This is a genomic window from Fodinicurvata sp. EGI_FJ10296 (assembly GCF_040712075.1).
GTDB lineage: Bacteria > Pseudomonadota > Alphaproteobacteria > DSM-16000 > Inquilinaceae > JBFCVL01.
This window is the reverse complement of record NZ_JBFCVL010000009.1, coordinates 1-227,763: the sequence shown is the minus strand read 5'-3', so window position 1 is coordinate 227,763 and position 227,763 is coordinate 1. Positions and strand designations below refer to the sequence as shown.

Here is a 227,763-nt window from a genome sequence, read left to right as displayed (position 1 = left end):
CGGTGTGGTCGTGCCGCCACTGGTAGGTCGATGTCGTATTTGACTTATCGCAGACCGATAACTTATTATCGGATTAAGTTAGTATGAACATGAAGCTCTGCGCGCGTCAACCACAGTGAGCCAACCGATGCCACGCTTCAATGCGGACGTGCCGAATCCTGACGATCCTTCGGACATGGCGGCGTCGGAGGGCGAACCGGGGGAAGCCACTGACAAGGTTGCGGGGAAAGAGGATCGGCTTTTCATCGCGGCCCTGGCGCGCGGTTTGAAGGTATTGGAGACGTTTCCCGATGGCTGGGCGCCCAAGAGCCTGAGCGAGATCGCGCGGGCCGCCGATATTCCGGTTCCCGCCGCGCAGCGGTCGGTGCATACGCTGACCAGGCTTGGCTATCTGACCAGGGACGAGCGGACGCGCCGGTACCGGTTGTCGCCCAAGGCGCTTGACGGCACCTATCATTTCCTGACTTCCAGCCCCTTGTACGAGGCCGCGATCCCCGTCGTGGTCGCGCTGCGCGACGAGTGGCGCGAAACGGTCAATATCTCGCTTCTGCACGGGCCGCATGCTGTCGTGCTGATCCGCATGCCCGGCGCGCGCCGGATCAATCCGTCATCGCTGATCGGGCGGCGCATGTGGGCGCACGGCACGTCGACCGGCCTCGCCATGCTCTCGCGCCTGCCGGTCGCCGAACGCCGCCAGAAACTGACTGACGGGCCGCTGGAGGCCATGACCCCGAACACGATCACCGATCCGGAACGACTGCTGGTCCGGCTGGAGACGATCAGGGAACAGGGATACGCCCTCGTCGATGAAGAAGCCTCGCCCGGCGAACTGTCGGTTGCCGCGCCGATCATCGACGGCAACGGCACGCCCGTCGCCGCCATTGGCGTGACCACTTCTACCGCACATTGGACAGCGAACGAAGCCGCCGACAGCCTGGGACCTGCCGTGATCCGGGCGGCGCGGGCCATTACCGACGCCCTCAAGGGCTGGCAGCCCTGGTAGCGAGGCGTCGGCAAACCGCCGGTTTATCTCTCGCCCATCGCGTCCTGAATCGTTCTGACAATGGGCGCGAAGAAATAGGTAATGATCCGTCTTTCGTCTGTTGTGACATCGACCGTGGCAGTCATCCCGGGACGCAGCGAGAAGGTGTCGTTGCCGACCTGAAGAACATTGGCCTCTGGAGTGATTTGAACGACGTATCCCCACCGCCCTTCGCTGACCTCGGTCGAATCGGCGGCGATATCAGACACTTCGCCCCTCACGAAACCGAACCGTTCCGAGGGGTAGGCACTCATACCCAGGTTGGCGCGTTGCCCCACTTCCATGAAGCCTATGTCCTGGTTCGTGAACTGACCCTCGAATTCGATCTGGACTTCGGTCGGAACGATGCGCAGCAATTCATCACCGGCCTCGGCAACGCCGCCAATGGTGTAAACACCGAGTCGATCGACGATCCCGGAAACCGGCGCGGTCAATGTCGACACGTTGACCCGTCGCTCCAGGGCAAGCGCCTCCTCGGTCAGGGTCGACAATCTGGCCTCGATCTGAGTGATGCGCCCAAGGTGGTCGCTGCGCAACTCGGTCACAAGGCGGCGCCGCTCGGCTTCAAGGGCAACACGCTCGGCGGCTTGCCGATCCAGTTCACGCAGATTGATGTCCCGGTCCTTTTCCATATCGGTGAAGGCTTGTTGCACATCAAGAAAGTCGGTGCGGCTGGTGGCGCCTCGCTCCAGAAGATGTTCGGCTGTTCGCAACCTGTCGCCCTGGGTTTCCAGCGCGGCATCGATACGCGCAATGCTGGCGCGCGTTACTTCCTCTGCCCGGCGGCTCGATTCCTCGCGCGCATCGATTTGAGCGATTGAACTTTGCAAATCCAGGATTTCAGCTTCCAGCAGGTTACTTTGCTCAGTCGCGTACGGATGACCACTCAGATTGGCGGGCAAATCAAACAGTGCCTGGCTCTCTTCGACCAAAGTCTCTGCCCGCAGATCAAGGGTGATCAACGCTCGAACAAGCGCACCGACTCTCGCCCTTTCGATAAGCAATCGTTGCTGCTCGGCAATGTTCGTCCGTAGATCGGAAACCGCCGACGTTGCATCCAGTTCAATCAGGACGTCACCCTGCGCGACGGCATCGCCGTTGCGAACATGAATCGCCTCGATGCGGCCCGAGAATTCAGGCTGCACGACCTGAACCCTGCTGACGGGAACGACCCGCCCCTCCCCGCGAGCGACAACCTCGACCTTGAAGATGATCGACATCAGCACAATCGTGGCGAAGACGAGAATCGTAAACAGGATCGATGCATGCAGCGTCGGCGATCGAAGGTCAATTGGCCGCGAATGAACGCTCATCGCAAGGCCTCGAAATCGACCACCTGATCAGGATTGGCGAAAACCGCGGGGCTATGCGTGATGACGATCAGCGTGGCTTCCTGCTTCAGTTCTTCAAGCGTGGCCGCCATGCGTTTCTGCGCCGAACTGTCGAGCGCGCTTGTCGGCTCATCAAGGATGAGGACCTTGGGTCTGACGATCAACGACCGCGCGATCGCGACGCGCTGCCGTTGACCGCCCGACAGGGCCGATCCTCGCTCACCGACGGGCGTCTCCAACCCCATCGGCAATTGCGCGATCAGGTCTTCCGCCGCCGATATGCGCAAGGCGCGGGCTAGTTCAGCGTCATCGGCACCATCATCGCCCAGGATAAGGTTTTCCCGCAGGGTGCCCGAGAAGAGATACGGCTCCTGAGGGACGTAGGCGATTTTCGAGCGAACGTCGTGGGGGTCGTAGTCTGCGATATCCTCGCCGCCCAACAGGACCGCACCCCTGTCCGGCACGTCGATTCCGGTTGCCAACCGTCCGAAGGTCGATTTTCCAACGCCGGACGGTCCGACGACAAGGGTCACCGTGTTTGGGGCGGCCAGGAAGTTGAAGTTCTGCAGAATGGGAACCGATGGATCATAGCCGAAATCCACCTGCCTGAACTCCAGCCGGTTTTCGACCTGGGGCGCCAGTTTGGGAAGCGCATCGAACGGCTCCATCGGCGAATTGACAACATCGCCCAACCGCTGGCGCGAAACGCGGACATTCTGCCAGCTTTCCCAGAGCGCCGCAAAATTCTCGATCGGTCCGGTAACCTTCTGCGCCAGCAGATGAAACGCGATCATTTCACCCAGCGTCATCTCGCCGGCAAAGACAAGCTGCGACCCGAAATAGATGATGCTGATGGTGATGGCCTGCTCGATCGCGAATAGAAGCTTGTTGCTCCAGATCTGCAGCACCTCGACACGATAGCCGGCATTCAGATTTGCATGCAGGGTCTGGTCAAGCCGGTTGAGCATCTCACCCTCGGCGCTCATCGCCTTGACGGCGGCAATACCCGAGATGTTTTCCACCATCTGGGTCTGATGCTGCGCCCCGGCGTCGAACTGGGCGCGCAGTCGGCGGCGCAGGAAGGGGCCGAAGCCGAAATAGATCAGGAACTGGATCGGCAAGGCGGCCAGAATGATCAGGGTCAGCGTCGTGGACAGCATGAACAGGACAGCGATGTAAATGACCACGAAGACCAGGTCGAGCAATACGCCGGTCGTCGTTCCGATCAGGAAATTCCGGATCGTATCCGTCTCGCTGATGCGCGCGATTGTTTCGCCCACTGTCCATCTGCGAAAATAGTGGAAGGGCAGTTTGAACAGATGGTCGAATATGCGCGCCCCGAACTCGCGGGTCACCCGGTTCGCGGTCAGCACGCCAAGCAGTTCCGACAGCACCTGGAAGCCGACCTGGAACAGGCTGACAGCCGCGAAAATCGCCACGATCGCGATCAGCGACGCTTCCCGCTCGAACGGCAGAATACGGTCGATGACGACCTGAAAGATGAATGGCTCCACCAAGCCCAGAAGGCGCAGGCATATGGCGAGAAAGATTAACTCCAGGTAGAATGGAGTGAACTTCCACAGCGTTTTGCCGAACCAGGAGAGCGGAATCTCGCCAACATTTTCTATATTTCTATTTTCTTTATTCGCCATCTTTCCATTTATGCCTTACCATGGCAATAACTATATTTTTCTATTATCATAACAATAATGATTCTTGGTAACTGCACTACCTGCTAATTACAGGCCTACTATTTTTGACGCAGAAAACAATTAATAGTCGAAAAGTTATCAATCTTTTTTTATTGATAATTTCAATTAAATTATAAAACAATACGGCCAAAATGGTCGTTATAATAATCATCAAGAACCTGTTGTTTGGATGGAAATCCATAAGATATTGAGTAATAGGTAGTGAAATTCCAGTTATAATAGCCAGAATCAAGTTTCTCTTCCAGTTCTTCATCATGTTACGCACGATAATCTCTTCCAAGCGGGTATAAAAATAAATCGCCCCGGCCCACGATACGGCAGGCCAGGGCGGCTAGGTCACTATTACCAAAAGCAAGTAGCAGAGTAAGCAGCGGTAGCGGCGACAGCAGTGACACCGGCGCCCTTCGCTGTTCCAGCGGGACCGCCAACGACAGCACCACCAACACCTCCATGCACGCCGCCACCGACGGCAGCTTGGCTAGCACTATACACCGAGCAGTTGCCAGTATTGACACCCAACGCTCCACCCGCCGTCGTGTAATTGTGCATACTAGTCCTCCTCGTAGCCCTCCGCTCCTGCTCACGCGCAGGGCCGCTGAACGGGCTACCGCCGCCATCCCCACCTAACTACCAGTGCTGAAAGGATCAACCATCGCACTCACGATCACATTTCACATTTTTACATATCTTCATGTCATCATACTTCACCGACATTTTATTTTACTACTTTTCATCTGTTCTGTATTTTTAATAATAAATAGAATACGATTCCAAGAAAAATGAATATAATTATTGAAGCAGTGTCTGATATATTAAATATAGATAGCGCTGCCCCAACACTAACTGATACGACAATTAAAATAATAGTAATAATAAGGTTTGACAATAATCCTCTCCTTTTATGTCGCTGCCCACCACAATGGCGGGCAGCCTTTAACTTAAAACAACGGCAGATTCTTTAACTAGTGCACTGCCACACAATAACTCCTGCGCCAACAGCGGATGCTGCTTTTACACCCGCGTGCGGGACAAAAGAAGCACCCATTGCGGCCGACGTTGCCACTCCACAAGCAGCGGCTTTCGAAATGCCGATCCCTCCACCGGCTGGGAATGCCCCTGACCTACCTGAGCGATTGCGGCGCTCCTGCTCACGCGCAGGGCCGCTGAGCGAGCTACCGCCGCCGCCGCCGCCGAAGCTGACGGTACCGAAGGGATCATCCATCGCGTTCACGATAGCCTGGGACATGCTTCGTCTTCCTTCTTGTTGCCGCGCGGTTGTGTTACGGTCGCGGCGTTGCTGTGTGCCGAGCTCTCTTTATTCGCGAATCCAAAATTTTAAATATATTATTATATATTACTATTGTTTTTTCAAATATAACAAGTAGTTTACCATAAATATAAATAACATGGATACCACAAATCCAGATCTAGTAAATCCTTCTATTACAAAAATTACTTTTAATGACAAAGCGAATAATACCCAACATTCTTTACGTTTCGCAATCATTGAACCGACAATCGCGCCAACAAAAGCTACTATCGCGACACCCCAATTATCCCAGAAATCCATGGGTTCTTTTTCCCAGTCGCTTGTGGCGGCAAAAAAAACACTTACGCCATATATTGAATTCGATTATTTGACGAGATAAGACGCGAAAGTCCTAACGGCTGCTCCGGCACCAACCTGAAGGCCAAAAGCTGCACTAGTCGCTATCCCCGCAACGGCGGTTTTTCTCATGAGGTAATTGTTGGCGCTACATTGGGCGCTCCGAATGTTACAGGTTTATTCGCCATTCCGGTCTTGCCCGTAACCCTGCGCTCCTGCTCACGAGCAGGGCAGCCGAGCGCGCTACCCCCACCACCACCGCCACCGCCGAAGCTGACGGCGCCGAAGAGATCATCCAGCGCATGCACCTGATGAAACCAGCCTGCCGGTTGCAGCATCAATTGCCCTGGCTCCAGCGTCACCGAGATGCACTTCGCGTCGCGCGCCTTGGGATACAGGTCATAATTCGGCGCTTCGGGCTTGAACCAGCAGGGCTGATAAAGGTTGTAGCTCTTCATCGGGTAAATGAGTTCCGCCTGATCCGCCGAATAGAGGTCCAGCCTTTTGCGCCCGATCACCTGTAACAGAAACCCGGTCAATGGGTCCCGGTGCAAACTGGATGTCGGAATATGCGTCGGTACCGCCCCCAAGCTTCGGTTCTGCAGGTGGGAATGCATGTAATTGACCTGCTCGACGGTTCGGAATGCATAGCGGGATTGGCCACAGCCTCCCGACCCGGTAGGTGGCAATAACGTCCTGGAGGCAGTCATTATCGACCGCGTGAAGCTCAATCCAGTTAGATGTCGAATGCTTTGTCGTAACCATAATACCAGAACAGATTAGTTGCATAATTTTTCATGGTACTAGCACAGGTTGATCATTTAGCGGGTCGAATTGTGGTGGTCAAGCAGGATTTGGGGCTTGGCATCGTGACGTTCTGGCAACTGATGGTTCCGGATATGCCGAAAGCCATTGATCCGGGCACAAAAGCTTTCCCGCCCGCTGCCTTGGCGGGACTGGGGCTCTGGCGCCATTACCGTGGCGCTCAGGGGCTGGCAGCCCTGATAGCGAGGCGCCTGCGCCTCGACAAGAAACCTCAGCACTGGTTCGCGCTGACTTTCCTTGTCGAAAATTAATGAATTAACCTCTGAATGACGGCCATAATTCTTAAGGCAATTACGTTCGCACTGTTGACCAAAAATTTAAAAATATCGCGATTTTATATTTCGTTTTTATATCATGACATGACTTTGTCTCGACATATATTATCAATGGGCGTATATATACGTTAATTCGCTGCACCAAGTAGCGTTTTTAATCACAGGAATTTGGGGCACTGAAATGAACATCAAAGACACTATGGAAGCTGCGAAACCCATCATCGGCGGCGCCATTGGCGGCGCGGTGGTCGTCCTGGCCGTTGCCTTTGCCGGTGGGTTTGTCGTCACAACAAGCACGATGAATGAAACCGTCCGCGAAGCGCGGGTCATGACGCTGGCGGAGGTCTGCGTGGGCCGGGCAAACGAGTATTGGCTGGCGGAAGGCAACACGGCAGAAGGCCTCAGCGGCTGGCGCAACGAGGATCGCGCCGAGCTTGCCGAGCAATTCCTGCCGGCCGGCATCGACGCCGATCTGCACGAGGACATCACCGACACATGCGGCAGAATGCTCCGCACTTGATAGCCTGAAAATAACAAGCCGTTTCGAGCGCCGGCGCCCCGGAAGGGACGCCGGCGTTTTTGCGTCGCCCGGCAATGAGGCCCGGCGATGATCATTGTCGGGGATGCCCCCTGCCGGTTATACCGATGGCCTACCGACGGCATGGCCGTCACCGGCGAAGGATTGCGAAGAATGGACACGACCGACACCGTCACGACACTGGCCGACGCCATTCTGGATGCACGGCGTACCGGTCGCCGCATCCCTTCTTCGGCGGTGACGGATGCCGAGCCGAGCGTGGCCGAGGCCTATGCGATCCAGGCCCGGGTACTGGCCGGGATCGGACCGGCAGGCGGCTTCAAGGCTGGCCGGACGTCCCCCGACGACCATCCGTCGGTCGCGCCAATTCCGCAATCGATGATCCGCAGGAACGGCGCGACATTCACAGCGAACGAACTGGGCGCGTGCGGGATCGAGCTGGAAGTCGGCTTTCTGATCGACCGGCCGCTGCCATCGGCTGATTCATCCGATTTCGAGAAACGGCTTCGGGACTGCGTCCGGCCCTGCCCGGCACTCGAAGTCGTCGACAGCCGGTTCGAGACGTTCACCAAAACGCCGCCAGGGCTGAAACTCGCCGATAATCAACTCGGAGCCGGCGCGGTCATCGGCGAGCCGGTGGACGACTGGCGTCCGGAAGATCTGTGCGAACCGTCGGTCACCCTCGCCTTCGACGGCAAAACGATCGTGGAAGGGCCGCGCCCCGTGCCGGGCGGCAGCGCCTTCGGCACTCTGGCCGGATTCATCCAGGCCGCCGCGTTGCACAAATACACCATCCGCCCCGGCCAGATCGTCATCACCGGATCGTTGAGCGGCATGGACTTCATCGAACCCGGCACGCGGGTCGAAGGCAGCATCGCCGGCCTGGGAACCGTGACCCTGACTTTCGCGCCCGGCTGACCGCTCGGCCGAACCGATGTTCACAGCACGAGCGGTTCCCGCACCAGAACGATGCCAAAGCGATCGCAGACCGCAGCAACGATTCTGTCGGCCAGCGCCATGACATCGGAAAAGGCCGCGCCGCCATGGTTGACCAGCACCAGAGCGTGGCGGTCGAACACGCCGACGGGACCACTTCGGGCACCCTTGAAGCCGCATCGATCGATCAACCACGCCGCCGACAGCTTGACCCGGCCGTCGGCCTGCCGGTGGCCGGAGATATCGGGCCACTGCGCGACCAGGCGGTCGAACGCCGCGGCATCGACCACCGGGTTCTGGAAGAAGCTGCCGGCATTGCCGAGGACGGCGGGGTCGGGAAGCTTGGAACGTCTGACCGCCACTACAGCGTCGAAAATCTCCCGCGGCGACGGGTCGTCCGCGCCACCGCCGGCAAAGCGCGCCCGCAGATCCGCATAGGTCGTGACCGGCTGCCACGGACGGGGCAAGCGGACTCTTACCGCTGTCACGACATATCTGTCGGGCTGGTGCTTGAACACGCTGTCGCGATAGGCAAAGCGGCATTCGGCGTGATCCATTCGGACGAAGTCGCCGGTTTCTCGATCATAGGCGCGCAGAGAATCGAACCGGTCCGCCAGTTCAACGCCATAGGCACCGATATTCTGCACCGGCGCCGCGCCGACGGTACCGGGAATCAGGGCCAGATTCTCCAGCCCCGGATATCCGGCCGCGACCGTCCAGCCGACGAAATCGTGCCAATCCTCGCCTGCAGCGGCCTCGACGATCCAGGCATCGGGCCGTTCATCGATCAGGCGGCGTCCCCGCACGCGCATCAACACCGTCAAGCCGTCATAGCGCTCCCTAAGGATCACGTTGCTGCCGCCGCCGATCACGCGCCGATCGAGGCCGCCATGGACCGGATCCGTCAGCACCGCCGCCAGCGCGTCTTCGCTGTCGACAGCGACGGCATAACGGCTGGTCGCGCGCAGGCCGAAGGTATTGCAGCCGTCGAGACGAAAATCCTCTGTCACGGAAGGCAATTCGGTCGGCCCTTTGCGGGGCGTCGGCGGCCTGGAGGCGTGCTCACTCATGATGTCCCTGATAAGCCGCCTTCATGGCCGGGCGCAAGGGCATCTGCCGCATCGGCCCGCACATTAACCAATGATGTCTTGACCGCCACGACCATTCCGACTCTAATGAATTTCGCACTTACCAAGAGTAGCGATTTCGACTGTCACTGTCCTTCTGCTGGCGGAACCCTTTTCGATGCCCCCATTCGGCGTCGATCAATGCGTGTTGTCCAGCAACAGGCCACTCGACATTAAATAAAAATCACATTCGGAGGAAACTTCCATGCGTTCAGCCTTGATACTCTCTACTGCGCTCGTCATCGTTGCGGCTCCGGCTTTTGCGCAATCGGTGGAACGGGTTACATTCGACTCAGAGACCCTGGATCGCGAGTTCAGCTATACTGTCTATCTTCCCGAAGGATACGAGAGCGGCGACCTGGACTATTCCGTTCTATACCTGCTTCACGGCGCCAACGGCAACGAGCAGAACTGGGTCACCAGCGGCCGCGTCGTTCCCACGCTGAACGAATTGATCGATGAAGGCACCCTGCCGCCGATGATCGTCGTCATGCCGGGCGGCGGCAACAACTGGTGGGCGGACGGCAATGACGAGATGATGCAGACCGCCTTCTTCGACGATCTCATCCCCCATGTCGAGGACACCTATCAGGCGATCACCGAGCGGGAGGGCCGCATGGTGGCCGGGCTGTCCGCCGGCGGCTTCGGTACGGTCAACTACGTGCTGCAGTTTCCGGATATGTTCATCGCATCCGCAGCCCTCAGCCCGGCGGTTTACGATCCGACGCCGCCAAGCCACTCCTCGGCCCACCGGTCGGTCGTCTTCCAGACCGATGGTTCCTTCGATCAGGAAGTCTGGGACAGCCTGAACTGGCCGACCTTCATCGACGACTATCTGGAACAGGATACCGTCGTCCCGATGTATATCAATTCCGGCGACCACGACACGTTCGATATCGCATATCACGCTGCCGTTTTCTATCAGGCGATGCGCGAACATCAACCCGGCGCCGTGGAATATCGTGTGGTCGACGGCGACCATGAATGGCATGTCTGGCGCGACTCGATCGGTGACGCCATGGTCTATATGACCCAATACGCCAGCTGGCCCCGCGCCAACTGACCGGGATCGGGATCGGCGATGCAAGGCCGATCCCCTCCTCACCGCTCCGGCGGCGCGGAAGCGCCGTCCGGGGTAGGGTATTCTTTGCGGCATTCCTTGTCCCCTACCCCCTTCCCGGCAGCGGGTCACCCTTCCCGGACCGGGATGCGGTTGCTGGCCTTGACTTCCTCCATCACCACATAGGTATTCGTCGACCGCACCCCCGGCAGCGAGACCAGCACTCCCCCGAGCAACGCGCGATACTCATCCATGTCGCGGATCCGGATCTTGAGCAGGTAATCATAGACACCGGCCATCATGAAGCACTCCATGATTTCGGGTATCTCGGCAACACGCCGCTGAAACCGTTCGAAGACCTCATTGCTCGTCTTCTCCAGACGGACCTCGACGACGACGGTCAGGCCGGCATCCATCAAGCGGGGGTCAAGTGTCGCGGTGTAGCCGGTAATGAATCCGTCACGCTCCAGGCGCCGGACGCGCTCCAGACATGGGGTGGGGCTGAGATTGACCCGGCGGGACAATTCGACGTTCGATATGCGCCCGTCGGCCTGCAGTTCCGTCAGGATCCGCCGGTCGATCGCATCCAGTTCCCGTACCATTCTTCTTAATTTCCTCCGTCCGAGACAGTTCGCCCGGATCTCAGCCTGAACCCCAACCCAGTGCCCGCCGCAAAAACGCGTCGGCGGCCAAGGGTGGCCGTCGAACGCGTGCCGGTCAAGCTGCCGCAGGGCGTGAAACCCGGAGAAGAAACCCGCAGAACATGCGCTCTTCGTCACTTGACGGCCTTGACCGGTGACCGCTTGCGGCAAGGGCGCCGGACCGTTACACCATCCTGCGCAGAAACGTGCGACCCCAATTCAGGACACCGCCCCCATGGCAGAGACCAGGATCGTCAAACCGCGGCCCGTGAGCGGCTTTCCGGAATGGCTGCCGGAGCAGAAGATCGTCGAGAATCGTCTGCTCGCGATTATCCGCGAGGAGTTCGAGCGGCACGGCTTTGCCCAGATCGAAACGCCGGCGGTCGAGAACCGGGAAATCCTGTCCGCAAAGGGGGTGGTCGACAAGGAAATCTATGGCTTGTCACGCCTCGCCGCCGCAGAGGGCGAAGATGCCTCCACCGATCTGGCGCTGCATTTCGATCTGACCGTTCCGCTCGCCCGCTATGTCGCCCAGCATTTCGGCAGCCTCACATTTCCATTCCGCCGCTACCAGATGCAAAAGGTCTGGCGCGGCGAGCGGCCACAGGCCGGACGCTTTCGCGAATTCTATCAGTGCGACATCGACATCGTCGGCAACGGATCGCTCAGCACGCTTAACGACGCCGAAATCCCGTGCGTCATCCATGCGATCTTCAGCCGGGCGGGAATCGGCGACTTCGTCATTCGCATGAACAACCGCAAGGTCCTGCAGGGCTTCATCCGTTCACTCGGCCTTGAAGATGCAAAACTGCCCGATGCCCTGCGGGTCATCGACGAACTGGAGAAAATCGGCGCCGAGGCGGTTGCCCGGCAACTCGGCGAGCGCACCGGACTGGACGGCCCGGCCGTCGACCGATTGCTTCGCTTCATCACCGAGGCGCCGGACCCCGCCGACCTGGCCTCGCTGTGCGACGATCCCCTCTTTCTGGAAGGGGCAAGGGATGTCGGCGAACTTTTCTCCGCGCTCGCCGATCTCGGCCTGCCGGAATCGGCCTATGTCTTCGACCCGTCGATCGCCCGCGGCCTCGACTACTATACCGGCACCGTCTATGAGACACGATTGGCGGCGCTGCCGGAGATCGGCAGCATCTGCTCCGGCGGCCGATACGACGATCTTGCCTCGACCTTTACGCGGCAGAGACTTCCCGGCGTCGGTATCTCCATCGGCCTGACCCGCATGCTCGCCCGGCTGTTCGATGCCGGCATCCTGAGAACCGGACCCCAGACACCGGCGCCGGTCCTGGTGACGGTGATGAACCGCGACTATCTGTCCGCATCGCTCGGTCTGGCGGCAACGCTGAGGAACGCCGGAATCGCCACCGAACTGTTCACCGAGCCGAAGAAGATCGGCGACCAGTTGAAATACGCGGCGAAGAAGGGGTTCGCGGTCGCCGTCATTGCCGGTGAGACCGAACTGGCCGAGGGGCGTGTGCAGGTCAAGGCGTTGGCCACTGGCGATCAGATGACGGTTCCGCGCGCCGATATGGCCGACCTCGTCGCGCGCATCATCGCGGGAGGTATTCAGGAGGGCAGCTAACCCGTAGCCGGTTTCTAAAAAAGGTTGCAATAAATCGATGCTTGCGCCTTAAAGGGTGTGGGAGCGAACCGTTCGCAGATTCTCATTCAATGCCGCAACGACGGCATGGCGAAAGAGGGCAGCCAGTCCATGACACTGACACCGATCCTCCAATCCACCCTCGCCATTCAACTTCACGTTTTGGCCGCCGCGATTGCGACAGTGCTGGGCATCATCCAGTTCGCCGGCATCAAGGGGACGATCGTCCACCGCATCCTCGGCTATGGCTGGGTGACGGCAATGGCCATCGTGGCGATCTCGAGTTTCTGGATATTCGAATTCCGGTTCATCGGGCTGTGGAGTCCGATCCATCTGCTGTCGATCGGCGTCCTGGTCGCTCTGCCTTTTGCCGTCCTGCATGCCCGACGGGGCCGAATCGATGACCACCGCTCGGCCATGATCTGGATGTTCGCCGGTGCGCTGGCTGTCGCGGGATTTTTCACCTTCCTGCCGGGCCGGATTATGCACGCGGTCCTGTTCGGCGGCTGACACTGCGGGCGGTATGACGGGGTGTTATGCAGGGGCGTTGTGCGGGGGCGTTCGAAGCCGGGCAGGAATGGCGTCTGGCGGGGTTCACACTCCGCCGCCGGACCCGTTTGACGGCTTGGTGGTGGAATTCTGCCAGAGGAACCGCAGCGTCTGCACCAGACCGGCATGGCCATCAGGCAGGCAACCGAAGAAACCGGCGTCAGCCTCGAGAACGGCCGGCATCGCCTTGTTGAGAATTTCCGCCCCCCGGTCTGACACCTGCAGCGACCGGGCCCGGCGATCGGCAACGCTGGATGCGCGGCGGATCATTCCCTCGCGCTCCAGCGCACGCACCACCTGGCTGGTCATCATCGCATCGGTTTTGCAGAACTGCGCCAACCGGGCCTGGCTGACATTGGCTTCGCGGGCTTCCAGCCACGCCAGTCCCGCCAGGAGAACAAACTGAACATGGGTCAGGCCATGACGCTCCAGCGCCGAGCGCAACCGCCTCTGCCATAAATTCGTCACCTGCCAGAGCAGAAATCCGGGGCTGTTTTCGGGCCTCAGCGTGCTCGCCAGCGTCGACCAGTCGATCTGTGGGTGCCGGCCGACGGGAACGCCGTCGGCGCAGGCGGAATCGGCCTCGGTCGTGGACCGGCCGCCGGTCGTCTTGCTGACGGCACCGACCGTGGTATCGTCGCTTTGGCGGAATAAACCATCACTCTCGGCAAGTGATTGATCCGACGCCATCTTCGAAGCGGTCTCATGGCCCATGTCGATTGCGTTCCCTCCGCCATCCAGGTGGCGCCGTGACGAAAGACCGCCCCGGTCGTTCCCGGCCGCTATTGAATCCCATTCGTAACGCGGGACCTTATTGGTTCATCTTAAGCGCGCATAGAGAAAAGTCAAGGTTATGCCGATGACGAAAAAGTAAGCCGAATCCGGCACATTAGCAGCATAGTCGACCATCATGCAGCCACACGCAACGGCGACGACGCCACCCAGACCCGAATCGGAAGCCAACCGGCGAAGTCACCATCGGCCTGCACGGCCGATGGTGACGTGAAATCGGTTGAAACCTCAATATCGCGCGCCGGCACGACCTCGTAGTCGGCCACATCGAGACTTGGCATTCGGCCAGCGATCATGGCCGCCATATATCTCAGCGCCGCCCACCGCCCGGCCTTCTTGAACAGACAGACCTGAAACGTCGCGTCCTCGGCCCGCGCCCGTGGTGCAAGGACGAATCGGCCGCCATAGAAATGCGTGTTGCAGATGACGGCCGACGCCACCGTTACGGGCGCGCCGCCGTCGAGCCCCACGCGGAGCGAAAGCGAGCATGGCTGCACGAGTCGACGGATCGCCGCCAGAGCGTAGGCGGCTTTGCCCATCCTGCTTTTCCAAGCGGGACTGACTGAAGCCACGACATCAGCATCGAACCCTGCGCCGACCATCGACATGAAGTGTCGACGATCCACGGTTCCCGCCGCCGACACACACTCGAAAATGCCGACGCGAACCTCGCGCACGGCACCGGTCACGATCCGCTCGACCGCCGTCTCGCACGACGTCAGGCCGAGTTCGGCCGCAAGAACATTGGCCGTACCCACGGGTAGAATTCCGAGCAATGGCACCGGCCGCCCGGCATCTGCGGCGCCCGTGGCCATGCCGTCGACGATCTCGGCAATGGTCCCATCGCCACCCGCCGCAATGATCAGCGACGCCCGGCCCACCGCATCCCGCGCCAGATCCGTGGCATGGCCCGGCCGTCCGGTTTCCAGGATCTCCACCGTCCCGATACTTTCGCGCAGACGGGCGACGGCCGCCATCAAACGGCGGCTGCGTTTCGGTCCGGCCCGGGGGTTGACGATAACCACGGCCCTCCCCCCGGGCCCTGCTGCCGCGCCCTCGACGGTCCCTTCGTCGGCCTCGTCCGGTGGGGCCGCAGCGCCCGATACTGCTCCCGAAACGGACCCAGGAGACGCTACCATTCATTCTCCGTGCTATGTGATGAATTTCCGACGAAATTGTTACAGAACATGGATGAAACGATTACAAAATCAAGAAGTTTTTCTGATATCGGTCAGAGATTTCGATCTTCAATTGCTCTGGCACTGCGTCAATGATAGTCGAATTCATAGAAAAACTTCACTCTTCGCTTCCAGCATCCGTCGAGACACGCACTCAAGAAGATCTGCCGGCGGTGAACACCTGAAGTAGGCGCGCATGACCGATATGGACCGCTTGCAGTTCCGGACGATATGGATTTCGGACACACATCTTGGAACACGTGCCTGCCAGGCCGATCTTTTGCTCGATTTTCTTCGCCGCACCGACTGCGATACGCTCTATCTCGTCGGCGATATCGTTGATGGCTGGCGGCTGAAGCGGTTCTGGTACTGGCCGCAGTCGCATAACGATGTCGTCCAGAAGATCCTTCGCAAGGCGCGCAAGGGCGTCAAGGTCGTCTTCCTGCCCGGCAATCACGACGAATTCGGCCGGCAGTTCCTGGGTCAGGCCTTTGGTGACATACATGTCGAAAATAGCGTGGTGCACCAGACGGCGGACGGCCGGCGACTATTGGTTATCCATGGCGATCAATTCGATGTCGTCGTGCGGCACGCCAAATGGCTCGCCCATCTGGGCGGGACGGCATACGAAATTCTGCTGCGACTCAACACTGGTCTCAATGTTCTGAGGCGCTCGCTTGGCTTCACCTACTGGTCTCTATCCGCATTTCTCAAGTACCGGACGAAGAAAGCCGTCGACTTTCTTGGCCGGTTCGAAGCCGCCCTGGCCGCGGAAGCTCACCGCCAGGGCGTCGACGGCATCATCTGCGGTCATGTTCACACCGCCGAGCACCGTTCGATCGAAGGCACGCTGTACTGCAACGACGGCGACTGGGTCGAAAGCTGCACCGCGCTGGTGGAGCACCATGACGGTTCTCTGGAGATCCTGCGCTGGGCCGAGCGTCCTGCGGCCGTAGGTGCTGTCGCCGCGGGTGTCTGCGGCGAACCTTCGGCGCCCGTCCGGAAAGTGGCCTGATCGTGCGCATCGTCATCGTAACCGACGCCTGGCATCCACAGATCAACGGTGTCGTCCGGACCCTTGAGACGACACGGTGCTGTCTTGTCGCGGAAGGCCATGACGTAACGATCATCGCGCCGGACGGCTTCCGGACCGTCGGGTGTCCGAGTTATCCCGAAATCCGGCTGTCGATCGCGACCCCGTCGGCCGTCGGCCGAATCATCAGGTCTGCCGGTGCCGATGCCATTCATATCGCAACCGAGGGGCCGCTGGGCTGGGCCGCCTGGCGCTACTGCCGCCGGGCGGGCCTGACCTTTACGACGTCGTATCATACGGCATTCCCGGAATATCTGTCCCTGCGCCTGCCGGTTCGGACCGCGTGGCTGTACGCCGTCCTGCGCCGTTTCCACGGCGCCGCGTCAAACACCATGGTCGCGACACCGACGATCGAAGCCCGCCTGCGCAAACAGGGGTTCGCCAACCTCGTTCGCTGGACTCGTGGCGTCGATGTGTCGCTGTTCAGACCGATCGACACAAACGACGACGCCTTGCAACCCTTTGCCGGCCTTCCCCGGCCGATCCATCTGAGTGTGGGCCGTGTGGCGCCGGAGAAGTCGGTCGAAGCGTTTGCTGCACTCGATCTGCCGGGATCCCGGGTCGTGATCGGCGATGGCCCCTCGCTGCCCAGATTCCGATCGGTTTTCCCGTCGGTCCATTGGCTGGGTGCCAGGCACGGCGCCGATCTGGCGCGCCATATTGCTGCTGCGGACGTCTTCGTCTTTCCCTCGCGTACGGACACGTTCGGGCTGGTGATGCTCGAAGCACTGGCGTGCGGCGTTCCCGTCGCCGCCAATCCGGTACCGGGACCGCTCGACCTGATCGGCCCTGACGGCCAGGGCGTCGGCGCGCTCGACACGGATCTGAAGACAGCGATCGCCCGCGCGCTCACCGCCGATCGGACGCGGTGCCGCCGGTTCGCAGAAGCTTTGTCCTGGGAGCGGGCGACACAGCAGTTCGTCGGCAATCTGCGCCCGGCGCCGGTCCTGGCAAACGCCGCATAGATCCCTGCGGCCCGAAGCGTCTGCGGATAGTGGATCTTGCCAGAACCACTGGCACATCGACCTGATGGTTTCATCGGCGCCGAAACTGATCTAATGTCCCACCGGCTCGAAATTCAGTCGGGAGACATCGGAATCCGTGCTCATGACAGCGACGTTCAGATTTGCCGGCGATACGACCGGGCGACGCCCGACAGCGGCACGCATACGCTTGTCTGAGTGAATGCTGTACGCCCTGTACCGCTGCCTGACCGACGCTGCCGGTCCGCTGGTGCCAATGCTGCTGAAACGGCGGCTCATGCGCGGCAAGGAGGACGAAACCCGGCTGGGGGAGCGCGTCGGCTTGCAGACGGCCAAGCGGCCGCCGGGCCGGCTGATCTGGGTGCACGGCGCCAGCGTCGGCGAAACCCTTGGCGCCCTTCCCCTGATCCAGCGGTTAATGCACGCCGACCCCCTGGCCAGCGTCATGGTGACCTCCGGCACGGTCACATCGGCGGATATGCTGATGCCCCGTCTGCCGGAGCAGGCGTTCCACTGCTACTTGCCGATCGATCGCCGGCGCTATGTTGAGCGCTTCCTGAACCACTGGCAGCCCGACGCCGTGGTCTGGATCGAAAGCGATCTCTGGCCGAACATGCTCGCCGCAATCCGCGAACGCTCGATTCCGGCCGTGCTGGTCAACGCCCGTGTTTCCGATACCACCGCCCGGCGCTGGCAGCGGGCCCCGCGATTCTTCGGCGCGATCATCGACGCGTTCGCCCTGATCTGTCCGGCAAGTACGGCCGACGCCGACGCGTTTGCCGCCATCGGACCGCTGCGGCTCGGTCCGACGGGCAATATCAAAACCTCTGCACCGGCGCAGCCGCCGCAGATGGCGACTCTCGAACCGCTGCGGTCCGCAGCCGGGAACCGCCCGATATGGATGGCTGCCAGCACCCATGACGGTGAGGAAACGATCGTGCTCGACGCCCATCGCCGCCTTCTTGACCGCCGCCCGGATATACTGCTGATTCTGATGCCTCGCCATCCGGTCCGGGCCGACGGGGTGCGCGATGCTGCCGCCACCAGCGGCATGGCCGTTGCCCAGCGCAGCCGCTCGGAGCCGATTGACGATACCATCTCCGTCTATCTGGCCGACACCATGGGCGAGATGTCGACGTTCCTTGCTCTGGCGCCGGTGACGTTTGTTGGCGGCTCGCTGGTGCCCATGGGAGGGCACAATCCGGTTGAGGCAGCCGATGCCGGCTCGGCGCTGGTGATGGGCCCCCATGACTGGGCGTTCGCAGATGTCGTCAGAGCGATCGAAGACGACGGCGGCCTTCGCCGTGTCACTTCGGCCGGGGAACTGGCCGATACGGTGGAACTGCTGCTTTCGGATCCAGCGCTGCGGGCGGCGCAGACTGCGGCTGCAGGCGAGATCGCACGGTCACTGAAGACCACCGTCGACCGGATCGCCGCCGCCGTGATGCCGGTACTGGGCGCGCCTGCCCCCGGGGAGTCTCAAGGGTCATGAGGCCGCCACCCTTCTGGTATGACCGGCGCGGTACCCTGGCCTGGCTGCTCGCCCCGCTCGGAGGCCTCTATACCCTGGCCGGCACGTGGCGCCGCGGACGCACCACCCCATGGCGCTGCGGCATACCGGTGCTGTGCGTGGGCAACGTCACCGCGGGCGGCACCGGCAAGACACCGGTCGCCATCGATCTGGCATGCCGGCTCGTGGCCCGGGGCGAAAGTCCGCATATTCTGGTGCGCGGCTACGGCGGCCGCACGAAGGGTCCTCACCGCGTCGATCCCGCGTCCGACACCGCAGAGGCGGTGGGGGATGAGGCGCTGCTGCTGGCGCGATCGGCCCCGGTCTGGGTCGGCGGCGATCGCGCCGCCTCGGCCCGCCACGCGTGCGAGGCAGGCGCCACGGCGATCGTGATGGATGACGGCTTTCAGAATTCCGGACTGGCCAAGGACTGCGCGCTGCTGGTGGTCGACGCGGCGGTCGGGATCGGCAATGGCCTGCCAATTCCTGCGGGGCCGCTGCGCGAATCCTGGGCTGTCGCGGCGCGCCGGGCCCAGGGGGTCGTGGTTATGGGCGCTGGCATACCGGATGATGGACGCCATGAGTTGCGCCATCCCGATCTGTCTCTCGTCAACGGTCCGGTCCTGTCGGCACGGCTGGTGCCCGATCCGGTACGGATTGCCGATGTCCGGGGAAGCCGGATCGTCGCGTTCGCCGGCATCGGGCGGCCGCACAAGTTCTTCGATTCCCTGCGCGCTGCGGGCGCCGAACTGGCCGAGGCGATACCGTTTCCGGACCACTACGCCTACAAGCCGCGCGACCTCCGGGCACTCGCCGACCTGGCAGACAGGCTGGATGCCCCGCTCTGGACCACCGAGAAAGACCATGTCCGGCTGCCATCGCCGATCCGCGATCGGGTGACGCCGCTTGCGGTCACGGTCGCCTGGGACGCCCCGGAATCGGTCGACCGATTGCTGAATGATTTGCTACAAGCCCGGGATACTGCCGGTCCGCCCGCCGGGGCGCATGGGGTGGATCCACAAAAGGACCGAGGCTAGTGGGCGTATCGCGCTTTCAGTATTACGTCGGCCACCGCGTCGAAGCCCTGGCGCTGGGCGCCGTCATGAAGCTGTTCGGCGCACTTCCGGCGCACCGTGCCTCGGCGCTGGGCGGCGCTGTCGGACGTTTGGCCGGACGGGTCATGGGGCGGGCCAATCGCATCGCCGAACGGAATCTGACGTTGTGCTTTCCGGAAATGCCGGCGGACGAGCGCCAGGCGCTGCGTCGGCGCATGTGGACACATTTCGGCCGCGTTCTGGCGGAAATGCCGCATACGCAGGAGCTTTGGCAGCACACCACAGAGAAAAGCGCGCTGGCCTCGCTGGACGACCTGCGGCACGCTCGGGATGGTGAAGCTTCCGCCGTTCCTCTGGTGATCGTCGGTGCGCATTACGGCAATTGGGAGATCGGCGGCTTCGGGGCCCAGGACGTGTTTCCACCCACCGGTGTCTTCTATCGGCCGCTCAATAACCGCTTCGCCGACGCCCTGCTCCAGCGGCTGCGGGGCGGTAGCGGTGTCGCGCAATTCGCCAAGGGCCGTGACGGCGGCCGTAGCGCCTTGCGGCATTTGCGCGCCGGAGGCACCCTGGCCGTGCTGATGGACCAGAAAATGCGCGAGGGAATCGATGCCCCGTTTTTCGGTCATCCGGCGCGGACACCCTATGCCGCCGTATTGTTTGCGCTGAAGACGGGCGCGCCCATCGTACCCATGGTCGTCCGCCGGATCGACGGCGCCCGTTTCGAGCTGGACGTGGCGCCGCGCATCGAAAACCCCCGTTCCGGAGACCGGGACGAGGATATCCGCCTGATCGTTACCGCCATCAATGCCCGGATCGAGGCATGGATCCGGCAGGCGCCGGAACAGTGGCTATGGATCCACCGGCGGTGGTCGATCGATTACGACGTGCGCAAGAAATGACGGCGCGCGAACTCACGTTCGCGGGCCGTCAACTCACCCGGCGCCGCTGCTGCCCTCCACCGGAAGACGGCAGTTCGATGTTGACCTCAAGGGTCGACATGCTGCCGCTGTTTTCGACCTGCACCGAGACCTTTTCCTCGTCGATTTCGATGTACCGGGCGATTACCGCAAGAATGTCCTTTTGCATCATCGGGATGAAGTCCTGACCGACCCGACCCGCCCGGTCATGGGCCAACAGGATCTGGAGCCGCTCCTTGGCCGTGTCGGCGCTGGCACGCGGCTTGGCGCGAAAAAAATCGAGAAGGCTCATTTCTAAGCGGACCTCCTCAGGAACCGTTGCAAGAGACTTTTCTTCTCGGTCTTGATGAATCGCTGTTCGATCGTCTCGCCCAGGAACCGGCCAACCACGTCCATATAGGCCTGGCCGGCACTGCTTTCCTTTTCGAGCACGACAGGCATACCGCTGTTCGACGCCTTGAGCACAGCCTGGCTTTCCGGCACGACACCGAGCAACGGAATCGCCAGGATCTCCAGGATGTCGTCGACGCGCAGCATGTCGCCACGATCGACGCGATCCGGATCATAGCGGGTGATCAGCAGGTGCTCCTTGACCGGGTCCTGGCCATCTTCGGCCCGCTTGGACCGCGAAGCGAGCATGCCGAGGATGCGGTCGGAATCGCGCACCGACGAGACTTCGGGATTCGTGACAACAATGGCTTCATCGGCAAAATAAAGGGCCATCAGGGCGCCCTTTTCGATGCCGGCCGGACTGTCGCACACGATATAGTCGAAATCTTTCTTCAACTCGTCCAGAACACGCTGCACGCCTTCCTTGCGCAGGGCGTCCTTGTCGCGCGTCTGGGACGTCGGCAGGATATAGAGATCCTCGATCCGCTTGTCTTTGACCAAGGCCTGATTCAGCCTCGCGTCACCATTGATCACATTGATGAAATCAAAGACGACGCGCCGCTCGCATCCCATGACCAGATCGAGATTACGCAGGCCGACATCGAAATCGATAACGACGGTCTTCTTGCCGCGCAACGCCAATCCGGCCGCAAACGCCGCGCTGGAAGTGGTTTTTCCGACCCCTCCTTTGCCCGATGTCATGACGATTACTTTTGCCAAAGATACCTCCGTTGCCCCATTTCGGGTTGGTGCGCCCCAAGCCGATCAAAGAAACCGTCAAATTTTCTCAAGTGGCATTACAACGAGAGCTTCGCCCTCAAGCCGGCATTGCACCGGCCGGCCAATAAGGTTCTCGGCGATATCATCTCGCACAAGCCAATAACCTGCAATAGATACAAGTTCCGGGTCGAAACTTTGACAGAATATTCGCGCGGTCGCGTCGCCGGTCACGCCGGCCAGGGCCCGCCCCCGTAGCGAGCCGTAGATGTGAATATGGCCGTCCGCCAGGATCTCCGCACCGCTGGAAACCGACGACATGGCAACCAGATCGCCCCCATTGGCGTAGATCTGGCGTCCCGACCGGATCGGCTCGACCACAAGTTTGGTCGGCGTCATCGATTCCGCCCCGGCGGTCTCGGGCTGCCCCCCGGCCGGGCTTCGGTTCTGGGCCCCTGCCTGGTCCTGCCCCCCTGCCTGGCCCTGGGCTGCTGCCGGCCGCCCCGCCGGTACCAGGCTAAGGCCAGCGGCAGCGGCCATGCGATTATGGCCGTCGGTGCCGTTCTGAACACCGACGGGTATCAGGTTGTGCTGCCTCAGTCGGCGCATGAACTCGGCAAAATTGAACGGCCGATCATTGGGCAGGGCGCCGATGTCGAGGACGACCGGGGCGTGGCGAAAGAAATCGGGCGCCTGCTCGATCTTGTCGAGCAACAGCGGAAAAAACGACTGGTCATCAGGCCGGTTTAGCCTGAGCACCATCATGGTAAACGCCCCGCCCAGCAGCCGGAAGGGCGGTTCGCTGTCATTTTCCGTTTGGGCCGGGGGCCGCTCGCGGCGCGGCGTCCCCCGCCTGTCCGGCGCTTGATCGCCACCTTGTGTCATGCAACGTCCATCGCGTGGGAGATCTGATTTCCGACGTGTAGCCGTTTCGCGGACTCAGGTAAATAGCGTGATGCAATCGTCACCGTTCAGCCACGGAAAACCGCCCATCGGACTCTGGACTTCCGACGCACGGGACTCCATCTCCGGTCATTGTGACCGCCCCGAAGTGGCGACTGGCGGAGCCGACCGCCAGAACACGAGAGCCAGTTTTCGGGGTCGGATTTTGGGACCAGACACCAGGGACCACCGACCATGATCGACCGCCGGGTTTTCCTGAAGGGAGCTTCCGCCTGCGCCGCATGGCCAGCCGCGCCTTTCCGGGCCGCTAGGGCGGCGACCGCTCCGGAAGACGGACTGGCCTCTGTTTTCGATCCCGCCGACGTGCTGGCGGAAGCTCGACGACGGGCAGCCGGCCGATACAGCCCGCGCCCGCGCCTCGAAGCCGCCGCGGAACTTGGCTATGACATTCACCGCAATATCCGTTTCCGATCGGAAGAAGCTCTCTGGCACGGCACCCAATCCCGGTTCGAGGTGCAGATGTTCCATCCCGGCCGCTTTTTTCCGGAACCGGTCGACATCGCGGCGGTCAACGGCGGCCACGTCGAAACCGTGCCTTTTTCACAGGACCAGTACGCATTCGAGGGGCCGGCATCGGACGCACGCGCGCGCCTGGCGGATGCCGAGCCAATTGGTCATGCCGGGATACGATATCACTATCCACTGAACGACCCCGATCGCCTCGCTGAGCTGGTCTCCTTTCTGGGGGCCAGCTATTTCCGAGGCCTGGGACAGGGAAGCCGTTACGGCCTGTCGGCACGGGGATTGGCTTTGGGCACGGGCAGCCCGGACGGTGAGGAATTTCCCTCCTTCGTCCAGTTCTGGCTGGAACGGCCGGAAGACGGGGCCAGCACCTGCCGCCTGCACGCACTGCTCGATGGCCCCAGCGTGACAGGCGCCTTCAGCTTCACCATGACGCCCGGCGACAATACCCATATGGATATCGAGGCCACGCTGATCCCGCGCCGCGACATTTCCGCAATCGGCATCGCACCTCTGACCAGCATGTATCTGTTCGGGCCGCTCGACCCGCCGCGCTTCCACGATTTCCGGCCCCGTGTCCATGATAGCCAGGGCCTTTGCCTGCATCTGAGCACTGGCGAACGGCTGTGGCGGCCGCTTGCCAATCCCGATGAAATATCCACAAGCGCCTTCAGGGCGTCATCGCTGCGCGGTTTCGGCCTGTCGCAACGCATGCGCGACTTTGCTGCTTACCAGGATCTGGGCGCCGACTATCATCTGCGCACCGGGGCGTGGATCGCGCCGGACGGCGATTGGGGCGCGGGATCGCTGCAACTGGTGGAACTGCCGGCGGCCGACGAAACGGTAGACAACATCGTTGCGTACTGGCGCCCGGACACGCCGCTGGCTGCCGGAGAGGAGCATAGCTGGCGATACCGCCTTTCCTGGGGCCTGGACCCGGAACCGACGGCGGCGAGCGCGATCACGATCGAAAGCCGCAGCAGCATCGGCGGAATTCCGGGCACCGACGACCATGGCACGGGAACGAAATTCGTCGTCGATTTCGGCGCAGCACCGAACGATGACGGGATCGACTCCGACCAGGTCAGCGCCAACGTCACCGCATCGTCAGGCGACGTCCTTAATCCGGTGGCGCACCGCAATCCGGAAACCGGCGGCTGGCGGTTGTTTTTCGATATCGTTCCCGACGGACGGGACCCGGTGGAGATCCGCTGCTTTCTGGAACACGCCGGCGGTGCCCTTTCGGAGACCTGGAGCTATCGCTGGACACCTACTGCCTGATTTTGTCCGGCCTGATGCGCCCGACTTCGCCGCTGACATCAAAGCGGCCGGGTGGCGGCGATCAGCCAGTCACGGGTGGCGGCATCCTCGATCTCTGACGCCAGAACATCACGCACACGGGCATGATAGGCATCCACCTGCGTGCGCTCGGACGCCGATAACAGGGCGATGTCGATCAGGCGCCTGTCATAGGGCGCCAGCGTCAGGGTTTCGAATTCATGCATCGGGCGGACACCGGCGGAGTCCGTTTCCAGTCGGGTTTCGGGAGGCGTCACCACGATCAGATTCTCGATTCTGATGCCGTATTCGCCCTCGATATAGAGTCCGGGCTCGTTTGAGACGATCATGCCCGCCTCCAGAGGCACGCCCGCACCCATCTTCGCGATCCGCTGCGGTCCCTCGTGGACGCTGAGATAGCTGCCGATACCATGGCCGGTGCCGTGGTCGTAATCCAGCCCCTCGTTCCAGAGCGCATGGCGCGCAATGGCGTCGATCTGGGCGCCGGCCGTGCGGGGCGGAAACCGCAGCGCTGAAAGCGCCAGGTGCCCCTTGAGGACCAGCGTATAGTGTCGGCGCATGCTGTCGCTCGGCGTCCCCAGCGCCACGGTGCGGGTGATATCCGTCGTCCCGTCGATGTATTGGCCGCCTGAATCGACAAGATAGAGCGTACCCTCGTTCAGGGGACGACTCGATTCCGGGGTCACCCGATAGTGAACGATTGCGCCGTGTGGCCCGACGCCGGAAATGGTGTCGAAGCTGGGGCCGTTAAAGCCATCGGCTTCGCGCCGAAAGGCGGCGAGCCGCTCGGCGGCCGACAACTCGGTGCCGCCGCCGCCGGATGCCTGGTCATCGACCCAGGCCAGGAACCGGCAAACGGCAACCCCGTCACGGATATGTGCTGCGCGCGCGCCGTCCAGCTCTGTCGCCGTCTTGCGCGCCTTGGGGCCGACGCAGGGGTCGCGCCGGTGAATGACAGCCGCCCCGGCTGCCCGCAATCGCCGGTCGAACCGGACCGGATCCTGATCCGGATCGAGCATCACCCGCTTGCCCGCCGCCCCCAGGGCATCGAGGCGCTCATCAAGATCACCCGGCGCGCGGATCGTCGCGACACTGCCCAGCTCGCGCGCCACGTCGGCCGGAAATTTCCCGGCATCGATGAACAGCGTCGCGTCGCCATCACGACCGATCTCGGCGAATCCCAGCGCAACGGGTGTGTTGGGGACGTCACCCCCGCGTATGTTGAACAGCCAGGCGATGCTGTCCGGTGCGCTCAACAGCACGCTGTCGGCTTTGGCGCCAGCGATTGCGGCCGCGACCTCGGCCAGTTTGTCGGCGGCCTCGCGCCCGGCGAGCGCGACCGGATGGCAGCGAACCGGCGCGATCGGCGCGGCTGGCCGCGCGGTCCAGACCAGATCGATCGGATTCCCGTCCACGGCAATGAGACCCATGCCGGCATCGGCCAGCCCTTCCTCCATCCGACGGACCTGATTGACGGTATGCAGCCAGGGGTCGAAGCCGATGCGCGCACCCGCCGATGCCATCCGCACGATCCAGGCTTCCGGCCGTTCCTCGGCGATCGGTCGGCAGTCGACGGTTTCAGGGTCCGTTTGCTGGCGTCCCTGCAGCGTATAACGGCCGTCGACGAATAGGGCGGCTGCATTCGACAGCACGACCGCAATGCCGGCCGAACCGGTGAATCCCGTCAGCCAGGCCAGCCGTTCCGACCGTGCGGGCACGGCTTCGCCCTGGTGTTCATCGGCGCGCGGCACCACGAAGCCATCGAGGTTCAGTCGCGCCAGGAGGGCACGAAGCGCCGGAATTCGATCGGCGGCCGGCACTTCCGCCTCGTTCTGCGGCCGCGCAACGAGGCGGCGCCTCAATGTTTCCAGATCCTGCCTTTGATCGGCGCCGAGGTCGCCAGCAACCAGATCTGTCCACGCCAGCGGATCGGTCGCCAGCGGCGCGGCCGACACCCCCTCAAGCAGCGCCCTCAGCGCATCCGCGCCGCCGGCATAGGATAGCTGCGCTGCAACCGCCTGCAGCCTTTCATCGATCTCGTCATCAACCACGCCCCGCGCCTCCGCTATCGTTCGGCTGTCGTCGAGGCTAAGGATGCAGGCGGTCGTTTGGCAAGGACCGGCTACCAATCCTCGTCCTGGCCCTGCGCCTTGGCGTAGTGAAGTTGCTGATGCAAATGGATATTGACCCGCACGCCGATCCAGAACGCCGGTACATTGCGATCGGTCAGGTCGCCTTCGGCCGCCGCCTTGATCTGGTCGACACCCCAGATATCGGGCGCGCCCTGCAGCGCTCCACGCGCCAGCAGCCGTTCCCCCGCGATACGGTACCCGCGTCCATCCTCCCGGCCGGCGTGGCGCTCGTAGACCCAGGATTCCGGATTCGGATAATCGATTCGCGGCGTGAATCCCCGTGCCCGGATGTCATAGGGTTCCACATGAATGGACGCATGATCGCCGTAGCAGAACACGGCCTCGGCACTGAAGGCTTTATGGAGCGACCGGTCGAGATTCGGAATTTCACCCTCGGTTTCGCCGAAGGGCGTAACAGTCCGTGGAAAACTGGTCGACAGGCCGACGATGAACACTTCCGCGACCTCGTCGCGCAACGCATTGATCGTGGCGACGAGATCCCGCGCGAAGTCATTGCCGTTGATCTGGGTAATGAAGCCCGAATCGATGAAGATCGTCGCATTGGTCGGTGCGTCCAGAGCCGTGATGATGCCCACGGCCAGCGAGCGGCCCCAGTCGTTCGGCGGGATACGCAGCCCGATCGAACCATGCGCCCGCTCCAGCGCCAGGGCTTGCCGAACGATCGGCCTCAGCGCGCGGCCGGAGTGGGCCTGGACCATCGGAATGGCGCCGGGCATGGTCGCGGCCACATCCCGCCAGGACCGATAGGCATCGTCCTCGTCGAAAGTGCGATAGAAATCGCGGGTCAGCAATGCCCGGTCCTTGCAGATATCGGCAAAGAACCGCCGGTCGCCCATGATTTCGCCAACGCGATCGATCGTGCTCGTCATCGTGTCCTGCCGCGGCCAGCGGCACAGACCGATCAACGGCGTGATCTTGTCCTTGTCGGCCTCGGGCAAATTACCATAGCCGAGTTCGAGTTCCGATCTGCGCGTCCGCAATGCGGGGAAATAGCCGTGCTCTGAAAAAATGGTCGGTGTCATGACGCCGCGCCTCCTCCCTCTCCCGTGGCCTGCCTTGCGGAGTCGAAGTCGTGCCGACCCGCGCGAAATGCAATCTATGGTAGAGCCAGAGGATCACCTCTATGACGCGAAAGTTCAATTGACTTTTTTCACTTGGGGTGAATTTTGCAATGCAATATCGGATTAATACCAAGACAGCGCTAAATGTCCGATACTTACCGCTCAGGCCTGGCTTTTCGAAGATGCATCGAAGACCCCGTCCCAATCGGACGGCGGAGGTGCGATACGGTATCGGGCAATTCGCTCGGCGTATAGCCGATAGGTGGCGGCAAGTTCGGTATCGCCAAGTACAGCTTGCGCGTTTTCCGCCGCCTTGTTTCGGGCAGCCTCCGCCGCCGCCCAGTCCTGCTCCCGCACAGCGGTCAGCATTGCTTCGTGAAGGTGCCGGAGTTCGGCAAATCCATTGTCGACCGCCAGGTCCGTGTCACCCAGAAGAGCGTGGATGCGCGACGGCGCCTGCTTGCCCTTGACCCGAATGAGGTCGAGTTCAAGCACGGCCATGTCGTCCACGACTTTACGCGTCGTCTCGCCAATCACGATCCCGGCGCCGTAGGCAGGGGACAACCCCTCAATCCGTGACGCCAGATTGACGGCATCGCCGAGCGCCGTGTAGTCGAAGCGGCTGAGCGAGCCCATATTGCCGACGACACAGTGGCCGGTGTTTATCCCGACGCCGACATCAAGGCGGATCGGATTTCCGTTCCCGGGCATCTCCGCGGCCAGCTCGGCATTCAGGTCCGAGAGCCCGCGGCGCATCGCGATTGCGGCCCGGCAGGCGTTGCGGGCATGGTCGGCATCATCGATCGGCGCGTTCCAGAACGCCATGATGCAGTCGCCCATGTACTTGTCGATGGTGCCGTTGCGCGCCATGATGATGTCGCTCATGGGCGTCAGAAAGCGGCTGATCAGCCGGGTCAGCTCCACCGCTTCGAGGTTTTCCGAAAGTTTGGTAAAGCCTCGGACATCACTGAACAGTATGGTCATGTCCCTGACCTCACCGCCGAGGCGCAACTGATCGGGATGGCGCGAGATCCTGTCGACCATCGCCGGAGAGAGATACTGCGCAAACGCCAGCCTGATCTGGCGCCGATCTCCTTCGCTGCGCAAATACATCATCAGGGACTGTGCCATATAGGCGCCCGCAACGGCGATGGCGGGGTACACCGGATCGATCAGCAGACCCAGATCGCTGAAAGCCCACCAGGATGCGGCCAGCCCGGCACCGATGATGATGAGAGCGGCGACCGCGGCTCCGATCGCACCCACCAGGGGTGACACCAGGATCACCAGAATGCCCGCCGCCGCCATGATCAGGACTTCGGCTCCGGAGGCCCAATCGGGGCGGGTTATGAAGGTGCCCAGAAGCATCTGCTCCACCGCCTGGGCATGGACTTCGACCCCCGGCATGGCGGCTTGAAGCGGCGTTCGCCGCAAATCGCCCAGCGCTGAGGCGCTGGTGCCGATGAAGACGATGTTCCCGTCGAAGAGCGACCCGAGGTCGGTATCGTCTCCGGCATCGGGGTTCAGGATGGACGATGCCGAGACATAACGCTCGGCGGTCGGCTCGGTATAGTGAACCCAGACAGCGCCTTCCGGGTCGGTCGGGATATCGACGCGGCCGATGCGCATATCGGTGATGCCGGTTTCAGTGCCGAACGACTGCACCCCACTGGCGCCGGAGGAACGCGAAATGTACGTCGACGCACCCTGCGCCACCCGCAGAGCCTCTGCCGACAGTGAGGGATACAGATCCTCGCCGAGAGCGAACAGCAGCGGGACGCGCCTGACAACGGCGTCCGGTTCGGGCAGCATGTTGAGACTGCCGACACCAGAAGCGGCATCCTGAAGGCGGTCGAGCGGGCTGACGGCACCGCCGAAGCGATGAACGAACAGCCCGGGATCATCACCGCCATGGGCCATGCCGGCCTTCAATGCAGGCGCTTTGCCGCCATCTGCCGTCAGGACGAATCCGAGCACGGCCGGTGTCTGCTCCAGGATCGCCGCGAAGACATCGTCATTGTCCGGCAGTGCCGACAGCGGCTCCAGCGCGTCGGCATCCATACCCAACGCCGCGAGATTTTCCGCCATTGCCGTCGGCGATGCGCGATCGGCCTCGCTGAAGACAATATCGAAGACGATTGCCGCGGTGCCGAGTTCGGCCAGTTCCGCCGTCAGCCGTGCCAGAACCGTTCTTGGCCACGGCCATTGGCCGATCTGTGCAAGAGACTGGTCGTCGATGTCCACGATCCGAACCGGCGCCGGTTGATAATCGCGGGGCTGGAGTCGCTGGTAGGTGTCGAACGTTGTCAGGCGCAACCGCTCGATTGGTTCGGGGTCGGCGACCCTGAGACCGATCGCGGCGACCAGTATGATCAGCCCGACGATGAACTGAGCGGTTCGGGAGAAGAACGCCATGGCGACTGGTCCTTTAGCCGCCGTTAAAAGCGGATCGTCCTGGTCAACCGGGTTTCGACCGATACGTTATCGTAGCTGTAGAGGTCGATGTTGGATGCCTGCCGGAAGTATTCCGTCGACACGGCGACCGTCTGGCCGGAGAGGAGATCGGCCAGGGCAGGTTGATCGAAGACCCGATCCAGGCTGAGCCCATACGTTGCGCGCAATCGGTATCGTGCATCGCGTCGCGTCCGCTCGCTGATCGGCGTGCCGGTTCGGCGGTCCAGATCGTTGCCGCCGTAGATGCGCCCGGCAACCGAGGCCTGGCCAGAGACGTATTGTCCGCCGCCGAGGGAATGCCGCAGATCGATGCCGGCCCTGACGGTCCTGTGCGATCGATATTCCACCCGCGCATCCCGGCGATCGAAGCCGGTGGTGAGCCGCAGACGGGTTCCCGCCGCCACCGCGTAGTCAATGCCGAGACGGGCTTGCCAGGTGTAACCGCGGCGCTCCGATCCGTTACTGGCGAAACTGATATCACGGGCGAGATCACGGCGCGCCCGCAGGTCGGTCGTAACATCCAAGGCAGGCGTGAGTTCGGCGGTCGCGCGGACCCCAGCACCAATCCCGGTGCCGTAATTTTCGCCGCCGAACCAGGTGTTTTCGGCAATGAGAAATGGCCGGATATCGCCACGGGTCATCCGGTAAACGCCTCCGGCTTCGATGCGGCCGAAGGCGAAGCCCCGGTTGCTCAACCGATCCTGAGCCCTCGCCGTTGCTTGCACGCGCGCGAACAGCGCGTGGCCGGCCTGATATCCGAGATCGTGATCGACGACACCGTTGAATGACAGGCCGAGCGACGCGTCACCACCATCCAGTCCGCTGAAGTCAAATGTGCCCCCGGCAGCCTGCACGCGGGTCTGGTCGGGCCGGGCACGCCTGTTGGTGTCGTACCGCAACTGCGTGCCGATGCTGAGGCGCCCCGTGGTGCGTTGCAATTCGGAACTCAACGATCGCCGCAGATCCTCCGCCTCACGTTGCTCATTCCCGGGCAAAGCCTCTTCGTCGACGCGGTCGAGATGACGCCTGGCCTGCTGCGCATTGCCGAGACGGCCGAGCACATAGGCGTTCAGCAGCCGTACACGGTCCAATTGCGGATGCCGCAGAAGCAGACGCTCCAGAGTGGAGGCGGCGGACTGCAGATTGCCCTCCGCAATTCTTGCCCGCGCGAATCTCAGATTGAGATCGACGTTGTCCGGGTCATTGAGGACGTCCTGAAAGGTTATCGGTGGTTCGGCGATCGAGGAAACGGACGACGATGAGGGAGTTTCAACGCCGACTTGTGACGACGCCACCGCACCGCCACCGGGAAACGCCAGTGCGAGTATGAGCGCCGCCGCGCAAAGCCGTAGCTTTTCGCAACCGGCGTCAAGCGACCCGCTCAAAGGTATAGCGCGCACATGCAGTGGCCGCGAAACGGGCATGGTCGTCTCCACCATGTCAGGCTTCAACGGAGGCGTGCTTGCCACTGGGAGGAAGCGATCGAGAATGATGAGAAAATCGTCCGGCGCAGGGGGAGCAGTTGGTGAGGGACCCACACGGTGGGGCAACTGCAGCGAAATCTATCACAAATGGGGTATTTCGTTCTAACCTTTTGTAAGTATTCCGGAACCGGCATTCGCGGGTCCCGCCATAGTGTCAAAACGTTGAACCGGTATCCGGATCAAAGTAGCCGGACGTCGGCGTTGTTCGATCGGCGGAACCGCAATTACATGGGTTCGTCTGGAAGAGGAATGTCAATTGGATCCAGACAATCGACCTCTCCTTCAAGGCAAAGGTCGATGCACTCCACATCCTCACCGCATTCAAGATCCCAGTCATCTTCCTCCCAGAAGTCCACCGGCTCAGGCGGCTCCTCAGGTGGTTCTTCGGGCGGCGGCTCTTCGGGTGTTGGTTCTTCTTCCGGCGGCTCTTCCGGAGTCGGGGGCGATGGCTCCTCCTCCTCCTCCTCCTCCCGTATCGGGTCCCTGGTGACATCGACCGAGGGTTCCGCCGCCTGGATCTGTTCGAGAATGTCATCCATGCCCTGATCGGCCAGCAGGCGCTCGATCGTCTCCAGTGCAAGGAATCCGCTTTCAGCCGCCGCACCGGGACCACCCGGGCCCACGGTCTCTTCGGTCGACGGGGCAACGCCGCCTTCCAGCGCCGACTGAATCAGTCCACGCGCTTCGGCATCGAGCAGAAATGGCGCGCTCGGAGGCTGATCGCCGACAATGACGGTGGCATAGCCGCTTCGCCAGAGAACGACAGTGACCCCGGCATTCGAGACTTCCACGATGCCGCGACCCGACTCCGGATCCCCGCCGCCGGGCCCGTCGAGCAGAACCATGACGGTGTCGTCGTCTGCGGTAACGACGGCCATTGTTCCGCGAATACCAAGGGTCCCGGTCGGCAGTGAAATCTCCATGTTGTCCGGTTCGTTTCGGGCCACCTGTCCGGAAACGAACCGCACCGTTCCGCCCAGCAGGGATGCGCCGACCTCACCCTCGCTGGTCGCCGGGTCGTAGATGAACTCGTCCACGATCAAGGTGCTGTTGGCGCCGATGGTAAACGTCGTCTCGTCCAGAAGCAGGAGCTGCATCCCGGAGTCGGCGCCCGTGATGATCTCATCCAGGATGAACACCGGGTCGCCCGTTTCCAACGCCTGGGGCTCAGCGTCGGACTGTTGACTGGCTCGCAGATCGACGCTGCCTCTGACGGCGGAGGAAACGCCCGCTTGCATCGTATCCCCGATTGCGGCCGCCGGCTGGAGCGCAACGCCGCCGACGAGAACGAGCAGCGGCAGCATGGAACAGCCAAAGCGCAATGGGCTACTGCTTGATCTGGTCAAACCCCGGGTTCCCGTCAATCAGAAGAGGTACCACTTTGGACAATGGCACAATGCAAAGCATCAAAGCAATCGTCGACGGGCAGCCCAGAGCCATCGGAAAAATTGTATTATTTGCTCATTCCATAAAGCCGTTGTCAGAGAAAGGGTTTTTTTCGACGTCCTGCTTTGCTGCGGTCGATACAGCCCATCCCTCAAATAGTGAGCAAGCGGTCAATCAATCATTTCGAGGCAATTACTCAAATACTGCCTTCCATGTCATTGAGACGGAAGGAAGCGAAATCAACGCTTTTCTTCTATCGCTTTACCGGCCCTGACAATAGCCGCAGACAATTAGGGGCCGAGGGCGTAAAACCGGTAGACACGAACATCGCCGGTATCGATCGCCGCGACCCGCCGCATCCAGCGCTCGGCTTCCTCGACGATCATCCCCTGAACAACCGAATTCTTCTTGCCGAGGGCGACCAGCGGCTCGGGAATTTCGGCCCAGGACGCCATGATCATCGAACGGTGCTTGTCGCTGATATCCTCGGTAATCCGGATATCGAAGCCCAGGCCGAACATCATGTCGGTGTACTGGGAAATCGACCAGAGATGGGGTCTGGGCTCTTCCTCGGCCAGCCATTCGCGAACTTTCTCATCCGGTTTCTGGCTATGCTTGAAGACATAATCCGTAAAACACAGATGCCCACGCTCCTTCAACGACGAGCGTATGAAGGCGAACAGATCTTCCTTGTTCTTGATCTGGAGAAAAACCTCTTTCGAGAAGATCGCATCATATTTCTTGCCGGGCGACAGAGTGTCGAATTCATGCGGCGATATGGGGGCCTTCTTCTCGATGCCGGCCTTGCGAGAGCGCAACATGCCGGCATAAGCCAGGACGGGATCGTCCTCGACGCCTTCGACCCAGGCACCGCCTTCGCGGCCCATATAGCGGGTAACACCGCCGAGACCCGTCCCGATGTCGAGAACCGTCTTTTCGTTGTCCAACCCCATCGGCTTGATCAATGCGGCGATATGATCCGGCGTGGTCGGCGTGACGTGGCCTTCGCCGAACACGGCCTCGTTCACCTTGATCCGCTCACGCGACCAGAATGGCGATATCTTGCCGCCGGTGTCGTCCTGCTCCTGCTCTGACGCCTGGATCAGTGGCTTCTTCTGTTTCTGCTGCAGGCCGCTGAGATCATAGCCCTCCCACCATGCCCTGACTTTCATTTTCCAGTTGAGGTTTTGCAGGGCGGTCATCGGTGCGCACTCTCGGGATAACGAATTTCAGGTTGCAGCGGGCATCGGCGCGCGCCGCCGACATCCCGAAATTGCGCGGGAACCGGCGGGCAACGACCAGCGATCAGGCTAGCCTGTTGCCGGTTAACGCCAGGTAAATCGGCCACGCGCGCCGCACATCAACCGGCGGCTTTGCGCGCCGGTTACCCGTTACAGCACTTCGCGGAACGGCCGGAGATCGATGCCCGCCGCCTGGAGCCGGGTTCGGATCAGGCGAGCGGCCTCGACCGCGCCGGGCGTGTCGCCGTGAACGCAGATGGTGTCCATCGAAACCGGCATGCGTTTGCCGGACGTGCTGACGATGGCGCCGTCGGCAACCATGCTGACGACCCGGTCGGCCGCAACTTCCGGATCATGGATGACCGAACCGGGGTCCTTGCGCGACGACAGGTTGCCGTTGTCCTGGTACGTACGGTCGGCATAGATTTCCCTGGCCATCCGCAACCCGGCCTTTTCGCCGGCACGCTCGTTTTCGCCCATCGGCATCACGATATAGATCAGATCCCGGCCCACGGACCGGATCGCCCGGGCAATGGCCGTCGCCAGTTCCGGCTCTTCATTGGCCATCGTCCCCAGAACGCCATGGGTCTTGACGTGGGTAACCCGGTGGCCGACCGCCTCGCCGACCGCCAGCGCCGCCCCGATCTGGTAGACCAGGATCTTTTCGATATCGCGGGGATCTTCGCCAACGATTCGGCGCCGACCGAACCCCCAAAGATCCATCAGGCTGGGATGGGCACCGACAGCGACACCATTGCTTTTCGCCGTCTCGAAGGTCCGGTGCATCACCATCGGGTCGCCGGCGTGGAAGCCGCAGGCGACGTTGGCCGTGGTCACAACGCCCAGCATTTCCTCGTCATTGCCCAGCTTGTAGACACCGAAGCTTTCGCCGAGGTCGGAATTCAGATCGATCGTTGTCATAAAACCTCCTGATTCTGGCTCACTATCGCCGTCTTGGGCCCGGGATCGAAATCCGGTCCGTTGCCGGCAATCGATGTCATCGCGTTCAATGGCACGCCCGCCCTTTGCTTTTGTTCACACCTCGGGGCATGCTGATGCCGACCTATGGCCATACTCCGGATTGGCCGATGGTGACAGTCCAGGCGACGCCGCTTGGCAACTGCTTAGCGAATTGACATGCTCATCGAATGGCATGCTACTGGTATACCATCATGCCCCGACCAACGGCTACGATCAAAGCAGCCGATCGGGGCGAACCGAGCAAGACGCAGGAGGCTTTAAAATGACGACCGTATTCAAGCTGAAGAACCGTACCGCCATGGCCGCCGTGATGGCCGCCGCCGCTGTCGCCGCCGGCACGGGCGCGGCCAGCGCGCAAACCACATGGGACATGGCCGTGGTCTGGCCCGAAGGCAATTTCCACACCCAGAATCACAATACCTTTGCCGAGGCCGTTGAGGAAGCGACCGACGGCGAAGTGCAGATCCAGGTTCATTCCGGCGGTGCCCTGGGCCTCGGCGGCCCGGAAATGCTGGCCGCCGTCCGCGACCGGATCGTCCCGATCGGCGACATTCTGCTTAATCAGCAGGTCGGCGAAGAGCCGATCTTCGGCATGGAGTCGCTGCCCTATCTGGCGCCGAGCTTCGACGATCTGGCAGTCCTGCAGGGCATTGCGCGCGATCACTATGACGAGGTCGCCGAGCGTAACAACCAGAAGATTCTCTACATGGTGCCCTGGCCGGGGCAGGCCGTTTACACCACGGAGCCAGTGGAAACGATCGAGGATCTCGAAGGCGTCCAGATTCGCGTCGTCGATTCGATGGGATCGCGGTTTTTCGAGGCGCTCGGCGCTTCGCCGGTCCAGCTGCCGTGGGGCGAAGTCGTTCCCGGGCTGGCGACAGGAACGATCAACGGCGTCACCACGTCATCGAGCTCCGGCGTCGACGGCAATTTCTGGGAATTCCTCGACTATATGAACCGGTTCAACTGGCAGGGTTCGGCCATCATGGTCAACGTGAACCTCGATGCCTGGAATGCCCTGTCCGAAGAACACCGGGAAGCGATCGAAGCCATCGCGGAGGACCTCGAACCTCAGTTCTGGGAAAACGCCCGGGCCGAAGACGAGGAAAAGATCGCGATTCTCGAAGAGAACGGCATCGAGGTAACCGAACCGACGCCGGAACTGCGGGAATCGCTTCTGGAGGTGAGTCGGCCGATGTGGGAGGAATTCATGGAAGACGTTCCGGAGTCCCGCGAAATCATCGAAGCCTATCTCGAAGAAGTCGGCCGCTGATCGTCGTCCGATAGAACGGCGCGAGCCCTCGTGTCCGCGTTGGCACATCATTGCCAATGCGGGCGCGGGTTTGCGTCCACTCCCAACACCGAGCAGCGAACCCGGGGAACGACCGCCCATGATCGATCGCGCGCTTCGTAGCATCGATATAATTTCACGCGTTGCCGTCTGGCTCGGCGCCGTCTTCATGGCGCTGATCGCCATTCTGATGCTGAGCGAAATCGGCACCCGCTATCTGGCCGGCCGCAGCCTTGGCGTAACGTGGGAACTGGCCACGTATTCCATGGCCGCCGTCATTTTCCTGGGCGCCGCCGATACCCTGCGGGCCGGCGGCCATGTCCGGGTCAGCGTCCTGCTGGAAACCGTCCCGCCGGCCGTCGCCAGGGCTGTCGACATCGTCGCAACAACGATCGGCCTGGTCATCGTCGGCTATATCCTCATGGGCAGCTGGGATTTCGTCTTCAACGCGTTCGTCCGTGACACCCGGTCGTTCGAGCCGACGCGCGTTCTGCTATGGATCCCGCAATCCGTCGTCGTGATCGGCATGGCACTCCTGCTGCTTCAGCTTGCCGGGCGCCTTTGCCGGCTGCTGACCGGGCGCGACACGGAAACCGGTGAAAATCAGGTGGACATGCCCGCCGATCACAGTGCAAGCGCCGAGAAATCCCGCGGGGGCGTTCATCTATGACACCGATCATCTCCACCGTCGTTCTGCTGCTGGTCGCCTTTCTCGGCATTGGCGTGTGGGTCAGCATCTCGCTGTTCGCCGTCGGCATCGGCGCGCTGACAATTTTCCGGGACATGCCCGTCGACCGCATCCTTGCGCAGAACATCTGGAACGGAACGACAAGCAGCGAACTGCTGGCCTTGCCTTTGTTCATCCTCATGGCAGAGATCCTGTTCCGGACCCGGCTGGCGGATATGCTGTTCCGCGGACTGGCGCCATGGACGACCAAGCTGCCAGGCCGCCTGACCCATGTGAACGTCCTTGGCTGTTCGCTGTTCGCGGCCGTTTCCGGCTCGTCGGCCGCCACCACGGTTACCGTCGGGCGGATCACGCTGAAGGAACTGCTGAGCCGGGGATACGACAAGCGGCTGGTCATGGGGTCGCTGGCGGGCGCCGGAACGCTGGGCTTTCTCATCCCGCCCAGCGTCATCATGATCATCTACGGCGTGCTGGCGGAACAATCGATCCTGCGGATGTTCCTGGCCGGCGTCCTGCCCGGTCTGGCGCTGGCATTGTGCTATATGGCCTATATCGGCATCCGCACGACGATTTCCCCGAAGATGCTGCCGCCCGATACCATCACCTATTCATGGGGCGACCGCATCCGGGGGCTTGGCCAACTCACGCCCGTGATCCTGCTGATCATTTTCGTCCTCGGCTCGATGTATGGCGGCATTGCCAGCCCGACAGAGGGCGCGGCGATCGGCGTGCTGGGCTCGCTGCTGGTCAGCGCATTCCAGCGCACGCTGACACTGTCGAATGTGGGCGATGCATTGGTCGCCGCCGTGCGGACGACCAGCATGATCGGCCTGATCATCGCCGGTGCGGTGTTCCTGTCGATTGCCATGGGCTATCTCGGCATCCCGCGCTTCGTGGCGAACTCGGTGGCGGCGATGGATCTGAGCCCGCTGGGACTGATCCTCATTCTGCTCATGGTCTATGTCCTGCTCGGCTGCGTTCTGGAAGGCCTGTCGATCATCGTCATGACCCTGCCGATCACGCTGCCATTGGTGACCATGGCCGGCTTCGATCCGATCTGGTTCGGCGTCTTCCTGATCCTGGTCGTCGAACTCGCCCAGATCACGCCGCCCATCGGATTCAATCTGTTCGTCATCCAGGGGATTACCGGTGAAAAACTCAGCCATATTGCCGTTGCGGCGCTGCCGTTCTTCCTGATAACTCTGGCCTTCACCGTGTTCATCATATTCGTGCCGGAACTGGTTCTGTTCCTGCCCGAAAACGTCTCTTTCCGGTAGCGTCAATGACCCCTGCTATCGACGCGCGCGAAGCGTCAGATGAAAAGGCCTATCGGCTGCTGCCGGCCGGCGACCGGGCCGTGACGGTCGAATTGGGGGCCGTCGTTGATCCGGTGATCAATGCCCGTGTCCGGGCGCTGGACGCCGCCATCGCAAATGCGGCCCTTCCCGGCATCATCGAAGCCATTCCGACCTACCGGTCGCTGCAACTGGTGTATGATCCGGTCCGCATTTCGCCCGAGGACCTGAGAGATCACATCGACGCCCTGATCCGCGACGGCGCCCTGGACGACGACCACGCCGTCCACCAGGGCCGCCACTGGACGGTTCCGGTCGCCTATGGCGGCGATAATGGCATGGACCTGGACTCGGCCGCCGACCTTCTGGGCCTTTCCGCGGATGATGTCATGGACCTGCACCAATCGGCGGAATTCACGGTTGCGATGATCGGATTTCAGCCCGGCTTCACGTATCTCAGCGGCCTGCCCGAGGCGCTTCATCTGTCGCGCATGGACACGCCGCGCACCGTGACGCCGTCGGGATCGGTCTCGATCGGCGGCATTCAGGGCGCGATCAGTTCGGTTGTCGCGCCGAGCGCGTGGCATCTGCTGGGCCGCACACCCGTGCGCGCGTTCGACCTCCGCCGCGAAGACCCGTTCCTCTTCCGCCCCGGCGACACCATCCGATTCAGCCGGATCGACACCGCAACCTTCGGGGAACTGGCAAAGAGAGCCGATCGCGGGGAAGATATCCTGGCCCCGGAAACGCCGCCCGCCGGGCCGAACGGAGCCGACGCCTGATGGGCAGCACGCCAACGAATATGACGGCCGGCGAGTCTGACACGCCCCGGCGCCGGGCCGCGCTCAGAATCGTTCAGGCGGGGCCGCTGGACCTGATCCAGGACGGCGGCAGAATCGGTTTTCAGCGCTATGGCGTCGGCCCCTCCGGCGCCATGGACAGCCGCGCGCTGGCGGTCGCCAACGCCCTCGTGGGCAACGCGCCCGATGCGCCAGCAATCGAATTTCTGCAGGCCAGCAGCACCATCGAAGCTGTAGACGGTCCGCTGCGGATCGCCGTTGCTGGCGCGCCGGGTCCCGTCGACCTCAACGGCCGGGTCTGGGAGTCGAACCGCAGTTTCACCCTCGCGCCCGGCGACCGGCTGCGGGCGGGGCCCCGGTCCGAGGGGCAGCGCGGCTACATTGCCGTCGCCGGCCGGTTCTGCCTGACACCGGTCATGGGCAGCTATTCAACGCATTTACGGGCCGGTTTCGGCGGCCTGGACGGTCGGGCACTGGCGCCCGGCGATATCCTTGATGTTTCCGGCGCCGCGCCGCCGGACGGTCCGGACAGCCTGTTTCCAGACGATGCGTGGATCGGCGGCAGGCCGGTCGCGGCGCCGGAAACGGCAACCGACGCCATGGGCGAAATAACCAGCGACGGCCCTGCAACCGTGATCCGGGTCCTGGCCGGACCGCAGGACGATCATTTCACACCGGAAGCGATCGAAACCTTCACGCGGTCGGTCTACGTCATCTCGAAAGACGCCGATCGAATGGGCTATCGGCTGACCGGCCCGACGCTTGCGCATGCCGACGGCTACAACATCGTATCGGACGCGATCGCGACCGGCAGCGTTCAGGTGCCTGGCGCCGGGACGCCCATCATCCTTCTGGCCGACCGCCAGACGACGGGAGGGTTTCCCAAGATCGCCACCGTCGTCTCGGCCGATCTGCCGCGCCTTGCGCAGTTGGGACCGGGCGACGGGTTACGATTCAGGTTCGTGTCCGCCGCCGACGCCGCCAAACTTGCCGTCGCCGACCATGACTGGAAAGCAGGCCTGCCGTCGCATCTGCAGCCCGCCGTCCTGCGGCCGGAAGACATGACGGCCGAGCATCTGCTTGAACATAATCTTGTTACGGCATTCTGGCAGCCGACGGATGATAATTTCCCCTTTCGGGGTTGACATCAGCCCCCCGCGTGCCATCCCTCACGGGGTACCAACGGCTATTGGCATCGCACACAACCCGGGGGCGCATTCACCATGGAACTGATACTGCCAGTCATCGTCCTGGCCATCGTCGTGCTGGCGGCTTTCATGCTGTCGACAATGATCCTGGTCGTCAGCCAGAAATCCGCCAAGGTCATCGAGCGGTTCGGACGCTACTACACCATCAAGCAGGCCGGCCTCAGGGTTAAGGCACCGTTTCCGATCGACAAGGTTGCCGGTACCGTCAACCTCAAGGTGCGCGAGCTGAGCGCGACGGTTTCGGTAAAAACATCCGACAACGTGTTCCTGTCGATCCCTGTCGCGGTTCAGTTCGTCGTCGACGAACGCAACGTGCAGCGCGCATGGTACGAGCTGGACAATCCCGAAGCACAGATCGAAAGCTATATCCTGGCGACCCTGCGCGCCGAGGTGAACCAGATGGAATTCGACGATCTGTACTCCGACAAGGAACGGATCGCCCAGGCGATCGAAACCCAGCTCGGCGCCAAACTCGATGGTTTCGGGTTCACCATCAGGGCGATTCTGGTCGACGAGCCCCAGCCGACCCAGGAGGTCGTTCAGGCGTTCAACCGCGTGATCGCGGCCCGGCGGGAGCAGGATGCCGCCCGGATGGAAGGTGAGGCCGTTCGAATTCGGGTGGTCGCAGAGGCCAAGGCCAATGCCGAGAGCAAACGCCTGCAAGGCGAAGGTATCGCCCAGCAACGCCTTGAGATCGCGCGCGGCTTCAAGGAGAGCATCGACGAGATCCGCGGCAGCGCCCCGGAAATGTCGGAACACACCATCATCGCCATGCTGATGATGACCAACCAGCTCGAAGCCATACGCGATGCCTCGGCCAGCCCCGGCAACACGCTGCTCATTCCCTATGCCGCCGACGGGGCGACCGCGGACCTTCAGCGCATGGCCACGGCAATCAAGCTGTTCGGGTCGATCGACGCCGATACGATTAGCGTGAATGCGGGTGGCGTGAATGCGGGTGGCGTGAATGCGGGCGGCTCCGGCGAGCGCGCCTGAACTATCCGGACGTGGCGCCAAGGGCGGCGAGCCCGGCCCGAAACCCTGAGCGGACCGCCCCCTCCATCGTCGCCGGTATCCCGGTATCCGTCCAATCGCCCGCAAGCCACAGGTTGGGCCAGGGCGTCCGGGCCGGCGGGCGCAGGGCCTGATCGTCCGGGCGCTGGCGGACCGTCGCCCGGCGTTCCTTGATCACCCGAAATCTCGGTATTGACGCCCTCCTGCCCTCATTTCCGAGCACAGGGACAATCTCCGACCAGACCGCCTCGGCCAGAGAGGAGGCGTCCCGATCCGCCACTTCACCGGCCGCGCTTATGGTGACGCTCCAGATGGTCGGCCGCGGAAACAGCCATTGCGCCGTACCGCCCAGCAGGCCGATCAAAATCGGCTCCTCTGCCGTTGTATTGGGCTGATCGCGCCTGAAATGCAGGTTCACGATCGTCTCGCCCGGCGGCGGATGGCGCAGCCCCGGCAGCAGGTCGGCCGCACGTCCCGCCGGCACCGCCAGAACGACCGAATCCTGGGGGTCGATCGCAACACGGTCACGCGCCTTTCCGATCCTCAGCGCCCTGATCGGTCCGGCCGATTGCGCATCGCCCATGGCCGCCGGTCCGGCATCGGTTTCCAGACCCGTCACGGAAATGCCGGTCCTGACGATGCTGCCGCGCGCCGCCAGAAAATCGAGCGCCGGGTCGATGAAAGTGTCGCTCAGTCCCGCTGCCGGAACCAGTGGCCGGCATGCCGGGGCGCCCTTGAGGACGGTCTCGCGAAGAGTCGCCGCCAGCAGATCGGCATCGCCATGGTCCGGCGTTTCATTGAGAATGGCGGCCGTCAGCGGTTCCCACACCGATCGCATCAGCGGGCAGCCCGGGCCCACGCGCTCGGCCACGGTTTCGCCCGGCCGCCGGGCGAATATCCGCCCCAGCCGGACGAGATCGCGCAGACGAACGCCAGGCGGTCGTCCGGTGCGCCGGAGCAACGGCCACGGCCATCGCCCGATCCCGAGATCGAGCGCGCCACGCGCACCCGTAGCCAGATCGACAAGGGGAAAAGCCGCGCGCCGACTGCCGCGAAGGTGCTCTGCCCCGCCGATCATGGCAAGATACGCAACCAGTTCGTGATTGCCCGAAAGCATCAGATGATTGCCGTTGTCGATGGTTAGCCCTGTCGACGGGTCGTCGAGGCTCCGGCACCGGCCGCCGCAATTGGGCGCCATTTCATAGACCACGGCCCGGCCACCATCGGCGACCACCTTGACGGCCGCCGCCAGCCCAGCAAGACCGCCGCCAACTACGTGAACGACGGCCATCGCCAGCCCAACGCGGCCCCCCTTATCGCCACGGCCGCCTTGCGGGTGCTGCTCCGGACAACCGGCTGGCGCGGTGCCGTCCAGCCGCGCGCATTCAGACTGCGCAGCAGATCGGCATAAACCGCCATCATCACCATCGCCGGGGCCAGCCTGGGCGACCGGATGCGCCCGGCAATCGCCCGCGCTTCGGCGAATTTCGACGCGGCCTCGGTCGCCAGCTCGCCGCATGCGACGACAAAGCCGTCATGGGCGACAACCACCGCCGGCGCCGCCGCCGGTACGCCATGTCGGCGCAAACAGGACTGCGGCACATAGACCCGCCCGACGGCGGCATCTTCATCGACGTCGCGCAGAATATTGGCGAGCTGCAGCGCCTCGCCCAGTTCCGTCGCGAACAGTTCCGATTCGGGGTGCGGAACGCCGAAAATCCGGACGGACAGGATTCCGACAGCACCGGCAACCTGACGGGCATAAAGCGTCAGCGCCGCGCGGTCGGCCAGAACCGTCTCACCCTCGATATCGTGCATCATCCCCGCGATCACGGCCTCGAACTCCGCCTTGGGAAGATCGTAGCGACCGGCAGCCCAGCACAGCACTTCCCCCACCGGATGAGTGGGTTTGCCGCTGTAAACGGCGTCGATTTCCTGCGACCAGTCGCTGAGTCGTTCGGCTTTCCTGTCGCGCGCCTCGCCACCGTCAGCGATATCATCGACCAGCCGGCAGAAAGCATAGACGGCATACATCGCCAGCCTGCGGCGGGGCGGCAACAGGCGCATGCCGGTCTGGAACGACGAGCGCGACCGGCGCACGATGTCGATGACATGGGCACGCGCGGCCGCCGATGGGGCACCAACGGCGCTGGTGCCGGAAATCGGCGCAACAGAGCCGTTCGGCGACGAGACCGCGCTATGGTCGGACATGACCCCTCACCTTCCTGGCGGACGATTGAACGAACGCGGCTAAACCCGCAGCGCCGATCCATACCCGATCAAGGGCCGACAAATCCACCCGCGCCGCCAATGGATCGCCATGCCGCAATCTGTGGCAAAGCCGGTCCCCGGCAACGATGGCCGCACGATACTGCGCATTGAGACCACGATGCGCGATCGGTGACGGCGCATTCCGGGCTCCACCGAGGAGGTCGGCCGCCCCGTCGAGACAGGCGTTCAGCGCCATCCGCAGCGGGACGGAACAGCGGTCCGATCGCAGTGCCGGGATTGCCGCGCCATGCGCACAGAGCAAATCCATCGGAATATAAACGCGCCCGAGGGTCCTGAGATCGGCAGCACAATCCTGGACATGGTTGAGTATCTGCAGCGCCGCGCAGAGACCGTCGACGGCCTCCCGGTTTGCACCGTCCGCCTCGCCGTGCAGGTCGAGCAGAAAACGGCCGACCGGCACCGCCGACCACCGGCAATAGTCCATCAGATCGTCCCACGTCTCATAGCTCATTCCGGCGATATCGCGCCGAAACGCGACCAGCAGATCGCGGGCGTGCCGGTCGCTTATCCCCCGTTCCCCCGCCAACCGGCTGAAATCCCGCGCTGCTGCGACGCCCGCCGCAACCACCGGATCATCGTCGCCCCGGCCGGCGTTGTCTGATTCCGGCCGAAGTGCCTGCTCGATTCGGCCCAGATCGGCCAGCGCCGTCGGCCGATCGCGCGCCGGGTCGTCGGCGATATCATCGGCTGAGCGGGCAAACCGGTAGAAGGCCAGCACCACCGGGCGTATCTCCCGCCCCAGCAGGCGCGACGCGACGGGAAAGCTCTCGTCCCGGTCCGACTTCCGTCTGGCGGCACGAGCGTTCGCCGTATCCTCCGGGGCGGCCGGTCCGGAGCTGGAGGGCCATCCGGCGGTCATGACGGACCGCCCGGGAAATCCGATGGTACTGTGGCCACCACCGTGTCATCCTGCCGCTCAACAGCCTCGTTTCGCGGAGTCGCTCCCGGGGCGGCAACCCGGGCCGGGGCGAACGTGAACGCGCGCACATGGCCACTGCCATCGACAGAGAGGTAACGATGCGACCCATTTTTATCCAGGTTAAATGCGAGTTGGGCAAAGCCTATGACGTCGCCGCAACGGCCGTCGACACGATCGAGGAGGTGTCTGAAGTCTATTCGACCTCCGGCGAATACGATCTGCTGATCAAATGCTATCTCGACCCCAACTCCGATATCGGCCGCTTCGTCACGGCGAAAATCCAGACCCTGCCGAATGTCGCCGATACCTATACGATCATGACCTTCAATGCGTTCACCTGACTCCACCCGTCTCCCGTCCGGGCCTCCCCCGTCCGGGCCTCCCCCGTCCGGGCCTCCGATGTCGGCAAACTGACGGTCCCGGGACCGAACAGCCATCCCGGCACCCGGCACGGTCGCCGTGCCGAAAGTACCGCTGGCGCCCATCGGCGTCGACTCTGTCAGCGGGCGGACGATTTAAGCGCCTCCAGGCGCGGGCGCGCGGGGGTGATGTCGTAGCCGGCGGCCGCCGCTCGGGCGACGAGGTCATCGATGTCACGCCCTGCCGAGGCCTCGGCCATGGCCCAGAGAAAGGCCGAGCGGGTGCCGCTGCGGCAATGGGCGACGACACCGCCCTCGCGCGCCCGGCCGTCGGCCAGGGCTTTGGCGAAGGCCGCAACGGCATCGTCGGTCATCGTCGCCGAGGTTACGGGAATATAGCGATAGTCAATGCCATACTGCGCGGCGAGTGCGGACGCTTCGGCCGATGACAGTTGCCCCGGCTCCTCGCCGTCCGGCCGATTGTTGATGATGGTCGTCACTCCCTGTTCGCTCAAGCTGCGAAGATCGTCGGCATCAATCTGTCCGGCGACGGAAAACGGCGGGTCCAGCGGTTTGGTCGTCATTTGAATTCCCTGATGATTGCATTTTCAGATCTCGACTCAGGTCGCGGCAACTGCACGACTGCGAACGATCCTACACGAATTTGGCCTCGTTGCGACCAGCTCGCAGTACCCTGAGGCGGAAACGATCCGCCGACAGTCCCGTTGAGACACGGCGTTGTCCTGTCCGGAAAATTTAGTTTCGTTATTATTCGCTATCGAAGATCCCTTTGACATTAATAAAGACAACAGCCCTACCACACGAACGAACAATTTCTCAGGCCGCCTTAATTTTGACCAATAGATTCCTTCGATGCCTATCATTCATAATTCGAAAACGGTATGACAGGATGATGGCGATGAAACGGCTTCAGGCTCCGCTTCGGTGAATCCGGTCGGTTTTTTCCGGCGGGGCCCTCGGACGGACCAGTATGCGAGGGCATTCATGCAGCACTGCAAGGTCGATCACGCCGGTTTGCCGATCATAATGTGCCGACGATCTTCGGCACCGCTGGCGACAGAGCACATCGAAAGCGGCGCCTTGTCGTTGCCGCCCATGCTGATAAGGCTCTGGCGCCATTGGCGGATGTGCGGACGAAACGACCGCGCGCCGCGCGCAACGGCGATGGAAATCGACCAGCTGCGTCATCTTGGCTGCCTGACGCGATTCGTCGCACATGTGGTACCGGATGGTCAGCTCGTCAACGAACCGGGCGGCTTTCACGTACTGACGGCGAACCAGCTTCCGTCGCTGGAGGCGTCATCAAGCATGAATGCCGCCAATTCCGAACCCGGCCTCCTCCCGTTTCACCCGGCGGAGGCCAATGAAATGCGGCAAGACTGGCCCCGAATCCTGAACGGCCAACCGGTCCTCAGGGTCGTGGCACTGATATCGGACAGCGTAGAGAGGCCTGTTGCCAGGCTTTGCCTGCCGATTCGCATGCATGCAGGCGCCACGGTCGACTCCATGATTGTCGCCGCGGAGCCGGCGGACATCCATTGCGCCGACATCTGGGGCGGCGCCGACAATGCCGGGGCCATCGGCCACCAGGACTCCGGACCGGCCGGCGTCAATCCCGATAATGCAGGACCCGATAACGCAGGACCCGATAACGCCGGAATGGAACCATCATCATTGCCGCTGGAAACGCGTCTTGCGTTCAAGGCCCGCATTCAAGAGGCGACAAGCGAACTGAAACGTCAGGCCGCCTGCCGACCTGACGCCGAACGCCGGGGAATGCTGCTGGAGGCAGCGCGGCTCCAGCGTCTCGCCCGCAAATACTGAGCCTCGACACCCGTCTTGCGGGCTTATCGCCCCGCTTAACGCAACCGAAACCTTTGCCGCATAGGGTTAACGCTTAGCCATCGATACTGGAGGTGCATCGTCATGACCGGGAACACCCGCATATCGGGCATATATCCGAATTATTTTCGTCATATTGGCGATTCTTGCCGCCCACCCGGTCGACGGCGCGGCACTGGCGCCCGTTAATCCGCTACCCTTTTTGAAATCGGCGGTCAAAGGACCGAAAAATGCTCAAGAACGTACCAATTCGCGTCAAGCTGTTCATTGCACCCGTCATTATTTCATTGCTGATGGTCGGTATCTGGCTCGGCGCCCGTCATGGGTTTGTCCAGCAGGGGGCCGCACTCGACACCGTCGTGAACGAAAACTTCGCCTCGGCCAATGACAGCGCCCGCCTGCTTCAGACTGTCAGCGAAACGCAATCCGACATTTTCCGCCTCATGGTCTGGGGACGGCTTCAGCGCGACGCCGAGGAACTGGACGCAATCCGGGGGTCGATCGACCAGCGGATTGAAGCCGTCACGACACTGGCCGGCACGATCTGGCCCGAATTTGCCGAGCTGAGCGAGGATGAGGACGACTCCGGCGACGTTGAGGCCGACAATGCCATCGTCGAGGAGTTGCACAACTATATCCAGGCAGCGACGCGCGGGGCGGACATGGCGCGCCTGAACCCGACACTGGCCAGTGCCGTCGTCGTCAGCGCGGCGACATCCTACGATAATCTCAGCCAGATGCTGGAAGCCGAATATGACGCAACCGTCGAAGGCGCCCGGCAGCAGCGCGACCGCAGTGCCGAGACGATCGACGAAATCAGCGGATATCTGACGGCCGCTGTCGCGGGTGCCGTCTTCCTTGCGGCACTGCTGACGCTGCTCATGGGCGGCCATATTGCAGGCGCTATTCGGCGCAGCGTCGTGGTGACGTCACGTCTCGCCGAAGGCGACACTGCCGTCGATGTGACGGATACCGATCGAAGGGACGAGATCGGATTGATCAACCGTTCACTACAGGTCTTCAAGGAAAACGCTCTCAAGGTCCAGAATCTGACCGATGAGGAAATTCAGCGCGCCCGCGAGCGTGAAGCCAAGGCCGCGGAGGAGAAGCGCCGGAGTGAAGTTCTGGCCCTTGCCAACGAACTTGAGTCGAACGTCAAGACGGTCGTTGACGGTCTTTCCAAGGCCTCGTCGGAGATGTCGGCCGAGACCGAGACGATGACCCGAAGGGTGGCCGATGCCACCACACAGGCCGATGCGGCCTCGACGGGTTCCCGCGATGCCAGCAACAAGATCACGGCGATGGCGGCGGCGATCGAGGAACTCAGCAGTTCGATCGACGAAGTGGGCAGCCGGGCGTCGGAATCGATGGATATCGCCAACCGCGCGGTGGAAGAGGCAAAATCAACGGACGCCACGGTCGCCAGCCTCAGCGAAGCAGCCCAGCGGATCGACGAGGTGATTGCCCTCATCGACGACATTTCCAAGCAGACCAACCTGCTTGCCCTCAACGCCACGATCGAAGCCGCCCGCGCCGGCGAGGCCGGAAAAGGATTTTCAGTCGTCGCCAGTGAGGTCAAGAGTCTGGCCAATCAGACCGGCAAGGCCACCACTGAAATCGCCACTCAGATCGCGACCATGCAATCGGTGACCAACAACGCGGTAAATGACATTCGCAGCATCGCGAAAACCATTACGTCCATCAGCGAGGTGGCGTCGGCCATTGCGTCGGCTGTCGCGCAGCAGACCTCGGTGACGCGCGAAATCTCCGGAAACGTCCAGCAGGCGTCCGACACCGCCGATCAGGTTGCCGAAAACGTGTCTTCCGTATCAGGGGCGATGGGAGAGACCGGCAAGGCCGCAACCAACGTTCTCCATCAGGCCGAAGGCCTGGCCGAACGCGCTCAGGATCTCGACGCGCAGGTCGGCGAATTCCTGAACCGGCTGCGCGCCGACTAGAAATATTCATTGCTCCGTCATGCCGGCAAAGGGGCGTCGATCGGAAGGAAAAATGGCGAACGCACCGCCCCACCTGATCGTCCCTGACCTGATCAGGGCCCCGATCCGGTTGCACCTGGGGATCTGCACCTGGGGGCGAGCCGTCCGACGCACCCTGTCGCGCGCTTGGACGGGCCCGGAGGGTCGCGTTGCGGCGGTACAGACGGATGGGAATGTGAGAAGTGCGGGCTAGAACGGTGACTGCCCGCCGGCGTGGTCGAACTGAAAAATGGGTTCGAGCGCGTCAGGTCCGTCGATGCTGCAGTCGATGTCGTGGATGTGGCCGTTTTCAAGTGAATAGATCATACCGTGGACGCTCAGCGCGTGGCCACGCGCCCAGGACGACTGGACGGTCCGGGTACGACAGACATTGATCACCTGATGGCGGACGTTCAACTCGGCCAGCCGATCCATCCGCGCATTGTCGGACGGCAGTGCCGCCAGCTCCTGATGATGCAGGCGCTGGATATCCCGGATCGGCTGCAGCCAGTTGTCGACCATGTTGAAGGCCACGCGGTCCAGCGAGGCGCGCACGCCGCCACAGCCGTAGTGGCCGCAAACGATAATGTGGTGGACGCCAAGCGCCCGGACCGCAAATTGCAGCACTGCCAAAAGATTGGAATCGATCGGATGGACCTGATTGGCGATATTGCGGTGAACGAACAGTTCACCCGGATCCATGCCAATGATCTGATTCGCAGGAACCCGCGCGTCCGAACACCCGATCCATAAGTAATCCGGTGTCTGTTGCCGGGCGAGCCTGGCAAAGAAATCGGGATCCTGTTCAGTTTTGCGTGCCGACCATTCCCGGTTTCGCGACAAAAGGTCTTCCAAGGCCGTCATGGTTCTGCACCCTCTCGGAAACGATTCACTGCTGCGATTCTCTGATGCGACAAATTGATGCCGGGCGCGGCACCGCTACAGGCCGGATGCTATGAGCGTCAAAGCCAAATGCAAATCCTTATCGATACCGGACGGCGGATGGTGCGGAAATGGGGACAAAAATGGGTACGACCGTCGCCGCCGGCACCGTAATGGCGGCAATCAACGGACTGCTGGCCGTCGCCATGGGCGCCATCGGCGCCCATGGCGGATCGGGCGAACACTCCGCCACGTCAATCACAACAGGCAGCACATTTCAGCTGGCTCATGCCGGTGCGCTGGTCGGACTCGCGGCGCTGGCCGACCGGACTCCGTCCATTGGACGAGGCCGCGTGCTGCTATCGGGGGCTGTCTGGCTGATCGGCCCGGGCGCCGCCGTATTCGCCGTCGCTCTGTATGCTTCGGCGTTCGGCACGGCCGTCGCCGGTGCCGCCCCGTTCGGCGGACTGGCCATGATTGCGGGTTGGTGCCTGTTGCTGGCCTATGGCGTTCGATCCATTGCCGTGCCGGCCAAAAGCTCGCGCCCATCGGTCCGATCAACGTGGCGATCGACCGGCGAACGACGACCTCCCGATTCCGGAACCGGTTCGGGGCCATAGCCGTCTTCGAAAAGCGACTCCAGCGCTTTCATGACCGTGACCGCCGCATCCCCCTTCAATCCGTAGAATACCGTCTGAGCGCAACGGCGGGTCGCAACCAGTCCATCCTCGCGCAGGCGCGCCAGATGCTGGGACAGGGCCGACTGACTCAACCCGACCAACGGCTCCAATTCGCCAACCGCGTGCTCCCCGCGAGAGAGATGACAAAGGATGCGGAGTCGTCGCTCATTGCCGATCGCCTTCAGGAGCGTCGACGCGTGGCCGGCGTTTTCGCACAATTCCTGGAATGGCACGTTTTGACCCTGGCGCGGCACATCCTGAAATGGCTGCATCGGTCCCATCCGGTTTCCCCGCTGCTGTACGTCCGCACACGACCCGTTGCTTGCCCGGCTCGCTCACGGCTCAATGTGATACGGCTTCGTATATGAACAACAGTGTCGGCGCGAAGTTCCTTCACTGCTTGCATTTTTCTTTGCGCCGCTTCGCCCTATTATCCATTAAGATCGCAGCACTGCTGTTTTGCCGGTCGGCACCATTGACAACGAGTCGTAAATCGCATGTCGCAGCACCGCCTCGATGCCCGGGGACTGAAATGCCCGCTGCCCGTCCTGAAGGCACGGCGGGCCCTTGAATCCGCCCAGCCCGGCGACCGGCTGCTGGTGACCGCGAGCGATCCGGCAGCCAGACGGGATTTCCCGGAATTCTGCGACGCCGCCGGCCATCGGCTCGACTCTATGGACACAGCCACCGATGGCACCATCACACTCAGTATCGTAAAGGGCTCGAAAGGCTCCTGACGCGATGCTCCCGCGATCGATGTCAGCGAAACAGGTCACGAACACAACAGGTTGGTAATGCAGACGGCTTTATTTCAGCATCAAAGCTTCCTCGGTCACGATACCGGCGCCGGCCATCCGGAACGGCCGGAACGGATGACGGCGGTTCACCGCGTGCTGGAGGACGAGGCCTTTGCCTTGCTCGAACGGATCGAGGCGCCCGCCGGAACCGAAGACCAGATACTCGGCGTCCACGCGGCACACCATCTGCAGCGGGTTCAGGCGGCGATGCCGGAATCGGGGCTTGCGATGATCACCGGCGACACCGTTGCCTGCCCGACAACACTCACCTCCGCACTGCATGCCGTCGGCGCCGCCTGCGCCGCCGTGGACGGCGTCGCGGCCGGAACCCTGCGCAACGCGTTCTGCGCCGTTCGTCCGCCCGGTCACCATGCCGAAAGCGACCGGGCAATGGGGTTCTGCTTTTTCAACAATGCCGCAATCGCGGCGCATCATGCCGTCCATCACCATGGCATGGAGCGGGTGGCGGTCCTGGATTTCGACGTTCACCACGGGAACGGAACACAGGAAATTTTCTGGAAACGCCCGGATCTGTTCTACGGCTCGACCCATCAAGAGCACATCTTTCCCGGCACCGGCCGCGCCGACGAGCGGGGCGACCACAATACCATCGTCAATGCACCACTGCCTATGGGCTCCAACGGTGCTGCGATGCTGGCCGCCTTCGACGAGCGCATCCTGCCGGCGCTTCGGACGTTCCATCCGGAATTGATCATCATTTCGGCCGGATTCGACGCACATCGGCTCGACCCGTTGGCAGGGCTCGCATGGACCGAAGACGACTACGAGGCCGTCACGCGGCGGATCATGACGGCGGCCGATGAACTTTGCGGCAGCCGCCTGGTTTCGGTCCTGGAAGGGGGCTATCATCTCGACGCCCTTGCCCACAGCGTCGCCCGGCATTTGCGCCTTCTGATGGAGGCATGATCCCGCGGCGCGGCAGTGTTAACGTCGCACCGCTTGCTACGACCGCGTGCCTTGCCTAGAGTGTGGCCGGACCGCAGCCGCCGGATGGCCGGCGGGCTGCGATGATGTTCAGGAACGTCGCTTTTTTCGTCGGGAGTATCCATGGCCGGGCAATCCACTCAGCCGCCAAAGATCGACAAGATGAGTTTCGAAGACGCCCTGGCCGAATTGGAAGCCATCGTGCGCCGACTCGAAAGTGGAGAGGTGAAGCTCGACGACGCGATCGCCGCTTACGAGCGCGGCGCATCGTTGCGTGCCCATTGCGAAGCCAAACTGCGGGAAGCACAGGCCAAGGTCGAGAAAATCACGCGCGACTCCGACGGTACCGTCACGGCCGAAAGCGCCGACATCCAATGACATCAAACCATACCCCGAAGGCCGGCGACGAGGTCCAGAGCCTGATGGCCGACGCTGCCGAACAGGTGGAAGTCGTCCTCAATCGCCTGTTGCCCCGGCTGCGCGGCCCCGAAGCACGCCTTTCCGATGCCATGCGCTATGCGGTGCTGGGGGGCGGCAAACGGTTACGGCCGTTCCTCGTGCTGTCCAGTGCGGATCTTTTCGGTGTTGCCCATGGCTGTGCCCTGCGCGTTGCCGCTGCCATCGAATGCATCCACTGCTATTCACTGGTTCATGACGACCTGCCTGCGATGGACGATGACGACCTGCGGCGCGGCAAGCCGACGCTGCACATCGAATACGACGACGCCACGGCAATACTTGCCGGCGATGCGCTGCAGGCCCTAGCCTTCGAGATCCTGGCCCATTCCGACACCCACGAGGATCCGACCGTGCGCTGCCGGCTGATCGCCGCACTGGCGCACGCCGCCGGAGCCGGAGGCATGGTCGGCGGCCAGATGATGGACCTCGCCGCAGAGAACGAGGCATTCGATATCGGAGCGATCACGCGGCTGCAGCGGCTCAAGACCGGCGAACTCTTCGCGTTTTCCTGTGAAAGCGGCGCCATCATGGGCCGTGCCGACGAAAACCGGCGCCACGCCATGCACGCCTATGCGCATGATGTCGGATTGGCATTTCAGATTGCCGACGATCTGCTGGATGTCGAGAGCACGGCAGAGCAAGCCGGCAAGGCGGTCGGCAAGGATGCAAACGCCGGCAAAGCGACCTTCGTATCGGAACTCGGCACCGAGCGCGCGCGCCATCAGGCGGGAATACTGGCCGAACAGGCCATCCGCCATCTGGATGTCTTCGACGATCGTGCCAATGTGTTCAGGGAAATCGCCCGCTTCGTCGTCAATCGCCGCAATTGACCAACGGGCGCCGCACCGGTCGCGCATCGGCGCGGCAGCTCGGACCCGGCTAGGAGAAGATCGACCATGGCCCCTGCCACCCCCCTTCTGGACAAGATTCTCTCACCGCGCGAATTGCGTCTGCTGTCCTCGCGGCAACTTGGTCAGGTGGCGGAAGAACTGCGGGCGGAGACGATCGACGCCGTCTCGGTAACGGGGGGGCATCTGGGCGCAGGGCTCGGCGTCGTGGAACTCACGGTCGCGCTGCATTATCTGTTCGAGACGCCTGACGACCGGATCATTTGGGATGTCGGCCATCAGTGTTACCCGCACAAGATCCTGACCGGCCGGCGCGACCGCATCCGCACGCTGCGCAAGGGGGGCGGGCTGAGCGGCTTTACCAAGCGCTCGGAAAGCAACTACGACCCCTTCGGCGCCGCCCACAGTTCGACCTCGATATCGGCCGGACTCGGCATGGCTGTGGCCCGCGATCTTTCCGGGCGCGATAACAACGTCGTCTGTGTTATCGGCGACGGCGCGATGACCGCCGGCATGGCGTACGAGGCCATGAATAACGCCGGGGCGATGGACAGCCGCCTCATCGTCATCCTTAACGACAACGATATGTCCATTGCCCCGCCCGTCGGCGCCATGAGCGGCTATCTGTCGCGACTGGTTTCGTCGCGCCGCTACCGGTCGCTGCGCGCCATCATGAAGGATCTGGCCGAGAAGTTTCCCCGGCCGATACAAACGGCCGCCCGCCGGGCCGAGGAATACGCGCGCGGTATGGTCACCGGCGGTACCCTGTTCGAAGAGTTGGGCTTTTACTATGTCGGGCCGATCGACGGTCACAACATCGACCATCTGCTGCCCGTACTCGAAAATGTCCGGGACTCCCGCGACGGGCCGGTTCTGGTCCATGTCGTCACGCAGAAGGGCAAAGGGTACAGCCACGCGGAAAATGCGGCCGACAAGTACCACGGGGTCTCGCGCTTCGACGTCGTCACCGGCACACAAGCCAAGACCAAGGCCAATGCCCCTGCCTATACACGCGTCTTTGCCGACAGTCTGATCAGCGAGGCCGAGCGCGACGAACGGGTCGTGGCGATCACCGCGGCCATGCCCTCGGGAACGGGTCTCAATCTTTTCCAGGAACGCTTTCCCTCCCGCTGTTTCGATGTCGGTATAGCCGAGCAGCACGGCGTCACCTTCGCGGCCGGCCTTGCGTCCGAGGGAATGCGCCCCTTCGCCTGCATCTACTCGACCTTCCTGCAGCGGGCCTACGACCAGATCGTGCACGATGTCGCCATCCAGTCGCTGCCGGTCCGTTTCGCGATCGACCGGGCGGGACTGGTTGGCGCCGACGGCCAAACCCATGCCGGGAGTTTCGACGTCGCCTATCTGGGATGCTTGCCCGGTTTCGTGCTGATGGCGGCCGCCGACGAGGCCGAGCTGCGCCACATGGTGGCAACCCAGATCGGCATCGACGATCGACCGTCGGCCCTGCGCTATCCCCGCGGAGAAGGCCGGGGCGTCGACCTTCCCGAGACCGGCACGGCGATAGAGATCGGCCGGGGGCGGGTTCTGGCCGAAGGAACCAAAATTGCGCTGCTGAGCTATGGCGGCCGGCTCGGCGAATGTCTGACCGCGGCGGAAGAACTGGGTGCCCGCGGCCTCAGCACCACGGTGGCCGATGCGCGCTTCGCAAAGCCGCTGGATCACGATCTGATCCGCCGCCTCACCCGTGAACACGAAGTCATGATCACCATCGAAGAAGGATCGATCGGCGGCTTCGGTTCCCAGGTTCTGCATTTCATGGCACTGGACGGGCTGCTGGACGGCGGTGTCAAGCTGCGTCCCATGGTCCTGCCGGATCGATTCATCGACCATGACAAGCCCGAGGCGCAGTACCAGCAGGCCGGGCTGACAGCGCGCGATATCGTCGCCACGGCCCTGGCAACGCTCGAACACGGCAGTTCGAGCGCCTCGATCCGGGCATAGGCACACCATGCCCCCCCATTCAGGAGTCCGGGCAGGATCCCGGTCAGCACCGCGCGAACGCGCCGACCAGCTGCTCGTCGACCGGGGGTTGGCCGACAGCCGCAGCCGCGCTCAGGCACTGATCATGGCGGGCCTGGTCTTCAGCGAGACGACCCGGATCGACAAGCCGGGGTCGCGGCTTGCCGGTGACGCTCCACTATCGCTCAAGGGGCGCGATCATCCCTGGGTCAGCCGTGGCGGCCTGAAGCTGGAAAAGGCGCTGAGCGCATTCGACATCGACCCGAGCGATGCCACTGCCATCGATGTCGGGGCGTCGACCGGCGGGTTTACCGACGTGCTGCTGAGCCGCGGCGCCCATCACGTCTATGCCGTGGATGTCGGCCACGGGCAACTGGCCTGGCGTATTCGCCAGGACGAGCGGGTCACCGTCCTGGAGCGCACGAACGCCCGATTCCTGTCGACCGCCGAAGTGCCAGAACCGGTCGATCTGATCGTTTGCGATGCCAGTTTCATCGGACTGAAAGTCGTGTTGCCGGCGGCGATGGCGCTGGCGGCGCCGGACGCCAAACTCATCGCCCTCATCAAACCGCAATTCGAAGTCGGCAGAGGCCGGGTCGGCAAGGGCGGTGTGGTGCGCGATCCCGCCTTGCATACCGAAGTATGCGCAGGCATCGAGGCATGGCTGACGGCGACGCCCGGCTGGGCCAGCCTCGGCGTTGTCGAAAGCCCGATCACAGGCCCCGAAGGCAATGTCGAGTTTCTGATCGGCGGCCACTACGCCGAAGGGCGCCACCCATCAGGCGACGGCGAATCGGGAGTAGCCGACCGGTGACCCTCTGGCTGCTGCTCGGCGGTCTGGTTCTGGGGCTGGTTTTCGGGCCGTCGCTGTGGGTCCGTCGCGTTCTCAGCCGTCACGACCGCACGCGCAATGACTTTCCCGGCACCGGCGGGGAACTCGCCCGCCACCTGTTGGACGAAGCCGATCTGCAGAACGTCGTCCTCGAAGATGCCACTACCGGTGATCATTACGACACGGATGCAAAGGCCGTGCGGCTGACACCGCGCGTTATGGGTGGACGTTCCGTCACCGCCGTAGCGGTGGCCGCGCACGAGGTTGGGCATGCCATCCAGGACCGCGACGGTTTCGCACCGCTTCGATACCGCAACACAGTGTTGTCTTCGGCTCGGACCATGCAACGCGTGGGGCTGGCGGTCATGGTGCTGGCACCAGTTTTCGGTGCCGTCGCCGGTTCGCCGGTGGCCGCAGCCCTGCCGCTCGTCGTCGGTGTCCTGATACGCGGGTCAGCGGTCCTGGCGGCCCTGGCCGCTTTGCCGAGCGAGTTCGACGCCAGTTTCCAGAAGGCGCTGCCCATTCTGCGCGAGGGCGGCTATCTGGACGAGCGCGACATCCAGGCAGCTTCCGCCGTCCTGCGCGCAGCGGCGTTCTCTTATGTAGCCAACGCCGCCGTTCAGATCATCTTTGCCGGCCGTGGCGGTCTGCGCTTCTGACTGGATAATGCCCTGCGCTGCCGGCTAAAGCGCCGGCGCGAACGGCATATGCAGGGTCATCGCCTCCGGGTAACGCAGCATCGGCAGTATAGGCGCATAAGGCCGCCCCATAGGCCCCAGAACCTCAAGCCCCAGGCGCTCGTACAACGACGCCGTGGGCGCGCTCGACCGCGCTCCGAAGGAAAGACGTTCGGTCACGGAGGCCATCAGGTCGTCCAGAAAGTCCGGTTCCTCTGGCAACAGCCGCATCGTCATCGGCTCATCAGCACCGACCGAGAGCAGATCGCGGATTTCGTCCCGAGCCCGGTGCAGACCACCAAGGCTGTCGACGAGGCCCAGATCGGCGGCCTGCAGCCCGGTCCAGACGCGGCCACCTGCCAGATCGGCGACCCGGGCGTGCGGCATGTCGCGGCCGCTGGCCACTCGGTCGAGAAACGCGGCATGAAGGTCATCGACCGAAGCCTGAAGAATCTCCAGCTGTTCCGGCGAGAACGGCGTCGCGAACGACCACATGTCGGCGTTGCGGCCCTCGCGGATCGTTTCGACCGTCACGCCCAGGCGTTCAGCCAACGGTCCGAGCGTGACCTTGCCGCTGAATACACCGATGGATCCCGTCAGCGTGGTGGGCGTCGCCACGATCCGATCGGCATGAACGGCGACCCAGTACCCGCCCGACGCCGCCGACGCGCCCATGGAGACCACGGTGGCCAGACCGCTGTCGCGCGCCCGGGACAGGGCGTTGGCGATCAGTTCCGATCCGATCGCCGACCCGCCACCGGTGTCCAGCCGCAAAAGCACTGCGTCGAATTCGTCGGCCGAGATGACGTCGTCGATCGTTTCCGCCACCGATGTCGCGGACATGGTATCGAAAAGGCCGCCAGGTGCCTGATCGGCTTCGCGTTCCAGAATCATGCCATCGGCATGGATCAGCGCGACGCGGATTGGTCCGGATACCTCATCCGATTCACGGCCAGCATCCGCCGGGTCAATCCCGTTCTCGCCATCCGCCACGGGCAGCGAAAGGTAATCCTTCGCGGTCATTTCGACCATATCGGCGCCGAACCACGCTTCCATCCGATCGGCAAGCGCCCGGTCGCCGCCCAGCGTATCCACCAGCCCGCCTGACTGCGCAGCGGCCGCAGGCAGCGGGCCAGCGTCAATCAGGGCCGCGACGTCCCGAGCGCCGATGCCGCGATTTTCCGCGATGGTGTTGGTCAGGACAGCGAACGACGCCTCAAGAATGGAGTCGAGCATTTCCCGATGTTCTTCGCTCAGCGCGTTTCCCGTCAGGGTTTCAGGGAAGGTCTTGTAAGGACCGCTGCGCACGAACTGGACCGATACGCCAAGATCGTCGAGAGCCTCACCGGCAAAGATGGGCTGCGCCGCCAACCCGGTAAGCCCCAGCGCGCCGATCGGGCGCAGGATGATCCGGTCGAACGCGCTGGCAACCATATAGGACGCATTGGCCGGCCCCGGAGCGCCGAACGAGTCCGCAAAGGCCACCGTGGGCTTGTCGCTTTCCTGGAATCGCTCGATCGCCGCCTCGATTTCACTGGCCATCGAAAGACCGAAGACGTCGCCGCCAAATCGGGCGCTAACCCCCAGGACGCGGGGATCGTTCGCCGCCCTTTCCAGCGCGCTTTCCAGCTCGTACAACGTCAGCGGTTGCCCGCCCAGCAACGCCTCTATTCCGCCACCGTTCGGCCGGACATCGACCGGGGCATCCCGCAGATCGAGACTGAGCACGATCCGGTCCGGTGGCGGTGGACGGCTATCGGCCAGAAAGATGTGGTATGCAGCGATTCCGCCGCCCAGCGCGCCGACGAGAAACAGGAGTCCGATGACGGCAAACAATCGAACGATAAAACGCCACATTCTACATCCTATCCGGGCAGAGGCAGAAGAAGATCAGGGCTTGAAGGGTTCGGGCCGGCTCCGCGGATGGCAACAAACCAGCTAGCGATTCAGGGCGTGATACTCGGAATTCGGGATCATATCCACCCCGGTCGCAACCCTGTTGGACATATTGAAGAAGCCGATCACGTCGCAGAGGTCGAAAAAGGCATCGCCGACGATGCCGACAGCCGCCAGTTGATCGCGATCCGTGGCCGTGACGGCGGAAGGATCGACGGTCAGCTTCCAGGCAAAGTCGCACATGGCGCGCTGGCGCTCGGGCAGTTCCGCCACCCGGTGGTTCATCACCATCATCTCACCGAGTTGCGGGTCTCCCGACAACCGGCGAACAGCCTGGCCATGAGCCACCTGACAATAATAGCAGCGATTGGCCGACGAGACGACGACGGCAACCATCTCGCGCTCCAGCTTGGTCAGCGGACTGTCACCCAGCATCAGTTCATTATAGGTGGCGATAAAAGTCCGCAATTTTGCCGGCCTGCTGGCATAGGCGCGAAGTACATTGGGCACGAAACCCAGTTTTTCGACGCAGACGTTGAAATATTCCTGTAAATCCTCGTCCAGTGTGGACGGGTCGGGAACCGGCAATGCCATGACGTGATCCGGCTGCGGCATGGAGAAATTCCTTTCGCGGCTTTTTCCGATCCGGGGTTCGCTCGCTGGACGCCTAGAGATCGCCGGCGCCGAACTCGGCTTCATAATGCGCTTTCAGCCGGCGCATGGCGATCATCGTATTGCGCATCAGAACCGAAACGGTGACAGGCCCGACACCGCCAGGGACCGGCGTGATCCAGCCGGCGTGCTCGACGCAGCTATCGTAGTCCACATCGCCGACGACGATCTTGCGCCCGTCAGGCCCATCGACCTCGTTGATGCCGATATCGATGATCGCCGCTCCCGGCTTGACCATCTCGCCGGTCAGCAGCCGGGGCCGTCCCACCGCGACGAAGACGGCATCGGCTCGACGGGTGTGGATCTGCAGATTGCGCGTCATATGATGGCAGACGGTGACAGTCGCCCCCTCGGCCATCAGCAGAAAGGCGATCGGCTTGCCGACGATCTCGGAATGGCCGACCACGACGACCTCAAGCCCCTTGAGCTCCAGATTGGTCCGTTTCAGCATTTCGACCGACGCCATGGCCGTGCAAGGGGCAAGATCGAGTTCATTGTAGACGATGTTTCCGATCGATGTCGGGTGCATTCCCTCCACGTCCTTCAGCGGATGGACGGCAATTTGCAGCGCCTTGACCGATATGTGCCGGGGGACGGGGCGCTGGATGATAATCCCGGTCACGGTGGGATCGACGTTCATCGCCCTGATCGCCGCGAGCAGTTCCTGCTGGCCGACATTCTCCGGAAAGTTCCGCTCTTCAAACACGATGCCGATTCGTTCGGCGATACGGCGCTGGTTGCGGACATAGACATCGACGGCGGTGACATCGCCCACCGTGATCGACATGAGCTTGGGACTCCAGGACGTCTTCTTGAGCGCCTCGACCTCGGCGGCAACGCCCGCCAGAATTTCGTCGGCGACCGCGCGTCCGCGCAGATCCCGGTTGCTCATGTCTTCCCCCTGTTCGTTGATGGCATCGTCGTTGGTGGCGGCGGTCCGGCCGCCGGAGACCGAATCTGATCGATTGCTACAGCCCCTGATCCGGCCGCAAGGCACGCTGTCTCATCCAGTGATCGGCCAGCACCAAAGCCATCATGGCTTCGCCGACCGGCACGGCGCGGATCCCGACACAGGGGTCATGGCGGCCGCGCGTCTGCACATCGGTCTCCTGGCCGTCGGAGGTGATGCTTCGCCGCGGCACAAGGATCGAACTGGTCGGCTTGACGGCGAACCGGCAGACGACATCCTGGCCAGAGGAAATCCCGCCGAGCACACCTCCGGCATGGTTCGAGCCGAAGACCGTCTCGCCGCCGGCGCCGAGGCGCATCTCGTCGGCGTTTTCCTCGCCCCGCAATGCTGCGGCAGCGAAGCCGTCGCCGATCTCCACGCCCTTGACGGCGTTGATTGTCATCATTGCGCGCGCCAGATCGCCGTCGAGTTTGTCATAGATCGGCTCGCCGAGGCCGGCCGGGACGCCACTGGCGACGACTTCGATCACGGCGCCGATACTGCTGCCCGCCTTGCGGATTTCCCCAAGCCGGGCGTCCCATACCGGCACCGTTTCCGGATCCGGACAGAAGAAATCGTTGGCGTCGACCGCCGACCAGTCCCAACGCGACCGGTCAACGCCGCTGTCGCCGATGGCCACCAGCGCGCCCCGGATCGAGACACCCGACAAGACCTTGCGGGCGATCGCGCCCGCAGCGACCCTGGCCGCCGTCTCGCGCGCCGACGACCGACCGCCCCCGCGATGATCGCGGATGCCGTATTTGCGGTCGTAGGTGTAGTCTGCATGACCGGGCCGGTAGGTCTGCGCGATAGTGCCATAGTCCTTGCTGCGCTGATCGGTGTTCTCGATCATCAGCGAAATCGGCGTCCCCGTCGTCCGCCCCTCGAATACGCCGGACAGGATACGCACCGCATCGGGTTCGCGCCGCTGGGTCGTGTATTTGGATTGCCCAGGACGCCGCCGGTCCAGAAAGTGCTGAATGTCGGCTTCGCCCAATTCGATTCCGGGCGGGCAGCCATCGACAACCACGCCAAGCGCCGGCCCGTGGCTTTCGCCCCAGGTCGTGAAGCGGAACAAGGTGCCGAAGCTGTTACCGGCCATGCCATCAGTCTTTCGTGGTGTCGTTGGCTCAAGCGGCCTGTGAGGGTCTCGGCTGCTGCCCGGCGGTCTATTCCTGCTCGCGCTGTACGCTCAGCGACCGCAGCAATTCCGCCGACTCAGCCGCCATGTCTTCCGCGACCATGCCGACGGTATGATAGCCGCAATCCACGTGATGGACCTCGCCTGTGACACCGCTGCCCAGATCGGACAACAGGTATACCCCGGCGTTGCCGACCTCGTTGATGGTGACGTTGCGCTTCAGCGGCGCGTTATATTGATTCCATTTGAGGATATAGCGGAAATCCCCGATGCCGCTGGCGGCCAGAGTGCGGATCGGCCCTGCCGAAACCGCGTTGACGCGGATGTTCCGCCCTCCGACATCGGTTGCGAGATAGCGGACACTTGCTTCGAGCGCCGCCTTGGCGACCCCCATGACGTTATAGTGCGGCATGACTCGCTCGGCGCCGTAATAGGTCAGGGTCAGCAGCGAGCCGCCCTCGTTCATCATCGGCACCGCACGCTGCGCTACGGCCGTAAAGCTGTAGCAGGAGATATCCATCGTCCGCAGAAAATTGTCGCGCGAGGTCTTCAAATAGTAACCGTCGAGTTCCGACTTGTCGGAATAGGCGACCGCATGAACGACGAAATCAATGGATCCCCATTTCTCACCCAGAATCTCGAACACGTTATCGATACTGGCGTCATCCGTAACGTCGCAGGGAATGATCAGGTCCGACCCGGCCTGCGCGGCCAGCGGCCGTACGCGTTTGGCCAGCGCTTCACCCTGATAGGTAAAGGCCAGTTCCGCCCCATGAGCGGCGCAAGCCGAGGCAATCCCCCAGGCGATCGAGCGATCGTTGGCCACACCCATGATCAGGCCGCGCTTTCCGGCCATGAGCGGAGTTTGTACGGACATAAACGGGCCTCATCCACCTTGCTGAACGGTCATGGCCGGCCGCAATGATGGGCCTGCCTTCGGCGTGCGCCGGCCGGCCCGGCGCCCATGTGTCAGAAGCAGACCCATGAACGGACGGCGTACCGATCGCCTCGAAATTTGTGATCCTACACGAAAGGCCATTGCGGTCAAACCTGCCCGCGACTTGCATTTGACCTCTCGATCGGTCGATATGATGGTCTAGTCTCATTCTACCGGCGCGCGCGCAAGGTTTTCCGGCGCACGAAGCCGGTGATAGCCCTGCCCGAAGTGGGACAAACCCAGGTGGTCCAAATGGACGATGCGACCTCTATCGGCCGCCATGAAACGGCCGGTGATGCAACACCCGATCACGGGCGGGTCGGGCGCTGGCTGGCGTCGGTATCCGAGCGGGGCGGGTTTCCGGCGGCCCTCGCCGCGAAAGCGGAAATGGCCCGGCAGCCGGCGAACAGCCTTCTGGCGTTCCTCAGATATGCCGGGCGGCGTTTCGGCGAGGACAATCTGTTCCTGGCCGCTGCGGCGCTGACCTATACCACGTTGTTGTCGCTGGTGCCGCTCGCGGCCATCGTCATCGCCATTCTTTCTGCGTTTCCCGCCTTTACCCAGTTTCAGGACGAGGTTCAGTCCCTCGTCTTTCAGGCGGTGGTGCCCGAAGTCGGGGATGCCGTACTCGATCAGCTGGTCGTTCTGGCAGAGAACACCGGCGGACTGACGGCATTCGGTCTGATCGGCGTCATAGTGACGGCGTTTCTGCTTCTGGCCACCATCGAATCGGCGTTCAACAACCTCTGGCGGGTCAAGATCAGCCGCCCCCTGATGACGCGATTTCTATCCTTCTGGGCTATCCTGACCTTCAGCCCGATCCTGGTCGCATTCGGCATCTCGGTGACGGTTCAACTGTTTTCCAGCGGGCCAGTAGGGGGCGAAGCGACGCTCATTGGCGGCTTCCTGCGGACGATGATCGCGCCGGTCGTCGAATTCGCCCTGCTGATGCTGCTGTTCATGATCATTCCCAACACCCAGGTCAATTACGGCGATTCCGCCATTGGCGCCGCCGTCGGCACGGCACTGCTGGAGCTCGCGCGCTGGGTGTTCGGCATCTATGTCGGCGCAGCGACCTACGAGACCGTCTACGGCGCCCTGGCAACGGTGCCCATTTTTCTGATCTGGATCTATCTCGTCTGGTCGACGGTCCTGGTGTCGGCGCTGGTGGCCGCGGCATTGCCCGATTGGCGGGCCGGTCGGCTGTCAGCCGCCATGGACGAACCGGAAAAGCGGTTCCGCAGCCTCTCGGCCTGCGTCTCGGTGCTCGGGGTCCTGCACCGCGCCAGCCTGACCGGACATCTCGCCCACCCGCGACTCCTCCGCCGCATCCTGCACATGAACACGTCCGAAATCGATCAGGTTCTTGACGCTTTGCGCGACGCCTGTTTCGCCGTTCAGACGGATGACGGCCAATGGGTCTTGTCGCGCGATATCCGCGAGGCGACATTATGGACGCTTATGGAAGCCCTCGGCTATGGCTATGAAGCGACACTGGAGGCCAACCCGGATCCGGATCAGGCCCGCAGGGTCGCGACCCTGATCGAAAGCTCGCGCGAGCAGGGTCAGCGGATTCTATCGGTCCCGCTGGTCGATCTGGTGTCTGACAGCGCCGATCAGAAACCCGCATCACCGCGCGGATCGTAGTTCTTCGGCGGATTCCACCCTTCGATCAGCGCCTTCAGGGCCGGATCCGGCGGGTCCGGCAGGATCAATTCGAGCGTCACGAGCTGGTCCCCCCATTCGCCCGTCACACGATCCATGACCCCCTTGCCGCGAAGTCGCAATACGCGGCCGCTCGACGATCCGGTAGGCACCTTCAGCGCAACCCGGCCATGGACGGTCGGCGTGTCCACCGTCCCGCCGAGGATGGCTTCCTTCAGCGTTATCGGCAGCAGCAGATGGATTGTCGACCCGTCGCGCCGGAAATGGCTGTGCGGCGCCACCGTCAAGGTAACCAGCGCGTCGCCGGGCGTGCCGCCGCCCATGCCTTTCAGCCCCTGCCCCTTGAGCCGCAAAACCTGATCGGTCGTGGCACCCGCCGGGATCGCGACGGTGATCGTGCGGCCATCCGACAGGGTCAGCCTTTGTTTGCCACCGGCAGCCGCATCCACGAATGGCACGACCAGATCGTACTGCACGTCCTTGCCGGCCATTCGGCGGAACAGGTCGCTGAAAGATCGCCGGGCCCCACCGGCCGTCCCCTGATCGCTGCTCTGTCGTCCTGACTTCTGACTGCCCGCCCCGGGATCATTGGTGCCCGTCTCCTTTGCGGTTCGATCGCCGCTGCCGGAGTCGTTCGCGCTGCGCCGGGCGGCCTCGGGCGACCCTCCCGTGGTACGCGTGTGCGGTCCCGGACCGCGCCAGGATCGCCATCCGCGCGTCAACGGCCGCCCCTCGGCATCAATGAGACCCCGGTCGTACCGGGACCGCTTGTCAGGGTCGCCAAGCAGGGCATAGGCCCCGGCGACCTCCTTGAAGCGTCGTTCCATCGACGGATCGCCCGGATGAAGGTCGGGATGAACCTCCTTGACCAGCCGGCGATAGGCTTGCTTGACCTCGTCCGGCGCAGCGTTGCGGGTCAGTCCCAGTATCCGATAAGGGTCGCGCATGGCCGTCGCTGCGTCCGATTGCTTTGAAAGGCTGGTCACGTTGCCGAGCGGGGCGTCGAATTCCGTGCCGAGGTCGCGGCGGCCCGACAATGTCGCAAACAAAAACGCCCGCCCCCGACCCCCTCGGAAGAAATCCGTCGGAGCCAGAGTGCAGGCGCATTGTTACAGTGTCGTTAATCGCGGGGCGCAAAACACCGTTCCCGAAGCCGAAACAGAGGGAATGGCCGGCGCCCCGATTGGCCTATGAAGACAAGCGCAGGATGATCAGCTGACCACCTGCCATGTGCCGTCGGCGGCCCGGCATGCCGTGCCACGACCGGTTTCGGCTCGTCCGTCGACATAGATCGTCTGGGTAAAGTCACGGCAATTCCGGCCATCACGGGTATAGGTCCGTACGGGCGTAATTTCGCCACGATTGCCGGTGTCCGGGTTGCTCCAGGAACGGGCCTGACCAGCCGGCGCCTGCTCCATCGCGCGCTGATAGGTTTGCGCATGCTGCTGCTGATCCCGCTCGTCCAGCATACGGCCGAGCTCGCTGCCGATCAGGCCGCCAAGGGCACTGCCGATACCGACGGCGACCATGGTCCCGCTGCCGCTTCCGATCTGCGATCCGGCCAGACCACCCAGACCGGCGCCGACGATACCGCCGCCCATTTGACCGGGACCCGCTTGACATGCGGCCAGTGCAAGACCAGCTCCGGCTACGATGGCGAATCTTACTCTCATAACAATATCCTCCTGACACGGTCCCCGTTACGGACGGGCTTTGTTTTTGATCCGGCAATGCCGGACCGTGCGATGATCGGCTACCACAAGCAGCCCGGCGCAGCCGAAGCTGCCCCATTTTGTAATAAACACGGTACTCCGCGACGAGTTCCGTCGAACGGCCCCACACCCGGCAAGGATCACCCCTGACTCTTTTAGGGTATTCCTTTTCGTCGTACGCAGCGTACCCTATGTAGACATTGAGACACAACTATGGCCTTCAAGCGGTGAATCACGGATGAGCATAGACTATCTCGCGAACGATACTCCACTGGCGACAACCGATCCGTTCGCCATCTTCGATTCCTGGATGGAGGCCGCCACGGAATCAGAGGTCAACGACGCCAACGCCATGGCCCTGGCAACGGTAGCCCCGGATGGCTGGCCATCGGTCCGAACCGTCCTGCTGAAGGGCGTTGATTCGGCCGATTCCGAGCCACGGGGTTTCATTTTCTACACTAATCTCGAAAGCCGCAAGGCACGCGAACTTCAGGCGACGCATCACGCGGCAATGCTGTTTCATTGGAAATCCGTGCGACGGCAGATTCGCATCGAAGGCAGCGTCGCCCTGGTTTCCGACGCCGAGGCCGATGCCTATTTTGCCACGCGGCCGCGTGGATCGCAGATCGGCGCCTGGGCGTCGCAGCAATCCCGCCCGCTCAGGAACGGCCGCAGCGAACTGGAACAGCGGGTTACCCAGACCGAGGCTCGCTTCGAAGGGTCTGACGTACCGCGACCGGAATTCTGGTCGGGCTTCCGGCTGACGCCGAAACGGATCGAGTTCTGGCAGGACCGGCAATACCGCCTGCACGACCGGGCCGTGTTCGAAGCCGGACCCGGCGGCTGGACCGTGGAACGCCTTTACCCCTGATTCGTTTCGGGGTTTGGCATCTCTTTCGCGCGCTCCTCTGGCACCATCTTCTCCTGGCTCGCTCGGGACTCCGACGCCGTCACCGTTTGTTAACGGTCGCACCGGCACCATGCCGACCCTACGCCCAAGGGAGAGCCGGCCATGTCGACCCGAATCCGAACCTTCAGGATCAGTGACGGTGATGCCGCGCACCGCGACGAAGCGACGGTTTCCGATTTTCTGCGGTCGGTGAACGCCGATCGCATCGATACCGCCTATGACGGTGGCGGGTGGCGTATTCTGGTGCTCTATAGCGACACGCGCGCAGAAGAAGAGTCCGCGCAGATCGAAAGCACCGTTGCCGGCGAATTGCGTGGCTGGCGCGCAGAGGTCGCACGCAATCTCGGCGTCAAGCCGGCCATGGTGATGTCTGATGACGCTGTCACCCGTGTCGCCCGGTACGTGCCGACAACCGTCATCGAGCTGCGGACCGTCCTCAATGCCGGCGCCGTCCCCGGCGATCCCTCGCCCGCTCTGGACAACCGATTCGAGAACGAGATCGTGCAGATCGTCCGCCAGACACTCGATTCGCTTGTGTGATTCCCGGCGTGTAACGCCCTGCGTGTGATCCGGAAATAATCGGACCGGCAGTTGCCGCCCGGTTTGACCGGCCGTTCGCCCGCTGCTATGGCTGCGCCCTTATGCCGCCCTTCGTGCCGTCGGCGCCACGAAGCGGCTTTCGCTTGCGTTCCGTTACGAGGATACCAATCTCAAATGGCGGGATCGCACGGCCCATCCGATCGGCCATCGGAACACCGCATGGCTGTCGGAGACAGACGAACGACATGACGACTGTTCACTACTTGAATATTCACCACTCGAAAACGATAGATGGAGAGCGCCGTGACCCAGAACGAGGTCGTCCGAATACAAGATTACTTACGCTCGAAATTCAACGTGCCGCAGCTATCCGTGGTGATGCGCAACACCAAGGATGACAGCGCAGAAGTGATGATCGGCGAAGAGTTCATCGGTGTTGTGTTCAAGGACGACGAGGACGACGAGGTCTCCTACGACTTCCACATGGCCATTATGGAAATGGATTTGCCGCCGTCCCGGAACTGAGCATCGCTGGACCAACACCGGAGGACACCAGTATGAGCCAGTCGTGGCCCAATGGCGGGGCCGGTTCGAATCGCCGCGCCCCGGAGCCGGACACCGACGCCGGTGAAGATGTCGATCCGCGCGTCGTCGACCTGCTAACGTCGGTGCTCGCGACAGAGGGGGGCGAGCCGGAGCGGATCGACACCCATGGCGCACTGGTCCTGCTCGGGCGCAAGACGGTCTTCAAGATCAAGCGGCGCATAGCATTCCCCTATATGGATTTTTCCACCCTTGGGGCCAGGGCCCGCGCCGCAGCCGCAGAAATACGACTCAATCGCCGCACAGCGCCGGAAATCTACCGGGGTTTGATGCCGGTCCTGGAGGATGCCGACGGCTTGCGCCTCGGCGATCTCCAGACGGAAGTGGGCCAGAACGGGCCTATTGAGCCGAACGGCGACTCCGCTCGTACGGACTGCGTCGAGTGGGTTGTCGTCATGTCCCGGTTCGACGAGTCCCGCCTGCTCTCCCGACTGGCGGCGAACGGCGAATTGGCGCCGGCATTGCTGAAGCAACTGGCCGACCGGGTCCACAGCTTTCACGACAGCGAACCTCCAGCACGAACACGCCAATACGACGCCGTCCGCTCGGTGATCGATGGCAATATCGATGAACTGGCCGGGTGCGATACTTTGGACGCCGAGCAACGCAGCCAATTGGCCATCCTGTCCCGCGACCACCTTGAGCGCCTTGAGGATCACCTGGAACGCCGCGCGGCCGAGGGCCATGTGCGCCGTTGTCACGGCGACCTGCATCTGGGGAACGTCGTCGCCACAGATGACGGCCCACTGTTGTTCGACGCGCTGGAATTCGATGATGATCTCGCCACCATAGACACCGCCTATGACAACGCATTTCTATTAATGGACCTCGACCGGTTCGGCCTGCTCGGCGGTGCCAACGTCTTTCTGAACCGCGTTCTGGATCTGTCGGGCGATTACGGCGCCGTCCAGCCGCTGGCGCTGTTTCTTTCCATGCGCGCCGCCGTACGGGCAAAAATCGGCATCAGCGCCGCCGACGCGCAAACCGACGCCGGCGCCGCCAAGCGGAAACGCGTCGAAGCGGCCGACTATCTTCGCCGGGCCGTCACATATCTGCAGCCGCCCGAGCCGGTCATGATCGCTGTTGGCGGCTTGTCCGGTACCGGCAAGACATCGGTCGCCAATGCGATCGCACCTTATATCGGGGCGGTCCCCGGCGCGGTCGTCCTGCGCTCGGACGTCATCCGAAAGCGCCTTGCCGGTGTTGCCGAGACGCAGCCGCTCGACCCTTCGTGGTACACGCCGGACGTCAGCACACGTATCTATGATGAAATGGCAGCGACGGCAGCAAGGATTTCAGAAGCAGGCCACAGCGTGATCCTGGACGCCGTCGCCGCGAAGCCCGAAGAGCGTGCACAGTTCGAGCAGGCATCCGGCCCACGGCGATTCGTGGGTATCTGGCTGACGGCCGACGCCGACTTGCTCAAAACGCGCGTCACCTCACGAAAGGGGGATGCCTCGGATGCGACGGCAGCGGTCGTCGAACGGCAGACGCAGTACGATCTCGGCGACATCGCATGGAATGTCGTGGCGGCGGACAATCCGCTGGAGACCGTCGCCGATCGCGCCCTGGCGATCGTGCGGCACGGCAATACGGCTGATGATAAATAGTCGGACTGCGCGGCTTGCCGATCCCCGGATGGTGCATTGACACATGTCAATGCACCAGCGCTCTACTATGGGTACGATAATTCAACAGATTTCATCGAAGATGGGGTCTAGGTCGAAGACGGGAACGCCGTCACGGCGGGCATGATTCCGGTCGTGCTTTTCGCCGCCGCAAGAGGAGGACAGCCGCTATGACGCATTCACCGGCATATAAATCAATACTCGCCCTGGTTTCTGGCGACGATGGCGATGCCCCGACGCTCAAGGCTGCGGGCGCGTTGGCCGTGCTTTTCAACGGTCATGTGGATATCGTTTTCGCCCGGCCGCGGGCCATCGATCTCGTCCCGACGACCGGCGAGGGTGTATCCGCCAGCGTCATCGAACACCTGGTCTCCGCGGCACGGTCGGAAACCGACCGCCGTAAATCTGTTGCCGAAGAATCCGCTATGGCGATGGTGCAGGATATCGGCCTGATCGCGCACGACGCCGCACCAGGTCCGGGCAAACCCAGCTACCAGTTTCGGGAAATGGAAGGGCGCGAGGACGACGTCGTCGTCAGGGCGGGCATCACCGCCGATGTAATCGTGCTGGATCGCGCCGGGGAAAAGGACAGTCCGCAGCCTCTACTGACCATCGAAGAAGCGCTGATCGGGACGGGCCGTCCACTTCTGATCGTTCCATCGACCGTTCCCGACAGACTGAACGGGTCCCTTGCGGTTGCATGGAGCCCCACACCGCAGGCCGCTCACGCCCTGGCCGGCGGTATGCCGCTGCTGACGGGTGCGGAAGCCGTTCACATCCTGACGGCCGGCACGGACAAGACGGCGGCCGACGCAGGCGAGCGCATCGTCGACAATCTGGCACGGCACGGCATCGAAGCACAGAGCCAGAGCGTCGACGCCGGCGGGCGGGCGGTTGGCGCTGCCCTACTGTCACGCGCGACGGATCTGGGTGCCGGTATTCTGATCATGGGCGGCTACGGCCACAGCCGGTGGCGCCAGATGATCCTGGGCGGCGTCACCAATCATGTCCTCTCCAACGCCACCATACCCGTGCTGATAGCGCATTAAGACCAGACCGCGTACACTGGGCCGATCGGAAACCGGGAAAGGACCACGTCATGCCGCTGAAGCGGATCAGACTCGAACTGGCGCGCACTCATGACTTTCCCAACGGCAGTCAGGATCGCGGCTATGATTTCGTGGCACCGTTGACCGAGGATGGCCATCTCGACAGCAGTTCCTGGGCCGACGATGCGCCCTATTGCACGGTGCGCCGCTTCTGGCCGGGCGAAGACGATCAGCACGGGCATCTTCGCCGCACCCGCGGCGGCCGATGGGTGTTCCATTATGATGGCATGGAGGAGGATATCGACGAGCCGATCTTCGCGCTCGACCGTCACATCCTCGTTGAAGGCGACTACATAACCATCACTGAACATGATGAAGAGCAGTTGCCATTTCGGATCACGCGCGTATCGACCATTGCGCCCGCCGCTCTGAGAAAAAAATAAACCGCCAGAACCAGCGGCCGCGCGGCTTGATGCGCCGCCGGCCGCGGAAGCTTGAACATTTCTGACCCGCGAGACTATTGGCCCTATGGCCGTCAGCAATGCGAACGCCTATCTTCCACGCATGACAAGCGATCGCAGCAATACCCGACCGACCGTTATCCTCACCGGCGCCAGCCGCGGGATCGGTCATACCACCGTCAAGCGGTTTTCCGATGCTGGCTGGCGAATCATTACCGCAAGCCGCGAAGACGTCCCGGCGGAATGTCAGCGCGACCCCAACTGGACCCACCACATCACGGCCGATCTCGGCGACGCGGAAAGCCGTGCGTCGTTCATCAAACGCGCGACGACGCTGCTGGATGACGGGGCTTTGGGTGCGTTGATCAACAATGCCGGTATGTCGCCCAAAACGCCGTACAAGGAACGCCTGGGGTGCCTGAATGGCGACATCGACGAATGGCGGCGGGTCTTCGAGCTGAATTTCTTCACACCGATCGAACTGGCACGAGGATTCGCTTCGGCTCTGGCCAAAGGACCCGGCGCGATCGTCAATGTCACCTCGATCGCCGGCCACGCAAGCCATCCGTTCGCCGGTTCCGCCTATTCGACGTCCAAGGCGGCGCTGTCCGCCCTGACCCGCGAGATGGCCGTCGAACTCGGCGAGATCGGCGTCCGGGTGAACGCTGTCGCGCCGGGCGAGATTGAAACCGCCATGCTGTCGCCTGAAACCGCCATGCTGCTGCCCCGGATACCGTTGAATCGGCTGGGTGTGCCCCAGGACGTCGCGTCGGTGATCTATTGGCTGTGCACGAGCGACAGCGCCTATGTCACCGGTACCGAGATCTTCGTCACCGGCGGACAGCACCTGTACTGATCGCCGGTGAGACCTTGATCAGGGATCGGCCCGCTCCAGGCGAACCATCGGTGCGTCGGCGGCATCGACAAGCAGATAAAGGTGACCGTCCGGCCCCTGGGTGACCGCCCGGATCCGCCAGCCGAAATCGGTCATCATCTGCTCTTCCCCGACTTCCTGCGTTCCGTCGAAGGACACGCGCGCCAGATGCTGGCCGGCAAGAGCACCGACGAAGATATCGCCCTGCCACACCGGGAAAACGTCGCCGGTGTAAAAGGCCATGCCCGACGGCGCGATTGACGGTGTCCAGTGCTTGAGCGGCGGCTCGAATCCCGGCCCGGTCGCCGATTCAGCAATCTGCCCGCCGCTATAGCCGATGCCATACGTCACCTCGGGCCAACCATAGTTCAATCCGGCGCGCAGGACGTTGATCTCGTCACCGCCCCGGGGGCCATGCTCGTGCTGCCAGACGGCCCCGGTGTCAGGATGAACGGCCAGCCCCTGTCCATTGCGATTGCCAAAGGTGAATATCTCCGGCAGCGCAGCCTCGTCATCAACGAACGGATTTTGCTCCGGAACACTACCGTCGTCGCGAAGGCGCAATGTGGTGCCCGCATGATCGCCCGTGTCCTGGGCGCGGTCCATTTCCCCCCTGTCGCCAATAGTGAGGTAGAGGTACCCGTCGGGATCGAACACCATGCGGCCGCCGAAATGACGGCCTGTTGCCCCTTCGGCCTCTGCCATGAAGATCGTTGACGTATCGACCAGCGCCTCGCCGTCGAACCGCCCGCGGGCAATGGCGGTTGTCGCTCCACCGGGTCCCTGGGCCGCGTAGCTCAGATATACCAGCGAATTGGCCTCGAAATCGGGGTGAAGAACGACATCGAGAAGCCCGCCCTGCCCCGACGCAACGACCTCGGGGACGCCCGAAAGGGGCTCCGGGGCAAGTCTGCCGTCGCGCACGATCCTGAGGCGGCCGGGCCTTTCGGTGACGAGAACAGCGCCGTCGGGCAGGAAAGCCATGCTCCACGGGTGTTCAAGCCCGTCAACCACCGTCACCGCCCTAACCTCATAATCTCCCGCGCTGAAAGTCCGGGCCGCGTCGGCCGCAGCGGCCCCGCTATGAAGCGCGAGGACAGCAGCGGCCGCTACTCCATGCGCGATGGTGAACCGTGTCGACATTGCGGACTCTCCCTTCTGCTGTTGCCATGATCCTGTCGGCGCACTGTCCACCGACCCTACGCCCCCGGCATAATTCTCATGACATAGAACCGGGGCCTCCGAATTCATCCCTCCGTAAGAGCTGTGACTGCGAAACACCGGCACCCTTCTCACGCCGCTGGATGAGTTCGACGCAAACGTTGTCGGGCCCAACGGCCGGATGGACAAAACGTCACATTCATATGGGAGAAAATTATCTTTCCTATTAGTTGCTTTTTAATGATTTATAGCTACTTTAGGTTGTATATCGCACATCAGATGATGCGTTGACCTATCGGAAATATGGCAGGGGGGCGGCATGCGGATCGATTCTCAATCTGGCGCTGACGGGCGGGAAGCCGGAATGGGCTATACCCACAGAGGCTGGTTCATTCCCGGGAAGCTCACCCCTGGCTGGGACCGATGTTTCCGCCAGAACCTCAACGACATGCGGGTAAAATTCCAGCAACTCGGCATCCGACCGATTCTGCCCGGTCTGGCGGGCGAAACGGACCTCGGGCTCTATTTTTCTCAGGCCCAGTACAGCTTTACCCAATTCCTCAGCACGCCGCCGCCCAAGGAATGGACTGGCGCCGCCGGCGACCACAGTCTGGGCAGCACGCAGACCATCGTCGCCTATTCCTTGTGGATGGCCGGCCAGGAATGGTCATCGTTCAGTCCGATCCCCGTGCTGACGGTCGACGATGCGCCGCAAACGATCGCTTCCTTCGTCCACCCGCCAGCCGATCCGCAATTCCGGCACAGCCCGTTCGGATGGTTGCTCATCGGCGAGCTTACCCAAACCTGGTATGCGGATCTCGGCCGGAACCTGGAGCGTGCAGCTGCCAAACGCCAGGAACTGCAACTGGTCGACACAACGCCATTCTACGTCACCCAATCGAGCGAGATCGACAGCGTTCAGGTTGTGCAGACGACGCGATTCGATGATGCGGGGCTCCAGGATCGCGCGATGGTTATGGCTTATGCCGAATGGTTTGGCGCCAACGGCTTCGGGCGGCTGGGCGTAACGCCAATGCTCGGCGCGACACTCGTCGAGGCGGCCGTGTTCGCCGCTCAGCGGAATCCATGAGCCTGGGTCGAGAGCCTGGGTCGTGAGCCCGGATAAAGCCGCGAAAGGTGTTGGCGCGCCCGCATGAGGCGGAAAAGCCTTTTTCCCGGTGGAACCGGCATCCAACACCAACAGGCCCTTTCTGAACGCATGGCCCTTTCTGAACACATGCAAGGACACATACATGAATCGGACCGATTTTTCTCATGTCGTAGTGGGCGGCGGTGTCGCCGGTACGTTCGCCGCCTGGCGTCTGGCCATGTCCGGCGCCGTCGACCCATCGCGGATCGCCCTGTTCGAAATGTTGCCTGAAATCGGTGGGCGCCTGAAATCGGTAGCCCTTCCGGGCCTTGGCGGTGTCCGCCGCGCGGAACTGGGCGGCATGCGATATCTGACATCCCAGCCGATGGTGACCAACCTGGTGCTGGATCTGCAGCAACGCGATCCGGTCAATTTCGAGACGGTCCCCTTTGCGGTCGACTCGAGAAACAACATGGCCTATGTCCGCAACAAGTATCTGCGAACGCCCGATCTGAAGGACGAGTCCAAGGTACCTTACGATCTTGCCCCCCTGGAGCGTGGGCGCGACCCGCTATCCCTGCTGACCCATGCCCTCAACTGCATCGTTCCCGACGCAGTCTATAAATCAGAGGACGAATGGGAAGAAATCAAGCGGACCTTCATGGTCGACGGACAACCACTTTACACATTAGGGCTGTGGAATCTGTTGGAACGGGTTCTTTCGCCCGAGGCCTATCGATTTGTCCATACTGCCTGTGGCTATAATACGACTGTGGGCAACTGGAATGCCGCCGATGCGATTCCCTGGTTCGTCGCGGATTTCTGCGCGGGCGCGGCTTTTACTTCGATCAGAGCAGGTTTCGACGCTCTGCCCAAACGATTGCTGAAGGAGGCGATCGACAAGGGCATAACGTTCCGGCAACAGGAGGTCAAAGGCTGGGAGCCGCTGGATTCACCTTACGCCGGCGTCAGACTCAATCTAGCCGACGAAGAGTCGCTCACCGCTGAACATCTCGTACTGGCCATGCCGAAACGGTCTCTCGACCGCCTGTCCATGCCCCGGACCAGCCACTTCGTCTCAATGACGACATCGGTAACCTCGCTGCCGATGTTCAAACTGTTCATGGGCTATCCGTATCCCTGGTGGCGCCAGCTCGGTATGAAGGCCGGTCAGACCGTTACCGATCTGTCGCTGCGGCAGATCTACTATTGGGGGTCGAACTATGACGGCTTCTTCAATGATACGCCGGAGTCCACCGGCGGGATAACCAACGACGACCAGAACTCTCTGATGATGGCCAGCTATTGTGATGGTCGGGAGAAAAACTTCTGGGTTCCACTGACCGGAAACAGGCACGGAAGCCTGGCGGGCATCATCGACCTGCGCAATCACGAGGACCTTTCGATCACCAACATGGTCCGCACCGTCCAGGATCAGTTGCGCAGCATCCACGCTATCAACTACATACCCGAACCCTATGTCGCGGCCTATGCGAACTGGTCGGCCGAGCCGTTCGGCGGCGGCTGGAACAGCTGGAATATCGGTGCACGGTCCTGGGAAGTAAAAGCCGGTATGCTTAAGCCGTTCGACGATATGCCCGTCTATGTTTGCGGTGAGGCCTATTCAAATCAGCAGGGATGGGTCGAAGGCGCTTTGCAGACGACGGAAGAGGTGCTGGTCAAAAAGCTGGGGCTTCCGGCGACGGGCTGGCTGCCCATGAAGGCCTGAGATGCGGCGGATCGACGATGAAACCGCCGCCACGACGGACCGCAAGATAACGAAACGGCGGATCCCCATAAAAGGGGATCCGCCGCATATTGTGACAAGCTGATTCAGATGATCACCAGGTCCTGGTGGTGTGCCGGCCGGAGGTCACCTCCGAAACGGCGGCATACCAACCAATCAACGGCAGCCTGTCGCCAGGATGTCCGGCTCTTCGACCCACGTTGAATAGCAGTGATACTCATATTCCGTTTCATCGTCGTAATGCGGCCAGTAATTTAGCGAGTATTCACCGCCAGCTTCAGCGGCTGCAGTAAATTCCTCGATCACATAGTTGCCTCTCAGGTCCTGCAACTGACTGAAATCGATACCTGCGAGGTCGGGGTACTTGTTGTGCATCCCCATGCTGCCATCCACCCAGATCATGAGGCCGACAGAGGTGGCGCCAAAGCGGTGATCGGGGTCGTCCATTGCCGCGATCGCGGCGTCGGATCCGTTCTCCTGGGTAAAGGCGACGAGATCCGGCAGGATTTCCATGACGTCTTCATGGCTGCCGAAATCGGTACCGGCGCTGGCCGGCGCCCCGATTCCAAAAGCGAGCACTGCAGCAAGGGACATGGTCGCAAAACGTGTGGTACTGAACATAGAATCTCCTTTCAGGGATGGCTGAGCCAACCGCTATCATGGTTTCCGTTCGTTTAAGTTGTATTAATGGGAGACAACCTAACGCATTTGGATTCTTGAGTCCATCGCCCGCGCGGCGGCTGACGGGAACGGGAACGGGGCGCCTTATTGCGCGAGCGTGGCCACAAAGATGAAAAGCAGCACGGCGGCGAAGACCAGACCGGTAAAGCCCTTCAACCGGCGCCGGAATTTCGGGAACAGGACGGCGATCAGCGCCACGATCAGGACGATCTGGAGGATCATGACGTCATGAACCGTCGCGATCCGTGGCGGCTGCTGACCTGTCGCCCGCCACGCTGTCGGCCAACGCCCGGAACCAGTCCAGCCGCCGTTCCATCTGCGCGATATCATGCGCCAGCCAATCCGAAAGGTGACCCGGCTCCCGCTCGTACAGACCGTTCAGTGTTCTGAGGCGCGTCAGCGCGCCCTCGTAGTGGTCAGCCAGTTCCTCGGCCTGCCGGCTCCGGGTTTCCGGCGGCAGCAGATGAAGGAAACGTACTTTCAGCGTAATCACGAGCTTGGTCTGATCACCGACCGTCAATTCGGTCGGCGTCGTCATCAGGTTGACGAACTCATCCGTGCCATGAGCGGTCACATGCAGCAGGGACTCCGCATTGGACGGCGATTGCAGATCCGTCTGGCCGACGGTGGCAATCAGCCCCTCGTAGCGCAGGACCTCCATCGACGACCCCATCAGATCAAGCGACGGCCCCACCAGATGGGCCGAGAAATCGCGCACGGATTCCGCAAGCGCGCGATAGGTCATTTGGCCCTCCTGCAGAAGCGTTCCGATCGCGCAGAGTCGCATGATATGCTTGGGCAGGAATACAGTCGTCCCGGTCATGACCCCTCCGAGGCTATAGCGAAGATGCGGTGCCGGCACCGCAGGGGCGAAGGCGCAGGAGACTGTGCGACTCTGCCAGTTAAAGTGCAAGGCAACGGTCGATCCCGAACCACGATCGGCGGCAACGTCAATCCTTCAACCCGGCCCCGGAGGCGCGGAGGCGCCGTCCGGGATATACACGTTCCGGTAGAGCGTTGACAGTGCGTCGGCCCGCCTCAGAAGTCGAACCGCACACCCTGGGCCAAGGGCAGTTCCCGGCTGTAATTGATGGTTGCGGTCTGGCGGCGCATATAGGCCTTCCAGGCGTCCGAGCCACTTTCGCGGCCGCCGCCGGTGTCCTTCTCGCCGCCGAATGCGCCGCCGATCTCGGCGCCGGACGGACCGATATTCACATTCGCCAGCCCGGTGTCGCTGCCGGTCGGTGAAAGGAAGGATTCGGCTTCCCGCACATCCGTGGTGAACACGCAGGACGACAGCCCCTGGGGCACGTCGTTCTGCAGATGAAGCGCAGTTTCCCAATCGCGATAACGCAGTACATAAAGGATCGGGGCAAAGGTCTCGTCGCGGACAAGAGCGTTCTGTTCCGGCATTTCGACCAGAGCGGGGCGGCGATAGACGCCACCGGCCGGAACGTCGTCGGCCGGCCCGCCGCCGTGCACGACCCCGCCCTCGGCCGCCGCCTGCTGCAACGCCTTGTCCATGGCATCGGCGGCCGACTGGTCGATCAGCGGCCCGACCAGCGTCTCGGCCATCCGCGGATCGCCGATCCGGATGGACCGATAGGCAGCAATCAGTTTTGGCAACAGGACGTCATAAACATCGTCGTGAACGATCAGGCGTCTGAGCGACGTACAGCGCTGGCCGGCGGTGCCGACCGCACCGAACACGATACCCCGCACGGCCATGTCGATATCCGCGCTGGGCGTAACGATCATGGCGTTGTTGCCACCGAGTTCCAGCACCGTGCGGCCCAGACGACCGGCGACGCGCGGCGCCACCGCCCGGCCCATGCGGGTCGAACCGGTTGCGGAGATCAGCGGCAGTGCCGGGCTGTCAGCCAGTCGTTCGCCCAGATCGGCGCCGCCAATCAGGACGCTCAGCAAACCGTCGGGCGCATCGCCGCCCAGGCGCATCATGGCGCGGCGCAGCAGCGCCTCGCAGGCCAGCGCTGTCAGCGGTGTCTTCTCCGACGGCTTCCAGACGACCGGATCGCCGCAGACGAGCGCGATGGCCGTGTTCCACGACCAGACGGCAACCGGAAAATTGAACGCCGTGATGATGCCGATCGGGCCGAGGGGATGCCATGTCTCGCGCATCGAATGGCCGGGCCGTTCGGATGCGATGGTCAGACCGTAGAGCTGGCGTGACAGACCGACAGCGAAGTCGCAGATGTCGATCATCTCCTGAACTTCGCCCAGCCCTTCCTGATAGATCTTTCCGTTCTCGTAGGTGACGAGCGTGCCCAGTTCTTCCTTGTGGTCACGCAGTTCCTGGCCGAGAAGGCGCACCAGTTCGCCACGCCGGGGAGCGGGAACCGCGCGCCAGGATGAAAAGGCCGTAACGGCATTGGCGATGGCGCGGTCGCAGTCGGCGGTTGTCTGCCCTGCCAGGGTCGCCAGTTCCGATCCGTCGATCGGCGACCGGACCGTGACCGGTGCCGCCGAACCCGGCGCGGCGCGGCGCGTGGCAACGTCCACGCCCAATGACGTCAATATACGCTCGATTCCCATCTTCTGCCTGTCCCCTGTTCTTCACTCGGCGTTTCTTGTCGGTGCCCGATATGCGGGTTAGCGATACGGTGTCTCGACCGGCCCCATAGCGACATAGACGCTTTTGAGCTGTGTATAGTGGTCGATCGCGACCATCGAATTCTCGCGGCCGATCCCGGATTGCTTCACCCCGCCCACCGGCATCTCGATCGGTGTCAGATTGTAGCTGTTGATCCAGCAGGTCCCGGTCTTGAGTGCGGCAGCCATGCGATGGCCACGCTGGATGTTCGCCGTGAAGACCCCGGCCGCCAGACCGAAATCGGTACCGTTGGCGCGCCGCACGACCTCGGCTTCGTCGGAAAAGCGCAGCACCGACATGACCGGCCCGAATATTTCCTCGCGGACCAGATGCATGTCGTCGGTGCAGCCGTCGAACACGGTCGGCTCGACAAAGCTGCCCTTGTCGAGCGGCGGCGTCGTCACCTGTTTGCCGCCGCAGAGAAGCTTTGCGCCCGCCGCGACACCGCCATTGATGAAATCGAGCACCTTGCCCATATGCGTCGGGCTGATAAGCGACCCGATGTCGGTTTCCGGGTCGCCGGGATCGCCTATCCTGAGGCGCGCGGTCTTTTCCAGCAGCCGTTCCAGGAAGGCGTCGGCGATGCCCTCCTGAAGGAAGACGCGGGTCCCGTTGGTGCAGATTTCACCCTGGGTATAGAAATTCGCCAGCATCGACGCGTTGACGGCATCCTCGATCGAGGCATCGTCGAAGACGATCAGCGGCGATTTGCCGCCCAGTTCCATCGTCACGTCCTTGAGCGTTTCTGCGGCATCCGCCATGACGCGCCGGCCGGTTGGGACCGATCCGGTGAACGAAACCTTGGCGATTCCAGGATGGCTGGCTAGGGCACTGCCGACAGCGCCAGTCCCCTGTACGACGTTGAACACACCGGCCGGCACGCCCGCCTCAATGTAGATATTCGCCAGCTCCAGAGTGGTCAGCGGCGTCATTTCCGACGGCTTGTAGACCATCGCATTGCCGGCCGCGAGAGCCGGCGCCGATTTCCAGCCGGCGATCTGGATCGGATAGTTCCAGGCCCCGATGCCCGCGCAAACGCCTAGCGGTTCCCGGCGCGTATAGGCGAAGTCGCCGCCCAGATCCATATGCCGGCCTTCGATCTTGCTGGCCGCCCCGGCGAAATATTCGATGCAATCCGCGCAGCTGTCGATATCGGCCTCGGGGGCTTCGGCGATCGGCTTGCCGGTATCCTGAACTTCGAGCCGGGCCAACTTGTCGCGCCGGTCCCTGACAATCCGTGACGCTTGCCACAACCGCCGCCCGCGCTCGGCGCCGGAAAGCGCCGACCATTCCAGAAAGCCCCGTTGGGCATCGGCCACGGCCTGATCGACGATCGCGCCGTCGGCTTCGGTCACGGTGGCCAACACCGCGCCGGTCGCCGGATTCCGGGTTTCGAATGTCTGCGCGCCGTCCGGAACGCGCTCCTGGCCGCCGATGAAGTGGCCACGTTTTGGGATCTCGGTCATACATCCTCCAATACAAGGTCCTGCGCCCGATTCCCGTTCCCCAATATGCTCAGATCGGGGTGCTCCAGTGGGGTACTCCAAAGGAGGAATTTCGGTGGGCATCGCAACGCGCTGCGCCAATCGACGCCGGACATGTTGGTCCGGTCTTAGCGGGCCATCGTCTCACGTTCAAGCGCCATCGGCACTGCCAAGGCTTGAGCGCTCCTCGACTCCGTAATCAACAGCTTCACCATATGGAGCTGAACCGCCAAGCGCCCAAGGGCAGACGCCCAAGACGGTCCGGCACGACCGACAATTGTCCGTTTACCGTTTCGCAGAGACATTGCCCCGAGACTGACTATGCGCTGTGGGGACTGTACTGAAAATTTCTGCGAAATCCGCCCCGAATGTTGAACTTCTTCACACGGATGTCATAGTCCAACATAGGTAACAAAGGTGGGAGCAGAAAGATCAAATGCCGGCAACAATCATGGACCTCGCGGTGTCGTCAAATGTTGTCTACAACCTCTATCGGACAAGAGGCTCGACACCAGCAACGCAAGGCCACCAGACCGCGCCGAATGGTTATCAGACCGTCCTCGCCTGGGAAGCGATCGAAGCCGGATTCCTTGGTGCCATATACGAACGCCCGAACGATTCCACCCTCGTCGTGGCTCTGCGCGGTACCGTCGCCAACGAGGGGCAGGAGGGGCGCATGGTCGGCGGCCAGAATCTCAAGACCGATGTCGCACTCTGGGCCGTCGAAGGCGCGCCGGCCAGCCTGCCGCATGTCGACACGATCATAGCGCAGGCCCGCGAAATCGGCGGCGGCAAGTCGATCCTGCTAACCGGCCATAGCCTTGGCGGGGCCCTTGCCGTCATCGCCGGCGTCAGTCACGGCTTGCCGGCCTGTGTTTTCAACGCCCCATCCGTTCACAAGATGCTCAGGGGCGGGATGATCCACGGCCCCACCGTCAACGTGACCGCCGACAGCCTGGACCGGGCCGAAAACGCGATCATCAATTTCAACATGGCGTTCGATCCGGTCAGCAAGAGCAGCCGCGCCGTCGGCAAAGTCGTGAAGCTGCCGCGCGACGGCTTCAACCTGTTCGGTCAGCACTCGCAGGACCGCGTCATCAACGCGCTTCGCAAGACGAACTGGGGCGCCCGCACCTTCGATCAGGCACTTCAGGCTGCCTGATCGGGCTGCCCCGGAACCATCCGGAGCCGGTCGGGAACGCGGTCCCGACCGGCATCAGTATCCCGGAATCAGGGTCAGAGGCCCAGATGGTCGCGCACGGCTGCCTCGCCGTCGCCGCCGTCAATCGTCGTCACACCATCGAGCCAGCCCTCAAGCGGCGACGCATCGTTCGTCAGCATCAGCTCCGCTGCCTCGTCGCCTTCCATACCGTCATCGAGGATATAGGCCATCAGCTCGTTTTCCATTTCGAGCGTGAACTGAAGATTTTCGAGCAACCGGTAAATGTTCGGGCAGTCATCGGCCAGACCGGTGCGAGCAAGCGTGTAAATGGTGGCGCCGCCGAGGTCGGGGCCGAACCAGTCTTCACCGCCGGTAAGGTATTCCATGTCCAGCGTACGGTTCATCGGATGGGGCTCCCACCCCAGAAAGACCGACTCTTCGCCTCGATCGGCCCGGCGCTGGACCTCGATCAGCATACCCTGCTCGCTGGATTCGACGAGGGTAAAGTCGGACAGCCCGAACGCGTCTTCCGCGATCATTCCTTCGATCAGCAGATTGCCGTCATTGCCAGGTTCGATGCCGAAGATCTGCTCCCCGACGAGGTCGGCGTGATCGGCAATGTCGCCAAAGCTCGTCAGACCGGCCTCATAGGCGCCTTGCGTCACCGCCAGCGTGTATTTCGCACCCTCCAGATTGGCGCCCATCTGTTCGATGCGCTCGGCCTCCAGATGCTGCTCGATCATACCGTCCATGGTCGGCATCCAGAGGCCGAGGAAGAAATCGATATCGCCGCGCGCCAGCCCTTCGAAGGTGATCGGCACCGAGGCAACCGTCACTTCCGGTTGGTATCCCAGCCCCGCCAGAAGGACCTCGGCAACGCCGGTTGTCGCCGTGATATCGGTCCAGCCGACATTGGCGATCTCGACGCTTTCGCAGGATTCCGGGTCGCCTTCGGCGTTTGCGGAACCAACAGCAGCGGCCATGACGACCGTCGCGGCACCGGCCAGTAGACAGGCTCTCGTGGCTGTATTGCGCAGCATGATGCAAATCCCTTGTTGTCTCGTCGTTGTCGTTGCGGTCGCGGCATTGGAACAACGCCCCGCGCTCCGGACATACAGTTTGGCACAATCGGCCGCCAAGACAACCGCGCGGCGCAAATCTGCCAGCCGCCGCTATTGCTTCCACCCTCCGCCTTCCGCGACAGAATCGGGATATTCCGCATAAGTTGTATTTCTGTTGCGGTTGCATCTTTTTATCCTTATCATCAGGATATCGGCCAAGCGCGCCCGCTGCATCGGATGTCGCGCGCGCGCGCAACCAGGGAAACCACTGTGACGCCAGAACTTGCCGCCGGCATCATCCGCTTCATCATCGCCAACGAAATGAAACAGCGCCTGAAGTCCCAGGGTCACGGCAAACTGTGGCGCCGGATTCACGGTCTGTCCGTCAGCGCGATCAACAAGAAAAAGGTCATTCTCTCCAATGACAATGGCGGGTTCGTGCCGGCGTCCGACGGCTGGGACGACAGCTTCGTTTGCTTCTGGGTCATAATCAATAAACCAACGACGACCCGGGATATCATCATCAAGGAAGCCAAGGGGGTCGTCATGGCGCATCTCGGCGGCGCATTCGGCAGCATGGCAAGTGCCGGACAGTTCGGATCAACCGTTCAGCAGATCAACCAGGTAAAGACGAATGTCGGCAATGCCAAGAAGGCCGGCGGTATGGCCGTAAGCACTTTTTCCAGCGAAGCAAGATCGACCGTCTCCAGCGGCATCTACAACCAGCTCAACTCCGCATGGCGGGCGGGCATGTGGGAAGGCGCATTGGGAACACGCTCTGAATTCGCCTTTGCCCTCGGCGAAGGCCTGACGCATGGCGCCTGCGCGATTTCCGGCACGAGTGACAATCTGACCATCAGTCTGGGCTATTGGCCGGAAAAACAGACTTTCATGAGCTTGATGGCAACCGCGGAGCGCAAGGGTCTCAACACGAATGCGGCACGGAAATATGTGCGCAGCCTCTGCACACAAAGCAGCTGGAGCTATGGTTCCGATACGCAGAGCCTTGAGAAACTGCGCTGACCCTCGCGGCCTCGACAGGCCGCCCGCGCTCGGCCCTGTGCAAACATCGAACTGGACGAATTACACTGGCGATGCCATGTTCCCAACACTTGCCGGCCCGTTCCTGCGGGCCGTTTCATAGACTTTGAAAATTGGTGCGCCATGCCTATTGACGTCATTATCGTCGCCTTTGTCCTGATCGTCATGTATGTGCACGCGGAATTCCAGTCCGGGGACCGATAGGGTGAAAGCCGGGGGCAACCGCGATGAGGGCTCCGCCGACAAGCGCTTCGCAGCCGGGCTCCTCGGCCGCTGACCGTTCGCATCATCGATCGGTAACCGACCCCATTCTGCTCGGGCCGACAGTGGCCGGGCGGCCGGCGTCGGGCGCCGCCACGATCGAATCCGGTGACCGAACGTCGGGCACGCAAACCGCGCAGCTGACTGTAATCGGGCTGATGAGCGGCACTTCGATGGATGGTATCGACGTCGCCCAGTTGTCCACCGACGGACGATCCGCCGTCGAGACAGGTCCCTTCACGACCGTCGCCTATGACCCGTCCCTTCGCAAACGGCTCGCCGAAGCGGTCGCAAAGCGTGGGCGCATGCCTGCCGACTCCCTGGCCGAACTGGCTCAGGATGTGACCGACGCCCATGGCGCGGCGATTTCAGCGTTTCTGGATCACACCGGATTCGACCGCGACAGGATCGACCTGATCGGCTTTCACGGTCATACCATATTTCACGATCCCGCCGCCGGAATGACCTATCAGATCGGTGACGGCTATCGCCTGGCTGCCTGGACGGGTATCGACGTCGTCAGCGATTTCCGCGCCGCCGATGTCGCCGCCGGCGGCCAGGGGGCGCCGCTCGCGCCGGCCTATCACCGGGCGCTCGCGACCGGTCTGCCGCACCCGGTCGCCATCCTGAACATCGGCGGGGTCGCGAACGTCACCTATATCGACGGCGACAGCCTGCTGGCGTTCGATACCGGACCGGGCAATGCCATGCTGGATGACTGGATGCTGCGCCACACCGGCACGCCGTGCGACCGCGACGGCCGCACGGCCGCCAGTGGCCGGGTTCACCACGACATGATCGAGACCTGGCTGGCTGAACCCTACTTTGCGAAGAAGCCACCGAAAAGCCTGGATCGCAACGCCTTTACGTTCGTGGGGCTCGACGCTCTGTCCGTCCAGGACGGCGCCGCCACGCTGACAGCGTTCACGATTGCCGCCGCCCAGGCCGCGATCGCGCATTTGCCGCGCCCGCCGTCCCGCTGGCTGGTCACCGGCGGCGGACGGCATAATCCCGTCATGATGGACGGCCTGCAGGTGTCGACGAATGCGCTGGTTCAACCGGTCGAGGCCGTCGATTGGGACGGCGATGCACTGGAAGCCCAGGCCTTCGGGTACCTGGCCGTCCGGGCCGCCCGCTGCCTGCCGCTCTCGTTCCCGGGCACGACCGGCGTGCCCAAGCCGATGACGGGCGCGATCTACCACCGCGCACCGAACCGGCAGAACGCGTGATGGGCCGGTCATGAAGGGCGGGGGCATGATCGGCAGGGCACGATGACGACGCCGTCCTGCGCCGAGATCGCCGCCGACGCGGCGGCCCCCCTTCGCGATGCGGTTGATCAGGGCCGCATTCCCGGCGGCACGCTGGGCATAATCACGCGCGACGGCACGTCCGCCAGCGTCAGCTTCGGGCGCCATACCATCGATACCAGCGCCACCGCCGTCAGCACCGCGACATGGTTCGATCTCGCCAGTCTGACCAAGGTCATGGTCACCGTGCCTGCCGTGTTACGGCTGGTCTCAGAGGGCCGGATCGACCTGGACGACCCCATCGCCCGCCATTTGCCGACACTCAACCAGACCCGTCCGGACGCGCCGGTTCGGGCGCTGACTGTGCGGGCGCTGCTGACCCACCAATCCGGCCTGGCGCCGGTCGAACCGCTCTATACCTGGGCGGCCGGGGCAACCTTGCGCCAGGCCATACTGCAGCACGACTGGTCGCCCGGCGCGCCGGCCTATAGCGATATTGGCTATATCCTGCTGGGTCTGATGATTGAACGCTTGACCGGCGGGCTGTTCCGGTCGCTGCCGGTTGGACCGGGGCTGACATTCTCGCCGCCCGCCGCAGAGACGGCCGCGAGCGAGGTCTGCAACTGGCGCGGCCGCACCCTGCAGGGCGAGGTTCACGACGAGAATGCCTGGGCATTGGGCGGGGCGGCCGGCCATGCCGGGCTGTTCGGCACGGTCGACGGCGTTCTGGCCTTCGCCCTCGGCATGATGGACGGCACGGGTATGAACCCCGCCGCGCTCGCCGCCATGCGGACGCCCCAGACCGACCGGCGGGCGCTGGGATGGGAACGACCCTATCCGCTCTGGACCGGCGGCAGCCTGTGCAGCACCGGCACGCTGGGCCATAACGGCTTCACCGGCACGGGGCTATGGATCGATTTCGACCGTGGCTATGCCTGGACGCTGCTGACCAATCGCGTACACCCAACGCGGCACAGGGACACCGGCATCATGCCGCTGCGCCGGGCAGTGGCCAACCGGCTGGCCGCCCTGATCGGCCAATCAGCACTGCTCCCGGCCTTTCAGACGGGCAAGGGCTGGGCGTAGATGCCCGCCGGCATCGTCAAGCAGACGCCGCGCGCGGTCCGGCTCGGCACCCGCCGCAATCAGCACGCCTGCGGCGACCGATCCGCCGGCCGCCGCCAGCGCCGCCTCAGCGGCGGCGTGATCGCAACCGGCGATTTCCGCAATGATGCCGGCGGCCCGCACCCGCAGCTTTCGGTTGGTCGGCTGTACCGCAATCATATAGCCGTCATGAACATGGCCGAGCCGGATCATGACCCCCGTGCTGAGTGTGTTCAGCAGCGCCTTCTGCGCGGTACCGGCGCGCATCCGCGTCGAGCCGGCGATCAGTTCCGCCCCGCTGTCGACAACGATCGGATGGTCGGCCGCGGCCGCGAGCGGACTGGCGGCATCGCTGCAGATCCCCACGGTCAGCACGCCGGCTTCGCGCCCTGCCGCGACGGCGGCGACGGTGAACGGCGTATGCCCCGACGCCGCAACCCCGACCAGCACATCCGCCGGGCCGAGACCGGCCGCACCGACCCGGACACGGCCGTCTTCCGCGTCGTCCTCGGCCCCCTCGACGGCGTTGAACATCGCCCGGTCGCCGCCCGCCAGCAGATAAACCAGCCGGTCGCGCGGCCAGCCGAATGTGGGCACCAACTCGACCCCGTCCAGCACCGCCAATCGGCCGGAGGTGCCCGCGCCGACATAGGCAAGACGCCCCCCTTCGGCCAGGCGCGCCGCGACGGTCTCGACCGCAGCCGTCATGGCCGCGGCGGTGCCATGAGCCGCGGCCGCGGCGGCCAGCTGACCGTCGAGTAATGCCTCGACCACATCCTCCGCCGGCCAGGTATCGAGGCCGGCAGCGCGCCGACTTTGCCTTTCGGTTCTGATATCGGCCATGGTGTAACGTCCTGTCGCGGAAGAGATTCGGGGTAGAACCCGGTTGCAAGCCCAGAGGGAAGCGCAGTTCGCCACCGCGCGCAACGTGTTTACGTATCCCCGCAATGCGGTCTATCGTTTTTGCTGCACAGCAGACGGTTGCAGGGATCTGGATTGGGAGAGGCATTATGGCGGACTGGGCCCATGCCGCGCTGGACCGGCCCGACGCCTGGGGCGATCTCGTCACCGGTCGCCGGATCGGGGTCGTGACGACCGCAGCTTCGCGCAGCCTCGAAGGCTCCGGCACAGGACCCGGAAAGCGGCCGGCGCTCGGGCGCCGCACCGACACGGTGCTGGCAGAGGCCGGGGCGACCGTGGCGCGATTGTTCTCGCCGGAACACGGGCTGGAAGGAACGCTCGATCCCGGCGAATCGGGCGGCGACAGCGCCGGTGATGACGGCGTGCCTGTCATATCCCTCTATGGCCCCCGCCGCCGCCCGGAGCAGCGGCATCTGGCCGATCTGGATGCGGTCGTGATCGATCTGCCCGATGCCGGATGCCGGGCCTATACCTTTTCTGCAACCATGCTTGGTGTCGCGGCCGCCGCCGCGGAAGCAGGCGTACCGGCGATCGTCCTCGACCGCCCCAACCCACTTGGCCGAACAGCCGCCGGGCCGGGCCTCGCCGATGAACGAACCGCCTTTGTCGCGCCGATGAACGTCCCGCTACGCCACGGCCTGACCATGGGCGAAATGGCCATGCGCGATGCCCGCGAGCGCGACTATGCGCCACCGACCGTAATACGCTGCGACTGGCAGGGCAATCCGTGCCCCGCCGACGCCATCTGGATGCCGCCCTCGCCCGGCCTGCCGACCAGTGAAACGGCGTTCGGGTATGCCGGGACCGTCCTTTTCGAAGGCACGAATATCAGCGAGGGGCGCGGCACCACGCGCCCGTTTCTGACCGTCGGAGCGCCATTTCTGTCCGGCGAGGCGCTGAACGACAAACTTGCGCAAACGCCTCTCGTTGGCATCGATCATTGGCCGATCACGTTTCGTCCGGCGTTCTTCAAACATCAGGGTGTCCTGTGCGGCGGCATCGCGCTGCACATCGCCGATCGGCGGCGGGCCGATCCGATTGCGCTCGTCGTCAGGCTTTTCGCGGCGATCGCCCGGCTGGCGCCGGACGACGTCACGGCCTCGGCGTTCCTTGAGCGGCTCAGCGGTGGCGACGACGCGCGCCGGATTCTCCTGCACGGCGCCGATCCCGACGAGGTCCTGGAAACCTGGCGCATTCAGGCCACCGATTTCCGCCGACACCGGACCGCGATACTGCTTTATCCCGACGATGAAGCGCCGCCCTGACGGCAGTTCCTGACATAATCGGGACGCCGCCGACATCGGCGATCGCATCCCGGCAATCAAAAAATGCGGCAACCGTCCCATCACCCATATCCAAATGGGGTATATTTTTTGCCCATATTATCAATTGATTATCGATCATTCGGGCCAGCATAATAACTTTAGATATATAGTAAGAATCTCTATTTCCGCACTAAAATTCGCATATTTATGAAAATATTGTTAGTTTTCTGTCCTTAATTTTCAATTGATGGCCCGCGAAAATTAGAATGGACAATCTCTTCATGCCGTCTCTGACAAATACCAACTTATTTCTGCAAACAATAACACTTGTCTGCTTCGCCAGCCTGCAAGCTGAAGCGTGCCAGGTAACGGATTATCTCGCCATCGAAACGCCGCGGGAAAGCGAAGTGGCGGAGCTTGACGCACTGCGGCTTGCCTATACAGACATCGTTGTATCGCCCGGCGGCACGGCAGTCTCATTCGACGGGCAGAATTGGTTCGATTTAGGCGAAATTCGCGATATCCCTGCCGATGCGGCGCTGCGCGATCCGACAATCCGCGAGCAATTCAAATATCGCTACCCCCTGGACTTCGATCTGTCGCTTCGCGAAGAACCATTTTTCGATCCGGGTCGTCTGCGCAACGGACCGTTCTTCAATGCTCTCTATTTCGCCGACGAGAACGCTGCGCGCGCAAGTCTGGACGACGTGCTCGAACCCGCTTTATCCGATCGGCCCTTCCAGGTTACCCGAAAAAGAAACGTCTCCTGCCAATTCAGGGCGGCGCTCGCGGAATTGGCGGCATCGGGCGAAGATTACCGCGCCGTGTTCCGGGGCGCCGGAGGCGGGTTCAACTGGCGCGTGATAAGCGGGACATCAAGGCTAAGCACCCACAGCTTCGGAATCGCCATAGACGTCAATGCCGACATCGGCAAGTACTGGCAATGGACGGGCGCGAGGCAAGGAGCCGTTCCCACTTACAACAATGAAATTCCCCAGGCACTGGTCAGGACGATGGAGCGTTACGGATTTATCTGGGGCGGGAAATGGCACCATTTCGACGGAATGCATTTCGAGTATCGACCTGAACTGATTCTATATAGCCGAATTGTTACTAACCTAGATCGTGATTGACTGTCGCCCAAGAGGAAATGAACATGGCAATCACCTACAGATTTTTCGGCATTCTCTGTCTGGCTGTTGCCATCTCTTCTCCGGTGGCGGCACAGGACCTTCTTGACAGCTACGTAGCTGTTATCGGACAGCAGGACCGTTTCAATTCTTCGGGGGTGGCTCTTGGCGAGCCGGCGCAGATCCTGACACAGGACCGGGCAAATTTTCACCGGTTCGGCATCCGGCAATCGGGAGACACACAAGACCGGACCTTCGCCACACCACAGGATCGCGCGCAACTGGCGGGGCTGCTTGCGAACGGTTCTGCCGATCCTGCGGCGGTGCGGGCCATTCTTGGTGAGCGGGAAATACCCATCCTCGTGGAGGTTTTCGGGACCTCTGGGCGCGCGACATCGCTGCGCATCTCCATAGCCTCAGATCAGCAGTCACCACGGGACCAGCCACCGCAACTTTTGACGGAAGCGCAGCCGCAATTGCCGGGCGGCGCGGTTCAGGCCCCCGTCACGGACGTGACGGTTGGAAATAACACGGGCACGGACGTGACGGTTGGAAATAACACGGGCACGGACGTGACGGTTGGAAATAACACGGGCACGGACGTGACGGTCGGAAATGAGAATGCTACGGCGGTGGTGGAAGGGAATGAGGCCGTGCAGGCGGCGCTTTTCGGGTGGGCGCTCGGCCAGTTTCCGGAACTTGCTTCAAGTCAGCGCTACCATTGGAACTCGTGGCAGATCGACTTTGCGCCTGACGCGCCGCAGGCGCCGGAAAGGCCCGGTAGCGGCCCCGAATATGAAGCATTTTTGAGGGCGATATCGGACCATTACCGAGACCTGCCGGCACCGTCGCGGATCGCGCTGGAGTTTCCCGCTTCGCTGTATTCGTCTGAGGGTCGCGGACTGGTGCTATCGACCGTGGGCACAAAAATTGACGGCGTGCATGCGCTGACTGCGATCAATCTGAACTGGAACCGCATGGGCGCCAATTTCCGATGGATGAGCAGCCGTCCGTTCTTCCTTCCGTTGCCTGACCAGTTTTCAAGGCCGGACCTGGAGCGCGGAAACGCCGTCAGGGACAGGCTGGTCGTCCGTGTCCTGCTGACGATGTCGAACCCCATCGCCGATGTGCGGGGCGGCGCTCTTCGCGGGATTTCGGCAGATGGGCAGATCGAATCCGCCACACTCGCAAGGCGGACCGAACGCCGTGTCGACGGGCAATTCGTGCCCGAGCCGGATCGAATACTGGCCAGCTGGTCCGGCGCTGAGGACAGCGCCATCCCGTCCGGCGGGCCGGGGCCGACGGGCCCCGAGGGCATGGTTTCGGTTTTCGGCGGCGGAATCAGTGCGGGCCGCTATGTGCCCGAATGGGACGTCAATTCCTTTCAGGGGCGGGCGGTCGGCGCGTCGACAGGGCTGCTCGGCACGGGCTCCCTGACGCGAACGATCGAGACCGCACTTGGCTTCGGGGCTATTCTCGCCGCCGGACAAGAGCGCCCGTTCAGCCCCGAGGCGGCACAGATCATGCGACGGCATGTTCTCACCGAACGCGAGACCTATGAGCTGTTCCCGGTCGAATTTCTGACCGAGCCGGACAACATGAATGAACTCGAACGCCGATCCGTCCTCGCCGACGCACAGCCGGGATTGCGCGCGGTCGTTTCCGCACGGATGCCGGTGCTGCCACTACCCGTGCGCGATGTGGCCCGGGCAACCCTTCTCGACTACGATTTCACGCTCCAGGGTTTCCCGCTTCGCGGACAGAATGGAAGCTGGATGCCCCGGGACCCACTGACCGGTCGCGAGGTCGAAGGTCTGGTCCCCGCGTTTCTTCCTATGTCCGAGACCGAGGCAATCGAACTCCTGTCCCAACTGGAGCGCCGCACCGAGATGGCGCGAACACTGTTCGTCGCGATCGACTATACCCTGACGGACGCTGCGGTCCGCGCAAGGGGAAGCGGGCCAATCCTCCCTGAAGAACTCGGGTTCGTCCGCCTCATCTCAAGGATTGACGGCGTTACGGTTTTCGCCGATCCGGAAATGACGGTCCCGATTGCCGTTGTGGTCGAACCCGCCGCGGAAGACGAAGCGGGTCCGAATCTCTTGCCGGAAGAGCTTTACGCCACGACAGGCAAGTCGCTGCTTGGCGCCATGGGCCGGCTCCCCGGCGGCCGCGACCTCGTGTCCGAAGTCGTCGGCGATCTGCGCGAGGTTGCCCGCGCGCCGGAAGGTCAGCGCGCCCGGCTTAACGCGTCGCTCACGGACGAGGTGATCGCGTCTGCGCGGGACGACTACTGGGTCGGGGCATGGTGGCAATTGGAGGCATATGACGAGGCCGCAGGGGGCTATCCGGTCAAATCCGTGTCGTTCGACCCGGTGGCGCACAACCAGGACATTTCCGGGATCCGTGCTCCCCTGCTGGTTGGCGAACAATCCTTCGGATACGAGGTCGTCAGAATCGATCCGGCTGAGCGAGACACGTTCGAGGCCTATCTCGACCTTGAAAGCGCGGCTTCGCGGGACGGGATGGAGTTGGCAAGCCATGCGCGCGTCCGCCCCGTGGCGGCCGCAGAGGATGATCACGAGCCGGTTCTGGTGATATCCGCCCCGATCGAACTCATGCTCGGCACGACAACAGGCTCCGGTTGGCCGCTGACCGACGATGACCGGTTCATGATCGCGGCACCGCCGGAACTGGGCCCGGCAAACGGTACCACACCGGATATCCTGCCGCCGGATGTCCTGATGCTCGACCACGAAGGCCTCGACCTGCTCGCGGTCAGTCTCGCGCCCGAGGCCCATGACGATACCGCCTACACGCGGATGCTTGTGGAGCGTCTGCTCAAGGAGCGCAGTCTTGCAGGCGAGCCGGAGAATGCGGAGCTTCCGGTTTCGGTGGAGTGGGGGCGGTTTTTCGATAATCCGTCTCTGCCCCTGACCGAGCCGGAATTAGCGCGCCTTCTGCCGGTTTTCCGGGACTGGACACGCGCCCGCGCGGCCAATCTGCCATCGCAAGTCGCGATCCCGCTCGGTTTCGGGCAGTTCATGCATCCCGAAACCGGATGCCACGGATTGTCGCAAATCATCTCGAACGCGATCGGTAGCCGCCGCGTCGCCGCCTATGACAATGTCACAAGCCTCATGGCAGACGCGGCCATACCCGACGAGGCACTCCGCTTCGGCGGCAACTGGCCACCGCGCGCCGGACCAGACCGTGTGTGGATATCCCAAGGACGGCCAAGCATCGGGACGCCTGCTACGTGCGGCTACGTACCCCGTCAGGCTGAACCGCGAAGAATTATCACCGAGTTGAGCAATGCGGGCTATGCGGACGCACTTGTGAGAATCAGGGCGCAGCCGACGCTGCAACCCAGCGTGCGGTTCACGAGCGCGACCTATATCGCCGAGATCGAATCGGCGGCCTTTTCCCCCATCACCCCGGCGGAAAGAGACGGCGCCGGCCTCGTTGGCGTGGTGACGCTGTCAACAACCCCGATCGCGGCGACGGGCCACCAGCGGGAGAATTCCGACGAAGTCAGGTACTTCGACCGGCTGGAGCCGGAAGACTGGGCGGTTCCCGTAGCAACCCCGCCGCAGGCGCTCGATGTGGTGGGCCTGACATTGGGCATGCCGCTTGAAGACTTTCTCGCCACAGTCCGCGAAAGACTGCCCGGTGCGGTTCTGTTCGAACCCGAAAGACCGGCTGAGGGGCTGTTCGGCACCGCCGTCGGCCTTTTGCAGCCCGACACCAACGAGGCCATCGTGGGAGTTTATGCCGCAGGGATCGACGCGCAGCCGATCATCGGGATCATGCGGCGGCTGGACCTGACGCCGGAACAGGCGACGCCGGCAGGTCTGCGCAGATCGCTGGAATCCAAATACGGCCCGCCCTCGCTGGATGAAGAAGATCGCTACATGTTGTGGGGCCTGCTGCCCCCGGGCGAGGATCAGGGTGACTTCTGTGGCGGCATGTCGACGGTCAGCAGCGACAGCAGCAGGGACGCGCCCCGGCTGAGCCCCTCGGATATCGAGCGGCTTGAGCGCGACAGCAGGGCGCTTCGGCCCGGATTCTGGTACGAACTCGGCTGGCCGAAAGACCGAAACGGACTTCCATCATACCAGATGCAGGATCCCGATCGGTGTGGCCCCGTAGTGACTGCGACAATCGTCGACCGCGACCAGGAGGGGCCCGCGCTCGTCGTCTGGCTATTCGACCGCAAGCTTGCCGAGATCCAGCGCACGGCCGCACCTGACGAACCCGGGGAAGCCGAGGAAGCCGATATCGATCTGTGATTCCGACAACGAAACCTCAGCGTCCGCCAAACCGGTATTTACGCTGTTCGGGGTCGAGCCTATCCTTAACCCGGCCCGTCGCCCGGGCGGGTCGGCGACGAGAATGGCGCAACGGCATGACCAACAGTGATCGCCGGATCTATATCGGCATCGACGGCGGCGGCAGCGGCTCGCGCGCGCGCCTCGTCGACGGATCGGGCCGGCTGCTCGGCACCGCGACCGGGAGGCCGGCCAATATGGCAACGGACGCCGTCGCCGCCTGGGGCGCCGTGATGGGTCTGTGCGACGACGCGCTGCAGCAGGCTGGCCTGTCGCGGGAAACGCTGGACCGTACCGTCGCCGGTATCGCGCTGGCCGGTCTGGGCCAAAGCCGGGAACGGCGCCGCGCCGAAACGCTGGCCCATCCGTTCCGGTCGCGCGCGCTCGCCAGCGATGCCGAAGCCGCCTGCCTGGGCGCCCATAACGGCGGCGATGGCGGTATTGTAATTGCCGGCACCGGCAGCATCGCCGTGGCCATGGTTGGCGGACGCACGACGCGGATCGGCGGCTGGGGCTTTCCGATTTCCGATCACGGGTCCGGGGCATGGCTGGGGCTGGAAGCCGTGCGCGAAGGACTTCTGGCCCATGACGGGCTGCGGCCGGAGGGTACGCTGGCGCGGGCGGTCATGGGCCGATTTCGCGGCGATCCAGAGGCCGTGGTGGCTTTCCGCAGCCGGGCAGGCCCCGGCGATTATGCGACCATGGCACCAATGGTCGTCGATGCCGCCGCCGCGGGCGATCCATCCGCGAAAGCCCTGTTGCGGGACAGCGGCCGCATGCTGGGTCTCATGGCCAGCCGGCTGGTATCGGCGGGTGCCGAACGGCTGTCGATCGTCGGCGGCCTTGCGGATCCATTGACTCCGTTTCTTCCAGCGGCCATTCAAGGCACACTGGCCCCGGCCCTCGGCGATGGCGTCGACGGCGCCCTCATTCTCGCCCACCGCATAGTCGGCCGCTCCTGATTGCGCCCCCTGATCGCGCGCCCCGACTGCAACCACCAGAGACCGACATGCGCATTGCCCTCGCCCAGCAGACGCCGCCCGGTGACGCCGACCCGCTCGCCCGGCTCGACGCCCTTGCCGCCCAGGCGAAATCGGCTGGCGCTGCGCTGTTGGTGACGCCGGAAATGGGCATGACCGGCTATGACATCGGCCCGGCCAAGGTGGCGGAACGCGCCGAAGCCGTAAACGGCCCGATAATGACGGCCGTCGCGTCGATCGCCCGGCGGCACGCCATCGCCATCGTCGCCGGCTTCCCCGAATGTGCCGGCCGGGGCAAGCCGTACAACGCCGCCGCCCTGATCGATGCCGGCGGGCACTGTCTGAGCGTCTGCCGGAAAACCCATCTGTTCGGCGATGTCGACCGGTCACAATTCACACCCGGAGATGCGCTGGCCCAACCGGTCGACCTGAACGGCTGGCGGGTGTCGCTGGCGATCTGTTACGATATCGAGTTTCCCGAAGTGGCGCGCCATTTCGCGCTTCAGGGAGTCGAGGCGATCCTGGTGCCGACGGCGAACATGCTGCCCTTTGTCAGCATCGCCAACCGGGTCGTCCCCGTCCGGGCCGAGGAGAATGCCGTCTATGTTGCCTACGCCAATTATTGCGGCCCCGAAGGCCGCTTCGACTATTGCGGCCTGTCGTGCATCTGCGGCCCCGATGGCAACGATCTGGCACGGGCCGCCAACGATCCGGCGCTGATCGTCGCCGATCTCTCGAAATCGACACTGGCCGAAGTGCGGTCGATGTCCACGCATCTTGCCGACCGGCGTCCGGACCTTTATCGCTGACGCCGCATCCCGCCCAACCTTATTCGCCACCCCTTCATGCTTCCCGGAGACCACCTGAATGACCGAAAAGCCGTTCTCCGTCTTCGGCCCCGACTTCACTTTCGCCTATGACGACTGGCTGACCAATCCGGCGGGGCTGGGCCAAATTCCGGCGGAAAGGCACGGCAGCCGTGTCGCGGTGATCGGCGCCGGCATCGCGGGCATCGTCGCCGGCTACGAGTTGATGCGTCTGGGGCTGCGCCCGATCCTGTTCGAATCCGGCGAACTCGGCGGCCGCCTTCGCTCGCAGCCGTTCGAGGGCACCGACGGAATCGTGGCCGAACTGGGCGGCATGCGCTTTCCGCGGTCGTCACGGGCCTTCTATCACTATGTTGATATGCTCGGGCTGGAATCCGCGCCGTTCCCCAATCCGCTCACGCCGGCGGCGGGGTCGACGGTGATCGATCTGGAGGGCGAGACGCACTATGCCGAAACGCTGGAAGACCTGCCGCCGCTGTTCCGCGAGGTCGCCCACGCCTATGACGCGGCGCTTGAGGAGGGCGCGCGATTCTCGGATCTGAAGGCAGCCATCCGCGACCGCGACGCCGACCGGGTCAAGGAGATCTGGAATCCGATCGTGCGCGACTGGGACGAGCGGACCTTCTATGATTTCGTGGCATCGTCGGATGCCTTTCAGGCGCTGAGCTTCCGCCACCGCGAGGTTTTCGGCCAGGTCGGGTTCGGCACCGGCGGCTGGGATTCCGATTTTCCCAACAGCATGCTGGAGATCCTGCGCGTCAACGCCACCGAATGCGACGAGGACCAGCACCTGATCGTTGGCGGCGTCGAGCAGGTGCCCCAGGGATTGTGGCGCCGGGCCCCGGACGATGCCGTCTACTGGCCGACGGGAACGACCCTGGCGGGGCTGAACGGCGGCGCGCCGCGTCCCGGCGTCCGGCGCATCTTTCGCGCCGACGACGATCGCCTGACCGTGACCGACCGCTGGGGACGCACGGAATCCTTCGACGCTGTTATCGCCACCTGTCAGAGCTGGCTGCTGACCACGGCGATCGAGACCGAGGAGCGCCTGATCAGCCAGAAAACCTGGATGGCGATGGACCGCACCCGCTATATGCAGTCATCCAAGACCTTCGTCATGGTCGACCGGCCGTTCTGGAAGGACAAGGATCCCGAAACCGGCCGCGATCTGATGTCGATGACGCTGACCGACCGGCTGTCGCGCGGCACCTATCTGTTCGACAACGGTCCCGGCAAGCCCGGTGTCATCTGCCTCAGCTATTCGTGGATGTCGGACGCCCTGAAGATGATGCCGCAACCGGTTGAACGACGGGTCGAATTGACGCTTTCGGCGCTGGAAAAAATCTACCCCGGCCTCGACATACGCGTGCATATTATCGGCGACCCGATCTCGGTAAGCTGGGAGGCCGACGAGAATTTCCTCGGCGCGTTCAAGGGCGCGCTGCCCGGCCACTATCGTTACAACCACCGAATGTTCGGCCATTTCCACCAGGACGGCATGCCGCCGGAACAGCGCGGCCTGTTCCTGGCCGGCGACGGCATCAGCTGGACACCGGCCTGGGTCGAGGGCGCGGTGCAAACGGCCCTGAATGCGGTGTGGGGCGTGACCGCCCATCTGGGCGGCCACAGCCCGGCGGCCAATCCGGGCCCGGGCGACGCCTATCCCTGGCACGGGCCGATCACGCTGGGCGAATAGAATAGCCCCCCACCCCTGAGATTGTCATGCCGGGGAGGACCGAATGGCGCCCTCTTCAGCCTCGGCTTCCGGCAGGCCGGGCACGCCGGGATCGGGGTTCCTGACGACAGTGCCGCGAACGATCTGGAAATCCTCGCTCGGCGCGCCCACGCGCCGGCCGTGCTCACGGATCGACTCCGGATCGCGTGCCTCGTAGATGCACACCGATCCGACACGACCGTCCGGCTCCGAGACGGCGTAGCTGCGAATCCACCGAACACGATCGGCCATTTCCTCGCCGACTCGTGCCGACACCGCACCGGCAGCTTCGAGTTCTTCCTGATTGGCCCAGGCACCACGACGGCGAATCACATACAAATCCATGACGTCCTCCTTCGTTATCGGTTACGCTTGAATGATGCGCCAGAAGGCCATTCGATCGAAGCCGGCGATCGTGACAACAACAGCAGATGAAACTGCCAGTTCGGGTTCGGACCCTGGAACCCGCGCGCGACCTTCGGAATAATGTCCATGACGATTGGGGGCATTCATGGCTGAAGACGCAGATATGCTGAATGCGACGATCATCCTCGTCAGCGAGGGATATGCGTCCACCGCGGTCGGACCGATCGAAGTGTTCACGGCGGCCGGGAAGATGTGGAACGAGATGAGCGGCGTCGCTGTCCGGCCCCGCTTCCGGGTCACGATGGCCTCGATCGACGGGGCACCGGTCGAGAGCGCCTACGGTCTGCGCATCGCGCCGGACAAGAGCATCGACGAGGTCGGGCCTTCCGATCTGATATTCATCTCGGCCTCAGGCCCTCTGCCCTCGGAATGGATGCAGCGCCACGCCACCCTGCTTCCCTGGCTGGTCGAACGATACGAACGCCAGGGAACCCTGTTGGCCGGCGTGTGCTCGGGCGTGGCGTTCCTTGCAGAAGCCGGCCTGCTTTCCGGACGCCGGGCGACCACCCATTGGGGCGTGGCTGAGGAGTTCCAGCGCCGCTATCCAACGGTGGATTGGCAGACCGACATGCTGATTACGGAGGATGCCGGACTGTTCTGCGGCGGTGGCGTCAACGCAGCGACCGACCTCAGCCTTTATCTGGTTGAACGGCTGTGCGGACGGGAGACGGCGATCGAGTGTTCCAAGGCGCTGCTTCTCGACATGCCCCGCCTGCACCAGTCCGGCTATGCAATCCTGCCGATATCGCGACCGCATTCGGACGCGAAGATGCGAGCCCTGGAAGAATACCTTCACGCCGGTTTCAGGCGGAATGTGACCGCTGAAGAGCTGGCTGGCGTGGCGGGAATGAGTGTGCGCACACTAATGCGGCGTTTCAAGGCGGCGACCGGCTGCCTGCCGGGGGCGTATCTTCAGATGGTCCGCGTCGCGGCGGCCCGGCAGATGCTCGAAGACGGCGCGACGTCGATCGAGCGGGTTGCGACCTCGGTCGGGTACGAAGACGTTTCGTTTTTCCGCCGGGTCTTCAGGCGCTACTGCGGCATGGCCCCGGCTGCATACCGCGAGCGCTATCGGCTTCGGACGGCGTCCCCGGAACGCGCAGCCAGCACGCGGGGGCGTTCAACGCCCGTAGCGTGACCGGTCAATCGGCATCATCGTCCTGTGCCATTGCCGTTTCCCATTTGCTGAGCGGTGCCAACAGGGCCGGCGAGCATCGAAGATCGATGACGAAAGGCCGATCGGTGACGGCGAAGGCCCGATTCAGAACCGCATCGACATCCGCCATCCCGTCGATCACCGCGCCGTCGGCTCCGAACGCGGCGGCCATGGCAACAAAGTCCGGGTTATGGATCGTGGTGCCATAGGGTTCCGCCTGCTGGGCATAGACATTCTGCAGCACGCCGTTATTGACGATGATCAGCACGATCGGCAGGCGGTGTTGCACGACGGTGGCCAGTTCCATGCCGACCATGCCGAAGCCGCCATCGCCGCAGATTCCGACGGCCTGCCGCGACGGGTCGCTCAGTTGGGCGGCGATCAGGGCCGGAAGACTGAATCCCATCGTGCCCAACCGTGAACTGACCAAGAATGGCTGGCGGTGTTTGAGGCGCAGGAACAGCGCCACCCAGAGTGTGTGCGAGCCTGTATCCACGACCACGCTGTGGCGCTGATCGAGATATCCGTTCAGTTGGAACAGGAAATCGAGCGGATTGATGAAGCTGAGGTCGTCATGCGCCGCCAGCGAGTCGAGAATGCCGTCCATGGTTTCCAGCCGCTCACCAGCCAGCCGTTCGATGATATCCGATGGCGGCCGTGGCGACAGATGCGCCGCGATTCCGTCGGCGGTATCGGCCAGCGGCCCCAGCAGCATCATCTCGGCCGCATAGTCCAGCGATGCCGTGGTGCTGTCCATCGAACACTGAATCAGCCGGCGGCACTGCATGTTGCGCCCGTCCGCCAGAAACGGTTTCAGATTGTCGACGCCAAAGGCGATGACGGTGTCCGCGGCCTCCACCACCCGCTTGGTCGCCGCGATCGCCGGATACCCGAAAATACCCAGGACACCCAGATAATGGGGATGACTTTCGTCGACGATTCCCTTGCCGTCAAAGGATGACACGACCGCCACGCCCAGCGCTTCGGCCAGGGCCTCGATGCTGGCGCCGGCACCGCCCGCCCGCCGGCCGACGACAATGACGGACCGGCCGGTCTCTGCCATGGCCGCGGCCCGCCCGAAGGTTGCCCGATCCGGACCCGGGGCCACTGGAACGCAGGGCGGGCTGATTGACGACAGATCGAACAGACGGTCCCCCGGCGTGACATCCTCGTCCAGAATATCGACCGGCAGCGCCAGATGGGCGGCCCCCTGATTCTGGATGGCGAATCCGATCAGATTGCGCAACAGCGCGACCAGTTGAGACGACGACGCGCAGGTCACGCTGCGCGGCAGGATCGCATTGTAAAGACTGGTCTGATCGACATCCTGAAAATCCCAGTGGCCCTGCTGGTCACGCGATACGACGCCGGTCAGCGCCAGCAGTGGCGCCCGGTCCAGCTGCGCTTCGACCACGCCGCACACCGCCTGCAATGCCCCCGGTCCCGACGTCGCCATACAGACGGCCAGCCGCCCGGTCAGTTTTGCCTCGGCGGCGGCCGCGAGGGCGGCGGCATTCTCGTGCCGCATTAGCACCCATTGGACCGTGTCCTGGCGTTGCAGGGCGCCCAGCAGCGGTACCAGAGGCGATCCGGGATAACCGTAGATATGGCGAACACCGCATGCCGCCAGAAATGCAACGAGATAGTCGGCAACTTTCATGGTCGTCCTGCTCGTTCGACTGTTCCACGGGCACAACCACCAGCCGCCGAACAGCCCGAACGATGCCCCCGTCGCATAGTGTGATCGCATTCACAACAGGTCAAGGCGCGGGGTACGGACAGCCGGACGCCTTCGGATCATAGGTCCGGTTACTAATTTGTGTCGGCCGTCATGAGAAAAACAGGATGCTGCGCTGCACAATTCTTCGTTTGCGATGATATGATCAGTGCGCACATTATTGAAAGCGGGATCGGCCCGAGTGCCGGGTTCTGTCCGTTCAAATGAAGGATACGAGAGCATGATCACCGGACCCATCGTTGCACAGATCGCCGGTGCCTTGACCACGACCGTAAGCGCTGGCGCCCGCTTCTTTGGCTTCAGCGGTCTGAGTACGAGCCAGGAGGTGACGTATCAGGAGTTGATGAACCTGTCCGACCGGCAGTTGGAAGACATCGGCCTGACGCGTGGCCTGATCGAAACCGTGGTCGTCCAGGGACCGGAAGCACTGAAGCAATTCCGTACGCCGGAAGATGCCGCTCACGCCGTTAGCCGGCCGGCGAACGTCAACAGGCTGGTCTGAGGCCACAGGTCGCCAGAATGCGATTGTCTCGTTATCGATCCGGGCGGTAGAACGATTGCAGTTCCGGCGCCGATGTCGATTGGCGCCGCCACGGCAAGCGGGAGCCGATCGATGAGAATCGCGTTCGTCGGACTTGGAATCATGGGCGCCCCGGTGGCTGGGCACCTCGTCCGCGCCGGCCATCCCGTCACCATAGCGACGCGGACAAACAAGCCCGTGGTCGACGAACTCGCCGCCGCTGGGGCGCGGGTCGCCGACAGCCTGGCCGCTGCCGCCCTCGACGCGGACATCGTGTTCACCTGTCTCGGCACCCCGGCCGAGGTCGAGCAGGTTTACCTCGGCAACGGACCGGGCGAACGTTCGAACAGCGATAATCTGGCCGGCGCCATGGCGACGGGCACGCTGGCCGTCGACCTGACCACCTCGTCGCCCGCTCTGGCGGAAGCCATTGCCGCCCGGCTGGCCGAGCGGGGTGTCGGATTCATCGACGCCCCGATGACCGGCGGTCAGGGCGGGGCGCAGAAGGGAACGCTGACACTGCTGGTCGGCGCTCACGACGCCGAGCTGGAGCGCGCGCGCCCCGTTCTCGCGCATTTCTCGTCGGCCATCCATCATTTCGGCGCGCCCGGCAGCGGTTCGAGGGCCAAGATCGCCAACCAGATCGCCGTTGCGTCGACTTTGCAGGGGGTGGCCGAAGCGCTCGCCTTTGGCGTGGCGGGCGGGCTGAACGCGAAAGCCCTGGTCGAGTCGCTCGCGGCCGGCACCGCCGACAGCTTCCTGATGCGAATCCACGGCCGCAAGATGGTCGAGGGCGACATGGCGCCCGGTTTCTTCATTGATCATTTCGTCAAGGACCTGCGGATCGCGCTGGACGAGGCCGCCAAGCTGTCGCTTTCGCTGCCCGGATTGACAGCCGCCGAACGCTGTCACGCCGCCCTGGCCGCTCAGGGCCGCGGCCGCGACGGGATCCAGGCGGTTATTCACGCACTGCTTGCCGACGGGCTGCCCGCCCGCTGACGGCTCCATTTTCCGGGCCCTCATTCCAATCATTGCTTGACGCAGTGCACCATCGCGCACATGTTGCATCTTGCAAACCGTCCAGACGGTACAGTCAGGATAAACGATGCCCGCCGCACCCGAACGCGCCAATGCACGCAGCGCCATTCTCGACGCCGCCCAACGCGTCGCCGTCCGCGACGGCGCCGGACACGTCACGCTTGATGCCGTCGCCCGCGAAGCCGGGGTCAGCAAGGGCGGGCTGCTCTACAATTTCCCGAACAAGGAAGCGTTGCTGGTCGCCATGCTCGAACGCATGGTCGACCGCATCGACCACGAGCTCGAAAGCTATCTCGAGACCCACCGCGATGACCGCAACGCCATGGTCAAAACCCTGCTGCGGGCGGTCGATCTCAAGGAATGCGTCGATCCGCAGGTCAAGATGGCGGTGCTCGCCGCCGGGGCGGAAAAGCCGGAACTGCTTGACCCGATCCGTCGCGTCTATCGCAAGTGGCTGGACCGGATCAGGGCGGAGTCCACCGATCTCGACCGCGATTTGATGGTGTGGTTCGCGATGGAGGGCATCGTCTTCACATCGATGCTGAACGTCTGTCCGCTCGACGGCGAGGAACGGGAAAATCTGCGCCGATATCTGCTCCGGCAAGTGGAAGGATAAGGCGATGCCGCGCTCCAACCCGATATCGCGCCGCATGGTGCCCGGCGCCGGCCCGGCAGTGGCGCTGGCCGCCGCCCTGATCCTGTCCGCGTGCATCGAGACCACGGCCTCGAACGAGGGTGACGAGGACACGGCGCGTCCGGCACGCATCGAAAGCGCCTCTAACGGCATTGCCCCCGATATCCGCCGGTTCGTCGGCCGGATCGAGGCCGTGCAGACCACGGATCTGTCCTTCCAGGTCGGCGGCGAACTTGTCGCAATGCCGGTGCGCGAGGGGCAGCGGGTCGAGCGTGGACACAGGCTGGCCGCCATCGACCCGGAGGACTACGAACGCGCCGTGCGTGAGGCCGAGGTGCGGCTGGACCTCGCCCGTCAGGACCTCGACCGCAAATCCCGCTTGCTGCAGAGCAACAGCGTCTCCGAAGCCGTCCACGAACAGGCGGTCGCGGAACACGATCTGCGCGAGGTCGCGCTGGAAACCGCCCGCCGAAATCTCGACCACACGACCATCGAGGCGCCGTTCGACGCGTTGGTGACCCGCACGCTCGTCGACGCCCATACCAACGTCACATCAGGCACGCCCGTGCTGAGGGTTCAGGATGTGAGCGAACTGAGGATCGCGGTGAATATTCCCGAACGTCTGATGGGCATGATCGGCAACAGGGATGCCCTTCAGGCCCATGTCGTTTTCCCGGCGGCCGACGGTGCCCGTTTCGACCTGGACTATCGCAGCCACGAAACTCAACCCGACAACGTCACGCAGACCTATCGCGTGACCTTCGCCATGCCTTACCCCGAGGCGCCCGCCCTTCTGCCCGGCATGATCGGCAGGGTCGAAATCGCGCCGGGCGGCGGTATGGGCGCCAGTACGGGTCCCGGCGTCTCGGCACCCTCGTCCGCGGTCGTCGCCGATAACGACGGCGGCTTCCATGTCTGGGTCGTCAGCGGTCCCGACGGCGAGGTGCGCCGCCAGCCGGTCGCCGTCGGCCCGATCGTCGACGACCGCGTGGCGATCACCGAGGGGCTGTCCGCCGATGACCGCATCGTCACAGCCGGCGCGCATCATCTGAATGAAGGCATGAGGGTCCGCCCGATCGAGGCGTTCTGATTTTCCGCCATCTCCGGGACCTTCCCGGTCCCCCCGCACGTCAGAAGAGGGCGCCGCCCCCATGGACATCGCGCATACGTCCATCGACCGTCCGGTCAACACCTGGCTGATCGTTCTGGCGTGTCTGATCGGCGGAATCGTCGGACTGCTGACCGTCGGCCGGTTGGAGGATCCGGCTTTCACGATCAAGGAGGCGATCGTCGTCACGCCCTATCCCGGCGCCAGCGCGAGCGAGGTCGAGCGCGAGGTCACCGAGGTGCTGGAATCGGCGGTCCAGCAGATGGCGCAGCTAAAGCAGGTCCGCTCGAAATCGATGCCCGGGCTGTCTGAAATCACCGTTGAAATCCAGAACACCTATGACGGCGAGGCGCTGCCACAGGTCTGGGACGAACTGCGCCGCAACGTGCGCGATGCCCAGGGCGATCTGCCGCCGGGCGCGCGCGCCTCGATGGTCAACGACGATTTCGGCGACGTTTTCGGCATCAGTTATGCCGTCACGGCGCCGGGATACGACGACCGAGAGCGTGCCGACCTGGCCTCGTTCCTGCGCCGCAATCTGCTTACGGTGGGGGGCGTCTCGAAGGTCGATATCGCCGGCCTGCGGGACGAGGCGATTTATCTCGACATCGCCCAGGAACGTCTGGCGTCGCTCGGCATTCCGCTGTCCCGGATCATCAACACGATCCAGGTCGAGAACGACATCGCCGACGCCGGCGCGATGCGCATCGGCGACCGCTCCGTCCGACTGGCGCCCACCGGCGGATTCGGCACCGTCGAAACGATTGAAAGCCTGCGCATCGGCCTGCCCGGATCGACGGAGCAGATATCCCTGCTGGATCTCGGCGAAATCTCGCGCCAGCCCGTCGAGGTGCCCGACCATCTGATCCGGCACAACGGCGAAAGCGCGTTCACCCTGTCCGTCGCCGGGCTGACCGACGCCAACATCGTGGAAGTCGGCGAGGCCGTCGAACGGCGGTTGGCCGGGTTGAACGACCAATTGCCGGTCGGCGTCGAATTGCACCCGATCTACGAACAGCATGTCGTCGTCGACCGGGCGATCAACGGTTTCGTCGTCAGTCTGGCGTTGTCGGTCGCCATCGTCATCGGCGTGCTGTGCCTGTTCATGGGCTGGCGGTCGGGAATCGTGGTGGGCGCGGTGCTGCTGCTGACCGTTCTGGGGACCGTCTTCATGATGCGCGTCTTCGGCATCGAGATGGAGCGGATTTCGCTGGGCGCCCTGATCATCGCCATGGGCATGCTGGTCGACAACGCGATCGTCGTGACCGAGGGCATGCTGGTCGGACTGCAGCGGAGCAATACGCTGCGCGACGCGGCTTCGGAGGCGGTGCGGCGCACACGGTGGCCGCTGCTGGGCGCCACGGTCATCGGCATCATGGCCTTTTCCGGCATCGGGTTGTCGGACGACATCACCGGCGAATTCCTGTTCTCGCTGTTCGCCGTGATCGGCATTTCGCTGATGCTGAGCTGGGTTCTGGCCATCATGCTGGCGCCGCTGTTCGGCCATTACCTGTTTCGCGGCGCCGGCCCACATGGCGGCGGCGACCCCTATGGCGGCAGGCTCTATCGCGGGTATCACCGTGTCCTGTCCATCGCCCTGGCCCATCGCGCCGTGACAGTCGGCCTTCTGATCGTAATCACGGCGGCGTGTTTCGTCGGTTTCGGCTTCGTCAAGCAGAGCTTCTTTCCCAACTCGAACACGCCGATGTTCTATGTGAACTACTGGATGCCCCAGGGCACGGATATCCGGGCCGTGGACCGCGACATGGCCGAGATCGAGTCGTTCATCCTGGACCAGCCGGAGGTCGAGGCCCTGACCACGACGGTCGGCCGGGGCCTGCCGCGCTTTATGCTGACCTATGCGCCGGAACAGCCCAATGACAGCTATGGCCAGTTCGTCGTGCGGGTCGACGAGCGCGACGCCATTGCCGACCTGGCGGACCGCATTCGCGGCCATATCGAATCGCGCTATCCCGACAGCACGCCCCGGCCGGTACGGATCGTATTCGGTCCACCGGCGGGGGCAGAGGTCGAGGCGCGGTTCTCCGGGCCGGACGCCGACACACTGCGCCAGCTCGGACAGCAGGCCGCGTCCATCATGCGGGCCTCGCCGGCGCTGAACGATATCCGCAACGACTGGCGTCAACGCGAACTGACGGCCGTGCCGCATTACGACGACGAACGCGCGCGCATCGCCGGCGTCACCCGCACCGACCTTGCGCAGACACTGAGATTCGTCACCGAGGGGGTGCAGGCCGGCACCTATCGCGAAGGCGACCGGCTGATCCCGATCCTGGCCCGGCCGCCGGACGCCGAACGGGCGGAGACCGCCTCGATCCGCGACCGGCTGGTCTGGTCCAGCGGCGCGGAAGCCTATGTGCCGCTGGAACAGATCGTGACCCGGATCGAAACGGTCGGCGAGGACACGCTGATCAGACGCCGTGACCGTATGCGCACGCTCACCGTCCAGTCGAACCCCGTCGGTGACCTGACCGCCGCGACCGCCCGCGATGCCGTCGTCGCCGAAATCGAAGCCATCGAGCTGCCGCCCGGCTATGCGCTGGAATGGGGCGGCGAGTACGAGGCCACCGTCGAAGCACAGACCGCCGTGTTCCAGCAATTACCGCTCGGATTTCTGGTCATGCTGATCATCAGCGTCGTGCTGTTCGGCCAGGTGCGCCAGCCACTGATCATCTGGCTGATCGTGCCGATGTCCGTGTGCGGCGTGGTCATCGCGCTGCTGTCGACGGGCGTCGCGTTCGGCTTCGTGGCCCTGCTGGGCCTGCTCAGCCTGTCGGGCATGCTGATCAAGAACGCCATCGTGCTGCTCGACGAGATCGACGACCAGATCGCCGGGGGCAAGGATCCCTATCAAGGCCTGACCGACGCCAGCGTCAGCCGTCTGCGCCCGGTCATGCTGGCAGCCGGCACCACGATCCTCGGCATGGTGCCGCTGCTGGCCGATGCGTTCTTCATCGGGTTGGCCGTGACGATCATGGGCGGCCTGGCCTTCGCCACCATCCTGACGCTGGTCGCGGTTCCGGTCCTGTATGCCCTCTTCTTCCGCATCCGGCCGCCGGAACACCATTCGGCGCATCGTGAAGCACATCAAACCTGACGAAAACTGCTTTGCCGGGCCATCGCTGCCGACGCGGCTTCCACCGTCGACGCATACCGCACAAGCGGTTTCTTCAAGCCGTGGGTGAGCAAAACGCGCCGGATGTCGCGGCTGGTACCGGTCAGCCAGAGCGTCACGTCATGCCGGCGGGCCTTGTGCGCCAGACTTTCGATCATGTTCGCGCCGGTCGAATCCAGGAAGGGCACGGCCTCGAAGTCGACGATCAGTGCCTTGTGGTTGTCCTGAATGCGGTCGAGAACGGAACCGATGGATGCTGTCGCGCCGAAAAACAGGGCACCAGTGATCCGGTAGACGACGACATCGGGGTTCGCGGCAGCCGACTCGTTATAAGCTTCGCGCGGATGGGCGTCGTCGGCTTCGTCTCGCCCCACAAACGGCTTCTGGGAGGAAACCGCCGTTGTCCGGCTCATCCGGTGGATGAACAGCACTGAGCCGAGCGCGAAGCCGACGACGATAGCCTCGGTGAGGTCCCGGAATACTGTCAGGAAAAAGGTCGCCCCCAGAACCGTCGCTTCGCCCCAGCCCGAACGCAGCAGGATCGCGATGGCGGGTCTCTCGATCATGTTCCAGGCGACCACGGCAAGCACACCTGCCAGCGCCGCCAGCGGGATATAGGCTGCGAGGGGAGCAGCGACGAGCATGAAAAGAAGAATGAACAGGGAATGAAGCATCCCGGCAATCGGCCCGTGCGCGCCCGCACGCACATTGGTGGCCGTGCGGGCAATGGTGCCCGTCACGCAAAAGCCGCCGAAGAGCGAGGCCCCGATATTGGCCGCGCCCTGCGCGACGAGCTCGCAGTTCGAACGGTGCCGCCGTCCGGTCATGCCATCAGCGACGACGGCCGACAGCAGTGATTCGATGGCGCCCAACAAGGTGAAGGACAGGGCAGCCGGCAGAACCGCGATGATCCGGTCCATCGACAGATCGGGCAAGTGCGGCACCGGAAGCGACGAGGGAATACCGCCGAACTTCGTGCCGATGGTCTCGACAGGCAATGCCATCACCGCCGTGGCGACCGCGGTCAGCGCAACGGCGATCAGCATGCCCGGCCAACGCGGCTGCCAGCGGCGCAATCCGAGGATGATTGCAACGGTTGCAACAGAAATTGCGACTGCGGCAACCGTAACACTGTCCTTCGCTCCCCAAAGGACCGGGATCTTTTCGAGCAGCTCGCCGGGTTCGTGGTCCAGGGTCAAGCCGAATAGGTCCTTGATCTGGCTGGCAAAGATGATCACCGCAATTCCGGCGGTGAAACCGACCGTTACCGGAAAGGGAACGAACTTGATAAACGTGCCGAACCGCAAAAACCCGACCGCCACCAGCATCAGCCCCGACAGGAAGGTGGCAAGGATCAGGCCGTCGATGCCATGCTGTGCGACCGTTGCCGCGACAAGAACGATAAACGCGCCAGCCGGACCGCCGATCTGGAAACGCGATCCGCCGAGCAGCGAGACGATGAAGCCGCCTATGATTGCCGTATAAAGGCCCTGGGCCGGCGATGCGCCCGAGGCGATGGCGATGGCCATGGAAAGCGGAAGCGCCACGATGGCTACGGTAAGTCCTGCCAATGCATCGGCGCGCAGGTGAGGAAAACCATAGCCTTCGCGCAGAACCGTGAGAATTTTCGGGGTGTAGAGGTCCGCAAAGCTGGGCGCGTCGCTCGATCTGTCTGTCGTTGCTTTCACTTGTTGCCGCACCTTGAGGTAGGAAGCGGCGGGATCGTCGGCTTGTCGTCGGCGGTCGCCGTCGCGGATTGGTTCAGGATGACGAGGATGATGACTTCAATCGAACGCCGCGTCCGCCTGAGGGACTGGCAGCGCCGTCACCGATCAGTTCGATGCCCGCGGCTTCAAGGGCAGCGACAACCCGGGTGAGGCTCTCGACCACGCCGCGAACATTGCCACCACTTGATTCCATGCGTTGGATCGTCGGGATGGAAAGTCCCGACAATTCGGCCAGGGTCTTCTGGTCAATGCCGAGAAGAGCACGTGCGGCACGCATTTGGGCGGCGGTCATCATGGGCATATCCTGAACGGGATGTATGCCATCTATCACTTGAATTATGATATGTCAAATATCAGAACCGATACCCGGACGCTTTCGGGCATGTGTGCCCGAAAGGAGCGAATGGGCGGCCATACCGTGCGGCGATCACGCCTCGCGGACGGCCACGCGGCCCTTGCCGGCCCGTTTGGCGGTATAAAGGGCTTCGTCGGCCATGCGCATCGTGGCGGAGAAATCGGCATCGCCGTTGGGCGTCCAGCACGCGATGCCGATGCTGCAGCCGATCCGGACCGTCGCACCGTCAGCATCGATGGGCTGCGCAATGCTGTCCACGATGCGCCCGGCGATGGTTTCCGACATTTGCCGCCAGTCCGCGTTCGGTAGCGCCAGGATCAGCGCAAATTCGTCCCCGCCAAGCCGGACCGCCTGATCGCCGCCGCGCACGACCTGACGCAGGCGCTGCGCCACGGCCTGCAGCACCGCATCGCCGACACCATGGCCGAAACGATCATTCACAGGCTTGAAACCGTCGAGATCGAGGCACAGAAACGCCAGCACCTGATCCGTGCGGGCGGCGTTCGGGCCGGCGCGGTCCAGATAGGCGTCCAGCCCGATGCGGTTGGCCAGACCGGTCAGCCGGTCGCGGTGGGCCAGCGCCTCCATACGCGTCAGGCTATGCAGCAATTCGCGCAGCGCGGCCGACAGGGTCTCGATTTCGGTGATGCCGCGATGCTGCGGGATCTCTCTCATTTCGCCGCTCCGCAACCGGTCGGCGGTCACGGCGATCTCGCTCAGCGGCCGTGTTACCCATCCGGCAATCCACCACCCCAGCGCGGCGAATAACGTGACCAGAAGCGCGCCCCACAGCGCCAAAGTCCACTGCATGGCCGTCACGGGCGCATGGGCAACCGCCAACGGCTGGCGCGCGACAACCGTCCAGCCCAGGCCCGCATAGCTTTGATAGCCGTCGGCGACGGCATAGCCGGTCAGATAGTCTTGGTCGTCGGGCCAGGTTTCAACGCCGCGCCATGTTCCAGCCGACCGCGCGCGACCCAGTCCCGCCAGTTCGAACCGCTGTCCGATATCGGAATCCGGACCCAGCAACACCGAGTCATCGATCGCGCTTATCACGAACACGTCGATGGCGCTGTTACCGTCCAGTGGCGAAAGCACCGTCTCGGCAACGGCGCGCGACCAGTCCCAGCTCAGATGGGCGGCGAGGACGCCGGCGAAATTCCCTTCGGTATCGCGGACCGGCACACTGACATCCACGAACTTCATCGGCTCGCCGGTTGGGTTGGGCAGCAGGCTGGCCAGCAGCACAGCCTCGTGAACATCGCCGATGAAAGTCGTCTCAAGCGCTTCGAGATAGACCGGCCGGTGTCCGATATCCGCCCCTTCCAGTAATCCTCCCGTTGCCGCGATCACCGTCCCGCCCGCATCGGTCCGGCCGATCCAGGAAAACGCCGGCACGTTGTCCTGCAGCCGCATCAGCAATAACCGGGCAGCAGCGGTGTCGGGCAGGGCCCGCAGAGGGTCGAGCCCGGCCAGAAGTGTGATCTCGTTGCGCCGTGCATGCATGTGACGATCGAGCGTGTCGGCCATATGGGCCGCCGTTTCGACCAGGGATCGGCCGATCGACGACTGCAGGACGGCACCGGCGCGCTGACCGATGACGAAATTCGAAAGGCTGATCAGGACGATGACGACGCCGGCAAAGACCAGCGCGAAACGCACTCTGAGGCTCGTGGAGGGAAAACGGCTGATCATTTTCGGGCTGCAGACGGGGACGGGGGCGGGCGATAATGGCGATCGATCCGTCTGCATACGTTACAGTCGTGTGGTTTTTCTTAACGCCAGCGTCCTCGTGACGACATCACGAACCGTAGTCGGCACGCTTGTGCAGAACCAGGGTCGACCACACGCCGATGACCCGGCGTTCGATCAGATGAAGCCCCTGATATCGGTGGGCGGCAAGAACCATGGCCTCCTGATGGGTCATCAAGCCTGACAATACGAGGATTCCTCCCGGCGCCAGGACGCCAGCCGCATCGCGGGCCAGCAGTGTCAGCGGGCGGGCCAGGATGTTCGCCAGGATCAGGTCGTAAGGCGCGCGCCGGCGGATCACCGGGTTGCGGTATCCCTCGGACCGGGCGGCCGACATCAGATGGGCGACCCGGTTCAGGCCGGCGTTCTCTGCCGCGACCTGCACGCTGCGGCCGTCATTGTCCGCCGCCAGCACCGGCGTCGCCCAGCATTTCGCCGCCGCGATCGCCAGAATGCCCGACCCGCAGCCCATATCCAGCGTGTTGTGGATATGGCGGCGCTTGGCCAGGGCCTCGATCGCGCGCAAACACCCCTCAGTGGTCGGGTGCTCACCGGAGCCGAACGCCGTCGCCGCGTCGACATGCAGCCCGATGCTGGAGGGCGGCGGCCGGCGTTCGACATGCGAACCGTGGATGAAAAACCGACCGATCTCGACCGGCGGAAAGGCGTTCTTGGTCTCCGCGATCCAGTCGCGCCCCTCGACCCGCTCGACGGTGAATGGCGGTTCGGCCATGTCGAAGGCGTCGGCGATGACGGCCAGCCGCACGCCGATATCGCCGCGGTCGGGCTCCTCGGGGCAAACGACCGAAACCTGCAGGTCGGCATCCTGATCGACACCGAACATCGACACCGAACCCAGATCGCCCAGCAGTTCCGACACCGCTTCGGCCGCGTCGATCGGAACGGCCAGATCGACACGCCATGTATCAACCGGCGCGGCACTGCCCAGCGCCATGGCAAAAGATTGTATCGGTGCACGCATGAATCAGTCCGCCTTCGATGCGGGGACGACGAAACTGTCCATCACCCGCTTTTCACCGCTATGATCGAAATCGATGCCGAGTTTCTCACCGTCGGCGGCAACGACGGTGCCATAGCCGAATTTGCGGTGGAAAACACGGTCGCCTTTTCTGTAGCTGACCGACGACTGCGGGCGTTTCTCGACCGAATAGTCGACGCCGTCGATCACCGTCGGCCGATAGCCGGAGCCACCAGCGGCATGGGTGCGTGCGGCCTCACGGAGCCGGGCGACGGCCGTATCGGAAACGCCGTGGGGATCGGGCGCCTGCATGCCGGTCGTCTGCTCGCGGACGACGAAATCGTCGGGCAACTCGCCGATGAACCGCGACGGCAGCGAGGATTGCCACTGCCCGTGAACGCGGCGGTTCAGCGCTGCCATGACCACCGCCCGCGTCTTGGCCCGCGTCAGGCCGACATAGGCCAGCCGGCGTTCCTCCTCCAGCCCCGCGACACCTTGTTCGTCCATCGCACGCTGGTGCGGGAACAGCCCTTCTTCCCATCCGGGCAGAAAGACATGGGCGAATTCCAGCCCCTTGGCGCCATGCAGCGTCATCAGCGACACCATTTCGCCGCCGGAATCGACGGTGGTGTCCATGACCAGACTGACATGCTCCAGGAATCCGAGCAGGCTGTCGAATTCCTCCATCGCCGTGACCAGTTCTTTCAGGTTCTCAAGCCGGCCCGGCGCTTCGGGCGATTTGTCGGCCTGCCAGAACCCGGTATAGCCGCTTTCGTCCAGCACCAACCGGGCCAGATCGGCATGGCCGATCCGCTCGGCCTGATCGCGCCAACGATCGAAATCGCGGATCAGGGCCTTGATCGGCGTGCGCGCCCGGGCGGTCAACTCGTCGGTTTCGACCAGCCGGGCGGCAGCCTCGTAAAGCGACACCTGCTGCCGCCGGGCGGCGGCGTGCAGGGTCTGCACCGTCGTCTTGCCGATGCCGCGCTTGGGCACGTTGATGATGCGCTCGAACGCCAGATCATCGTCGCTCTGCGCGATGACCCGCAGATAGGCCATCGCGTCGCGGATCTCCATGCGCTCGTAAAAGCGCGGGCCGCCGATCACCCGGTACGGCAGACCCAGCGTGATCAACCGTTCCTCGAACTCGCGCATCTGGAACGACGCCCGCACCAGGATCGCGACGTCGCTGAGCGGCACCTGACGGGTCTGAAGGGACTCGATCTCGTCGCCGATCCAGCGGGCTTCTTCCTCGGCATCCCAGACGATCCGGACCTGAACCGGATCGCCGCTGGCGCCCTCGGAGAACAGCGTCTTGCCCAGCCGCCCCTGATTGTTGGCGATCAGGCCGGACGCCGCGCCCAGGATGCGGCCGGTCGAACGGTAATTGCGCTCCAGCCGGATCACCGTCGCGCCGGGAAAGTCCTGCTCGAAGCGCAGGATGTTCCCGACCTCCGCGCCGCGCCAGCCATAGATCGACTGGTCGTCATCGCCGACGCAGCAGATATTGTGGTGGCCCTGCGCCAGCGCCCGCAGCCACAGATACTGGGCGACGTTCGTGTCCTGATACTCGTCAACCAGCAGATAGCGGAACCGGCGCTGGTATTCCTCAAGGATCGGATGGATCGTGCGCCCGGTGCCGGGATCGACGGCGGTGTGGCCGAACAGGGTGAGCGTGTGCAGCAGCAGATCGCCGAAGTCGCAGGCGTTCAGGCTGCGCAGCCGCTCCTGATAATCGCGGTAGAGCTGGATCATCCGGCCGCCGGCAAGATCGCCGCCATCTTCCGGCGTCAGCCGATCCGGCGTCAGGGCGCGGTCTTTCCAGCGCTCGATCACGCCCAGCAACTGCTTGGCCGGCCAGCGCTTGCCGTCGACCGAGCCCGCCTCCATCACCTGTTTCAAAAGGCGAATCTGATCGTCGGTATCCAGGATGGTGAAATTCGATTTCAGACCGACGGCTTCGGCATGCCGGCGCAGGATGCGCGCGGCCAGCGCGTGAAAGGTGCCCATCCACCAGCCCTCGACGTCGCCGCCGATCATGGCGGCCACGCGCTCCTTCATCTCGCGCGCGGCCTTGTTGGTAAAGGTCACCGCCAGGATCTGGCTGGGCCAGGCGCGCCTTGTCATCAGCAGGTGGCCAAGCCGGGTCGTCAGCACGCGCGTCTTGCCGGTGCCCGCGCCAGCCAGCACCAACACGGGGCCGTCCAGCGCCGTCACCGCCGCCCGCTGTTCCGGGTTCAGCGTGTCGAGATAGGGATAGGTGCCGGGCGGACCGTCAGCTGGCAATCCGGGAGCGGGCGCAGAGGCGCCAACGCCCGGTTCATCAGCGCCGTATGGGGCGCGGTACGGGTCCGCGTCACCGGCCGGAGCGCCGACATCGCCCGCCCCCGGCTCGGTGTTGAGCGGGTCGTCGCCAAAGGGATCGGAAGGCCATGGATCGGGTGCGGTCATGGCCCCGATATAGCATTTCCTTCCCCTGATCGAACCCTTAATCTTCGCCTATCGACCGCCGATTCATGTCCCGAGGACCCATCCCCGATGCCCGATAGCACCGCCACCATCCGCCCGGCCACGCCCGCCGACATCCCGGAAATCCTGCGCATGATCCGCGATCTGGCGCGGTTCGAAAAGGCCGAGGACGAGGTCAGGGTGACGGCCGACGACCTGATGCGCGACGGCTGGGGCCCATCGCCGCGCTTCGAGGTGCTGATGGCCGACGCAGATGGGGAAGCGGGAGGCGCCGTCGGGTTCTGCCTGTTCTTCCACAACTATTCGACCTGGGAGGGCCGCGCCGGTCTCTATGTCGAGGACCTGTACGTCGACCCCGACGCCCGCAAAGGCGGTTACGGACAGGCGCTGCTGGCCGCCGTCGCCCGGCTGGCGATCGAGCGCGACTGCCGCCGCGTCGACCTCAGCGCGCTCGACTGGAACCCCGCCCGCCGATTCTACGACCGGCTGGGGTTCGCGGAAAAGACCGAATGGGTCGGCTATCGCCTGACCGGCGAAGCCCTGCGCCGACTGGCCGATGGCGCACCGCAGGCCTCGATTGCGTGAAATCCTGATCAGGCAGGCGGAATTAAAAATCACCCATACCTGTGAAAGGAATCAAAATTCATTGTATGTGATCGCTTTTCAGGTGATGTTCACGCCTGCTGCCCCATGTTCGTTGGAGGCCGACCGAGCAAGGCAATGTCGAGGTGTTGAACGACACCGCGGATTTCTACCGCTATTTCGATGCGACACCGCATGCGGCGTTTCTGTTCCAATGCGTGGCGCGGACGATCGATGTCGATCTGCCGGAAGAAGCAAGGTTCCTGAAAGCCTATGACGGGTTCAAGGCTGGTGTGGCGCTCATGATCGATATGCCGGATCGTCTGCGGATCATCAGCAGAGTTGATGCCGTCCGACCCCACCATCCGCCAGAGATGGCCAGCGCGCACTGCACACTCGATCAGCCGCCGTTGGCGACGAGCATCACCGGTTCGGGCAGGTCGCGGAATTCCTCGTCGCCGTCATCGCCCGCCGCCCACATGAAGATTGCCATGCGGCTCGGGCGGTCGAGAACCGCGTTCGGGGCGTGCCAGACATCGACACCGAAGGTGACACCCTGGTCGCCGCGCGCCAGAAAACCCCGCATACCGTCGATGTCAGGTCCGCCGTCCGCGCCATGGGGCGCGACCACGACCATCCAGCGCGCAACGTCCATCGGCACGAAGGTCTGCGACGAATATTCGTGGCGCTCCATCGCGGTCAAGGTCAGCGGCAACGCACTCGGGGCCTTTGTCGTCACCGACAGCGATGGTGGCACGGCGGGCCGGGCGTTGCCCAGGGCATCGGAGAAATAGTGTCGTCCAAATTCGCCGGACACCTCGATCACATCGCCGAATGGCGCAAAGGCGTCGGCGGTCAGCGGTTCAAGCGTCAATCGGCGCATGGCGACCGTTCTCCGGACTGGTTCGGTTCTGACAAACAGGGCGGAACGTCGGCACCGCCTATGACGCCCCGGCCGGCGTAGGGGCCGGGTGGTGGTCCCGCCAGTGCCGGGCGATATCGGCGCGGCCGCAGATCCACACATCGGGGAACCCGCCGACATAATCCAGAAACCGCGCCAGCGCCGCAGCGCGCGCCGGATGGCCAACCAGCCGCATGTGCAGGCCGACGGACATCATTTTCGGGTGCATGGCGCCTTCGTGGTAGAGGACGTCGAATGCGTCCTTGCAGAAGCTGAAGAAGTCCTCGCCCGTCGCAAAATTCCCCTTGGCGAATTTCAGGTCATTGTTCGTCAGTGTGTAGGGGACGATGAGATGATCCTTGCCGTCGACTTTAGTCCAGTACGGCAGTTCGTCATTGTAGGCATCGGAGTCGTAGAGGAAGCCGCCTTCCTCGACCAGCAGACGCCGGGTATTTTCGCTCGGCGCATAGCGGCAATACCAGCCCTCGGGCCGCTTCCCCAGCGTCCGCTCCAGCGAGGCGACGGCTTTGCGGATATGCTCCCGCTCGGTTTCGGGGCTGAGTTTCCAATGCTCGATCCAGCGCCAGCCATGACAGCAGATGTCCCAATTCGCATCGCGAATGGCCTGTGCCGCCGCCGGATTGCGCTCGATCGCCAAGGCGCAGGCGAAGATCGTCACCGGCAGGCCGCGCTCCTGAAACAGGCGGAAGAGCCGCCAAAACCCGACACGGCTTCCGTATTCGAACATGCTTTCGCCGCCGAGATCGCGCTGTCCGGGGGCGAAGTCGGCGATTCCCGATTCGGTCAGGCCGGTTTCGGTTGCGCTTTCGCCGTCACCGATCGAGGGCTCCGAGCCTTCCTCGAAATTGATGACGAAATTGAGCGCCAGCCGGGCCCCGTTCGAGCCCGACCCGTTCGGATTCGGCCAGTTCGGGTTTGGCGGGTTGGCGCCATAGCCAACGAAATCGCGGTCTCCACCTCTCGCCATGACGGGCCTCGCTTGTTGTTACGATCGTCGTTTCAGCATGCATGGGTCAGCATGCATGGGCATCATTGGCAGAGCGAACCTGTCAGCGGCGATGCCGACTACCGACGTACTCCCTTACCGAACGCGCCGCAATCCTTACGCCGGCCATACCCGACCAGGTCCGCGCCTCGTGGCGACAGGCACCGCCGCGGCATCGTCAATGGCATTGCCCGGTCGAGCCTTCGGCGCACACGCGTTCGCCATCGATCCAGATAGCCCCGCTGAGGTCAGCATTGCGGAAGTCGGTGGAACCGACCTGGGCGCCGGTGAAGTTGGCCCCCACCAGGGTGGTATTGATCAGCCGGGCGTTGCGAAGGTCGGCATTCGAAAAATCGGCGCCGGTCAGGTCGGAGCGGGTGAAATCGGTCGAGGTCAATCGGGCGCCGCGCAGGGAAGCACCGGCCATGTCGGCACTGATGAATTTCGCCCGATAGGCATCGGCGTCGTCAAGGACGGCATCGGTCAGCGTGCTGCGCTGGAAGGTGGCATCGCGGAGTTCCGCGCCAGTCAGATCCACACCGCTCAAGTCGCGGCTGTCCTGATAGCACCGCCGCCAGTTTACGCCGGGTTCGGCCGGATCGGAACATGCCGCATTGACGTCCGCGGCAAAGCCCGCCCCCAGAATCAGCACGCCGGCGAACACGGCAAGTGTATGTCGCTGCCCCATCGATCTCTATTCCTCGGTTTACGTCATTATCTTTCGGCGCCGTCTCGTGGCACGGCATAGAGTCTATCACGCGCGCCCGTCGTTACAGTGGCGGCAATGAGGCAGGCATGGCAACAACCGGAGACATGGCGCCACAGGCAGGGTTGTATCGCCCGACGCAAGCATGCATACCCAAATAGGGAAACTGCGGGAATATTGCCCGCCACCGCTAACAGGATACCGGCTTTGGCCACACCGTCGGACACCGCCGACCAGTCCTCGACGCTACGCACTGCATTTACCGGTGCGTATCTGTTGCCAACGATCATCCTGATGCTGAGCATCGGCAACCACGCGACGAATGTCTTCGTCTTTTCCACTGTCATGCCATCTGCCGTGGCCGATATCGGCGGTCAGGCCTATTACAGCTGGGCCACGACGTTCTTCATCATGGCGTCGATCATCGGCGCCGCCACCGCGCCACTTGTGAAAGCCACCCAGGGGCCGCGGTCGGCCTATGTCACCGCCGCTTCGGTGTTCGGTGCCGGATCATTGGGCTGCGCCCTTGCCCCGGACATGGCGTGGATGATCGCCGCGCGGGTCGTGCAGGGCGCCGGGGGCGGCCTGATGGTCTCGCTGGGGTTTGCTGTGATAGCCGGGCTGTTCCCCCGATCGCTTTGGGCCAAGGTTCTGACCCTCGTCTCGGGCGTCTGGGGCATTGCCGCCCTTCTCGGCCCCGTCGCCGGCGGGCTGTTCGCCCAGGCCGGTTTCTGGCGGGGCGCGTTCTGGTCGCTGACCCTGATCACCGCCGGTCTGCTGATCATGGCGCTGATCGCCTTTCCACGCCGCGATTCGACCGGTGCGGGGCGCATTCCGGCAACGCCGCCGTTCGGGCGGCTGTCGCTGTTGGCGGCATCGGTGCTCGCAACGTCGGTCAGCGGCACCAGCGCCACGAATTTCGGTGCCGCCGCGCTGCTGGCGACAGGGATGGCCGGTCTTGTCGTTACCCTGCTGATCGATCGCCGATCGAACGTACCGTTGCTGCCGGTTCAGGCCTTTACCTTTGGCCATCCGATCGGCCTGGGGCTGTGGATGATCTTTCTGATTGCAGCCGCCGTTTCGCCGGTCGGTGTATTCATCCCGCTATTCGTCCAGGTTCTGCACGATGTCAGCCCGGCCTATGCCGGCTATTTCCATGCCGTGCAGGCGCTGGCCTGGACCGGCGCCGCGCTGATGGTCGCGTCGCTGACCAGCCGCGCCATTCGCCGGGCTCTGATCGCCGGACCGGCTGCCGTCGCCACCGGCCTGGCGCTGCTCGCGGTTTCCCTTCCCGGCCCCTCGCTTGTTCCGGTTGCCGTCGCGCTGCTGATCGCCGGGGGCGGTGTCGGCCTGTGCTGGGCCCATGTCTCCACGACGATCATGGGTGCTGCGACCGACGAGAACCGCGACAGAAGCTCCAGCGCCGTGCATACGGTCCAGCTTCTGGGGCTGGCGTTCGGATCGGCGCTTGCCGGTGTCGTCGTCAATCTCGCCGGTGCCCGCACGTCACTGCAACCGGACGTTATCGGCACCGCGGCCTGGGTTCTGTTCTTGCTGTTCGCGTTCAGCGGCGTATTTGCGGCGATCGCGGGCACGGCATTGGGCAAATACCGTTAAGCCTACAGCACACGAACCACAACTTCCAATATCATAGCATCCGGGACTCCAACGCGACGAAATCCTTGATTACCTATTTCAGAATTTCTCCGATTTCTACCCTCTAAGTCAAAGCAACTGCCCTTCAAACACTTAATAATTTTTCAAGAATCCGCACCCTACGATCGTGTTCGAGCAATGTGGCCGGATAGGGGACGGGACAAATCGATGCAAAACAATAAAGCGATGTCGATCGGCGCCATGATGATGGCGTCGGTTGTCACTTTGGCGATCATAATGTTCATCGCGGGATCGGCGATCTTCATCGATTCCCTTCGCGCCGTGGGCGATGCCCGTAGCGTCAGGACCGCCGGCGGAATTTCCGACCTGCTTCTCGACGCCACGGAGGCCCTGGCCCTCGAACGCGGCACGACCAACACGGCCATTGCCGCTGCCGACCCTGCAGCACCCGACACCATCCGGACGATCGAGGCACTGCGGGAACGCTCGAACACCGCGTTGCAAACGGCTCTCGGACGGCTGCAGGACGGCATGATCGCGAACCAGGACCGGCTCGTCGGTGACCTGACAGCCAATCTGGAGCGTATCGAAACCCTGCGCGGACAGGCCGACCGTGCGCTGCCGATGGCGGGCGACAATCGGCCCGCGTCCCTCGGCGCCGACTGGATGCCGTCGATCATGGCATTGCTGGACAGCGTGGCCGCGCTCAGCACCGCCGTCGGCCACGAAGTGAAACTGGGTGACCCGCTGGTCGCCGAGCAGACCTTCGTCAAGGAATGGACCTGGGCCGTACGCAATACCGCCGGCCAGCAGCGCGCCGCCATCGGCGCCATGGTCGCCGGCGAACGGGAGCCAACGGCAGCGGAGCAATTGCGCCTGATCGAACTGACGACCGCGGTCGACACGCTCTGGGCGCAAATCCAGGGCGTCGCCGACCGTCCCGGGGCACCCGCTACGCTGGTCGAACAGGTCGCCGAAACCCGGGCTGCCTATTTCGACACCTTCCGCCCGCAACTGGAACAACTTGTCACCGACCTCACCGCCGGCACCGTGCCTATGACCGGGCCGGAATGGTACGCCCTGTCCAACCCGGCCCTGGCCAGCATCATGGACGTGAAGACGGCGGCAACGGCAGTAACGCAGCATCATACCGATGCCGTGCTTGCCGGCGCCTATTGGCGGATGGCGTCCAGCGCCCTGCTGCTGGCGGTCGCTCTCGCCGTTACGATCGCCGCTTTGCTGGTGACGCGCCGGCGTCTCGTCAACCCACTCAACCGGCTGACACGGACGATCGAAACGCTGGCCGGGGGCGACTATGACATCGACGTGCCGGATACCGGCCGCCGCGACGAGGTGGGCATCATGGCCGCCGCCGTCGACAAGCTGCGCGATGGTGCGCGCCAGGCCCAGACCCTGCGTGCCGAACGTGAGCAGAGCCAGGCGGCCGAGGTCGAGCGGTCCGGAAAGCTGGCGGAACAGTCCGCCGCGTTCAGCCAGCGCATTCAGGCCATCGTGAAGACCGTCTCGGATACCGCCGGAACGCTGAACGACGAAGCGCACGGTATGTCAGATATCGCTCGCGACGCATCGCGCCGGTCGCAGGATGTCGCCGCGGCGTCGGAGCAGGCCTCGGCCAATGTCCAGACGGTCGCCACCGCGTCCGAAGAGCTTTACAGTTCGGTCTCGGAAATCAATCGCCAGATCGACGACAGCCGCAGGATGTCGGACGCCGCCGTCGGCGAGATGACCGCCACCAGCGAAGCGATCCGCGCCCTCAATGACGCCACCACGCGTATCGGCGATGTGGTCACGCTGATCGAGGATATCGCCAATCAGACCAACCTGCTCGCCCTCAATGCCACAATCGAGGCCGCCCGCGCCGGCGAAGCGGGCAAGGGGTTCGCGGTCGTTGCGTCCGAGGTCAAGAACCTTGCCAATCAGACCGCCAAGGCAACCGGCGATATCGGCAGTCAGATCAACGAGATGCAGGCGGTTACAACCGACGTGGTCAAGCGAATCAACGAGGTCGCCGGCACCATCGGCACCCTGAACCAGTATATCAGCTCGGTGGCGACGGCGGCCGAGGAACAGGGCGCCGCGACGCAGGAGATATCCCGCAACGTGCAGCAGGCGGCCACCGGCACCCAGCAGGTCTCCGAAAACATATCGGTCGTCGGCGCCGCGGCCGAAAAGACGGGACGGACGGCGGAAAGTCTGCTGGAAGCATCGGCCATGATGCGCGCCCAGGCAGCGGACCTTCAGTCCGAAGTCGACGGATTCCTGAAACGCATGGCGGGATAGTCCCGCCCCGGGCTATTCGGCGACGTCCCGACCCAGGTTCTCGTCCCGCTCGCGCAGCACCTCGTGCGTTTCCTGGATCTCGCGGGTCAACAGGAACGACAGCACGATCCGGATGACGACGATGCCGGCAAGAATGCCAAGGCCGGTCCAGTTCGGATGCGCGACGGTGCCGAGAATATCGGCCCCGATGAAGATATCGAGCGCGAGCAGCAGATGAATGCCCAGCCGCTCGCGCACCCGCTGGATGCCATAGGTCAGCCCGTCTGTCGGCCTGAAGCGGACGTGCACGAAACGCACCGCCGCCTCCACCACCCCCCACAGCACGATGGCCGCACCGATGGCGTTGATGATGTGGCGCACGATTTCGATGGCGTCGTATAGCAGCATCCGCTCTCCAGGAAGCACCAGGGCCAATGCTGATAATTCTATGGGGTGACAGTCCGGCAGTCGACCGTAATGACGCCGGGGACGTTACCGCACCCGATCCCGGGTCTGCAGCGCGTCACTCTCGTGCCGCGCTGCACCCGGGAGTTGGAGCAGACGGAAACAGCAGTTACGCCGCGTCCTCCCGGCTGACCTCGGCCGGGTTATAGTTGAGGTTCGGAGACAGCCAACGTTCGGCTTCCTCCAGCGTCATGCCCTTGCGCTCGGCGTAGTCCTCGACCTGATCGCGTTCGATCTTGCCGAGACCGAAAAACGCGCTGTCGGGATGCGAGAAATACCATCCGCTGACCGCTGCCGCCGGCCACATCGCGAAGCTCTCGGTCAATTTCAGGCCGATCTTGTTCTCGCAATCCAGCAGCTTGAACAGGGTCGCCTTCTCAGTGTGATCCGGACAGGCCGGATAGCCCGGTGCCGGACGGATGCCCTGATACTCCTCGCGGATCAGATCGTCGTTGGCCAGCGTCTCGTCCTTGGCATAGCCCCAGAACTCCTTGCGCACGCGCTCGTGCATGTGCTCGGCGAACGCCTCGGCCAAACGGTCGCCGAGTGCCTGGACCATGATCGCGTTGTAGTCGTCTTCCTTCTTCTCGTAGTCCTTGGCCAGATCATGCACGGCCTGACCGGTCGTCACGGCAAAGCCGCCGACCCAGTCGTGCAGTCCTGTTTCCTTCGGCGCGACGAAATCCGATAGCGAGTAGTTTGCCCGGTTGCGGTTGCGGATCATCTGCTGACGCAGGCAATGCAGCACGTCCAGACGCTTTTCCCGGCTGTCGTCGGTATACAGCTCGATGTCGTCATCGTTGATCGTGTTCGCCGGCCAGAACGTCACCGTCCCCACTGGCTTGAACAGTTTTTCGTCGATGATGCGCTTGAGCATCTTCTGCGCGTCCTCGTACAGGGACCGCGCGGTTTCACCGACCTTCTCGTCGTGCAGAATGTCCGGATACTTGCCGACGAGGTCCCAGGTACGGAAGAAGGGCGTCCAGTCGATATAGTCGGCGAGCGTTTCGATGTCGTAGTCGGTGAAGACCTTCTGTTCCTTCAGCGCCGGCTGTGGCGGCACGTAGTTGTCCCAGTCGATCTTGAACTTGTTCGCCCGCGCCTTTTCCACCGGCTGGCGCTTGGCCTGACGGTTGGACCGCGCGTGCTTCTCGCGCATCTCGTCGTAGTCGGCCTTGATCCTGGCCGCATAGTCGTCCCGCGCCGTTTCCGACAGCAGATTGCTCACCACGCCGACCGCTTTCGAGGCGTCGTCGACATGAACGACGCAGCCATTGTAGTTCGGCGCGATCTTGACGGCCGTATGAACCTTACTTGTGGTCGCCCCGCCGATCAGCAGCGGCATCGTGAAACCCTGGCGCTGCATGTCGGCGGCAACGGTGCACATTTCGTCCAGGCTGGGCGTGATCAGGCCGGAAAGACCGATCATGTCGGCCTTTTCTTCCTTGGCGGCGTCCAGAATCTTCTGGCTCGGCACCATGACGCCCAGATCGACCACGTCGTAGTTGTTACACTGCAGCACGACCGAAACGATGTTCTTGCCGATGTCGTGAACGTCGCCCTTGACCGTGGCGATCACGACCTTGCCCTTTGGCTTGTCGGCCACACCGGAGCGGCGCTTTTCCTCTTCCATATAGGGCGTCAGGATCGCCACCGCGCGCTTCATGACGCGCGCCGATTTCACGACCTGCGGCAGGAACATCTTGCCCGAGCCGAACAGGTCGCCGACGATGTTCATGCCGTCCATCAACGGCCCTTCGATAACCTCAAGCGGCTTGTCCGCCTTCTGGCGCGCCTCTTCGGTGTCCTCGTCGACATAGTCGGTGATGCCCTTGATCAGGGCGTGCGACAGCCGCTTCTCAACCGGCTCTTCGCGCCAGGCAAGATCCTGCTCCTTGGCCTGACCGGCGCCGACCTTGTATTTCTCGGCCAGTTCCAGCAAGCGATCGGTCGCGTCATTGCGGCGGTTGAGAATGACGTCTTCGACGGCGTCGCGCAGCTCGGGGTTGATCTCTTGATAGATACCGAGCTGACCGGCATTCACGATGCCCATATCCATGCCGGCCTTGATGGCATGATACAGGAACACGGTGTGCATGGCCTCGCGAACGCCTTCGTTGCCGCGGAACGAGAACGAGATGTTCGACACGCCGCCCGACACATGGGTCAGCGGCATTTCCTTGCGGATGCGCCGCGTCGCCTCGATGAAGTCGATGGCATAGTTGTTGTGCTCTTCGATGCCGGTCGCGACCGCGAAGATGTTCGGGTCGAAGATAATGTCTTCCGGCGCGAAACCGACCTTCTTGGTCAGGATTTCATAAGACCGTTTGCAGATCTCGACCTTACGGTCTTCGGTATCGGCCTGGCCCTGCTCGTCGAACGCCATCACGACCACGGCGGCGCCATAGCGCCGGACCAGCGTCGCCTGCTCGACGAACTGCTCCTCGCCTTCCTTCAGCGAGATCGAATTGACGATCGAACGGCCCTGAACGCATTTCAGGCCGGCCTCGATAACCGTCCATTTCGAGCTGTCGACCATGATCGGAACGCGGGCAATGTCGGGCTCGGCGGCCACGAGGTTCAGAAACCGCGTCATGGCGGCTTCGGAATCCAGCATCCCTTCGTCCATATTGACGTCGATGATCTGCGCGCCGTTCTCGACCTGCTGGCGGGCGACTTCAAGCGCCTCGTCGTAGTTGTCTTCCGTGATCAGCCGGCGGAAGCGCGCGGAACCGGTGACATTCGTCCGCTCGCCGATATTGATGAAAGTCGCGGTTTGCTGGGTCATGAACGTACCTCGAATGGTTCCAGGCCGGAAAGGCGCAGGCGGGGCTGAATATCGGGGATCTCGCGCGGCGCCTCGGTGATGACGGCGTCATGGATGGCGCGGATGTGATCCGGCGACGTGCCGCAGCACCCGCCGACGATATTGACCAGCCCGCTCTCGGCCCACTCCTTGAGTTGCGCGGCCGTGGTTTCCGGTGCTTCGTCGTACTCGCCGAACTCGTTCGGCAGACCGGCGTTGGGATAGGCGCAGACCGCCGTGTCCGCAATCCGGGACAGCTCCGCGATATGCGGGCGCATGGCATCGGCGCCCAGCGCGCAATTCAGTCCGATCGAGAACGGGCGCGCGTGGCGCACGGAAAACCAGAACGCTTCGACCGTCTGGCCTGTCAGCGTCCGGCCGGACAAATCGGTGATGGTGCCGGAAATCATGACCGGCAGCCGCATGCCCAGTTCTTCAAACAACGACTCAAGCGCGAAAATGCCGGCCTTGGCATTGAGCGTGTCAAAGATCGTTTCCAGCAGGATCAGATCGGCGCCGCCCTTGATCAGACCGCGGGCGGCCTGCTTGTAGGCGGTGGCGATCTCGTCGAAGCTGGTCGCCCGATACCCCGGATCGTTGACGTCGGGCGAGATCGAGGTCGTCTTGCTGGTCGGACCGATGGCGCCGGTCACGAAGCGCGGCTTGTCCGGCTGTTTGGCCGTCATCTCGTCGGCGGCTTCGCGCGCGATCCGCGCGGCCTCCTCGTTCAGTTCGTCGACCAGCGATTCCATGCCGTAATCGGCCTGTGAAACGGTCGTCGAGTTGAACGTGTTCGTCGTCAGGATGTCCGCACCGGCCTCCAGATAGGCCAGGGAAATCTCCTTGACGATGTCCGGCTGCGTCAGGGTCAGAAGGTCGTTGTTGCCTTTGACGTCCCGGTCGTAGTCGGCGAACCGGCTGCCGCGATAATCGTTCTCTTCCAGATGATACGATTGAATCGTCGTCCCCATGGCGCCGTCCAGCACCAGGATACGTTGACCCACGGCGGCGCGTAGCGCTTTGAGGCGGTCTTCTCTCGTCATAACTTATTTGCTCGTTTTCTGTTGAAGCGGTCGACGGGGCCTGTCAGTGGCCCTCAGGCGTTCGCCATTTCCGGGGCTTCGGCTTTTACGCCAAGCATCCGGCATACCGCGATCGGCAGTTCCGCCCGGTTCAACGTGTAAATGTGGAAATCGTCAAAGCCTTCGTCCTGCAGCAGGCGGCACTGTTCAGCCGCGACTGTGGCCGAGACCATCTGCCGGGTCTCCGGCGTCTTGTCGAGCCCTTCGTACAGGTCCGTCATCCACTGCGGAATCTTGGCGCCGCACGCGCCGGCGAATTTCACCGCGCGTTCGAAATTGACGATCGGCAGAATGCCGGGAACGATCGGCACCGTGATGCCAGCGGCCCGCGCCTTTTCGACGAAACGGAAAAAGTCGTTGTTGTCGAGGAAGAACTGCGTGATCGCCCGGTTCGCGCCGTTATCGATCTTGCGCTTCAGGTGATCGATGTCGAACTGATCGCTGGGCGCCGCCGGATGCGTTTCCGGATAGGCGGCCACCGAAATGTCGAAATCGGCAATCTTCTTCAATGCCAGAACCAGATCGTCGGCATAGGCAAAGCTGTCTTCACGGGGCCGATAGACGCCGTCTGCATCCGGGCTGTCGCCGCGCAAGGCGACGATCCGGCGCACGCCGTTGGCCCAGTAGTTGCGCGCGACCTCTTCGACGACCTCTTTCGGCGCCGAGGCGCAGGTCAGATGGGCCGCAACCGGCACGTCCATGATCCGGCCGACCTCGTCACAGATCGCCGGCGTCTTGCCGGCGCTGTCCGATCCGCCCGCACCGCAGGTCACGGAAACGAATTCCGGCGACAGGGCGCGCAGCTTGGCCGCCGTTTCGGTCAGCGTCTTGTGCATGTTCTCGTTCTTCGGCGGGAAGAACTCGAAGCTGATCTTGAGACGATCCGACGGCTCCTGACCGAAGATCAGACCCTGGGCCGCCGGAGTCCGCGTGAAGGTCCGTTCGGCCGATGAGGACGTGTCCAGCATCTTATTCATATTTCAATTCTCCAGCGTATTCGACGGTGGCGTTGTTGATGGGGCGCGCCGTCGCCGGTTGGCGTTGAGCGGCCCAGATCGTGACTGTCAATGGTGTACCCGGCAACCGGTGCACGTCAGGCGCCGAAAACCCGGCATCCGTCAGCCACCCGGCCACAACCTGCTCATCGAAGCCAAGCCAGCGATGGGCGTGTTCCTCGCGCAGGCTTTCGACCGTGTGTTGCTCGAAATCCGCGATCAGCAGCAGTCCGCCCGGCTTCAATACGCGGCCGGCCTCGGCGATCGCGTCCAGCGGGTCCTCCATATAATGAAGGACCTGGTGCATGACGGCGACGTCGACCGATGCGCGCGGGACGGGCAGCTGATAAAGATCGCCCTGGCGTACCTGCGCCGACTTGAAGCCGGCTCGTTCCAGGTTGGCGCGAGCGACGGCCAGCATTTCGCGCGAGAGATCGATGCCGATCGCCCGCTCTGCCCGATCGCCGAGCACCTCGATAATGCGGCCGGTCCCCGTGCCGATATCCAGCAGAGTCCCCACCGGCCCCGGCGGCATCAGGTCGCGAAGCACATCCTCGACTTCGCTGTCGGCGATATGCAGCGCCCTGATCTGATCCCATAACGGGGCGTTGCGGCTGAAATAGTTGGCCGCCGACGCCGCGCGGCTGCGTTTGATGGCATCCAGCCGCTCCATATCGAGGGCCAGAGTCGGATCGTCCGCCGGCACGAGATCCACCAGGGCACGGGCAACCTTTGCCCCCAGCCCCGTCTCGGCCAAGCGGAAGAACGCGTATGTGCCTTCCCGGAAACGGGCCAGCAGACCGGCATCGCATAGAAGTTTAAGGTGGCGCGACACGCGTGGCTGGCTCTGACCGAGAATCTGCGTCAAATCGCTGACCGACAGTTCGCTGCGCGAACAAAGCACCAGGACCCGTATTCGGGTCGGCTCGGCGGCCGCTTTCAATTCCAAGAGCAGACGTTCCATGGTCCCTGCCGTCACCGTTCGACCGTCCCAATGACGACCGTTCTTCGCCGCACCCTAACACACGCACCGACAAGAATGAAGCCATATATAAAGATATGTTTATGCTTGCTAGGAAGCAGCGGTCGGATGCAACGCCGGGAAGCGCATGAAAGCCAGGGGGGAAGGCCGTCCGGGTGGGCCAACTGGAACGTCAGGCCCTCTTGCGCGTTGTGCACTTGACGCGCCATCTTTCCGCCCGATGTCGGGTGGTATAGATATGGCGTTGTCCAAAGCGAAACCGGCTGGCGGTTGTGCTCCGCGCGCAGCTCGACCCGGAACGATGCACAAGCTTGCCAATGAACCACCCAGCACCGGCCCGGGAACGCCCGAACCGATGCTGGGGTCAAGACCGGAGACGACGACGTGACGATGCGCCCCGCCCGCACCAATAGATGTGCAGCAATTTCAGACACGCCATCGGGCACCGTGCGGCTGCCGGTCTCGGCGGCGCTCTTTGCCCTGGCGATACTTGTCGCCCCCGCCGCGGCGGCTCAGACGCCGGCAAGCCCACCGATGTTCGAAGACAGCACGGCGCCTGCGGCCTCGAATGATTCAGCAGTGACAGGCCCGGCGATGGCGGGCCGGATGGACGGCGAAATATACGACCCGCTGGAACCCATCAACCGAGGCGTATTCGCGTTCAACGAAGCGGTCGATATCGTCATCGTGGTGCCGACCGCAACGGTTTACGAAACGGTTATCCCGCTGCCGCTGCGCAATAATCTGCGCAGCTTTCTGCGCAATCTCCGCACTCCGGTCACACTGGCGAACAATCTGCTGCAGGGTGACTGGTCGGCAGCGGAAACCACGGCGACCCGATTCTTCATCAATTCAACCCTCGGCCTCGGCGGGTTTACCGATGTCGCCACCTCCGCCGGACACCCCTATGAGTCTGCTGATTTTGGCCAGACAATGGGCCGCTGGGGAGTCGGGCCGGGTCCATACGCGGTGCGGCCGTTCCTGGGACCAACCAATCTGCGCGATACCGTCGGATGGGTCGTGGACACGGTCAGCGATCCCGTGAGTATCGTGCTGATGAACGAAGGCGCCCAGGCCTGGAACACCGCGCGAACGGGAGTCGGCGCGGTCGATGCGCGGTCACGGGTGCTGGACGAAGTCCAGGAATTGCGCGAAAGTTCCGTCGACACCTATGCGACGGTCCGTAGCCTGACCCAACAGATGCGCGAGCGCAAGATTCGCGGCGATGGCATGGACAGCAATGCCCCCATGCCGACATTCGAGGATTTCGAGGATTTCGGCGACGGAAACGGCATTTCCGAAGCAGCGCCGTCCGAAGGCGAGACGGCAGCGGCCGCGCCCCCCTCGTCACTTTCGGGACGAGCGGACGGTAGTCTGCTTGACGGACAGCAGGCAACGCTTCCATCTTCTCATTGGCTCGCCGATACCGACTGACGCATATCGACGTCACGACGGGTGCGCGGTCATCGCTCCTACTGGATACTTTGACGGAAAAACCCGCATATGGCCCACACCACAACCAAGTCTGCCAATCCGTCTTCCACGGCCCTTCCCCCGAAGCACAGCCCGTTACACAAAGGCTCTCGCCGAGACATTGTGATGTCGCTCGGCGCCATGGGCGTTGGCGGCGTTGTCTTGTCCCTTGTCGGATCGGGACTCCTGCGTTCAGCGACCGCAGCCACGGGTTCAGACGCCGCCCGATTCATCGAGAGCATGGGCGACGAGGTCCTTTCGGTCCTCAACCGCCCCGGCCTGAACCAGGCCGAGGCGACCGCCGAATTCGGCCGACTTTTCCGCGAAGGGTTCGACATTCCGACCATCGGCCGTTTCGTCCTTGGACGCTACTGGAACGTGGCGACCCCTGAGCAGCGCCGCGACTTCGTCAGCCTGTTCGAGCAAATGGTCATAAATACTTATGCGCGCCGGTTTTCCGACTATTCAGGCGAACGCTTTCGTGTCACCGCCGCCCGCGAAGAGACCGAAACCGATACCATCGTCGTCACCGAAGTCAGCCAGCCCGGTAATCCTGATGCCGCGGAAGTCGCTTGGCGCGTTCGGGACCGCGAGCAGGGCCACCAGATCATCGACGTCATCATCGAAGGCGTCAGCATGGGCGTGACCCAGCGACAGGAGTTCTCCTCCGTGATCGAGCGGGCCGGGGGCAGCATCGATGCCCTGCTGGAGCGTATGCGCACCCAGGTGGCGCCCGGCCCTTGATCGGGGCCGCTATGGAAGTCCGGCATCGACATCGATTGAATTTGATGAATGGCGTTGTTTTGATGCTGGACGGCCGAGATTCCCATCTCCTGATCGTTTCGGGCCTCTGATCGAGTCCTGCACGATTGAGATATTTGATGCAGCCCCGCCCCACCCCGAACCGTCCCCGACACCGATTGGGGACCCGGAAACGGACGCGCACGGTTGGTCTATACCGATCGGGAGTTGCTGCACGGGGTCCCGGTTCAGCAGCGCGTCCGGGGCGATCATGAGGGAAAAGGCTGCGCAAACCAGCATCGCACGCGCCGAACCGCACGGACGGCTATTCGCCGAATTACGCCTAAAAATGCGCGGCCGCCGGAACCTTTCCGCCTGAACGTCCGTTAGGCGAAGCAGTAAGGGCGGCGGAGCGCACTGCGTTCATCCCTTGAAGCCACTGTCTGTCCAGGCGCGATTTTCGGAGCGCACCTTGACGTCGTGTCGGTTTTGGCTCCGCCCCCCATTCCAGAGCGCAACTCAAGGACCAGAACCATGCACAGCATCATCTATCTCGTCGGCCTTGTCGTGGTCGTGCTCGTCATTCTGTCCCTCGTCGGACTGGCCTGACATCGCCGGATTCGACTCCACCCCATCAAGAGGGCGTTTCCATGGCCACAATCAACCAACCGAGTGTCTCGACGGGAACCGCTGAGACCGATCATTCCTATACAGACTGGGCAGCAATCTTCGCGGGCGCGGTGTTCGCCGCCGCGTTCTCCCTCATTATGATCACGTTCGGTGCCGGCCTCGGGCTGTCGTTCGCATCGCCGGAACCGGGCGAAGGCGTATCGATGAGGTGGCTCATGATTGCCGCCGGATTGTGGTTCATCTGGGTCGCGGTTTCCAGCTTTGCCGCCGGCGGCTATATCGCCGGGCGCCTGCGCCGCCGGGTCGGGGATAGCACCGAGGATGAAGTCGAGACCCGTGACGGCGCCCACGGCGTTATTGTCTGGGCGGCCGGAACGCTGATCGCCGTCGTCATGGCCGCCAGTGGCGTCGGCGGGCTGCTTGGGGCCGCAGCGTCGGCAACCGGCGCGGCCGCTGGCTCGGTCGCCAGCCTCATCGAGGAACAAGGCGACTATTTCTCCAGCCTCGTTGTGCGCAGCGGCGGCGACGAGCGGGTCTCGCCCGAGGCTCGCGAGGAAGTCACCACGATCCTGGCCCGCAGCGTCAGCCAGGGTGAGGTTTCCGACGCGGATCGCGAGTATCTTATACAACTCGTCGCCTCGGAAACCGGCGCTGACCCGGCTGAAGTCGAAAGCGGTGTGAATTCGGCTCTTGAGCAGGTCGAGGCCGCACGTCAGGAAGCGACCGACATGATCGAACAGGCCCGCATCGCCGGAATCGTCGCCGCGTTCATCCTGGCCGCCACGATGATCGTCAGCGCCGCCGTCGCGTATTTCAGCGCCACCTATGGCGGACAGCATCGCGACCAGAATGTTCCCTTCCGCCGCTTCGCCGCTTGGCGTAAACCATAACTGGACAGGAGATCTGAAAATGCTGGCGATCATTGCATGGCTACTCGGCGCACCACTGCTGGTCGTCATCATCATCCTGCTGGTGATGTAGACGTCCCGGCGCAGCCACTATGAGAACCTGCCCCACGGGGTGGGGTTGGTGTTTGCCTCCTCACCCCCGGCTCATATAGCAGCTACAGACCTGAACCCTCGGCCACCTTTCCGAGGAATGCGGCATGCGACCTGGCCCCGTTCGCCAGTGCCCGCAGTTCGAACTTCTCGTTGGGACTGTGCATGCGGTCATCGTCAAGCCCGAAGCCCATCAGGATCGTGTCGATTCCCAGCAGCCGGCGCATCATGCCAACGACGGGAATCGAACCGCCGCAGCCGATCGGGGCGGCCGGACGGCCATAGACCTGCTCCAGCGCGGCACGGGCGGCGGCCATCATCGGCTGCCCGGTATCGACCTCGACCCCGGTGCTCTTCGAATGAACTTCCAGCCGCCAGCGGCATGCCGACGGCAGCGTCTGGGCGATGAACACCTTATAGGCCGCCAGAATGCGGTCGGGGTCCTGATCAGGCACCAGGCGGAACGACACCTTGGCGGACGCGCGCGCCGGGATCACAGTCTTCGATCCGGCCCCGGCATAGCCCCCGGAAATGCCATTGATATCGCATGTCGGCCGCGACCAGAGGCGCTCCAGGCGGCTGACGCCCTGCTCGCCGTCGAGGCCATCGGCCCCGATCTCGGCCATAACCGCCTCGTCGTCCTGCGGCAGCGCCGCCCAGGCCGCCAGCGTTTCGGGATCGGGATCGCGGACATCGTCATAGAAGCCGTCGATCGCCACCCGGCCTTGGTCGTCGTGCAGTCGGCCCAGAACGCGGGTCAGAGCGTTCAGCGGGTTCGGCGCCACACCGCCATACAGCCCCGAATGCAGATCGTGGCCCGGCCCCTCGACATAGAGTTCGGTATAGAGCATGCCGCGCAGCCGGGTCGTCAGGGCGGGGGTATCGACGTCCCAGCCGGTAGTGTCGGAAACGACACAGATATCCGCACCCAGACGGTCTCGTTCCGCTTCCAGAGTCGCCGCCAGATTGGCGCTGCCGATTTCCTCCTCGCCCTCGATCAGAACCGTCACCCGCGTCGGCGGACCGCCATGGACAGCATGCCAGGCGCGCAGCGCTTCGATGAAGGTCATGACCTGGCCCTTGTCGTCGACCGCTCCCCGCGCCACGATACGTTTGCCATGCGGCCCGTCAATGATGGTCGGATCGAACGGATCCGTCGTCCATTCCTCCAGCGGTTCCGGCGGTTGAACGTCGTAGTGCCCGTAGTAGAGGATATGCGGCGGCACGCCGTCCCGAACCCCGCCGTCCAGTCCCCCCGGCGTGCCCGGATGCTGGGCGATGACCGTGGGATGGCGGGCGGTTTCAACCAATGACACCGAAAAATCGAGCGCGGCCAGCTGGTCGGCGATCCAGTGCGCGGCGCGGCGCACCTCGCCGGCCCGTGCCGGATCGGTGCTGACGGACGGTATTCGCAGGAATTCGGTCAACCGCGCGACGGCGCCGTCGAAATCGGCATCCAGGTGGCGCAATACGGCGTCTATGTTGGTCATGGGGCATGCCCTGCTGGTTCGTGATCTTCGAAGACCCTAGCGCCGATCATGCCGCGGGGAAATAATTGAGTTCTTGCCGATTGCCGTAACCTGTCGCGCCTATGCCATGGCCAGCCCGGCGCGCAGGATCAACTGGGCGCCGATCACAAGAAGCCCGATCAGGAACCAGCGGCGGAAAGTGGCCGGCTCAATCCGGTCGCGCAGATATTTGCCCAGGGTCATACCGATCAGGGCCGTGACGACGCCCAGCGCCGAAGCACCCGCCATGCCGACATTGAACGCCCCGCCCCATCCCAGCCCGATCGCCAGCGAGATCGTCGAGACGGTGAACGATAGCCCCAATGCCTGAACCAGGTCGTCTTTGCCGAGCCCCAGTCCTTGCAGATATGGCGCCACGGGAATCGCGAAGACGGCGGTGCTGCCACCGATGACACCCGTAACCAGCCCGATAACCGGAGACAGCCGCCGCTCCAGCCGGGGCGGAATGGTCAGTTCCCATTTCAGCAGGCTGGCGATGGCATAGACCGACAGGATGACGCCCAGCGCCAGCATCGTCCCGTCGGCAGAGCCGCTGGTCAGCATCCAGGCACCGAGCAGGGTTCCAAGAGTTATGCAGATCATCATCAGCCAGAGCCGGGCGACCAGCGCCCCGAGGCTGGGGCCGACGACCATTTGCCATATATTGGTGATGAAAGTCGGTACGACCAGCATCGCGGCCGCGACCACCGGCGACAGCAGCGTACCCAGCACGGCCATGGCCACCGTCGGCAATCCCATGCCGGTTATGCCCTTGACCATACCGGCCACGAGAAAGGTTGCCGCGACGATTGCGGCCGTACCGAAATCCATGGATCTTTCCGCCTCACCTTCCGAAACCTACTGCCGTATAGCGGGTCGTGCCCTTCGAAGGAAGGCTCGCCTCAAGCGCACGGCAGAACCGGCCGCGTCTCAGCCGACATGCCCGTAGGTCTGGACGCCCGTGCAGGCGCCGCTGGCGCGCTCGAGATCGATCGTGGCATGGCCGATGCCGAACTCGCGGTGCAGCAGATCCTTTGCCTGCTGCTTTATGGTGTCGGCCTGCACCCACGCCCCATCCTCGATGACCAGATGCGCATCCACGGCGTTCTCGTGCTCCTGCATCTGCCAGAAATGGACGTGGTGGACATCGCACACACCCTGGATGGTTGCGATCCTGGCAACGACTTTTTCGGTGTCGATGCCGGGCGGACTGCCGAGCATCAGGATGCGGATGACCGGCCCGACCTGCGAGAAGGACTGCCAAAGGATGTAAGCCGCGATCAGCAACGTCACGAGCGGGTCGATGAGCCGCCAGTCGTAAAGCAGGATCAACGTGCCGGCCACGATGACCGCCACAGATCCAAGCGCGTCGGCGACATTGTGGAGGAATGCGGCCCGGATATTCATGCTTTGCTTCGACAATGCGAAGGTCAGCAGGGCCGTGACGGCATCGACGGCGAGCGCCACCGCAGCTATGGCAACGACCAGCCATCCGTCGACGTCCGGCGGGTCAATGAACCGTCCGACCGCCGCATACACCAGATAGAGGCCGATTACGATCAGCGTTGTGTAGTTGACCAGCGCGGCCACGATCTCCACCCGGCCATAACCGAAGGTCATCGACGAATCCGCGGGCCGCCGCGCGATCTTTCGGGCGGCAAAAGCAATAATCAGGGATATCGCATCGGAGAAATTATGGAGCGCATCGGCGATGAGGGCGAGGCTGCCGGCGACGACACCGCCCACGACCTGAACGATCGTCAGTCCGAGATTGACCGCAACGGCCAGAAAGACGCGCCGATCGCCAGCGTCAGGGTCAAGGTGCCCGTGATGGTCATGGGTATCCATGGGTTTGCCTTACGGATTTCCGAGTGGCCTTCGCGGTCACTGTCCCGCCGCTGATACCGATGCGCAAGCATCGTATTCCGCCCGACCGACCAAATACCGGGCCGAGTGCGCCACCCGGGGCCACCAGGCGCCACGTCACCGGCCGAGCACACTCTCCAGCCCGGGCACCGGCAGATCGGGGCAGACGTCACGAGCCAGCGCGATGAGGGGTGCGATCCGGCGCTCTTTCTTGTCGGCGTGGTTCCCTGCGATGTCGGCAAGGCGGTGGTCGAGGAACGGGTTCAGGAACCGCACCATCACCGTCCGGCGATAGGCTGCGGCCTGATCGCCCATGCCCAGCGCGGCGAAAACCGGCAGCACCTCGGCGTCATAGATAGTGTCCAGTTCGGCGCGCACGCTGTCGTCGCCCAAGGCCGCGCGCACCGTTTCATCGGCCGGCCGCCCGTCTGTCAGCCACCGATCGGCCAGCACCGTATGGCCGAGATTGAGGATGAACAGCTTGAGGCGCTCGTATGGCAGCAGTTGGTCGACAGTTTCGACCGCCGGGTGCCGGAACGGCAGGACCAGGCCCGGCTGGTGCTCGACGGCCCAGAGGGCATAAGGCTCGACCACGACGCCGACCGGCTCGATGGCCTCCGACGCGATCCGGTCGACCAGCGAGTTGACGAAAAGACAGTCTTTGGCCAGCCAGTCGGTGAAAGCACCGCCCAGGCCCCAGTCCTCCGCGAGACCAGAGACGATGCCGCGCAGCGTATCGCCGTTCCGATTGATCAGTTCGCAGGGCATGATCGTCAGCGGCGCGCCGCCGGCCTCGAACCGGCGCTGCAACAGGCGCAACAGCTTGGCCGGGAAACTCGTCGGCACTGCCGATTTCGGCCCGTCCGCCGAATCGAGGGCATAACCGCTGTCCCCCGTGTTGGAGACGACGTAACGGATATCGGTGATGAACAGGTGTTCGATCGCGGCCCAGTCAGTCGCTGCCTGATAGGCCCGGGCGATGCTGTCCACCGTCACCTCCCGGTCGACCGCCGTGCCGCCGACATTGCCGCGAATGACCACCGGATAGCCGCCTTCGCGGTTCAGCGCCTCGACCCGCCGCGTGCTTCGCGGCGAGGACGTCGACTGGACCACCGCGATGCGGCCGACATCCTGTCCCTCCCCGGCGGCTTCGGCGGCGAACAGATCCACATGCCCCTGCAGGAAACGGCTGGTGCCGAACTGAAGAATGGTGACCGGCGCGTTACTCATTGTCGGGCTCCTTTTCCTGGCCCAGCGATCGCCTCCAGCACCTAGACGGAGCTTTCCGCCGTCAGGCGCATGCCGTTCGCGGGGTCGAACAGGTGCACTTGCCGGGGATCGATGGTCAGATCGACCTGATCGCCCGGACCTGACACCCGGCCGGGCGTCAGGCGCGCCATGATATCCAGGCCGTGGGTCTGGCACAGCGCCATGGTATCGGAACCCAACGGCTCCAGCAGAACAGCCTTGGCGTTGCACTGGATTGGCTGATCGGCCTCGCCGAATCGCGGCGGTTCCAGATGTTCCGGGCGGATGCCGACAACGACTGGCGATCCGTTCCGGCGGCCGCCGATCGTGGACGGAAAGCGCAGCCCATCGCCGGCGACGATCTCGGCCTTGCCGCCTTCGTTCACATAGGTCGCGTCGAAGAAGTTCATGGACGGCGAGCCGATGAACTCGGCGACAAACAGGTTCACGGGGTTGGCGTAAAGCTCGGCCGGCGTGCCGACCTGTTCGATATAGCCGTCGCGCAGCACGGTGATCCGGTCGGCCAGGGTCATCGCCTCGACCTGGTCGTGGGTGACGTAGACGGTCGTCGTGCTGAGCAGGCTGTGCAGTCGCTTGATCTGCATGCGCATATCGACGCGAAGCTTGGCATCGAGATTGGACAGCGGTTCGTCGAACAGGAATGCCGACGGACGGCGCACGATCGCGCGGCCCATGGCGACACGCTGGCGCTGACCGCCGGAAAGCTGCCCCGGCTTGCGGTCCAGCAACTCACCGATCTGCAGGATGTCAGCAACCTCTTTCAGGCGATCGTCCTTTTCCGCCGCCGAGGCGCCACGGATCTTCAGCCCGAAGATCAGATTGTCGCGCACCGTCATGTGCGGATAGAGCGCGTAATCCTGGAAGACCATGGCGATGTCACGATAGCGCGGCTCCAGCGCGTTCACACCCTTGCCACCGATGCGGATTTCGCCGTCGCTGATCGTCTCCAGCCCCGCGATCATGCGCAACAGGGTGCTCTTGCCACATCCGGACGGTCCGACGAACACCATGAATTCGTGGTCCTGGATATCCAGCGAAACGCGGTGGATGGCTTCCAGGTCGCCATACATCTTGACGACCTCTTCCAGTTCGATCCGAGCCATAGCAGGCGTTCCCTCAGCGATTTTTTCCGTTGCAGTATCGATATCATTATGATTATTGATAAACAAGCCAGAACCTGAAGCCACGAAGGCGCAAAAATCGATGCCGGTAACGTATGTACCGCCAGGCGGCAGGGAGGTCGCCAGCAAGACATCCAAGAGCACCGAGGTGTTCGAGACGATCAAGCGCGCCATCATGCTGGGCGAGATCCCGGTCGGCGCCCAGCTGCTGGAACTGGAACTGGCGGAACAATTCAATTGCAGTCAGGGCCCCGTCCGCGAGGCATTGCTGAACCTGCAGGACGAAGGGTTGGTCAATCGGATGGCCCATCGGGGAACCCGGGTTTCGGACTGCACGCGCGCCGAAGCCGAAGACATGTTCCGCATCCGCCACGGGATCGAGACGCGCGGCATCGTCCGCAGCCTGGAACGCATCAACCCACGGACCGTGGACGCGCTGAAATCACTGACGTCGAGCATGGAGGATGCCGCTGCCGCCGAAGACGAATACCTGTTGTCCGAACAGGATCGCGCCTTCCACCGGCAATTGTTCAGCACCGCCGACCTGCCGGCAGTCGAACCGATTCTGCATCGCTGCATTCTGCACAATCACCGATTCAAGATCATCCATTCCGGCGAGCAGCGCGATCTGATCGAAACCGCGCGCCGCCACTGGAGCATCATTCAGGCAATAGAAGACCGCGATCCGGAAAAGGCGTCCGAAGCGATCGGCCACCACGTCGCCACGATCTTCGATTTCGGCCCCGCCGTCTTCGACCGTCCGGCGCCGAAAAGGATGCAGGCATGACGAAGTCCGGTAAAGCAGACCCCGCACAGTCGATGACGCCGGAGATGGCGGCGATCGCGGCACGACTGGCCGCTGAAGACGCCCATCTGCCGGATCCAACGACGCTGCCGCCATCAGTCGCCCGCAAGCAGATCGAGGGCATCAACACCCGGTGGAACACCGACCTGCCGGCCATGGCGGCGGTCGACCGGACCACCGTACCCGCCGCCGACGGCACGCCCGCCCCCGTCGTCATTTTCACGCCGCCGGATGCCGGTCCGGGCGCGGTCATCTATATCCACGGCGGCGGCTTTGCGTTCTGCAGCCCGACGACGCATGAACGCGCCATGCGCTGCCTGGCGATCGAATGCGGCATGCCGGTGATCGGCATTCGCTATGCCCTGGCGCCGGAAGCGCCCTTCCCCGCAGGTCTGAACGATGTCGCCGTGGCGTGGCAAGCGATCGGTTCGGCTCCGGCGCATTACGGCATTAACGGCGGACCGGTCGGCGTCGCTGGCGATTCCGCAGGCGCCAATCTGGCGCTGGCGCTGATGCTGCAGCAGATCCGCTCAGGCGGGGCGCTGCCCGATTTCGGGCTGCTGTTCTATGGCGTCTATGGTTGTGATTTCGACACGCCGTCCTATCGCAGCCGCGCGACCGGCTACGGCCTGACCCGCCAGCGAATGCAGCAATACTGGGACTGGTATTGCCCCGATCACGAACGGCGCAACGATCCGCTGGCGACGCCACTGGCGGCCGAGGACAGCGACCTCCGGCGTCTGCCGCCGCTCTACCTGAATGCCGCCGGTCTGGATCCGCTGCTCGACGACAGCCTGTCGCTGCACGCCCGGCTGACCGGGATCGGCCGCGAAGACCCGCTCGTCATCCACGACGGCGTCATCCATGGATTCATGCAGATGACCCATTCCCTTGCGGAGGCGCGCGACGCCTTCCGCCAAGCCGGCGCATGGTGCCGCCGGAACGCAACCAAGACAAATCCCTGGGAGGATTGAATGAGAAATGCCCTGAAAATGCTGACCGCGTCGGCCTCCGTCGCGGCCCTGTCGACGATCATGCTGACGTCCGCGGCATCCGCCCAATCCGAGGTCCGCTTCTGGTATCACTTCGACAACCCGGACAACCCGATGTCGGAGCTGGTCGAGGCGTTCGAGGCCGAGCATCCGGACATCACGATCCAGGCCGAGAACATTCCCTGGAACAGCTATTACGACAATCTCTACACCTCGATCGTCGGCGGCGACGCCCCGGACGCAGCCATGGTCAAGTTGTTCGCCCAGCCCCGGCTGATCGAAATGGGCGCGCTGGAGCCGATCGGCGACCGCATCGACAGCTGGGATGGCAGCGACGACCTGCTGCCCAACATGCTCGACATCAACGCCGGTCCGGACGGCAACCAGTATTATCTGCCGGTCCAGTACGTGGTGCTCTACCTCTACTATCGCACCGACCTGTTCGAGGAAGCCGGGCTCGACGCGCCGGCCACCTGTGACGACTTCCTGAATGCCGCACAAACCCTGACGCAGGACACCGACGGCGACGGCAACATCGACATTTACGGCTTCGGTTTTCGGGGCGCCGGCGGCGGCCACGACCATTGGCTGCCGTTCATCATGTCCCGCGACGGCGTGAGCCTGGAAGAAGGAGGCCTGACCAACGACGCGGCCATTGCCGCCAACCAGTGGGTCATCGACCTGCACCGCGAGCATGGCGTGTTCCCGCCATCGGCCCCGAACGACGGCTTCCAGGAAACCATCGCCGGTTTCCAGCAGGGCCGCACGGCCATGACGATCCACCATATCGGGTCGGCCAATGCCATGGTCGAAGCACTGGGCGACAATGTCGACGCCGTACCGATGCCGGAATGCGACGGCAACCGCTGGACCACCTTCGGCGACGAATCGCTGGCGGTATTCTCGACGGCGGAAGACAAGGACGCGGCCTGGGAGTGGATCTCGTTCCTGGCCTCAAGCGGTAATAACGCGATGTTCAACGAAGCGACCGGCCAGCTTCCGGTGACCCAGTCGGACTCCGACGAATGGTCGCTGCACGAACCGCGTTTCGTTCAGGCCACCGTCGACTCCCTGCCGTTCGCCAATACGCTGCCGCCAACGCCCGAGGCATCGGATTTTGTCAACTCCGTCTGGCCAACCAACATGCAGCGCGCGCTGCTCGGGGAAATCTCGTCCGAAGAGATGATGCAGAACATCGAAGAACTGTTCCACGGCGAATGACGCCCATCGGCCGGGGGCGTTTGAACCGTCCCCGGCCCGATTTCCTTCCCTCCGACCGGCCGGATAGTTTGCAGATGTCCTCAATTACCGACACTCACACCGACGGGCAGGCTGGCGGGCGGACCGCCGGGCGCCGACGCTATCCGAAATCGGGACGCAGCATACTTCCTTATGTTTTGATGTCGCCGGCGGTCATCGTCACGCTGCTGATCGTCTTTCTGCCCATGGCAGAAGCCATCTTCCTCAGCCTCCACGACTATGTCGTCTGGCGGCCGGCGGATCGCGTGTTCATCGGCCTCGGCAACTTTGTAGAGGCATTGGGGGACGAGGTTTTCTGGATCTCGACCTGGAACACCGTGCTGTGGATCGGCATCACGATCCCGGCTCAGGCCCTGTTGGGGCTGATCACCGCAATTCTGCTGAACCGCGATTTCGCGTGGCGCGGGTTGGCGCGGGCGCTGGTGATCATTCCGTGGGCCCTGCCCAGTGTCGTGATCGCGCTGATGTGGCGCTGGATCTATGACGGCAACTATGGGGTCCTCAACGACATCCTGATGCGGGTCGGCATTCTGCAATCGGCATTCCCGTGGCTGGCCAATCCTGACACGGCGCTCTACTCGATCATCCTGACGCTGACCTGGCAGGGCTTTCCCTTCTTCGCCGTCATGATCCTGGCCGGATTGCAGTCGATCCCGAAAAGCTATTACGAAGCCGCGGCAATCGACGGCGCCACGGCGTGGCAGCAATTCCGCTATATCACCATGCCCGGCATCGCCGGCGTGCTGGCGACGGCGATCCTGCTGCGCACGATCTGGGTCGCGAATTCGATCGACGTCATCTACGTGATGACCGGCGGCGGTCCCGGCTATGCCACCCGCACGCTGCCGCTTTACGCCTTCATCACCGCGCGGTCAGAGCTGGACTTCGGCTATGGATCGGCGTTGGCGGTCATATTCACCATCATGCTCGCCGGATTGATCCTGATCTATCTGCGCCGCGTCAACAGGGACATGGACTGATGGTCACACGCAAGAATTCGCGCCTGCGCCGGTTCATGATCACCGACTTGCCGGTACTGGCGATCATCGCCTTCGCGCTCGGCCCCTATATCTGGATGGCGATGACATCGTTCACCCAACAGGAAGATCTGTTGCGCTTCGGGGTGTCGGTGAACCCGGTGGACTGGACCGGGGCCAACTATGAACGGCTGGTCGGGCGCACGACGTTCCTGACGAACATGATGCACAGCTTCATCGTCGCCGTCGGCACGGTGATCCTGGGCCTGAGCATCAGCGTGACCGCGGCCTATGCGTTTTCACGGTTTCGGTTTCCGGGGCGGCGGATTCTGATGGTCAAGTTCCTGGTCATCAACATGTTCCCGATCGTGCTGCTGATCCTGCCGCTGTTCGTGATCATGCGGCGGCTTGGCCTGCTGGACACGCACGCCGCGCTGATCATCGCCAACTCCACGGTCGCCATCCCGTTCTCGATCTGGATGCTGACCAGCTATATCAACGCCATTCCCAAGAGCCTCGACGAGGCTGCGATGACCGATGGCTGTAGCCGGCTCGGCGCGTTGCGGCGCGTGATCCTGCCGCTGATCATGCCGGGCATCATCGCAACGGCCATCTACATCTTCATCACCTCGTGGAACGAGTATCTCTATGCCCTGACATTGGGCGGCAGCAATGTCCGGACCATGACCGTGGCCATTCAGACCCTGATCGGCGAATACCAGATCGAGTGGGGCCTGCTGACCGCCGGCGGCGTGCTGGGCGCGCTGCCCGCCACGGTCCTGTTCCTGATCGTCCAGAAACGCCTGATCAGCGGCTTGACCCAGGGCGCGGTCAAGGGCTGACGGCAGACAGACAATTTGGCGGACCGTATGAAAGGTGAACCAATGTCCAACCCGATCGGCCTGATATCCATGCAGGTCGCCCGCCCCTTCACGCGTGAACACTTCCCCTGGTTCACGACGTTCAAGTCGCTGGGCTACGACTTCGTTGAACTGCTGGTGCCCGAGCCGGGCGAACTCGACATCGCCGAAACACGCCGGGCGCTGGACGACGCCGGGCTGTCGGTGGTGCTGGCCGCGCGCGTCAACCTGCAGCGCAACCTGACCGGCGACGAGGCCGCCGAGCGTCAGGCCGGGGTCGACTATCTGAAATACGCCGCCGATTGCGCCGCCGAACTGGGCGCACCGATCGTCGGCGGGCCACTCTATGGCAATCCGCTGGTGTTTGCCGGACGCCCGCCCGCACCGGTGCCGGAGGACCTTCGCCGCCAACGGGTCGAGTGGTGCGTCGAAGGCCTGAAAGTTGCCGCCGCCCATGCACGGGGTGCCGGGATCGCGCTGGCGGTCGAGCCGCTCAACCGGTTCGAGACCGATTTCCTGTCGACGACGCGCCAGGCCGTCGACCTGATCGATCTGGTCGGCGATCCGGGGATCGGCCTGATGCTCGACACCTTCCACATGCACATGGAAGAGGCCGATCTGGCCGAAGCGATCCGCCTTGCCGGGCCAAAGACAATCCATTTCCAGGCCAACGAGAACCATCGCGGCTTTATCGGCACCGGCATGACGGATTGGACATCGGTGGTCCGCGCGTTGGCCGATATCGGTTATCGCGGCCCGATCTCGCTGGAGCCGTTCCGGCGCAACGACGACCGCATCGGCGTGCCGTTCGCGCAGTGGCGGCCGCCGCATGAAGATGAAAACCAGAGACTGAAGGACAGCGCACAGATGCTTCGCAGTCTGCTCGCCATGGGAGCGCACCGCCGATGACGATGAATATTGGATGGATCGGCTGCGGCCGGCACGCCTCGCAGATGCTGCTGCCGCAACTGACCCGCTTTGACGCGCGGCTGGCCGCTGTCTGCGACACCGACGCCGGACGACGTGGCGATGTCGCGCGCCAGTTCGGCGTCACTGCCGCTTTCGACGACTATCGCGAAATGCTGGCGCATCCGGGTCTCGATGCCATCGGCATGGCCGTCGGACCGGGCCTGCATGTCGAGGCGGGAATCGCCGCGCTGAAGCGCGGCCTGCCGGTGTTCATGGAAAAACCGCCCGGGGCGACCGGCGACGATGCCCGCCGGCTGGCGGACGCCGCGGACAGTGCCGGCAAGCCGATCGCCGTCGGCTTCATGAAGCGCTATTCGGTCGGCAACCGGATCGCCCGCAACGTCATCGCCGATAAGGATTTCGGGCCGGTGCTGGGGTTCTATGGCTCGTACATGACAGCGCCGACCTATTTCGAGGGCAATGCCGACTATACCGGCTTTTTCCTGCACCACTGCGTCCACTACATGGACCTGCCGGCCCATCTCGTTTCGCCCATCGCCGACATGACCGTCCGGGCGCGCGAACACCAACCCGGCAAGCTGCTGATGCATGTCGATCTGCACTTCACCTGCGGTGCCGTCGGCACGCTGGTCATGGGCACGGTGCAGTCGCGCGGCACACCGATGGAATCGATCCAGGTCATGGGCGACCATCGCCGGGTCGAGGTCGACAACGTCATCAACGTCGCCTATCACCGCGACCCGCCGTTCAAGACCGACGACCCGGCGGCGATCCTGAGCCCCGGTTGCGACACGCTGACCTGGGAGCCCAATTTCACCGCCGCCGCGAACGAGGATTTCAAGGGCTATCACGGGCTTCTCGGCGACGCGCTGGCCCTGCTCCGCGACGGCACGCCCGGTGCCCCGACCATCCATGACGGCATTACCGCCATGGACCTGCTGGACAAGCTACGCGCGGGCGTGACGCGGGCACTGGGTTAAGGCATCCAAGGGGGCACTCTGCCCCCAATTCATACGCCACCGCCGCTCGCTTCCTTCGCGGACACGCTCCCGGAGGGCCGCGGTGGCATGCGCAGCGTGCCGTGCGTCAAAACCGACCAAAGCAGACCCTCAAGCAGTGTCTTGTGTGGCGGACCCCGTTTCGCCTGAAGGATCACTAGCCATGGGATACAGGGCAAAAAGCCGATTCCGCACGCGCGCTCCAGCCACTTTTACATGATTTTTAATTTTGTCTACACACTTTAGTTGCATGATGCCGCGTATAGATCAAGCGTGGAGTCCGGCGCCGGAACGCAGGACGCAGGGCTTCTGCTTAACATAGTGTCAAGCCAATTCCTGTCGCGGGAAACAGACATGAAACAGTTAGATTACGTCTCAATTCTCAATACGCTCATGGTTCACCTTACTGTCAATGAAGAAACCAAAGACGGCTCCAGAGGCCCCCTGATCGCCATCCAGCCCAAGAAACACCCGTACATCGAAGTTCCGATAAAATGCACCGCCGGGACCGTCTCGATACTCTTCGAACTCGGCAATCTTTATGTTCAGGGATTCAGGAACAAATCTAAGAAAATATTCATATTCAAAGATGTAAAGTATGATTGCTCACCAGAAATGAAATATACTTTCGGAACCGATTATGGCGCGCTGGGTGTCGACCGGAACAGTCCGATATACCTCTCGATGAACGATCTCGATTTCGCCCTGGGCGACCTCTTCAATGCGACGAGCGACACGAAACAGTCGACGATCAAACGGGCAATCGGCCGCTGTGCGATCGGTCTTTCCGAAGCCTTGCGGTTCCAGGACGTGGCCATGGCCATCATGCACAATCGTGAGATCTCCAGCCTTGACTGGGCAAGGCGCACCGCGGACGGCGACTACAAGGTCCGGGTCCAGCACCGATAATCACGACAGCATCACGCGCTGCTGCCGCTCATTCCTCTCTCGACGGCGGCATCGGCGGCGGATTGCCGGGAACGAGTATCGCGGCCGCCAGCCTGACGGTCTCGTCGGCCCAGTTGGGCAGACCGCCTGTCCAATCGGCATGGGAGTCCGGCGTGAAGGTGGCCACGGCCGCGATCGTGATCCGCCCGCCATCGGCCCTTCCCTCAGGCAGCGTTCCCACGGATGCCGCATAGCCGCCGAAACTGGGCGTCTGAAATACCCAGTCACCCTGAAGCGCGGCACCGAGGCCATAGCTGAAGGTTTCGCTCAGCGTCCGGCAGGTGGCGCAGCCGTCGAGCGGCGCGCCAAAGCCGATCAGGCGCGGCTCGATCATCTGTGCGCGCGACTCTGCCGTCAGGAACCCGTCATGGCCGACGATCGCATCGAAACTGCGGGCCATATCGGTGATCGTGGTCACCTGAATCGCGCCTGACGGCAGCGTCCAGGACGGGTTCCAGTGAGTGGCATCCTCCCAGACACCGCGTTCGGCGGTAAAGGCGTGCAGCGCGGGCTCCGGCACCATTGCCGTATCAAAGCCATGGGTCTCGCTCAGCCCCAGTGGCGCCAGAACGTGGTCGGCCATCAGTTCGGCCATCGGCCGACCGGTCGCGGCTTCGAGCGTCCGGCCGAGGATGACGTAGCCGCTGTGGGAATAGTCCCAGTTCTCGCCCGGCTCGAACCGGCGCTCTGCCGACAAGCTGATGTCGATCAGGGCCTCCGGCGACCAGTGCGCGAACGGATCGGCATAGAACGGCGCGATGAAGCTTTCCTCATCCGCGACATGGTCGGGATAGCCGGCCGTCATATTGGCCAGCATGCGCAATGTGGCCTTATCGCCGGCCGGCAATTCTGGCAGCCAGCGCGATACTGGCACATCCAGATCGACAACGCCGTCCTCGGCCAAACGCAAAGCCATTGCCGCGACATAGGCAAGCGCAACGGCGCCGTTGCGGAAATGATGATCCCGCGTCACCGGCACGCCGGTCATCGCCGTGCCATGGGCAATGGTCAGCGCCTCGACGCCGTCAATGCGAACCTGAAGCAACAGCGATTGCAGATGTCGCCGCCCCACCTGTTCGGCCGTCAATGCTTCGATTGCCGCTTTCGGCTCCGCCGCGATGACGTCGGCCTCCGCCGTCATCGCAAACATCCCCGCCCCGACAACCGGCGTCAATGCCCAGACGGCGACGGACCGGACCAGCATCAATCTCATCGCGAAAATCCCACTGATTCAAGAAATGCGTTCAACCTCTACACAACGACTTGCAACAAGTCGAAGGTCGCGTTCGATCCCAGCTACGGTTAACCTTGCAGGCACTCCCTTGAACCGAATGAGCCGGCCCCCGCCATGATCCTGACACTTGCGATCTCCGGTTACCGTTCGCTGCGCGACGTCGTGTTGCCGCTCGACCGGTTGAACGTGGTCACCGGTCCGAACGGCAGCGGCAAATCGAGCTTCTACCGGGCTTTGCGTCTTTTGTCGGACGTGGCGCAAGGGCGGGCGGTGGCCTCGCTGGCGGCAGAGGGCGGATTGTCATCGACGCTCTGGGCCGGGCCGGAATCGTTCTCGCGCGCCATGAAGGCCGGCAAGGCACCGGTCCATGGAACGCTGCGCCAGGATCGGGTCAGCCTGAAGCTGGGATTCGCCTCGGCCGATTACGGCTATGCCATCGATCTTGGGCTGCCAATCGCCCAGGGCGGTTCGCTGTTCAATCGCGACCCGGAGATCAAGGCCGAGGCGGTATGGGTCGGCGAGGTACTGAAGCGCGGCAACGTGTTCGCGACACGGGCCGGGCGCCTCGTTCAGGCGCTGGACGAGGCGGGCCAGCGCCTGCCGGTCATGACCAGCCTGCCGCCCTTCGAAAGCATGATGACCCACGCCGCCGACCCGCGCAATCTCTCGGAACTTCTGCTGCTGCGGGAACGGATGCGCGGCTGGCGCTTCTACGATCATTTCCGCACCGATCTAGAGGCCCCCGCCCGTCGGCCGCAAGTCGGCACGCGCACGCCGATCCTCGGCGCCGATGGCGGCGATCTGGCCGCCGCGCTTCAGACCATCACCGAAATCGGCGACCCCACTGGCCTGGCCGCGGCCATCGACGACGCCTTTCCCGGCTCGACGGTCGAAATCACCGAGCAGGGGGGCCTGTTCGAGATTGCCATGCACCAGCACGGCCTGCTGCGCCCGTTGCGCGTGGCAGAACTTTCCGACGGCACATTGCGTTATCTGCTGCTGGTCGCCGCCCTGATGACGCCGCGCCCGCCATCGTTGATGGTGCTGAACGAGCCCGAAACCAGCCTTCATCCCGACCTGCTGCCGCCGCTGGCCCGGCTGATCGCCGGCGCCGCGCGGGACTCGCAGATCATTGTCGTTTCCCATGCCACGCCGTTGGTGGCAGCCTTGGCCGAGACGGACGACTGCATGACCATGTCGTTGACCAAGGAACTGGGGGAAACGGTGGTCCGCGACGTCGAGCGACCGTCCTGGGCGTGGCCGTCACGGTAAGGAAGCCGCCGGTCCGGGACGGGCCGAAAACGAAAAACAATTGGGGAGACGGCGCTGTGCCGGACATCAATTATCTGACCACCATCCATTTCGATCACGGCGCGGTCGCGAAGCTGCCGGCGGTGCTAGCGGAACTGAGCATCACCCGTCCGCTGCTGATCAGCGACCGGGGCGTCGCCGCCGCCGGGCTGGTGGACCGGGTGACCGCCCATCTTGAGGCGCCGGCGGCGCAGTTCCTGGACACGCCTTCCAACCCGACGGAAAGTGCGGTCGAGGCGGCGCTGGCGGTCTATCGCGATGGCGGCTGCGACGGCATCGCCGCGCTGGGCGGCGGGTCGTCGATCGATCTGGCCAAGGGCGTTGCGCTGCTGGCAACCCATCCCGGCCCGCTGGCGCCCTATGCCGCCATCGAGGGCGGCGTCGCACGAATTACGCCATCGGTGGCGCCGGTCGTCGCCTTTCCGACGACGGCCGGAACCGGCTCGGAAGTCGGCCGCGCGGCCCTGATCACGCTGAACGACCGGCGCAAGCTGGGCTTTATCAGCCCGCATCTGATCCCCAAACGGGCGATCTGCGATCCCGATCTGACGCTCGGCCTGCCGCCGGGTCTGACGGCGGCGACCGGTCTGGATGCCCTGTCGCATTGCGTGGAAACCCTGCTGTCGCCGCGCGTCAATCCACCAGCCGAGGCAATCGCGCTGGACGGCGCAGGGCGCCTGTGGCGTCATATCCGTACCGCCGTCGCGCATGGCGACGACCGCGAGGCCCGGTGGCAGATGATGATGGGATCCCTTGAGGGCGGCTTGACGTTCCAGAAAGGGCTGGGTGCCATCCACGCCCTGTCGCATGCGCTGGGCGGCCTGGAAAGTCCGACGCTTCATCACGGCGTTCTGAACGCCGTGTTGCTGCCGCCGGTGCTGCGCTTCAACCACGGTCACACCGGCGACAAGTCGGCCCGGCTCGCCGTCGCCATGGGCCTGGCCCCCGATGCCGACCTCGCGGATGCCTTCGACATGCTCAACCGCGATCTGGGTCTGCCGGCCGGCCTGAAGACGCTGGGCGTCGAGCGCAGCCAGTTCGATTGGGTGATCGAGCGCGCGCTGGCCGATCACAGCCACGCCACCAACCCGCGCGCTGCCACGGCCGACGATTATCGCGCCATGCTGGACGCGGTCTTCGTTTAGTCCGGATCCGGAAAGCTGCCCGGCGCCAGGCTCTGATCCGTCACGCCGCCTTCCGGTGGCGCACCTCGTCCAGGGCGCGGCCCAGAAAATCGGCCAGCTGCCCCATGCCGGAAACCCCGACGGCCTGCTCGGCCTTGGCGTTGTAGTTCGTGTTGGTGTTGACGTCATAGGTGATGGCCCGGCCGTCCGGTGTCCGCACGAACTCGATGCCCGCCACTTCGATGCCGTTTGCGGCCAGAAACCGCTCATAGCGCCGAAGGATCGGATCGTCGAAGCCGTCGATGATCTCGAACCGCTCGCGCCCGGTCGGCAAGGCGCAGGCGTCAGCCGGACACAATTCGAAGCCGTCGCTGGTGTCTACGCGAACCGCGTAGAGAAAGCGGCCGTCAATGAATTCGCACCGCGTAATGCACGGTTCTGCGGCCCGGATGTAGTCCTGTACCAACCATATACCGTCCAATGGCCATTCGGTGGCCGGATCGTCGAGAATTTCGGCAAGCTGTGCCGGACTTTCCACAAGCTGAACGCCGGCGCCGGCGCCGCCCCGGTTGGGCTTCAGGATCAGCGGCCATGATGGGAAGTCCTTCGCCGCCGCCAGAACAGACGCCCGGCCCACAGCCCCGATCGTGCGCGGCGTCTCGATCCCCACGCTGGCCAGCGCCCTGTACTGCGCCAGCTTGTCGATCTCGAGATTTACCGCCCGGCTGTCGTTGATTACGCGGCGGCCATGGGTTTCGAGCCATGCCAAAACCTGGCGGGTCAGTTCCGGCGCGAAGCGATGATCGCGCGTGTGCGAAGATGCACTCATACGATTGTAGAATACGCCTTCTGGCGGGATTGCGTTCGCTTCCACGCGACCTTCGGCCAGATGCCACGGCTGATAGTCGAGGCCACGCGCGTCGAGTGCGGCGAACAACGGTGCGGTCCACGCGTCATTCTCATGTATAATGTGTATCTTAGACATTTCCCATTTCCTCGCCGTAGAAACTTCAATTAGGTATATCACTAACGGGAAATGGAGAATAACAGCGTTCGGGTCAAGGAAATTTGCGCGCACGCCCTCGCCGGGCGCTGCGTCCTTCGCGCGCGCCATTTCGGCAACCTGCCGGTCGGTCTCGGTTCTGGTGTCAGATTTTCCGGAGTACGGCGGGCCGTGACGAGCAGGGAAACTGCTGCGCCAGCCGGCCCGCCGGAGTCTTCGCTACCGAATGTCCAGCCGCTTCGCGAGGGCGCGGATGAAACGGCGATCCATGGCGCTCAGCTGGCCGTTCTGGAAATCGGCCTGCATATCGACCAGATCCTCGCGCGTATCCTCGGTGACGGCGTCGTTTGCCAGAAGTTCGGAAATCAGCCGGCCTTCGTCGCCTTGCCCGCCGGATTCATCGTCACCCTTCCCGGCTCCGTCTTCAAGCTCGTCTTCGTCATCGTCGGGGCCGAGTTCGTCGTCCCCGTCGAGGTCATCCCTGTCGACTTCGTCCCCGTCCAGCTCATCCTCGTCGAGGTCGTCCTCGTCGAAATCATCCTCATCCGGCTCGAGCACATCGTCCCAGGTGAAGCCGGCGGCCTCGACATGGCGATGGGCGGCACGCGCAGCTTCGAGTACGGTAGTGTCATCCTGCGACCCGAGCTTTTCGAGCTGCTCAAGCAGATAGTCGCGGTCCAACTCGACCATGGATACTCCCCTGGTTGACGGTCTCTGCCGGCGGTCGGCAGACGACCGTTTACCGCGTTAAGCCTTGACCGGCAAGCACGGGGGCACGCCTGCTTGCTTGCCCGTCATCCTATCCCGCCTTTGCCGTCACCTCTTGCAGATGACGGACAGCGGCCTGAACACCGCCGGGCGTGTGATCGATCCCGACCAGCGCCAGCGCCGTTTCCACCGCACCCAGCACGCCCAGCGTCGCGCCGGCGTTGCAGTGGCCCATATGAGCGATGCGGAATCCCTTGCCATCCAGGGCGCCGATGCCGCTGCCCAGCACGACCCCGCATGTGCGTGAGGCAGCGCCCCGAACGGTCTCCGGATCGATGCCGGGCGGCAGCAGCACAGTCGTCACCGACGGCGACCGATGGGCCGGATCGATCACGTTGCACGAAATTCCGTCAGGCACGGACCAGCCGTCAACGGCGGCATGCACCATGCCGGCCAGCAGGCGATGCCGGGCGTGGACGGCGTCAAGCCCCTCCTCGCGCAGCATGACCAGGGCCTCTGTCAGGCCGAAAAGCAGATGCTCCGGAGGGGTGCCGCAATATTTCTGGTAGTGCTCGGGGCCGTCGCGCTCTGTCCAGTCCCAGTACCGGGTGCGCAGATCGGCACGCCCATGCGCCTCGAACGCGCGACCCCGCGCCGCGACGAAGCCGAGGCCCGGCGGCGTCATCAGCCCCTTCTGCGATCCCGATACGGCGACATCGACGTCCCAGGCGGCCATGTCGAACGGCATGCAGGCCAGCGATGCGATACAGTCGGCCATCAGCAGCGCCGGATGGCCGGCCGCCGCGCGCGCGGCGGCGATTGCCGGAATATCGTTGACCACGCCGGAAGCGGTGTCGACCTGAACGACGAGGATCGCCTTGATCCGGTGCTCGGTATCCTTGCGCAGGGCGTCTTCGACCGCCGCCGGATCGACGGCGCGGCGCCAGTCGCCGGCCAGCGTCGTAACCTCGACACCCAGATCGCCTGCCATCTGCCCCCAGCCGGCGGCGAAACGGCCGCTTTCCAGAACCAGAATCCGGTCGCCGCGCGACAGGACATTGGACAATGCCGCTTCCCAGGCGCCGTGCCCGTTGGCGGCATAGATATACGCCCGGCCATCGCCAACGGCGAACAAACCGCGCAGTTCGGCCAGACAGTGGTCCGTCAGGTCGACCAGCGGCCCTGAATAGATATCCACCGCCGGACGGTGCATCGCCGACAGAACCCGATCGGGAACCGTTGTCGGTCCGGGAATGCTGAGGATTTCGCGACCGCCGGCCAGTGACATGATCATGCTCTTCATTGTGACAGAATTCATTGTGACAGGTATGGCGGGATCGCGCCGCCGATACCACACCGGCCGGTCCCGATCCGTCATTCGATCATAGTCGTCCAACTGCCGTTCCCATGTCCAGAGGCTTGACCAGAAGCTTGACCGGGCACTTGACCGGATGCTTGACACGAACCGCCGCGCGGCGGACCGTCGGGGATCATCCGCCCCGCAGCCAGCCAGCAGGCGGCGGCAGGGACGTAATCGACAAGCGACGAGGGACGAATGACCAATCAGAGGCTCGAACCGGGAGCGGAAACCGTCCACTGGGGCTGGTTCGATGCAACACTGGACCCGGTCCTGACCGTCGATAGCGGCGACACCGTCACAATTGCGACCGTTTCCGGCGGACCGGAGGTCCTGCCCGCTCCGTCGTTCGACATCCCCGATGCGCTGAAGGCGGTCCATGCCCATGTCCCGCAGCGGCTGCCCGGCCATATGTGCACCGGCCCGGTCGCCGTTCGCGGCGCACGCGCCGGCGATGTGTTGCAGGTCGACATTCGCTCGATCGAACTCCATTACGACTGGGGATACACCTATGTCCAGCCGCTGAAGGGCGCCCTGCCCGACGATTTCGAGGAGCGCCGCCTGTTTCACGTCCCGCTCGACCGTGAAAAGGGCATCGGCCGGACACCCTGGGGCATGGACATACCGCTGGCGCCGTTCTTCGGCGTCATGGCTGTGGCGCCGCCGCCGGCCTGGGGGCGGATCTCGACGTTGCCGCCCCGTCGCAATGGCGGCAATCTCGACAACAAGGAACTGGTTGCCGGAACGACCCTTTATCTTCCCATCCATGTCGATGGGGCGCGCTTTTCGGTCGGCGACGGCCACGGCGCGCAAGGCGACGGCGAGGTCTGCGTCACCGCCATTGAAACCGGCCTGATCGGCACCTTCGATCTGACGGTCCGCCAGGATCTGAACCTCGTCTGGCCGTTGGCCGAAACGCCGGGCCACATGATCACCATGGCCTTCGATCCCGATCTGGACACCGCCGCCCAGATCGCGCTCCGCCAGATGATCGACCTGATCGTGGCGCGCGCCGGTATCGACCGCTACGAAGCGTTTGCGTTGTGCAGCCTCGTCGGCGACCTGCGGGTCACACAGGTGGTCAACGGCAACAAGGGCATCCACATGATGCTCGAAAAGCGGTATCTTGAGAAACCATGACGCAGCAAACGCCCAATGACGGGGCTCCGGCCAAGCGCAGCACCGGCGACGGGGCCGCAGACGACCTTCCACCGGCCAAGCGCCTGCGTGCCTTGTGTCTGGCACTACCCGAAGCGACCGAGAAAAAAGCGTGGGGCGAGCCCACATATCGCGTCCGCGACCGGATCTTTGCCATGGAGCACAGCGGCGACGGCGAAACGAGGGTGTGGTCCAGGCCCCGCCCGGCAGCCAGGAGGTCCTTGTCGGCGCCGACCCCAATCGGTTTTTCGTGCCGCCCTATCTCGGACCCAAGGGCTGGGTCGGCATGCGACTGGACGACGATCCAGCCTCTGGGCCCGACTGGGATGAAGTGCGGTTCATCGTCCGCCGCAGCTATTCATTGATCGCGCCAAAGAAACTTGCCGCCTTGCTCGAACCTGATTCGAAAACTGCCGGCAGGGATGGCGGCGACGTATAGGGAAATCCGAAAAATGACCAAGTCAGTGGACTATTATTGCTTCCTGTCATCGCCGTGGACGTATCTGGGCAGCGCCCGGCTTTATGAAATCGCCGCCAGACACGGCGCAACGATCGCCCATCGCCCGGTGGATCTTGCGAAGATATTTCCGGTGTCCGGCGGACTGCCGCTCGCCAAACGCGCGATTCAGCGGCAGCGTTACCGGATGGCCGAATTGCAGCGCTGGCGCGATTTTCTCGATGTGCCGCTGACACTGGAGCCGAAATACTTTCCGGTCGACACCATTCCCGCTTCCCAGCTGGTGGTCGCCGCCGACACGCTCGGCCATGATCCCGGCCCGCTCGCCCACGCCATTCTGCGCGCTGTCTGGGCAGAGGAACGCGACATCGCCGACCCGGCGACCCTGACCGCCATTGCTGACGCCGCCGGTTTCGACGGCAAGGCGCTGATCACGGCATCGGCCGACGACGACGTGCGGCACCGCTTCGATGCGTTCACACAGGAGGCCATTGACCGCGACGTTTTCGGTTCGCCCACCTATATCGTCAACGGCGATTTGTTCTGGGGCCAGGACCGGCTCGACTTCGTGGATCGAGCGCTCGCGGCAGCATAAACGCACGAGGAATGGAACAAGCGGACCCGGCGGCGGTTGGCCCGCAGATGAAGGGGACACAACAGGACGGGTAAAATTCGTGACCGGCTTCAGACAAAGGAAACCGACGCCGCCATCCAGGCAACGGTCACGCCAGTACGGGACAGCCGTCGGCGCCACAGTGGGCGCGCTGGCCCTGATGGCGGTGGTCAACCACAGTCTTGCCCGCAAGGCCGAGCGCGATAACCCGCCGCTCGGACGGTTCGTCAATGTCAACGGCACCAGGCTGCATTATCTGGACCGGGGACAAGGGCACGCACTCGTCCTGCTGCACGGCAACGGCAGCATGATCCAGGATTTCCTGTCGAGCGGTCTGATCAACATGGCGGCGCGCCGGTACCGCGTGATCGCCTTCGACCGGCCGGGCTACGGCCACAGCGACCGCTCGGCGGGACGGTTCGTCAGTGCGGAGGCACAGGCCGATCTGATCCACGCGGCGCTCAGGCGGATCGGCATCGACCATGCAACGGTCATGGGCCACTCCTGGGGCTGTTCGGTGGCCGTCGCGCTGGCGCAGCGACATCCCGAAATGGTCAGTGGCCTCGTGCTGGCGTCCGGCTACTACTATCCAACGGCCCGAGTTGACGCCATCGGACTTTCGACTCCGGCCATTCCAATTATCGGAGACATCATCCGCTATACGCTGGCACCGATCCTGGGCCGGCTGATCTGGCCGATGCTTTTGCGCAAAATATTCGGGCCGGCACCGGTTCCGGCCAAGTTCGCGCTGTTCCCGAAGGAAATGGCGCTGCGTCCGTCGCAACTCACCGCCAGCGCCGCCGAAGCCGCCCTGCTGATTCCCCAGGCCGTCGGCGGGCGCGACGGCTATGGCCGGTTGAACCTGCCCGTCGTTATCATCGCCGGGGACGATGACCGCCTCATCGACCCGAGGGTGCATTCCGCACGGCTTCATGAAGACGTGCCCGGCAGCAAATTCTATCGGGTGCCGGGGGTTGGCCACATGATCCACCAATCGGCCACGGATGCCGTGATGACTGCGATCGACGATGCCGCGGGCCACTCTGTCTCCTGAGCATCGTCGGGAATTCGATCGGATCGGGAAGAATTGCGGGGTGGCACGCAGTGGCGCGCTGCTGAACCGAATCCTCAGGCGAGAGGCATGTAGATCTCTGTCAGAAGGTCGCCTTCCGGCGTCTGATCCGGATCATTTACATACACCTCCCAGGCAATATCCCTGGTTTTCATGCCCGTCTGGTTAACGTGGCTTTCCATCGCATCGTAGGTTCGACGCAATTCCGAATAGGCACCTCGATGCACCGCCTTCAGGGCCTTGCCGTCTGGCGTCCAGCCCGACTTCACGCCGGAATCGGTGACTGGGGGATCGGTGACTGGAGGATCGGTGATTGCGGCATCGGCCGAACTGACGGGAAATCCGACATCGACCTTCATGGTCTTCCCATCCCAGTCACGGTATATGGCCAAAGGAGCCCCCGCAGGAGCGATTCCATTGCGGCCCATGAAGGCCGCCATCGTGTCGAACGCTTCCCCCATGATGCCGGCAATTTCGGTGGAATCCATGCCGGCTGTCCGTGTAACGAAAAGCATCGGCTGCGCTGCGGCGTTTACGATTTCGAATGTCATGAGCGGGTTCCTCTACACCGTCGCCGGGTTGGGCTGATCAAGGCCCGACGATCTGATCCTGCAGCAAGCTCAAGGCGCGGATTGAGCGATCTCTCCCAAGGGAGCCAGATCGGTGCCCAGAAAATACGGCCACACCAGGACTGCAAGCAGGCCCGACCAGAAGCCCAGACCGCTGTAACCAATCGTGAACAGCCAGCCGGCGATCCATAGCAGCCCCAAACCGCTTTGCTGTTCGATTTTGATTCTCTCTTTACTCACGACACTCTCCTTGGACAGTGTTCTTGTATGTCAATAATCACAAATCGATAATTCGTATTTCCATATCGGACCGGGCGACCTGAAATCCCGGAACAGCGATTTCACAGTAACCGATTTTGAACGACAGGTCATGTCCCTTTGAGGCCAGCGCCGGGGGGACGGTCCACAGGGCTAGGCAAGACAGCGGTTCTCTTCCTGACGCAGGGTGTTGTGAATGGCCGTTGCCGCGATTTCGCCCTGGGCCATGGCGACCGCGATCTGGTTCAAGCCGGTCACGACGTCGCCTGCGGCGTAGATCTCCGGCACCGAGGTTTTCTGCCGTTCGTCGGTAACGATCCGCCCGCCCTCGCCCAGCACCATACCCAGCGATTTCGCAAGACCGACGTTGGGGTCGACCCCGAGGCCGGAATAGACGGCATCGAAAACGCGCTCGGCGCCGTCAGAGAATGTGATCCGGACTCCCGGCCCGCTTCCCGCCGTCACACGCTCGGCAACGGCTTCGTCGGGCACCTCGCGACCGGGCTCGGACGCTACGGCGATACCGGTGACCGCCGTGCATACCATCCCGATACCGGCAGATTTCAGCCGCCCGAGATTCTCGTCGGACAGTTCGGGTTCGCCGCCCAATGTGATCAGCATGATGTCGGGCGTGTAGCCGCGCAGAAACAGGGCCTCTCCGGCGGCAGCGCCAACCGATCGGTGACGCCTGTCGCCATTACGAGGAACCGGGCCTCGACGGTCGCGTTCTCCATCTCGACGACCAGTCCGGCCTCGGGCTTTCGGCGGACGCCGGCAACCAGCCCCGACTGCCGTGCCGCACCGAAATGCGCCAGTTGCTCGCGCATCCGGTCCAGGAGCACATCGCCGTTTATACCATCAGGAAAGGCCGGATGATTGTGCGTCCGCGGTATCCAGGCGGCCCTGCTTTCCCCGGCGTCGATCAGGACGAAACGTCGTCGGAAGCGGGCGAGGAATATCGCGGCCGTCAGCCCTGCCGGTCCGCCGCCGACGATGCAGCACTCGGCGTCTATCGATTTCATGCGCGCGGCCTTGCGGTGTGCCCCAACAGCCATCCCCGTACTGATCTCCGACGCAACCTCCAGGCGCTGTGATGGTTCCATTGGCGGCCGCGTCGTCCTCGAATGGCGTCCTCCGGAAATCCATCGGAACCTAATTCCAAATACGATGTTTGGTCGGAACACGAGGTCGGTCTGCTTCTGCAGAAAACAACAGAGGAGGCAACCGGACCGGATAGTGGAGGGACAAGAAGCGATGAGTGACAATATTCAAAGGCCAAGCGGGCCCGATCCGACAATGCGCAGCCGGGACCCGAATACCGGCCCGCAGACAGACAGTAAGGACCAGGCGTCCGGGCCGTCCGGAGCCTCAGAAGGGGCCACCGCGGGAGCCACCGGGGGAGCCACTGGGGGAGCGATAGACAGCCTCCGCCGCGAGGGGGGCGAAATAGCGTCCGGAGCGAAGCGGCAGATCAGCGAGTTTGCCGCTGAGCAAAAGGAAATGGGCGCCGAGCAGATCGACAACGTGGCCAGAGCCGTCGATCGGGCCGCCGAGGAACTTGAGCAGTCCTCGCCGCAACTCGCGCGCATCGCACGCGGCGCGGCTGAAGGAACGCACAAGTTTTCAGAGACGCTGCGCGACTACGATATGCGCGGCGTATTCCGCGAAGTGAACGATTTCGCAAGGCGGGAACCCGTCGTCTTTTTCAGTGGTGCGCTTCTGGTCGGGGTCGCGCTGTCGCGGTTCCTGCGGAGCAGTGAAGACGAACACCAAATGCACGGCACCGGGTCCGTCGATCCCCACAGATCAGGGAGGCCGCAATGAACACAGGCAAGAACCTGCCCGAACTTTTCAGCGATATGGTCGAACATCTGTCGACGCTCTTCCTCAAGGAAGTCCGGCTGGCGAAGACCGAAGCCTCCGAAAAGGTACATCAGGCTACCGGCGCCATCGTTTATGCAGCCATGGGTGGGCTAATCCTGCTCGCGGGATTCCTTGTGCTTCTCGATAGCGCAGTTGCCTGGCTGGTGGAATTCGGTCTCGACATCGAATGGAGCACGCTTGCTGTTGGACTGGTGGTTGCCCTGATCGGCTTCATCTTGCTGCGAAAGGGCATGAACGACATCAAGGCGGCCAGTCTCACCCCCAAACGGACTGTCGCACAGCTGCGTTCGGACGGGCGCGCCGCCAGGGAGCAATTCTGATGACCGACGGATCGAACACCAACATCCGGAATCCCGGAAAGGCCCCGACAGGTGGACCCGGGAGCACGGTATCGACCCGATCCAGGGACGAGATCGAGAAGGATATCCATGAACGCCGCGAGCAGTCCGGCCGTTCTGGCGGTGGCCCGGACCGGTCACCCGACAAGGCTCCCGATACCGCTGATATCCGGGATCGAACCCGCCACGAAGCAGAGACACACCGGGCCAAACACCTGGGCGAGCCGACGCCCGCGCGTCGGTCGCCGAGCGACGATCGCGATAAATCCAGTGCCGAGCTTGAACGCGAGGTCGAGCACGAAAGAGAACTTCTGACGCGCACACTGGACGACATTCGCGAGAAACTGTCGCTTGGACAGATCATGGACCAGGCGGTTCGCTATGCCCGCGAATCCGGAGGCGGTGAGTTCACCCGCAATCTGGGACGTTCGGTGCGGGACAATCCCTTGCCGGTCGCGTTCATCGGCGTTGGAATCGGGTGGCACCTGTTGTCCGGCCGAATGGACCACGACGGCTCCGATCGGTCGCACGGCCGGTACGGTATCGACAGCCATGGCGACAGCACGCACGGCAGTCACGGCGGCGGGGCCGTATCCTCGGTCCGCGACCGGGCATCCTCGATGGGAAGCCAAATCTCCGATGAAGCGTCGCACGCCAAAGACGCGATTTCCGGCGCTGTCGCATCGGCCCGGGGCTGGGTCTCGTCGGCACGCGGATCCGCAGATCACGCGCGGCACGGCCTGAGCGACCGCGCCCACGATGTGTCGCATCGGGCTTCGGAAATGGCGGGCGACGCGCGTCACCGCATGCATGACGTCAGCGATCGGGCGCAGAACGGAATCGCACGCATGGCCAGGGAACAGCCCCTGGTGCTGGGGGCGATCGGCTTGGCTGCCGGCGCGGCGATCGCGGCGATGTTCCCGCCCACCCGGACCGAAAACAGGGTCATGGGCGAAACCAGCGACATGGTGAAGGACGAGGCCAGGTCTTTCGCGGAAAACGAGTTCGACCATGCGAAGACCGTGGCCGAGGAAACGACGCAGGATGTCGCCAACGAGTTCAAGAGCCGCGGCCTTACGCCGGAATCGGCCAGGGAGGCGACATCGGCCGCGGCAAAGAGGACCGAAGAAGGCGCCCGCCGCATGGCTCAGGACACGAAATCCGATATCGGCGAGCCCGCCGGTAAAAGTGGCGATCGTGCCAGTCAGAGCACCGGTCCGGGAAACGCCGGCCCAGGAAATTCCGGCCCGGGAGATTCCGGCGCAGGAAGCAGGAGCACTGGCGGCACGCAGGCCGAGCCCTCGCGCGACCGCCCCGACAATGCCGCAACGACGCCCAACCGGCCCGGCACGACACCCGGATCAGGCAGTGGGTCAGGCGGGGGTTCAGGCGGGGGCCCCGGGGGCAGCCCGAACACGGGCCGCTGAAGACGCGAAGCGCTGGGGGGTCAGACCCCCCAGTCGCGCCGGTCAACCATTGGCGGCGACTCATAGCAGCCAATGACCGATTGGTCGAAATCGACGATCGACCCACTCATCATGCCGGACTCATCCGACGACAGGAAGGCGATCGCGCGGGCGACTTCCTCGGGCTTCAACATGCGCCCGGCGGGCAGATCGCTTTCGGCCTTGTCGCGCCATCCCTCGGTCGCACCGTGGTATTTCTTCTGGATGACGTCCTCACCGGGCGTGTCCATCCAGCCGATGTTCAGACCGTTGATGCGGATGCCGTCGCGCATCAGCGAAAAGCCCGCGCTGCGCGTCAGTGTCGCCAGAGCGCCCTTTGATGTCGAATAGGCACAAATGAACGGCTGACCGCCATAGCTCGCCATGCTGAGCACGTTGACAACGGTTCCCCTGGTTCCCGTGCGCAGCATGACCTTGGCGGCGTCCTGCATCAGGAAGAACGGGGCGCGGACATTGGTCGCCATCATGCGGTCGAACAATTCCGGCGAGGTGTCGATGATGGTGCCGCGATCCGTGATCGCCGCCGCGTTCACCAGCGCATGCAACGTCCCGAAACGCTGGGCGGCGGTGTCGATGACCTTGCGACAGTCGTCGAGATTGGCCAGATCGGCCGCCACGAAGGTCGTCGGGCAGCCGTCTTCGGAGATCGACTTCGCCGCCGCCTCGCCGCGCTCGGTGTTGCGCCCGCAGATGACGATCCCGGCAGCGCCCCGCGCCGCAAAAAGCCTGGCGGTGGCAAGGCCCAGGCCCTGGGTCCCCCCGGTCACCACGGCGTAGCGTCCCGCCAGTGAGCCCCCGCCCGTTTCACTGGCTGAACGATTTCCGGTGTTGTCTTCGGTCATCGGTTTTCCTCCCCATTTCGACGATTGCGCGCCTGTTCGGAGTCAGACGCCTTTTCTCTGCCCCGTGCGGCCCTGCAAATGATCGGAATAGGCCTTGCGCACCGCTTCGCGCTCGCTGACCTCCGGAACGCCGACATCCCACCATGCATCACCGGGCGTCCAGTCGTGGGCTACCGTGTCGATCACGATGACGGCGGTGCGGTCGGCCGCCTTGGCGCGCTCGAACGCGGCCTCGAAATCCGTAATGCTTTCGACCTTTTCGGCCTCGGCGCCGAGGGATCGGGCATGGGCGGCGAAATCGACGCGCGCGTCGGTGACCGAACGCGAATCCTTGAGCAGATTGTTGAACGACTCACCGCCCTTGAAAACCTGCAACCGGTCGATCACGGCAAACCCGCCATTGTCGCAGACGACGACAATGAGCTTCTTGCCGGTAAGGACCGAGCTGTAGATGTCCGAGTTCAGCATCAGATAGGATCCGTCGCCGACCATCACAACGACATCGTCGTCCGGACGCGCCATTTTCGCGCCCCAGCCGCCGGCGATTTCGTAACCCATGCACGAAAAGCCGAACTCGCAGTCGAAGGTTCCCGGCGCCTTGGTTTTCCAGTTCTTGGTCAATTCGCCCGGCAGACCGCCGGCCGCCGTCAGCACCAGATCGCGCTCGCTCGCCTTGCGGTTGACGGCGCCGATCACCTGGGCATAGGTCGGCGGATTCGTGTTGGCCGGCGCCGTCCGGCTGTCGACCAGTTCTTTCCATTGACCGTATTCGCGCGCGGCTTCCTGCATCCAGGTCTTGGGCGCGGCCCAGTCGCCGAGTGCGGCGGTCAGCGATTCCAGTCCCCGCCTTGCGTCGCCGATCAACGACACGGACCGGTGTTTGGTCGCGTCGAACCGTGCGGCGTTCAGCGACACGATGCGCATGTCGGGGTTGGCGAAAACGGTCCAGGAGCCGGTCGTGAAATCCTGCAGCCGCGTGCCGACAGCCAGCACCAGATCGGCTTTTGCGGCGACGCTGTTGGCCGATGCAGCGCCGATTACCCCCAGCGGCCCGATCAGGTTGGGATGGTCATGCGTCAGCGCCCCGCGTCCGGCGATGGTTTCAGCCACCGGCAATCCGTGTCGTTCGGCGAATGCCGTCAGCACATCGACCGCGCCGGAATAGTGAACCCCCCCACCGGCAAGGATCATGGGCGATCGTGCGTTCTTCAGCAGCTTGGTGGCGTCTTCAAGTTCGGCCTCGTCCAGGCCCGGCCGGCGAATTCGGTGAACCGTCTTCTCGAAGAAGCTTTCGGGATAGTCGAACGCTTCGGCCTGGGCATCCTGGGCAAGCGCGATAAAGGCCGGGCCGCAATCGGCCGGATCCAGCATCGTGGCCACTGCCTGCGGCAGCGACGACAGGATCTGTTCGGGCCGGGAAATGCGGTCCCAGTAGCGGGACACGGCCTTGAAGGCGTCGTTGACGGTGACGGTTGCATCGTGGAAATGCTCGACCTGTTGCAGCACAGGATCCGGAAACCGGTTCGCGAAGGTGTCGCCGGACAGGAACAGCACGGGCAACCGGTTGGCATGCGCCACCCCCGCCGCCGTGACCATGTTCAGCGCACCCGGTCCAATCGAGCTGCAACAGACCATGATCTGACGCCGGCGCGCCGCCTTGGCGTAGCCGACGGCCGCCAGTCCCATCGACTGCTCGTTCTGACCGCGCCATGTCGGCATGTCGTCCTTGACCGCCTCCAGCGCCTCGCCCATGCAGGTGACGTTGCCGTGGCCGAAAATTGCGAATACGCCGGGGAAAAGCGGTACCTCCACGCCGTCAACGATTGTCCGCTGGGCGACAAGATAGCGAACCAAAGCCTGGGCCATGGTCAGGCGAACCGTCTTCATGCGTCCTCTCCCTTTATGACGGGTGCCGTCGATGCCTGTTTGGCAGACGCCGTGGCGCCGCCCCCGGCATCTCGGCCATTCGTCGTCAGAATGTTTGTTCACTAGACTATGAAATTGCAACATCCGATCCGATAGCCCGGTACGGTGCGCGCCGTGAGATGGTTTCACTTCCCGCCCGCCATCCTACAGCGTAACTTTGTTTCTGGCCAGTGCGCATATCCGCATACTCCACAGTCATTGCAATCAAATTCCGTTCTGCTTATTATCGCAACGTTCGGTCCATATGAGGGTCCACCGGACCGTCGACGGACGGGCCCGTTCATGGAACCGGGACACAAAACAAGAATTTGCGCCCAAGCGCAGGACGTCACAAGCAGGAGGGAGCGGCCGCATGAGCGACACCAGGACCGGGCACGGAAAGATCCGCCCCCATGCGTGAGAATCGCCTGCGCCGGCTCTGGGCCGAGGATCGCGCGGCGATCAATGGATGGTGCGCGATACCGTCGTCCTTTTCCGCCGAACTGATGGCCCATCAGGGCTGGGATACGCTGACCATCGACCTGCAACACGGCCTGATCGACTATCAGACGGCGGTCACCATGCTGCAGGCGATCAGCACCACCGAGACGGTGCCGCTGGTGCGGGTTCCCTGGCTCGAACCCGGCATCCTGATGAAGGTTCTCGACGCCGGCGCCTATGGCGTCATCTGCCCGATGGTCAATTCCGCCGCCGACGCAGAACGCCTGGTCGAAGCATGCCGTTATCCGCCGTTGGGCGGCCGCAGTTTCGGACCGATCCGGGCGACGGTCTATGCCGGGGCGGACTATGCCGCGCGCGCCAACGATACCGTTGCCGTGATCGCGATGATCGAGACCCGGCAGGCGCTGGACAATCTCGACGCCATTCTTTCAGTGCCGGGCATCGATGCCGTCTATATCGGTCCCGCCGATCTGTCCAATGCGCTTGGCCGCACGCCCGGCTTCGATCAGACAGATCCGGTCGTGGTCGAGGCGATCGATCTGATATTGGCCAAGGCGACGGAACACGGTGTCATCGCCGGTATTCATAACGGAACGCCGGAATACGCCCTGTCGATGATCGACAAGGGTTTCCGGCTGGTGACCATCGGTTCGGATGTTCGCCTGTTGACAGGCGCGGCCGCCCGCACGGTCGCGGTCATGCGCGATGGAACGGGGCGCGAAGAAACGGGGCGCGAAGAAACGGGGCGCGAAGAAACGGGGACGGCAAAATACTGACCGGGACCAGCGGGTTAGCATGTACTGGCCCGTCACCACAAATCGAGGCAAACTGAATGTTGAATATCTGTCTGTTCGGGGCCGGGCGCATCGGCAAGTTGCATGCCGGCAACATTGCCGCCAATCCACGCACGCAACTGACATGCGTCGTCGATGTCGTCACCGAAGCAGCCCGGTCGCTGGCCGATGCTTACGGCGCAGCCACGGCGCCGGATGCGGCCTCGGCCTTCAAGGCCCACGACATCGATGCCGTGCTCATAGCGTCTTCGACCAACACCCATGTCGACCTGATGATCGCCGCCGCCGATGCCGGCAAGGCGATACTGTGCGAAAAGCCGATCGACCTCGATATCGGGCGTGTCGACACCTGTGTCGCCCAACTGGCGAAATCGGGCGTACCGGCAGGCATCGGGTTCAACCGGCGCTTCGATCCGACCATGCGCGCCTGCCGCGACGCCATTCGCGCCGGGGACGTCGGCGCCATCGAGCAGGTCATCATCACCAGCCGCGACCCGGGCCCGCCGCCGCTGTCCTATATCGCCGTTTCCGGCGGCATCTTCCGTGACATGACCATCCACGATTTCGATCTGGCGCGATGGCTGCTGGATGACGAGCCGGTCGAGGTCTTCGCCACCGGCAGCAGCCTCGTCGATCCCGAGATCGGCAAGGCCGGCGACTTCGATTCCGCAATGGTGATCATGCGCACCGCCAAGGGGCGGCTTTGCCATATCAACAACAGCCGCCGGGCGACCTATGGGTACGACCAGCGCATCGAAATCTTCGGCGCCAAGGGTATGGTACGCAACGACAATCACCGGCCGGCGGCGATGCTGCGGTCGAATGCGACGGAGACCGAGGCACAGCCACCGCTGCTGGATTTTTTCCTGGAGCGGTATCGCGACGCCTATGTCAACGAACTGAACGACTTCGTCGACGCGGTCGAGGCCGGGCGCCAGCCCTCTGTCACGGTCGAGGACGGCCGCCGCGCCCTGCTGCTGGCGGATGCGGCATGGGAGAGCGCACGCAGCGGCGCCTGGGCAAAGGTGCCCGACTAGCGGCGCGGCATAAAGCATGTCACGGCGCCAATCCAGGAGCGTAAACGGGTGATCGGCACGGCCCCACGGGTCTCACACGATACGGCCACCACCGATGATGCGCCTGCCGGCGCCGTTGCATTGCGCCTCGACGGCATTGCGGTCCGTCTCGGCGGCCGCGAGATCCTGCACGGCATCGATCTGCGCTTCGCTGCGGGCGAAATCGTCGGCATCGTCGGCCCGCCGGGCGCCGGAAAGACAACCATCATCAAGACCATAACCGGCGCGATCACGCCGTGCCACGGTACGGTTTACGCCTTCGGCCAACTGCTGAAGCCGGGATCGCCACGCGCCGCCCAGACGTCCGGGATCGCCGCGCTCTATCAGGATCTGGCGCTCGCGCCGAATTTGAGCCCGGTTCAGAACATCGTCCTCGGTGACGAGCCTCAAACGCACCTGTTCGGCGTGGTTCCGATGATCGACCGTCAAGCTGCAGCCGAGGAAGCCGTCCGGGCACTGGATGCGCTGGGCGTGCGCCTGGAACCGTCGCAATACCACAGCCCCGTTCGCCGGTTGTCCGGTGGCCAGCGTCAAGCGGTGGCGATCGCGCGGGCGCTGCGGACGTCGGCGCGCCTGCTGCTGATGGACGAGCCGACGGCGGCCCTCGGCCATGCCGGGCGGACGCTATTGATCGACATCGTTCAACGGCTGGCGGCCGGCGGCGTCACCGTGATCATCGTCAGCCATGATATCGACATGCTCGCCCGAGTCGCTCATCGACTCGTGGTCGTCAGGCGCGGACGGATCCGCGGGGACGATGCGCCCACGGCGCTCGATCTCGACCGACTGCGTGAGGAAATGGGCGAGGAAAGGACCGACGCTCCGGACGACCATGGGTCCGCGCCCTGGTACCGGTTCGACCTGGCCGGATGGATAAGGGGCCGATAGATTCGGCGCAATTGCGGGCGCACCGGAGAGAATCTCGTACTTGACGATAATGGTGTGTTGCAAGCGCTCGACGGATTTGTTTGACTACAAAACAAAAGAATACAAGGGGAGGTAAAATGCCGCTGCTGGAACTCCGGAATATCTCCAAGCACTTCGGCGCGATCGAAGCCTTGTGCGACGTCGATCTGGCCGTCGAGCCGGGTGAGATCGTCGGCCTGATGGGCGACAACGGTGCCGGCAAATCGACACTGGTCAAGATCATGGCCGGGAATTTCCCGCCGAGCAGCGGCAAGATCCTGCTGGACGGGAAGGAGCAGCATTTTCACAAGCCGGTCGACGCCCGCCACGCCGGGATCGAGGTGGTCTATCAGGACCTGGCGCTGTGCAACAACCTGACGGCATCGGGCAATGTGTTCCTGGCCCGCGAGCCCTGGCGCCGGCTGTTCGGCTTCCTGCCTGCACTCGACGACCCCAACATGAACAACAAATCCGGCGATTTGTTCGCCGAACTCAAATCCGAGACCCGACCGGCCGACAAGGTTGCGCTGATGTCGGGCGGTCAGCGTCAGGCGGTGGCGATCGCCCGGACGCGGCTGACCAACTCCAAGATCATCCTGATGGACGAGCCGACGGCGGCGATCAGCGTCCGCCAGGTGGCCGAAGTGCTCGATCTGATCAAACGGCTGCGCGACCAGAACATCGCCGTCATTCTGATCAGCCATCGGATGCCCGACGTCTTTACCGTCTGCGACCGGCTCGTCGTCATGCGCCGGGGCAGCAAGGTGGCCGACAAACGGGTCGACGAAAGCTCGCCGGAAGAAGCGACTGCGCTGATCACGGGCGCACTGGAAATGGCCTGAGGGCAACAAGAAGAAAAAATCGGGACGGACAGGAACGGGGACACTGAAGATGGCTCAGAATTCGACCATGGATCGAATGCCGATCACCAGCAGCATAAGCCTCACACAGCGCATGAGCGCCAGCCAGGCATTCTGGGTCACAATGGCGATGATCGTCATTTCGGTCATCATGGTCATGATCAACGATACATTCGGCACCTGGAACAACGCCTTCAACATCACGCGCAATTTCTCGTTCATCGCCATCATGGCGCTGGGCCAGACCGCGGTGATCATCACCGCCGGCATCGACCTGTCCGTCGGGTCGGTAATGGGACTTTCCGGCATTGTGCTTGGCCTGTTCATGTCGCTGGAATACAGCTTCTGGTCGGCCTCGCTGTTCGCGCTGCTGACGGCCCTGGCCTGTGGCGCCGTCAATGGTTACCTGATCGCCTACATCAAGCTGTCGCCGTTCGTCGTGACACTTGGAATGCTTAGCATTGCCCGAAGTCTGGCGCTCGTCGTCTCCGACAATCAGATGTTCTACCAGTTCGGGCCGGACGAAGCGCTGCTGCTGACGCTGGGCGGCGGCCGGTTTCTGGCCATTCCGAATTCCGTCTGGATCCTCGTCGCGCTGACCATCATCGTTTCGTATCTGCTGAACAATACGCGGTGGGGCCGGTACCTGTACGCCATCGGCGGCAACGAGAGCGCGGCCCGCCTGACCGGCGTCCCGGTCAACCTGATCAAGATGTCGGCCTATATGCTGTGCAGTTTTCTGGCAGGCGTCTCTGCCATCCTGATGGTCGGATGGCTGGGCTCCGTGACCAACGGACTGGGCCTGCAATACGAGTTGCGTGTCATTGCCGCGACCGTCATCGGCGGCGCGAATCTGATGGGCGGCGAAGGTGTCGCCATCGGCGCGGTCGTCGGCGCGGCACTGGTCGAGATCATCCGCAATTCCCTGCTGCTCGCAGGTGTCGATCCCTATTGGCAAGGCTTTTTCATCGGCGCGTTCATCATCTTTGCGGTCCTGCTTCAGCGGATCCGCGAAGCTCGGGCCAAATAGCCCGAGCCAGACGGGCGCCGAGCGTTCCTCGCCGCCCGTCTCTGCTGTCGAAACCAACGATGCGAATACAATCAACAATGGGAGGACGAACTATGCGTAAGCTTCTACTCAGCGCCAGCGCCCTGGCGGTCCTCGGGGCGCCGATCGCGGCCGAGGCCCAGGACACCTATACTTTCGCACTGGTGCCCAAGGCGATGAACAACCCGTTCTTCGACCTCGCCCGCGATGGCTGCATGGCCGCCCAGGCGGAACTCGATAACGTCGAGTGCCTGTATATCGGACCCGGTGAACACACCGAAGCCGAGCAGGTCCAGATCGTTCAGGATCTGATTACCCGTCAGGTCGACGGCATCGCCGTTTCGCCGTCCAATGCCCCCGCCATCGCGCGCGTGCTTGAACGCGCACAGGAAGCCGGCATTCCAACCCAGACCTGGGACTCCGACCTGCTGCCGGAACACCAGGACCTGCGGACCAACTATATCGGCACGCTGAATTATCAGATCGGCGAGGAACTCGGCAACCTCATCAACGAGTACAAGCCCGACGGCGGCACGATCTGCATCCAGTCCGGCGGGGCGGCCGCGGCCAACCACAACGAACGCATCCAGGGCATCCGCGATACGCTGTCCGGCACCGAAAGCGACAGCCCGCCCGGCGAGCAGCTCGACGACACCAATGGCTGGACGGAAATCGACGGCTGCGTGCTGTATACCGACGATGACAGCGCCGTCGCAGTGCAGCAGTTGACCGACATCCTCGCCCAGCACGACGATCTCGACGTTTTCGTCTCGACCGGCGCGTTCACGCAATGGTCCGACAACGCCTATCGTCAGGCGATCGAGCCGCATCTCGACCGGCTCGAAAACATGGACACAGTGGTTGTCGTCGCCGACACGCTGCCCATGCAGATGGAGCAACTGGCGGACGGATACAGTCACGGTCAGGTCGGCCAGCGGCCCTTCGAAATGGGCTATCGGTCGATGGAGAACCTGCTGACGATTGTCGAAGGCGGCGAGGTCGAAGACCCGATCTATACCGGTGTCGACGTTTGCACGGCGGAAAACGTGGATACCTGCCTCGAAGCGGAGTGATCCGCTGAAGCCGTCATCTCACGGTGACGGGTGAAAGCGGCGTAAAAGGCGATCCGGGGTCGGGATTGGCAGCCGCCGATCCCGCACCCGGTTTCCTTGTTCACGAGCCGCCTTGATTCATTGGAGTCCGATCATGCGACAATCCTGTCTCGACACGCTGGGCCGCCGCTTGCGCCTCGGAATGGTCGGTGGCGGCGAAGCGTCGCTGATTGGCGAAACACACCGTATCGCCTCGCGTCTGGACGGCCTGTTCGATCTGGTCGCCGGCAGTTTTTCGTCCGACCCGGAGCGCGGTCGGCAAATGGGGCAAAAGCTGATGATCGCGGCCGATCGCTGCTATCCCGATGCCGCGACCATGGCATCGGCGGAAGCCGCGCGTGCCGACGGCATCGACGCCGTGACCATCTGCACCCCACCTGAACACCATGCCGAGGCCGCACGCGCGTTTCTCGCCGCGGACATCCACGTCATCTGCGACAAACCGCTGACCAACGATCCCGCAAGTGCCCGCGCGCTGGCCGCCGACGCGGCGGCATCGGATTGCCTTTTTGCCGTCAGCTACAACTATGCCGCCTATCCGATGATCCGCGAAGCCCGCCAGCGGGTGGCCGACGGTGCGATCGGGCGCCCCCGTGTGGCGGTCGCCGAGTTTGCCGTCGGCACCGGCGGCATGATCAATGACGACCCCGACCCCGGCGCCCGTCACTGGCGCTTCGATCCCGACCGTGTCGGCCGGGGCGGCATCTTTCTGGAGATCGGCACCCATGCCTTTCACCTGATGGAGTTCGTATCGGGACTGGCGGTGACGGCCGTCTCGGCCCATGTCGATACGCAGTCGCCGGGCCGCCGGGTCTTTGACAACGCATTCGTGACGGTGCGTTTCGACAACGACGCCATCGGGCATGTCTGGCTCAGTTATACCGCGACCGGCAGCGAGCACGGGTTGAACCTGCGGCTTCACGGCGACAAGGCGGGGCTCGCGTGGCGTCAGGAAACGCCGAACGCGTTGACCTTGACGCCGCCGGACGGTCCGGGGCGAACATTGACACGCGGCATGCCGGGTTTGTCGGGCAGCGCCGAGCGTTTCACCCGCGTGCGGTCCGGCCATCCCGAAGGATTTCACGACGCCTTTGCCAATATCTATCGCGATGTTGCCGAGCGCATCGCCGCGCGCCTGACCGCGACGCCGCCGGATCCGCTCAGCGCTGACCTGCCGACCGCCGCCGATGGCCTGCGCGGACTGGCGTTCATGGAGGCGGCGCTGAAGTCCCATGATCAATACGGCGCATGGGCCGAACTGGTCCCCTGACCCGGCATTCCCGCCACTCAAGCATCGGAAACCACGATGAAATCAACCGACACCCGGCCCATCGGCCGCACAGCCCTGCAATCCAGCATTCTGGGGTTCGGCGGGGCACCGCTGGGCAACCTGAACGCCGTTCTTTCCGACGACCAGTCGGTCGCGACGGTGCGCCGCGCCAAAGCCTGCGGCGTAACCCTGTTCGACACCGCGCCGCTCTACGGCTACGGGCTCAGCGAACATCTGGTGGGTGAGGCGTTGCGCTGGGACGCGCGCGACGGCTATGTGCTGTCGACGAAGGTCGGCCGGCGGCTCGTGCCCGACGATCCGGCGAATATCGACGGCGGCCTGTTCCAGCGGACCCTGCCCTTCCAGCCCGTCTACGATTACAGCTATGACGGCGCGATGCGATCGGTTGAGGACAGCCTGCAGCGCATGGCGCTGCAACGCATCGACGTCCTGCTGATCCATGACGTCGATGTCTGGACGCACGGCACCCGCGAGGCGACCGACGCGCGCTTCGACGAAGCGATGAGCGGCGCCTACAAGGCCATGCTGCGCCTGCGCGAGGAAGGCACGATCAAGGCCATCGGCGTGGGCGTGAACGAAGCCGACATGTGCGAACGCTTCGCCCGGGCCGGCGATTTCGACTGCTTTCTGCTGGCCGGTCGCTACACCCTGCTGGAGCAGGGCGCGCTGGACGGGCTGCTGCCGCTATGCCAGGAGCGTAACATCGGCATCATGCTCGGCGGGCCCTACAATTCCGGCATCCTGGCGACGGGCGCGCGGCCGGGCGCCTATTACAATTATCACCGCGCGCCGCCGGAAATCATGGACCGCGTGTCGCGGATCGAAGCCGTGTGCAAACGCCACAACGTCGCCCTGGCCGCCGCCGCGCTGCAATTCCCGCTCGGTCACCCCTGCGTCTTTTCCGTCATTCCCGGCGCCGTCAAGCCCGGCGAAATCGACCGCAATGTCGCGACCATGGACGTGGCCATTCCGGCAGATCTGTGGGCGGAACTGAAGGCCGAAGGCCTGCTGCGGGAGGATGCGCCGGTGCCGGCCCAATGATGTGGGTCAGGTGACGTGGGCCGGGTGATGTGGGCCGCCCGCAATGCATCATGCCGATCAGCCGGCGTCGATCTCGGACAGCGGGTCCGCCGGCGCCGGGTCGAGATCCAGCCGCTGGGCCAGACAGATGATCAACGCCTGCGCCAGACAGATCGGTTCTGCCAGCGACCGCGCGTAATTGTATTCGCCGTCAGGCACGACCATGCACACCGTCGCCCGCTTGGCCAACGGGCTGAGCTGGCTGTCGGTGATGGCCAGGATGGGCACGCGCCGGGCTTCCGCCGCTTCGACGATGTCGACCACCTCGCGCGCATAGTGCCGGAAGCTGACGGCCAGAAGCACCGACTTGTCGTCCATCAGTTGCGCCTGCTCGGTCGCCAGTCCTCCAGCGCCGTCGAGCAAGCGCACGTCGCGGCGCAGATGGATCAACGCATAGCGCAGGTAGACCGCGATGGGATAGGCGCGAAGCTGGCCCAGCAGATAGACCGTCCGCGCGTTGGCCAGGCAGTCGACAGCCGCCGTCAGCGTTTCCTCGGTCATCGAGTCCAGCAGATGCTCAAGCCCCGCCATATCGGCGATGACGAGGTCGCGCAACGTCGCCATGCCGGTTGTCGATGCCCGCTGCCCCAATTCGCCCTTGAGGGCGTGAATGCGCTCCTTGATGCCGGGCGCCGCCGTGACCAGCCGCGCCTGGAACACGCGTTGCATCTCGGCGAAACCGGTATAGTCGAAGGATTGCGCAAAGCGGACGAGGCTGGACGGCTGGACCCCGGCCTCGGTCGCGATGCTCTTGACCGAACCGAGTGCGACGTCGTTGGGGTTCTGCACGACGTGCCGCGCGATTTGCTGAAAACGCCGGCTCATCGACGGATGGCGTTTGGTCACGGCCGTGATCAAGTCTTCGTAAGTCAGTGGAGCAACCATGGCTCGGCATCCGGTGGTTTTGCCAGGGTGAGCCCTTCCGGCAACGATCGTTTCATTCAGGATAGCGCATGACATGGCCCGGGGTCACAACTTTCATCGGTGCCGTGTTAAACACTTGAACCGTTCATTGCTATGATGTGATTGACGGAATATACGTTCTATACTACGGTTCGACAAAAACAGGCGTTCGGTCGCGCTCGGTGCAGACGAGGGTGACGAACCGCCACGGGAGGGAAAGCGATGTACGACTCCTTCGGTCTCTTCATCGACGGCCAATGGCGCGCCGCCAATAGCGGCGCCACCTATGAAGTGCACGACCCGGCGACCGAGGAAGTGCTGGGGTCGGCGCCGGCGGCCGACGCAACGGATGTTCAGGCGGCGATCGACGCCGCCGGCCGGGGGCAGGAGCGATGGCGCGGCTTCGATCCGTGGTCGCGCGCGGTCGTGCTGCGGGCCGTCGGCGACGCGCTCACCCGCCGGCGCGAGGAAATCGCCCGCATCATGACGCTGGAGGTGGGCAAACCGCTGGAGCAATCGCGCGGTGAAGTCGGTCTCGCCATCGACCAGTTCTATTGGTACGCCGAGGAAACCAAACGGATCTACGGCCAAACCATCGAAAGCCGCCTGCCCTCTGGCCGCATGACCGTCAGCTATGAGCCCGTCGGCATCGTGGCCGCGTTCACGGCGTGGAATTTCCCGGCCGCCCTGCCGGCGCGCAAGATCGCGCCCGCTCTGGCGGCCGGATGCTCGATCATCTGCCGACCGTCAGAGGAATCTCCCGGCGTCGCCATGGCGCTGGTCGACTGCTGCCGCGAGGCCGGGGTTCCGGCCGGCGCCGTCAATCTGCTGACCGGCCGCGCATCCGTTCTGGGGCCCCCGCTGATGCAGGCGCCGGAAGTGCGCAAAATCTCGCTTACCGGATCGACGACCGTCGGCAAACAGATGATGCGCGACGCCGCCGACACGCTCAAGCGCCTCAGCATGGAGCTGGGCGGTCACGCACCCGTCATTGTTTTCGACGATGCCGACGCCGAGGCGGTGGCCGAGACCTGCGCCCGGGCGAAATTCAGAAACGCCGGCCAGGTCTGCGTCTCGCCCAGCCGCTTTTTCGTCCACGACGCCCTGGTGGAAAGCTTCACCAACCGTTTCGTCGAGGTGACCCAGTCGCTCAAGATCGGCAACGGTCTCGACCCCGCAACCGATATCGGCCCGCTATCGACCGCCAAGCGGCGCGACGCGGTGGAGTCATTGGTCGCCGAAACCCGCGAGGCTGGCGGGCGCCTGCTTTGCGGCGGCCGTCGTCCACCGGACATGAACCGCGGCTATTACTACGAGCCGACGGTCTTTGACGAGGTCGATGACGACTGGCGCCTGATGTACGAGGAACCCTTCGGGCCGGTCGCACCGATCACCAGTTTCTTCGATTTCGACGAGGTCATCACGCGCGCCAATTCGCTGCCCTACGGGCTTTCCGCCTATGCGTTCACGAAATCGCTGAAACGGGCGCATGAAACGCGTGACGCGCTGGCATCGGGGATGGTCGGCATCAACACATTCGCCCTGGCAGCGGCCGAAGCCCCGTTCGGCGGCATCCGTGACAGCGGCTTCGGACGCGAAGGCGGCAGCATCGGCATCATGGATTACCTCGAAGCCAAATACAGCCACATGGTGCTGGAATGAGAGATGCCGCAAAAGTGGTCATCTGGGGCGCCATCCGGCCGGAGGGAATCGCGGTGCTGGAGGCGCGGCCCGACACGGAAGTGACCGTCATTGATGCCGCCGATGCTGAAGGGCTGGCACACGCGCTGACCGACGCCGATGGGTTGCTGATCCGGACGGCGCCGCTGACGCCGGCCATGATCGCCGGCGCCAAGAACCTGAAGGTCGTCGCCCGGCATGGCGTCGGCTATGACAATGTCCCGGTCGATCTGCTGACCGCGCGGGGCATACCGCTGGCGCTCACCGGCGCGGTGAATACGCTTTCCGTCGCCGAGCACACGTTTTTCATGATGCTGTCGGCCGCCAAGGCCGGTATCTGGCATGATCGCGCCGTGCGGTCCGGCAACTGGAATGCCCGCGACGAGTTGCGCGCGGTCGAATTGGCCGGCCGCACGCTTCTGCTGGTCGGATTCGGGCGGATCGGGCGCGAGGTTGCCGTCCGCGCCGCCGCCTTCGGAATGACGGTGCGGGTTTACGATCCCCATGTATCAGCGGCGGATATGACGGCCGCCGGCGTGGACCCGGTGCCGGACTGGCGCGCCGCATTGTCCGAAGCGGATGTCGTCAGCCTTCATCTGCCGCTGACCCCCGATACGCGCCATCTGATCGGTCAGGCGGAACTGGCGGCGATGAAGACGGGCAGTGTCCTGATCAACGCCGCGCGCGGCGGCCTGGTGGACGAAAACGCCCTGGCCGATGCGTTGCGATCGGGGCACCTCGCCGGCGCCGGTATCGACACGCTGGAGGCCGAGCCGCCGGCCCCGGACCACCCGCTTCTGGCAATCGAGACCGCCATTCTCAGCCCCCACAATGCGGGCCTGACGCTGGAAAGCGCCATCCGGCTGGGCGTGACGTCCGCACAGAACATCGTCGCCGGACTTGCAGGATGCCTCGACCCGGCGCTCGTCGCCAATCCACAAGCCCTGAAGACCGGCGATGCCAAAGTCACAGGAGCCGGCTCATGAACCGCCCATCGCGTCCGGAAATCGGCATCGGCCTGATCGGCAGCGGCTTCATGGGGCGGTCCCATGCGCTCGCCTATCGCAGCGTCGCCGGATTATTCGACCTGCCGGTGGTGCCCCGGCGCGTGCTGTTGGCCGATATGGATAGCGCAACGGCCGAGAAAGCCGCCCGGGCGCTGGATTTCAAACGGTCGACGGACGATTGGCAGGCCCTGGTGGACGATCCGGCAATCGGTCTGGTCGACATTACCGCGCCGAATCGGCTGCACGCCCCGATTGCTTTCGCGGCCTTCAACGCCGGCAAGCCGGTCTATTGCGAAAAGCCGCTGGCGCCCGATGCCGGACAGGCGGGCGCCATGGCGGACGCCGCGGACGCTGCAGGCGTGACGACCATGGTCGGATTCAATTATCTCAAGAACCCGATCATGGCCCTGGCGCGCGAGATCATATCGGGCGGCGAGATCGGCGAGCCCGTCTCGTTCCGGGGGATCCACGCCGAGGATTACATGGCCGATCCGGCTGCGCCCCATTCGTGGCGGACCGATGCGGCGTCCGGCGGCGGCGCGCTGGCCGATCTCGGCAGCCACATCGTCGCGTTGGCCCGGTTTCTGATGGGACCGATCGACAGCGTTCAGGGGCGGATGCGGACCGTCACGCAGAACCGGCCGATCGCGGCAGGGGCCGCCGAGACCAGCCCTGTTACGGTCGATGACCATACGATTGCGCTCGCCAGTTTCGCGTCCGGAGCGCAGGGAACGCTGGAGGCAAGCTGGCTCGCGGCAGGGCGGACCATGCAACTCGCCTTCGAGATCACGGGCACGCGCGGATCGATCGTCTTCACCCAGGAGCGGATGAACGAACTGAAGCTGCATGTCGCCGATCAGCGGCGCGGACGCCGGGGCTTCACGACCATTACCGCCGGACCGGATCACGAGCCCTATGGCGCCTTCTGTCCGGCCCCGGGGCATCAGCTCGGCTTCAACGACATGAAGACCATCGAGGTCCGCGACCTGATGACGGCGCTGGGAAACGGCGCCGCGGCATGGCCCGATTTCCGCGAGGCGTGGCGCATTCAATGTGTTATCGATGCCATCGCCGCATCATCGGCAACCGGTGCCTGGACATCCGTCGGCGCCGACGGTGCCTGATTGCACCACACTGCACCCGTGGTCGAAGGAGCCATTGCCATGAAAGCCGTACGCCTCGGCATTGCGCCGATCGCCTGGACGAATTCGGATCTCCCGGAACTGGGCGGCGAAACGTCGTTGGAGACGTGCCTCAGGGAAACCCGGCAGGCGGGATTCTCCGGGACCGAAACAGGGGTCAAGTTCCCGATGGACCCGAAGACGCTGGGTCCGATCCTGGAAAGCCACGACCTGGACCTCGTCTCCGGGTGGTTTTCCGGCCGGCTGCTGGAAAACGATATCGGCATGGAAATGGACCGCATGCGAGACCAGTTATCGACCTTCAGTGCGCTGGGCGCGCCGGTCATGGTCTATGCGGAAACCGTCGGCAGCGTCCAGACCGATCGATCCAGGGCAGTCGCCGACCGGCCGGTACTTGCCGACACGGAAATCCATGAGTACGGCGAGAAGCTGACCGAGCTGGCGTCGCGCATGGCCGAAGCCGGGGTCGCCATGGCCTATCACCATCACATGGGTACGGTGATCGAAAGCGCCCGCGACATCGACCTGCTGATGGCGTCAACGGGCGAAAGCGTGGGATTGCTGCTGGACACCGGCCATCTGACATTCGCCGGGGAAGACCCGATCGCGGTGACGAAGCGCCACGGCGCGCGGATCAACCATGTCCACGTCAAGGATATCCGCCCCGCCATCCTCGACCGGGTCCGCCGGGAGCGGCTGAGTTTTCTGGATGCGGTGCTGGCGGGCGTGTTCACGGTTCCCGGCGACGGGTGCATCGACTTTGCAACCTTCGCCAGAACGCTGGACGCGATCGGCTATGAAGGCTGGATCGTGGTCGAAGCCGAACAGGACCCCGCCAAGGCCCCGCCGCTGGAATATTCGATCATGGGCCACGACCATCTGGTCAAGGCGCTCACCGCCGCCGGCTATACGATCACCGACCGGCGATAAGCCGCCACCTGACACAAATTCGGTACAGCGCCAACTGAACCTGTTAAGCCGAAATCCGCTTCCTATCCCCTCCCCGGCAACTGTGTTTCTCGACACAGCATCCGCCCCTGTCTCCTCCCCTTCGGCGGGAAGCGCCATCCGGAGTCGACAACTTCCGCGAGAAAGTTGATAGTGTGGGCCCCGGCTCTCCAAAGCAGCATTTCATGCTGCATTGCGTCCGGGGCAGGGGATTAATTGCGGCGTCGCCCCTCTATCCCTTCCCCGGCAACTGTGTTTATTGACACAGCATCCGCCCCTGTCTCCTCCCCGGAAGCACGAAGTGCTGTCCGGGGCCCACACGCTCCGATGGAACCGGGCTCGCGCCGCGCACTGGATTTGCAAAGCGCGGAAATCACCATTCCCGCTATCGATCTGGAAGTGCGACTACCGTAAGAGACGGTCGCGTCAGGCGGCGCCGATGGTGGCGTCTGCATGGGCAAAAAGGCGCACGACGGTATCACCGTCCAGCCGTTCGGCTACTAGCGCCTTTATCCGGGCTGCCGCGTCGGCCAGACGCTCCGGCGTGCGATCGGGTTTCTGCCGGCACTTGACCTCGACATAGGTCGCGGCGCCATGAACGGCGACGGTCGGCGCTTGAACGATGACCTGCACTTCCGACGTCGGCGTGTTCAGGCAGTCGGAAATCAGCGCCGCCAGATCAGCCGGCGCGTCCGACCAGCGTTCGGCCACAGGCCGCATGGAATGAACAATGACAAACGGCACAGTGGCCCCCTCGTCGATAAGTTGAACAAATGCGATACCATAGTAACGCGAGCGCATTCTATCGGCGGGGCCGCTATCGGGCCAGCAGAAACTCAACCGTTATCCGGCGGACTTGATCGTCGCCACCGGATCGGCCGTGTAAATATCGCCCGACACGACTTCTTCCAGTCGATGCGTCCTTGAAATGCTGGGCCGGTCGTCCCGCGTCAGGATGCAGATATCGTCCTTGATCCGGGCGATCGTCCAATGGATGTTGGACGTGCCGCGCTCGCGCAGGGTCATGCCCTCCGCGAGGGTTTCAATTTTTTGGTACATCGTCGCCTCATCATCGGTTCGGGCGCGGGAGGCAACAACCATCGTTGGCTCGCCAGCGGAGATGCCTGAGGCCAAGCCATCCGGATCGGACCCGATGGCGGGCAGCAGAGTCGGCACGAAAAAAGCCGATGTGCCCGGCCGCGTCAAGAACAACGATGGTGGAATGTCATTCGGCGCGGATCACCCATTGCCGGGGCGCCGGGCGCCACGCTTCGGCCTGGCGGTCGGCTTCGGCGACCTGTGCCGCCGTCATCGACCGCGCGGCGCGGCGCATTTCCGCCGACGCATCGCTGGACCCGAAACGGGCAGCGAGGATCAGCCACTTATGCGCCTCGACCGGGTCGGATTCGACCCCACGGCCGTCGCGATACATCATGCCGAGACGATACTGCGCTTCGGCCGACGCCTGCCCTGCTGCCAGTTCGTACCATCGCGCGGCTTCGTCATGATCGACGTCGACACCATAGCCGAGCCGGTATTTGTGACCGAGGGCGAGTTGCGCCCCGCGCTCCCCTGCCTCGGCGGCCCTCAGATACCACTCGACCGCCTCGGCGTGATCCTGGCGCGTGCCCCAGCCGCGTTCGAGCATGACGGCCAGATTGGTCCAGGCGAGTTCGTGATCTTCCGCCGCGGCGGCGCGATACCAGCGCAATGCCTCTTCGTAGTCGCGTTGCACGCCCCAGCCCTGGCGGTACATGTTGCCCAGATTGTTCTGCGAAGCGGCCTGGCCGCCTTCGGCCAGCGGCAGCCATATCTCGATCGCGCGCGCGTGATCGCCCTGACTATAGGCCGCCATGCCGTCGTGAAATCCGTCGGCGCGGGCGATCATTGGAGATAAAAGAAAAACACTGGCAACCATCAACGGGGCCAGAAAAAAGCGCGATGACCCTAAGACATTCATAGCAATCTATCCATTCTGCCCACACGGCCGCAGCGTATTGTCTATAATCGAACTGGCGCGTCAATTGCAATCCGCGGGCGTCCGACCGAATTCGGCATTGCGCACAATAGCGGTCTGGCACTCCACACGCATGAGCTTAATCTTGACATCCGCCGTCTACCCATACGAGGATCAAAGCATCGTCGGCGTCCCTGCTTCCCACAACCACAGCCGGATCAGACCGCATGCCTCAGCCATCGCCTTCCGATCCCGAAGTGCCGGATCACGACCGGGGAAACGCAAACCGCCACGTCGGTACCAAGTCGGAACGCAAGGCACGCAAGGCCGCCCGTGACAAGGTCAAATCGGCGTCGTTCGGCGCGGGTCTGCTCTGGATCGGTTTCGTCTGGCTGCTGGATCTGGGCTGGGCTGCCGCACTGATCGGCATCGGAACCGTTCTCGTGCTGGAGCAGGCGGTCCGCGCGCAATTCGCCCTCGGCATCGACCGTTTCTGGCTTGGCGCCGGCGCCCTCATCGGCGTCGGCGGGCTGCTGATCCTCGCCGGGATCGATGTGCCGATCGGACCGCTACTGCTGATCGCTGCCGGACTGGCCATCATTTCAAGCATTTTCACCAGCAATACATCCAGGTAATCCGGCCCCTCTCGGAGCCGGAACCCTGGGTCAGGCTATCCGCGTTCGAAAACGCCAACCAGTTCCAGATGCGGCGACCACACGAACTGGTCGACCGGCGTCACGGTCCTCAGGACATAGCCGCCGTCGACGAGCGTGCGGGCATCGCGGGCAAAGCTGGACGGATTGCACGAGACATAGGCGATGCGGGCGACACCGCTCGACGCCAGCGCCTCGGCCTGGGCCCGCGCCCCCGCCCGGGGTGGGTCGAGAACAACAGCCTCCACGCCGCGCAGTTCGTCGCCGGCAACCGGATCGCGGTTGAGGTTCCGCACGGCGGCGCCGATGCGCACCGCCAGCCCCGACCGGCGCGCGGCGGCGTCGAGCGCTGCGATCGCCGACGGCTCGGAGTCGAATGCGCGCAGCTTCATGCCCGCCCTGCCAACCGCAAGCGGAAAGGTAAAGGTGCCAATCCCGCAGAACAGGTCGATCACGCTGTCGGCTTCACCCACGGCGCGGCACACCCGGCTGGTCAGGATATCCTGCCCTTCGACGCTCGCTTGCAGGAACGCATGTCCCGGCGCGCGAACCGGAACACCACCCAGAGTGACGATGCCCTCGCGGCGATGGGCCAGCGGCTCGACCTCGCCGTCCTCCGCCTGGCCGCCACCAGATTTTTCGCTTTTGCGCCAGCCGAGACGCGCCAGATCGTGCGCTTCGGCAAATGCCGCCAGCCGCTCCCGATCCGCAAGCGTCGGATTGCCCGGACGGCCGATGACGATTTCGACACCGTCATCCAGCCGTGTCATCGCCAGCGATGCTTCGTCGCCAACACCGTCCAGCAGATCGGCCGCCATGATGCGCAACGGATCCACCAGCGCCGCCAGATCGGGATGAAGGATCGAGCACGACTTCAGATCGACGATGCGGGCGCTGCCGCGCTCGTAGAAGCCGGCCACGACGCCGCTACGCAGCCGCCGCACCGAGAGAACGGCCCGGCGGCGCGTCGCGGGCGGCGTTCGGATCACGGAGTCGACGACGGCCGGATCAAGCGACTGACGGCCGAGCGCGGTGGCGACCTGCTCGTGCTTCCAGGCGTCGTAGACCGGGTCTGACAGATGCTGCAACGTGCAGCCGCCGCAAGGTCCGAAATGCGGGCACGGCGGTTCTGCCCGTCCCGGGCCGTGCTGCAGCAGTTCGATCGCATCGGCCGTCAGGCGGTCGCCGTGTTCCGCCACCGGGCGGGCCCGCACCAGATCGCCCGGCGCAGTATGCGGGACGAAGACCTGACGCCCGTCCCAGTCGGCCACGCCGTCGCCGTAGCCGCCGACATGGTCGATGACCAGTTCCAGGATCGGGCCATTCTCGATGCGCGTGCCCTTGTCGCGGCTGCCACTATGGGCGGCACCGCGCTTGCCCTGTCGGCCCGGATGATTGTTGCCGCGCGGCGGCTTCTGCCCCGGCGGACGGCGATTCTGTCGTCTTGTTTCCATGTCGCTTCAACTGCCAGATACGCAGCATCCGCGCAAGCACGTCCGGTGCACTCAGACCGGAATCTTCGAGACCTGGCGTGCGGCATCGAAGAGGATTTCCGCCGACGCCACCAGCGCCTGATGTTCGCCATCGGTCAGTTCCGGTTGCAGGGTCGAGAGGATGCCGCCGGCCCCGACCACGCGCGGCAGCGACATCGCGACCGGCCCGACGCCCATGACCGAGGATTCGACCTTGGAAACCGTAATCACGGTTCGCTGGTCACTGGTGATCGCACGGGCAATATGGGCGATACCGGCGCCGATGCCGTAATAGGTCGCCCCCTTGCCCTCGATGATCGTATAGGCCGCCCGGCGCACGCCCGCATCGATCGTTTCATGATCCGCCGCCGTCAGCGGCCGGCCGATCTGATCGGCGTAGCGATTGACGGGCAGGCCGCCAATCGTCGCTCCCGACCAGTGCAGCACCTCGCTGTCGCCATGCTCGCCCAGCACATGGGCATGGACGGATTTCGGCGACACGCTGAGACGGCCGGCCAGCAGTGATCGGAATCGAGCGGTGTCGAGCACCGTTCCCGAACCGATCACCCGTTCCGGCGCCAAACCGGAGATCGTCTGGGCAACATGGGTCATGATATCGACGGGATTGGTGGCGACGATCAGCAAGGCGTTCGGCGCGGCCTTGAGAACCGCGGGAATCACGTCGGCAAAGACAGCCGCATTGCGATCCAGAAGCTGGATCCGCGTCTCGCCGGGCTTCTGGCTGACACCCGCCGCCAGCACGACGATTCCGGCCCCGTCCAGATCGTCATAGCCGCCGGGATAGACATTGATCGGAGCGGCGAACGGCGTCGCATGAATAATGTCCTGAGCCTGTGCCCTGGCCATGGCTTCGTTGCGGTCGACCATGACGATGCTGTTGCCGATCCCCTGCATCACCAGCGAATAAGCGGCGGTTGCCCCGACCTGGCCGGTTCCGACGATTCCGATTTTCATCCATGACTTCCTTTTCGGTGAACGGTATGCGAATGCGCGCGATATGGGGGCAACCTGTCAGAGAAATATTAACCAATAGCCGCCAGATTGGCCGTACGCACGCTTCACCTAAGAGTATCGGGACCGATTTTCGAGATGCAGGTTCAGCAATCGCTCACCCTGATGCGTCAGGCCATCCACACACTGTTCCGGCCGCCGTCGGTGTCATCGGTTGACAGTGCCGACGAAGCCGCCGCGACCCGCGGGGCCGAGCGCGCACCCGCCGAGGCCCCTGCGCCCCAGCGAAAGGGCGCCGCCAAGCTGCCGCCCGGTGTGGTCGGTTTCATCGCCGAGCGGTTTCACATGCCGGCCAGCACTCTTGGTCTACCGCGCGGATATTTCATCGACATCAGGGTCTGAGTACCCGGCGCCGGAATTGGCACCGACCTGAATCATCAGATGGGGAACGCCGTTGGATGTCCGGCTCGGCGACTGCCCGGTCCGGTCGATGATCCCGCTGACCCGTTGACGCAGGGCGGAAAAGCTGGCGAAGGTCACGACGTCCACGGGCACATCGAAATGTAGCGTGATCCGGTGCTGTCCCGACGAAACCAGTTCGGTCAGCCCCAGAACGCGGCCACTGAACGGCTGGCCGAGATAACGGCCCGAAACCCGCTGGCCGACGAATACCGGCGCGTCCGGGACGGAATTGTTCGACCTTGCCGGGGCCGGGCTCGTTTGGGCTACAAGGGTATTCCAATCGCGCGCGCCGTGCTGGCGCGCGATCAGTTCGAGGGACTGGCTGTGGGAAAGCTCTGATCCCCTATCGCGCAGATCGGCGCGCAAGCGTTTTGCCTGGGTTTTCAGAGCATCGATCCGGAGTCGATTGTCGTTGGTCATGATGAGGCGCCTCAATCGCGTTGACGTGGCGTCCTGCAGACGGGGGCTCGCGTTACCATCCGGACGCACGCTGCAATTGCGGGCCAGAGGAATGGTCGACCGGAAATTCACCATAAGCCGAAGCTCGCGAGCGGCAGGGTTCCGGGCCCTTGTTGCCTGATAGCCCCACCGCCGCGAAACGTCAACAATTGCTTGGCTCAGCCATCGACCAGCGTCAGCGCAATGCCCCAGGGGTCGCGCAGCACAGTGCCGCCCGCGGATCGTTCCAGCGGATACCCGGCCTGCCGCGCGCGGTCCTCGATAGCGGCGCGCACCGTTGCATCAAGCACAACGATTTCGATGCCGGCCAGACCGGACATCGCCGCCGATCGCGGACCTGCGCCACTGCTGTTCCAGATATTCGCCGCCACCTGATGGTGATAGCCGCCGGCACCAAGGAAAGTCGCACCGCGATAGCGGCACGTCACGTCGAAGCCCAGCACATCGCCGTAGAACGGCTCTGCCACCGACAGATCGCCCACTTGCAGATGCATATGGCCAATGCGGCTGCCCACCGGCATGCCCGCCCACTCCGCGCCGGAACCGGCATCAATGAGACCGGGAGTATCCAGCCGCTCATTCCCCATATCGAAGCGGCCGCCGACCACCGGCCACTCCTCAACCGGGCGGTCGGAATATATCTCGATGCCATTGCCCTCGGGATCGGCCAGATAGACAGCCTCGCTGACCCGGTGGTCGGCGGCACCTTGCAGCTCAATTCCCTCGTTGGCGGCAAATTTCAGCCATCGGCCGAGATCGGCGCGATCCGGTAGTAGAAACGCCGTATGGAACAGACCTGCCGCCCGGCGATCGTCCGGCACAGCATGCGGGTCCGCGACCAGATCCAGCAGGACCGCTCCACCAATGCCGAGGCTCACCCGGTTCGGTCTCTCTTCGATCGGCGTCAGGCCGATAACATTCCGGTAGAACGCCGCCACAAGCACCAGATTGCGAACCCTGAGCTGGACATGGCCGATCCGCATCGGGGCGGCCTCCATGTCGAACATGCCGGGTGCGGCAGATTTCAGGTCAACGGGATTGGACATAGCGGGCGAACTCCTGCAGGGCAAACCGATGGCACGCCGGAACGCCGCATAAGCGGCTTCCGTCCTCCGATACTACTCAGTTGCCTGAATGAATATAATGCCGCAAAAACGAAAATTATTGTGTCGCAAAACGCTCGAATACGTCACAGCAGTGGCGACATCAGCCGAGCCATTGAATCCCGGAACCGGACAACTCGGCCGAGCGCCTGATAATGGTCGGGGTCGAACGCCCGGCACTCCTCCATATCCGCTTCGAACTGCGCTTCCAGTCCAGAGGCCAGTGCGTTGTCGTAAATTACGGCGTTCAGCTCGTAGTTGATGGTAAAACTGCGCGTGTCGATGTTGGCGGACCCTATGGAACATACCTCGGAATCGACGCTGATCGACTTGGCGTGCAGATACCCCTTTTCGTAAAGATAAACCCGCACACCGGCGGCGACGATATCGGCAAAATAGGTGTTCCCCGCCCATTCCGGCAAGGGGGTGCCCGACGCCCGCGAACTGACCATCAGCCGCACATCGACGCCGGACAGGGCGGCAAGCTTCAGCGCCTCGGCGATCGTCCCGTCGGGAATGAAGAACGGCGACTGGACGAAGACCCGCCGCTGCGCCGTACCGATCATGAAGGCGTAAAGCTGGCGGATCGCCGCCCAGCGCGAATCCGGCCCCGAGGTCAGGATCTGCACAGGCACGCCATTGGCGACAGGCGTTTCGACCGCCGGAAAGTAGGCCGGGGCGAACAGATCTTCCTGAACCGCGTTGAACCAGTCGACCATGAAGACGGCCTGCAGCATTGCGGCGGCATCGCCGGCGAGTCGGAGCTGCGAGTCACGCCAGAACGGGAAATCGGCGCCGCCGTCGAGATGCTCCTGTCCGATATTCATGCCACCGGTATAGCCGATGGCGCCATCGATCACGCTGATCTTGCGGTGATTGCGATACCCGATCGTGTGAAGCCGATAAATCGGCGAGGTCGGCGCCACATGCACCCCGCCCCGCCGAAGATCGCGAAGATAGGCATAGCTCAGATACCGGAGCGATCCGACGGCGTCGTACAGCAGTCTCACCTCGACGCCTTCGCGCGCCTTGGCGATCATTACCGACTTCAGTTCCTCGGTAAAGGCGTCGGCGCCCCAGATGAAATACTGATGGTGGATCGAATGGCGCGCCGCCTTCATGTCGGCGATCAGCCTCGGATAGAATTGCGCGGCGTCCTGCAGCACTTCGGCTTCGGTCGTTCGGACAACGGCGGAATCGGAGTTGCGGCGGACGAGCATCATCAGTTTGCGGCGGCTGACGCTTCCGCCTTCGAGCCCGGCGATCTCGGTGTCCTGACGGGCCAGAATCGGCTCCAGCAAAGGCACCGAACTTGCCTCCAGGCTCTGGCCCAGCAATTTTCCTTCGCGGCTGAAGGCTTTCTGATCGCGGCCAAAGAAAAAATAGATGATGAGTCCCAGACCGGGGGCCAACAGAAATGCCAGCATCCAGGCAAGCGTCGATTGGGGTCGCCTGTTTTCCGAGATCAGAAAAATGCTGGTAACAAGAGCATAGGTGCCGACCAGGACGGCCCATATCGTTGAAGGAGTCTCCATATCCAATCCCGAGCCCGAACGCGGTCCGGTTCCAGCACTACAGGAAAAGGGGCGGCATCCGCCAGCCCATCCGCAGAATCGCCCCAAAGAGAGGATTTCAATAGTGTCGACTGCACCCAGCCTGCATCGCTGCTCCCGGCCCGACGCCGCAATTTTCGATCTTGATGGCACGCTGTTCCACAGCGCCCCGGGAATAACCGAATGTCTGAATGCTGTTCTGGAGGCTGACGCCCGGCGGCGGCTGACGGTCGGCGAGGCGACGACCATGATCGGCAATGGCGCGCGCGTGCTGTTGTCGCGCGCGTATGAGGCAACCGGCGGACATCCGTCACCGGACGATCGCGGCGGCATGGAGGCACGCTACACGGCCCTGGCCGACCTGCTGAGTGAAGTACCGGTCGGAGCGTCGGACCTCTATCCCGGCGTGGGCCAAACGCTCGCCCGGTACAGCGAAGCCGGCATCGCCATGGCCGTGTGCACCAACAAGCCGGAAAAGGCGGCCCGGCACGCGCTGGACGGGCTGGGGATCGCAGGGTCGTTCGAAATGGTGATCGGCGGCGACAGCCTGGCGGAACGCAAACCCCACCCCATGGCGCTGACCACGATCCTGGAGCGCCTCGGGACCACCCCGGACCGGGCGGTCATGATCGGCGACAGCATCACCGATCTGGACACCGCCCGCGCGGCGGGCATGGCCTGCATTCTGGTGTCGTTCGGCTATAGCCGAACGCCGGTCACCGCGCTGGGCGCCGACCGGGTCGTGGAGAATTTCACCGACCTGACGGCATTGTTGCGCGAGTAGCGGCGCGGGCGACCCTCTTCCAATCAGCCAGCGCTGCGCAGGCGTTCCGCCAGACTGGAGACCGACTGGCGCAGCGTGCGCCCGTGGCCGAGAAGATCGCCGGACGACCTGTCCAGACTGTCGGATGCCCGGGCACTTTCAGCGGCAACATCGGATACTTCGGCGATGGCGTCAGACACGTTGCGCGCATTCTCCGCGACCTGCGCAATGGTGCGCGCGACTTCGCCGGCGGCGGCATTCTGTTGATCGACAGTTGTCGCGATGGCCGTGGAGGTCCGATCGATATCGCCGATGACGGTACCAATCGTCTGCAGTGACGATACGGTATCGGTGACCGCGCCGCGGATGGCGGCAATCTGACTGGATATGTCCGACGTGGCCTCGGCCGTCTGACGCGCGAGCGCCTTGACCTCATTCGCGACCACGGCGAAGCCGCGGCCAGCGTCGCCGGCGCGCGCTGCCTCGATCGACGCGTTCAGCGCCAGCAGATTGGTCTGCCGCGCGATATCCTGGATCAGGTTCACGACGTCGCCGATGCGTTGCGCGGCGTCGGACAAACCGGCGACCTTGGTATTGGAGTCTTCCGTCGTGGATACCGCCTGACGGGCCAGAGACGCGGCCGTCGAGATCTGGGTATTGATCTCGGCTACGGCGGCCGACATTTCCTCAGCCGCCGCGGCGGTGGAATCGATCGACTGGCTGGTCTCGGCAGCGGACCGCGCGACGGCTTCGGCGCGCTCGCGGGTCTGGCGCGATCCACCCGATACGGTGTCGGCCAGTTTCTGGACGGTTTCGGCCTCGTGCACGACCGAATCAGCAACCGAATCGATGGACGATGTGACATCGTCGGCGATATCGACGAGCCGCCGGCGATAGGTGGCGTCCGTCTCTTCGATATAGATCGAGACCGCCAGCTCGGCGTCGAGCATGACCGCCCGATCAATCGCCGAAATCAACCGTGCCAGTTCCGCCGGCTTGCGCGACTTGTGGCGCACGGCAACTTCGTGGATCCGGCCCAGCATCAGGGCATAGCCGGCCATATACCAGCGCGGTGACAGGCCGACACGCTCATGCGCTTTGCCGATCCGCCGCACCCGGTCGTAATAGGTTTCATCGAACCGTCCGGCAAAAACCGCTTTCCAGTGCTCACGCTGAGCCTTTTTCAGGCGGTCGATCTTGCCGTGCCCTTCCAGCAATGCGGCGGGTTCGGAGCACGAGAGCAGACGATCATAGAACCCCTTGAGGATTTCCTGAAGTTCCTGTTCCAGCACCGGCCAGAAGGCGCTCAGCAATGCGCAGGCGTCGCGGTCGAGACCAAGAAACGCCGTGCGCTCTTGCCAGGGTTCGGAAGCGGCTGAACGAGTCGGCGAACCGGAAGCCGAGGCCTTGACCGTCATGGTCGCGCATCTTTCTTGCTGTTGCGGGTCTGCTGAATTGAATCCAGTGGGGACTGGACGCCATGGAAAGCCCGTCGGGTGAAGAAACCCTTAATTTTCCCCCCTCAATCAGCATACTGTGGGCTGCAATCATCAGCAGCCCGACTCCCACCGGCCGCGGCCCGCAACGATGCGTCCAGCCATGGCCCGACTGTCACTCCAGATCCTTGAACTGCCGCCGCAGACGGTAGTCCTCGGACGTGACGTGGCGTTCCATGGCGGCGATCCGGCGGTCCAGCTCGCGGAACCGATGACGCAGCGATGAAAAGGTCGAGGACGGATCATTGTTGACCGACTGCCAGAAGGCCCGTTCTTCGCCCGCCGGCTGGCCCTGTCCGATCGGTGCGGGCTTCAGGACGAACGCCAGGATCAGGTAGACGATGACGGCCTGAGGCGGGAAGATGATCAGCATCAGCACCGCCAGCGCCCGCGCCTGCCAGACCGCCAGGCCGAAATAATCGGCAAATCCGGCGCAGACGCCGAACATCACGCCTTTCTGCGTGTTTCTGCGCAGTTTGACCGGATTGGGGCTTCCGCCGGACCCGCCCGTCCAGGGGCCGTCAGTATCGTTGTTTCGTGTCATTCCTTCCTCCCGCGCCAGCCCGGCGCATCCTGATCAAGAATCGTTTCCAGCGTGTTGATCCGGTCTTCCATCCTCGAAGCCGATTGCCACAGATCGACGAGCATCTTCTCGTCTTCGGTGGAAAGCGTCCGTGACGCTTTCCACCGTGTAGCGTAGTGGAGGAGCAGCCAGAGCGGCACCACCACCACGACGAAGAGAATGAGGACGGGTTGCAGCAGATCCATCATTTAGTGCCCCCGGTTGGTCGGATCATCGATCACGCCTTGTCGCCGCCAGCCGAGGCCTGCTCGTTGCCGCGCCGCGCCCGAACCTTCTGGCGCAAATCGTCCAGTTCGGATTCGACTTCGACGTCGGTGTCGAGTTTGTCCAGCTCTGCCTGCAGCGACTCCATCTGATCGTCGCCGCCCTTTGCCGGTGCGCGCCCCAGATCATAGGCGTCGACCTGGCCTTCGGCGCCATGAAGCTTGCGCTCGATCTCGTCATACCGCCCCAGCGCGTCGTCGACGCGGCTGTCATGCGTCTTCTGACGAACCTTCAGCCGATCGCCGGCGGTCCGGCGGCGCACCTGAATCGCCTGCTGACGCTTCTTGGCCTCGTCGAGTTTCTGCTGAAGCTTGCTCAGATCGTCGTCGGTCTTGGCCAGACCCTGGTCGATCTGGTCCAGTTCCTCCTTGAGCGCGTTCACCGATTCCAGCGCCCTGTTCTTGGCGATCAGTGCTGCCTTGGCCAGATCCTCACGTCCCTTTTCAACGGCCAGTTCCGCCTTGCGCCGCCAATCGGCAACGATGGCTTCCATCTGGCGGATACGCCGATCCAGTTCGCCGCGCTCGGCCAGCGCCTTGGCAGCCGACGACCGCACCTCGACGAGCGTGTCCTCCATCTCCTGGATGATGAGGCGGACGATCTTTTCCGGATTTTCGGCGCGTTCGAGCATCGAGGAAATGTTCGAATTCACGATATCGGACAAGCGGGAAAAGATACCCATTTGTTGACCCCTTGGGTTGCTGTGGTCGATCCGTCCATTGACGGCTCGTTCGTGTCTATCTTTGCACGGCGCGTGCCAACTCCGGCGAATTCCATTAATCAGTTGATAACGTTCATGAAAAATTTCCGAGGGCGAAGCGGCATGCCTGACAACTCTTCCTATTATGGTTGGTTATCCCATATAGTGGTGAAATTCACCATTTTGCCGAGGCGCCCATGTCCCCATCGCCGGTCTCGCCCGATCCCGGCAGCAATGCCATGATTGGCGAATCCCCCGCCTTTCTCGAAATGCTCGACCTGGTCTCGCGGCTGGCGCCGGTGGATCGCCCGGTGCTGATCCTGGGGGAGCGTGGGAGCGGCAAGGAACTGGTCGCCGAACGGCTCCATTACCTTTCAGGCCGCTGGGACGGCCCCTTTACCCGGACCAACTGCGCGGCTTTGGCCGAGGGCGTTCTGGACAGTGAGTTGTTCGGACACGAGGCCGGCGCATTCACCGGCGCGGTTCGGCGGCATGCCGGCCGTTTCGAGCGGTCGTCCGGCGGTACGCTGTTCCTGGACGAGATCGCCTCCGCCCCGATCAGCGTTCAGGAGAAACTTCTGCGCGCCGTCGAATACGGCGAAATCGAGCGGGTCGGCGGCACCGGCACGCTGACGGTCGATGTGCGCGTCGTGGCCGCCGCCAATACCGATCTGCGGGCAGAAGCACAGTCAGGGCGGTTTCGGGCAGACCTTCTCGACCGACTGGCCTTCGATGTCGTTCGCGTCCCCCCGCTGCGCGCCCGGCGCCCGGACATACCGGCTCTGGTGGATCATTTTGGCCGTGCCATGGCGGCGGATTTGAGATGGTCCCATTTCCCGGGCTTTGCCGAAGAGGCCATTGCCGCCTTCAGTGCGCACGACTGGCCCGGCAATATCCGGGAACTTCGCGGTGCAGTGGAGCGCTCCATGGTGCGCGCCGGTACGAATGGCAGGCCGATCACGGCGGTCGTGCTGGATCCTTTTGGACCGGTCACGCCGACACCACCTGTCCCGGCCGATGCGGCCGGATCGGTGTCATCGCCCGACGCCCCGCACGTCACGCCGCTTGACCGACTCTCGGCGGCGGTCCGATCCGCAGGGGAGACACCATTCGACTTCCATAAGGTCATTGGCCATGTCGAGGGTCTTTTGCTGGATGCCGCCATTCAGCAAAGCGCCAACAACCTGAAGGATGCATCGTATTATATGAATCTCTCCTATGACCAACTGCGCACGATCATGAAGAGGCATGGACGACGGGCCCGTCCACGTCGCAATCAAGTTTAGCTTACATTTCGAACAATCTGTTTTTTCAGAGTTTTTTAAGAAGCTGGCCATAGAGTTGGCGTCTGATGAACGGGATTACCGGACAACGATCCCGGATATCCGGCAAGGAAACGGCTGGTGAGCGAAATCATAACCTTCCTGATGCAAACGCCCGCGGTCCTCGGCCTGATCGTATCGGCGCTTATCCTGGCCGTCGTCGGCGGCGCCATGACCGCGGTGCTGAATCGCAGACGCGGCCAATCCACCGCCGTTGCGCCCCCTGTTGATGTCCTGGGTGGCCCTGTCCGGCGTCTGCTGCGCCGAATACGGGTTGGTCAGCGGCGAATCACCGAAACGGGCAGCTTCGATCCCGACCGGGCGGACGCCAACGCCGTGTTCAGGAACATTGCCATCTGGGGTGATGAATCGCAGCCCATGGATCTGCGGCACCGCGCACTGCACGAGGCCCGCAGCCGGCTGAACCGTCTGGCTGACACCATTCTGGCGGCGCACGCTGCCGAGAGCGCGGCAGCAAGCCTTATGGCTGCCGATACCCCGAAGGCAAGCCGGCGGACGGAGATCCTGCTGGTCGATGACGAAGCCACGCTGCGCGACCTGACCGCCTTGTCCCTTCGCGAAATGGGCTTCATCGTTCATCGGGCCGACAACGCCGAAGAAGCAATGGCCATAATCGCGGGCCGGTCCGGCAACATCGACCTCGTGCTGTCGGATGTCGTGATGCCCGGCGCTTCCGGACCTGAACTCGCCGGCGAAATCGCACGGACCCACCCGGAAATCCCGGTCATGTTCATGTCCGGCTACGAGCAGCGCCGGCTCGCCAAGGAACGCATGATCCCGCCGGCAATGCTGTGCCTGTCGAAGCCGTTCACGCTGGAAGAACTTCTCGCCGCCATCCGCGATGTTCTGGCGTCCCGCCGCCACCACATCGTCAAGACCTGAGACGTTCCTCCCGCCATCGATCGTGCCTCGTTACACAATGGCGCTCTCGCACTTTGCGAGCAATGCGCCTATGCTGCGGCGGTGGGCCGGGTCACTATCCCAATGCACCCGGTGGAAGAAACAGCCCAGATCAAAGGAGGCTCGCAATGTCCCAGGACGTTTCCCGCAGTACCCGACTCAAAAGCGGAGTCGCCAGCGCGGTTCTGACCGGCGCCATCGTCGTCGGCGCCATGTCTGCCGCACCGGCGGCCGCACAAGAGAGTGTCGGGCTCGGGGCGCTCTTCCCGATGACCGGCGATCTTTCGGCCTATGGCCAGGGCGTCCAGAACGGCGCCATGCTCGCGATTGCCGAGATCAACGAACAAGGCGGCCTACTGGACGGCCGTGAGCTCAGCCTCACCGTTGCCGATACCCAGGCCGTCGCGCAGGTCGGCGTCGACGCCGCCCAGAATCTGATCCAGGTCGAAGGCGTGACCGGACTAATCGGCGCGCTGTCCAGCGGCGTCACCATCCCCGTCGCCCGTTCGGTAGCCAGTTCCGAAGGCGTACCGATGATCTCGCCGGCATCGACCTCGCCAGTGCTCACGACGCTCGAGGACAATGGCTATCTGTTCCGCACGACGCCATCCGACGCTCTTCAGGGGGTCGTGCTGGCCGATCTGGTGCAAGAGCAGGGCCAGGACAATATCGGCATTCTATACATCAACAACGACTATGGCGAAGGCCTCGCCGAGGCGTTCGCCGATGCCTTCGAAGCCGAGGGCGGCACGGTCACCCAGTCTTCGGCCTACGAGCCCGGCCAGGCATCCTATCGCGGCGAGATCGCCAGCCTGGCCAACGAAGGCGCGGAATCGATGCTGTTGATCGGCTATCCCGAGAACGGCGTCACGATTCTGCGCCAGGCACTTGAGGAAGCCTATTTCGACAGCTTCATTTTCACCGATGGCATGAAGTCCACCGAAGTGGTTGAAGCCATCGGCGGCGACTTCCTGGACGGTTCCTATGGCACGGCCCCGGTGGCGCTGGCCGACAGCGAATCGTCGGTCATATTCCGCGAAGCCTATGAGGCCGAGTACGGCGAATTGCCGCCGCAGCCCTTCATCGACGCCAGCTATGACGCCGTTTACCTGATGGCCCTGGCGATCCAGCATGCAGGCTCGACCGACGGTGAGGCCATTCGCGATGCCCTGCCGGAAGTCGCCAACGCTCCGGGCGAAACCATTCTTCCCGGCGAATGGGAGAAGGCGCTTGAGCTGCTGGCCGCTGGCGAAGACATCAACTACGAAGGCGCTGGCGGACCGCAGAACTTCGATGACGCTGGCGACGTTCCCGGCAGCTACGCCTTCTGGCAGATCCAGAGCGGCGAAATCGTCGATGTCGAGGTCATTACCCCGGACCTGAACTGACCCCGGACCTGAATTGACAGTGTGACGAAACGTCCTGATACGGGTGCACCGGATTGACGGACCTTATCACGACTTCGCCCCGTCGGCCTCGGCCGGCGGGGCGTTTCCTTGTCTGATCCAGCGTCTGATCCAGCGAAATCCGGCGGCGGACTATTGGCTGGACGAACCACGCTCGCGGCGGATTTCAGCGATTTCGCCCAATATGCCTTCCGGGCGCAGGCGCAGGATGGCGATCAGCAGCACGCCGACCAGAAGCGTGCGCAATGAACTCGCCTGTGTCGACATGTCGGACGGCAGCAACCCCGTCAATAGCGGCGTCAGCGACCACACCGCCCAGATGACGAACGCGCCAACGATGGCGCCGCGGTTCGAGCCGCTGCCCCCGGCAATCAGCATCACCCAGACCAGAAATGTTGTGAACATCGGGTCCAGAGCTTCGGGACTGATGAAGCCGACGAAATGCGCATAGATGCCGCCGCCAAGCCCCATGAACATCGATCCGATGACAAAGGCTTCGATCCGGAATCGGTTGATGTTCTTGCCGGCGGCCTGCACGGCGGGTTCGCTTTCGCGGATGCCGCGCAAAACACGCCCCCACGGTCCTTTGCGCAACCGCTCGGCCAGAAAGTAGACGCCAGCCACGACCAGCACAACGAATGCCATTGAAAAGATGTTGTAGTAGGGCAGTATGCTCTGCAGCGGTCGATCAACATTCATGCCGCGCACGCCATAGGTCAGCCAGGCTTCGTTTGTGAAGAACAGCCGAATGATCTCGGCAATGCCGATGGTTGCAATGGCCAGATAATCGGTGCGCAGGTTGACCGTGATCAGCGCGATCACCAGCGCGACGAGGCCCGCCATAACGACGCCGCCCAGCAGGGCGATCGGAAACCAGATCCCGAATCCGCCGAGATGATTGGGCGAGTCCGGCCCGCTCAGGATTGCGGCCGTGTAGGCGCCGACGGCGAAGAACCCGGCCACGCCGATGTTCAGTTGCCCGGTAAGGCCCCACTGGATGTTGAGGCCCAGCGCCAGCACCGAATAGATTCCCGCCATCGAAATAGCGAAAATGAGATAATTCAGAAGGCCCGGTATCTCGATCACGACGTCTTGCCTCCGAACAGACCCTGGGGACGAACGATCAGCATGGCCACCAGAATGGCAAAGGACACCGCCGGCTTATATGCGGAGTCGATGAACATGGTGGAGACCTCCTGGCTGATGCCGATCACCAGCCCCCCGGCGATCGCGCCATAGGGCTTGCCGATGCCACCGAGGATCGCCGCGGCGAAAATCGGCAGCAGCATTCGCCAGCCCATGATCGGATGCGCGCGCGTGTCGATCGCCATAAGGATACCGGCCGCAACGGCCAGGGCGGCGGCGATCACCCACATCCACCGGATCGTACGCTCGGTATCGATGCCGGTAATCCGTGCCAGATCCATATTGTCACTGAGCGCCCGCATCGCCTTGCCTGTACGCGTGTACTGCAGGAACGCGTGCATTGCCGCCACCAGTACGGCCGCCACGAGGAACAGGTTGATCTGCTGCCACCGGAGCCTGATGCCGAACTCATCCAGCATATACGGGATAAGCGGCCGGATACCCGTCTGATAGACCTGAACGCTGGGGCCCCAAATGATCTCGATCAGGCTGCGCAGGATCAGCGCGACGCCGACTGACGCAATCAGCAACAGGATCGGCGGCATTCGCCTGAGCGGTTTGTAGACGACCTGGTCGATCCCCAGCGCAACGACGGCGCCGACAGCCATCGCGATGGGAAACGCAAGCCACAGCGGCATTGTCATGTCGACCACCAGCACCAGGCCGATATACGCGCCGACCGTCATCAGATCGCCATGGGCGAAATGGGCAAACCGCAGGATGCCGAAGATCAGCGATACCCCGATCGCCCCGAGGGCGATGATGCTGCCCAGAATAACGCCATAGACGACTAGCTGAATGAACTCGATCACCGTGCGCTCCTCACCCACCCAGAAACAGTTCGGCGACTTCCTTGTTGGCCAGCAGATTGGGGCCGGTGTCGGAGATCTTGTTCTGTCCGACCGTCAGCACATAGCCCCTGTCGGCGATGGCCAATGCCTGCCTGGCATTCTGTTCGACCATCAGAATGCTGATGCCCATCGCGTTGATCGCCCGAACCCGATCGAAGATCATGTCGATGAATTTCGGCGACAGCCCCGCCGTCGGCTCGTCGAGCAACAGCAGTTTCGGATCGAGCATCAGAGCGCGGGCGATCGCCACCATCTGCCGCTGCCCGCCGGAAAGCTGACCCGCCAACTGGCCCGGCCGCTCCTTGAGCAGCGGAAACAGCTCGTAGGCCCGGTCGAGTTGGGCGGAATAGTCGCCCTTCAGCGTATAGGCCCCCATGTCGAGATTTTCGCGGATCGTCATCGACGGGAAGACGTTCTTCTCTTGCGGCACAAACCCCATGCCGAGAGGCACCAGCTGATCGGGCCGTTTGCGCGTGATATCGGTGCCGTCGAACGTGATCGATCCTTCCCGCACCGTCAGCAGGCCGAACACCGCCTTCATCGCCGTCGACTTGCCGGCGCCGTTCGGTCCGATCAGGACGACGATGTTCCCGGCATCGACGCCCAGCGACACACCGTGCAGGATGTCGGCATCGCCATAGCCGCCGCGCACATTCATCATGGTCAGCAGGCTCATTGGATCATCCCCCCTCTGGCCCGACCGCTGCCGCGCCGGTATCTCCGGCCCCGGCATCTCCGGCCTCGGCTCGGGCGCCGCCGCCACCGAGATAGGCTTCGCGGACCTGTTCGTTGCGCCGGATATCCTCCATCCGACCGCGCGCGATCACCCGGCCCTCGGCCATGACGATAACCGGATCGCACAGCCGCGAGATGAGATCCATGTCGTGTTCGATGATGCAGAAGGTATAGCCGCGTTCACGGTTCAGCCGTTCGATGTCATCGGCGATCTGGGCCAGCAGGGTCCGATTGACTCCGGCGCCCGGCTCGTCCAGCAGGACGACTTTCGCCTCGGTCATCATGGTGCGGCCCAGTTCCAGCAGCTTCTTCTGGCCGCCGGAAAGATTGCCGGCCAGTTCGTCGGCGACATGCGTCAGGCGCAGGAACTCCAGAACATCGTCCGCCTGCGCGCGCACTCGGCGATCTTCCTCGCGCACGGCCCCCCACCGGAACCAGGTGGCCGCGACGCTTTCGCCCAGTTGGCCCGACGGCACGAGCATCAGGTTTTCGCGGACCGTCATCCGGGAGAATTCGTTCGGGATCTGAAAGGTGCGCACAAGGCCGAGATGGAACAGCTGATGGGGCGGCACGCCGGTAATGTCATGACCGTCAAGCAGGATGCGGCCGCTATCGGGTTTCAGGAACCCGGCGATGATGTTGAACAGCGTGCTTTTCCCGGCGCCATTCGGCCCGATCAGCCCGGTAATGCTGCCGGCCGGGACCTCCAGACTGCAATCGTCTACCGCCTGCAGGCCGCCAAAGGCCTTGCGGACGTTCTCCACCCTGATCATGGCGCCCCCGCAGTCCACACGCTTTCGTCGTCATCCCTCGTCGCTATCCCGGCCGACGGCCCGCGACGAAGTGGTGCGGACAGATACCAAGCCGTCAGGCGTCACTCAACCGAAATGACTCCCCGGACCGCTCAGCGGCGATTCAATCGCCCCCGGTTCAATTGTCCCGGGCCGCGAAGAAATGCTCGATCACCATCTGGCCCAGCAAGCGCACCGCCCAGGACCGGTCGCCGCTGTCGATGTGGTTGGGCGGGCCATAGGGCGTGTTGTTGGCGTCGATGATGAAGATCCGCCCGTCGTGACGGTCGCGCAGCACGTCGATCTCACCGTAGTCCAGTTCGATCTCGCACGAAAATGCCTTGATGATCTCCACTTCTTCATAGGAGAACACCTCGTATTTCGAGACGGCGCGGGCATAGGCGTTCTTGTTCTGGAAGCGGCTCTTGATCGGCCGGTATTTCAGATAGACGAACGGTACATCACCGAAGATTACCGGGGTGCGCATATCACAGACATAGTCGTCGCCCGCCCTGGTGGAATACACGTTGTCGATCAGCCGCTCGTAGACCTGATCGGGCTCGACCGACGTCACCGGGCATTGCACGGTCTTGCCGTCATGGGCGGCGTTGCGGATCGATTTCGATGCCGCGATGCCGTCATAGGTCAGGGGATCGACGGCGAGCGGATAGCCGGCGACGGTCTCGAAACATTTCTCGACGTTCGTCTTGTCGCAGTCAAAGCCGGTATCGTTGATGATATGGGTGCCGGGCGGCAAGAGCGCTTTCCATTCATCGGGCACGATGTACCGTGACCTCGGCGACCATTTTATGAAGGCCCGCCGCCCGCTTTTCGGCAGCGATGCCAGATGGTCACCATCGCGAATCTCTTCGACTTCGATCCTGAAATGCTGCGCGATCTTGCCGAGCACCGCCCATCTGAGATGCGTGGCGTCGCCGAAGACATACAAGGTGTAGTCGCCCTTGTTCGAGCGCAGGCATTCCTTGACGATCGGGTTGAAGATATCGTGCATGTCGGTTTCCTTCCTGGCCGCTCAGCCGTGACGCTATCCCGTGTATATCGCGTCGGAAGGCGTGATGCACCTATAACGTGTTTTATACTGATTTTAGTATCGCATTCTGGCGCGTAACGAGTGTCCTTGACACACTTGAAACCGAGGCGCAAGCGTCGGCACGTATCGCACGATACACGTCCGTTTTCCTGCAGCCGCCTTCCAATCGGTGCCTAACGCGATGCCGCTCGATTCGCCTTTCGTCCTGCTCGATGACAATCATTCCGACGTACCGTGCTCGGCACTGTTCACCGGCCTGGAGCGCGTGGTTCGGCTCGATGCGGCCGACGCGACCCCGGATGCCGTGTACAAGGCGCTGCAGGAGATCGACGGCGGCGTTGCAAAGGGGCTGTTCGCCGCCGGGGCGCTGGCATACGAACTTGCGCCGCATATCGACCCGGCGCTGATCGCGCGCGCCTCGCCACCATCCGGCGTGCCGCTGATCGCGATGGGGCTGTTCCGCGAACGCCGGCCCGTGAACGAGGGTGAGGTGGACGCCTTCCTGGAGGAGCGGGGCGGCACGACCAATCCCGAAACAGCCCCGATCGGCCGGATCGACCTCGACGTCACGCGCGATGACTATATTCGGGCCGTGGAAAAGCTGCGCGCCCACATCGCTGCCGGAGATACGTATCAGGTAAACCATACCTTCAGGGCGTCGTTCCCGGTTCCGGGCGATCCGATCGCCCTGTTCCGTCGGTTGCGAACGACGCAGCCGGTTGCTTACGGCGCCTATGTCCGGCTGCCGGGACTGGACGTGCTTTCGAGATCGCCGGAACTGTTCTTCAAGAAATCCGGTGACCGGATATCGGTCAAACCGATGAAGGGCACGGCCCCGCGCGGGCACACACCGGAGGCCGACCGCGATATCGCCGACACCCTCAGGGCCGATCCCAAGAGCCGGGCGGAAAACGTCATGATCGTCGACCTGATGCGCAACGATCTCGGCCGCATCGCCGAACCCGGTTCGGTGCGCGTGGACTCACTGTTCGACATCGAAGCCTATCGGTCGGTGAACCAGATGACGTCGAGCGTGAGCGCCAAGGTGCCGCGCACCATCGGCTTCACCGATATTCTCGCAGCGCTGTTTCCCTGCGGATCGGTCACCGGCGCGCCCAAGGTCCGCACCATGGAGATCATCCGGGAACTGGAAACCAGCCCGCGCGGGTTTTATACCGGCGCGATCGGCCATATTGGCCCGGATGGCGACATGGCGTTCAACGTGCCGATACGCACGATCACGATCACCGCGCCGCAGGGGCGGGAAATGGCCGATACGCCCCGCATCGGCTATCTCGGTCTCGGCAGCGGCATCGTTCACGACAGCGATCCGGCGGCTGAGTTTGACGAGTGCCTGCTCAAGGGCCGGTATCTGTTTGCTCTGTCCGAAACCGGGGTGCGGGACTCGAAGAGTGAGCCATTGCCGTGATCGTCCTGATCGATAATTATGACAGCTTCACCTTCAACCTGGCTCAGTACCTGCGCAGCCTGGGCGCAGAACTGGCGGTAATCCGCAATGATGCCGCGACGGTTTCGGCCGTCCTTGCGCGCCGGCCCAAAGGCATCATCATCTCGCCGGGGCCCGGCACCCCGGACGATGGCGGCATGTCGCTGGACCTGATCGCCACCGCAGCACCTTTACCGGCCCCGATACCGATCCTGGGCGTGTGTCTTGGCCATCAGGTGATCGCACAACATTTCGGCGGCCGGATCGTTCGCGCGCCCACCGTGATGCACGGCAAGACCTCCCCCATTCACCACGCGGGCACCGGCGTGTTCGCCACCCTTCCGAATCCGTTCACGGCGACGCGCTATCATTCTCTGACCGTGGCACCGGAAAGCATGCCCGATTGTCTGGAGGTTACTGCCTGGACCCCGGAGGAAACTGACGAGGCCGGGACCACGGCGCCGACGATCATGGGACTACGGCACCGGACGCTCCCCTTCGAGGGGGTGCAATTCCACCCCGAGGCCATTCTGACCGAACACGGGCACGCCCTGCTTGGCAATTTTCTGGCGCGGACCCGCTAGCCTTGGCGTTCGCCCCCCTCACCGGCCCGTGAAGCGGGGTTTGCGCTTTTCGGCGAATGCCTGCACGCCCTCGCGGAAATCATCCGTGCGCGTCGTTTCGACAAAGGCCCGGGCCTCGTGAATCAGCCGCGTGGCCAGCGGTTCGTCCGTCGCGCCGTCCAGCAGCGCCTTGGTCCGCCCGACAGCAGCGGTCGGCAGATCGGCCAACTGGCGCGCCAGCTGGCCGGAGGCATCCTCGACGCTGTCGGCCGGGACGACCCGGTTGACCAGCCCCAGATCACGCGCCGTGTACGCGTCGACGCCATCGATCAGCGTCAGCAATTCGAACGCCGCCTGCCTGCCGATGGCCATGGGCAGGTGGCGGGTAATGCCGCCATCGGGCGTCGCGCCAATGCGGGCATAGGCCGGGGCGAAGCGGGCATCGTCCGAGGCGACGACCATGTCGCAAGCGAGCGCCAGCGAAACACCGAATCCGGCAGCGGGACCCTCGACCACGGCCAGCACCGGTTTGGGCATCCGCCGCAGCGTCAGGACGATCGCGTTGACCTGCTCCAGCAGATCGGTAAAGGCTGCTTCATTACTATCGCCCGCCTCTCCGGAACCCGCCTCGCCGCCCGGCGCCAGTGCTGAATCACTCTCGGCGTGACCGAAAGCGTCCGTTGTCAGGAAGCGTGCGAACTGGCCGATATCGCCGCCAGCCATGAAGGCACGTCCCGCCCCCTTGATGATGACCGCGCGGATTGTCTCGTCCGTCTCCACTTCGACGGCCAGCGCGTGCAGTCGGCTGACCATCGCGGCATTCAGGGCGTTCAGGACTTCCGGCCTGTTCAGCGTGATCGTCGCGATACCGTCCGCCGTCGTCAGGATGGCTGGCGCGGCATGTGCGGTGGAACCGCTTTCCACTCGCGTTCTCCCCTTCGGTCTCGGTTGTGCGCCGGGCTCCTGTGATGAGAAATTCGCCGACGCTCAGGTTGTCAGGGTGGACACTGTTGCGCCATGATGCAACCGGCATGGCCCACAAAGGCCGGCATCGCCAACTCAATGAAGGGCAGCGCATGTTGAACCCCACCGCGTTCGAGGGCACGGTCGTCTATGTGGCGGGCGGCACCAGCGGCATCAATCTCGGCATCGCACGCGGGTTTGCGGCGCATGGCGCAAACGTGGTTGTCTCGTCGCGGTCGTCGGACAAGGTCTCGGCGGCGGTCGAGACGTTGCTGGCCGACGGCGCCCGGGCCGCAGACGGATTTGCCTCCGACGTGCGGGACTACGACGCCACGGCGGCCGGCATCGACGCCGCTGCAGCACGGCACGGCCGATTCGATGTGGTCATCTCCGGCGCCGCCGGCAACTTCCCGGCAACGGCGGCCGGCATGTCGGCCAACGGATTCAAGGCCGTCGTGGATATCGACCTTCTGGGCACCTATAACGTCTTCCGCGCCTGTCACCGGCATATGACGCGGCCCGGCGGCAGCATGATCGCGGTATCCGCACCGCAATCGACGCTGCCGATGCCGATGCAGGCCCATGTCTGCGCCGCCAAAGCGGGCGTCGACATGCTCGTCAGGACGCTCGCGATCGAATGGGCGCCGGAAGGACTGCGCGTCAACGCGATCGTGCCCGGTCCGATCGACGAGACCGAGGGCATGAACCGACTTGCGCCCGGCGCGAAGGCCCGCGCGGTCGTCGAAGCGTCGGTGCCCATGGGCCGCTATGGCACCGTCGCCGATATCGCTAACGGCGCGCTGCTGCTGAGCTCGCCGCTGGCGGGCTATATCAACGGCGCCATCCTGCCGGTGGATGGCGGCTGGTCGCTGGGCGGCGCGGCGGCTGCCATGACCACCCTCGCCCGCGCGGCCGGCCCCAAGCCCGGCGGCGAATAACCGCCGCGCCCCGCATTCGCGGGGCTGGAACCACGGGAAACGATCTGGTATTCAATAGGCGGTTCGTCCTCGTAGCTCAGTAGGATAGAGCACCAGATTCCTAATCTGGGGGCCGCAGGTTCGAATCCTGCCGGGGACACCAAATTTATGCAGTGATATCAACGACTTGGCCGCCATCGTGCGGCTTTCTCCCTGCTCTGACCCATGGCACATGACGGCGCAGGCCCGCCGTTATCTCCACCGCCGCCCAGGCCTGCCTGAACGGCCCCCGGTCGGACAGGCCAACGTAGTTTGAGCATTTCCGGCAGATATTTTTCTGCCCGATACAAAATACTCTAAATATCCTTCATTATTTATTGCGTTGGCATCAGGAAAATCTCGTTCACTGCGCAGCGTGGGTCGGCCTCAAGGGCAAACAGCGCGGCTCGGGCCACGTCCTCAGGCTGCAACTTGTCTGGCTTGGGCTGGTCAAAGAATGGCGTGTCGACCATCCCGGGCGCGATGACCGTGCATCGCCCCCCGAAAGACTTCATCTCCTCGGAAAGGTTGCCGCCGTAGCCGTGCACAAACCATTTTGTCGCTCCGTAAACCGATCCGGAGATATGCCGCCGTCCGGCAGCCGATCCCGTCAGCAGGAGATGCCCGGCCCGCGCTTTCAGGTGCGGCATCGCTGTCGTGACAGTCCAAAGGACACCCAGGATGTTGACACCGATCATTCGCTCCCATTCTTCCGGGTCCCCTGCATCGGTGCCAGCGGCCGAGAGCCCCATCCCGGCATTGGCGAACGCCGCGTCCAGTCCGCCGGTCTTGCCAACGAATATCGCCATCGCGGCCTTCTGGTTTTCCAGGTCTGTCACGTCCCCCGGCAAAGCGATTGCATTTTCGCCGAGCTCGTTGACGAGAGCGTCCAGCTTGTCCTCGGATCGCGCGAACAGCCCGACATGCCAACCCTGGGCAACAGCCAACCGCGCCGTTGCAGCCCCGATCCCGCTCGACGCGCCTGTAATGAAAAGTGCCTTCGTTTTCATCTCGTATCCCTTCGTGTCAATGCCAGCAGACTGAACAACGGCTTCGCGCCGGTTCAGTTGCTTCATTTTCGACATAACCAACGGGAAACAATGCGCTCCTGCCATTGTTGAAAACTGGCCTGTAGGCCAGAGCGGGCAGCTTTGCGGATGATACCGAAGCCCATTCCCATTCAACCCATCTCTGGAACCGGCGTCACCAGCGGCTTGCCGTCGAAATGGTTCCGCAGGTTCTCCAGGACGAGGTCGCGCATGGCGTGGCGCGTCTCCGATGTGGCGCTGCCGATATGCGGTGTCAGCACGACATTGGGCAGGCGCTTGAGTGCATCCGGCACCCGCGGTTCATCGCGGAAGACGTCCAGGGCGGCCGAGCCGAGTTCGCCGCTTTTTAGCGTCTCGATCAGCGCCTGTTCGTCGACGACGGAACCGCGCGCGATGTTGACCAACGTGCCCTCAGGGCCGAGCGCCCTCAGGACAGAGCGATCGATCATCCCTTCGGTCGTCCGGCCGCCCGGCGTGGAAACGACGAGAATGTCGCTGGCCGATGCCAGTTCGACGAGGTTTTCGACATAGGGATACGCGCTGTCGGTCAGACGCGTGCGCTTGTGGTAAGCAATGGTGCAATTGAACGCTTCAAGGCGCCGGGCGATGGCGAGACCGATCCGGCCCAGACCGACGAGCCCCACCTTCTTGCCCTGGACGCGCCCGGCGAGCGGCATGGGGCCCTCGCGCTCCCACCGTCCGTCGCGGATGTAGCGATCAGCCTGCACCATGTTCCGGCGCACAGTGATCATCAACCCGACGGCCAGATCGGCAACATCCTCGGTCAGTACGCCCGGCGTATTGGTGACCGCTATTCCGCGTTCGAGCGCGGCCTCGACATCGATGCCGTCATAGCCGACACCGAAACAGCCGATGATCTCCAGCTCCGGCAACTCGGCCTGGAACGCCCGTGTCACTCTGGATTCGCCGGTGGCGAGCACGCCTCGGAACGGGCCGCCCGCCGCCGCTTGGCAGGCATCGAGATCGCCGTGATCCCAGTGGGCCACGGGATTGGCGAATTCCGACACCAGATCGATGATGCCGGGCATCTTCGGGCCCAGTACCAGGACGTTCGGTTTCACGTGCTTTCTCCTGTCGAATCGTGCCTCGGTGCGCCTTCGGGCCGATCGCACTGCCATCGCCGGAGAGGCTATCACGCCACCTCCACGGATTCATTGCATGAATTGCATACAGGAGTCAGGCCGCAATGACATCATTGCCGCCGACGATCCGCGACCGTCGTACAGCCCTGCCAAATCGTTTCCGGACTCGCCACAGCCGCGCGGACTGTCGGCAGCAACTGAAACATGGAGATGGCGGAACGCCGCCGGACAAGCTCGATCAGTTCGGCCGCAGAGAACATTTCATCGACCATAACGACGAAATGGATCTGGCGCCGTTCGATTCTCAGCACCAATATGCGGTTGACGCACTGGCGCAGCGTACGAGCAAGAATGGCGGAAATATCCGCGCTGATATCGTCCGCGAACTCGATACCAGGCGCTTCGAGACGAAGGGTGCCGCGGCGGCATGTTTCGACAGGCGCAAGGCCGATTTGCTCGCGTAATTTTCCTTTTTTCATTTGCATCGCCGCTCTGCCCGTGACCATTGGCCATTCCCGACACATCATCGCATACATATTAATAAAATGCCGTGGATATTTCGTCGGTCGCGATGGGCATTCGAGCGGGGCATCACGCCATTGGGCATCCCTGGAGACCAATCGGATCAACGGGGTTGCACCCCATTTCGGCAAGCATATACCTCAATTGACAGAATCATTTGCTAATACAAAACGAAACGTGGAGGAACATGAGTCCGAATTCGCTGATCGAATGCCCATTAAGTTAGTTGACAGCGCCTAATTTGTATAGTCGGTGGCCGACTCGCTTCTGAAGGTTGCAGACTGAACCGATGTGCCGCTACAATGAAGAAAATCTACTGCAGGCCTTTTCGCCCCGTTACATTTCACAGAGCGGGAAAATGGGGTGTGAATGATTCCGAAAATCCGCACCACACGTCAATAAGGCGATGATGCTGTCAATAGATGCCCACAAACGGAGGACGGCTGTGTGACGGCCGACTGCATGACGGGAAGACGACTGAGGGGACGCGGTATGACGGTATTGATAGTAGGCGGCGACGAATTGGCGCGTGCCGGCTGCGCAAGTTTGATCGGCGATGTATTTGACGTCGTCAAGATTGATCTCTGCGACGACTATAACCCGCTTGTCGAAAGCCTGGAACGCGACCTTCCCGGCTGGGTCGTCGTGCTGGGGTGGTCGATTGATCTCGGTCGTGTCGTGGACATCTGCCGCAGTGCCAGCGATCCCGCTTCGGGGCGCGCTCCGGGGATGGTGCTCGTTCATACTGCGGAGACCTTGATGGCGGAACCGGGCAGAATCAGGGAAGGACTCGACCTGGGGTTCAATGGCGTTCTTTCGGCGGATTCCAATCTGTCGATCCTTAGCGCGATTCTCAAAGATGCCCCCAACGAGGTCGTCTACATTTCGCGCGATATCGTCGACCTCGCCATTTCGCAGACGCCCCCAAAAATCGCAATCGACACCTCAGCGACCGGCGTCGTCGCCGAGAACGCCGACCTGCTGGACTGCATTGCGAAGGGGCGGTCGAACAAGGAAATCGCGCGTGATTTCGGCGTGTCGGAGGATCGCATAAAGGCCAGAGTCAGGCAGATCATGCGGCTGCTGGGCGTCAACAAGCGCACGCAACTGGCCGCCGCCTACCTTCAGAAAGCGGGCGGCTTGGCATCAGGCGCAGAGCCGAGTAATGGCCGCGCCGATCCCGGTGCTGCGAATGACCGGCTGTCTGCCTAGAGCCAAAGGCGGACACGACAGCATGGGCACCGACACCCCGCGGACGTTGACGGGCACTTGCGCTGCGGATACCTGCGCGCCATACTTCGTACCGCGCAAATGGATGATGCGAAGTTGAGGACCGACCGATGAAAATGACGACGACACATCCGTCTTTCGCCCGTGTCGCAATTGCTTCATCGGTTCACCATGCCTTCGTTCGCTTCACCGTCGATCGTCTCCCTGCACGACGTTTCCTGCACGACGCCTGACGGCACCCCCCTATTCGGCCCCTTATCGGTTGCCTTCGGCACCGAGAAAACCGGCTTGGTCGGCCGCAACGGCATTGGCAAGTCGACATTGCTACGGATCATTGCGGGCATTCAGGCGCCATCATCGGGACACCGGGACGTTCCCGGGGAGACCGCGGGCATCGTGCCACTGCTGGCCCAGGATCTCGGTGCACAGCCCTGGCGCAGCGTTGCCGATGCGTTTGGCGCCAGCGACGCTCTGGCCCGGATTGACAGGCTGCTGGCCGGAACCGGCACGCCCGATGACGCCGACAGGGCCGATTGGACGCTGGAGGATCGAATCGCGGAATGCCTGCGGGTCGTCGGGCTGCACGAACTGGACCCGCGTGCCGCTGTCGACGTTCTCAGCGGCGGCCAGCGCACCAGACTGGCCGTGGCCGCCGCGATCTGGGACAGTCCGCCGCTCGTCCTTTTCGACGAACCTACCAACAATCTCGACGCCGACGGCCGCTCCGCCCTGATCGACGTACTGAACGCGCTGCCCGGCGGCTGTGTCGTTGTCAGCCATGACCGAACGCTGCTTGGTCACATGGACCGGATCGTGGAGATGTCAGACCTGGGTGCCTGTGCCTATGGCGGCAACTGGGATCTGTATGCCGCTACAAAGGAACGCGAGCGCGCGGCGGCCGCCCATGATCTGGCCGAGGCGGAAAAACATCTCGACGCGATCAAGCGGCGAAACCGCGACGCCCAGGAAAGAAAGGCGCGCCGCGATGCCGGCGGCCGACGCAGCCGCCTGCGCAACGATATGCCGAAGATTGCGATGAACGCCCGACGCGATACCGCCGAACGCAGCGGCGCCAGGGGCAATCTGCTGCAAGACCGCCTGCACGGTACGGCTACCGATGCGCTGGCGCAGGCGGAAGCCCGCGTCGAGCGAAACCGCATCCTCAAGCTGGCGACGGCCGACGTTGCACTGCCCGCGGCACGGACGGTGCTGTCGTTCGACCGCGTGACGGCAGGACCGGCACCCGGCATTACCACGCTCAGGGAATTCTCGATGACGATCACGGGGCCGCGGCGACTGGCGGTCCGGGGCCCCAATGGCAGCGGGAAATCGACCTTGTTGCGGCTTGCGGCGGGCACGCTGGTTCCGGACAGCGGCGCGATCCGCCGAACAGTGCGGCTGGCGATGCTCGATCAGGACGTCACTCTGCTGCGGCGGGACATGAGCCTGCTCGGCAATCTGCGCCGTCTCGATCCGGGACTGAACGATAACGAGGGACGACGCCTGCTGGCGGCTTTTCTCTTCAGGGGCGGAACGGTGCATCAGCCGGTGGACAGCCTTAGCGGCGGTGAACGGGTGCGAGCCGGGCTGGCCTGCGTCCTGGGCACGCGGCCCGCACCGGAACTGCTGATCCTCGACGAACCGACCAACCACCTCGATCTTGAAAGCATCGCCGCTGTCGAGTCGGCACTGCGATCGTATGGCGGCGCGCTGCTGATTGCCAGTCACGATCCGGCCTTCCTTCGCGCGGTCGGCGCAGATCAAACGATCGATCTTCCGTCTACGGTCGAATGACGTTGATAAAACTAAAATTGTATTTTCATTGCAAGTACCGGCCGATTTCTTCTCTATTGATTTTCGATCATTTTTGTCGCCATACTACACTCATGAAGGGAATACCCCAGGAACGTCTACATAATTCTGCATGAGGGGAACGAGAATGCGAATTGTCGCCAAACCACTGTTCGCGCTCGGGGTCGCCATCATGGGTCTTTCGATCGTTCAGGCCGCCGCAGCCGCGGCCTCTTCCGGCACTCACGGCACGGATGCCTCGATCATCGTCGTCGCTGGCGGGCCGCCCTATGGATGCGGCGCGCCGCACGGCAGCCCCGGAACGGCCCCGGGGTGCCGCCGCGCCCCCCATGTCAACAATCCTCGACGCGGCATCATTCATCGGCTGCAGTCGGAGCCTTCCGCCCATATCCGTCTGGCCATCCAGCGATGCGTCAACGGCATGCGCGGTGCCCGCTGGAAACACCGCTACGAAGCCTGCTATTACCCTGCATTGGAAAACTGACAGTCGTTCGGCAATCAACCCGCACATAATCGGTAAGTCATTCCGGCGTACGCTGAATTCTCTTGGTGCCACCGTTCGTTAATGCGACGGTCAACACAAAGAAGCGTCTTAGCGCGACCGAAAAGACCACGGACGTTTCGCTCCCGTCGCCGCGCCGGATTTTCGGCACGATCAAGACGCCGGGACTCCCGATCGTGGCCGAAAAGTGTCCGGAGCCGATGCCGAATTCCAACCCGCCCCTCCGCCGGCCAGGGTCCGTCACCGAAGAGCGGCAGCGTCGGCACCATCCGCCTCACGACTGGCTTCTGGTGTCGTTGAACGACCGCGTTTTCATGAATGCGGCACCGCCGGCCCTCGCCCTCAACCCCGTTGTGGCGGCGATCCTGTCCGCAACCGTATGGGGGGAGGTACCATCCGGATGGCTGGCGGCGTTTCTGGCCGGCGTAATCACCGCGGCCGTCATCAATATCGGCCTGCACAGAATCTACGTCCGTCGACACGATCGGGTGCAGGCGCCAGCCCGCTGGAGCCGGCTCCTCATGGTCGGCGCAGGCCTGAATGGCGCGGCCTGGGGGGTCGGCCTGGGCGGCATCGTGTTCCAGGCCGAAAGCCTGACGGGGCTTGCATTGCCGGCAATCGTACTGGCCGGCCTGGCCGGCGCCTTCGTAGCCGGCCAATCGGCATTGATGTCGTCGGTCGCGGCCTTTATCGCTGCGTCGTTCATGCCGACGATCGGCGGCCTGATCGCCGGCCACGGCGCCGCCATGGCGCCGCTTGCAACCCTGATGGCGATCTACGCCGTCGCGCTGTCATTCTTCGCCTACAACAACCACCGTCAAGCCGTCGAGGCACTCACGCTTCGGTTCCAGAATGAAGCGCTGCTGGCGGAACTGCTTGCCGCCGAAGAACGCCTGATCGGGGCCCGCGACGCCGCGCAGGCCGTCAACCGCGCCAAGAGCCAGTTTCTGGCGATGATGAGCCACGAACTGCGCACGCCGTTGAATGCCATCCTCGGGTTTTCCGACATCATCGCCAACGAGCAGTTCGGCCCCGTCGGCGTGCCGCGATACACGGATTATGCGCGCGACATCCACGAAAGCGGCCGGCACCTGCTCGATCTGGTAAACGATATTCTGGATCTGTCGAAGGTCGAAGCCGGCCATATGGAGATCAGCAAGGTACCGCTGGACCTGACCGGCGCCGTCGACTCCGTTCTGCGTCTGCTGCGCATAAAAGCCGAGGAAGCATCGGTCGGCCTATCGGTCGATCTGGCGCCCGATGCCCGGCGCGTCATGGGCGACCGCCGCGCCATAAGCCAGATCCTGTTCAATCTGGTCGTCAACGCGATCAAGTTTACGCCGGCCGGCGGATCGGTGGTGGTGCGATCCCGGCGCGTCGACGGCGACACCGTAATGCTGTCGATCGAGGACACCGGCATCGGCATCGAAGCCGACGACCTCGAACGGGTATTGCATCCTTTCGAGCAGGCCGACAACAGCTATACCCGGGCGGCGGGCGGCACCGGCCTCGGCCTGCCGCTGGCCAGGTCGCTGGCCGAATTGCACGGCGGCGGCCTCACCCTGAAGAGCCGGCCGGGCAAAGGCACGATTGTCGAGGTGACGCTACCCGCCGCACTGCCGGTCGACAAGACCTGAAACCCAACGGGCCGGCGACCCGCGGGCTCACTGCGAACCGCGCGACGGGGACCGCCGGACGGCGGAGTCCAGCGCCGCGTTCTCGGCTCTGATACGCACAGTGAGAACCGCGGCATTCAGGATTGAGAAGACGAGCGCATAGAGTGGCATCGACAGCGCCAGCGGCAGCACCGCAATCTCGCCGACAACGACCAGATAATTGGGGTGAGCGACGTATCGATACGGTCCGCTCTGCTCCAGCCGCTCCCCGGGCACGACGATGATGCGCGTCGTCCACCGGCGGCCGAGTGTGGCCAGAACCCATATTCGCACGGCCTGAAGACCGAGAAAAGCCACCAGCCATCCAGTCTGAACCGGCGCGTCCCGGGCCAGGACCCACAACCCCGCAAGCCATGCGGCATGAAGCAGGACAATTGCGCGGTAGTGCCCCGGCGCATGCTCTTGCCCGCCGGCCGCCAGCAGCCGCGCCGTGTTGGCTCTGGCGATCCATAATTCGATCAACCGCTCCAAAGTCACAAGAGCAAGGACGATCGTGGCCAGTGTCATTGCGGTCCGGCCAGGGTTACGCCGCTCGCCGTGAAACCCGGACCGAGCGCAAAAAGGGCTGAGCGGTGGGGCAAGCCCGCCTGTAGCGCGCGCTCCAGCACGAACAGCACCGTCGCGGCCGACATGTTGCCAAAGTCGCGAAGCACCGTGCGCTCATGGTCCAGCGATCCCGCGCCGAGCGCCAGGGCGTGCTCGATTGACTCGACCACCTTGGCGCCGCCGGGATGACACAGTATGCGGCCGACCGCTCCGCGATCGGTGCCGGCCTGGCTGAAGATGGCATCGACGGCGGCTGCGGCATGCTCCTCGACGAACGGCGGTATCGACCGGTCGAAGATGACGCCGAACCCCTGATCGTCCACACGCCAGCCCATGATATCGAGCGTATTCGGCCACAGATGTTCGCCACTGCCGGTCACCCGCGCCAGAACCGGATGTCCGCCGGAACCCCCGCCACTGGCCCCCTTATCGCCCGCCCGCAAAACGCAGGCAGCCGCACCGTCGCCAAACAACGCCGTTGCGACAATGTTGGCTTTCGTCAACTGGTCCAGCCGGAAGGCCAGCGTGCAGATTTCGACAACCAGCAGCAAAACGGTGCCGCCCGCCGGCACGGCCGCAAGCCGCGATGCCAGGGCCAGACCGGTGACGCCGCCCGCACAGCCAAGCCCGAAGACGGGGACACGCCGTACATCGGGACGGAAGCCGACCGACGGGGCAATGCGCGCTTCGAGACTGGGCGTGGCAATGCCGGTGGACGATACAAGTACGACCGTATCGACATCCGCGCCCGCCAGACCGGCCTTAGCCAATGCGCGGTTCGCAACGGTGACCAGAAGGTCCGTTGCGCCGGCGGTATAGGCCGCCGTCCGCTCGTGCCACCCTCGTTCTTCGAGATACCAATCTTTTGGCCGAATGCCGTACCGGCATTCGATCCCGGCGCTTTCGAATACCCGTGCCAACCGGTCATATCCATGCATGCGCCGCCCGAAGACGGCCTGTGCGGCATCCGCGACCTCGGCCTGCACCAAGGCGTGCTGTGGAACCGCCGTCGCCAACGAGATCAAATCGACGCCATTCGTCATTATCCGGGTGCCCCCCATGTCGCCGTGGCGAATGCGCCCGGCCCCAGCCCCGGTCCGATCCGGCCGCGTTGCGACGCGAACGATCTCGGGCAGTGCATGGTTCCGTTGGACGCCGATGGTTCGGCGGCAATTTCAGAGCGGGTATGGTATACTTTCCGGCCAGGTATTGGGTGACAGCCGTTCCCTACCGCGCCGAACGGCGGTCGAGATGGCGCTCGATCAGGCGCAGGTTGCGGATATTCGCCTTGAACCCGGCGTCGAACAAGTCGCCGAACAGTGGGATGGCACCGACGGCCGCATCGATACCGATATTGGCCATCATGCGCAGCATCAGCGATTTCGGAATGCCAAGCCGGCGCGCTTCGATCAATCCATAGGCCGACACCGCCAGTCCGGCGGCGTCGCCGATTCCGGGTACCAGGCCGATGATCGGGTCGAGCCCGACACGCCAGCGCGTTCCCGGAACAGAAACGGCGGAATCCATTACGCGCGCAAGCGACTGCAGGCGGCGAAGACGGCGCGCCTCGTCCACGGACAGGCCCGGAGGCACGCCCCCGGATACGTCCCGCGTCAAATCGCCGGTCACGATCTCTGGCATCGCGTCAGCTATCGCCAGTTTCAGCGTTTTGCGATGATGTAGACGGCGTGCACGATACCGGGAATGTAGCCCAGCAGCGTCAGCAGGATATTGATCCAGAATTGCGGGCCAATGCCGACCTGAAGAAAGACGCCGACCGGCGGCAGCAGGATAGCGAAGATAATGCGGACAATATCCATGAGGGACTCCAAGAACTGGTTCGCCGCGTGCAGATCGCTGCAGCGGTATCGGTACCGGCGACCAATGCCCCGGTATCCACAGGCTCCAATAACCATGTGACAGTGCAGCAGTAGAGTGGGAAGCGCCGGTGAATTATCAAGGATCCCACAAATGGCTACCCGGAAACCCCGCGCCCGACGCCTTCCCGCTGATTGATAACTCAGACGCCGCCACGATCGTTCCCGCGCGGCGCGACCGGCGGCCAGATGCGCCGGAAAACGCCGTTGCGCAGGATCAGCGCGTGGTTCAGCGCGGCCGTGACATGGGCGGCGATCACCGCCACGAACACAAAAGCTGTGACCTTGTGGATCACGGACAGCGTCGTTGCGAAATCCTCCATGCCGGGCGTGGTGGACGGCGAGACGAGCGGCGGGATGCCAAGCGCATCCAGCAACTCGATCGGAAACCCGCCCCCGACGACACGGAAATAGCCGGTCACGGTCATGGTCAGCATCAGGGCATAGAGCGCGGCGTGGCTGGCGCCGGCGACCCGGCGTTCCAGCGGCGTCAGGCTGTCCGGCAGCGGATCCGGCCGATGCGTCAGACGCCAGATCAGGCGGGCGACGACCAGGAAGAAAATGATAACGCCGAGGTTCTTGTGCAGGATGAACAGAGGGTCACCGATCGCCTCGAACCCCTCGCTGGTCATGGCGATGCCGGCCGCCAACATCACGAGGACCAGCAGCACCGTAGCCCAGTGAAACAGCCGCGCCACAGTGCCATAACCGCGCCCGGCTTTTTTGCTCTCATTGATTCTCGCCATGCCATCCCCCCTCCGTCCATTACCCCGGCCATCGGTCCGTCACCGGCCCGCCGGTCACGGGCAGCATCCCCCATTGGCCCGGATTTGCCAGATGGGGGGCAACTCCCGTATGATCATGGTTCGCAATCCATCGAACACTATCAGGAGGCCACACCGAATGGCCGAAGAAAACCCGCTATTGCGCCGCGCCTATTCGCTGGACGGCGATCCCGACAAGACCCGCGATGTGTATGCCGACTGGGCCGAAAGTTATGATCGCGACACGGCAAACGAGTTCGGCTATGTCGCGCCCGGACTGGCGGCGTCCGAGCTGGCCGAGCTGGTCTCCTTCGACGGGGTCGTGCTCGACGCCGGCTGCGGCACGGGGCTGGCCGGGGAGGAACTGCACCGCCGCGGACTGATGACGATCGACGGCATCGATCTGTCGGCCGAAATGCTCGACGTCGCGGCAAAGAAATCGGTCTATCGCACCCTTTCGGTCGCCGATATGACCCAGCGCCTTGGTTTCGCCGACAACACATATGATGGCGTGATCTGTGTCGGCACCTTTACCAGCGGCCATGTCGGCCCGGACGCGATCGACGAATTGCTGCGCATCACCAAGCCCGGTGCACCGGTCGTCGTCACCGTGCACGAAAAGGTCTGGGACAAGGACGGCTATCTCAATCATCTGCGCAAGCTGGAGCGTCAGGGGCTGATGCGCGTGCGCGAAATCAAGGACTCGCCGTATCACGAAAAGGCCGGCTATCGGTGCCAGCTCTGCATTCTGGAAGCGGCCTGACCGGACCCTCGTGACGCGTATTCACGTTCGGGCGTTCACGTTCGGGCGTTCAGGGGGCCGCGCGTTCGGGGTCGCCGCCTTCGGCCCTTCGTCTCAGCATCCGGCCGACCACCGGCGCCAGCGACACCACCAGCAACAGCCGGAAGATATGGTGGCTGGCGACCATGGCCGGCTCCATGCCGAGCGAAAGCGCAATCAGGCTCATCTCGGGCGCGCCGCCGGGCGCGAACAGCAGGAACGCGAGATTGATCGGCAGCCCCGTGATCATGCTCAGGGCCGCGGCGAAGCCGGCACTAAACACAAGGAAGACGCTGACCAGGACCGTGCCGAACATCAGGGCCTTGAGCATGGTCGACGGCCGAAGCAGGGCGATGCCGCATCCCATCGAAGTGCCGACGACGACCTGGGCGACGACCAGCGCCCACGGGGGCAAATGGGCATCGGTCAGACCGGTCAGATAGGCAGTCCCGGTGAGCATCATCGGGACGACCATCAAGGCACCGGGAACCCGCAGGCGGCGGCCGATCAACGCCCCCGCCACACAGCCGGCGAGCACGAGGACGTCCTGGATCCCGATCGCGCCCTCACCGCCGGCACCTCCCGCCATCCCCCCGGCTATCCCCGTCATTGAACCGGCGCCCGGTTCGGGGCCGCTCGTGACCATCAATGGCGGCACGATCAGGACGACAAAGAGCATCCGGACACTGTGCACCAGGGCGATCCTGTTCGGATCGGCGCCCATGGCCGTTCCGATCAGCACCATTTCCATGAACCCGCCCGGCGCCGCCATGCAATAGGACGACACGGCGTCATAGCCCGCGAACCGCCGCAGAAGCAGCGTGCCGACGATCATGACCGTGACCGTATAGGCAGCGATCATGGCCAGTGAAATGTGCCAGCCGCTGATGGCATCGAGAAAATTGGCGGGGACGGCACTGCCGACGATGATGCCGACCGCGATCATCATGGCCGACCGCCAGTGACGACCGACCATCGGGCGCATGGGCAACAGACCGATCAAGGTTCCACCAACCATTGATCCAACCATCCAGGGTAGCGGCAAAGACAGCAGCCACCAGACCGTCCCGCCCGCCAATCCGCCGGCCACGGCGACGATCTGCCTGAGCGCGTTGCCGACTCCGGAATCCGGCCAGGGGCGCATTCGGGAACCCATTCGGGAGTAAATTGTCATCAGGGGCTTATAGCCCGTCCCGGGCCGTCAGAAAAAGCTTTCTGAAACCCACCCTGGCCGAGAAGCGCGGGAAAGCCCTTCCGGCCGAGTGTGGGGGTGTGCTAGGCCTTGCGCCGTCGGCCGCGCGGCCGGAACATCAGGGACGCCCGGAATCGGACCATTGGCGGACCGTAATCGGGCCACACTCGGGAGGGCATCACCCATGACCAGATCACTCGCCGTATCGGCCGTCGCCATCGCGGCGGCTTTCGGAGCCACGGCGCTCACAGCCCCGTCGGCCGAAGCACAGACCCGGCTGACGCTGAAATCGGCGTCTTCGACCTCGTCCTATTACGCGATGACGGTTCAGCTCGGCGAAATGCTGCGCTCGGCCAGCGACGGCGACATCCTGCCGACGGTCGAGGAAAGCCAGGGTTCCGTTCAGAACGTGACCGAAGCCGGCCGCCGCCCGGGCGCCTTCTTCTTCACGACACCGCCGAACCTGCTGCTCGACGCCTGGGCGGGCGAAGAGCCGTTCACCAGCGGCGATTACGATGGCATCCGGACGCTGTTCCCGATGCCCTTCATCACCATCCATTTCGTGGTGCGGGCCGACAGCGACATCCATTCCGTGGCCGATCTGGAAGGCTCGACCTTCATCGCCGGCGGCACGGGAACGTTCTGCGCCGGCCAGACGGCGGCGATCTTCGACGTACTCGGTCTTACCGACAGCATCGACACCCCGGAAATGGAACTCTCCGGCGCCCCCAACGCCTTGCGCAACCAGCAGGCCGACGGCTATGCCACCTGCAGTTCTCACCCCACACCGCAGGTCCAGGAACTGGCCTCGACGCTGGACATCCGGATCCTCAGCTTCAGCGATGAGGAACGCGCCGCCATCATCGAGGAAAATCCGGCGGCGGGCGAATTGACCATTGCCGGGGGCACCTATGCCGGAGTCGACGAGGACGTGGCCACGATGGGCGTTCCGGTCGGCGGCTATGGCACCAATATCGACGACGAAACCGCGTTGTTCCTGGTCGAGCAGTTCTGGGAGCAGCGTGAAGACCTGGCCGAGGAAAACCCGTGGTGGGCCGGTGTCGCGCCGGAACTCGTCACACAGCTTCAGGCACCCATTCATCCCGGCGTCCTCGCCTTCTACGAGGAACAGGGCGTCGACATCCCCGACAGCATGAAGTGAGCCTGATCTAAGTGTCGTCGGTACGCTCTCTGGTGCCGACCGTTTCCGTGGACGGGCGCGTCTACGGCGGGGCCGCGATCATGCTCGCGGTCCTGACGGTCGGGTTCCACCTTTACAACGCCTTCGCGGGCCTGATCCCCAATCTGGTCACCCGGCCGCTGCATCTGGCACTGGCGGTGCCGTTCATCTTCCTGGTCGGCTATCGCGCCGACCGGGCGGCGTTTGAACGGTATTCCGGTTATGTGCTGGCGGCGTTGGGCGTGGCGGCATGTGCCTATATCATCTGGGACAGACCCGCGCTGACGCGCCAGTATGGCGCGCTGGACGGCGCGTTTCAGATCGCCGTCGCCCTTGTGCTGATCGTCACGGTGCTGGAAATGGCGCGCCGTGCGATCAAGGCGGTGCTGCCGATCGTGGCCGCCCTGGTGCTGGCCTATGCCTTTGTCGGCGAGTGGATTCCCGGCTATTTCGGCCATTCCGGACTGACCCCGACTTATATCCTGGGCACGCTCACGATCACCGAAGGCGGTCTCTGGGGCACTCTGACCGGCACATCCGTCGACACGATCTCGATGTTCGTCATTCTCGGCGGGTTCATTTCCGCCGGTCAGGCCGGCCAGGGATTCATGTCGTTCGCGACCCAGATTGCCGGCCGCTTCCGGGCCGGTGCGGCCAAGGTCGCCGTCCTGTCCTCGGCCTTTTACGGCACGATTTCCGGCGTCGCGGCCGCGAATACAGCAACCACGGGCATGATCACCATCCCGGCCATGAAGCGGCTGGGCTATCCGCGCGCCTTTGCGGCGTCGGTCGAGGCGGTGGCCAGCACCGGCGGCCAGATCCTGCCGCCGGTCATGGGCGCCGGCGTGTTCGTCATGGCCGAGCTTGTGCGCGTTCCGTATACCGAAATCATGATCGCCGCCACGCTGCCGGCGCTGCTGTTCTTCGTTACCGCCTGGATGGGCGTGCAGAATTACGCGCTGCGCCACGACCTCCCGGCACTCTCGCGCGACGCGCTGCCGGGCTGGCGCGTGGTCATGGTATCGCTGCCCTTCTTCCTGATCCCGTTCGGCATCCTGATCGGCACGCTGATCTTTACCAGCTATACGCTCCAGTTCGCGGCCGTCTTCGCCACGGCGGCGACCTGGGTGACACTGATGTTCGAAGCCGATGGCAGCGTGTCGCTGCGCGGTTGGTGGGACCGGACGCTGAACGCCCTGATCACGGCCGCGCAGCAGGTGGCGATGATCGCGGCCGTTATCATCTGCGCCGGCATCATCGTCGGCGTCTTCAACATGACGGGCCTGGGCGTCAAGCTGACCTCGGTGATCCTCAGCGCATCGGGCGGCCATCTGTGGGCCGCGCTGGCACTGACGGCACTGGCCAGTCTGGTTCTGGGCATGGAACTGCCGACGACCGCGGCCTATGTCATCTGCGCCGCCGTCGCCGCCCCGGCCCTGGTCACCATGGGCGTGCCGGAGCTCTACGCCCATCTGTTCGTGTTCTGGTACGCGCTGCTCTGCACAATCACACCACCGGTCTGCGGCAATGTCTTCATTGCGGCCGGGATCGCGCAGACGCCCTGGCTTCCGGTCGCCGGCAACGCCATGCGCCTGGGGCTCGGGCTGTTTCTGGTGCCGCCGGCCTTCATCGCCAATCAGGACCTGCTGCGCATCGCCGACGCACCGGTCGCCGCGCTGCTGGCGTTCATCCAGATCGCTTTCGGCCTGTGGCTGGTCAGTTTCGGTGCCATTGGCGGTCCGCGCACGCGCCTGTTCGAGCTGCTGCGCATTGCCGCCATACCGGCTGGCCTCGGTGTGATCTTCCTGATCTGACGCTGATCCTCTCGGCGGTGGGATTGCGATTATTTCCATCACCTGATCGCCCCTGACACCGATCAGGGGCCCCGAGCCGCATGAGGCCTGCTCGTGTCTCGCGATCGCAAGTTGCTGCGCGAGGTCCCCGCTCAAGGCGGGGACGATCAGGGAGTGGCGGCGGCCGGACCTGCGAGGGTCCCGGCGTTGACATACGAAAGTCTGTCAGGTATCTGATATATTACAAAATATCAATTTGGGAGGAAACAATGAGAATACCATTCTCCGCTACGGCGTCCGCAGTTGCCCTGATTCTCGCCCTGCCCGGCGCCGCACTCGCCCAGTGGCCCGAACGCCCGATTACCCTGATCGTCCCCGCCGGTGCCGGCGGCGGCACCGATGCGACCGGCCGCCTGCTGGCGGCGGAGTTGGAAGAGCGCCTCGGCCAGCCGGTCAATGTCGTCAACCAGGGCCAGGGCGGCGGCGTCATCGGCTTCACCACGATGACCGAAGCCGAACCCGACGGCTATACGCTCGGCATCGCGTATAATTTCGCGCACTACAAGCCGATGGGCCAGGGCGATTTCGACGTCGCCAACATGACGCCGATCGCCCAGTACAACTTCGATCCGGCCGGTTTCCATGTTCGTCAGGACTCCGAATGGGACACGATCACCCAGGCGCTGGACGACATCAAAGCCGATCCGGCCGCCTATGACATCGCGTGCGGCGGCGGCTGCGGCGGGTCATGGCCGATCGCACTGGCCACCCTGCTCCAGGAATGGGACGTCGACCTCAGCGAAGTCCGGATGATCTCCGGTCAGGGCGCGGCCGCCGCGCTGCAGGAGATGGTCGCCGGCGGCTTCGACGTCGTCCCCTGCTCGGTCCCCGAAGCCGGGTCGCTGATCGAATCCGGGCTGGTCAAGGGCCTCGCGGTGTTCGGATCCGAGCGGCTCGAAGCATTCCCCGACATCCCGACGCTGGAAGAGGAAACCGGGCTTGAACTGGAACTGGGCGCCTGGCGCGGCCTTGTCGGTCCGGCCGGCCTGCCCGACGATGTCGTCGACCAGCTGGGGGCAGCCATGGAAGACATTTATGACGACGAGGAATTCCAGGAGGCGATGACGTCGCGCGGCTTTGGCCTGCGCTGGCGCGATACGGCCGAGTTCGAGGACTTCCTGCTAAACGAGGAAGAACAGGTTCGCGCCCTGATCGGCACCCTGGAACTCTAGCACCGGACCCAATCATTCCATACTGATCGGGGGCGCCGTCGTCACCGGCGGCGCCCCCCGTCAATGCCGGATTTGCCACCGCCATGAATCCCAGGAACATCGCCATCGGATCGGCATTCGTGGTGTTGGGCGCTTCGCTGATCGTCTTTGCCATGCCGCTGACGACACCGCGCCACATTCCCTATGGCCCCGACCTGTTTCCCACCATCGTCGGCATCGGCATGATCGTTTTCGGTCTCGTGGCCGTAGCTCGCGCCTGGACCGGCGCCGACCCCGCGCCACCGCCGCGTGACGCCGGCTATCGCTTCGGTCTGCCCGTCGTGGCCTTCGTCGCCGTGCCGATCGTGTTCATCCTTGCCGTGCCCGTCATCGGCTACCTCATCGTCATGCCGGTGTTGCTCAGCGGGCTGATCGGGCTGATGCGCGGACGCTGGCTGTCATCGATCGTCATCGGCACCCTGGCGGCGTTCGTGCTGCAAATCCTGTTTCAGCAATTCATGCGCGTTCCCCTGCCCTGGGGTCTGCTTGAGACGTATTCCGGGGTGCTGACATGGATCTGATGCTCCGGTCCTTGACCCTGCTGGCGGATCCGACGGTGATCGCGGCCATGCTGCTGGCATCGGTGTATGGTCTTGCCGTCGGATCGATCCCGGGCCTGACGGCGTCCATGGCGGTCGCCCTGATCATTCCGATCACCTTTTTTCTGGAGCCGGTGCCCGCCCTGGCGGCGGTGATGACCCTGGCGGCAATGGCCATCTTCGCGGGCGATTTGCCCGGCGCCCTGCTGCGCATTCCGGGGACGCCGGCATCGGCGGCCTATGCCGACGAAGCCTATCGCATGACGCAAAAGGGCAAAGCCTCGCAGGCACTGGGCATAGGTCTGGTCTGCTCGGCCATCGGCGGCATCTTCGGCGCCATCCTGCTGATCACGGCAGCTCCTTGGCTGGCGCGCATCGCCCTTCAATTCTCCAGCTACGAGAAATTCTGGCTGGCCTGCCTGGGCCTGACGGCCGCCGCCGCGGTCAGCCAGGGCCACTGGTCAAAGGGCGCGTTGTCGCTACTGCTGGGGCTGGCGATCGCCCAGGTCGGGCTCGACCCGGTATCTGGCCAGTTGCGTTTCACCTTCGGCGTTGGCGATCTGACCGCCGGCTTCTCGTTCATCCCGGTGCTGATCGGGTTTTTCGCCATCCCGGAGGTCCTGCGCTATGCCTTTGGCGCCGGCCGCACCGCCGAGCGCGTCATCAACGCGACCACCGGCCTTTTCCAGGGCCTCTGGACGGACCTGAAGCGACTGAAATGGGGTATCGCGAGGGGATCGGTCATCGGTGCCGTCATCGGCGCCATCCCCGGCGCGGGCGCGGATATCGCCGCTTATGTCTCCTATGCCCTGTCGAAGCGGCTGTCGGGCCATCCCGAGAAATTCGGCACCGGCATTACCGATGGCATCGCCTCGGCCTCGGCTTCGAACAATTCATCGATCGGCGGCGCCCTGATCCCGGCTACGGTATTCGGCATTCCCGGCGACAGCCTGACCGCAATCATCATCGGCGTTCTGTTCATGAAGGGCCTGAACCCCGGTCCGACGGTATTCCTGACCAACGCCGACCTGATCAACGCAGTCTTCCTATCGTATCTGATCGCCAATCTGCTGATCATACCGTTCGGATTCGCGGCAATCGCCGGATACCAATACGTCCTGCGGGTACCAAAATCGGTTCTGATGCCGGTGATCCTGTCCTTCTGCATCGTGGGCGCGTTTGCCGTCGACAACACCATGTTTGCGATCGTGACCATGCTGTCCATGGGCATCATCGCCTATATTCTTGAGGAAGGCGGTTTTCCGCTGGCGCCCGCCATACTCGGCCTCGTCATCGGGCCGATGCTGGAAGAAACCTTCCTGACCTCGCTGACCCGTGCGCGCGGCGACCCGCTTGCCTTTGTCGAGCGGCCCGTTGCGGGCGGGCTGGCGGCCGTGACGATCCTGATCTGGCTGATGCCACTGGCCGCATGGCTGATCCGTCTGATCGGGAACAGAAGAGAGCGCAGAGCGTGATCGACCGGACGACATTCGACCTGGAACCGGAGACGCTTTCGGAATCGGCCTATCGCACGATCGAGGAAATGATCGTCACACTGGAACTGCCGCCGGCAACCATGACCACCGAACAGCGGCTCTGCGCACAGACCGGGCTGGGGCGGACGCCGGTGCGCGAGGCCTTGCTGCGTCTTTCTTATGGTTACCTGGTGCGGATCCTGCCCCGCCGGGGGATCCTGGTGCGCCCCATCGAGGTCGACTACATTCTGATGACGATCGATATCCGGCAATCGGTCGAGCGCCTGATCATCCAGCGCGCCGCCAGACTGGCCGACGACCTCCAACGGCGGCATTTCCGCGAATTGGCCGCCATGATCGGCGATGCCGCGCGCACACCGGATCTGCGCCGCTTCATGCGCATCGACGACGCCTTCAATCGGCTGCTCGCCAAAGCCGCCGATCACGAGGTCGCGGCCCGCACCTTCGAACCGCTGCACTGCGTCAACCGGCGCGCCGGTTTCGTCTATGCGGGCGCAAAAGGGGCCGGGTTGGCCGAAACCGGGCGTGAGCATGTGCGCATCATGACAGCGGTCGCCGAAGGCGACACGACTGAAGCCGAGGCCGCGCTGGACGACCTGCTCGCCACCTCGACCCGGATCGCCCACGAACTCGGCGCCAGCCAGGCCCGGAGTCTGGCGTCATGACCGCCGCTGCTATCGATTTCCCGTCCATCGCCGAACGGATACGGTCACCCGATGCCAGAACAACCCGCTAATACCGCACCAATCCATAAGGTCGTCATCTACGGCGACAGTTTCGCCGACCGCCGGGCCGAAATCCAGGCCGCACTGGGCGACGCCTTCACCGTCGTCACGATCGGCCACGGCGCGTCCCGGACGGAAAAAGAGTCCGCGTTCGCCGATGCCCTGGCCACGATTGCCGTGCGCATCGATGCCGACACGCCTATCCCGCCGTCGCTGCGCCTGATCCAGGTGCCGGGCATCGGCTGGGACGAAATCGACCTCGGCCATGTGCCGTCGGGCGCCACCGTCTGCAATGTCGGCGGACACGAGACCGGGGTCGCGGAATACTGCATGGCCCAGATGCTGGAATGGTGCCACCGCCTGCGCCCTGCCGAAGAGGGCTTCCGGCGCGGGTCCTGGGAGCGATCGAGCCGGTTCGGCGCGCCGCCCCACCGGGAATTGTCCGGCGCGACCGTCGGCATCATCGGTTTCGGCGCGATCGGACGGGTGCTGGCGCGGCAACTCCAGGGATTCGGGGTGCGCATTCTGGCCGCCAATCGCTCGGCCATCCCGGCCGACGCCGATGTCGACGGCCGGTACGCGCTGGCCGACATTCCGGTGATGCTGCGCGACTGCGATTTCGCGGTCGTCGCCATCGCGTTGACGCCGGAAACGCGGGGGCTGATCGGCGCCGCGACCCTCGACGCCCTCGGGCCCCAAGGCGTCCTGGTGAACGTGGCGCGCGGTCCGGTCGTGGATGAAACCGCCCTTTGGGACGCCCTGAGCGGCGGCCGCATCGGCGGCGCCATCATCGATGTCTGGTATCGCTATCCGGGCGCCGACGACCCGGACCTGTCACCGGCCCATCATCCGTTTGCGACCCTGCCCAACATCATGATGACCCCGCATCTGTCAGGCTGGACATCAGGAACGGTGGCGCGCCGCCTGTCGCTGATGACCGACAATATCCGCCGCGCCGCGGCCGGGCATGCCCTGGTCAACGCCGTCTCGACACCAGAGGAAAGAAAGGCATGAGCAGGAGCGACAGGAAGGACAAGCGGCGCTCGCAGGCCTGGTTCGGCGGCCTGGACAAGGACGGCTTCATCCATCGAAGCTGGATGCGCAATCAGGGCATTCCCAGCCACGCCTTCGATGGGCGGCCGATCATCGGCATCTGCAACACGTATTCCGAACTCACGCCGTGCAACGCGCATTTCGGCGACCTCGTCGCGGCGGTGAAGCGCGGGGTGATCGAAGCCGGCGGATGGCCGCTGGAGTTTCCGGTATTCTCGTGCGGCGAGTCCAATCTGCGCCCGACGGCGATGCTGTTCCGCAACCTCGCCAGCATGGATGTGGAAGAAAGCATCCGCGGCAACCCGATCGACGGCGTCGTCCTGATGATGGGATGCGACAAGACCACGCCCTCGCTGATCATGGGCGCGGCCAGTTGCGATCTGCCGACCATCGGGCTGTCGGGCGGGCCGATGCTGAATGGCCACCACGAGGGGCGCGTCATCGGCTCGGGCACCGATGTCTGGCGGCTTTCCGAAGAGGTACGCGCCGGGGTGATCTCGGTCGACGACTTCATGGCCGCCGAAGCCGCGATGAGCCGGTCGGCCGGTCACTGCATGACCATGGGCACCGCTTCGACCATGGCCAGCATCGTCGAAGCCCTGGGTCTGGGATTGCCGTACAACGCCGCCTACCCCGCTGTGGACGCACGCCGCAAGGTTCTGGCCCACATGGTCGGCCGCCGTGCGGTCGAGATCGTCGAAAGTGACCTGCAGCTGTCGCGCGTTCTGACAATGGATGCGTTCCGGAACGCGGTCCGGGTCAATGCGGCGATCGGCGGCTCGACCAATGCCGTTGTTCATCTGATCGCCATCGCCGGTCGGCTGGGGCTGCCGTTCGGCCTGGACCAATGGGACGAATGGGGCCGCGACGTGCCGACGCTGGTCGATCTGATGCCGTCGGGGCGGTATCTGATGGAGGATTTCTGCTATGCTGGCGGCGTTCCGGCCGTAGCGCGCCGTCTGGCCGAGAACGGCATGCTCGACGGCGACGCGCTGACTGTCAACGGCCGCACGATGGGCGAGAACGTCGCCGACGCGCCGGTCCACAACGACGACGTGATCCGGCCGTGGGATCGTCCGCTGACCGAGAATGGCGGCATAGCGGTGCTGCGCGGCAACCTGGCGCCACGCGGGGCGGTGCTGAAGCCATCGGCCGCGTCGCCCGATCTGCTCGTTCACGAAGGACCGGCGCTGGTATTCGAGTCCATCGAGGACCTGAAGGCGCGGATCGATGATCCCGACCTGCCGGTCACGCCCGATACCGTGCTCGTCCTGCGCAATTGCGGCCCAAAAGGCTATCCCGGCATGGCGGAGGTCGGCAACATGCCCATTCCGCGCAAGCTGGTCGAGCAGGGCGTGCGCGACATGGTGCGCATATCCGACGCGCGGATGAGCGGCACGGCCTATGGCACGGTCGTTCTGCATGCCGCACCGGAATCCGCCGCCGGCGGACCGCTTGCCGTCGTGCGAACGGGCGACCGGATCAGAATGGACGTGCCCGCACGGCGGCTCGACCTGCTGATCGACGATGACGCGCTTCGGGCGCGGATGGCCGACTGGACCGCCCCCGCGCCGGTGACGGTCGGCGGCTATCAGGGATTGTATGTCGAACGCGTGCTTCAGGCCGATCAGGGCGCCGATCTGGACTTTCTGGTCGGCTGTCGTGGTGCTGCCGTCCCCAGGGAGTCTCATTGATATGGATAAACTGCCACGCGGTGTTCACACCGTCCTCTACGCCCTGTTCAACCAACACGGCGAGCTCGACCGCGACGCCATGCGCCGACAGGTGGATATTGCAATCGATCAGGGGGCCGTCGGCATTGTCACGCTTGGCCTTGCAACGGAGGTTCGCCACCTGACGGCGGTCCAACGGCGCCAGATGGTCGAATGGAACACCCGGGACATCGCCGGGCGAGTCCCGCTGGCGGTCACCATCTTCGAACCGACACCCGACGAACAGATCGCGGCGATCGCCCACGCGGCCGATCACGGCGCGGCCTGGGTCATCGTCCAGCCGCCGGCGACGGCGCACGACGAGGCGACGCTGACCGCCGCCTTCGATCAGGTTCTGAGGCAATGCCCCATCCGTGCCGCCATTCAGAACGCGCCGCAGTTCATCGGCGTGGGCCTGAGTGTCGCGGCGATCAAGGCGCTGAGCGACCGGCACCCGAACCTGATCGCGGTCAAACAGGAGGTTTCCGCCGTCGAGACAGCTGCCCTGGTCGACGCCGTCGGCGACCGGCTGCAGGTGTTCTCCGGACGCGGCGGCCTGGAACTGATCGACTGCATCCAGGGTGGCATCGACGGCCATGTTCCCGCGCCGGAATATGCCGATTTCCTGATCGGCATCTGGGCGCATATGGCCGCCGGACGAGAAGACGAGGCGCGCGCGGCTTATGCCCGCGTCCTGCCGATGGCGACATTCGTGGTGCAGTCGCTCGACTCCCTGACCGTCTACGGCAAGCTGCTTTTCTGTCTGCGCAACGGGCTCGATTTTCATCCCCGCGCCAGTGTTTCCGGGGGCGGTCCCGTGCCGACGCCGTTCGGCCTGCGGGCATTGGCCGGCCATGCCCGGATGCTGGGCATCGATACCGCGCGCTGGCCAACGTCCTGATGCTTCGGCCGGACTGTCTCAGGACCCGGGCGAGGCGTCGCCCTGATTGGCGATCGGGCCCAGGCCGTTGCCGGTCAGCCCTTCGATTTTCGTCCGCAGGTCGGCGGAGGTGAATGGCTTGCGGATGATGTCGGCGGCGCCCAGTTTAAGCGCGACATCGAGATAATTATGGCCGCCGAAGCTGCCACCCCCGGACATCGCCAGTATCTTGATGTTCGGGTAATCCTTTTTAATCTTCGAGATTGTCTCGATGCCTTCCATCGTTGGCATCAGAATGTCCATCAGCACGATATCGAAGCGTCCCTCGCCGATCTTCTGCAGGGCTTCCGAGCCGTCCCCGGCGCTGACAACAGCATGCTCCTGACGGCGAAGCATCGCCGCGATCGTTTCCCGGACGAGCGATTCGTCATCGACAAGTAAAATGTCGGCCATACTACGTATTCCAGGGAATAATATTGATTGTGGCTTCGCTCATGATTCCGGCGATTTGTCACGAGAAGCTGAAGCATCACCATATATTTTTATAGCACTCGTTTGCGGCAAGCGTGTGACCAACTCGTTCAAACGGGATACCAATCGCGGAGTCAATGGTACGCCGTGGCCGACGACCAGACTGCCGGTCGGTCCCCGGACATCCTGAGCAACGGTCATGCCCGCACGAAGATTCTCCACCCTCACCCATAGCGTTCGCTTCCGGCTGTTGGCATCCGTTCCCCCGTGCACCTGCGTCGGACGCAGCGTTTTGTCGAGGACAACACCCGGCGACCGGCGAGCATCCGGCGCCTCCGCCAGGGCTTGCGGCAAACGGACATCATGATAGCGTGCTACGTCACCCGGTTCGATCGGGTGCAACATCGCGTGCCGGATCCGGTCGATGAGCAGGCGCAGCGATATCGGCCGTACCAGAATAGCATTGACATCGAGAGCACGGGCCAGCCGGACAAGTTCCGGATCGCCATATCCGATGACCAGCAGTACCGGCATCGTTCCTGGTGCCCCGGTCAATCCTGATCGAATGCTTTTCAGGACATCCAGGCCGGATGCATCGCCCACCAACCTGTTCGTGATCAGAACGTCGGTCGCCGTTGATCCGTCCAGATGCGCCATGATCTCGGCGTGATCCCGTGCAAAGAGGCAACGGATATTCATGGCCTTACTGTCGACCAACCCGAGCGCACGCTGCACGGCAGTGCGCAGAAAACGCTGATCGTCGCCGACCAGTACGGTGACGGATTTTACCGCTGCCGTCATGAGCATGGTCCGATATAAAAGATTCCATGCTGTATTTAACGGATTATATCGATATTCTACAAGTGAAAACTCATAATTATGCATGCTATTATGAATTACTCGATCCATTTTATTTAGATTTTTATCATATTTTCCGATATAATCATCTTTTTGGCTATCCACGAGGATCCTGACCTCTCATCAGGGGGTTGTTTTTCTTACTCCCAACGCACATCTTCATAGACGTTTCGGGCTCCAGACAGCAACACCAGGCAACGATGTGACCGAACAAAGCGATGGAACCGGCAAACGGATCGACCACGTCGATGGCAACAACCTGCCAGACAACGAGAAGCATCTCGCTGTCCTGACAGGGGCGGTGGCCGGCGGCGACCCGGCGCTGTTTGCGGATTACGGGCTCTGGCTGCGCTCGATGCTGTCGGCGCGAGGTGTCAGGGCCGACGATGCAAATGCAAGCCTTTCCGACCTCCGGCCGGTGCTCGTTCGGCATCTGCCCCGACCGGCCGCGGCGGTCGCCATGTCCCATCTCGATGCCGCCCTCGCCGACATCGACGCGCCGGCGGTCATGCCGCCCTCCTTCGTGGATCCGGCAGCGGCAAACGGCGATCTCGCGCGATGTTATCTCGATCGCCTTCTTGACGGAGACCGGAACAGCGCCGCCGATCTTGCGGAACGCAGCGTACAAGATGGTCTGCCGCTGCAGAACCTCTATCTGG

General features: G+C 63.5%; 214 protein-coding genes, 1 tRNA gene and 2 pseudogenes. 118 read left to right on the top strand and 99 right to left on the bottom strand.

Features of this window, described 5'->3' with window-relative positions:
- Positions 1–127 precede the first annotated feature (127 nt).
- Positions 128–1,003 (top strand): IclR family transcriptional regulator, encoded by an 876-nt coding sequence (locus ABZ728_RS19640; RefSeq protein WP_366658016.1) that lies wholly within the window; start codon positions 128–130, stop codon positions 1,001–1,003.
- 23 nt (positions 1,004–1,026) lie between these two features.
- Here ABZ728_RS19640 and ABZ728_RS19635 read toward each other — a convergent pair whose 3' ends face one another.
- The 4 genes from ABZ728_RS19635 to ABZ728_RS19620 all read right to left on the bottom strand — a co-directional run bounded on the left by ABZ728_RS19635 (position 1,027) and on the right by ABZ728_RS19620 (position 6,308).
- Entirely contained in the window at positions 1,027–2,355 is a 1,329-nt protein-coding gene (locus ABZ728_RS19635; RefSeq protein WP_366658015.1) for an HlyD family type I secretion periplasmic adaptor subunit, read from the bottom strand.
- The gene (locus ABZ728_RS19630) at positions 2,352–4,025 is read right to left on the bottom strand and encodes a peptidase domain-containing ABC transporter (RefSeq protein ID WP_366658014.1); all 1,674 of its coding nucleotides are present in this window, start codon (positions 4,023–4,025) and stop codon (positions 2,352–2,354) included. Before ABZ728_RS19630 ends, ABZ728_RS19635 begins: the two co-directional genes overlap by 4 nt.
- A 1,417-nt stretch (positions 4,026–5,442) precedes the next feature.
- Positions 5,443–5,655, bottom strand: a complete 213-nt coding sequence (locus ABZ728_RS19625) for a hypothetical protein (RefSeq protein ID WP_366658013.1) — start codon at positions 5,653–5,655, stop codon at positions 5,443–5,445.
- A 164-nt stretch (positions 5,656–5,819) separates the two neighbouring features.
- Entirely contained in the window at positions 5,820–6,308 is a 489-nt protein-coding gene (locus tag ABZ728_RS19620) for a cupin-like domain-containing protein (RefSeq protein WP_366658012.1), read from the bottom strand.
- 180 nt (positions 6,309–6,488) lie between these two features.
- Between ABZ728_RS19620 and ABZ728_RS19615 the strand changes: the two genes are divergently transcribed.
- From ABZ728_RS19615 to ABZ728_RS19605, 3 genes are all read left to right on the top strand, one after another.
- Complete coding sequence (locus tag ABZ728_RS19615) at positions 6,489–6,767, top strand: hypothetical protein (RefSeq protein WP_366658011.1); 279 nt, start codon at positions 6,489–6,491, stop codon at positions 6,765–6,767.
- A gap of 205 nt (positions 6,768–6,972) precedes the next feature.
- The gene (locus ABZ728_RS19610; protein ID WP_366658010.1) at positions 6,973–7,311 is read left to right on the top strand and encodes a hypothetical protein; all 339 of its coding nucleotides are present in this window, start codon (positions 6,973–6,975) and stop codon (positions 7,309–7,311) included.
- Positions 7,312–7,482: 171 nt separating this feature from the next.
- The gene (locus ABZ728_RS19605) at positions 7,483–8,247 is read left to right on the top strand and encodes a fumarylacetoacetate hydrolase family protein (RefSeq protein WP_366658009.1); all 765 of its coding nucleotides are present in this window, start codon (positions 7,483–7,485) and stop codon (positions 8,245–8,247) included.
- 20 nt (positions 8,248–8,267) lie between these two features.
- On the opposite strand, the gene murB is transcribed toward ABZ728_RS19605, so the two are convergent.
- Positions 8,268–9,335 carry a UDP-N-acetylmuramate dehydrogenase gene (murB, locus tag ABZ728_RS19600; RefSeq protein ID WP_366658008.1) on the bottom strand — a complete coding sequence of 356 codons (1,068 nt, stop codon included), beginning with the start codon at positions 9,333–9,335 and terminating at the stop codon, positions 8,268–8,270.
- A gap of 262 nt (positions 9,336–9,597) precedes the next feature.
- Here murB and ABZ728_RS19595 point away from each other — a divergent pair, with 262 nt between their 5' ends.
- Positions 9,598–10,455: an alpha/beta hydrolase-fold protein gene (locus ABZ728_RS19595; protein WP_366658007.1), complete on the top strand. Its 858-nt coding sequence runs from the start codon at positions 9,598–9,600 to the stop codon at positions 10,453–10,455.
- A 125-nt stretch (positions 10,456–10,580) separates the two neighbouring features.
- On the opposite strand, the gene ABZ728_RS19590 is transcribed toward ABZ728_RS19595, so the two are convergent.
- The gene (locus ABZ728_RS19590) at positions 10,581–11,054 is read right to left on the bottom strand and encodes an Lrp/AsnC ligand binding domain-containing protein (protein WP_366658006.1); all 474 of its coding nucleotides are present in this window, start codon (positions 11,052–11,054) and stop codon (positions 10,581–10,583) included.
- A gap of 274 nt (positions 11,055–11,328) precedes the next feature.
- Between ABZ728_RS19590 and hisS the strand changes: the two genes are divergently transcribed.
- Positions 11,329–12,690: a histidine--tRNA ligase gene (gene hisS, locus ABZ728_RS19585; protein ID WP_366658005.1), complete on the top strand. Its 1,362-nt coding sequence runs from the start codon at positions 11,329–11,331 to the stop codon at positions 12,688–12,690.
- A gap of 129 nt (positions 12,691–12,819) precedes the next feature.
- Entirely contained in the window at positions 12,820–13,218 is a 399-nt protein-coding gene (locus ABZ728_RS19580; protein ID WP_366658004.1) for a DUF2306 domain-containing protein, read from the top strand.
- A gap of 84 nt (positions 13,219–13,302) precedes the next feature.
- On the opposite strand, the gene ABZ728_RS19575 is transcribed toward ABZ728_RS19580, so the two are convergent.
- The gene (locus ABZ728_RS19575; protein ID WP_366658002.1) at positions 13,303–13,971 is read right to left on the bottom strand and encodes a MarR family transcriptional regulator; all 669 of its coding nucleotides are present in this window, start codon (positions 13,969–13,971) and stop codon (positions 13,303–13,305) included.
- A gap of 194 nt (positions 13,972–14,165) precedes the next feature.
- Positions 14,166–15,188 (bottom strand): diacylglycerol kinase family protein, encoded by a 1,023-nt coding sequence (locus tag ABZ728_RS19570; protein ID WP_366658001.1) that lies wholly within the window; start codon positions 15,186–15,188, stop codon positions 14,166–14,168.
- A gap of 235 nt (positions 15,189–15,423) precedes the next feature.
- Here ABZ728_RS19570 and ABZ728_RS19565 point away from each other — a divergent pair, with 235 nt between their 5' ends.
- The 5 genes from ABZ728_RS19565 (at position 15,424) to ABZ728_RS19545 (ending at position 20,770) form a co-directional block, all read left to right on the top strand.
- The gene (locus ABZ728_RS19565) at positions 15,424–16,242 is read left to right on the top strand and encodes a UDP-2,3-diacylglucosamine diphosphatase (RefSeq protein WP_366658000.1); all 819 of its coding nucleotides are present in this window, start codon (positions 15,424–15,426) and stop codon (positions 16,240–16,242) included.
- A gap of 2 nt (positions 16,243–16,244) precedes the next feature.
- Positions 16,245–17,285 (top strand): glycosyltransferase family 1 protein, encoded by a 1,041-nt coding sequence (locus ABZ728_RS19560; protein WP_366657999.1) that lies wholly within the window; start codon positions 16,245–16,247, stop codon positions 17,283–17,285.
- Between the two features lie 220 nt (positions 17,286–17,505).
- Entirely contained in the window at positions 17,506–18,795 is a 1,290-nt protein-coding gene (locus ABZ728_RS19555; protein ID WP_366657997.1) for a 3-deoxy-D-manno-octulosonic acid transferase, read from the top strand.
- Positions 18,792–19,850 carry a tetraacyldisaccharide 4'-kinase gene (lpxK, locus tag ABZ728_RS19550; RefSeq protein ID WP_366657996.1) on the top strand — a complete coding sequence of 353 codons (1,059 nt, stop codon included), beginning with the start codon at positions 18,792–18,794 and terminating at the stop codon, positions 19,848–19,850. Before ABZ728_RS19555 ends, lpxK begins: the two co-directional genes overlap by 4 nt.
- Positions 19,850–20,770 carry a lysophospholipid acyltransferase family protein gene (locus ABZ728_RS19545; protein ID WP_366657995.1) on the top strand — a complete coding sequence of 307 codons (921 nt, stop codon included), beginning with the start codon at positions 19,850–19,852 and terminating at the stop codon, positions 20,768–20,770. Before lpxK ends, ABZ728_RS19545 begins: the two co-directional genes overlap by 1 nt.
- A gap of 28 nt (positions 20,771–20,798) precedes the next feature.
- Here ABZ728_RS19545 and minE read toward each other — a convergent pair whose 3' ends face one another.
- From minE to minC, 3 genes are read right to left on the bottom strand one after another with little or no spacing between them, the layout of a single operon-like run.
- Positions 20,799–21,080 carry a cell division topological specificity factor MinE gene (gene minE, locus ABZ728_RS19540; RefSeq protein WP_366657993.1) on the bottom strand — a complete coding sequence of 94 codons (282 nt, stop codon included), beginning with the start codon at positions 21,078–21,080 and terminating at the stop codon, positions 20,799–20,801.
- A 2-nt stretch (positions 21,081–21,082) separates the two neighbouring features.
- Positions 21,083–21,898, bottom strand: a complete 816-nt coding sequence (gene minD / locus ABZ728_RS19535; protein ID WP_366657992.1) for a septum site-determining protein MinD — start codon at positions 21,896–21,898, stop codon at positions 21,083–21,085.
- Between the two features lie 57 nt (positions 21,899–21,955).
- Positions 21,956–22,780, bottom strand: a complete 825-nt coding sequence (gene minC / locus ABZ728_RS19530) for a septum site-determining protein MinC (RefSeq protein WP_366657991.1) — start codon at positions 22,778–22,780, stop codon at positions 21,956–21,958.
- A 252-nt stretch (positions 22,781–23,032) separates the two neighbouring features.
- Between minC and ABZ728_RS19525 the strand changes: the two genes are divergently transcribed.
- Positions 23,033–24,601 (top strand): glucan biosynthesis protein G, encoded by a 1,569-nt coding sequence (locus tag ABZ728_RS19525; RefSeq protein WP_366657989.1) that lies wholly within the window; start codon positions 23,033–23,035, stop codon positions 24,599–24,601.
- Between the two features lie 38 nt (positions 24,602–24,639).
- On the opposite strand, the gene ABZ728_RS19520 is transcribed toward ABZ728_RS19525, so the two are convergent.
- From ABZ728_RS19520 to ABZ728_RS19500, 5 genes are all read right to left on the bottom strand, one after another.
- Positions 24,640–26,748 (bottom strand): aminopeptidase P family protein, encoded by a 2,109-nt coding sequence (locus ABZ728_RS19520; protein ID WP_366657987.1) that lies wholly within the window; start codon positions 26,746–26,748, stop codon positions 24,640–24,642.
- Entirely contained in the window at positions 26,742–27,794 is a 1,053-nt protein-coding gene (locus tag ABZ728_RS19515; protein WP_366657986.1) for a hypothetical protein, read from the bottom strand. The genes ABZ728_RS19520 and ABZ728_RS19515 overlap by 7 nt, the downstream gene beginning before the upstream one ends.
- 201 nt (positions 27,795–27,995) lie before the next feature.
- Positions 27,996–30,248 (bottom strand): adenylate/guanylate cyclase domain-containing protein, encoded by a 2,253-nt coding sequence (locus ABZ728_RS19510; protein WP_366657985.1) that lies wholly within the window; start codon positions 30,246–30,248, stop codon positions 27,996–27,998.
- Between the two features lie 23 nt (positions 30,249–30,271).
- Positions 30,272–31,726, bottom strand: coding sequence for a porin family protein (locus ABZ728_RS19505; protein WP_366657984.1), 1,455 nt, complete (start codon positions 31,724–31,726; stop codon positions 30,272–30,274).
- A 269-nt stretch (positions 31,727–31,995) separates the two neighbouring features.
- Positions 31,996–33,117, bottom strand: coding sequence for a FecR family protein (locus tag ABZ728_RS19500; RefSeq protein ID WP_366657982.1), 1,122 nt, complete (start codon positions 33,115–33,117; stop codon positions 31,996–31,998).
- Positions 33,118–33,167: 50 nt separating this feature from the next.
- On the opposite strand from ABZ728_RS19500, the gene ABZ728_RS19495 reads away from it, so the two are divergent.
- Entirely contained in the window at positions 33,168–33,431 is a 264-nt protein-coding gene (locus ABZ728_RS19495) for a hypothetical protein (protein ID WP_366657980.1), read from the top strand.
- A gap of 16 nt (positions 33,432–33,447) precedes the next feature.
- Here ABZ728_RS19495 and ABZ728_RS19490 read toward each other — a convergent pair whose 3' ends face one another.
- Positions 33,448–34,359: a methyltransferase domain-containing protein gene (locus ABZ728_RS19490; RefSeq protein WP_366657978.1), complete on the bottom strand. Its 912-nt coding sequence runs from the start codon at positions 34,357–34,359 to the stop codon at positions 33,448–33,450.
- Positions 34,360–34,548: 189 nt separating this feature from the next.
- Positions 34,549–35,319, bottom strand: a complete 771-nt coding sequence (locus ABZ728_RS19485) for a 5-oxoprolinase subunit PxpA (RefSeq protein ID WP_366657977.1) — start codon at positions 35,317–35,319, stop codon at positions 34,549–34,551.
- 322 nt (positions 35,320–35,641) lie between these two features.
- Between ABZ728_RS19485 and ABZ728_RS19480 the strand changes: the two genes are divergently transcribed.
- From ABZ728_RS19480 to ABZ728_RS19455, 6 genes are all read left to right on the top strand, one after another.
- Positions 35,642–36,652, top strand: a complete 1,011-nt coding sequence (locus ABZ728_RS19480) for a TRAP transporter substrate-binding protein (RefSeq protein ID WP_366657975.1) — start codon at positions 35,642–35,644, stop codon at positions 36,650–36,652.
- Positions 36,653–36,770: 118 nt separating this feature from the next.
- Positions 36,771–37,340, top strand: a complete 570-nt coding sequence (locus tag ABZ728_RS19475) for a TRAP transporter small permease (protein WP_366657974.1) — start codon at positions 36,771–36,773, stop codon at positions 37,338–37,340.
- Entirely contained in the window at positions 37,337–38,635 is a 1,299-nt protein-coding gene (locus ABZ728_RS19470) for a TRAP transporter large permease subunit (RefSeq protein WP_366657973.1), read from the top strand. The genes ABZ728_RS19475 and ABZ728_RS19470 overlap by 4 nt, the downstream gene beginning before the upstream one ends.
- A gap of 5 nt (positions 38,636–38,640) precedes the next feature.
- Positions 38,641–39,435 (top strand): 5-oxoprolinase subunit PxpB, encoded by a 795-nt coding sequence (pxpB, locus tag ABZ728_RS19465; RefSeq protein ID WP_366657972.1) that lies wholly within the window; start codon positions 38,641–38,643, stop codon positions 39,433–39,435.
- Positions 39,435–40,598 (top strand): biotin-dependent carboxyltransferase family protein, encoded by a 1,164-nt coding sequence (locus ABZ728_RS19460; protein WP_366657971.1) that lies wholly within the window; start codon positions 39,435–39,437, stop codon positions 40,596–40,598. Before pxpB ends, ABZ728_RS19460 begins: the two co-directional genes overlap by 1 nt.
- A 78-nt stretch (positions 40,599–40,676) precedes the next feature.
- Positions 40,677–41,657 (top strand): SPFH domain-containing protein, encoded by a 981-nt coding sequence (locus ABZ728_RS19455; protein ID WP_366657970.1) that lies wholly within the window; start codon positions 40,677–40,679, stop codon positions 41,655–41,657.
- 1 nt (position 41,658) lies between these two features.
- Here the strand turns inward: ABZ728_RS19455 and hpnE are convergent, their stop codons facing one another.
- Genes hpnE through ABZ728_RS19440 form a run of 3 tightly spaced genes read right to left on the bottom strand, consistent with a single transcriptional unit; the run spans position 41,659 to position 44,826 of the window.
- The gene (gene hpnE / locus ABZ728_RS19450) at positions 41,659–42,966 is read right to left on the bottom strand and encodes a hydroxysqualene dehydroxylase HpnE (protein ID WP_366657969.1); all 1,308 of its coding nucleotides are present in this window, start codon (positions 42,964–42,966) and stop codon (positions 41,659–41,661) included.
- Positions 42,948–43,886 carry a presqualene diphosphate synthase HpnD gene (gene hpnD, locus ABZ728_RS19445; RefSeq protein ID WP_366657968.1) on the bottom strand — a complete coding sequence of 313 codons (939 nt, stop codon included), beginning with the start codon at positions 43,884–43,886 and terminating at the stop codon, positions 42,948–42,950. The genes hpnE and hpnD overlap by 19 nt, the downstream gene beginning before the upstream one ends.
- Complete coding sequence (locus ABZ728_RS19440; protein ID WP_366657967.1) at positions 43,873–44,826, bottom strand: squalene/phytoene synthase family protein; 954 nt, start codon at positions 44,824–44,826, stop codon at positions 43,873–43,875. Before ABZ728_RS19440 ends, hpnD begins: the two co-directional genes overlap by 14 nt.
- A gap of 158 nt (positions 44,827–44,984) precedes the next feature.
- Here ABZ728_RS19440 and ABZ728_RS19435 point away from each other — a divergent pair, with 158 nt between their 5' ends.
- Positions 44,985–45,227: an Lrp/AsnC ligand binding domain-containing protein gene (locus ABZ728_RS19435; RefSeq protein WP_366657966.1), complete on the top strand. Its 243-nt coding sequence runs from the start codon at positions 44,985–44,987 to the stop codon at positions 45,225–45,227.
- 158 nt (positions 45,228–45,385) lie between these two features.
- Here ABZ728_RS19435 and ABZ728_RS19430 read toward each other — a convergent pair whose 3' ends face one another.
- Entirely contained in the window at positions 45,386–45,829 is a 444-nt protein-coding gene (locus ABZ728_RS19430; RefSeq protein WP_366657965.1) for a TIGR01244 family sulfur transferase, read from the bottom strand.
- 421 nt (positions 45,830–46,250) lie between these two features.
- Here ABZ728_RS19430 and ABZ728_RS19425 point away from each other — a divergent pair, with 421 nt between their 5' ends.
- Both ABZ728_RS19425 and ABZ728_RS19420 read left to right on the top strand, forming a co-directional pair.
- Positions 46,251–47,090, top strand: coding sequence for a hypothetical protein (locus ABZ728_RS19425; protein ID WP_366657964.1), 840 nt, complete (start codon positions 46,251–46,253; stop codon positions 47,088–47,090).
- A gap of 248 nt (positions 47,091–47,338) precedes the next feature.
- A complete protein-coding gene (locus ABZ728_RS19420) occupies positions 47,339–49,066 on the top strand; it encodes a methyl-accepting chemotaxis protein (RefSeq protein ID WP_366657963.1) in 1,728 nt (575 codons plus the stop codon).
- Positions 49,067–49,294: 228 nt separating this feature from the next.
- On the opposite strand, the gene ABZ728_RS19415 is transcribed toward ABZ728_RS19420, so the two are convergent.
- Positions 49,295–49,948, bottom strand: coding sequence for a carbonic anhydrase (locus tag ABZ728_RS19415; RefSeq protein WP_366657962.1), 654 nt, complete (start codon positions 49,946–49,948; stop codon positions 49,295–49,297).
- A 149-nt stretch (positions 49,949–50,097) separates the two neighbouring features.
- Here ABZ728_RS19415 and ABZ728_RS19410 point away from each other — a divergent pair, with 149 nt between their 5' ends.
- The gene (locus ABZ728_RS19410) at positions 50,098–50,586 is read left to right on the top strand and encodes a DUF423 domain-containing protein (RefSeq protein ID WP_366657961.1); all 489 of its coding nucleotides are present in this window, start codon (positions 50,098–50,100) and stop codon (positions 50,584–50,586) included.
- Here ABZ728_RS19410 and ABZ728_RS19405 read toward each other — a convergent pair.
- On the bottom strand, positions 50,469–50,879 hold the full coding sequence (locus ABZ728_RS19405) for a metalloregulator ArsR/SmtB family transcription factor (RefSeq protein WP_366658098.1): 411 nt from the start codon (positions 50,877–50,879) through the stop codon (positions 50,469–50,471). The two genes, ABZ728_RS19410 and ABZ728_RS19405, sit on opposite strands and share 118 nt — an antisense overlap.
- A gap of 264 nt (positions 50,880–51,143) precedes the next feature.
- Here ABZ728_RS19405 and ABZ728_RS19400 point away from each other — a divergent pair, with 264 nt between their 5' ends.
- The 7 genes from ABZ728_RS19400 (at position 51,144) to ABZ728_RS19370 (ending at position 57,166) form a co-directional block, all read left to right on the top strand.
- A complete protein-coding gene (locus ABZ728_RS19400) occupies positions 51,144–51,383 on the top strand; it encodes a sulfurtransferase TusA family protein (RefSeq protein ID WP_366657960.1) in 240 nt (79 codons plus the stop codon).
- A gap of 57 nt (positions 51,384–51,440) precedes the next feature.
- Complete coding sequence (locus tag ABZ728_RS19395) at positions 51,441–52,370, top strand: histone deacetylase family protein (protein ID WP_366657959.1); 930 nt, start codon at positions 51,441–51,443, stop codon at positions 52,368–52,370.
- Positions 52,371–52,511: 141 nt separating this feature from the next.
- Complete coding sequence (locus ABZ728_RS19390; RefSeq protein WP_366657958.1) at positions 52,512–52,766, top strand: exodeoxyribonuclease VII small subunit; 255 nt, start codon at positions 52,512–52,514, stop codon at positions 52,764–52,766.
- On the top strand, positions 52,763–53,677 hold the full coding sequence (locus ABZ728_RS19385; protein ID WP_366657957.1) for a polyprenyl synthetase family protein: 915 nt from the start codon (positions 52,763–52,765) through the stop codon (positions 53,675–53,677). Before ABZ728_RS19390 ends, ABZ728_RS19385 begins: the two co-directional genes overlap by 4 nt.
- Positions 53,678–53,743: 66 nt before the next feature.
- The gene (gene dxs / locus ABZ728_RS19380) at positions 53,744–55,657 is read left to right on the top strand and encodes a 1-deoxy-D-xylulose-5-phosphate synthase (protein ID WP_366657956.1); all 1,914 of its coding nucleotides are present in this window, start codon (positions 53,744–53,746) and stop codon (positions 55,655–55,657) included.
- Between the two features lie 7 nt (positions 55,658–55,664).
- Positions 55,665–56,489 carry a TlyA family RNA methyltransferase gene (locus tag ABZ728_RS19375; protein ID WP_366657955.1) on the top strand — a complete coding sequence of 275 codons (825 nt, stop codon included), beginning with the start codon at positions 55,665–55,667 and terminating at the stop codon, positions 56,487–56,489.
- The gene (locus ABZ728_RS19370; RefSeq protein WP_366657954.1) at positions 56,486–57,166 is read left to right on the top strand and encodes a zinc metallopeptidase; all 681 of its coding nucleotides are present in this window, start codon (positions 56,486–56,488) and stop codon (positions 57,164–57,166) included. The genes ABZ728_RS19375 and ABZ728_RS19370 overlap by 4 nt, the downstream gene beginning before the upstream one ends.
- A gap of 24 nt (positions 57,167–57,190) precedes the next feature.
- Here ABZ728_RS19370 and ABZ728_RS19365 read toward each other — a convergent pair whose 3' ends face one another.
- The 5 genes from ABZ728_RS19365 to fabI all read right to left on the bottom strand — a co-directional run bounded on the left by ABZ728_RS19365 (position 57,191) and on the right by fabI (position 62,719).
- On the bottom strand, positions 57,191–59,041 hold the full coding sequence (locus tag ABZ728_RS19365; protein WP_366657953.1) for a S49 family peptidase: 1,851 nt from the start codon (positions 59,039–59,041) through the stop codon (positions 57,191–57,193).
- 81 nt (positions 59,042–59,122) lie between these two features.
- Positions 59,123–59,695 carry a peroxidase-related enzyme gene (locus ABZ728_RS19360; protein ID WP_366657951.1) on the bottom strand — a complete coding sequence of 191 codons (573 nt, stop codon included), beginning with the start codon at positions 59,693–59,695 and terminating at the stop codon, positions 59,123–59,125.
- Positions 59,696–59,747: 52 nt separating this feature from the next.
- Positions 59,748–60,644 carry a bifunctional 5,10-methylenetetrahydrofolate dehydrogenase/5,10-methenyltetrahydrofolate cyclohydrolase gene (locus ABZ728_RS19355; RefSeq protein ID WP_366657949.1) on the bottom strand — a complete coding sequence of 299 codons (897 nt, stop codon included), beginning with the start codon at positions 60,642–60,644 and terminating at the stop codon, positions 59,748–59,750.
- Positions 60,645–60,720: 76 nt separating this feature from the next.
- Positions 60,721–61,803 carry a chorismate synthase gene (aroC, locus tag ABZ728_RS19350; RefSeq protein WP_366657947.1) on the bottom strand — a complete coding sequence of 361 codons (1,083 nt, stop codon included), beginning with the start codon at positions 61,801–61,803 and terminating at the stop codon, positions 60,721–60,723.
- Between the two features lie 67 nt (positions 61,804–61,870).
- The gene (gene fabI, locus ABZ728_RS19345) at positions 61,871–62,719 is read right to left on the bottom strand and encodes an enoyl-ACP reductase FabI (protein WP_366657946.1); all 849 of its coding nucleotides are present in this window, start codon (positions 62,717–62,719) and stop codon (positions 61,871–61,873) included.
- 312 nt (positions 62,720–63,031) lie between these two features.
- Between fabI and ABZ728_RS19340 the strand changes: the two genes are divergently transcribed.
- Positions 63,032–64,426, top strand: coding sequence for a YihY family inner membrane protein (locus tag ABZ728_RS19340; RefSeq protein WP_366657944.1), 1,395 nt, complete (start codon positions 63,032–63,034; stop codon positions 64,424–64,426).
- On the opposite strand, the gene ABZ728_RS19335 is transcribed toward ABZ728_RS19340, so the two are convergent.
- Positions 64,396–65,493, bottom strand: a complete 1,098-nt coding sequence (locus ABZ728_RS19335; protein WP_366657943.1) for a DnaJ C-terminal domain-containing protein — start codon at positions 65,491–65,493, stop codon at positions 64,396–64,398. The two genes, ABZ728_RS19340 and ABZ728_RS19335, sit on opposite strands and share 31 nt — an antisense overlap.
- 162 nt (positions 65,494–65,655) lie before the next feature.
- A complete protein-coding gene (locus ABZ728_RS19330) occupies positions 65,656–66,117 on the bottom strand; it encodes an RT0821/Lpp0805 family surface protein (protein ID WP_366657941.1) in 462 nt (153 codons plus the stop codon).
- Positions 66,118–66,394: 277 nt separating this feature from the next.
- Here ABZ728_RS19330 and pdxH point away from each other — a divergent pair, with 277 nt between their 5' ends.
- From pdxH to ABZ728_RS19295, 7 genes are all read left to right on the top strand, one after another.
- On the top strand, positions 66,395–67,027 hold the full coding sequence (gene pdxH / locus ABZ728_RS19325; protein ID WP_366657940.1) for a pyridoxamine 5'-phosphate oxidase: 633 nt from the start codon (positions 66,395–66,397) through the stop codon (positions 67,025–67,027).
- 141 nt (positions 67,028–67,168) lie between these two features.
- A complete protein-coding gene (locus tag ABZ728_RS19320; protein ID WP_366657939.1) occupies positions 67,169–67,606 on the top strand; it encodes an HRDC domain-containing protein in 438 nt (145 codons plus the stop codon).
- A 303-nt stretch (positions 67,607–67,909) separates the two neighbouring features.
- A complete protein-coding gene (locus ABZ728_RS19315; protein WP_366657938.1) occupies positions 67,910–68,131 on the top strand; it encodes a DUF3126 family protein in 222 nt (73 codons plus the stop codon).
- Between the two features lie 32 nt (positions 68,132–68,163).
- The gene (locus ABZ728_RS19310; protein ID WP_366657937.1) at positions 68,164–69,819 is read left to right on the top strand and encodes an AAA family ATPase; all 1,656 of its coding nucleotides are present in this window, start codon (positions 68,164–68,166) and stop codon (positions 69,817–69,819) included.
- A 188-nt stretch (positions 69,820–70,007) separates the two neighbouring features.
- Positions 70,008–70,886: a universal stress protein gene (locus ABZ728_RS19305; protein WP_366657935.1), complete on the top strand. Its 879-nt coding sequence runs from the start codon at positions 70,008–70,010 to the stop codon at positions 70,884–70,886.
- A 50-nt stretch (positions 70,887–70,936) separates the two neighbouring features.
- Entirely contained in the window at positions 70,937–71,329 is a 393-nt protein-coding gene (locus tag ABZ728_RS19300; protein ID WP_366657933.1) for a hypothetical protein, read from the top strand.
- A gap of 121 nt (positions 71,330–71,450) precedes the next feature.
- A complete protein-coding gene (locus ABZ728_RS19295; protein WP_366658097.1) occupies positions 71,451–72,203 on the top strand; it encodes an SDR family oxidoreductase in 753 nt (250 codons plus the stop codon).
- Positions 72,204–72,221: 18 nt separating this feature from the next.
- On the opposite strand, the gene ABZ728_RS19290 is transcribed toward ABZ728_RS19295, so the two are convergent.
- The gene (locus ABZ728_RS19290) at positions 72,222–73,364 is read right to left on the bottom strand and encodes a PQQ-dependent sugar dehydrogenase (RefSeq protein WP_366657932.1); all 1,143 of its coding nucleotides are present in this window, start codon (positions 73,362–73,364) and stop codon (positions 72,222–72,224) included.
- A gap of 337 nt (positions 73,365–73,701) precedes the next feature.
- Between ABZ728_RS19290 and ABZ728_RS19285 the strand changes: the two genes are divergently transcribed.
- Positions 73,702–74,472 (top strand): hypothetical protein, encoded by a 771-nt coding sequence (locus tag ABZ728_RS19285; protein ID WP_366657930.1) that lies wholly within the window; start codon positions 73,702–73,704, stop codon positions 74,470–74,472.
- A gap of 163 nt (positions 74,473–74,635) precedes the next feature.
- Positions 74,636–76,201, top strand: coding sequence for an FAD-dependent oxidoreductase (locus ABZ728_RS19280; RefSeq protein ID WP_366657929.1), 1,566 nt, complete (start codon positions 74,636–74,638; stop codon positions 76,199–76,201).
- Positions 76,202–76,375: 174 nt separating this feature from the next.
- On the opposite strand, the gene ABZ728_RS19275 is transcribed toward ABZ728_RS19280, so the two are convergent.
- The 5 genes from ABZ728_RS19275 to betB all read right to left on the bottom strand — a co-directional run bounded on the left by ABZ728_RS19275 (position 76,376) and on the right by betB (position 80,977).
- The gene (locus ABZ728_RS19275) at positions 76,376–76,840 is read right to left on the bottom strand and encodes a cache domain-containing protein (protein ID WP_366657927.1); all 465 of its coding nucleotides are present in this window, start codon (positions 76,838–76,840) and stop codon (positions 76,376–76,378) included.
- Positions 76,841–76,984: 144 nt separating this feature from the next.
- Entirely contained in the window at positions 76,985–77,122 is a 138-nt protein-coding gene (locus tag ABZ728_RS19270; RefSeq protein WP_366657926.1) for a hypothetical protein, read from the bottom strand.
- Positions 77,123–77,126: 4 nt separating this feature from the next.
- Positions 77,127–77,723, bottom strand: coding sequence for a hypothetical protein (locus tag ABZ728_RS19265; protein WP_366657925.1), 597 nt, complete (start codon positions 77,721–77,723; stop codon positions 77,127–77,129).
- A gap of 215 nt (positions 77,724–77,938) precedes the next feature.
- A complete protein-coding gene (locus ABZ728_RS19260; RefSeq protein ID WP_366657924.1) occupies positions 77,939–79,453 on the bottom strand; it encodes an aldehyde dehydrogenase family protein in 1,515 nt (504 codons plus the stop codon).
- Between the two features lie 57 nt (positions 79,454–79,510).
- Positions 79,511–80,977, bottom strand: coding sequence for a betaine-aldehyde dehydrogenase (gene betB, locus ABZ728_RS19255; protein ID WP_366657923.1), 1,467 nt, complete (start codon positions 80,975–80,977; stop codon positions 79,511–79,513).
- A gap of 454 nt (positions 80,978–81,431) precedes the next feature.
- Between betB and ABZ728_RS19250 the strand changes: the two genes are divergently transcribed.
- On the top strand, positions 81,432–82,157 hold the full coding sequence (locus tag ABZ728_RS19250) for a hypothetical protein (protein WP_366657922.1): 726 nt from the start codon (positions 81,432–81,434) through the stop codon (positions 82,155–82,157).
- A gap of 74 nt (positions 82,158–82,231) precedes the next feature.
- Here ABZ728_RS19250 and choX read toward each other — a convergent pair whose 3' ends face one another.
- On the bottom strand, positions 82,232–83,197 hold the full coding sequence (gene choX, locus ABZ728_RS19245; protein ID WP_366657921.1) for a choline ABC transporter substrate-binding protein: 966 nt from the start codon (positions 83,195–83,197) through the stop codon (positions 82,232–82,234).
- A gap of 12 nt (positions 83,198–83,209) precedes the next feature.
- Between choX and ABZ728_RS19240 the strand changes: the two genes are divergently transcribed.
- The 3 genes from ABZ728_RS19240 (at position 83,210) to ABZ728_RS19230 (ending at position 86,853) form a co-directional block, all read left to right on the top strand.
- Positions 83,210–84,241, top strand: coding sequence for a hypothetical protein (locus ABZ728_RS19240; RefSeq protein WP_366657920.1), 1,032 nt, complete (start codon positions 83,210–83,212; stop codon positions 84,239–84,241).
- Positions 84,242–84,486: 245 nt separating this feature from the next.
- On the top strand, positions 84,487–85,749 hold the full coding sequence (locus ABZ728_RS19235) for an anhydro-N-acetylmuramic acid kinase (protein ID WP_366657919.1): 1,263 nt from the start codon (positions 84,487–84,489) through the stop codon (positions 85,747–85,749).
- 42 nt (positions 85,750–85,791) lie between these two features.
- Positions 85,792–86,853, top strand: a complete 1,062-nt coding sequence (locus tag ABZ728_RS19230) for a serine hydrolase domain-containing protein (protein ID WP_366657917.1) — start codon at positions 85,792–85,794, stop codon at positions 86,851–86,853.
- Here ABZ728_RS19230 and ABZ728_RS19225 read toward each other — a convergent pair.
- Positions 86,809–87,714, bottom strand: a complete 906-nt coding sequence (locus ABZ728_RS19225) for an N-acetylmuramic acid 6-phosphate etherase (RefSeq protein WP_366657916.1) — start codon at positions 87,712–87,714, stop codon at positions 86,809–86,811. The genes ABZ728_RS19230 and ABZ728_RS19225 overlap by 45 nt on opposite strands.
- Before the next feature lie 167 nt (positions 87,715–87,881).
- Between ABZ728_RS19225 and ABZ728_RS19220 the strand changes: the two genes are divergently transcribed.
- From ABZ728_RS19220 to ABZ728_RS19195, 6 genes are all read left to right on the top strand, one after another.
- Positions 87,882–89,057, top strand: coding sequence for a DUF1343 domain-containing protein (locus tag ABZ728_RS19220; RefSeq protein WP_366657914.1), 1,176 nt, complete (start codon positions 87,882–87,884; stop codon positions 89,055–89,057).
- Positions 89,058–89,323: 266 nt separating this feature from the next.
- On the top strand, positions 89,324–90,190 hold the full coding sequence (locus ABZ728_RS19215) for a M15 family metallopeptidase (RefSeq protein ID WP_366657913.1): 867 nt from the start codon (positions 89,324–89,326) through the stop codon (positions 90,188–90,190).
- 23 nt (positions 90,191–90,213) lie between these two features.
- Positions 90,214–94,479, top strand: coding sequence for a hypothetical protein (locus tag ABZ728_RS19210; protein WP_366657912.1), 4,266 nt, complete (start codon positions 90,214–90,216; stop codon positions 94,477–94,479).
- Between the two features lie 116 nt (positions 94,480–94,595).
- On the top strand, positions 94,596–95,480 hold the full coding sequence (locus ABZ728_RS19205; RefSeq protein ID WP_366657911.1) for a BadF/BadG/BcrA/BcrD ATPase family protein: 885 nt from the start codon (positions 94,596–94,598) through the stop codon (positions 95,478–95,480).
- Between the two features lie 47 nt (positions 95,481–95,527).
- Positions 95,528–96,307, top strand: coding sequence for a carbon-nitrogen hydrolase family protein (locus ABZ728_RS19200; protein WP_366657910.1), 780 nt, complete (start codon positions 95,528–95,530; stop codon positions 96,305–96,307).
- A 58-nt stretch (positions 96,308–96,365) separates the two neighbouring features.
- Positions 96,366–98,021, top strand: coding sequence for an NAD(P)/FAD-dependent oxidoreductase (locus ABZ728_RS19195; RefSeq protein ID WP_366657909.1), 1,656 nt, complete (start codon positions 96,366–96,368; stop codon positions 98,019–98,021).
- 24 nt (positions 98,022–98,045) lie between these two features.
- On the opposite strand, the gene ABZ728_RS19190 is transcribed toward ABZ728_RS19195, so the two are convergent.
- On the bottom strand, positions 98,046–98,384 hold the full coding sequence (locus tag ABZ728_RS19190) for a nickel-binding protein (RefSeq protein WP_366657908.1): 339 nt from the start codon (positions 98,382–98,384) through the stop codon (positions 98,046–98,048).
- Positions 98,385–98,550: 166 nt separating this feature from the next.
- On the opposite strand from ABZ728_RS19190, the gene ABZ728_RS19185 reads away from it, so the two are divergent.
- Entirely contained in the window at positions 98,551–99,603 is a 1,053-nt protein-coding gene (locus ABZ728_RS19185; RefSeq protein WP_366657907.1) for a helix-turn-helix domain-containing protein, read from the top strand.
- Positions 99,604–99,607: 4 nt separating this feature from the next.
- On the opposite strand, the gene ABZ728_RS19180 is transcribed toward ABZ728_RS19185, so the two are convergent.
- Positions 99,608–101,281, bottom strand: a complete 1,674-nt coding sequence (locus ABZ728_RS19180; RefSeq protein WP_366657905.1) for a thiamine pyrophosphate-binding protein — start codon at positions 101,279–101,281, stop codon at positions 99,608–99,610.
- Between the two features lie 298 nt (positions 101,282–101,579).
- Here ABZ728_RS19180 and ABZ728_RS19175 point away from each other — a divergent pair, with 298 nt between their 5' ends.
- The 5 genes from ABZ728_RS19175 to ABZ728_RS19155 all read left to right on the top strand — a co-directional run bounded on the left by ABZ728_RS19175 (position 101,580) and on the right by ABZ728_RS19155 (position 107,777).
- Positions 101,580–101,861 carry a DUF1127 domain-containing protein gene (locus tag ABZ728_RS19175; RefSeq protein ID WP_366657904.1) on the top strand — a complete coding sequence of 94 codons (282 nt, stop codon included), beginning with the start codon at positions 101,580–101,582 and terminating at the stop codon, positions 101,859–101,861.
- Between the two features lie 111 nt (positions 101,862–101,972).
- Entirely contained in the window at positions 101,973–102,878 is a 906-nt protein-coding gene (locus tag ABZ728_RS19170; RefSeq protein WP_366657903.1) for an NAD(P)-dependent oxidoreductase, read from the top strand.
- A 106-nt stretch (positions 102,879–102,984) separates the two neighbouring features.
- On the top strand, positions 102,985–103,533 hold the full coding sequence (locus ABZ728_RS19165) for a TetR/AcrR family transcriptional regulator (protein WP_366657902.1): 549 nt from the start codon (positions 102,985–102,987) through the stop codon (positions 103,531–103,533).
- A 4-nt stretch (positions 103,534–103,537) separates the two neighbouring features.
- Positions 103,538–104,641: an efflux RND transporter periplasmic adaptor subunit gene (locus tag ABZ728_RS19160; protein ID WP_366657900.1), complete on the top strand. Its 1,104-nt coding sequence runs from the start codon at positions 103,538–103,540 to the stop codon at positions 104,639–104,641.
- A 61-nt stretch (positions 104,642–104,702) separates the two neighbouring features.
- The gene (locus tag ABZ728_RS19155) at positions 104,703–107,777 is read left to right on the top strand and encodes an efflux RND transporter permease subunit (RefSeq protein WP_366657898.1); all 3,075 of its coding nucleotides are present in this window, start codon (positions 104,703–104,705) and stop codon (positions 107,775–107,777) included.
- Here the strand turns inward: ABZ728_RS19155 and ABZ728_RS19150 are convergent.
- From ABZ728_RS19150 to ABZ728_RS19130, 5 genes are all read right to left on the bottom strand, one after another.
- Complete coding sequence (locus ABZ728_RS19150) at positions 107,768–109,483, bottom strand: SulP family inorganic anion transporter (protein ID WP_366657896.1); 1,716 nt, start codon at positions 109,481–109,483, stop codon at positions 107,768–107,770. The two genes, ABZ728_RS19155 and ABZ728_RS19150, sit on opposite strands and share 10 nt — an antisense overlap.
- A gap of 73 nt (positions 109,484–109,556) precedes the next feature.
- Positions 109,557–109,817: a helix-turn-helix domain-containing protein gene (locus tag ABZ728_RS19145; RefSeq protein WP_366657895.1), complete on the bottom strand. Its 261-nt coding sequence runs from the start codon at positions 109,815–109,817 to the stop codon at positions 109,557–109,559.
- A 132-nt stretch (positions 109,818–109,949) separates the two neighbouring features.
- On the bottom strand, positions 109,950–111,539 hold the full coding sequence (locus ABZ728_RS19140; protein ID WP_366657894.1) for a diguanylate cyclase: 1,590 nt from the start codon (positions 111,537–111,539) through the stop codon (positions 109,950–109,952).
- 139 nt (positions 111,540–111,678) lie between these two features.
- Entirely contained in the window at positions 111,679–112,611 is a 933-nt protein-coding gene (locus ABZ728_RS19135) for a 50S ribosomal protein L11 methyltransferase (RefSeq protein ID WP_366657893.1), read from the bottom strand.
- Between the two features lie 3 nt (positions 112,612–112,614).
- Positions 112,615–115,059: a UvrD-helicase domain-containing protein gene (locus tag ABZ728_RS19130; RefSeq protein WP_366657892.1), complete on the bottom strand. Its 2,445-nt coding sequence runs from the start codon at positions 115,057–115,059 to the stop codon at positions 112,615–112,617.
- Between the two features lie 87 nt (positions 115,060–115,146).
- On the opposite strand from ABZ728_RS19130, the gene ABZ728_RS19125 reads away from it, so the two are divergent.
- The gene (locus ABZ728_RS19125; RefSeq protein WP_366657891.1) at positions 115,147–115,662 is read left to right on the top strand and encodes a GNAT family N-acetyltransferase; all 516 of its coding nucleotides are present in this window, start codon (positions 115,147–115,149) and stop codon (positions 115,660–115,662) included.
- A gap of 89 nt (positions 115,663–115,751) precedes the next feature.
- Here ABZ728_RS19125 and ABZ728_RS19120 read toward each other — a convergent pair whose 3' ends face one another.
- The 4 genes from ABZ728_RS19120 to ABZ728_RS19105 all read right to left on the bottom strand — a co-directional run bounded on the left by ABZ728_RS19120 (position 115,752) and on the right by ABZ728_RS19105 (position 118,254).
- The gene (locus tag ABZ728_RS19120) at positions 115,752–116,048 is read right to left on the bottom strand and encodes a hypothetical protein (RefSeq protein WP_366657890.1); all 297 of its coding nucleotides are present in this window, start codon (positions 116,046–116,048) and stop codon (positions 115,752–115,754) included.
- 11 nt (positions 116,049–116,059) lie between these two features.
- Positions 116,060–116,542 carry an ureidoglycolate lyase gene (locus ABZ728_RS19115; protein ID WP_366657889.1) on the bottom strand — a complete coding sequence of 161 codons (483 nt, stop codon included), beginning with the start codon at positions 116,540–116,542 and terminating at the stop codon, positions 116,060–116,062.
- A gap of 58 nt (positions 116,543–116,600) precedes the next feature.
- Positions 116,601–117,548 (bottom strand): allantoinase PuuE, encoded by a 948-nt coding sequence (locus ABZ728_RS19110; protein WP_366657888.1) that lies wholly within the window; start codon positions 117,546–117,548, stop codon positions 116,601–116,603.
- Positions 117,549–117,744: 196 nt separating this feature from the next.
- Positions 117,745–118,254, bottom strand: coding sequence for a pentapeptide repeat-containing protein (locus ABZ728_RS19105; RefSeq protein ID WP_366657887.1), 510 nt, complete (start codon positions 118,252–118,254; stop codon positions 117,745–117,747).
- 225 nt (positions 118,255–118,479) lie between these two features.
- Between ABZ728_RS19105 and ABZ728_RS19100 the strand changes: the two genes are divergently transcribed.
- Together ABZ728_RS19100 and ABZ728_RS19095 are read left to right on the top strand one after the other, a co-directional pair.
- Positions 118,480–119,889: an MFS transporter gene (locus ABZ728_RS19100; RefSeq protein WP_366657886.1), complete on the top strand. Its 1,410-nt coding sequence runs from the start codon at positions 118,480–118,482 to the stop codon at positions 119,887–119,889.
- Positions 119,890–120,096: 207 nt separating this feature from the next.
- Positions 120,097–122,190, top strand: coding sequence for a HAMP domain-containing methyl-accepting chemotaxis protein (locus tag ABZ728_RS19095; protein WP_366657885.1), 2,094 nt, complete (start codon positions 120,097–120,099; stop codon positions 122,188–122,190).
- Between the two features lie 12 nt (positions 122,191–122,202).
- Here ABZ728_RS19095 and ABZ728_RS19090 read toward each other — a convergent pair whose 3' ends face one another.
- From ABZ728_RS19090 to ABZ728_RS19075, 4 genes and pseudogenes are all read right to left on the bottom strand, one after another.
- The gene (locus ABZ728_RS19090) at positions 122,203–122,577 is read right to left on the bottom strand and encodes a DUF1622 domain-containing protein (protein WP_366657884.1); all 375 of its coding nucleotides are present in this window, start codon (positions 122,575–122,577) and stop codon (positions 122,203–122,205) included.
- Positions 122,578–122,743: 166 nt separating this feature from the next.
- Positions 122,744–126,483 (bottom strand): annotated as a pseudogene (metH, locus tag ABZ728_RS19085) (methionine synthase).
- 53 nt (positions 126,484–126,536) lie between these two features.
- Positions 126,537–127,499: a methylenetetrahydrofolate reductase [NAD(P)H] gene (gene metF / locus ABZ728_RS19080; protein WP_366657883.1), complete on the bottom strand. Its 963-nt coding sequence runs from the start codon at positions 127,497–127,499 to the stop codon at positions 126,537–126,539.
- Positions 127,492–128,496, bottom strand: a complete 1,005-nt coding sequence (locus ABZ728_RS19075) for a metalloregulator ArsR/SmtB family transcription factor (protein WP_366657882.1) — start codon at positions 128,494–128,496, stop codon at positions 127,492–127,494. Before ABZ728_RS19075 ends, metF begins: the two co-directional genes overlap by 8 nt.
- 393 nt (positions 128,497–128,889) lie before the next feature.
- Between ABZ728_RS19075 and ABZ728_RS19070 the strand changes: the two genes are divergently transcribed.
- The 4 genes from ABZ728_RS19070 to ABZ728_RS19055 all read left to right on the top strand — a co-directional run bounded on the left by ABZ728_RS19070 (position 128,890) and on the right by ABZ728_RS19055 (position 132,233).
- Positions 128,890–129,933, top strand: a complete 1,044-nt coding sequence (locus tag ABZ728_RS19070; protein ID WP_366658096.1) for a VacJ family lipoprotein — start codon at positions 128,890–128,892, stop codon at positions 129,931–129,933.
- Between the two features lie 165 nt (positions 129,934–130,098).
- Entirely contained in the window at positions 130,099–130,716 is a 618-nt protein-coding gene (locus tag ABZ728_RS19065; RefSeq protein WP_366657881.1) for an ABC transporter substrate-binding protein, read from the top strand.
- A gap of 477 nt (positions 130,717–131,193) precedes the next feature.
- A complete protein-coding gene (locus ABZ728_RS19060) occupies positions 131,194–131,322 on the top strand; it encodes a hypothetical protein (protein WP_366657880.1) in 129 nt (42 codons plus the stop codon).
- 41 nt (positions 131,323–131,363) lie between these two features.
- Complete coding sequence (locus ABZ728_RS19055) at positions 131,364–132,233, top strand: hypothetical protein (RefSeq protein ID WP_366657879.1); 870 nt, start codon at positions 131,364–131,366, stop codon at positions 132,231–132,233.
- 173 nt (positions 132,234–132,406) lie between these two features.
- Here the strand turns inward: ABZ728_RS19055 and ABZ728_RS19050 are convergent, their stop codons facing one another.
- The 5 genes from ABZ728_RS19050 to ugpC form a co-directional block, all read right to left on the bottom strand.
- The gene (locus ABZ728_RS19050; RefSeq protein WP_366657878.1) at positions 132,407–133,831 is read right to left on the bottom strand and encodes a M20/M25/M40 family metallo-hydrolase; all 1,425 of its coding nucleotides are present in this window, start codon (positions 133,829–133,831) and stop codon (positions 132,407–132,409) included.
- A gap of 99 nt (positions 133,832–133,930) precedes the next feature.
- Positions 133,931–134,680 carry a sulfite exporter TauE/SafE family protein gene (locus ABZ728_RS19045; RefSeq protein WP_366657876.1) on the bottom strand — a complete coding sequence of 250 codons (750 nt, stop codon included), beginning with the start codon at positions 134,678–134,680 and terminating at the stop codon, positions 133,931–133,933.
- Positions 134,681–134,779: 99 nt separating this feature from the next.
- Positions 134,780–135,697 (bottom strand): cation diffusion facilitator family transporter, encoded by a 918-nt coding sequence (locus tag ABZ728_RS19040; protein ID WP_366657875.1) that lies wholly within the window; start codon positions 135,695–135,697, stop codon positions 134,780–134,782.
- A gap of 135 nt (positions 135,698–135,832) precedes the next feature.
- Entirely contained in the window at positions 135,833–136,945 is a 1,113-nt protein-coding gene (locus tag ABZ728_RS19035; RefSeq protein ID WP_366657873.1) for a mannitol dehydrogenase family protein, read from the bottom strand.
- A 41-nt stretch (positions 136,946–136,986) separates the two neighbouring features.
- Positions 136,987–138,087, bottom strand: a complete 1,101-nt coding sequence (gene ugpC / locus ABZ728_RS19030) for a sn-glycerol-3-phosphate ABC transporter ATP-binding protein UgpC (RefSeq protein ID WP_366657872.1) — start codon at positions 138,085–138,087, stop codon at positions 136,987–136,989.
- Positions 138,088–138,187: 100 nt separating this feature from the next.
- Between ugpC and ABZ728_RS19025 the strand changes: the two genes are divergently transcribed.
- The 8 genes from ABZ728_RS19025 to ABZ728_RS18990 all read left to right on the top strand — a co-directional run bounded on the left by ABZ728_RS19025 (position 138,188) and on the right by ABZ728_RS18990 (position 145,836).
- Complete coding sequence (locus ABZ728_RS19025) at positions 138,188–138,892, top strand: GntR family transcriptional regulator (protein ID WP_366657871.1); 705 nt, start codon at positions 138,188–138,190, stop codon at positions 138,890–138,892.
- Positions 138,889–139,884 carry an alpha/beta hydrolase gene (locus ABZ728_RS19020; RefSeq protein ID WP_366657869.1) on the top strand — a complete coding sequence of 332 codons (996 nt, stop codon included), beginning with the start codon at positions 138,889–138,891 and terminating at the stop codon, positions 139,882–139,884. The genes ABZ728_RS19025 and ABZ728_RS19020 overlap by 4 nt, the downstream gene beginning before the upstream one ends.
- Positions 139,885–141,123 (top strand): sugar ABC transporter substrate-binding protein, encoded by a 1,239-nt coding sequence (locus ABZ728_RS19015; RefSeq protein WP_366657867.1) that lies wholly within the window; start codon positions 139,885–139,887, stop codon positions 141,121–141,123. It begins immediately after the preceding gene.
- A gap of 74 nt (positions 141,124–141,197) precedes the next feature.
- Positions 141,198–142,142, top strand: a complete 945-nt coding sequence (locus tag ABZ728_RS19010; RefSeq protein WP_366657865.1) for a sugar ABC transporter permease — start codon at positions 141,198–141,200, stop codon at positions 142,140–142,142.
- On the top strand, positions 142,142–142,981 hold the full coding sequence (locus ABZ728_RS19005; protein WP_366657864.1) for a carbohydrate ABC transporter permease: 840 nt from the start codon (positions 142,142–142,144) through the stop codon (positions 142,979–142,981). The genes ABZ728_RS19010 and ABZ728_RS19005 overlap by 1 nt, the downstream gene beginning before the upstream one ends.
- A 42-nt stretch (positions 142,982–143,023) precedes the next feature.
- On the top strand, positions 143,024–143,908 hold the full coding sequence (locus ABZ728_RS19000) for a sugar phosphate isomerase/epimerase family protein (RefSeq protein WP_366657863.1): 885 nt from the start codon (positions 143,024–143,026) through the stop codon (positions 143,906–143,908).
- Positions 143,905–144,909, top strand: coding sequence for a Gfo/Idh/MocA family oxidoreductase (locus ABZ728_RS18995; protein WP_366657862.1), 1,005 nt, complete (start codon positions 143,905–143,907; stop codon positions 144,907–144,909). The genes ABZ728_RS19000 and ABZ728_RS18995 overlap by 4 nt, the downstream gene beginning before the upstream one ends.
- A gap of 372 nt (positions 144,910–145,281) precedes the next feature.
- Positions 145,282–145,836: a ribosome-inactivating family protein gene (locus ABZ728_RS18990; protein WP_366657861.1), complete on the top strand. Its 555-nt coding sequence runs from the start codon at positions 145,282–145,284 to the stop codon at positions 145,834–145,836.
- 28 nt (positions 145,837–145,864) lie between these two features.
- On the opposite strand, the gene ABZ728_RS18985 is transcribed toward ABZ728_RS18990, so the two are convergent.
- A complete protein-coding gene (locus tag ABZ728_RS18985; RefSeq protein WP_366657860.1) occupies positions 145,865–147,088 on the bottom strand; it encodes a serine hydrolase domain-containing protein in 1,224 nt (407 codons plus the stop codon).
- A 135-nt stretch (positions 147,089–147,223) separates the two neighbouring features.
- On the opposite strand from ABZ728_RS18985, the gene ABZ728_RS18980 reads away from it, so the two are divergent.
- The gene (locus tag ABZ728_RS18980) at positions 147,224–148,381 is read left to right on the top strand and encodes an AAA family ATPase (protein WP_366657859.1); all 1,158 of its coding nucleotides are present in this window, start codon (positions 147,224–147,226) and stop codon (positions 148,379–148,381) included.
- Between the two features lie 56 nt (positions 148,382–148,437).
- Complete coding sequence (locus ABZ728_RS18975) at positions 148,438–149,565, top strand: iron-containing alcohol dehydrogenase (RefSeq protein WP_366657858.1); 1,128 nt, start codon at positions 148,438–148,440, stop codon at positions 149,563–149,565.
- A 40-nt stretch (positions 149,566–149,605) separates the two neighbouring features.
- On the opposite strand, the gene ABZ728_RS18970 is transcribed toward ABZ728_RS18975, so the two are convergent.
- From ABZ728_RS18970 to ABZ728_RS18960, 3 genes are all read right to left on the bottom strand, one after another.
- Positions 149,606–150,529 carry an alpha-L-glutamate ligase gene (locus ABZ728_RS18970; RefSeq protein WP_366657857.1) on the bottom strand — a complete coding sequence of 308 codons (924 nt, stop codon included), beginning with the start codon at positions 150,527–150,529 and terminating at the stop codon, positions 149,606–149,608.
- Positions 150,530–150,766: 237 nt separating this feature from the next.
- Positions 150,767–151,237 carry a hypothetical protein gene (locus tag ABZ728_RS18965; RefSeq protein WP_366657856.1) on the bottom strand — a complete coding sequence of 157 codons (471 nt, stop codon included), beginning with the start codon at positions 151,235–151,237 and terminating at the stop codon, positions 150,767–150,769.
- A gap of 109 nt (positions 151,238–151,346) precedes the next feature.
- Positions 151,347–152,558, bottom strand: coding sequence for an alanine--glyoxylate aminotransferase family protein (locus tag ABZ728_RS18960; protein ID WP_366657855.1), 1,212 nt, complete (start codon positions 152,556–152,558; stop codon positions 151,347–151,349).
- Positions 152,559–152,810: 252 nt separating this feature from the next.
- Here ABZ728_RS18960 and ABZ728_RS18955 point away from each other — a divergent pair, with 252 nt between their 5' ends.
- From ABZ728_RS18955 to ABZ728_RS18940, 4 genes are all read left to right on the top strand, one after another.
- Positions 152,811–153,752, top strand: coding sequence for an acetamidase/formamidase family protein (locus ABZ728_RS18955; protein ID WP_366657854.1), 942 nt, complete (start codon positions 152,811–152,813; stop codon positions 153,750–153,752).
- A 205-nt stretch (positions 153,753–153,957) separates the two neighbouring features.
- The gene (locus ABZ728_RS18950) at positions 153,958–154,209 is read left to right on the top strand and encodes an MmcQ/YjbR family DNA-binding protein (protein WP_366657853.1); all 252 of its coding nucleotides are present in this window, start codon (positions 153,958–153,960) and stop codon (positions 154,207–154,209) included.
- Between the two features lie 13 nt (positions 154,210–154,222).
- On the top strand, positions 154,223–154,822 hold the full coding sequence (locus tag ABZ728_RS18945; protein WP_366657852.1) for a 2-hydroxychromene-2-carboxylate isomerase: 600 nt from the start codon (positions 154,223–154,225) through the stop codon (positions 154,820–154,822).
- Positions 154,823–154,901: 79 nt separating this feature from the next.
- Positions 154,902–155,894 carry an alpha/beta hydrolase gene (locus tag ABZ728_RS18940; RefSeq protein ID WP_366657851.1) on the top strand — a complete coding sequence of 331 codons (993 nt, stop codon included), beginning with the start codon at positions 154,902–154,904 and terminating at the stop codon, positions 155,892–155,894.
- Between the two features lie 74 nt (positions 155,895–155,968).
- On the opposite strand, the gene ABZ728_RS18935 is transcribed toward ABZ728_RS18940, so the two are convergent.
- From ABZ728_RS18935 to ABZ728_RS18920, 4 genes are all read right to left on the bottom strand, one after another.
- Positions 155,969–156,463 carry a GyrI-like domain-containing protein gene (locus tag ABZ728_RS18935; protein ID WP_366657850.1) on the bottom strand — a complete coding sequence of 165 codons (495 nt, stop codon included), beginning with the start codon at positions 156,461–156,463 and terminating at the stop codon, positions 155,969–155,971.
- Positions 156,464–156,532: 69 nt separating this feature from the next.
- Positions 156,533–156,721: a hypothetical protein gene (locus tag ABZ728_RS18930; protein WP_366657849.1), complete on the bottom strand. Its 189-nt coding sequence runs from the start codon at positions 156,719–156,721 to the stop codon at positions 156,533–156,535.
- A gap of 171 nt (positions 156,722–156,892) precedes the next feature.
- A complete protein-coding gene (locus ABZ728_RS18925) occupies positions 156,893–157,360 on the bottom strand; it encodes an FAD-dependent oxidoreductase (protein ID WP_366657848.1) in 468 nt (155 codons plus the stop codon).
- Positions 157,354–157,842, bottom strand: coding sequence for an NAD(P)/FAD-dependent oxidoreductase (locus ABZ728_RS18920; protein WP_366657847.1), 489 nt, complete (start codon positions 157,840–157,842; stop codon positions 157,354–157,356). The genes ABZ728_RS18925 and ABZ728_RS18920 overlap by 7 nt, the downstream gene beginning before the upstream one ends.
- 397 nt (positions 157,843–158,239) lie before the next feature.
- Between ABZ728_RS18920 and ABZ728_RS18915 the strand changes: the two genes are divergently transcribed.
- Genes ABZ728_RS18915 through ABZ728_RS18905 form a run of 3 tightly spaced genes read left to right on the top strand, consistent with a single transcriptional unit; the run spans position 158,240 to position 160,388 of the window.
- Positions 158,240–158,563 (top strand): hypothetical protein, encoded by a 324-nt coding sequence (locus ABZ728_RS18915; protein ID WP_366657846.1) that lies wholly within the window; start codon positions 158,240–158,242, stop codon positions 158,561–158,563.
- A complete protein-coding gene (locus ABZ728_RS18910; RefSeq protein ID WP_366657845.1) occupies positions 158,560–158,943 on the top strand; it encodes a phage holin family protein in 384 nt (127 codons plus the stop codon). Before ABZ728_RS18915 ends, ABZ728_RS18910 begins: the two co-directional genes overlap by 4 nt.
- Positions 158,943–160,388, top strand: coding sequence for a DUF3618 domain-containing protein (locus ABZ728_RS18905; RefSeq protein WP_366657844.1), 1,446 nt, complete (start codon positions 158,943–158,945; stop codon positions 160,386–160,388). Before ABZ728_RS18910 ends, ABZ728_RS18905 begins: the two co-directional genes overlap by 1 nt.
- Positions 160,389–160,408: 20 nt before the next feature.
- On the opposite strand, the gene ABZ728_RS18900 is transcribed toward ABZ728_RS18905, so the two are convergent.
- Entirely contained in the window at positions 160,409–161,269 is an 861-nt protein-coding gene (locus ABZ728_RS18900; protein WP_366657843.1) for an SDR family oxidoreductase, read from the bottom strand.
- Between the two features lie 42 nt (positions 161,270–161,311).
- Positions 161,312–163,156 (bottom strand): 3D-(3,5/4)-trihydroxycyclohexane-1,2-dione acylhydrolase (decyclizing), encoded by a 1,845-nt coding sequence (gene iolD, locus ABZ728_RS18895; protein ID WP_366657842.1) that lies wholly within the window; start codon positions 163,154–163,156, stop codon positions 161,312–161,314.
- 431 nt (positions 163,157–163,587) lie between these two features.
- Between iolD and ABZ728_RS18890 the strand changes: the two genes are divergently transcribed.
- From ABZ728_RS18890 to ABZ728_RS18855, 8 genes are all read left to right on the top strand, one after another.
- Positions 163,588–164,412 carry an aldolase/citrate lyase family protein gene (locus tag ABZ728_RS18890; protein ID WP_366657841.1) on the top strand — a complete coding sequence of 275 codons (825 nt, stop codon included), beginning with the start codon at positions 163,588–163,590 and terminating at the stop codon, positions 164,410–164,412.
- Positions 164,413–164,468: 56 nt separating this feature from the next.
- Positions 164,469–165,467: an inositol 2-dehydrogenase gene (iolG, locus tag ABZ728_RS18885; protein WP_366657840.1), complete on the top strand. Its 999-nt coding sequence runs from the start codon at positions 164,469–164,471 to the stop codon at positions 165,465–165,467.
- 48 nt (positions 165,468–165,515) lie between these two features.
- Positions 165,516–166,394, top strand: coding sequence for an ATP-binding cassette domain-containing protein (locus ABZ728_RS18880; protein WP_366657839.1), 879 nt, complete (start codon positions 165,516–165,518; stop codon positions 166,392–166,394).
- Positions 166,395–166,510: 116 nt separating this feature from the next.
- Complete coding sequence (locus ABZ728_RS18875; RefSeq protein WP_366657838.1) at positions 166,511–167,254, top strand: ATP-binding cassette domain-containing protein; 744 nt, start codon at positions 166,511–166,513, stop codon at positions 167,252–167,254.
- A 49-nt stretch (positions 167,255–167,303) separates the two neighbouring features.
- Positions 167,304–168,302: an ABC transporter permease gene (locus ABZ728_RS18870; protein WP_366657837.1), complete on the top strand. Its 999-nt coding sequence runs from the start codon at positions 167,304–167,306 to the stop codon at positions 168,300–168,302.
- Between the two features lie 92 nt (positions 168,303–168,394).
- A complete protein-coding gene (locus tag ABZ728_RS18865; RefSeq protein WP_366657836.1) occupies positions 168,395–169,393 on the top strand; it encodes a sugar-binding protein in 999 nt (332 codons plus the stop codon).
- 133 nt (positions 169,394–169,526) lie between these two features.
- Complete coding sequence (locus tag ABZ728_RS18860) at positions 169,527–170,702, top strand: Gfo/Idh/MocA family oxidoreductase (protein ID WP_366657835.1); 1,176 nt, start codon at positions 169,527–169,529, stop codon at positions 170,700–170,702.
- Positions 170,703–170,738: 36 nt separating this feature from the next.
- Positions 170,739–171,764: an aldo/keto reductase gene (locus tag ABZ728_RS18855; protein ID WP_366657834.1), complete on the top strand. Its 1,026-nt coding sequence runs from the start codon at positions 170,739–170,741 to the stop codon at positions 171,762–171,764.
- Between the two features lie 57 nt (positions 171,765–171,821).
- Here ABZ728_RS18855 and ABZ728_RS18850 read toward each other — a convergent pair whose 3' ends face one another.
- Positions 171,822–172,688, bottom strand: a complete 867-nt coding sequence (locus ABZ728_RS18850) for a MurR/RpiR family transcriptional regulator (RefSeq protein WP_366657833.1) — start codon at positions 172,686–172,688, stop codon at positions 171,822–171,824.
- 240 nt (positions 172,689–172,928) lie between these two features.
- Here ABZ728_RS18850 and ABZ728_RS18845 point away from each other — a divergent pair, with 240 nt between their 5' ends.
- Genes ABZ728_RS18845 through iolE form a run of 4 tightly spaced genes read left to right on the top strand, consistent with a single transcriptional unit; the run spans position 172,929 to position 177,465 of the window.
- Positions 172,929–174,368: an NAD-dependent succinate-semialdehyde dehydrogenase gene (locus ABZ728_RS18845; protein ID WP_366657832.1), complete on the top strand. Its 1,440-nt coding sequence runs from the start codon at positions 172,929–172,931 to the stop codon at positions 174,366–174,368.
- Positions 174,365–175,372 carry a hydroxyacid dehydrogenase gene (locus ABZ728_RS18840; RefSeq protein WP_366657831.1) on the top strand — a complete coding sequence of 336 codons (1,008 nt, stop codon included), beginning with the start codon at positions 174,365–174,367 and terminating at the stop codon, positions 175,370–175,372. Before ABZ728_RS18845 ends, ABZ728_RS18840 begins: the two co-directional genes overlap by 4 nt.
- Positions 175,369–176,517 (top strand): Gfo/Idh/MocA family oxidoreductase, encoded by a 1,149-nt coding sequence (locus ABZ728_RS18835; protein WP_366657830.1) that lies wholly within the window; start codon positions 175,369–175,371, stop codon positions 176,515–176,517. The genes ABZ728_RS18840 and ABZ728_RS18835 overlap by 4 nt, the downstream gene beginning before the upstream one ends.
- Before the next feature lie 39 nt (positions 176,518–176,556).
- Positions 176,557–177,465, top strand: a complete 909-nt coding sequence (gene iolE, locus ABZ728_RS18830; protein WP_366657829.1) for a myo-inosose-2 dehydratase — start codon at positions 176,557–176,559, stop codon at positions 177,463–177,465.
- A 444-nt stretch (positions 177,466–177,909) separates the two neighbouring features.
- Here the strand turns inward: iolE and ABZ728_RS18825 are convergent, their stop codons facing one another.
- From ABZ728_RS18825 to ABZ728_RS18815, 3 genes are all read right to left on the bottom strand, one after another.
- Positions 177,910–178,227, bottom strand: a complete 318-nt coding sequence (locus tag ABZ728_RS18825) for a hypothetical protein (RefSeq protein ID WP_366657828.1) — start codon at positions 178,225–178,227, stop codon at positions 177,910–177,912.
- A gap of 99 nt (positions 178,228–178,326) precedes the next feature.
- Positions 178,327–178,542, bottom strand: coding sequence for a hypothetical protein (locus tag ABZ728_RS18820; RefSeq protein WP_366657827.1), 216 nt, complete (start codon positions 178,540–178,542; stop codon positions 178,327–178,329).
- A gap of 166 nt (positions 178,543–178,708) precedes the next feature.
- Positions 178,709–179,443, bottom strand: a complete 735-nt coding sequence (locus ABZ728_RS18815; RefSeq protein ID WP_366657825.1) for a tetratricopeptide repeat protein — start codon at positions 179,441–179,443, stop codon at positions 178,709–178,711.
- Positions 179,444–179,667: 224 nt separating this feature from the next.
- On the opposite strand from ABZ728_RS18815, the gene ABZ728_RS18810 reads away from it, so the two are divergent.
- On the top strand, positions 179,668–180,075 hold the full coding sequence (locus ABZ728_RS18810) for a hypothetical protein (RefSeq protein ID WP_366657823.1): 408 nt from the start codon (positions 179,668–179,670) through the stop codon (positions 180,073–180,075).
- Between the two features lie 35 nt (positions 180,076–180,110).
- Here the strand turns inward: ABZ728_RS18810 and rlmD are convergent, their stop codons facing one another.
- Positions 180,111–181,547, bottom strand: coding sequence for a 23S rRNA (uracil(1939)-C(5))-methyltransferase RlmD (rlmD, locus tag ABZ728_RS18805; RefSeq protein ID WP_366657822.1), 1,437 nt, complete (start codon positions 181,545–181,547; stop codon positions 180,111–180,113).
- A 51-nt stretch (positions 181,548–181,598) separates the two neighbouring features.
- Positions 181,599–182,540: an L-lactate dehydrogenase gene (locus ABZ728_RS18800; RefSeq protein WP_366657821.1), complete on the bottom strand. Its 942-nt coding sequence runs from the start codon at positions 182,538–182,540 to the stop codon at positions 181,599–181,601.
- Between the two features lie 135 nt (positions 182,541–182,675).
- On the opposite strand from ABZ728_RS18800, the gene ABZ728_RS18795 reads away from it, so the two are divergent.
- Entirely contained in the window at positions 182,676–182,939 is a 264-nt protein-coding gene (locus tag ABZ728_RS18795) for a hypothetical protein (protein WP_366657819.1), read from the top strand.
- Here ABZ728_RS18795 and ABZ728_RS18790 read toward each other — a convergent pair.
- The 3 genes from ABZ728_RS18790 to cls all read right to left on the bottom strand — a co-directional run bounded on the left by ABZ728_RS18790 (position 182,904) and on the right by cls (position 186,096).
- Positions 182,904–183,419, bottom strand: coding sequence for a glyoxalase superfamily protein (locus tag ABZ728_RS18790; RefSeq protein ID WP_366657817.1), 516 nt, complete (start codon positions 183,417–183,419; stop codon positions 182,904–182,906). The genes ABZ728_RS18795 and ABZ728_RS18790 overlap by 36 nt on opposite strands.
- 197 nt (positions 183,420–183,616) lie before the next feature.
- Positions 183,617–184,504 carry a VOC family protein gene (locus ABZ728_RS18785; RefSeq protein ID WP_366657816.1) on the bottom strand — a complete coding sequence of 296 codons (888 nt, stop codon included), beginning with the start codon at positions 184,502–184,504 and terminating at the stop codon, positions 183,617–183,619.
- 143 nt (positions 184,505–184,647) lie between these two features.
- On the bottom strand, positions 184,648–186,096 hold the full coding sequence (gene cls, locus ABZ728_RS18780) for a cardiolipin synthase (protein ID WP_366657815.1): 1,449 nt from the start codon (positions 186,094–186,096) through the stop codon (positions 184,648–184,650).
- 103 nt (positions 186,097–186,199) lie between these two features.
- Here cls and ABZ728_RS18775 point away from each other — a divergent pair, with 103 nt between their 5' ends.
- Positions 186,200–186,898, top strand: coding sequence for an HAD-IA family hydrolase (locus tag ABZ728_RS18775; RefSeq protein WP_366657813.1), 699 nt, complete (start codon positions 186,200–186,202; stop codon positions 186,896–186,898).
- A 23-nt stretch (positions 186,899–186,921) separates the two neighbouring features.
- Here the strand turns inward: ABZ728_RS18775 and ABZ728_RS18770 are convergent, their stop codons facing one another.
- The 4 genes from ABZ728_RS18770 to pspA form a co-directional block, all read right to left on the bottom strand.
- Entirely contained in the window at positions 186,922–188,295 is a 1,374-nt protein-coding gene (locus ABZ728_RS18770) for a globin-coupled sensor protein (protein WP_366657811.1), read from the bottom strand.
- 193 nt (positions 188,296–188,488) lie between these two features.
- Positions 188,489–188,917, bottom strand: coding sequence for an envelope stress response membrane protein PspC (gene pspC / locus ABZ728_RS18765; protein WP_366657810.1), 429 nt, complete (start codon positions 188,915–188,917; stop codon positions 188,489–188,491).
- Positions 188,914–189,144, bottom strand: a complete 231-nt coding sequence (gene pspB / locus ABZ728_RS18760; protein WP_366657809.1) for an envelope stress response membrane protein PspB — start codon at positions 189,142–189,144, stop codon at positions 188,914–188,916. The genes pspC and pspB overlap by 4 nt, the downstream gene beginning before the upstream one ends.
- A 29-nt stretch (positions 189,145–189,173) precedes the next feature.
- The gene (gene pspA / locus ABZ728_RS18755; protein WP_366657808.1) at positions 189,174–189,902 is read right to left on the bottom strand and encodes a phage shock protein PspA; all 729 of its coding nucleotides are present in this window, start codon (positions 189,900–189,902) and stop codon (positions 189,174–189,176) included.
- Between the two features lie 215 nt (positions 189,903–190,117).
- On the opposite strand from pspA, the gene ABZ728_RS18750 reads away from it, so the two are divergent.
- The 3 genes from ABZ728_RS18750 (at position 190,118) to ABZ728_RS18740 (ending at position 193,551) form a co-directional block, all read left to right on the top strand.
- The gene (locus ABZ728_RS18750) at positions 190,118–191,206 is read left to right on the top strand and encodes a sigma 54-interacting transcriptional regulator (RefSeq protein WP_366657807.1); all 1,089 of its coding nucleotides are present in this window, start codon (positions 190,118–190,120) and stop codon (positions 191,204–191,206) included.
- A 117-nt stretch (positions 191,207–191,323) separates the two neighbouring features.
- Complete coding sequence (locus ABZ728_RS18745; RefSeq protein WP_366657806.1) at positions 191,324–192,145, top strand: response regulator; 822 nt, start codon at positions 191,324–191,326, stop codon at positions 192,143–192,145.
- Positions 192,146–192,291: 146 nt separating this feature from the next.
- A complete protein-coding gene (locus tag ABZ728_RS18740; protein WP_366657805.1) occupies positions 192,292–193,551 on the top strand; it encodes an ABC transporter substrate-binding protein in 1,260 nt (419 codons plus the stop codon).
- Positions 193,552–193,701: 150 nt separating this feature from the next.
- Here ABZ728_RS18740 and ABZ728_RS18735 read toward each other — a convergent pair whose 3' ends face one another.
- From ABZ728_RS18735 to ABZ728_RS18715, 5 genes are all read right to left on the bottom strand, one after another.
- Complete coding sequence (locus ABZ728_RS18735) at positions 193,702–194,655, bottom strand: branched-chain amino acid ABC transporter permease (protein WP_366657804.1); 954 nt, start codon at positions 194,653–194,655, stop codon at positions 193,702–193,704.
- Entirely contained in the window at positions 194,652–195,527 is an 876-nt protein-coding gene (locus ABZ728_RS18730; protein WP_366657802.1) for a branched-chain amino acid ABC transporter permease, read from the bottom strand. The genes ABZ728_RS18735 and ABZ728_RS18730 overlap by 4 nt, the downstream gene beginning before the upstream one ends.
- Before the next feature lie 10 nt (positions 195,528–195,537).
- Complete coding sequence (locus ABZ728_RS18725; RefSeq protein WP_366657801.1) at positions 195,538–196,242, bottom strand: ABC transporter ATP-binding protein; 705 nt, start codon at positions 196,240–196,242, stop codon at positions 195,538–195,540.
- A gap of 4 nt (positions 196,243–196,246) precedes the next feature.
- A complete protein-coding gene (locus tag ABZ728_RS18720; RefSeq protein ID WP_366657800.1) occupies positions 196,247–197,074 on the bottom strand; it encodes an ABC transporter ATP-binding protein in 828 nt (275 codons plus the stop codon).
- 157 nt (positions 197,075–197,231) lie between these two features.
- On the bottom strand, positions 197,232–198,104 hold the full coding sequence (locus tag ABZ728_RS18715; RefSeq protein ID WP_366657799.1) for a hypothetical protein: 873 nt from the start codon (positions 198,102–198,104) through the stop codon (positions 197,232–197,234).
- Positions 198,105–198,324: 220 nt separating this feature from the next.
- On the opposite strand from ABZ728_RS18715, the gene pabB reads away from it, so the two are divergent.
- Positions 198,325–199,572 carry an aminodeoxychorismate synthase component I gene (pabB, locus tag ABZ728_RS18710; RefSeq protein ID WP_366657798.1) on the top strand — a complete coding sequence of 416 codons (1,248 nt, stop codon included), beginning with the start codon at positions 198,325–198,327 and terminating at the stop codon, positions 199,570–199,572.
- A complete protein-coding gene (locus ABZ728_RS18705) occupies positions 199,569–200,174 on the top strand; it encodes an aminodeoxychorismate/anthranilate synthase component II (protein ID WP_366657797.1) in 606 nt (201 codons plus the stop codon). The genes pabB and ABZ728_RS18705 overlap by 4 nt, the downstream gene beginning before the upstream one ends.
- A gap of 18 nt (positions 200,175–200,192) precedes the next feature.
- On the opposite strand, the gene ABZ728_RS18700 is transcribed toward ABZ728_RS18705, so the two are convergent.
- On the bottom strand, positions 200,193–201,077 hold the full coding sequence (locus tag ABZ728_RS18700) for an enoyl-CoA hydratase-related protein (RefSeq protein WP_366657796.1): 885 nt from the start codon (positions 201,075–201,077) through the stop codon (positions 200,193–200,195).
- Positions 201,078–201,229: 152 nt separating this feature from the next.
- On the opposite strand from ABZ728_RS18700, the gene ABZ728_RS18695 reads away from it, so the two are divergent.
- The gene (locus tag ABZ728_RS18695) at positions 201,230–202,054 is read left to right on the top strand and encodes an SDR family oxidoreductase (RefSeq protein ID WP_366657795.1); all 825 of its coding nucleotides are present in this window, start codon (positions 201,230–201,232) and stop codon (positions 202,052–202,054) included.
- Positions 202,055–202,119: 65 nt separating this feature from the next.
- Positions 202,120–202,196 (top strand) — tRNA-Arg (locus ABZ728_RS18690).
- Between the two features lie 211 nt (positions 202,197–202,407).
- Here ABZ728_RS18690 and ABZ728_RS18685 read toward each other — a convergent pair.
- From ABZ728_RS18685 to ABZ728_RS18675, 3 genes are all read right to left on the bottom strand, one after another.
- Positions 202,408–203,082: an SDR family oxidoreductase gene (locus ABZ728_RS18685; protein WP_366657794.1), complete on the bottom strand. Its 675-nt coding sequence runs from the start codon at positions 203,080–203,082 to the stop codon at positions 202,408–202,410.
- Positions 203,083–203,252: 170 nt separating this feature from the next.
- Positions 203,253–204,203, bottom strand: a complete 951-nt coding sequence (locus ABZ728_RS18680; RefSeq protein ID WP_366657793.1) for a 2-hydroxyacid dehydrogenase — start codon at positions 204,201–204,203, stop codon at positions 203,253–203,255.
- 131 nt (positions 204,204–204,334) lie between these two features.
- Positions 204,335–204,703: a hypothetical protein gene (locus ABZ728_RS18675; protein ID WP_366657792.1), complete on the bottom strand. Its 369-nt coding sequence runs from the start codon at positions 204,701–204,703 to the stop codon at positions 204,335–204,337.
- 535 nt (positions 204,704–205,238) lie between these two features.
- On the opposite strand from ABZ728_RS18675, the gene ABZ728_RS18670 reads away from it, so the two are divergent.
- The 4 genes from ABZ728_RS18670 to ABZ728_RS18655 all read left to right on the top strand — a co-directional run bounded on the left by ABZ728_RS18670 (position 205,239) and on the right by ABZ728_RS18655 (position 209,927).
- Positions 205,239–205,958: a LuxR C-terminal-related transcriptional regulator gene (locus tag ABZ728_RS18670; protein WP_366657790.1), complete on the top strand. Its 720-nt coding sequence runs from the start codon at positions 205,239–205,241 to the stop codon at positions 205,956–205,958.
- A 189-nt stretch (positions 205,959–206,147) separates the two neighbouring features.
- A complete protein-coding gene (locus ABZ728_RS18665; protein WP_366657788.1) occupies positions 206,148–207,770 on the top strand; it encodes an ABC-F family ATP-binding cassette domain-containing protein in 1,623 nt (540 codons plus the stop codon).
- A 145-nt stretch (positions 207,771–207,915) separates the two neighbouring features.
- Positions 207,916–208,272 (top strand): hypothetical protein, encoded by a 357-nt coding sequence (locus ABZ728_RS18660; protein WP_366657787.1) that lies wholly within the window; start codon positions 207,916–207,918, stop codon positions 208,270–208,272.
- A 65-nt stretch (positions 208,273–208,337) separates the two neighbouring features.
- Positions 208,338–209,927, top strand: coding sequence for an ATP-binding protein (locus tag ABZ728_RS18655; protein ID WP_366657786.1), 1,590 nt, complete (start codon positions 208,338–208,340; stop codon positions 209,925–209,927).
- Positions 209,928–209,954: 27 nt separating this feature from the next.
- On the opposite strand, the gene ABZ728_RS18650 is transcribed toward ABZ728_RS18655, so the two are convergent.
- The 5 genes from ABZ728_RS18650 to ABZ728_RS18630 all read right to left on the bottom strand — a co-directional run bounded on the left by ABZ728_RS18650 (position 209,955) and on the right by ABZ728_RS18630 (position 213,135).
- Positions 209,955–210,473, bottom strand: coding sequence for an isoprenylcysteine carboxylmethyltransferase family protein (locus ABZ728_RS18650; protein ID WP_366657785.1), 519 nt, complete (start codon positions 210,471–210,473; stop codon positions 209,955–209,957).
- Positions 210,470–211,555 (bottom strand): type III polyketide synthase, encoded by a 1,086-nt coding sequence (locus tag ABZ728_RS18645; RefSeq protein WP_366657784.1) that lies wholly within the window; start codon positions 211,553–211,555, stop codon positions 210,470–210,472. The genes ABZ728_RS18650 and ABZ728_RS18645 overlap by 4 nt, the downstream gene beginning before the upstream one ends.
- A gap of 184 nt (positions 211,556–211,739) precedes the next feature.
- Positions 211,740–212,153, bottom strand: coding sequence for a DUF4112 domain-containing protein (locus ABZ728_RS18640; RefSeq protein ID WP_366657783.1), 414 nt, complete (start codon positions 212,151–212,153; stop codon positions 211,740–211,742).
- A 20-nt stretch (positions 212,154–212,173) separates the two neighbouring features.
- On the bottom strand, positions 212,174–212,332 hold the full coding sequence (locus ABZ728_RS18635) for a YqaE/Pmp3 family membrane protein (RefSeq protein ID WP_366657782.1): 159 nt from the start codon (positions 212,330–212,332) through the stop codon (positions 212,174–212,176).
- A 200-nt stretch (positions 212,333–212,532) separates the two neighbouring features.
- On the bottom strand, positions 212,533–213,135 hold the full coding sequence (locus ABZ728_RS18630) for a cytochrome b (RefSeq protein WP_366657781.1): 603 nt from the start codon (positions 213,133–213,135) through the stop codon (positions 212,533–212,535).
- A gap of 157 nt (positions 213,136–213,292) precedes the next feature.
- Between ABZ728_RS18630 and ABZ728_RS18625 the strand changes: the two genes are divergently transcribed.
- Positions 213,293–213,916, top strand: coding sequence for a class I SAM-dependent methyltransferase (locus ABZ728_RS18625; RefSeq protein WP_366657780.1), 624 nt, complete (start codon positions 213,293–213,295; stop codon positions 213,914–213,916).
- 49 nt (positions 213,917–213,965) lie between these two features.
- Here the strand turns inward: ABZ728_RS18625 and ABZ728_RS18620 are convergent, their stop codons facing one another.
- Positions 213,966–215,078, bottom strand: coding sequence for an AbrB family transcriptional regulator (locus tag ABZ728_RS18620; protein ID WP_366657779.1), 1,113 nt, complete (start codon positions 215,076–215,078; stop codon positions 213,966–213,968).
- Between the two features lie 232 nt (positions 215,079–215,310).
- On the opposite strand from ABZ728_RS18620, the gene ABZ728_RS18615 reads away from it, so the two are divergent.
- The 9 genes from ABZ728_RS18615 (at position 215,311) to ABZ728_RS18575 (ending at position 225,796) form a co-directional block, all read left to right on the top strand.
- The gene (locus ABZ728_RS18615; RefSeq protein WP_366657777.1) at positions 215,311–216,288 is read left to right on the top strand and encodes a TAXI family TRAP transporter solute-binding subunit; all 978 of its coding nucleotides are present in this window, start codon (positions 215,311–215,313) and stop codon (positions 216,286–216,288) included.
- An 11-nt stretch (positions 216,289–216,299) separates the two neighbouring features.
- Positions 216,300–218,120, top strand: a complete 1,821-nt coding sequence (locus ABZ728_RS18610; RefSeq protein WP_366657775.1) for a TRAP transporter fused permease subunit — start codon at positions 216,300–216,302, stop codon at positions 218,118–218,120.
- A gap of 248 nt (positions 218,121–218,368) precedes the next feature.
- On the top strand, positions 218,369–219,331 hold the full coding sequence (locus tag ABZ728_RS18605) for a tripartite tricarboxylate transporter substrate binding protein (RefSeq protein WP_366657774.1): 963 nt from the start codon (positions 218,369–218,371) through the stop codon (positions 219,329–219,331).
- Positions 219,332–219,414: 83 nt separating this feature from the next.
- A complete protein-coding gene (locus tag ABZ728_RS18600; RefSeq protein WP_366657772.1) occupies positions 219,415–219,891 on the top strand; it encodes a tripartite tricarboxylate transporter TctB family protein in 477 nt (158 codons plus the stop codon).
- Positions 219,882–221,384 (top strand): tripartite tricarboxylate transporter permease, encoded by a 1,503-nt coding sequence (locus ABZ728_RS18595; protein ID WP_366657771.1) that lies wholly within the window; start codon positions 219,882–219,884, stop codon positions 221,382–221,384. Before ABZ728_RS18600 ends, ABZ728_RS18595 begins: the two co-directional genes overlap by 10 nt.
- On the top strand, positions 221,381–222,070 hold the full coding sequence (locus ABZ728_RS18590) for a GntR family transcriptional regulator (RefSeq protein ID WP_366657770.1): 690 nt from the start codon (positions 221,381–221,383) through the stop codon (positions 222,068–222,070). The genes ABZ728_RS18595 and ABZ728_RS18590 overlap by 4 nt, the downstream gene beginning before the upstream one ends.
- A gap of 51 nt (positions 222,071–222,121) precedes the next feature.
- Positions 222,122–223,144, top strand: coding sequence for a 2-hydroxyacid dehydrogenase (locus tag ABZ728_RS18585; protein WP_366657769.1), 1,023 nt, complete (start codon positions 222,122–222,124; stop codon positions 223,142–223,144).
- Positions 223,141–224,877: an IlvD/Edd family dehydratase gene (locus ABZ728_RS18580; protein WP_366657768.1), complete on the top strand. Its 1,737-nt coding sequence runs from the start codon at positions 223,141–223,143 to the stop codon at positions 224,875–224,877. The genes ABZ728_RS18585 and ABZ728_RS18580 overlap by 4 nt, the downstream gene beginning before the upstream one ends.
- A 1-nt stretch (position 224,878) precedes the next feature.
- Positions 224,879–225,796, top strand: a complete 918-nt coding sequence (locus tag ABZ728_RS18575; protein ID WP_366657767.1) for a dihydrodipicolinate synthase family protein — start codon at positions 224,879–224,881, stop codon at positions 225,794–225,796.
- A gap of 18 nt (positions 225,797–225,814) precedes the next feature.
- On the opposite strand, the gene ABZ728_RS18570 is transcribed toward ABZ728_RS18575, so the two are convergent.
- Complete coding sequence (locus tag ABZ728_RS18570; RefSeq protein WP_366657766.1) at positions 225,815–226,228, bottom strand: response regulator; 414 nt, start codon at positions 226,226–226,228, stop codon at positions 225,815–225,817.
- A 39-nt stretch (positions 226,229–226,267) separates the two neighbouring features.
- The gene (locus ABZ728_RS18565) at positions 226,268–227,209 is read right to left on the bottom strand and encodes a hypothetical protein (RefSeq protein WP_366657765.1); all 942 of its coding nucleotides are present in this window, start codon (positions 227,207–227,209) and stop codon (positions 226,268–226,270) included.
- A gap of 97 nt (positions 227,210–227,306) precedes the next feature.
- On the opposite strand from ABZ728_RS18565, the pseudogene ABZ728_RS18560 reads away from it, so the two are divergent.
- Positions 227,307–227,763 (top strand): annotated as a pseudogene (locus ABZ728_RS18560) (hypothetical protein); the annotation flags it as partial.

Excerpts from the sequence above, each read along its gene's own strand:
- ABZ728_RS18795 (WP_366657819.1), top strand. The coding sequence starts at position 182,676 with ATGCAGGTTCAGCAATCGCTCACCCTGATGCGTCAGGCCATCCACACA.
- ABZ728_RS19390 (WP_366657958.1), top strand. The coding sequence starts at position 52,512 with ATGGCCGGGCAATCCACTCAGCCGCCAAAGATCGACAAGATGAGTTTC.
- ABZ728_RS19495 (WP_366657980.1), top strand. The coding sequence starts at position 33,168 with ATGCAAAGCATCAAAGCAATCGTCGACGGGCAGCCCAGAGCCATCGGA.
- ABZ728_RS18725 (WP_366657801.1), bottom strand. The coding sequence starts at position 196,242 with ATGAGCCTGCTGACCATGATGAATGTGCGCGGCGGCTATGGCGATGCC.
- ABZ728_RS18595 (WP_366657771.1), top strand. The coding sequence starts at position 219,882 with ATGGATCTGATGCTCCGGTCCTTGACCCTGCTGGCGGATCCGACGGTG.
- ABZ728_RS19230 (WP_366657917.1), top strand. The coding sequence starts at position 85,792 with ATGACGACGCCGTCCTGCGCCGAGATCGCCGCCGACGCGGCGGCCCCC.
- ABZ728_RS18585 (WP_366657769.1), top strand. The coding sequence starts at position 222,122 with ATGCCAGAACAACCCGCTAATACCGCACCAATCCATAAGGTCGTCATC.
- lpxK (WP_366657996.1), top strand. The coding sequence starts at position 18,792 with ATGAGGCCGCCACCCTTCTGGTATGACCGGCGCGGTACCCTGGCCTGG.
- ABZ728_RS18915 (WP_366657846.1), top strand. The coding sequence starts at position 158,240 with ATGGGCGCCGAGCAGATCGACAACGTGGCCAGAGCCGTCGATCGGGCC.
- ABZ728_RS19115 (WP_366657889.1), bottom strand. The coding sequence starts at position 116,542 with ATGCGCCGATTGACGCTTGAACCGCTGACCGCCGACGCCTTTGCGCCA.
- ABZ728_RS19280 (WP_366657929.1), top strand. The coding sequence starts at position 74,636 with ATGAATCGGACCGATTTTTCTCATGTCGTAGTGGGCGGCGGTGTCGCC.
- ABZ728_RS18620 (WP_366657779.1), bottom strand. The coding sequence starts at position 215,078 with ATGCGCCCCTGGCCGGATTCCGGAGTCGGCAACGCGCTCAGGCAGATC.
- ABZ728_RS19410 (WP_366657961.1), top strand. The coding sequence starts at position 50,098 with ATGGGGACAAAAATGGGTACGACCGTCGCCGCCGGCACCGTAATGGCG.
- ABZ728_RS19145 (WP_366657895.1), bottom strand. The coding sequence starts at position 109,817 with ATGATGACCGCCGCCCAAATGCGTGCCGCACGTGCTCTTCTCGGCATT.
- ABZ728_RS19385 (WP_366657957.1), top strand. The coding sequence starts at position 52,763 with ATGACATCAAACCATACCCCGAAGGCCGGCGACGAGGTCCAGAGCCTG.
- ABZ728_RS19490 (WP_366657978.1), bottom strand. The coding sequence starts at position 34,359 with ATGACCGCCCTGCAAAACCTCAACTGGAAAATGAAAGTCAGGGCATGG.
- ABZ728_RS18575 (WP_366657767.1), top strand. The coding sequence starts at position 224,879 with ATGGATAAACTGCCACGCGGTGTTCACACCGTCCTCTACGCCCTGTTC.
- ABZ728_RS19265 (WP_366657925.1), bottom strand. The coding sequence starts at position 77,723 with ATGACCGGGACGACTGTATTCCTGCCCAAGCATATCATGCGACTCTGC.
- ABZ728_RS19190 (WP_366657908.1), bottom strand. The coding sequence starts at position 98,384 with ATGGATTTGTATGTGATTCGCCGTCGTGGTGCCTGGGCCAATCAGGAA.
- ABZ728_RS19250 (WP_366657922.1), top strand. The coding sequence starts at position 81,432 with ATGCCGGCAACAATCATGGACCTCGCGGTGTCGTCAAATGTTGTCTAC.
- ABZ728_RS18835 (WP_366657830.1), top strand. The coding sequence starts at position 175,369 with ATGAACCGCCCATCGCGTCCGGAAATCGGCATCGGCCTGATCGGCAGC.
- ABZ728_RS18685 (WP_366657794.1), bottom strand. The coding sequence starts at position 203,082 with ATGAAAACGAAGGCACTTTTCATTACAGGCGCGTCGAGCGGGATCGGG.
- ABZ728_RS18815 (WP_366657825.1), bottom strand. The coding sequence starts at position 179,443 with ATGAATGTCTTAGGGTCATCGCGCTTTTTTCTGGCCCCGTTGATGGTT.
- ABZ728_RS18865 (WP_366657836.1), top strand. The coding sequence starts at position 168,395 with ATGCGTAAGCTTCTACTCAGCGCCAGCGCCCTGGCGGTCCTCGGGGCG.
- ABZ728_RS19210 (WP_366657912.1), top strand. The coding sequence starts at position 90,214 with ATGGCAATCACCTACAGATTTTTCGGCATTCTCTGTCTGGCTGTTGCC.
- ABZ728_RS18820 (WP_366657827.1), bottom strand. The coding sequence starts at position 178,542 with ATGTACCAAAAAATTGAAACCCTCGCGGAGGGCATGACCCTGCGCGAG.
- ABZ728_RS18750 (WP_366657807.1), top strand. The coding sequence starts at position 190,118 with ATGTCCCCATCGCCGGTCTCGCCCGATCCCGGCAGCAATGCCATGATT.
- ABZ728_RS19575 (WP_366658002.1), bottom strand. The coding sequence starts at position 13,971 with ATGGGCCATGAGACCGCTTCGAAGATGGCGTCGGATCAATCACTTGCC.
- murB (WP_366658008.1), bottom strand. The coding sequence starts at position 9,335 with ATGAGTGAGCACGCCTCCAGGCCGCCGACGCCCCGCAAAGGGCCGACC.
- ABZ728_RS19020 (WP_366657869.1), top strand. The coding sequence starts at position 138,889 with ATGACGAAGTCCGGTAAAGCAGACCCCGCACAGTCGATGACGCCGGAG.
- ABZ728_RS18850 (WP_366657833.1), bottom strand. The coding sequence starts at position 172,688 with ATGGTTGCTCCACTGACTTACGAAGACTTGATCACGGCCGTGACCAAA.
- ABZ728_RS19225 (WP_366657916.1), bottom strand. The coding sequence starts at position 87,714 with ATGGCCGATATCAGAACCGAAAGGCAAAGTCGGCGCGCTGCCGGCCTC.
- ABZ728_RS19045 (WP_366657876.1), bottom strand. The coding sequence starts at position 134,680 with ATGGATTTCGGTACGGCCGCAATCGTCGCGGCAACCTTTCTCGTGGCC.
- ABZ728_RS19580 (WP_366658004.1), top strand. The coding sequence starts at position 12,820 with ATGACACTGACACCGATCCTCCAATCCACCCTCGCCATTCAACTTCAC.
- ABZ728_RS18615 (WP_366657777.1), top strand. The coding sequence starts at position 215,311 with ATGACCAGATCACTCGCCGTATCGGCCGTCGCCATCGCGGCGGCTTTC.
- ABZ728_RS18800 (WP_366657821.1), bottom strand. The coding sequence starts at position 182,540 with ATGAAAATCGGAATCGTCGGAACCGGCCAGGTCGGGGCAACCGCCGCT.
- choX (WP_366657921.1), bottom strand. The coding sequence starts at position 83,197 with ATGCTGCGCAATACAGCCACGAGAGCCTGTCTACTGGCCGGTGCCGCG.
- ABZ728_RS19455 (WP_366657970.1), top strand. The coding sequence starts at position 40,677 with ATGGAACTGATACTGCCAGTCATCGTCCTGGCCATCGTCGTGCTGGCG.
- ABZ728_RS19010 (WP_366657865.1), top strand. The coding sequence starts at position 141,198 with ATGTCCTCAATTACCGACACTCACACCGACGGGCAGGCTGGCGGGCGG.
- ABZ728_RS19130 (WP_366657892.1), bottom strand. The coding sequence starts at position 115,059 with ATGACCGCACCCGATCCATGGCCTTCCGATCCCTTTGGCGACGACCCG.
- ABZ728_RS19065 (WP_366657881.1), top strand. The coding sequence starts at position 130,099 with ATGTCGCTCGGCGCCATGGGCGTTGGCGGCGTTGTCTTGTCCCTTGTC.
- ABZ728_RS18650 (WP_366657785.1), bottom strand. The coding sequence starts at position 210,473 with ATGACACTGGCCACGATCGTCCTTGCTCTTGTGACTTTGGAGCGGTTG.
- aroC (WP_366657947.1), bottom strand. The coding sequence starts at position 61,803 with ATGGCCGGTAACAGCTTCGGCACCTTGTTCCGCTTCACGACCTGGGGC.
- ABZ728_RS19430 (WP_366657965.1), bottom strand. The coding sequence starts at position 45,829 with ATGACGACCAAACCGCTGGACCCGCCGTTTTCCGTCGCCGGACAGATT.
- ABZ728_RS19135 (WP_366657893.1), bottom strand. The coding sequence starts at position 112,611 with ATGCGTGCACCGATACAATCTTTTGCCATGGCGCTGGGCAGTGCCGCG.
- ABZ728_RS18985 (WP_366657860.1), bottom strand. The coding sequence starts at position 147,088 with ATGAGATTGATGCTGGTCCGGTCCGTCGCCGTCTGGGCATTGACGCCG.
- ABZ728_RS19635 (WP_366658015.1), bottom strand. The coding sequence starts at position 2,355 with ATGAGCGTTCATTCGCGGCCAATTGACCTTCGATCGCCGACGCTGCAT.
- ABZ728_RS19485 (WP_366657977.1), bottom strand. The coding sequence starts at position 35,319 with ATGACAACGATCGATCTGAATTCCGACCTCGGCGAAAGCTTCGGTGTC.
- ABZ728_RS18995 (WP_366657862.1), top strand. The coding sequence starts at position 143,905 with ATGACGATGAATATTGGATGGATCGGCTGCGGCCGGCACGCCTCGCAG.
- ABZ728_RS18570 (WP_366657766.1), bottom strand. The coding sequence starts at position 226,228 with ATGGCCGACATTTTACTTGTCGATGACGAATCGCTCGTCCGGGAAACG.
- ABZ728_RS19310 (WP_366657937.1), top strand. The coding sequence starts at position 68,164 with ATGAGCCAGTCGTGGCCCAATGGCGGGGCCGGTTCGAATCGCCGCGCC.
- ABZ728_RS18715 (WP_366657799.1), bottom strand. The coding sequence starts at position 198,104 with ATGCACGATATCTTCAACCCGATCGTCAAGGAATGCCTGCGCTCGAAC.
- ABZ728_RS18890 (WP_366657841.1), top strand. The coding sequence starts at position 163,588 with ATGCGTGAGAATCGCCTGCGCCGGCTCTGGGCCGAGGATCGCGCGGCG.
- ABZ728_RS19000 (WP_366657863.1), top strand. The coding sequence starts at position 143,024 with ATGTCCAACCCGATCGGCCTGATATCCATGCAGGTCGCCCGCCCCTTC.
- ABZ728_RS19110 (WP_366657888.1), bottom strand. The coding sequence starts at position 117,548 with ATGGCGAGAGGTGGAGACCGCGATTTCGTTGGCTATGGCGCCAACCCG.
- ABZ728_RS19620 (WP_366658012.1), bottom strand. The coding sequence starts at position 6,308 with ATGCATTCCCACCTGCAGAACCGAAGCTTGGGGGCGGTACCGACGCAT.
- ABZ728_RS19605 (WP_366658009.1), top strand. The coding sequence starts at position 7,483 with ATGGACACGACCGACACCGTCACGACACTGGCCGACGCCATTCTGGAT.
- ABZ728_RS18635 (WP_366657782.1), bottom strand. The coding sequence starts at position 212,332 with ATGGATATTGTCCGCATTATCTTCGCTATCCTGCTGCCGCCGGTCGGC.
- ABZ728_RS18785 (WP_366657816.1), bottom strand. The coding sequence starts at position 184,504 with ATGTCCAATCCCGTTGACCTGAAATCTGCCGCACCCGGCATGTTCGAC.
- ABZ728_RS19480 (WP_366657975.1), top strand. The coding sequence starts at position 35,642 with ATGACGACCGTATTCAAGCTGAAGAACCGTACCGCCATGGCCGCCGTG.
- ABZ728_RS19090 (WP_366657884.1), bottom strand. The coding sequence starts at position 122,577 with ATGCTGCTATACGACGCCATCGAAATCGTGCGCCACATCATCAACGCC.
- ABZ728_RS19260 (WP_366657924.1), bottom strand. The coding sequence starts at position 79,453 with ATGGGAATCGAGCGTATATTGACGTCATTGGGCGTGGACGTTGCCACG.
- ABZ728_RS19205 (WP_366657911.1), top strand. The coding sequence starts at position 94,596 with ATGACCAACAGTGATCGCCGGATCTATATCGGCATCGACGGCGGCGGC.
- ABZ728_RS19175 (WP_366657904.1), top strand. The coding sequence starts at position 101,580 with ATGATCACCGGACCCATCGTTGCACAGATCGCCGGTGCCTTGACCACG.
- ABZ728_RS18990 (WP_366657861.1), top strand. The coding sequence starts at position 145,282 with ATGAAACAGTTAGATTACGTCTCAATTCTCAATACGCTCATGGTTCAC.
- ABZ728_RS19435 (WP_366657966.1), top strand. The coding sequence starts at position 44,985 with ATGCGACCCATTTTTATCCAGGTTAAATGCGAGTTGGGCAAAGCCTAT.
- pspA (WP_366657808.1), bottom strand. The coding sequence starts at position 189,902 with ATGGGTATCTTTTCCCGCTTGTCCGATATCGTGAATTCGAACATTTCC.
- dxs (WP_366657956.1), top strand. The coding sequence starts at position 53,744 with ATGGCCCCTGCCACCCCCCTTCTGGACAAGATTCTCTCACCGCGCGAA.
- ABZ728_RS19640 (WP_366658016.1), top strand. The coding sequence starts at position 128 with ATGCCACGCTTCAATGCGGACGTGCCGAATCCTGACGATCCTTCGGAC.
- ABZ728_RS18790 (WP_366657817.1), bottom strand. The coding sequence starts at position 183,419 with ATGACCAACGACAATCGACTCCGGATCGATGCTCTGAAAACCCAGGCA.
- ABZ728_RS18960 (WP_366657855.1), bottom strand. The coding sequence starts at position 152,558 with ATGAAGAGCATGATCATGTCACTGGCCGGCGGTCGCGAAATCCTCAGC.
- ABZ728_RS19415 (WP_366657962.1), bottom strand. The coding sequence starts at position 49,948 with ATGACGGCCTTGGAAGACCTTTTGTCGCGAAACCGGGAATGGTCGGCA.
- ABZ728_RS19630 (WP_366658014.1), bottom strand. The coding sequence starts at position 4,025 with ATGGCGAATAAAGAAAATAGAAATATAGAAAATGTTGGCGAGATTCCG.
- pspB (WP_366657809.1), bottom strand. The coding sequence starts at position 189,144 with ATGATGGATCTGCTGCAACCCGTCCTCATTCTCTTCGTCGTGGTGGTG.
- ABZ728_RS18625 (WP_366657780.1), top strand. The coding sequence starts at position 213,293 with ATGGCCGAAGAAAACCCGCTATTGCGCCGCGCCTATTCGCTGGACGGC.
- ABZ728_RS19590 (WP_366658006.1), bottom strand. The coding sequence starts at position 11,054 with ATGGTACGGGAACTGGATGCGATCGACCGGCGGATCCTGACGGAACTG.
- ugpC (WP_366657872.1), bottom strand. The coding sequence starts at position 138,087 with ATGGCTCGGATCGAACTGGAAGAGGTCGTCAAGATGTATGGCGACCTG.
- ABZ728_RS19505 (WP_366657984.1), bottom strand. The coding sequence starts at position 31,726 with ATGGTGGAGACGACCATGCCCGTTTCGCGGCCACTGCATGTGCGCGCT.
- minE (WP_366657993.1), bottom strand. The coding sequence starts at position 21,080 with ATGAGCCTTCTCGATTTTTTTCGCGCCAAGCCGCGTGCCAGCGCCGAC.
- rlmD (WP_366657822.1), bottom strand. The coding sequence starts at position 181,547 with ATGGAAACAAGACGACAGAATCGCCGTCCGCCGGGGCAGAAGCCGCCG.
- ABZ728_RS18925 (WP_366657848.1), bottom strand. The coding sequence starts at position 157,360 with ATGCTGATCACATTGGGCGGCGAACCCGAACTGTCCGACGAGAATCTC.
- ABZ728_RS18900 (WP_366657843.1), bottom strand. The coding sequence starts at position 161,269 with ATGACCGAAGACAACACCGGAAATCGTTCAGCCAGTGAAACGGGCGGG.
- ABZ728_RS19070 (WP_366658096.1), top strand. The coding sequence starts at position 128,890 with ATGCGCCCCGCCCGCACCAATAGATGTGCAGCAATTTCAGACACGCCA.
- iolG (WP_366657840.1), top strand. The coding sequence starts at position 164,469 with ATGTTGAATATCTGTCTGTTCGGGGCCGGGCGCATCGGCAAGTTGCAT.
- ABZ728_RS19040 (WP_366657875.1), bottom strand. The coding sequence starts at position 135,697 with ATGGATACCCATGACCATCACGGGCACCTTGACCCTGACGCTGGCGAT.
- ABZ728_RS19170 (WP_366657903.1), top strand. The coding sequence starts at position 101,973 with ATGAGAATCGCGTTCGTCGGACTTGGAATCATGGGCGCCCCGGTGGCT.
- ABZ728_RS18855 (WP_366657834.1), top strand. The coding sequence starts at position 170,739 with ATGAAATCAACCGACACCCGGCCCATCGGCCGCACAGCCCTGCAATCC.
- ABZ728_RS18720 (WP_366657800.1), bottom strand. The coding sequence starts at position 197,074 with ATGATCAGGGTGGAGAACGTCCGCAAGGCCTTTGGCGGCCTGCAGGCG.
- ABZ728_RS19425 (WP_366657964.1), top strand. The coding sequence starts at position 46,251 with ATGCAGCACTGCAAGGTCGATCACGCCGGTTTGCCGATCATAATGTGC.
- ABZ728_RS19300 (WP_366657933.1), top strand. The coding sequence starts at position 70,937 with ATGCCGCTGAAGCGGATCAGACTCGAACTGGCGCGCACTCATGACTTT.
- ABZ728_RS19185 (WP_366657907.1), top strand. The coding sequence starts at position 98,551 with ATGGCTGAAGACGCAGATATGCTGAATGCGACGATCATCCTCGTCAGC.
- ABZ728_RS19200 (WP_366657910.1), top strand. The coding sequence starts at position 95,528 with ATGCGCATTGCCCTCGCCCAGCAGACGCCGCCCGGTGACGCCGACCCG.
- minC (WP_366657991.1), bottom strand. The coding sequence starts at position 22,780 with ATGACACAAGGTGGCGATCAAGCGCCGGACAGGCGGGGGACGCCGCGC.
- ABZ728_RS18920 (WP_366657847.1), bottom strand. The coding sequence starts at position 157,842 with ATGGAACCATCACAGCGCCTGGAGGTTGCGTCGGAGATCAGTACGGGG.
- ABZ728_RS19290 (WP_366657932.1), bottom strand. The coding sequence starts at position 73,364 with ATGTCGACACGGTTCACCATCGCGCATGGAGTAGCGGCCGCTGCTGTC.
- ABZ728_RS19035 (WP_366657873.1), bottom strand. The coding sequence starts at position 136,945 with ATGAGTAACGCGCCGGTCACCATTCTTCAGTTCGGCACCAGCCGTTTC.
- hpnE (WP_366657969.1), bottom strand. The coding sequence starts at position 42,966 with ATGGCCGTCGTTCACGTAGTTGGCGGCGGTCTTGCTGGGCTGGCGGCG.
- ABZ728_RS19525 (WP_366657989.1), top strand. The coding sequence starts at position 23,033 with ATGATCGACCGCCGGGTTTTCCTGAAGGGAGCTTCCGCCTGCGCCGCA.
- pdxH (WP_366657940.1), top strand. The coding sequence starts at position 66,395 with ATGAGCATAGACTATCTCGCGAACGATACTCCACTGGCGACAACCGAT.
- ABZ728_RS19375 (WP_366657955.1), top strand. The coding sequence starts at position 55,665 with ATGCCCCCCCATTCAGGAGTCCGGGCAGGATCCCGGTCAGCACCGCGC.
- ABZ728_RS19195 (WP_366657909.1), top strand. The coding sequence starts at position 96,366 with ATGACCGAAAAGCCGTTCTCCGTCTTCGGCCCCGACTTCACTTTCGCC.
- ABZ728_RS19015 (WP_366657867.1), top strand. The coding sequence starts at position 139,885 with ATGAGAAATGCCCTGAAAATGCTGACCGCGTCGGCCTCCGTCGCGGCC.
- ABZ728_RS18945 (WP_366657852.1), top strand. The coding sequence starts at position 154,223 with ATGACCAAGTCAGTGGACTATTATTGCTTCCTGTCATCGCCGTGGACG.
- ABZ728_RS19160 (WP_366657900.1), top strand. The coding sequence starts at position 103,538 with ATGCCGCGCTCCAACCCGATATCGCGCCGCATGGTGCCCGGCGCCGGC.
- ABZ728_RS18860 (WP_366657835.1), top strand. The coding sequence starts at position 169,527 with ATGCGACAATCCTGTCTCGACACGCTGGGCCGCCGCTTGCGCCTCGGA.
- ABZ728_RS19155 (WP_366657898.1), top strand. The coding sequence starts at position 104,703 with ATGGACATCGCGCATACGTCCATCGACCGTCCGGTCAACACCTGGCTG.
- ABZ728_RS19515 (WP_366657986.1), bottom strand. The coding sequence starts at position 27,794 with ATGACACCGACCATTTTTTCAGAGCACGGCTATTTCCCCGCATTGCGG.
- ABZ728_RS19305 (WP_366657935.1), top strand. The coding sequence starts at position 70,008 with ATGACGCATTCACCGGCATATAAATCAATACTCGCCCTGGTTTCTGGC.
- ABZ728_RS19510 (WP_366657985.1), bottom strand. The coding sequence starts at position 30,248 with ATGGCGTTCTTCTCCCGAACCGCTCAGTTCATCGTCGGGCTGATCATA.
- ABZ728_RS19440 (WP_366657967.1), bottom strand. The coding sequence starts at position 44,826 with ATGACCGCCGGATGGCCCTCCAGCTCCGGACCGGCCGCCCCGGAGGAT.
- pspC (WP_366657810.1), bottom strand. The coding sequence starts at position 188,917 with ATGACACGAAACAACGATACTGACGGCCCCTGGACGGGCGGGTCCGGC.
- ABZ728_RS19180 (WP_366657905.1), bottom strand. The coding sequence starts at position 101,281 with ATGAAAGTTGCCGACTATCTCGTTGCATTTCTGGCGGCATGCGGTGTT.
- ABZ728_RS19400 (WP_366657960.1), top strand. The coding sequence starts at position 51,144 with ATGTCGCAGCACCGCCTCGATGCCCGGGGACTGAAATGCCCGCTGCCC.
- ABZ728_RS19475 (WP_366657974.1), top strand. The coding sequence starts at position 36,771 with ATGATCGATCGCGCGCTTCGTAGCATCGATATAATTTCACGCGTTGCC.
- ABZ728_RS19295 (WP_366658097.1), top strand. The coding sequence starts at position 71,451 with ATGACAAGCGATCGCAGCAATACCCGACCGACCGTTATCCTCACCGGC.
- ABZ728_RS19340 (WP_366657944.1), top strand. The coding sequence starts at position 63,032 with ATGGACGATGCGACCTCTATCGGCCGCCATGAAACGGCCGGTGATGCA.
- ABZ728_RS19285 (WP_366657930.1), top strand. The coding sequence starts at position 73,702 with ATGCGGATCGATTCTCAATCTGGCGCTGACGGGCGGGAAGCCGGAATG.
- ABZ728_RS19555 (WP_366657997.1), top strand. The coding sequence starts at position 17,506 with ATGCTGTACGCCCTGTACCGCTGCCTGACCGACGCTGCCGGTCCGCTG.
- ABZ728_RS18600 (WP_366657772.1), top strand. The coding sequence starts at position 219,415 with ATGAATCCCAGGAACATCGCCATCGGATCGGCATTCGTGGTGTTGGGC.
- ABZ728_RS19470 (WP_366657973.1), top strand. The coding sequence starts at position 37,337 with ATGACACCGATCATCTCCACCGTCGTTCTGCTGCTGGTCGCCTTTCTC.
- ABZ728_RS18660 (WP_366657787.1), top strand. The coding sequence starts at position 207,916 with ATGCGAATTGTCGCCAAACCACTGTTCGCGCTCGGGGTCGCCATCATG.
- ABZ728_RS18810 (WP_366657823.1), top strand. The coding sequence starts at position 179,668 with ATGCCTCAGCCATCGCCTTCCGATCCCGAAGTGCCGGATCACGACCGG.
- ABZ728_RS19055 (WP_366657879.1), top strand. The coding sequence starts at position 131,364 with ATGGCCACAATCAACCAACCGAGTGTCTCGACGGGAACCGCTGAGACC.
- ABZ728_RS19105 (WP_366657887.1), bottom strand. The coding sequence starts at position 118,254 with ATGGGGCAGCGACATACACTTGCCGTGTTCGCCGGCGTGCTGATTCTG.
- ABZ728_RS19165 (WP_366657902.1), top strand. The coding sequence starts at position 102,985 with ATGCCCGCCGCACCCGAACGCGCCAATGCACGCAGCGCCATTCTCGAC.
- ABZ728_RS18875 (WP_366657838.1), top strand. The coding sequence starts at position 166,511 with ATGCCGCTGCTGGAACTCCGGAATATCTCCAAGCACTTCGGCGCGATC.
- ABZ728_RS18965 (WP_366657856.1), bottom strand. The coding sequence starts at position 151,237 with ATGGTCGAGTTGGACCGCGACTATCTGCTTGAGCAGCTCGAAAAGCTC.
- hpnD (WP_366657968.1), bottom strand. The coding sequence starts at position 43,886 with ATGTCCGACCATAGCGCGGTCTCGTCGCCGAACGGCTCTGTTGCGCCG.
- ABZ728_RS18695 (WP_366657795.1), top strand. The coding sequence starts at position 201,230 with ATGTTGAACCCCACCGCGTTCGAGGGCACGGTCGTCTATGTGGCGGGC.
- pabB (WP_366657798.1), top strand. The coding sequence starts at position 198,325 with ATGCCGCTCGATTCGCCTTTCGTCCTGCTCGATGACAATCATTCCGAC.
- ABZ728_RS19330 (WP_366657941.1), bottom strand. The coding sequence starts at position 66,117 with ATGAGAGTAAGATTCGCCATCGTAGCCGGAGCTGGTCTTGCACTGGCC.
- ABZ728_RS18670 (WP_366657790.1), top strand. The coding sequence starts at position 205,239 with ATGACGGTATTGATAGTAGGCGGCGACGAATTGGCGCGTGCCGGCTGC.
- ABZ728_RS18905 (WP_366657844.1), top strand. The coding sequence starts at position 158,943 with ATGACCGACGGATCGAACACCAACATCCGGAATCCCGGAAAGGCCCCG.
- ABZ728_RS18580 (WP_366657768.1), top strand. The coding sequence starts at position 223,141 with ATGAGCAGGAGCGACAGGAAGGACAAGCGGCGCTCGCAGGCCTGGTTC.
- ABZ728_RS19005 (WP_366657864.1), top strand. The coding sequence starts at position 142,142 with ATGGTCACACGCAAGAATTCGCGCCTGCGCCGGTTCATGATCACCGAC.
- pxpB (WP_366657972.1), top strand. The coding sequence starts at position 38,641 with ATGACCCCTGCTATCGACGCGCGCGAAGCGTCAGATGAAAAGGCCTAT.
- ABZ728_RS18770 (WP_366657811.1), bottom strand. The coding sequence starts at position 188,295 with ATGACGGTCAAGGCCTCGGCTTCCGGTTCGCCGACTCGTTCAGCCGCT.
- ABZ728_RS19595 (WP_366658007.1), top strand. The coding sequence starts at position 9,598 with ATGCGTTCAGCCTTGATACTCTCTACTGCGCTCGTCATCGTTGCGGCT.
- ABZ728_RS18980 (WP_366657859.1), top strand. The coding sequence starts at position 147,224 with ATGATCCTGACACTTGCGATCTCCGGTTACCGTTCGCTGCGCGACGTC.
- ABZ728_RS19625 (WP_366658013.1), bottom strand. The coding sequence starts at position 5,655 with ATGGATTTCTGGGATAATTGGGGTGTCGCGATAGTAGCTTTTGTTGGC.
- fabI (WP_366657946.1), bottom strand. The coding sequence starts at position 62,719 with ATGTCCGTACAAACTCCGCTCATGGCCGGAAAGCGCGGCCTGATCATG.
- ABZ728_RS19320 (WP_366657939.1), top strand. The coding sequence starts at position 67,169 with ATGTCGACCCGAATCCGAACCTTCAGGATCAGTGACGGTGATGCCGCG.
- iolE (WP_366657829.1), top strand. The coding sequence starts at position 176,557 with ATGAAAGCCGTACGCCTCGGCATTGCGCCGATCGCCTGGACGAATTCG.
- ABZ728_RS19615 (WP_366658011.1), top strand. The coding sequence starts at position 6,489 with ATGGTACTAGCACAGGTTGATCATTTAGCGGGTCGAATTGTGGTGGTC.
- ABZ728_RS18675 (WP_366657792.1), bottom strand. The coding sequence starts at position 204,703 with ATGAAAAAAGGAAAATTACGCGAGCAAATCGGCCTTGCGCCTGTCGAA.
- ABZ728_RS19275 (WP_366657927.1), bottom strand. The coding sequence starts at position 76,840 with ATGTTCAGTACCACACGTTTTGCGACCATGTCCCTTGCTGCAGTGCTC.
- ABZ728_RS18955 (WP_366657854.1), top strand. The coding sequence starts at position 152,811 with ATGACCAATCAGAGGCTCGAACCGGGAGCGGAAACCGTCCACTGGGGC.
- ABZ728_RS18845 (WP_366657832.1), top strand. The coding sequence starts at position 172,929 with ATGTACGACTCCTTCGGTCTCTTCATCGACGGCCAATGGCGCGCCGCC.
- ABZ728_RS19355 (WP_366657949.1), bottom strand. The coding sequence starts at position 60,644 with ATGAGCAACCGGGATCTGCGCGGACGCGCGGTCGCCGACGAAATTCTG.
- iolD (WP_366657842.1), bottom strand. The coding sequence starts at position 163,156 with ATGAAGACGGTTCGCCTGACCATGGCCCAGGCTTTGGTTCGCTATCTT.
- ABZ728_RS18630 (WP_366657781.1), bottom strand. The coding sequence starts at position 213,135 with ATGGCGAGAATCAATGAGAGCAAAAAAGCCGGGCGCGGTTATGGCACT.
- ABZ728_RS18605 (WP_366657774.1), top strand. The coding sequence starts at position 218,369 with ATGAGAATACCATTCTCCGCTACGGCGTCCGCAGTTGCCCTGATTCTC.
- ABZ728_RS18665 (WP_366657788.1), top strand. The coding sequence starts at position 206,148 with ATGCCTTCGTTCGCTTCACCGTCGATCGTCTCCCTGCACGACGTTTCC.
- ABZ728_RS19215 (WP_366657913.1), top strand. The coding sequence starts at position 89,324 with ATGGACAATCTCTTCATGCCGTCTCTGACAAATACCAACTTATTTCTG.
- ABZ728_RS19050 (WP_366657878.1), bottom strand. The coding sequence starts at position 133,831 with ATGACCAACATAGACGCCGTATTGCGCCACCTGGATGCCGATTTCGAC.
- ABZ728_RS19420 (WP_366657963.1), top strand. The coding sequence starts at position 47,339 with ATGCTCAAGAACGTACCAATTCGCGTCAAGCTGTTCATTGCACCCGTC.
- ABZ728_RS19095 (WP_366657885.1), top strand. The coding sequence starts at position 120,097 with ATGCAAAACAATAAAGCGATGTCGATCGGCGCCATGATGATGGCGTCG.
- ABZ728_RS18840 (WP_366657831.1), top strand. The coding sequence starts at position 174,365 with ATGAGAGATGCCGCAAAAGTGGTCATCTGGGGCGCCATCCGGCCGGAG.
- ABZ728_RS19235 (WP_366657919.1), top strand. The coding sequence starts at position 84,487 with ATGAGGGCTCCGCCGACAAGCGCTTCGCAGCCGGGCTCCTCGGCCGCT.
- ABZ728_RS18910 (WP_366657845.1), top strand. The coding sequence starts at position 158,560 with ATGAACACAGGCAAGAACCTGCCCGAACTTTTCAGCGATATGGTCGAA.
- hisS (WP_366658005.1), top strand. The coding sequence starts at position 11,329 with ATGGCAGAGACCAGGATCGTCAAACCGCGGCCCGTGAGCGGCTTTCCG.
- ABZ728_RS19565 (WP_366658000.1), top strand. The coding sequence starts at position 15,424 with ATGACCGATATGGACCGCTTGCAGTTCCGGACGATATGGATTTCGGAC.
- ABZ728_RS18935 (WP_366657850.1), bottom strand. The coding sequence starts at position 156,463 with ATGACATTCGAAATCGTAAACGCCGCAGCGCAGCCGATGCTTTTCGTT.
- ABZ728_RS19220 (WP_366657914.1), top strand. The coding sequence starts at position 87,882 with ATGGCGGACTGGGCCCATGCCGCGCTGGACCGGCCCGACGCCTGGGGC.
- ABZ728_RS19270 (WP_366657926.1), bottom strand. The coding sequence starts at position 77,122 with ATGATCCTCCAGATCGTCCTGATCGTGGCGCTGATCGCCGTCCTGTTC.
- ABZ728_RS19395 (WP_366657959.1), top strand. The coding sequence starts at position 51,441 with ATGCAGACGGCTTTATTTCAGCATCAAAGCTTCCTCGGTCACGATACC.
- ABZ728_RS19125 (WP_366657891.1), top strand. The coding sequence starts at position 115,147 with ATGCCCGATAGCACCGCCACCATCCGCCCGGCCACGCCCGCCGACATC.
- ABZ728_RS19460 (WP_366657971.1), top strand. The coding sequence starts at position 39,435 with ATGGGCAGCACGCCAACGAATATGACGGCCGGCGAGTCTGACACGCCC.
- ABZ728_RS19610 (WP_366658010.1), top strand. The coding sequence starts at position 6,973 with ATGAACATCAAAGACACTATGGAAGCTGCGAAACCCATCATCGGCGGC.
- metF (WP_366657883.1), bottom strand. The coding sequence starts at position 127,499 with ATGAATAAGATGCTGGACACGTCCTCATCGGCCGAACGGACCTTCACG.
- ABZ728_RS18740 (WP_366657805.1), top strand. The coding sequence starts at position 192,292 with ATGTCCCAGGACGTTTCCCGCAGTACCCGACTCAAAAGCGGAGTCGCC.
- ABZ728_RS18640 (WP_366657783.1), bottom strand. The coding sequence starts at position 212,153 with ATGCCAGAGATCGTGACCGGCGATTTGACGCGGGACGTATCCGGGGGC.
- cls (WP_366657815.1), bottom strand. The coding sequence starts at position 186,096 with ATGGAGACTCCTTCAACGATATGGGCCGTCCTGGTCGGCACCTATGCT.
- betB (WP_366657923.1), bottom strand. The coding sequence starts at position 80,977 with ATGACCGAGATCCCAAAACGTGGCCACTTCATCGGCGGCCAGGAGCGC.
- ABZ728_RS19365 (WP_366657953.1), bottom strand. The coding sequence starts at position 59,041 with ATGTGGCGTTTTATCGTTCGATTGTTTGCCGTCATCGGACTCCTGTTT.
- ABZ728_RS19025 (WP_366657871.1), top strand. The coding sequence starts at position 138,188 with ATGCCGGTAACGTATGTACCGCCAGGCGGCAGGGAGGTCGCCAGCAAG.
- ABZ728_RS19570 (WP_366658001.1), bottom strand. The coding sequence starts at position 15,188 with ATGGTAGCGTCTCCTGGGTCCGTTTCGGGAGCAGTATCGGGCGCTGCG.
- ABZ728_RS18645 (WP_366657784.1), bottom strand. The coding sequence starts at position 211,555 with ATGACGAATGGCGTCGATTTGATCTCGTTGGCGACGGCGGTTCCACAG.
- ABZ728_RS18870 (WP_366657837.1), top strand. The coding sequence starts at position 167,304 with ATGGCTCAGAATTCGACCATGGATCGAATGCCGATCACCAGCAGCATA.
- ABZ728_RS19360 (WP_366657951.1), bottom strand. The coding sequence starts at position 59,695 with ATGCCGCAGCCGGATCACGTCATGGCATTGCCGGTTCCCGACCCGTCC.
- ABZ728_RS18970 (WP_366657857.1), bottom strand. The coding sequence starts at position 150,529 with ATGTCTAAGATACACATTATACATGAGAATGACGCGTGGACCGCACCG.